A 228,933-nucleotide genomic window follows, 5' to 3' on the forward strand; every position below is an offset into this window, starting at 1 on the left:
AAGTCGAACCCGTGAACACCGTAGGCCTTCGCGCTGCCGAACAGCGACTGCTTCCACCCGCCGAACGAGTGATACGCCACCGGCACCGGGATCGGCACGTTGATACCAATCATGCCCACCTCAACCTCGTTCTGGAACCGGCGGGCCGCTCCCCCGTCATTGGTGAAGATCGCCGTGCCATTGCCGAACTGACCCGAGTTGATCAGATCCATGCCCTCCTGGAACGACTCCACCCGCACGATCGAGAGCACCGGCCCGAAGATCTCTTCCGCGTAGGCACGCGAGGTCAACGGAATATTATCGATCAGCGTCGGGCCCAACCAGAACCCCTCCTCGGCCCCATCGACGGTGAACCCGCGACCATCGACGAGGATGTCCGCACCATCCTGCTCAGCAACATCGATATAACCGGCCACCCTGTCACGGTGCGCCGCCGTGACCAACGGACCCATATCCGGGTTCTCCCGCCCGTCACCGACTTTCAGGTTCACCATCCGCTCACGGATCTTCTCGATCAACAGGTCAGCGACCGGCTCCACAGCAATCACCACCGACTGCGCCATGCACCGCTCCCCCGCGGACCCGAACCCGGAATTGATCGCGTTATCCGCCACCAAATCCAGGTCAGCATCCGGCAACACCATCATGTGGTTATTCGCCCCACCCAACGCCTGCACCCGCTTACCGTGCTTAGCCGCGGTCTCGTAAATGTACTGCGCGATCGGCGTCGACCCCACAAACGAAATCGACCGCACCTCGGCAGCCTCAAGCAGCCCGTCCACCGCCTGCTTATCGCCCTGCAACACGTTGAACACACCATCAGGCAACCCCGCCTCTTTCCACAGGCGCGCCATCCACACAGCAGCAGACGGATCCTTCTCACTCGGCTTCAACACCACCGTGTTCCCCGCCGCAATCGCTACGGGGAAAAACCACAACGGCACCATCGCCGGGAAGTTGAACGGGCTAATGATCCCCACAACACCCAGCGGCTGCTTGATCGAATACACATCAACACCGGTCGACACGTTTTCCGAGAACCCACCCTTGATCAGGTGCGGAAAACCACACGCGAGATCAACAACCTCAAGACCACGCTGCACCTCCCCCGCAGCATCCGACACCACCTTCCCATGCTCACTCGTGATGATCTCCGCCAACTCGAACTTGCGCGCATTCAACAACTCACGAAACCGGAAGATAATGCCCTGACGCTTCGCCATCGACAAATCACGCCACCCCGGAAACGCCTCAGACGCCGACGCGACAGCCGCATCAATCTCACCAGCATCCGCCAACACCAAATCCTTCGTCCGCGCACCCGTCGCCGGATTGAACACCGGCGCCCGACGCCCCCCAGACGACGACACCTCCGCACCACCAATCCAATGCGAAACAACAGGCAGCTCAGTGTTCTCAGTCATGTTCTCTCCTTTGACAAGTCTGTGTGTAACAGCCCGGTGTTCGCCCGGGTCAGTGCGTGCTGGGGTGGACGAGCGCGGCCGCGGTATCGACGGCCCCGGCCACGTCGCCATCCGGCGGGTAGACAAGAGTGCGCCCGACGACGAGCCCGCGCACTCCGGGGAGTGCGAGGGCGTCGGCCCAGCGCGCATACGTTGCGTCTGGGCTTCCCGACGGGTCGCCGCCAAGCAGCAGTGTCGGCAGCGTCGTTGACGCCATCACCCGCTCCATACCGTCGACGACGGGAAGCTTCAGCCAGGTGTAGGCGGAGCTCGTGCCGAGTCCCTGGGCAATCGAGACGGAGGTGATGACCGCCTCTGTCGAGAGGTCGTTCACGACAGAGCCGCCCGTCCAGTCGCTCATGAACGGTTCGAGCATGATGGGCACGGATGCTGTGGCGGCATCCGATACCGCCTTGGCGTTCGCCTCGAGGGTCCGCGCCGATCCGGCATCGTCGAGGTTCACGCGCAGAAGCGTCTTGGCGAAGTCGAGTCTGTCGCGCACGATCGCGTCGATGTCGTAGGCGGTCACGCGGTCGTCCATCTCAAACGAGGCGCCCTTGAGCCCGCCGCGGTTCATCGAGCCGACGACGACCTTGTCATCGAGGACGCCAAGCAGCGCGAGGTCGTCGATGATGTCAGGGGTGCCCAGGACACCGTCCACGCCGGGGCGGCTCACGGCGAGCGCCAAGCGGTTCAGCAGGTCGTAGCGGTCGGCCATCGCCATGGGCTCGTCTCGCACGCCGAGCGCTCCGCGTGCGGGGTGATCGGCGGCGACGATGAAGAGGCGTCCATCTGTGAGCAGGGGCCGACGTGTGCGAGCCGCATGCGCCTCTGCCACCTTCTCGGGGTGGAACGCGCGCGTCTCTCGCAGCTGGTCGAACTGTTGCGGCGTGATGATGGGGTCTGCGGTGGCGGTGTCAGTTGCCGTCATAGTCGCTCTCCTTCAGAACCTCATCGATCTCGTGTGTCTCGGGCATCGCGGTCGAGCACTCACGGCGCGCGGCGACGATCGCGCCGGCGACGTTGGCAAAGCGCAGGATGCGGTCGAGCGACCATCCGCTCAGGAGCCCGAAGTTCAGGGCACCGCCGAAGCTGTCTCCGGCGCCGAGTCCGTTGACCACGTCGACGAAGTAGGGCGGGACCTCGACGCTTTCGTCGCGGGTCTTGGCCAGAACGCCCTTGGGACCCTGCTTGACGATTGCGATGTGAACGCCGCGGTCGAGCAGCGCGTCGGCGGCTCGCTGCGGATCGGTCTCGCCGACCGCGACCTCGCACTCCTCTTTGTTGCCGACGGCGACGGTCACGTGCTCGAGTGCCTTCTGCACCTGCTCGCGCGCGGCCGCGGGCGACTCCCAGAACATGGGCCGGTAGTCGAGGTCGAGGATCGTGTGCTCGCGACGTCCGCGTGCTTCCCACGCTGTGAAGTGCGACGAGCGACTGGGTTCCTCTGACAGCCCGGTGACCGTTGACCAGTAGATGCGCGCGTTGCGAATCGCGTCGAGGTCGAGGTGCTCGTCGGTGATGCGCAGATCGGGTGCCTGCGGTTTGCGGTAGAAGTAGAGCGGAAAGTCGTCTGGCGGAAAGATCTCGCAGAACGTCACAGGTGTCGGATTGTCGTCGTCGACGAAGATGTAGCGGTTGTCGACGCCGAGCCTGTCGGCCTCGCGAATGCAGAACCGGCCGAACGGATCGTTCCCCACTCCCGTGATGACGGCCGAGCGGAGTCCGTGGCGTGCGGCAGCGACGGCGACGTTCGTTGCGCTGCCGCCGAGGTACTTGCCGAACGTCGAGACGTCCTCAAGACCTACGCCGTCTTGCAGCGGGTAGATGTCTGTGCCGATCCGACCGATGGTGATGAGGTCGAACGAGTCGTTCTGCGTGGTCATACGTCGATGTATCGCTCTCTCGTGAAGTGCTGAAGCCTGCTTACATCCTATTGTCTTAACAAATGAATCGTCAAGTACCGTCCTGCAACCCTGGGGTGCACCGTGAGGCGGCGGCAAGCAGATTAAGCTGGGACCACCGCTCGCGCACCCCGCTCACCGTCGAAGGAGCATCCATGATCCGCGTCGCCGCCATCGACTGTGGCACCAATTCCATCCGTCTTCTCATCGCCGACATTGCCGATGGCGCGCTCACCGACGTCATTCGTGAGCTCAAGGTCGTGCGCCTCGGGCAGGGCGTCGATCGCACGGGACGGTTCGACGATGCTGCGCTCGACCGCACGCTTGATGCCGTGCGCGAGTACGCCGCGCTCTGCCGCGAGCACGATGTCGAGCGGGTGCGCTTCGTGGCGACGTCAGCGACTCGGGATGCTGCGAACCGCCTGGTCTTCATCGACGCTGTCCGCGACATCATCGGCACCGCTCCCGAGGTTCTCGCCGGCACTGAAGAGGCAGAGCTGTCGTTCCAGGGTGCCACGAGCGTGCTTCCTCCCGGAGCCGGACGCCTCGTCGTCGACCTCGGCGGAGGGTCAACAGAACTCGTGCTCGGCGACGGAGACACCATCTCGTCGTTCTCGATGGACGTCGGCTGCGTGCGCATGGCCGAGCGCAACATCACGCAGGATCCACCGAGCGAGGACGACCGCGCAGGCATCGTGCGCGATGTGAACGCCGCGCTTGATCTCGCGACAGCATCCGTCGATTTGGGCCGCGTCCGCGAAGTGGTCGGCGTCGCCGGCACCATCACGACGCTCACGGCTCACGCGCTCTCGCTCGACCGGTACGATCCGGATGCCATCAACGGCACCCGCCTTACGGTCGCCGCGATGCTCGCGACATGCGACGACATGGCCCAGCTGCCGCGTGACGATCGGGCGGCACTCCCCTACATGCACCCGGGTCGCGTCGATGTCATCGCCGCGGGTGCGCTGACCTGGCACACGGTGCTCACGCGCACGGCCGAGGCGGTCGCGGCGGCGGGCGGAACGCTGGATTCGGTCGTCACGAGCGAACACGACATCCTCGACGGCGTCGCCCTGTCGCTGGCCTGACCCGCCGATCGGCCACGCGAACGCAGAGTCGCCACACGGGGCCGTCCGCGTGGAGCCCAGTCACGCCTTGCCACGCCGAGCCCGTCACGCGGCACTCATCACGGCGTCAGTCACGCCGGGCCCATCGCACCGGCATCTCCGTTCGGATCGTCACCACTCGCCCGTCACGCTGTGGTGACACCTGCGAGCCGTCACGCGTCGCCTGTCACACCGTCGGAGGGGGCGGATCCGTTTCGTCATCAGCATCCTCATCTGGGCGATTTTTCGCGGGACGGTTGTTGAAACCGGCGCCGAAGGCGATGCCCAACGCGAGACCAATCGCAAGACCACTGCTCAAGTTGTCCATGGCGGCGCCCAGCGCCATGCCGACCCCGACGCCGATCGCCATCCCCGCGCCCATGCTCATGCCCGCGTTGGCGCCGAATCCGCGTCCAGCCATCGTCACCACCTCCGCTGCGCTCCGTCTGCCCGTTCTGCCGGCAGAAACGTCGGCGAACTCCGCCCGATCGGCACCTCACCAATCGACAATCCCCGGTCGGCGCGTGCGCACCGGCCCTTCCACACCCACCGAACGTGCCACACGTACAGCCCGTCCCGACGAGCGCTTCTCACGAACAGGCTACGCACGAGCTCAGCCGGTGACATCCGCCGCGCGGCGGAGATTTCGTGGGCGAATCGCACCCGCAGCAAATCAGACGTGTGGGAGCTCAGGCACCCGGATCACACGTGCAGGACGTCAGACGCGTGGGGGCTCAGGCACGGAGAAGGCCTGAGCTGCGCCAAGTCGAACCCGTGAGGTTCAGGCGTGGCTGAATTCACTCACGTCGGACTGTGGCTCTGGATGAGTATGGGCCTGCATGAGCCCGGGTACTCGGCATTTCCGGTCCGTCGAGTATCGAGGCCCTCGGGGGCAGGCCGCTCAAAGGCAACGAGACGAGACGATCGTCACACGAGATGGATGCTGTTCTGCAGCCTCGTGCGCACCTCGAACATGTCCGTTCCCGCCGGGCGTGCCGCATCGGGCACGCCCGTGCGCAGGAAGTGACCGATCACCGACCGACGCACGGCGAACGCCGCGAGTCCGCGTGTGCGCCCCAGCGCGGTGATCGCATCGTCGAGTGCGTCGTCGGGCAGCACGATCACGAGTGCCGTGAACTTGACGCGTGCCGATCGCGCCACGGCCTTGGTCCGGGTCGCGAGAGCGTGCACGGGCTTCTCACCTTTCGCGAGCCCGTCGCTGATGAGGTCACCGCGGCGGGCACGCGCTGGCTCTCCCCAGTCTTCCGACTGCACAGCGAACAGGCCACTCGGGCCGAGCACGACGTGGTCGATCTTGCGGGTGTCGCTCGCGGCAGCATCCGCATCGACGACCCAGGTGTCACTCCCCCGGTCTGTCGCAACACCGTGCCACACCGTGTACCCCATGCCGAGGTCCGCAAGCGCCCGCGCTGTGGCTTCTTCGGCCAGCGCATCGGCGAGCGCGTGCCTGATCTCACTGGGTGCACGTCGAATCAGCGCCTCGTCGTAGATGTCGACGGGATCCGTACCTCGTCCGACCCATTCGCGCATGAGCGTCGTGAATCTATCGCGTGCGCGACCACCCGGATGGCCATACATGCGTGCCTTCGGGCGCGAATCGCGCTGCGTCGATCGCGAGCGGCCGGTGCTCCAGATGTGTTCCGACTCGTCAGCGTCGAAACCGGATGCTGGCCGGGCAGACGAACTGCGATCGTACGCGGCTCGCGACTCGGGGGTGCCCAGGCGCTCCCAGGCCAGCTGCACCGCGTTGAATTGCGCCGCGCTGCCGCCCAGATCGGGGTGCGTCTGCCGTGCACGGCGGCGGTAGGCACGCCGCAGCTCATCGTCGCTCGCTGTGCGATCGACGCCGAGAACCTCGTACGGGCTCTCATCGAGGGGGCTTGCGGTCATGGGGAGCTTTCGATTTGGGGACGACCAAAAACCCTACAGCGGCTGGCTGTGCTGGTGGTGAATTCGGGCGGCACTTCTGCTCGCGGCATCCTGCCAACCACGCGCAACACCCTTCTGCCTGCGTGCGGCATGAGTGTGTCCGCATGCGGCATCACTGTGTCCGCGTGCGACGACCATTCCCCATACGCCGAACGCCGAGCGCGCTCACCGCTCTGGCGGCGGACCGCTGGGCCACCCCGCGCGGCGAAACACGTTATCGTGTGGGAGCCTCCGAGATTGAGCGGACCCTCCGAAGGAAAGTGCGGTGAATGACGCCTGCGGCAATCGTCTTTCTCGCTGTCGCCGTGCTGGCGGGAGCGTTTCTGCAAGGCGCTACCGGCATCGGCTTTGCCATGCTCGTGGCACCGCTGGCAGGCCTCGTCGATCCCGGCTTTGTTCCCGTCGCTATTTTGATCTGGATGCTGCCGCTCAACGCGTTTGTGGCGTGGAGAGAGCGGCACCGCATTGACCTGCGCGGTGCCGGATGGATCACCATCGCGCGCGTGCTCGCGACGCCCCTCGGCATCGGCCTGCTCGCACTGATTCCCCCAAGCGGCCTGGGGTATCTGATCGGCGGGTCGACCATTCTCGCGGCCCTCGTGAGTCTTCTTGCGCCAGCGTTCACGCCGAGCCCGGCCGCGTTCCTCGCGGCCGGCGCCCTGACCGGTCTGAGCGAGACAGCGACGGGAGTCGGCGGCCCTCCCCTCGCTCTCGTCTATCAACACCGGCCCGCCGCCGAAATGCGAGCCACCGTGGCACTGTGCTTCCTCGTGGGCGAGGTCATCTCACTAATCGGCCTTGCCATAAGCGGACGCTTCTTGGGCTCCGGATTGACGACGAGTCTGTGGCTGCTTCCCGCTGTCGTGATCGGCGTGTGGCTCAGCTCGCTCGTGCATCGTCGTGTCGGCGGGCGGGGCCTCCGCTACGGCATCCTGATCTTTGCGATCGTCTCGGGCATCGCTGTCATTCTGCAGACGCTGTGAGGAGTCGGCACCTCGCCTTGACGACTCTGTACGGGGCGGGAGCGAGCGCCTGACCGATCTATTCGGGGCGCTCGTCCGGATTTTCTCTCCAGCCAGGCGGAGCCGTGGATCGTTGACGACTCCCCCGGACGCCCCGAGTAGTCGAGAGTTCTGGCTCGAACACGAACGGCCGCCGACCGAAAGGGTCGGCGGCCGTTCGCCCGAGTGGCGCGCGTCTCGGTGTGGATCTGGCAGAGGCCGAATCCGCATCGAGGCTGCTCGCGCTGCGGACCGTTACTACGCCGTGGTGCTGTCGCTCAGCGCCGGAGTCGCCTCGGTGGGAGCCGAGTTCACGGCGATCTTGCGCGGCTTTGCCCGTTCGCTCACCGGGATCATGATGCTCAGCACGCCGTTGTCGTAGCTCGCGCTGATCTTCTCGGTGTCGATGCCCTGCCCCAGGCTGAGCTGACGCAGATACGACGTCGTGCCACGCTCGCGCGTGATCCACTTCACGCCGTCTCCGCTCGATACCGTGCGCTCGGCGCGGATGGTCAGAAGCTGGCCGTCCACGTCGATGTCGACGGAACCCGGATCGATTCCGGGCAGGTCGGCGTTGAGCACGTACGTGTCGCCGTCGCGGTACAGATCCATCGGCATGCGTCGCGGGCCGGCCGGTGTATCTGCCAGTGCTCCGGCGAGCGATGCAAAGTCGCGGAATGGGTCAAATGTCGTAGTCATTAGGTAACCTCCCAAACTTGAGCGTGTATTACTCAACTAACGACAGATTAGCACTCTCGACCTGCGAGTGCTAACAGTGCGCGCTCGCCCGCAGCGAACGCGCGGATCTCACACGGTGCGGTCTACGGACCGAACACGGTGCGGTCCGTGGATTCCACCGATTTTCGCCACTGCGCATCACGCACAGACCGATGGGGAGCTCGTTCGTGCAGCACGTCGCGTCAGCGGCATCCGGGCTTGTCATCGGACGTGTTCGGTGCCGGGTACGATTCGAGGCGCATCCCGTGGGGATTTCAGGTCATGATGCCGGCGGCGCACCCCGGAGTGTTTCCGATACGAGAAGGCAGCCTGCGCAGTTGTCGACTGGCCCGGGGCGCAGCTATCGCAGCATCCGGAAGCTCGTGTGTTGAACGGCGCCCGGGCAGGGGAGTGTCGAGCTACATCGGTCCCGTCGACATGCCGAAGCGGCCTTCAGGGTCGAGACGGTCGAGGACCTTCGCCATGATGCGACGGAGGTCCTCGGTGTCACGTTCATCGAGGGCATTGATGACGTTCTGCCGCACGGTGTCGACATGGCCTGGCGCTGTGGCCAGAACCTTCTGCCAGCCATCGTCCGTGAGTTGGGCAATGATCGCCCGCCGATCATCATCGGCAGGAGTGCGCCGCACATACCCGCGGCGCTCGAGCCGAGAGACGACATGGGAGAGCCGGGGGAGTGTCGCGTTCGTACGCGACGCAAGAGCAGTCATGCGGAGCGACCGATTGTCGGCCTCCGACAGCATGGCGAGTGTGAAGTACTCGAAGTGGGTCAGGTCGGCATCGCGCTGCAGCTGAGTATCGAGAGCACCCGGCAGCAACTCGACGACGGCGACGAGTCGAGTCCACGCGGCAAGCTGCTCGGGCGTGAGCCAGTGCGGTTCTGTCATGCCACTATTCTACCTTTGGTTGATGCTACAAGTATTACCGGCACTCGCACCCGCGACGGCGAGAGCGCCTCACACGTTCTGAAGCACGTTGCTGTAACTGTTCTGGCTGGTTTCTTATACCGGGATCGCCGTGCACACGGGCGACGCTGGGGCGAGGCCACGGGCCGTAGACTGAGAGCCTGATAGGGGGTGCTGTGAACGATTCAGATGACGGGCGCTTTGACCAGGACACTCCACCGGCGTTCCTGTCTCGCGAGCGCGCACACGAGTCGATAGATCCGTCAACAAGGGAGCCCGTGCTCGATGCACCGCGACTGCGAAGCGACGAACCGGTCATTCGGACCGACGATCGTAAGCGTTTTGATCGCGATGATGTCGTCCACCGGACGGGTCAGTATGCCCTGAGCACGGGTACCTTCACACCGCATGATGCAATGATCTCCGACCTGATCGCACTCGCCGCCGCACTGGAGAGCGCGCAGATTGACTATCTCCTCGTGCGAGGAGAGGACGATCAGGAAACGATTGCTGTTGATCGGCGCGACCGGCGCTCGGTGGAGGCAGCACTGTCATCGGCATTTGCCAACGAGCCCTTTTATGCGCTGACATTGAAGAAGAAGCATAACCGTGACGTCTCTGCCGCCCCGTTCTACACGGTCGACACAGATGACCGTGCCCTCCTCGTTGCCGACGGTGCTCTCTCGACAAACCCCAAAGCAAAAGTTCTTCGGCTGTTTCGCCCACGTGTCGAGCCCATTGGGCGCTTACGTTATGGTCCAGAGTCAGCACCACAGCTCGAGTTCTGGCGATTCGGCGATCAGTCGATCGTTGCGCCGACGCCGAACGCACTGACGCGTCAGGTTCTGGATCGTTCCGAAGCGGTCATTGCCACAGTGACGCGTTACGGGCGCGAGTGGCCCACGCTGGAGAATATGTTCGCCGAACTCGCGAGCGATATTGGGTTCGACATTGACATGGTGTTCTCGTGGGTTGACGGCTCGAGCGCCGAGTACCAGAAGAAGCGCGCTGAGCAGATGGCCGGCGTGGTCGTGGGGGAGGGGGACGACTCGGTCGCCCGATTCCGGCAGATTGACGAACTCAAGTATGCCCTGCGAAGCATCTATCTATTCGCGCCGTGGATTCGACGGATTTTCATCGCGACGGATTCCCCCGCTCCCGCCTGGATCCAGCGCCATCCCAAGGTGACTTTCGTGCCCGCCGAGAGCCACTTCCGTGACACGAGCGTCCTGCCCACTCACAACTCGCACGCCGTAGAGAGCCAGTTGCAGCACATCCCCGGGCTCGCAGAACACTTCTTATATTCCAATGACGACATGTTCTTCGGCCGTCCAGTGAGCCCTGACCTTTTCTTCTCTCCGGGCGGCATCACGAAGTTCGTCGAGGCTCGCACGCGAATCGGACTGGGAGACACTGACCCGGCGCGAAGCGGGCACGAGAATGCTGCGCGCGTCAATCGCGATGTGCTCCGGAGGCGGTTCGGCAAGGTGACCACGCGTCACCTTGAGCACTGTGCGGCGCCGTTGCGTGTCAGCATCCTTCACGAGATGGAGTCCGAGTTTGCCGAGGAGTTTCAGCGCACAGCTGCAGCGCGCTTCCGTTCAGCAACTGACATCTCGGTGACGAACTCGTTTTACCACTACTACGCGCTCATGACGGGTCGCGCCGTCGAGCAGCGTCAGGCCAAGGTGAAGTACATCGAGACAACGCTCAAGAGCGCGATCCCTGCCATGGAACGCCTGTTGCGTAAGCGGGACCAAGACATGTTCTGCCTCAATGACGGATCGAATCCTGAGTTGACCGACGCGGAGCGCACGCGTGCCGTGCTGAGCTTTCTGAATCGCTACTTTCCGTTTCCGGCTCCCTGGGAGAAGGAGTCGATCTAGAGAAACTGTGCGCTCGAGAAGTCTGGGTTCGAGGCGCTGAGCGCTCGCTTGCTCGTTTGCTTGCTTGCAGACTCTTGCGGAATCTCACAACACGGCCGGCGAGTCCCCAACCTTTCTCTAACGCAATTCGTACTCTCTAGGGCCCGCGCTGTCCCCCTGGGGGCATCGTCCTGTTCCCTGGGGCCTGCCCTGGCTGCTGGGGCCCTTCCTTCGTCCCCGTGCACGCCCCCGTCCTCTGAGGCCCAGCTCTGAGGCCCAGCTCTCAGTTCCCAACTCTGAGTTCCCCGCTTTCCTTCCGCGACCCCGTCGTGTTCCCTCTCCGTCGCCGTCATGCTGCGGGATTTATCCATACACCCGTCGGCTCCGGGCGACGCCATTGTCACCGCTTTGTTCCACCACTCTTGTGGTCCCGTGCTCCGGATATCGCGATTGTCGGCACTCGCACTGGCGCGGTTCTTCGCTTTTATGTTTCGGTTCACCTCGCCTCGGATGTCAACGCGAATCTGCTCGTTTGTTCTCCCTCAGGCAGCCTTTCGTCGGTGCCAAATTCCGCTTCTCCGTCCACAGGCATGCGACTTTTGGAGTTATCCACATTGGTGTGTTGATCGGGGGTTTGTGTCGGTGGGAATGTCGGTGGCTGCTGTCACAATGTGTCCATGGTTATCGCAGGTTCGGCACCCGGGTTTGGGTCTTCGGAGGAGCCGGAGAACCGGGCCCGGTGGGCGGCTCCGGGTGTGCCTGAGATATCGGAGAACCAGCACTCCCCGGGGGAGCTCGCACCGCGGTCGGCGGATCGTGACGCTGCTTCGAGTGGCGCGGTTGCTGCGGTGTCTGCTGTGGAGGCGGCGGAGCGTGCGTTGGGGGCTGTGGCGGGTTTGACTGATTTCGCTCCGGAATCGCTCTCCGCAAACGATTTGCTGAGGTTTGTGGGTCTTTTGGCGAATATTTCTCGGGTGGTCGAGGGCCGTCAGGTCAGCAATGTTGGCGACATTGCCCGACGCTCCGACACGGGCGCGGGGTTTGACGGGTTGGCGGCTCGTCACGGCTCCGCTAGCCCGACGGCACTGTTTGAGAAGGTGACGGGGGTGAAGAACTCCACGGCGTACCGGTACACGAAGCTCGCTCAGCGCACCACTCCGCGGGTCTCGGACACGGGTCTTCCTCTGGAGCCGGTGTTTGCCCAGACGGCGAAAGCTCTCGCTGAGGGCACCATCGGTTTGGATGTGGCCGAGGCAATCACCTCCACGCTTGCTCCGGTTCTGTCGCGGGTGGCGCCGGAGCAGCTCGATTGGGCTGAAGCCACACTGCTGGGTAACGCGACCGGTGCTGATGGTGAGGTGCCGGTGGCGGCGGATGCGTTGCGGGGTCAGGCGCGCATGTTCTGTGCTGTGTTGGATCCGGATGGTGTGCAACCGTCGGCGGAGGAACTTCATGAGGCACGGAGTTTGGTGTTTCGTCATCTGGATGATGGGAGTATGCGTCTTACCGGGGTGCTCTCTCCGGAACAGGCAGCACACGTCACTCCGGTGTTTGACGCGTTCATGTCCAAACGCACCAGCCCGGCGTTTATGCAGGCGGATGAACTCGCCGCTAAGGAACAGGCACCGGAGAATCGGTCGAGGCCGCAGGAACGTGCGGATGTGTTCACCAGCATTGTTGCTGGCACCGGCACACAGGACAGCACCCCGAAACTGCACGGTCGTGCTCCGACCGTTTTGGTCACCGTGTCAGAGGATGACCTGGAGAACGGGAATGGTGCGGCGTGGTCGCCGGGGACACCGGCAGCGTTGCCCATGTCGTTTGTGAAACAAATGCGGTGCAACGGCAACACGAGACGGGTCACGATCGATCAGCACGGGGATGTGTTGAACCTGGGAGACACGGAACGGTTTTTCACTGCGAAGCAGCGCCTTGCTCTGGTTGCGCGGGATGGGACCACGTGTGCGGCAGTGGACTGCGACATCCCCGCCTGGTTGTGTGAAGCACACCACATCCAGGGGTGGGACAACGGCGGCCCCACCAACCTCGACAACGGCGTCCTTTTGTGTTGGTTTCACCACCGGTTAGTCGAACACGGCGAATGGGCGATCACCCGCAACCACGACGGCCACCCGAAACTCGTGCCACCAGGCTGGTACGTGAACCGGAAGTATCTCGGCAAACGTCGCCGACAAGGTGACAATGAAGACGGCAATAGTTCCGGCGACAATCCCGACGGCGACGATCCTGGGGAGAGTCCACGCGGCAACGGCCACGGCGGCGACGACGGTCCCAGCGGCGGTGACCGACCAAGCGGTAGTGACCGGCCCAGCGATGGTGGCAACTCCGAAGGCGGTGGACATCCAGGCGGTAGTGGCCGGCCGATCGATGGCGACCGGCCAGGCGGTAGTGGCCGTCCCGGAGGCGGTACCGGTTCCGAACAGAAGGGCAGTCCCAGGGACCGAGGCGGCCCCGAAGGACACCCGCCCGATGATGGTCGAGATACCGGGCCGCGCACCTAACGTACGCGGCGGCCCCGACACCTGAGACGCACAAGCAGAACAGCTTGAAGCGTTACTCGGAGTACGCCGACACCGCGAGAGTCATTCCCGGGCAACTGCAGCGAAGGTATCCGAGCGCCAGACCGCCTGCCTCGGCTGGGGCAGCCGGTGAGAAGGGAGCCATCCGCTACGACGCGTAGATCGCACCAGTGCTGACCGATGACGATCACTGCGGCTGACGAGATGACGAGCGTCGAATGCGTCGGTATACCGCCAGAATCGACGCCCTGCGGGCATGTGAGCGACGGCGGCTGGACCTGCGATCCCGGCGGCGGCCCCAACACACATAACGCACAAGCAGAACAGCTTGAAGCGCTACTCAGGCTGTGCTGCTGCCGCGAGAGTCATCCGCGGGCAACAATGGTGGTGGCGTCCGAACTACAGACCGCCAGCTTCGGCCAAGAAACTCAGGACACCGACGCTGGCACCCGCGAACGTGATGCTTCCGCAGCTTCAGCCGCTTGCGTACGCGACAGAGGTATCTCAATGCCATCAGCTTCGAGACGACGCGCAGACTCCTCAGCATCCACATAGTCCAGAACACGATATTGCCCCAACGGAACAACCGAATGCAGCACCGTGCTCTCATAGACATGCACGAGATTGTAGGCACGCGCCCCATCGCGTCCCCGCGTCCCCCCGACCGGCACCGTGAGATCTTGCGTATAGCAACTCGCCGAAGCGACAGAAACGGGGATGCCCGCAAATGACGCCATGGACGAGTAGTGCAAGTGCCCGGCAATGATGCTGCGCACATCTGTTCCACGCAACACATCAGCCAGTCGCTGCTGATCGCGCAATTCCACACTCACCGCAAGATCAAGCACACTCGGGATCGGCGGATGATGCATCGCAAGGATCGTGCCATGGGGTGCCGGAACGGCAAGCTGCTCACGCAACCAGTCAAGCTGTTCCGCCGTGAGATCGCCATAATGCTCACCGGGGACACTCGTGTCGATTGTCACAACACGCAGCCCATCGAGGTCATACACGTGATTGATGGGTCGCATACTCGGTGGCTCACCCAAGAGTTCCGAACGCATCGCAGCACGGTTGTCATGATTGCCCATCGCCCAGATCACCCGGGAGCCGAGTCGCTCAGCAGCAGGCTCAACGATGCGCCTCAGCAGATCATAAGCCTCGGGCTCACCCTTGTCGGCGAGGTCTCCCGTGAACACAATCGCATCCGGGTGGCGCTGCGACTCATCCAGCTCGGCGAACAACTCGCGCAACTGAGCTGTCGGGTCGACAGATCCGTAAAGGCGACGACCCCCACCCAACAGGTGTGTGTCGCTGATGTGCAGAAGAAAGTGGTCCGGCCTCGGGTATTCGGCCGTTCGTGGAGTCACGACTCATCCATTCGCTGGCTTCTTCGGATACACACATCTCAGCACAACTCTCCGAACGGACGGTGAATGGCTGACGGCGAGCCGCTAACGCGCCGTACGGCGCGCGACGACTGCGGCCTCGGTACGCGTCGAAACACCCAGCTTCCGCAAAATCGATGACACATGAACACTCGCCGTCTTCGTGCTGATAAATAGCCGTTCGCCGATCTGCCGGTTGCTAAGTCCCTCGGCAACAAGTTCAAGCACCTGAAGCTCGCGTGCCGTGAGGACGTCATCAGTGACGGATGCTGTCGAGCCACGCAGACCTGCAGCATCCGCGTACGCCATCACCTGGTCGCGAACTCCCACGTGAGCGAGCTCTCGGGCACGGCCGATCACGTCATCCATCACCGCAGACGCACGCACGCGGTCGCCCGCAGCGACATGAGCACGCGCGAGCTGGAGACGAACCACGGGACGCACAAGCGCAGGCACGATCGGGTCATCTGACGCCTCGACCGCCGCAACATGCAGCTCGACAGAGACCGCTGCCGGAGGAGCCAGAAGCCCTTCGACAACGGCAGTGAGTGGTTTCGTCGCAACTGATTCCGGCAGGGCATGCCATGCCGTGCGCACCTCTTCTGCGGCAGCATCCGGATCAACACCCGTGTTCGCATCGCGCAAACGCGTCACCACCTCCGCCGACTTCAGCAAGAAGTTGCGCCTGTGCAGCTGCGTCGTCACCCCGGGCTCATCGAGAACACCGCGAACAGCACGCCACGCGTCATCCCATCTCTCTTCGGCACTCGCCAGATCGACACGCATTTCACTTGCTGCCCACCAGACCTGCTGTTCGACGCGGGCAATCGCGTCGAAACCGGGCAACCACTGCTCGGCGAGACGGCGAGCCGTCGCGACATCACCACGCCAGAGCAACGCCTGCACACGGGTTCTCTGTGAATAGCTCTGCGGCACAGTGAGGCTGCCGAGCTCAAGGGTTCTCGTGATGATGTTCTCAGCCTCATCGATGTCACCGAGTGCAAAGAGGGGGTCGACCATGTTGTGCAAAAGCATCGATCCCGAGCTGCGTTCCACTCCCAGCTCAATGGCACGCACGTGCCCGGCACGGGCAACTTCGATTGCCTCTTCATAGCGGCCGAGCAGATAAAGAAGGTCTGAATAGTTCACGCTGAAGCGCAGTCGCGACTTCGGGTCGATGGCGTCTTCACGCGCACGTTCGATGTCGGCGAGAGCCTCGGTGACATCACCCAATTGGGCTCGTGACATACCGCGCAGGTTCGCCGCGATCGACCGCTCGGCACGTTCGCCTGCGGCCGATGCGACCTCATACGCCGTCGATGAGGTGACGATCGACTCGTGCGCCTTACCTACGAGCATGTACCGGGCCGCCAGCATATTCAGAAGCATCGCGTGGAGGCGCTCATCGTGCACATGACCCGGATTCTCGTCAGATTCGTCGCCAAGTAGTGCGAGCGCATCGATGAGAAGCTCGACGGCACCCGGGCGGCCGATATTCGCGAGGTACTGAGCCTTATCTCGCAGCAAGCGCACGAAGAGCTCGGGTGTGACGGGGGAGTGGTCTGCCTCCTCCAGCGCCGCGTTGATCAACGAGAGTGCACGCTCACCCGCACCAGCGTTTCGATGCAGTGAGGCGACAGTCGATATGAGCTTCACCCGCGACACCTCGGCCAACCGCTCAGGCTCGTCGACGCGTTCCCAGAGTTCAAGCGCGAGTTCACCCAGCTGAGACGCGGTTGCGTACGCGTACGCCTTCTTAGCGCTCCACATGGCCGAAACCGCTGCTGACAATGCACGTGGTGCATCACCGGCGGCGTTCCAGTTGTATGCGATCTCGAATTCGGCGTCGATTTCAGGATGCTGCTCGAAAGCGCGGGCATACGCGAGGTGCACCCGCCCGCGCTCACCGGGAAGCAGTTCGCCCTGAGCCGCCTCCCGCAGCAGCGAATGGCGGAAGCAATAGGCGTTGTCATCGACCTCGAGGATGTTCGCATACACCCCGGCGCGAATCGCCTCGTCGAGATCTTCGTCGCTCAGATCGACAACCTCTCGCAGAATGACGTGCGGCAGCCAGCCTGTTGAAGCCGAGAGCACTCGAATGACCCGTTGAGCCGTGGCATCGACTGAGTCGTAGCGCGCCAGAAGGAGGTCTCGAAGAGTGTCGGGCATCGCCCCGGTTGCACAGCATGCGAGCTCTTCGACAAAGAACGGCACGCCATCGGTGCGATCAACGATGCGGTCGAGAACGTCGTCGCTGAGATTGTCGCCGCGCATCGACTCGGCGAGCTGGCGAACCTGGGTGCGGTCGAGCCGTGACAGACCGACGCGCTCGAGCAGGCGAGCGCGCTCTCCTTCAGCGAGGAACGTGTGCACAGCTGACCCTCTGCCGACGTCCTCGCTGCGCACGCTGAGCACGATGAGCACGCGGGCGTGCGAGATCACACGCATCAAAAAGCGAAGCATTGTCAAGGTCGATTCATCGGCCCAGTGCAGGTCTTCGATCATCACCACGAGCGGCGCCCGCTGTGCATACGCCTCGAGCAGCACAGCGATTGCATCGTGGAGCCTGCTGGCGCTCACCTCACTCCAGTCGAGAGGCCCCTCACCGAGCTCGGGCAACAGCAGCAGCAGAGCATCGCGCCCTGGACCGACCACGGCTCGTGCGGCTTCTGCCCCCATATCGGCGACGATGTCGCGCAGCACGCCGATGATCGGAGCGTACGGGACCGGCGTCGCCCCGTAATCAATGCACTGACCGACTGCCACATTCGCTTGCGCACTCGCCTGTTCGCGGAATTCGCGCAGCAGTCGCGTCTTGCCGATCCCGGCTTCACCCGCCACAAGCACGACGTGGGGGCGCCCCTCCATGCTGCGCTCGAAGGCAGAGGTCAGGGCGCTCAGCTCGTGTGCGCGTCCCACCATCGTCGCGCGCACAGGGGTTTCGACCATGTTCCCATCGTCACACGGCGCACCGACATCAGCCGCGCCATCTGCCGCGTTCTTAGCCAAGACGCGGTCGAGCAACAGCATCCTCACTTTTCACTCTGCGCGCACGCACCGTCGACACCGGTGACGCGCTTATCGATGGGGCGGGTACCCGCTCCGCTGTCACCGGAGCTGAGTGCGAACTCGCCGTCGAGGGAGTTGAGGCCGCGTCCGCACGCGCCCGGCGGGACTTACGCCGCCGATTGATGTAACCCTTCAGCTTGGTTAGTGCCCGCGAGAACACGGAGACGTACGGCACAACCTGCGCGGGGCTGAGTTCAGCCGCTCGCCGATACGCGGCGGCATTCTCCAATGCTCGCTCGTGCTGACGGTATTCGATTTCGTAGTACATTTCGGGCCATGCGTTCATCGTGCTCACTCCTGGTATCTCGTTCGATACCTCCAGAGTGGAAGCTAAGGTAGCGGTGCCCCATCGGGCAGATGCCTTATCTTTGCGACCTTTGCGACGCAGGCCCGTCTGAGGGGTACACCAGGATGCCGTCATCGATGAGGTCCCGCACGCGGGGGAGCAGCTGCGCAGCCAGCTCGTCTTCGCCGACGTCAAGCAGCTGTGCGAGTGCCCCCGCAATCGCGCCGACGGTGAGCTCTCCATCGCAGGCTCCCACGAGCGCCGCCAGAGCCGTATCGACGGGGATGCTGCGGCCGAAGCCGCCGCCCTGGCGCAGAATGATCGCCGTGGGGTCTTCACTGCCCGGCCAGTGGTGCTGCTCTTGAGTGACGTCACCGGCGACGAGGAGCGCCGTCGCGGCGAGCTCGGCATTCGTCGCCCCCGCTTGGCGGTCGTGCGCCGCGACGCACGCGGCCATATGTGCACCAAGACCTGTGTCGTTGTGCCCTGGCGGGGAGAGTAACCGTTCTGACCGGTTCCATAGGGGCGTGTCGAGGTTCGTGCGACGGCGCAGCCACACGTAGCCAAAGCCCACCTGCAGCACACCACGCTCGGCGAAGTCGTCGCACCACGCGTCGTACAGCTCGTCGAATCTCTCGGTGCCCTCGCGCGTTCCGCCGTCGCGGATCCACGTCTCGGCGTATTCCTCCGGTGACTGCACTTCGCGCTCGATGACCCACGCGTCGAGAGCCTCACCAGCATCCTCGGTCAGCCATGACGCGACACGGTCAAGCCCCGCTTCGCCCGAGCGGTACTCCCAGTTCGCCAGCATCTGCACGGTTCCGCCCGGTGTGAGGTGCTCGGCACTGCCGACCAGAACTCGCCGCACGATCTCGTCACCGACGAGCCCGCCGTCCCGGTACTCGTACGCGGGAACGCCGGGGCGCCGCGGCGTGATCACAAAGGGCGGGTTACTGACGATCTGATCGAATCGCTCACCCGCGACCGGCTCATACAGGCTGCCGTGGCGGAATTCGATGGTGGTTACGCCGTTGAGCGCGGCATTCAGCCGCGCGAGGTCGAGTGCTCGCGCCGAGATGTCTGTCGCGACGACCCGCTTCGCGTGCCGCGACGCGTGCAGCGCTTGGATCCCGCATCCGGTTCCGAGATCGAGGACACTCTCGACGGGACCAGGCCCCATCAGCCCCGCGAGCGACAGTGACGCACCGCCGACGCCGAGCACATGGTCTTCGTCAAGCGCACCAGGTCGAGTGAGCTCGCCCAGATCAGAGACGATCCACCAGCTGCCCGCCCCCGTCGCGTCAATGAAGCTGTATGGTCGCAGGTCTTTCAGCGGCCGGATGCTGTCACCAGCGGCCGCGATGAGTTCGAGTTGTTGCGCGCCGGCAACCCCGAGAGACGGAAGCGCCGCATTCAGGGCTTCTCGCGTGACGTTGCAGCCGAGCACGAAAAGGCGAGCGAGTGTCACGGCGGCGCTGGCCGGCTGGCGGGAGAGCTGACGGAGAGCAGGCACGCGCTGGTTGCGATGCAGGGCGCGCTCTGCCTCATCGCCCCAGAGTGCGGTGAGCGTCGGGACGGAGTAGGCGGCTGCCTCAAGATCGGATCTCAGCCGCTCTGCAAGGTCGGCGCTCTCGAAAAAGGTGTCGGTCACCGGTCTATTCTGCCAGCGGATGCCGAGAAGGGAGCGGGGAACGGGGAGCGGGTGACCCGGGAACCGATAGACGGCCGAAGCCGGCAACGGCAACGGTAACCCGGGATCGTCCGAGGGAACGGCGGACTTCTGAGGTAACCAGTGGGACTGGTTAGTGCTGCGAAGAATTCGGATATGTCCCTAACCCCTCAGCCAGGTTACGACGCGGCCAACTGCTCAAGGTAGTCGTCGGGTGCGAGCCAGCGCACTCCGTCGCGATGGCTGATCAGCTGCGCGCGCACGCAGATCCCGCGCACTCGCGCCGCCTCACCCAATGAGCGCGCCCACGCTCGATCGGGCATCGTCACCGTCGCACCGGTCGGGCGTTCCCACACGAGGATCACTTGCGCGGCACCGATTTCCTCCATAATCGCCGCCATTCCCTCGGCGCTATGCTCCGCCGCGGCCTCGTCGGGCACAAGGGGCGCACCCTCGACAGGCACCACGACGGGGAGCTGGACGTCGTTCTCGTCGAGAAAGAACATCCACCACTGACGTCTGAGGGCGCGGCCCACGAGATCGGCCATTCTGGCCTCAATCTGTTCATCGCTCACGAGCGGAGTGCTCGCTGCCTCTTCTGCACTGATCGTCATACGCCGATCGTGCCCGGATGCCACGGCACACCGCTGTGCCGATCAGCAATCTGTGGACGGTTCACGGTTCTCCACAGCCACCATCGCCACGGGCCCCCACCTCAGTTCCTCGTCCACAGCCCGGCGCGACCGCCCATTTCTGCACATAGAACCCAGACGGATGCTGTGATGTCACCCACGTCTGATTGGGTGGGGGAGTGACAGACACCACCCGCACCGCCGCCCGCGACAAGCTTCGCGCCCTCGTCGGGCGCGACGACGCCGATTTTCACGACGGGCAGTTCGAGGCGATCTCTGCCCTGGTCGACGACCGCGAGCGCACCCTCGTCGTGCAGCGCACGGGGTGGGGCAAGTCAGCCGTGTATTTCGTGGCGACTTTGCTTCTTCGGCAGGCGGGTGCCGGCCCGACCCTCTTGGTCTCTCCGCTCCTGGCCCTCATGCGCGACCAGATCGCCGCGGCGGCGCGGGCCGGCGTGCGGGCAGCATCCATCAGCTCGGCCAACGCTCATGAGTGGGGCGACGTGCTCGAATCCCTCGAGAAAGACGAGATCGACGTGCTGCTCGTCTCGCCCGAGAGGCTCAACAACCCGTCGTTCCGCGACGAACAGCTGCCCCAGCTTGTCGACCGCACCGGTCTGCTCGTCGTCGACGAGGCGCACTGCATCTCGGACTGGGGCCACGACTTCCGCCCCGACTACCGGCGTCTGCGCGAGCTCGTTACACGGATGCCCTCCGGCGTCCCGGTTCTCGCCACGACGGCGACGGCGAACAAGCGAGTGGTCGTCGATGTCGAAGAGCAGTTGAGCGCCGGGGGCGAACCAGTCACCACCATCAGGGGGCCGCTCGCACGCCAGTCACTGCGGCTCGGAGTCCTGCAGCTCAGCGACAACGCGGCACGGCTCGCCTGGCTCCTCAGCCACCTCGGCGAACTCTCAGGCAGCGGCATCATCTACGCCCTCACCGTGTCGGCGGCAGAAGACACCGCACGGCTTCTGCGCGAGGCCGGGCACAACGTCCTTGCGTACACGGGTCGCACCGATCCGGGTGAACGCGAGCGTGCAGAAGAGGCGCTCAAAGCCAACGAGGTGAAGGCACTCGTCGCCACCAGTGCTCTGGGCATGGGGTTCGACAAGCCGGATCTCGGTTTTGTCGTCCACCTCGGGGCGCCGTCGTCTCCTGTCGCGTACTACCAGCAGGTGGGCCGCGCCGGACGCGCCACAGAACACGCCGATGTGTTGCTGCTGCCGGGGGAGGAGGATCGCGCGATCTGGCGCTATTTCGCGACAGCATCCATGCCCGATGAGAACGCGGCGATCGCGGTCATTGACGCACTCGAGAAAACCGATCGGCCCCTGTCGACTCCGGCACTCGAATCGAGAGTCGACCTCAAGCGCAGCGCTCTCGAGCTGCTGCTGAAAGTTCTCGACGTCGACGGTGCGGTGCGCCGCGTTCAGGGCGGCTGGATATCGACGGGGATGCCGTGGCACTACGACAGCGAGCGGTACGAGCGCATCGCGGCCGAACGAGTCTCCGAGCAGAATGCGATGCTGCAGTACGAGGCGGGCGACGAATGCCGCATGGCGTTTCTTCAGCGCCAGCTCGACGACGACACCGCTGCGGCATGCGGCCGATGCGACGTGTGCGCGGAGGCATGGTACCCGCGGGGCGCCGATGACTCGGCAACGGATGCTGCAACGCAGAGCCTCTCGCGTGCCGGCGTCGTGATCGACCCACGCGCCCAATGGCCGGCCGGCTCCGATCGCGTCGGCCTTCCGGTTTCCGGGCGCATCGCCGCGGAGCGCCGTCTGCAGCCGGGTCGTGTGCTCACGCGACTCACCGACCTGGGGTGGGGCGGCCGGCTGCGTGAGCTGTTCGCCCCGAACGCGTCCGATGCTCCCGTCGACAACGCAATTCTCGATGCCTGCGTCCGCGTGCTCGCCGAATGGGAGTGGTCCGAGCGTCCCGCCGCGATCGTCGCGATGCCGTCAAGTTCTCATCCCGAGCTCGTCGGCTCTCTCGCGGCGGGGCTGTCGAGAATCGGCCGCCTGCCTCTGCTCGGCTCTCTCGAGAGCACGTCGCCACCTCAGGCAACGGGCACGACGAACAGCGTGTTCCGTCTTGCTCAGGTGTGGGGGCGTTTTCGCGTCGGCCCCGCACTTACGAAGGGGTTGGCCGAGCACCAGGGTGCACCGATTCTCCTCGTCGACGATCTCGTCGATAGTCGCTGGACGCTCACCGTGGCCGGTCAAGCGCTTCTGGACGGCGGTGCCGGTTCCGTTCTGCCGTTCGCGCTCGCCCAGCGCGCCTAAGCAGCACACCTAGGCAGCGCGCCTAGCCGCGGCAGAAAACTTAGCCTCGGCAGCTCAGCCACCGTGGCTCTGTCAGTGGGAGCCGACTCGATCTGCTTAGCCTCAGCAGGTCACGTCAGGTCTGGTCAGTGCGCTTCCGCCTTGCGCGCGCAATCGATGCACAGCGTCGTATATGGGCGCGCCTCAAGCCTCGGTCTGCCGATCGCGTTTCCACACGATTCGCACATCCCGAACTCATTCTTCTCAATGCGCTCCAGGGCTGCATCAAGCTCGCGCAGCTCGTTCTCACCCTCCGTCTGGAGGCCCGTGAGCTTCGACCATTCGTCCGACATCGTCGGACCCTCGGGGTCGTGCTCGTCGTCGTTGGTGCCCTCGCCGAGTGATTCACGCACCTCGCCGAGCGCCTCGTCATTGGCACGCATCAGATGAACCAATTCATCTCTCCGACGATGCAGAACGTCAGAGAAATGCTCCAGGGTTGCGTCGCTCAGTCGTGAAGTGGCCATAGACCATCGTGACATATGGCGAGCGAAACCGGCGGGATTTTCGCTACCAGACGACGTCCCGTCACAACGTCGTACGCTGGATATGCACGGTATCTCCCAGCGAAAGCGAGCAGAAATGAGCGAATCCCTCGCCCGCCTGCGCGCTGACGCGCGTCTCGAACTCGACGTTTTGATCGAGCACCACTCTCGTGACGGCGAAGACCCGTGGGAGTTCCTGCAGCATCTCCCGACCGTCGACCAACTGGTCGTCAGAGCCCTGCGTGACGAGGAGCTCGACCGTACGGGCAAGACAGCCGAGTTTCTGCTCGCCCGCTTGGGCGAACAGACACAACGACCGGATGCTGCCCGCCTGCGTGCCGAGGCGGACCGCCTTGAGTACACAATCCTCCGCGACATCGCCCACCAGCATCCGGAACTCACCCGTGCCGTATGGACACTCGCCGGCTCCCTCGACCATGCCCAGATCTCGCCCGCTGAACCCGCGACCAGGCGAGGTGAGGACTGAGCCGCTCCGTGTGCGCTCAGGCAAGGTCACGCCGTCTCCACGTAGAATCGGCTGAGCCCTCGCCCGTCGCGTGGGGCTCGCCAACACTATGACTCCTCCTTCGACTCTCGCGCGTGCGGCCATCGTCGCTGCCGTCGGCCTGTCGTCTCTGGCCCTGACGCCGGCCTCGTCAGCCGCTGGTTCGTTCGCGATGGCCACGGAGTCGGAGGACGTCGTTGTTCTCTCCGTCGAACTCCTGGACACCCCTCTTCCGCCCGATGGCGAGATTCGCGCGAGCGTGACAGTCACCAACTCGACTGAGAATTCACTGCCGCCTGGTCATGTTGTGCTGTCCGCCGGTGATGAGCCGTTTGGTTCCCGCGCGGATCTCAGCACCTTCCTCGACGAGTCATCGCCAGATACCTTTTCGACGACGACCCTCGACACGCTTGACGTTCCCTCGATCGATTCGAACTCGACCTGGACGAGCACGCCGATCACCGTGACAAGCGACGATCTTGATCTGCCCGACACATTCGGGGCATATTCCTTCGCAGGCACATATGTGTCAGGCGATGTCACGGCGCAGTCGCGGGACGCTTTCGTCTCTGAGGCAGGCACCGTTCCAGACACTCAGAGGGTCACGGTCGCCGTACCCATCACTCTTCCCCCGAACGCTGACAGCCTTATCAGCGCTGAGGATCTCGAGGCCTACACGTCGGAGTCCGGGCTTCTCACGCGCCAACTCGACGGTGTTCTCGGCCATACAGTCGCTCTGGCGATCGATCCGCGCATCATCGCCTCGATTCGGGCGCTCGGGTCAGCGGCGCCGGAAAGTGCCACGACGTGGCTCACCACACTGGAGAACTCGGGTCACGATATATTCCCCCTGCAGTATGCGGACGCCGACCCGACTGCTCAACTGCAGGCCGGAGCATCTTCTCTGCAGCAGCCGACGTCGCTGGCGTTCGGCATCGACCCTCAGAACTTCAGCCCGCCAAATGAGGACGAGGCCCCCGAGACCCCCACGCCAACGGACACAGACACACCGAGCCCCAATGATCTCGGATCAACACCGAGCCCCACACCCACGGTCGATCCCAACGGAGTGCCCAGCCTCGACGCACTTCTCGACTTTCCGTACACATTCCCGACAGCTATCTGGCCCGCTGATGACACCGTCACCGCCGGCAACCTGGCTTCATTCGAAGACCTCGGGTACGGCCCTGTCATTCTCGCGTCATCGAATACCTCCGTCGGCGCGCACACATCGGTGAACGCCCGCACTGCACTTGGTGACACGACCGCCTTCATTGCCGATTCCGCCGCATCTGCGGATCTTCGACGCGCGGCAACGTCAGCGAGTGAAACGGGGCAAAGCGATGCCATCGCGGCGCTCGAAGCAAAGCTGGCGGTCATGGCCGCGGAGCCAGGAGCGCACGATCGCAGCATCCTTCTCACCCTGGATCGCACGTATCCGTCAAGCGCGGAGCGCATGTCCTCGGTGCTTTCATCGCTCGAGTCTGCTCCCGGAGTGAGCATCGCTCCGCTCAGTTCCCTCGAGGAATCCGACACGACAGACGTCGCCCTTGTCGACAAGAAGCAGTCGGACGATCGAATTGCGGCCTTCACGCGTCTGAACAGCGCCGATGACGACATTGCCTCATTCGCGACGGCATTGGAGGACCCGAGCGTACTCATCGGCCGTCATGACGCCGCGAAGCTCACTGTCTCGTCCATCGGATGGCGTTCCGACCTCGATGGCTGGGCGGATGCTGTCACCGAGTTCGAGGAGGGGACGCAGGACGTGCTCTCGTCAGTGACGATCGTGCAATCCAGCCCGATCTTGATGATCGCCGATCAGATCTCCATCAAGATCTCGGTGCGCAACAGTCTCGACCTTCCCGTGCAGGTCGTGATGAAGGCGTCGCCAGACAACCCGCGGCTCGCCGTCGAGTCATCGAAGCTTACAGAGATCCCTGCCAAGACGCAGCAGACTGTCGCGATCCCCGTGACGGCTCGACTCGGCAACGGTGACGTGAATCTGCGTCTCAATCTGTACTCGGCAGATGGTGTCGCTCTCACCGGCAGCTCGACGGTCCCCGTGACGGTGCGCGCCGACTGGGAACGCATCGGCACCATCATTCTCATCGGCGCTGTCGTTCTGCTGTTCGTCTTCGGTGTCATTCGCACGGTTCTCCGCCGCCGCCGTGAGCGCACTGACGGCACCGCACCCATCGACGAACCGGATGAGGACTCGAGCGACCCGTCGGACGATCACGCCGATGATGAGACGACCAAGGGGCACGACGATGGCTGATCCCGCGCCGAAGGGCCGCGATTCGATCGGGCGTGCCAGCCTGTTTCTGGCATCCGGCACCGTTGTTTCACGACTGCTCGGCTTCGCCAAGGCGGTGCTCCTTGCCGCAGCGATCGGCAGTGTCGGCAGTGTGAGCGCCGACGCGTTCGGCGTCGCGAACGCACTTCCGAATCAGATTTACTCGATCGTTGCCGGGGGAGTGCTCAGCGCAATTCTCGTCCCCACCATCGTTCGTGCGATCGTTGGCAAAGACCGCGGACAGGCATACATCAACAAGCTTCTGACCGTCGCGCTGGTTCTGCTCATCGCCGTGACGCTCGTTGTCACTCTTGCGGCGCCGTACATCGTCAATCTCTATCTGTTGAGCGGCGACATCAATCCAGAAGCACGCGCCCTCGCCACGGCGTTCGCATACTGGTGCATTCCGCAAGTGCTCTTCTACGGCCTCTACTCACTCGTCGGTGAGATTCTCAACGCCCACAAGCTGTTCGGACCATTCACCTGGGCACCGGCGGTCAACAACATCATTGCGATGGCGGGCCTCGTCACCTTCATGATGATTTTTGGGGCAGATGCTGCGGGAACACGTCTCGTCAGCGACTGGTCACCGCACATGATCATGGTTCTTGCCGGATCCGCCACGCTCGGCATCGCGGCCCAGGCCCTGACGTTGTTTTTCTTCTGGCGCCGCATCGGTCTGTCTTACCGACCCGACTTCCGGTGGCGCGGCATCGGCCTGCGCGCCACGGGCAAGCTCGCCGGATGGACTTTTGCCTCTCTCCTGCTCACACAGCTGGGCGGCCTCGTTCAGACGAACGTGGCCATGCTCGCAACGGGGCAGGGTGCGTCGACGTCGGCCCTGCAGAACTCGTGGCTCATCATCATGCTTCCGCACTCCGTCATCGCCGTTTCCGTGGCGACGGCGTATTTCACCCGGATGGCCGAGCACGTGCACGCGGGACGGGTTGAGCGCATGAAAGAAGACGTCGCTCGCGCCGCCCGGCAGATTACGCTCCTCGTCGTGCCAGCTGGTGCCGCCATCGGGGTTGTCGCACTTCCCTTCTCGAGCCTCTTCAACGGCACGTACGCTCAGGCCGGTCAAATGGCGGCGGTCGTTCTTGCCTACCTGGGAAATCTGCTGCCGTTCACGCTGTTGTTTGTCGTGCAGCGCACGTTCTTCGCTCTCGGAGACACCCGTACGCCTTTTCTCTCCGCCGTCGTACAGGTAAGCGTGTTCGTTGCCCTCTGTCTGTTCTGCTCGACACTGCCTCCCGAAACGATCGGTGTCGGGCTCGCAGCATCCATTTCGCTTGCCGGCGTCGTGCAGCTGATCGTCGGCTACCTTTTACTGAGACGCAAGATCGGCGGTCTCGGCGCACGCCCGGTCTTGCTCACCATCGCACGCTTCATTGTCGCCGCGCTTCCCGCCGCCGCTGTGGGCTGGCTGATCACCTGGCTGCTCGGTGCGACCGTCGACGGGGGTTTCGCCGTCGGATCGGTACTCGGTGCCATCGCAACGATGGCTCTCGTCGGTCTCGCCATGGCCGTCGTCTACTTCGGCGTCCTCATAGCGATGCGCACACCCGAGCTCAAGGGCGCGCTCGCCCCGCTGAAGCGCCGACTCGGTCGATAGGCCATCTGAGAACGCGCGCCCGCACTGATCATGAGATTCCGGATGCTGCGTGCAGCCCGCCTGCAGGTCACGCACATCCGCCCGGAATAGTTGCTGACTACACTGTGTTCTACTCGTCAGAACGACAACGTCAGGAGTCTTGGTGCACAACGTCATCATCATCGGGTCCGGTCCCGCTGGCTATACCGCGGCGATTTACGCGGCGCGCGCAGAGCTTGAGCCGATCGTCATCGCCAGTTCTGTCGAGGCCGGCGGTGAGCTGATGAACACCACGGATGTCGAGAACTTCCCCGGCTTCCCCGAGGGGATCCTCGGCCCGGACCTCATGGGCAAGATGCAGGCACAGGCCGAGCGTTTCGGCGCGAAGGTCGTGTACGACGATGTCGATTCGGTCGACCTCGGCGGCCCGGTCAAAACCGTCAAGACGATGCTTGGCGACACGTATGAGGCACGTTCCGTCATCATCGCAACAGGTTCCGCGTACCGCAAGATCGGCATCCCCGACGAAGAACGCCTCTCCGGTCGTGGTGTGAGCTGGTGCGCCACGTGCGACGGATTCTTCTTCAAGGGCAAGACGATTGCGGTCGTCGGCGGTGGCGATTCGGCCATGGAAGAATCGACGTTCCTGACTCGCTTCGCCGAGAAGGTCTATGTCGTGCACCGTCGCGACAGCCTGCGTGCATCGAAGATCATGCAGGAACGCGCATTCAGCAACCCCAAGATCGAGTTCGTCTGGAACAACGAAGTCGTCGGCATCGACGGAGAGAACGCGGTGACGGGTCTGACCCTGCGCAGCACACTCGATGGCTCAGAATCGACGCTCGACGTTCAAGGGCTCTTCGTGTCGATCGGAAACGACCCGCGTACGCACCTTGTTCACGGTCAGCTGGACCTCACAGCCGAGGGAACGATCGCCGTCGAGGGTCGGTCGTCCAAGACGAACATCCCCGGCGTCTTCGCCGCGGGCGACGTCATCGACCCGACCTACCGTCAGGCTGCGACGGCAGCGGGCAGCGGAACCGTTGCCGCACTCGACGCCGAGCATTACCTGGCGTCTTTAGCTGAGGCTGGCGAGCCCGACGCCGGCGCTGATCAGCTCGCCGGGCACGTCGCTTGACGTCCATTCACTGAGACCCACACAGCACAGACCCACACAGAAGGAGACACAATGACCGCTCGAGACGTAACCGAGCAGACTTTCGAGGCAGAGGTCTTGAAGTCTGAAAAGCCCGTTCTCGTTGATTTCTGGGCCGCATGGTGCGGACCGTGCCGCATGGTGTCGCCGATTCTTGATGAGATTGCCACCGAGAACAGCGACAAGATCGACATCGTCAAGGTGAACGTCGACGAGAACCCCAACCTCGCGATGCAGTACCAGATCACCTCGATCCCCGCCATGAAGGTCTTCAAGGCTGGAGAGGTCTCGACGTCCATCGTCGGAGCCAAGCCGAAGCCTGCTCTTGAAGCCGACCTCGCCGCCTACCTGTCGTAGCCGACGAGACCTGATCGACCCGTCCGGCATACCGGACGGGTCGATTGTCGTTAACCCGGCTTCCGCCCGCCTCGTCCTGCGGAACGCCTCAACGCGACTACCATGATCACTGAGAAGAAACGGATTCACGTGACACAACAAGGCCGACCCAGTTCACCCGGAAACAACCTCGATCCCTGGTTCTCCAGCTACGCCGCGCGCGCCGCCGGGCTCGCCGCGAGTGAGGTCCGGGCACTGTTCGCCGTGGCCTCGCGCCCCGAGGTCGTGTCACTGGCCGGTGGAATGCCGTACGTCTCTGCACTGCCCGAGGATCTCGTGACCGGCGCAATGGATCGCGTAATGCGCGAACAGGGCCCGACCGCGCTGCAGTACGGCTCTGGTCAGGGCGTCCCGGCGCTGCGTGAGCAGATCCTCGACGTGATGGCGCTCGAGGGCATCTCGGCTAGCGCCTCCGATGTCGTCGTGACCACCGGGAGCCAGCACGCTCTCGAGCTCTTCAGCAAGCTGTTCCTCGACCCAGGAGACGTCGTCATCTCGGAAGGCCCGAGTTACGTCACGGCGATGGTGATCTTCAAGAGTTACCAGGCTGAGGTGTCGCATGTGCCCATGGACGACGATGGCCTCGATCCGGAGGCTTTGCGCCAACGCATCGCTGCGCTGAAGGCCGAGGGCAAGCGCATCAAGTTTCTCTACACGATCCCGACATTCCACAACCCGGCCGGCGTCACGCTCGCCGAGCGCCGTCGTGCCGAGATTCTCGCGATTGCGAAAGAGAACGGCATCCTTGTTCTCGAAGACAACCCTTACGGGCTGCTGTACTTCGACAAAGAGCCGCCGCAGGCCCTGCGCTCGCTCGACGAGGACGGCGTCGTCTACCTCGGCACATTCTCCAAGACCCTGGCGCCAGGCTTCCGTGTGGGGTGGGCGCTGGCACCGCATGCGATCCGCGAGAAACTCATTCTCGCCAACGAGGCGGCGATTCTCTGTCCGTCGTCGTTCAGCCAGCTTGTGATCTCCGAGTATCTGTCGAGCGCTGACTGGCGTGGACAGATCGAGACGTTCCGCGGCGTGTATCGCGAGCGCAAGCAGACGATGATCTCCGCGCTTGAGGAGCACCTGCCGAACTGTACGTGGACGGATCCCAACGGTGGCTTCTATGTGTGGCTCACGCTTCCCGAGGGTCTGGACTCCAAGGCGATGCTCCCGCGTGCCGTCAAAGAGCTCGTCGCGTATACGCCAGGAACGGCGTTCTATGGCGATGGCGGGGGAGCGCAGAACATGCGCCTCTCGTTCTGCTATCCGACGTCCGAGCAGATCCGCGTCGGCATCCGACGACTCGCGAACGTCGTCAACGGCGAAGTCGATCTCCTCCAGACGTTCGGCGGATCCGGGACGCTGTCAGCTCATCGCACCTCATCAACATACAACGCTCCGCCGCCCAACATGTCGTGAGACAAAGATTGGAAGAAACCCTGATCATGACGGATAAATCCACACTCGACGTGACAGTTCTCGCAGGCGGGATCTCTCACGAGAGGGACGTCTCACTTCGGTCGGGCGCCCGTCTCTCTGACGAACTCCGGCGGGCGGGTCATCGCGTCACCATTCGCGAGCCCAATGCGACGCTGTTCGCCGATGTCGCAGAGAATGCCCCGGACGTCGTCTGGCCTGCGCTGCACGGGGCGAGTGGTGAGGATGGTGCTCTCCAAGCGCTCCTGCGCGCGCGCAGTATCCGCTACGTGGGCTCGCACTCAGAAGCAGCTGGACTCGCCTGGTTCAAGCCCACGGCAAAGGTGCTCGTCGATCGTGCCGGCTTTGCCACTCCGCGTTGGCTCTCGCTGCCGCAGGAGACCTTCCGCGAGCTCGGCGCGGGTGGAGTCCTCGGTGAGGTTCTCGCCGGCATCGGGACTCCTGCTGTCGTCAAGCCGGCTCAGGGCGGGTCTGCTCAGGGTGTGACGATCGTCGATGATGCGAGCGCGCTTCCCCGCGCCATGGTCGACGCTTACACATACTCTGACACCGCACTCGTTGAGCAGAAGGTGACGGGAGTCGAGCTCGCGATCGCCGTCATCGACACCGGTGATGGCCCGCGTGCGCTGCCCGCCGTCGAGATCGAGCCTGTCTCGGGTGTCTACAGCTTTGAGGCGCGGTACAACGCGGGGGAGACCATGTTCTACGCTCCCGCGCGCATCGATGATGATGTCGCCGACCGCGCGGCCAGCACGGCTGTGGAGATCCATAATCTGCTCGGGCTGCGTCACATCTCGCGCATCGACGTGATCGTGGATGCCGAGGGGACAGTGTGGTTCCTCGAGGCGAACATGCTGCCAGGCCTCACCGAGACCTCTCTTGTGCCGCAGGCGATCGAAGCGGCCGGGCTCACGCTCAGCGATGTCTACAGTGACCTGGTGGCGCGAGCGCTCGTCGACTAACCGTACTGGGGCACCGTACTGGGGTGGCATCGTACTCAGGCCCGCCCGGACTGCGGACTCCCGTGGTTTGCGGACCCACACCGTGCGCGGACTGACAGCATACGCAGAACGGCAGCATCGTCTGCCTGGCTCGGTCATCGAACTGGTTCTCTTTTGAGACTGGCTCGGTACTTGAGCTGGCTTAGTTCTTGAGCTATCTCGGTACCCAGACCGGAACGGATCTCAGACCGGCACTTTCTCAAAGTGGTTCCGCGAAGTACCCTCGCGCAGAATGCGGTGGCCGCGCAGAATGTCTCCAGTGACGCACTCCTGTACGGGTGATGCTCTTCTATGCTGACAGTGGTTTTCGGCGCTTGAGGCAGGGCTATTTCCCGAGCAAAATTGCGATCTCACCACGCGCATTCAAGGCAGAATCGGGATTTGCGCAGTCCGAGATGCTGAGTTGTGGTTCCCGTACACAAAGAAAGAGCGAGGCGCCACGTGACGCCCCGCTCTCCGTGCTCACGCACCGGTTTCTGTGTCATCCACTGTAGGCGTCTTCGCCAATCTCCTCAAGGATCCTGTTGAGATCGGAAATCGTCGCGAAATCCACCACGATCTGGCCTTTTTTCGCTCCGAGTGTGACTTTCACACGTGTATTCAGACGATCACCCAGGCGCTCACCTACCGAATCGAGCTGCCCACGACGCGACCCCGGCTTGGGCTTCGGCTTTGTGCCCGCGGTCATCCGTTTCGCCGCTTCTTCGGCCGCTCGAACGGAGAGATCTTCATTGATGATCTTCTCTGCCAGACGACTCATCAGCTCCGGAGTGTTCACCGACAGGATGGTCCGTGCGTGGCCCGCACTGAGCACCCCGGCGGCCACACGTGTCTGCACATCAGTGGGCAGACGCAGCAGACGAATCGTATTCGTAATCTGGGGGCGTGATCGTCCAATTCGATCAGCCAACTGCTCCTGTGTAATCCCGAAGTCGTCAAGCAGCTGCTGGTACGCGGACGCCTCTTCAAGGGGATTGAGCTCAGAGCGATGCAGGTTCTCCAGCAGAGCGTCCCGGAGCATCGCATCGTCTGAGGTGTCCTTAATGACAGCAGGGATGCTCTCCAGGCCCGCCTCTTTAGCGGCTCGCAACCGCCGCTCACCCATAATGAGCTCATAGATGCCGGCGGACGCGTCGTGCGTGCGCACAACGATCGGCTGGAGAACACCGAACTCGCGAATGCTGTGCACGAGCTCGGCGAGGTCGTCTGGGTCGAAGTTGCGCCGAGGCTGACTCGCGTTCGGGATGATGGCGTTCGGATCGAGGGCAACCAACTGCGCCCCCGGTACGGCCTGAAGATCCGACTCCCGGGATGACTCGTCGGACTTTGGAGGTGACGCTTCCGGCTTCGTGGGGACTTCTACCGAAATCCCCCGAGCCGAATCCGGGAAGAACACGTCAACGGGCCTGTCCGATGTCGGTCCTTCCGACTGCGTTGGGATCAGCGCGCCGATTCCGCGCCCAAGTCCAGTTCGTCGAGTTGCCATTAGCGCTGTTCCTTCTTCTGAGTCGCTGCTCTGCCGGCGATCTCCGCCGCAGCTTCGAGATATGACACGGCACCGATGCCGTTCGGATCGTGACTGATAACGGTCTGCCCAAAACTTGGGGCCTCGGAGATACGAACAGCGCGCGGGATGACCGATTTCAGTACTTCATGTGGAAAGTGCGCACGAACGTCCTCCGCCACCTGGTTAGCAAGATTGGTGCGGGAGTCGAACATTGTCAGAAGAATGGTCGAAAGATGAAGCACCGGATTCAGGTGCTTCTGGATCAATTGGATGCTGTTAAGCAATTGACTGAGGCCCTCGAGGGCATAGTATTCACACTGAATCGGAATGAGCACTTCGGTCGCGGCGACCAACCCGTTGATCGTCAGCAGCCCGAGTGACGGCGGGCAGTCAATGAAGATGTAGTCCCAGGGGGAATCCGTGGCGTTCGCTCGTTTTACGAATTCATCGAGAGCCGTGCGGAGGCGATGTTCTCGTGCGACCTGCGAGACGAGTTCAATCTCGGCACCCGCCAGATGAATGGTCGAGGGAACACAATAGAGCTCATCGAACTCAGGACTCTTCTGAATGACATCCTCGAGCGGAAAGTCATCGATGAGCACGTCATAGACGCTCGGGACTTCTGAGGTGTGATCAACACCCACCGCGGTTGACGCATTGCCCTGTGGATCAAGATCGATGACAAGCACCTTGAGCCCGTGCTTCGCGAAGGCGGCGGCAATATTGACGGTGGTAGTGGTCTTGCCGACCCCGCCCTTTTGATTCGAGACCGTGAAGATCCTGGTACTCTCGGGGCGCTCTACCGTCACCTCGTTGAGATAACGTCGTCGTTCCGTCAACGCTGCGAGTTCTCGGGCCAGGGGAGTGGACGCGTCGAAACCAACCTCCGTCATGCGGCAGTCACCACTTCATCCCCATGTTTCACGTGAAACCCTCCGTCGAAACCGTACTTACCAACTGTACGCGTTTGCGGCGCAGCGTGCATGCCTGATTCATCCCGTATCGTCCTAGAGCCTGTACGCTCAACACCATGTTTCACGTGAAACATGAACGCCCCAACAGACCATAATCCGTCTGGTTTTCCGGACGCCACCGACCGTATCCTGACGAATTCTCCGTGTCAGCGAGAGGCCGACGAGTCCCAAGCGTCGCGGAGAATCGCTCCTGTGCAATTTCGAACCTAAAACTGCAGGTCAACGGAATTTTCGAGCTTTCTCATAATTCGTCTTCTTCGAGCGCATTTCCTCGCCTTAATCGCCTCACCGTGGGCCGCCGCAGTTGGCATACCGTGCGGCCGGCTAAACTCACCAACCCCAATCACGTGAGGCGATAGTAGACGCTTCGAGACGCAGCACGGTCGGCAGAGGCCTGCAGCGCGTTGCGTGCTCACTCGTGAGCTCATATGCAGTTCACGGCGGGTACTGACGTCGCGTACGTGGGGCGACAACCGACGATCCCAACGGAGGCGAATAGAGAAGGGAGGGCGAAAAGCGGGCTCCAGGAGATGGAAGGACCTGAGTGGGCTTCCGGTGAATGCTGGCGCGGCACCCGCCGGTTCGCATGCACTCTCAATCTCGGTCAGCGATCATACGTGCAGGAGAGGACGCCGCCAAGCGCGGCAGGGAAAGCGGGTGTTAGGGGATCGGAGTCACTTGACCGACTCTGCATTCACCACGGGCGGCGGAATGTACCTTGCCCACAAAACTGCACTCGCACACGCTCTGCCTGAACGAGCGGCCGCGCTGTGTCCGTGACAGCGTGGCCGCAGTCTTCAGCCTTCAGGACTCAGCACTGAGAACTCACAACTCACAACTCACGCGACGATTCCCACTACAGTGCCCGCCCCTCGCCACGGCAGATCGGAACAAGAACTTAAGCGCCCAGAGCACGAATGAATGACGGTACGCGTGTCGGTCTCCGTCATACTGCTCGCAATCACGTACTCCATATTCCGCGTCTAAAGCCAGCAAGACCACGCCGTGAGCAGCCTCCCTCAAACACATTCTTCGTGCTCGCATCGACCCCGAGCGGCAACCCTGAGGCTCAATGTTTCACGTGAAACACATAGCCAGAAGTATCCACAAGTCCCTGAAACTTGTGGATAACTTCCGGAGATAGCATCGGACCGATCCCGCCATACCCGCGGGAACACGCGGAAGTTGGGGGTCTATCCACAGGCAGTCTCGACCTCGGGATAACCAGAGATATCCACAAGGGAAGATCCCTAAGAGGAAACTACGCGCGCACATCCCCACGAATGACTCGAGTCGGCTCAGCAATCACGCCTTCGCCGATAAGCTCAACCCGCGGTCGTGAGATCCTAAATTTACGAAGCTCCTTCTGAGCTGCATCGATTTCGGCCTGAGCATTTGCACCCTTCAGCAGGAGCAGCTCACCGCCGTCGCGAACCAGGGGAGCGGTCACCTTGAGGAGCTTACGAAGAGCACTGACCGCACGAGCGGTCACCTGGTCGAGAGGCTGGGGGAGCACCGCATCCTCACCCCGCGCTCGCACCACACTGACATTGTCCAATTCGAGCTCCTCCACCTGCTCGGAAAGCCAGTTGACGCGGCGCTCCATGGGCTCGATCAGTGTTACGTGAACGTCAGGACGCGCAATCGCCAGAACGAGCCCGGGTAACCCTGCACCGGATCCGACATCACCCAGGTGCCCCGGTCGTACAAGTGGGCTGAGGACACCGCTGTTCAGAATATGGCGCGTCCACAGTCGCGGCAGCTCAAGAGGTCCGATCAGGCCACGTTCTTCGCCGTGGCGCGCCAAGCTCTCAGTAAAGTGCCGAACCACGGTGAGCCGTTCGCCAAAAACAACGCTTGCCTCTGCCGGCTCGCGTTCAAGAGCGGGGGAGTGGTCTAAAGATTCAGTCATCGTGTTTCACGTGAAACATTCAACGCCGAGTAATGACCGTGTGGCGTGCGCGTCCCTCACCGTGCGACTCCGAAACGAAACCGCGCTCAGCAACGATATCGTGAACGAGCTTGCGCTCGTAGCTGGACATCGGCGGGAGATCAGCCTCGGAGGCACCCGCATCGATACGGCTGATCGCCTGATCCACGAGGTTCGTCAGCTCAGCCTGGCGGGCCTCTCGAGATCCAGCGACGTCAAGAATCACACGGGAGAACTCGCCTGTCTCACTCTGCACAGCCAGACGGGTCAGTTCCTGGAGCGCGTTGACAACGTCCGGCTTCGCAAGGCGCGACAACTCACCATCGGGATCCGAAACAGATACGTACGAACGGTCGTTGCGCACCTCGATGTCGATGTCACCACCAAGGTCACAGATGTCGAGGAGCTCCTCGATGTAGTCGGCAGCCGCGTCGCCTTCGCTCTCACGTGCGTCGACGGGCTGGGAGTCATTCATCGTCTCGGACATATCTATTTCTTCCCTTTGGAATCGGGCGACTTCGGTTTCTTGCCCGGATTGTTCGTTTGTTTCGGCTCTGGCTTGGGGGCAGGCTTCGGTACCGGCTTCCCCTGCTGCGCGAGCTTCTTCGCACGATTCTTACTCACGGGCTGCTGACGCTGAGCAGGCTTGTTCTCTTCGACAACAACAGTGTCGTCACCTTTTGCCAGCTTGTCGAGCTTTCCCTTGCGCGCAAGACGAGCCTCGCGCTCACGCGCGGCTTCAGTGCCAGGCATCGGCATGTTCCGAATGATGATGAACTGCTGGGCCATCGTCCAGATATTCGAGACGAGCCAGTAGAACATCACACCCAGCGGGAACGCGAAGCCCGAAAACAGGAACACGAAAGGGAGAAGATACAACAGGATGCGCTGCTGCTTGAACATCGGAGACGCCTTCGTCTCTTCCGAGATGTTCTTCGACATAATCTGAAGTTGTGTGAAGAACTGCGACGACGTCATGAGCACAACCATGATGGCCGCGATGACCATCACACCCACCGCGGGCGGCGTCGCGTTCATCGCATCCTGGAAGCTCGAGTGCAGCGGAGCGACATCGAAAAGCGACGCGTCTCCGAACAACGAGGCAAGGTCCTGATTCAGAGGGCCCACCCCTCGCTTGCCGCCCGCTGCCTCGCGAAGGACGGAGAAGAGGGAGAAGAAGATCGGCATCTGCACGAGGAGTGGCAGACAGGACCCCATCGGGTTCGTTCCTGTGTTCTTGTAGAGCGCCATGGTCTCTCGACTCATAGCTTCGCGAGACATCTGATCCCGCTTGCCCTTGTACTTGTCCTGAATCTTCTTGAGCTGCGGAGCGACCTCCATCATCTTCCGCTGGTTCTTGATCTGCTTGACGAACAGCGGGATCAGAAGGGCACGCACAACGAGAACGAGGCCCACGATCGCCAGCACCCATGTGAAGCCGGCAGCCGGATCCAGCCCAAAAAATGTGAAGAGAGCGTGGAAAGCGACGAGGATCAGCTCCACCGCCCACTTGAGCGGCCAGAGGATCGTACCGATGATGTCCATGGAGCGATCAGTTCTTTCTGTCGTTGGGGGAGACCACGAACCCGCGAGGGGTCACGGCATAACGGAAGTTCTTCTTGGCAGGAACGTCATCGATTCCTCCAGTTGCCCAGGGATGACAACGCAGGATCCGCCTAATACCCATGACTGACCCAATCACCACTCCGTGGATCTGGATCGCCTGAAGCGCGTATGCGGAACAGGACGGGTAATACCTGCAGACATCGCCATAAAGCGGAGAAATCACGGTTCGATACGCGTGCAGGAGTGCCACGGCAACATTGCGCGGTACAAGCAGGAGCATCCGGATCAACGACATCATCATCGGGCCGCCTGTGCAACAGCATGAACAACGTCCGCCTTCAGGTCAGCAAACGATGCAACAGCAGCCGAAGGCTTCGCGCGAAACACCAGGTCACAGCCAATAAGCGAACCATTCTGCCCGAGATCGCCGTGGACAGCTTCGTATGCCAGTGCTTTCAAGCGACGACGCACACGGTTTCGCGTGACAGCGTTACCGACCGTTTTCGCAACAATGAACCCGAATCGTGGTAGCCCACCATTCGGGTTCTTCGTTGTGTAGATCACGGTACTCCCGCCAACGCTGCGTCGACCTCGGCGCACGACGTGCTTGTAGTCAGCAGCGCTCGTGATCCGGTGTTCCCTGTCGAGCACTGTCGGCTGATCGCGGTCGGTTACGCAGAGAGCTCGGAGCGACCCTTGCGGCGACGCGCCGAAACAATAGCGCGCCCTGCGCGGGTGCGCATGCGGGCACGAAAACCGTGAACCTTGGCGCGACGACGGTTGTTCGGTTGGAACGTTCTCTTGCTCATGATCTCTCCTGAAGGACACCCGACACGCGAAATGGCATCGAGGAAGCTGTGGCCCGAGCACATTCGGGCTGCGTCAACTGATTAAAACTACGTGTTCACGCAGGTTCGGTCAAACTCTGCGCCACCAAAAGGGCAATTATCCACAGCTTTCACAGACTTACACGGAGCGACACGCGCGATCGCGCCAACCGGAATGCCGCGGAATTTTGCCCTCACGTGTCTCTGAGACTAGCGTGATGTGATCAAGTTATCCACAGCCTGACCTCAGTCGCGCGTGCCGACACAGACCCGGTGGGGTTAAATCAGTGGATAACGCTGTGGATAAGTATGGGGGAACCAATGTCAGACGAGCAACAGGATGTTGCGGGCACGTGGCAGATCGTGCTGGACGCACTCGCCGAAGACGATCGCATCACACCACCGCTTCAAGGTTTCCTGAGTCTCGTCGTGCCGAAGGGCATCATGGGTGGCACTTTCTATCTCGAAGTTCCCAATGAGTTCACGGCCGGACAGCTGAATGCGCGCATGAGGGCACCCATCCTCCAGGCTCTCGCCGGCACGATCGAGAAATCCCACGGAGCTTCGACCTTCGCCGTCGTGGTCAATCCGGAAATCATCGAGCAGGAATACGACGTAGCACCCGACGCGAGACCGGAACCGGTCGCGTCAACTCCCCAACCCGAGCAGCAGTCGTACTCTGTTCCGGCGAATGTCCTCCCCGCCAGACAGAACGACACCCGTCTCAACGCGAAGTACTCGTTCGACAATTTCGTGATCGGCCAATCCAACCGCTTCGCGCACGCAGCCGCCGTCGCGGTTTCCGAGGCACCGGCCAAGGCATACAACCCGCTCTTCATTTACGGAGAGTCCGGGCTTGGCAAGACCCACCTGCTTCACGCAATCGGGCATTACGCCATGAACCTCTATCCCGGCATCCGCGTTCGCTATGTCTCGAGCGAAGAGTTCACCAACGACTTCATCAACTCCATCGCCAACAATCGCGGTCCCGAATTCCAGGCGCGCTACCGCGATATCGACATCCTGCTGATCGACGACATCCAGTTTCTGCAGAACAAGGCAGAGACGCAGGAAGCGTTCTTCCACACCTTCAACACTCTCCACGACCACAACAAGCAGGTCGTCATCACAAGCGATCTGCCACCCAAGCACCTCACCGGTTTCGAAGATCGTATGCGTTCTCGATTCGAGTGGGGCCTCATCACTGATGTGCAGGTTCCCGATCTCGAGACGCGCATCGCCATTCTGCGGAAAAAGGCACAGAGCGAGCGTTTGCAGATTCCCGATGAAGTGCTGGAGTTCATCGCCTCAAAGGTATCGAGCAACATCCGCGAGCTCGAGGGAACACTCATCCGCGTGACGGCTTTCGCGAGCCTTAACCACACACCCGTTGATATGTCACTTGTGCAGACCGTGCTGAAAGACATCATCACGCTCGACGAAGACAACGTGATTTCTCCGGTCGACATCATCAACACAACCGCCGCCTATTTCAAGCTCACCGTCGACGATCTCTACGGGTCGAGCCGCTCCCAAGCAGTCGCCACGTCGCGTCAGATCGCCATGTATCTCTGCCGCGAGCTCACGAACCTCTCGCTGCCGAAGATCGGTCAGCTCTTCGGAAACCGTGACCACACGACGGTGATGTATGCGAACAAGAAGATTGGCGATCTGATGCAGGAGCGCCGGTCGATCTACAACCAGGTCACCGAGCTTACGAGCCGCATCAAACAGGGAAACCGCTGACCGACCGGGACTTTTGTCATGCCCTGTGGATAACTTGTGGAGAAGATCCGGACAACATGCGCCAACATGGGGACAAAACGGCTCGTCCTGTGAATGACAAGATCGTAGCCACGCCTCCTCACATCCGTGTCATCACGCGGATCCCACACCAGTTCAACAACTCACACGCATGTAGTTCCCTCATAACTTCCGGCGTGTCGAGACTTATCCACAGTTTCCACAGCGGTTAAGCCCGTTAAGAGAATTACTTAAAGACTCATCCTGCAAGAACCTTCACCCAGACCGGACCGAATTCCTGCGTGACATGTTTTCTGCCCACGTTGTGGGGCTAGCATGGTGTGCGACTTGTCCGTCGAGTTCGACAGGGGTACCACGTGCGTTTCAGCGTCAACCGCGATGTCTTGAGCGAAGCAGTCTCATTTGCCGTCAAATTGCTCCCACAGCGCACAACGCTGCCCATTCTCAGCGGGGTGCTGATCGAAACGACGGATGCCGGCTTGCGGCTCTCAAGCTTCGACTATGAAGTCTCCTCGCAGACCGAGATCGACGCCGACGTCGAAGAAGAGGGCACGATCCTCGTCTCGGGTCGCCTCCTCGCAGACATTGCCAGCAGGCTTCCGAGCGCGCCCGTGAACTTCACCACAGACGACAACAAGATTCTCGTGACGTGTGGGTCAGCGAACTTCACACTCCTGTCGATGCCGGTCGAGGAGTATCCGACCGTTCCCCAGGTGGAGGGTCCGACAGGTCTCGTGCCTGGTGAGGAGTTTGCGACGTCAGTGGCACAGGTGGCCGTGGCAGCATCCCGTGACGATGTGACCCCGGTGATTACTGGCGTGCAGCTTGAGGTAAGCGATAACAGCCTCGGCATGGTTGCGACAGACCGATACCGCGTTGCGGTGCGCGCCATCGACTGGGATGGCAGCAACATCACGACCGACGAGCCGCTCACGGCACTCGTTCCCGCGCGCACCCTTCAGGAGGTCGGAAAGACCTTCGGTCACGACGGCAACATCGCGATTTCGTTTGCGCACAAGGACGATCGCGAGCTCGTGTCGTTCTCGGTCGATCGCAAGACGGTGACCTCGCTGCTGATCAAGGGCTCATTCCCACCCGTGCGGCGCCTCTTCCCCGACAATGTCGAGAACCACGCGGTGATCAACACCGCGGAACTGATCGAAGCCGTACGTCGTGTCTCGCTCGTGCTTGAGCGTGAGGCCGCGTTGCGTTTCTCGTTCAGCATCGATGGACTCACGATGGAGGCCATCGGCTCCGAGCAGGCCCAAGCTTCAGAATCCGTCGACGCTCTGCTCACAGGTGAGGACATCGTGCTGTCTCTCAAGCCGTCATTCCTCATCGATGGCCTCAACGCGGTACGCAGCGAGTACGTGCGCTTCTCGTTCACGAAGTCTGAGAACACGAACAAGCCGGGGCCGATGCTCATCACAAGCCAGTCCTCGAAAGACCAGCCAGGAGCCGACAGCTACAAGTATCTGCTGCAGCCGAACCTGCTCTTGCGCTGATTTCAGCGATCGTCAATGAAAGGTGAGTGCGATGCACATTGGACTTGTCGGGCTCGGACGCATGGGTGGCAACATGCGCACTCGTCTGCGTGCCGCCGGCATCGAGGTCACCGGATATGACCCGAATCCCGAGGTGAGCGATGTCGCGAGCCTGGACGACATGGTCGCCGCACTTCCGTCTCCGCGCACCGTCTGGGTGATGGTTCCTGCGGGGAAGATCACAGACACCGTCATTGACGATCTGCACGACAGACTTGAGCAGGGCGATCTCGTCATCGATGGCGGGAACAGCAAATTCACTGACGACTTTCGACACGACGCGCTTCTTGAGAAGAAGGGCATCGACTACATCGATGCGGGCGTCTCCGGGGGAGTATGGGGGCTCGACAACGGCTACGGTCTGATGGTCGGCGGGCCGGCCGAGCAGGTTGAGCGTGTCATGCCGATCTTCGACGCCCTGCGCCCCGAAGGTCCGCGCGACGAAGGATTCGTTCACGCCGGCGAAGTCGGTGCCGGGCATTACGCGAAGATGGTGCACAACGGCATCGAGTACGCACTGATGCAGGCGTACGCGGAAGGTTTCGAACTGCTCGAGAAGCGCAGCGATCTGCTCAAGGACGTTCCGGGAACGTTCAAGGCATGGCAGCGCGGAACCGTCGTGCGGTCATGGCTTCTCGAACTGCTGGTGCGCGCGCTCGACGATGACGATGATCTGTCCGAGATCGAGGGTTATGTCGAAGACTCCGGTGAAGGACGCTGGACAATCGAAGAGGCGATCATGAACGCCGTGCCCGTTCCCACAATTTCGGCGTCGATCTTCGCGCGTTTCGTGTCGCGGCAAGAGGATTCTCCCGCGATGAAGGCCGTCGCGGCGCTGCGACACCAGTTCGGCGGTCACGCCGTCAAGAAGTCGGACGACTGACGGGCACGAGGCGAGACACGCGTCGTGAGGAACGTCACGTGCACCGCCTACGATGGAACGCGTGATCGTCACGCATCTGAACATCAGCGATTTTCGCAATTACGCGACCGCTGATGTGGCGCTGCAGCCCGGGGCGAACCTGTTCATTGGCCGCAATGGTCAGGGCAAAACGAATCTCGTCGAATCCCTCGGATATCTGTCGACGCTCGGCTCACATCGCGTCTCGCAAGACAAGGCAATGATCCGGGCGGGGCAGGACGCCGCGATCATCCGGGCGAAACTCCACCATGCCGGTCGCGACATGCTCGTTGAAGTGCAACTCAACCGTTCCGGGCCGAACCGGGCTCAGGTGAATCGCGGCGTCATCAAGCCGCGGGAACTGCCGCGCTACTTCTCCAGCGTGTTGTTCGCGCCGGAGGATCTCGGCATCGTCCGCGGCGATCCGGGCGCGCGGCGGCGGTTTCTCGACGAACTGCTTGTGCTGCGGTCACCGCGGCTCGCCAGCATCCTGGCCGATTACGATCGCACACTGAAACAGCGCAACACCCTCATGAAGTCGGCGCGGGCGACCGGTGTTCGTGGTGCGCAGCTCAGCACCCTTGAGGTGTGGGATGACAAGCTGATCGCGTTGGGTAGCGAAATCATCGACGAGAGGGTTGCCCTCGTCGATGCGTTGCGGGCGCCGATCGCCGACGCCTATTCGAAGGTTGTGGATGCTGACCACGGCGCAGCGCTTGAGCCACTGCTGTCGATCTTGGGCCGCGATGCCGATGATGACGACGCCCAGAACAGCCCGGATGCTGCGACAGCATCCGGAAATCAGACGACAGCTGAGCGGTTTCGCGCAGCTCTTGCGGCGCGGAGATCGCAGGAACTCGAGCGGGGCCTCACACTTGTGGGCCCCCATCGCGACGACGTGCTGTTCACGCTCAACGACCTTCCGGTCAAGGGTTATGCGAGCCACGGGGAATCGTGGTCATTCGCCCTCGCCCTCAAGCTCGCATCGGCCGAGCTGCTGCGCCGCGACTCGTTCGCGGGTGACCCCGTGCTGATGCTCGACGACGTGTTCGCCGAACTCGACAAGGGCAGGCGCTCACGTCTGGCCACAGCCATCGTCGATTTTGAGCAGGTCATCATCACGGCCGCCGTGATCGAGGATATTCCGGAACAGCTGACCGCTCACACCGTTCACATTCACGCCGGGACGATCACCGATGGCTGACAACGAGCGGGGCGGCGACCGTGAAACCGAATCAACGCGGGTCTATCTGAGATTCAAGGAGATCTTCGGCGGCCGGAAGCGGGGCGCGGGGCGCCGAAAGCGTGACACAGGAGACGGTCCCTCGAGCAAACCGTTCGGTTCGGGCCGGGACCCAAAGGGTATCGGCGATGTCATGAGCACACTGACGACGACTCTCGGCTGGGACTCGACGCTGTCGCAGGCCGAGCTGATCAACCGGTGGGCCGAGGTCGCGGGGGAGAGCACCGCGGCACACTCGGAACCGATCGGAATTGAGGGCGGCGTGCTCACGGTGAAATGCGATTCCACGGCCTGGGCGACGCAATTGCGGCTCATGCGGGTCGAGATCATGAACCGCATCGCGACGAGCTTTCCAGACGCGCGCATTGACAGCATCCGATTTCAAGGCCCCAACGTCCCATCATTCAAACGTGGCCTCAGATCGGTTCAGGGCCGCGGTGTGCGCGATACCTACGGTTAAGGTGACAAATCTGGTGGATATTGGCACGAAAGGCGCTCAAACGGGCGTTGAGCGCCTTTTTCCCAGTCTCATTTGGTAGACTCAAACGTCGAATTCGCGACGGTTTGGAGTCTCTTTTATATGTCATCAGAACCGAAGAACGGCGAGGGCACGAACGATTACGGCGCTGACGACATTCAGGTTCTTGAAGGACTCGAAGCTGTTCGCAAACGTCCCGGCATGTATATCGGGTCAACCGGCCCGCGTGGCCTTCACCACCTGGTTCAAGAGATCGTCGACAACTCTGTCGATGAGGCGCTTGCCGGGTACTGCGACGCTATCGACGTCACGATCCTGGAAGACGGCGGCATCCGCTGTGTTGATAACGGACGCGGCATCCCCGTCGATATTCACGAGCGCGAGGGCATTTCCACGGTTCAGCTCGTTCTGACCGTATTGCACGCCGGCGGCAAATTCGGCGGCGGCGGTTACGCGGTTTCCGGTGGTCTGCACGGTGTCGGCAGCTCGGTCGTCAACGCGCTGTCACGCCAGCTCGACGTGGAGGTTAGGCGGCAGGGCAACGTGTATCGCCAGCGCTATCACGACGGATTCCCCGACGCGCCCCTCGAAAAGGGCGAGGCGACAGATATTACGGGAACCACGATCACGTTCTGGCCGAGCAGTGAGATCTTCGAGACCATTGATTTCGATTACGACACCCTGCGCACGCGTTTTCAGCAGATGGCGTTCCTCAACAAGGGGCTGCGCATCAGCCTGCGCGACGAGCGCCCCAGCCGAGAGCTCGACGATCCGAACCCCGAGACCGGCGTCTTCACCATCGCCGAAGACGACTCGGAGGGCATCGATCCCGAGGCCGAATCAACCGCCGAGCGCAAGGTTCCGCACGAGGTCTTCTACTACGAGCGCGGTCTTGTCGACTACGTGGAGTTCCTCAACCGCAGCAAGCGCGGCGACCTCGTCAACGACGAGATCATCGCCTTCGAGACCGAGGACACCGAGCGCAAGATTGCACTTGAAGTCGCCATGCAGTGGACGACGGCCTACACCGAGAGCGTCCACACCTACGCGAACACGATCAACACGCACGAGGGTGGGACTCACGAAGAGGGTTTCCGCGCCGCGCTCACGACTCTGATCAACCGGTACGCGCGCGAGAAGAGCATCCTGAAAGAGAAGGACGACAATCTCTCGGGCGAGGATGTCCGTGAAGGACTCACCGCCGTCGTCTCCGTGAAGCTGAGCGAACCGCAGTTCGAAGGCCAGACGAAGACCAAGTTGGGTAACACCGAAGCGAAGGCGTTCGTGCAGAAGGTCGTCTGGGACGAACTTGGCGACTGGTTCGACCGCAACCCGATCTCAGCGAAAGACATCATCCGGAAGGCTATTCAGGCAGCATCCGCTCGTATGGCTGCTCGCAAGGCGCGCGAGACTGCGCGCCGCAAAGGGCTGCTCGAGGGCGGCGGTATGCCCGGAAAGCTGAAGGACTGCCAGTCGAAGGACCCGACGCTCAGCGAGATCTTCCTCGTCGAGGGAGACTCGGCAGGCGGATCGGCCACGCAGGGGCGCAACCCCGAAACGCAGGCCATTCTCGCGCTGCGCGGAAAGGTGCTCAATGTCGAGAAGGCGCGGCTGGATCGGGCCCTTGGCAATGCGGAGATCCAGGCGATGATCACCGCGTTCGGCACCGGAATCGGCGAGGATTTCAACGGCGACAAGGCGCGCTATCACAAGATTGTGCTGATGGCGGATGCTGACGTTGACGGCCAGCACATCACGACGCTGCTGCTGACGCTGCTGTTCCGCTACATGCGCCCGCTCATCGAGATGGGCTACGTCTATCTCGCGCAGCCGCCGCTGTTCCGCCTCAAGTGGTCCAATGCCCCGCACGAGTACGTGTACTCCGATGAGGAGCGCGACGCGCTGCTGGTGCATGGTCAGGCCAATGGCAAGCGGATCCCGAAGGACAACGGGATTCAGCGCTACAAGGGTCTTGGCGAGATGGACTACAAGGAATTGTGGGAGACCACGATGAACCCCGAGTCGCGAACGCTGCGTCAGGTCACCCTTGACGATGCCGCGGCCGTTGACGAGATTTTCTCCATTCTGATGGGCGAGGACGTCGAGTCTCGCCGCAACTTCATCCAGAAGAACGCGAAGGACGTGCGCTTCCTTGACATCTAACGACGACGTGACCCCAGAGAACGAAACGGGCGAAGGCGAATCCTTCGGAGTCCACGGTCGCATCGACCAGGTTGACCTGCAGCTCGAAATGCAGCGGTCGTACCTCGACTACGCAATGAGCGTGATTGTCGGGCGTGCGCTTCCCGAGGTGCGCGATGGCATGAAGCCCGTGCACCGCCGCGTGATCTACGCGATGTTCGACGGCGGGTACCGCCCAGACAAGGCGTTCTCAAAGTGCGCCCGTGTTGTCGGCGACGTCATGGGAAACTTCCACCCCCACGGCGACTCGGCTATCTACGACGCGCTGGTGCGCCTCGTTCAGCCGTGGAGTCTTCGCTATCCACTCGCGCTCGGGCAGGGCAACTTCGGCTCACCCGGAAACGACGGCGCCGCCGCCCCCCGGTACACCGAGACCAAGATGGCGCCGCTCGCCCTCGAGATGGTCCGCGACATCGACGAAGACACCGTCGACTTCCAAGACAACTACGACGGGCGCACCCAGGAGCCGACGATCCTGCCCTCGCGCTTCCCGAACCTTCTGGTCAACGGCTCCGTCGGTATCGCGGTCGGCATGGCCACGAACATCCCGCCGCACAACCTGCGCGAAGTCGCCTCTGGCGCTCTCTGGCACCTCGAGAACCCGGAAGCATCGCGCGAGGAGCTTCTCGAAGCCCTCATGCACCGCATCAAAGGCCCGGACTTCCCGACCGGCGCGCAGATCCTCGGCGTCAAGGGCATCCACGACGCCTACCGGACGGGCCGCGGATCGATCACGATGCGCGCGGTCGTCAACGTCGAAGAGATTCAGGGTCGCACCTGCCTCGTCGTCACCGAACTGCCGTACCAGGTCAACCCCGATAATCTTGCGATCCGCATCGCCGAGATGATCAAGGACGGCCGGCTGAGCGGCATCGCCGACATTCGTGATGAAACGTCGGGTCGGACGGGCCAGCGTCTGGTGATCGTGCTCAAGCGGGATGCTGTCGCCAAGGTCGTGCTCAACAACCTGTACAAGCACACGCAGCTGCAAGAGAACTTCGGCGCGAACATGCTCGCGATCGTGGACGGTGTGCCGCGCACCCTTGCCCTCGACGGGTTCATTACCGCGTGGGTGGCCCACCAGATCGACGTCATTGTGCGCCGCACCCAGTACCGGCTGCGGAAGGCCGAGGCAGACGCGCATATTCAGCGCGGGTATGTGAAGGCACTCGACGCCCTTGACGAGGTCATCGCGCTCATCCGCCGTTCGCCGACCGTTGACGAAGCACGCACTGGGCTCATCGAGCTGCTCGACATCGATCAGCTTCAGGCAGATGCGATCCTGGCGATGCAGCTGCGTCGCCTCGCGGCACTCGAGCGTCAGAAGATCATCGATCGACTGGCTGAGATCGAAAAGGAGATCGCCGAGTACAAGGCGATCCTCGCCGACGAGGTGCGCCAGCGCACGATTGTCTCCGAAGAACTCACCGAGATCGTCGACCGCTACGGCGACGATCGGCGCACCGAGATTCTGTTCGGCTACGACGGCGACATGTCCATCGAAGACCTCATCCCTGAGGAAGAGATGGTTGTCTCCGTCACACGCGGCGGATACGTGAAGCGCACGCGCAGCGACAATTACCGGTCGCAGCACCGAGGCGGCAAGGGCGTCCGTGGCGCCCAGTTGCGCGCCGACGACATCGTCGAGCACTTCTTCGTCACGACGACGCACCACTGGCTGCTGTTCTTCACGAACAAGGGCCGGGTGTACCGCGCGAAGACCTATGAGCTTCAAGAGGGCGGGCGTGACGCGAAGGGTCAGCACGTCGCCAACTTCCTCGCTCTGCAGCCGGACGAAGAGATCGCGCAGATCCTTGACATCCCGGACTACGAGACTGCCGAGTATCTCGTGCTGGCTACGCGCGACGGCCTGATGAAGAAGACGAAGCTCACCGAGTACGACACCAACCGCACAGGTGGCATCATCGCGATCAACCTGCGCGAGGGTGACGAGCTCGTGTCGGCGCTCCTGGTGAACTCCGACACCGACATCATGCTCGTGTCCCACCAGGGAATGTCTCTGCGGTTCACGGCGACCGATGAGGCGCTGCGCCCGATGGGCCGCTCAACATCCGGTGTGAAAGGCATGTCCTTCCGTGAGGGCGACCAGCTGCTCTCAGCATCCTGGGTCGCTGACGACAGTGACTGGTACATGTTCGTGGTCACCGAAGGCGGTTACGCCAAGCGGACGCACGTCAGTCATTACCGGCTTCAGAACCGTGGCGGACTCGGCATCAAGGTCGCGAAACTTCACGAAGATCGCGGCGTTCTCGCGGGCGCCCTGGTCGTCGCCGAGGATGACGAAGTCTTGGTGGTTCTTGCCAGCGGCAAGGTGGTACGCTCTGCCGTGGCCGAGGTTCCCGCCAAGGGACGCGACACGATGGGCGTGGTCTTCGCACGATTCGCTGAGAACGACCGCATCCTCGCTTTGGCTAGAAACAGCGATAGACAGCTTGAGAATGAGGAGTCGGAAGACGATCCCGAGTCCGAATCGCCGGATGCTGGTGAGTCTGAAGGGGTCGAGGCCCCTGACGCTCCGCAACAGGAAGAGTAAGAATGACAAGCGTTGCCGACAAACTGGCTAAGAAGTCAGCGCGAAAGCCGTCGAGCAAGCAGGTGCGCCTGAAGCTCGTATACGTCGACTTCTGGTCGGCGCTGAAGCTGTCGTTCCTGATCGCGATTGCCGCCGCGATTATCACGGTCGTGTTCTTCTTCCTGGTTTTCACCGTTCTCGATGCCACGGGCGTCTTCGACCAGGTGTCGAGCCTCTACAAGGAGGTCACCGGTGACAAGGAGGGGCTTGAAGCGATCATCGGGCTTGGCCGAGTCATGGGCTTCGCGCTTGTCGTCGCGATCTTGAACCTGGTGATCGTGACGGTTCTCGGTGCGCTGGCCGCCGGGCTGTACAACCTGGCGGTCAAGATCACGGGCGGCCTGCTCGTGGGTTTCACCAACAACTGATCACGACACTCCCGGCCCGTTGCGGGGCTGATTTCGATTGGGAAATCACGACTATTTCGGGTAATCTCGAATCTGGTCAAAAACGGGGCTATAGCTCAGGCGGTTAGAGCGCTTCGCTGATAACGAAGAGGTCCCAGGTTCAAGTCCTGGTAGCCCCACTTGTGGGAGTCACGTTAAACTGATCTTCCATTTTCGGGGCCTTAGCTCAATTGGTAGAGCGCCTGCTTTGCAAGCAGGAGGTCAGGGGTTCGATTCCCCTAGGCTCCACAATTTCATACGTAGTCACATGCCTCACAATGGTTTTCTGGCGTGACGCAACAGTGAACAGCTCCGCTCAGCGGAGTGTCGCGTGTTCTTCGTCGATGTCGATGTACTGGGTCTCGCTGATGCGCGAGTAGCAGTCGGCGACGAGGCGTTCGGCGACTGCAACGAGGATCGGGCAGCGGGTGCAACCGGTGGTTCGCCTCCTGCGTCCGGTGCAGACGAAGTAGGCGTATTGGGCGCCCTGCTTGTTCTTCGGCAGATCGAGTTGCAGGCACGACCCGCAGGCCCCGCAGAACAGGGAGCCCTTCGGTATCAGCACATCGGAGATAACCGCTCGACACGGGCAGGATCAACCGCGCTACGTCCGCTCCTACGGAAGCTCATCAACTCGCCGGTGTTCCGAGAAGATCGCATGCCGCTAGTGCTCAGCGACGGTACGTGCACGACCATCGCGTGACGGTCCGAACCCGGGGATCTAGCCCAACCAATCCGTCCTGAGCGCTCACTATGTACCTATGAGGTATATAAACGCTGATGGCGCTCACTGATTTTCCTCAGTTGTGCTCGCTGAATTTCCCCGGGTCGCGTGGTTAGGTTAGCGCAGGTTTGTGCCGGTGGTGGCGCGGCGGAGTTCGTCGGCTGCGGTGGCGTGGTGGCGGAGCCGGTAGGAGGCGCCATCGAGGGTGATCACGACGGAGCGGTGCAGGAGTCGGTCGAGCATCGCGGCGGCGACGGTGGTGTCGCCGAGGATCTCGCCCCAGGCGCCGACGGGCCGGTTCGTGGTGATCACGATCGAGGTTTTCAGGTAGCGCTGGTTGATGACCTGGAACAGTGCCGAGGCTGTTTCGCCGGGTAACGGGAGGTAGCCGAGCTCGTCGATGATCAGCAGGGTTGGGCCGGCGAAGAACCGCATCATCGTCGACCATTTGCCCTCGATCGCGGCGCGATGGCAGCGGGCGGCGAGGTCAGCGGCGGAGGTGAAGTAGGTGCGGTAGCCGGCTTGAACGGCGGCGTGGCCGAGGCCGGTGGCGATGTGTGTTTTCCCGACGCCGGGCGGGCCGATCAGCAGCACGTTGGTGGCGGTGTCGATGAACCGGCAGGTGCCGAGTTCCTGCAGCAGGTTGCGGTCGATGCCGGAGGCGGCGTCGAGGTCGAAATCGTTCAGTGTCGCGCCGGTGGGCAGGTTCGCGAAGCGGAATCGGCCGGCGAGGCGTCTGGCGTCGGTAGCGGTGACCTCGGCTCGAAGGAGGTGTTCAAGGGCCTGGGTCAGTGACCAGCCTTCCGCTTGAGCCTGGTCGAGCACGGCGGGTAGCGCGTCGGCGGCGTCTCCGAGTTTCAGGTCTGTCAGGTGGCCGCGCAGCTGCTGATAGACGCTCGCCGCTGTCGTTGTGGGTGTGGTGCTCATCGGAGGGTGTTCCTGTTCTTCGCGGCCTGCTCGTAGGCGGCGAGGTCGATCACGGTCGAGGGGTGCTCGTCGGCACCGGTGAGTATCTCGGCGGCGTGCAGCGCCGCAGGCCCGGGCGGGATGCGTTCCTTGCGCCGATGCGGACGCCCGGGAGGCGCCGAGGCCAGCGCGATCGTCTCCAGCGCCCTCACGTGAACGGTGTCCCGGACCGTGACGCCGAGGCCGGGCTCGGCGAGGGCGTGCCGGGCGATGACGGTCCCTGCGGTGGTGGCGATATCGATGATGTCGGCGCCGAGGCGCTGGCGAACGAGCACCTTGGACGCGGCGAGCTCGACAGGGACCGAGTAACGGTTCCCGCGCCAATCGACCAGCGCTTGCCTGGTCGCGGTGCGTTCCTCAGTCACGACTACCGGGAACACGCTCGAAGGCAGCGGCCGCAATCGCTCGTTCGCGAACATGGCCGCGGCCGTCGACTTACCACCGGTGTCGTCGCGGCGGCGCTGGTCCTGGCTCGTGGCGAAGGCTTCGAGGCTGGTCTGAGCCTGCTCGAGGGTGAGCTCGTCGGCGAGGTTGCGCCACCAGCGCTGCGCCGCCGTGTGATTATTCTTCTCCACCACGCCCTTCCGGTTCCCCGAGCGGGGCCGACAGGCGACGACCTCGATGGCATGGTGCTTGGAGAACGCGGCGAACATCGGCGTGAGATCGGACGTGCCGGCCTTCAAAACCGTCGTCATCCGATCAAAGCGCCAGACACGGGTCAGCTCACCCAGAAGGCCAAGCAGCGTCGTCATCGCGGCCAGCAGATGCGGCAGATCCATCGATGGAGAGATCACCGCCCGCCAGACACCAGAGTGTGCCAGGGAGCCAACGAGCACAAACGCGCGCTTGGTGGGGAAACCCCAGGCGGCGGGCGGATCGGGCATCTCGACCCAGTCGAACTGCGTCTCCTCGCCCGGTGGGTGCTCGATGAGGGCGTTGGGCCGTTTCGTGACATGCGCGCAGGCCTGACAGGCCGGCCGTAGCCCGCGGCTGCGGATCTGCCTCGTCAGCGTTTGATAAGAGCCGGCGTATCCGAGCGGCCGCAACTCGTCCAGTAGCGTCACAGCCCACAGGTGCGGGTCCTCGGTCAGCCTCGCGGTCACATACGCGACGAACGCGGCAAACGGGTCCGGGACCTGGCGTTTCCGCTCCCCGGGCTGGCGTTGCCCGGACAGATACGCCCGAACAGTCTTTCGGTCATGATTCGTGCGGCGGGCGATCTCACTGATCGTCATCCCCTGCCGTTTCAGAGCGTGGATATCCACGTCGTCCTCCAATGAGAGCATGAAGGAAGGGCCTTTCTCGTGCTGGTGAGTGGTCGAAGACCATCAGCATCGAGGAAGGCCCGCCCTCATGAGCGGAAGCGACCCGGAGTGGGGAAAATCGATGAGCGAAAGTGAGGAATTTCAGAGAGCGCCGTCAACGCACATGCAGTTTGTTATTCTTGGTCTCCTCTTGCACGGGCCCCTATCCGCATACGACTTACGCAAGCGGTTCACCGCCGGTATCTCGCTCTTCTACTCGGCTAGCCTTGGCAGCATTCAGCGCGCGCTCCAAGTACTTGACTCGCAGGGGTGGGTGACGAAAGACGAATTGTCCGATTCCGGCCGGCCGAAGCACCTCTACTCCATCACCGAGTCTGGCCATGAGACGTGGCGCGGCTGGATGCTCTCACCGATCACGGATTCGGATGCCGAGCAGATCACACTGGCGAAGGTATATCTGCTCGGCAGCATGCCATCTGAGAACCGTGTTGAGAGCCTCGCCCTGCTGCGTCGGAGGGCCGATGCAGACCTTGAACGACTCACGGTACTGCGGGCCGGGATCCATGTGGCACCGGTACGAGAACAGGAACAGGATGTGGCGCGATACCGCCTCGCGACGCTCGACTACGGCATTCGCGCACACGAACTCATGGTGCGTTGGCTCGATGAACTGGAGTCCGCATGACCACGGGCGCCCTCACGGTCGCCCTGGCGCTCCTCACCGCACTCGCAGTACTACAGGTGCTTGTCGCGCTCGGATAACCGCTCGGCCGATCCGTCTGGGGCGGTCAGCATCGGGTGTTGCGTACGAGACTCCGCATCGGGAGTCTGGTCTCGGTGGTGCTCTATGCCGGGATGGCTGCATTGCTGCTTAGCCGGGGAGGCGTAACTCCCGGTGACAGCACTTTCGTGCAAACCGCAGTTTGGGTGCTCTTCGCCTACTTCGTTATCGGCATCATCATGAATGCATCTCTCGCAGCAGACCCGAGCGTTTCACGATGACCCCCATCTCGATCGTACTTGCCGCCGCGACCCTCGTCATCGCGCTAGAAGGTTAGACGGATGGCAGACTCCCGCCGACGTAACTGGGTTCTCGGGAGGGCGTGATTGCACATAGTCTGCCCATCGATGAGCTCAACCCGTTGTGTGCCCGAGATGTAAGTCTCTATCGTTTCCGCACTCACCCCCATCGTGCTCGGCCTCTGAGTACGACACTTGCCAAGATGGAAAGTGACGGATACAGTTTCCAGTATGGAAACTAACAGCGAAAGACTTCGGCCGACGCCAGAAGAGGCGCGTGCCGCTCTCGACGGTACCGAGAGTGTTCGCGCATCTGTGAGTGCGCTCTCTGCCACACCGTGGCCGCTGTGGTTCACGGCTGTTCTTACAGCGATGCTGGCCGCTCTGCCGATTGGTCTTGGCGGCGCACTGGCCGAGCCCGAGTGGCTGATGCCCCGCTGGGCGTGGTTTGTCGCCATTGTCGTCGTCGAGGGCGTGTTCTTCGCGCTGTTCTTCTTGGCAAGTCGTCGTTGGACTGCCAGCACGGGCGTCGCTCTGCGGTTGAATGTGCTGCCGAAGGCAGTCACACTTTCGGCCATGATCGGGCTTCCGGTGATCGTCGTCGGCGCCGGAATAGCCTTTCGAATGACGGGCGAAGTGTGGTGGCTGCTCGGTGCGGCAACTATCGGCGCCGCCCTGTCGATAGCCTTCCATCTGTGGTTTGTCCGCCTTCACGAGCGGCAGTCGTGAGCATCACTGAGGCCTCGGATGGGATTAATCCGACCATCCATGCGCCTAATCGGCTGCGCATATGCGCGTTGCTCGAGGCCGCGGGAGAGGCGGAATTCGGGCTCGTACAGCAGCAATTGCGAGTATCGGCGTCTGTGCTCAGCAAACAGGTGTCCATATTGATGAGTGCCGGGTATGTCGAGCAGCGCAAGGCGGTTCGCGACACACGACAACGCGTCTGGCTGAAACTCACCCCTCAGGGGCGCGAAGCATATGGTGACCATCTTGCCGCACTTCGCGCCATCGTCGACACCTGACATCCGGACGTGCAGATCGGCGACGCGTTGCACTGGATCTGGGGAAAGCTTGCGAGATATGGAAGCGCGGCTCGAGCCCATCGAGTCCGTCGCGTCGTTCCTTATCGCTCGGACGTATCGAGCGGGCCGATCCGTCTTCGATCATGGCGGCCCAGCGAGACAGCCGAGTCGCAGGTGCTATCCGTTTCTCATAGGGTTATCGCATGGAACTCGAGCTTGATCCCGAACCATTCGAACCACTGATCGATGAACTCGCTGACGCACTCGAATCCGGGCGGGTGACGGTCATCGGTGCCACGGACGATGACGAACCGTGGGTGAGTTTTTCATGCGTCATCGTTCGTGATGATGACGGTTACGCCATTACCGAACTGCGAACGTCTGTGCCTATCCGCAATACGGAGGGCTGGGAGACGATCCGACTCGACGAGAGTCTGACGAAGCTGTTGGACTACTGCGAACAGCGCGGTATGTCACAACCCAGGCAAATCTGGCTGCACTTTCACAGGGAATGGAGTGCAGACTTCGCGGCCGGTATCTCTGCAGACGACGGCACAGAATGTGAGTGCGAACTGCTTTCTGCAGAAGAACCACTGCTCCGCCGCCTTTTTGAGCGCTGGGGGCTCGGCGTCGCCGCGTCTCAGGCGGGTCAGTACCGCGTCCGTGACCCCAGGGCGTGGTGGGGGGAGGTGAACGAGCACGCTGAGTTCCTGTCGTCTAACGTTCAGGAAAGTCGTGACATGGTGAACGAGCTCATCGAGTCTGACCCCCATGACGAGTGGGCAGAGTCGGATTTTCGCGCCAGGCGAATCGAGCAAGACACCCTCGACGACCACATCAGGCTGTTCGGCGAACACTACCTGCGCGGTGACAAATTCTCGGAACTTCGCAGCTTTGTCGATTGCTGGTACGAAGACTTCACGCGCGTGTTCGCCCTGCTCGAACGTCGCGCCGGGACACCTGCTTTCACGAAGCCGCCGGAGGGCGGCAGCTGGGTAACCGTGTGGCACACCGTCAACCTGATCATGGTGGCGACGCTGCTCGGAAAAATGGATATCGTACGAGACGTTCTCAGGCATCCCGCAATTTCGCATGCTCCGTATCGAGCGGTGGATGTACTGGCGCTGGTCAATGACGTTCCGCAAGTCAACGGAATCGACGACCTGCGTGCTGACGGATGGCAGGACTGGGTTGTGCACGAGCGGTGGCTGAAGGTGACGGGTGCCACGCCTGGGCGTCGTCAGGCTGCGTTCGAGAAGTTTGTTCGGGAGTGGCAGGAAAAAGAAGGCAATAAGCGCGTCGGGCAAGTCAAGTGGTGTATCACCGGGGCGTATCTTGCTGTGGCTCTCGGCCTTGACGACAGCGCTGTTCGTGATCTCGAAACGTATCCGAGTGAGCTTGCTGATTTCGCACGAGCGTCTGGGGTGCAGTCGATTCCGGCGAAGATGAAGCTTGCGGGGCCGTGGAAGAAGCCGACACCGCCGAAGGTTCTCGAACCGGCAGAGGCCCGCCAGCCGCACGCGTTCAGCTCTGAATCGGGTGAGCTGGCGCTCGCCGATTTCGCAGCGCTGCTGACCCCGGTCTCTGCTGAGCAGTTGACCGGATCTTTCGACGAGCTTCTTGAAAGCGCGGTCGACGCCGGAACTGTCGCGATGCTCAATTGGAAAGGTGTGGCTCTCGACGGAGACGTGGCCTTGATTCAGGATGCTGGCCGCGCGCTCGGTCTTCGGGTTCCCGGAAGAAATCCGACGAAGATGCCGAAGGCGACCGAGAAAGCGCTCCCTCGATTCGATGAGTGGCTTGAGCCGCTGGGAGTGCGCCTGCTCGAGCTCGACATCGATTCGGATGACGTGTTCGTTCTTCCCGTGCTCGCCGAAGACTACGATCGCGCCGTCGGCCGTACGGTCGGCGATTGCACGCTGAGGGCCACGGGCTCGGTGCCGGCCCACTGAAAGGAAGATCATCACGATGACGAAGAACGTGAGGGTCCACCCATTCGCGTCCTACGACGACGGGTCGCGCAGACGAGCGACGCGGCCTGTCAACAGCATCCCATCGCGCGCATTGAGCCCCATAAGTGCGACATTGACCGCACCCGCCATGAGTTCGATGACTTGAACTGGGTAGAACCAAGCATCCAGCTCGCCATCGCGGGTCATCAACGCCAGAGTGAGTGCGCAGGGAACAAGTACGAGGATGCCGTTGGCTGCGATGATCGGCATGCGACGACGTTTCGATGCGATCAGGGCAGACGTATCACCGCGGCCGAGTGTGAACCCGCTCGCACCGGTGAGCGCGAGCGCGGGCACGAGAAGCAGAAGCCCCCACGGAATCACCTGTTTGACAGCGATGATCGCCTGCTCAGAACCGCTCAGCTCTGAGATCACAGTAGAGACCCAGAAGGATGCGATGGTGAGCAATGCGACAATTCCGGACAGAGGGTGCATGCGTCGCCACATCACTGCACCTCGCTGGCGTCGTCGGACTGCAGTTGAGCGATCACGCTGCCGACCAATTTGAGCAGGCGTCCTTGTTCCGTTGGCGACAGGCTGCGAGTGGCTTCCGCGTTGGTCTCTTCAGCCGCCGCCGTGAGAGTTGCCTCGAGCGAGCGAGCATGGTCGGTCAGGGTGACCACGACTCGGCGGCGGTCTGCCGGGTCAACGTCGCGTTGCACCAACCCGTCACGTTCCATCCGGCGTAGTGTGTGCGCCATGGTTGACGGATCGACCTGCACTCGCAGGCCCAGCTCGCGCTGCGAGAGGCCGTCTTCTTCGAACAACGCGAGCAGCTGAGCAAACTGCCCCGGTACCACTCCGGTCGCGGCAATTCGGTCGCGCAGGCGGAGCTCCATCAACCGAGCAAGATGGTTGACCTGGTACCCCAGCGATTCTTCGCGTTTCATGCGCATCTCCCATTCATGTGGCTTGCCATCTAATATTAGATGGTTTGCCATGAGATGCAAGAGGTCTGCCCTATCTGTCGAGTCACGACCGGTCGCTGTGGCGGCCCGGCGAATTGAGCGGGCTCGAAGGCGCTGATCGAGTTCAGCGGCGATGCAGGCTCGTCAGGATGAGAGACCCCGTGATCGCCGCGAGACCGCCGACCAGCAGCGGTGCACTGCTGCTGATGGTGTCGATGAGGATGCCGCCGAATCCCGCGCCCACAGCGATGGCGATATTGCACACGGTGACGATAACCCCGCCGACTTGCTCCAGCCGAGTGGGCTCTGTTCGTGCGCCCCAACTCAGCACGGTCGTGGGAACGCCTCCGAAACCGAAGCCCCAAAGCGCTGCAGCGATGAAGAGACCAACGACCGATGCACCCGTCAGATGCATAACGAGCATCCCGACACCCAATATGCCGGGAAAGAGAAGGATGCCGAGACGCGGGCTGCGATCGGCCAGCGGTCCGGCGAGCGCCGTTCCCAGGAAATTGGTGATGCCGAAGACCAGGAGCAGAACCGCAAACGTGCCCGCGTCGATCTGGGCCATGTCGTGGGAGGCGGGACGAATATAGGTGAAGCCGCTGAAGTGCCCTCCGAAAATGAGCAGCACGGCGAATAGTCCGCCGAGGACGATCCAGGAACGCAGGACGGATCCGAGAGCGCGCAGGCTGCTGTTTGCGGTGGGTATGACTCGAGGAAGCGTGGCGGCCTGCACAATCAGCGCCAGCAGAGCGACGCCGGCGGCCAGGTAGAACACGCCGCGCCACCCCCACAGTTCGCCGAGCCACGAACCGAGCGGCACAGCTGCAACAGTTGCGAGGGAGACGCCGGCGTTGATGACTGTCAATGCGCGGCCAACGTGGTCCGCGTGTACAAGAGTGGCGGCCATTGCTGTCGCCATTGCCCAAAATCCGCCGAGTGCGATGCCGACCAGAAGGCGAGCTCCCAGGAGCACGTAGAGGTTGGGTGCCAGCGCGACGATCACGTTGGACACGACGGCAAGCACAGTGAGCCCGATCATGACTCGACGGCGGTCAGCGCGAGGCAAAACTACCGATATGAGAAGCGCAGAGAGCGCCGCTGCGAACGCAGTTATACTCACGGTCTGGCCAGCCGCACCTTCGCTGACATTCAAGCTGTCGGCGATACGCGGCAGCAGGCTCGCCGGTAGGAACTCCGACATGACGATCGCGAAGATCCCCAAGCTCAGAGAGATCACCCCTGCCCACGAGCCCGGCTTGTGCAGTTGTGATGCGGATTCTTCCTCAGTCGTGCTCGTCACGATTCCATCCTTCGATTGGTGCGGTGTGAAACGGCAGCGCCGTTCACAGTGGTCTTGTATTGAGCGGCGAGCGTGTGAACCCATGCTCGTGCCAGCATTGTCGAGACTATGAAGGCGTTTTCAGCTGCTCCAGAGCCCTCTCAAGACAGGGTCCTGTCAGGGCCTGGTATCGCGTGTTCGCGCCGAAATACCATGAGGTCGTGAGCGGAAGGTCGATGCTCACACGAGAACTATTGAGAGTCGCCGGCGCGGCGGCAGGCAGGGAGACGCGATCATGACAACCCTTGGCATCCTGGGAGCAGGTCAGGCTGGGAGCACGCTTGCGCGTGCTGCAGTTGCTGCTGGATACGACGTCGTGCTCGCGAACTCGCGAGGCCCAGAAACGTTGGTGGAGATTTCCTGCCAATTGGGTTCGCGGGCGAGTGCTGCGAGCGTTGAGGATGCCGCTGCGGCAGCCGATTTCGCATTCATCGGGTTTCCCTATACGCCTAGTCACAGGCTGCCCGACGATGAGCTTGCGGGCAAGGTCGTGATCGACAACAACAATTACATGGTCTGGCGGGACGGGAACTTCCCTGTGGTTGATAGCGGGCTCAAGACAGTGCATGAGCTGCGACAGGAGCAGCTTCCGCGATCCACGATCGTCAAGGCGTTCTCGCATGTGCAATTTCATGCGCGCTTCGAGGTTCGCACTCCGCGCGATCGAGAGCCAGCGCTGCTGCGTCTGGCGAGACCCGCCGGAGCGCCCGATCGAAAGGCACTCGTCGTCTCGAGCGATGACCTTGCAGCGGTGGAACTCGTGACTCGGTTCTACGACGACCTTGGATATGACGCGGTGGACAACAGTCCGCTGAGCGAATCGTGGCGAAGCGCACCGGGCACTCCGATGTGGCGCAGGAGCATTGACGGTCAGAACCGCGAAGAGCTGATTCGCAACCTTGAACGCGCTGCGCACCCTGGTGCTCATGGCTGAGTAGCCGAGTCTGACCCACATGAGAAAACGCGGTGAGAGCGTTTCGCAATCGGATTCATAAATTATCGATCGTGCGTGCATCAGAGCTGGACCCGCTCTCCTGCGGCGGCGGACTCAGAGATAGCGTCCAAGAGTCGATGGCGTGCCACAGCATGACCGAAATTTGGCACCGTACTGGCGGCGCCGCGCAATTCGTCGCGAATACCCGCGTATGCGTGGGCGAGCGTGTGAATCGCTGTGCCGGCAAGGCCGGGAAATCTGTCGTAAGCAGGTGGCATCTGCAGTGGAATCATGGGGCCGCTGCCGCGTCTTCCGCGGATGGTCGGCGGAGAGATATGCGGGTGATTGGCCGCCGACACTTCAAGCGAGCCTTCCGACCCGTCGATGATCATTGTGAATCCAGTGCTTGATGACGTGCCACCCCGTTGATGGGCCGAAAGGACGCCCCCGCCCGGAAGCATGCCCGAGATGGCGATCTGGTCGACCGCTGTCATGGGCACGAGCTTTCCCGTCGGTCGCAGGGGCACGTACGGGTGGCGGAGAGCAGTGGTGGCCACAACGTCGCGCAGTTCTCCGGTCGCCATCAGCACCGGATCGATGGCGTGGCCAAACCCGATGCCCAGCATCGACGCTCCCTGGTCTCGGTCGAGCGTGTACTGTGCCTGCGGGAGGAGCGGAGAGCCCCATTCGGAGACGGTCGAGAGGGCGGATGCCGAAAGCACCTCACCGACGTAACCGTCCGCCACCAGGTCGGTGATCCAGCGAAAAGCGGGCGAGGACCTCCCGTGCAGGCCCACAAAGGTGAGAAGACCCTGTGCCGAATTCGCCATCTCAACCGCTTCTTGGTGGTTCACGGCGAATGGCCATTCGCAGAAGACCGACGTGGCGGCATCAGTTGCGGCGAGTACGAGCTCACGATGGCGCGGTGTCTTCACGGTGATCACAACGAGATCGATATCGTCGGCTCCCGCTAACTGCGTGACCGAACCGTACGATCGTGCCCCGAACCGTTCACTCGCCGCACGGCCGGCGTTGGCCGAACTCGCCACAAGGCCACGAAGCTCAAACCCGCCAGCCGCGTCCATCGCGGGGAGGTGGGCCGCGGCGCCCCAGCCCCCACGTGCACTCAGCCCGACGATTCCGACTCCGATAGTTTCGCTCATGGTGCCACCTGGCCGCCCTCTCGGATGTGCACAGCTAGATCTGTCCCAATCCACCGTCGACGTAAAGATTTGTGCCGTAGACGAAGCTGCTTTCGGACGAGGCGAGGAAGATGACGGCGGCCGCTACTTCGTCCGGATCGCCGGCTCGCCGCGCAGGAATACCGTCAGCAACTCCGGCAATCATCTCTCCTGAGCGCTTGCCGAACGCTGTTTCCCAGAACGGCGTATCAATGGGGCCGGGCGAGACGACGTTCACCCTGATCCCGCGCGGGGCGAGTTCACTCGTCCACGCTCGTGCGTAGGCACGCACCGCTGCCTTCGACGCACCGTAGGCGCTCATTCCTGCGGCCCCGCCATCGCCCGCTGTTGAACCTGTGAGGATCACCGACGCGCCGTCCGTGAGCAACGGCAGGGCCTTCTGAATCGTGAAGAATGTGCCCTTGACGTTGATATCGAAGATAGAGTCGTGGACTTGTTCCGTCGTTTCCTCCAAGCCCACGATTGCGTTGATGCCAGCGTTGGCGAACAGTACGTCAAGCCCTCGCCCTCGCTCCTGCACACGCTCGTAGAGGCGATCAACATCGCTCGCAACACTGACGTCTCCAGGCACCGCAGTTGCGTTGCCGACCTCGGCGACAGCCTTTTTCAGCTCGGTCTCGCGTCTGCCCGTGATGAATACGTGGGCACCTTCAGCGGCGAGCCGCTTAGCCGTGGCCAGGCCGATCCCAGCATTGCCGCCCGTCACTACTGCCGTCTTACCGTCCAACTGGCCCATCGTGCCCTACTCTCGTTCTCGAGATGTGATCTGCGACCACAAACTATTTAAGTACCGATCGATACCGAATAGGAGCGTAGCATATCTGTATCGACCGGTACTAAACTGCTACACTGGGAGTCATGAAGGCGAAGGCTCAACCAGGCCGACCTCGCGGATTTGACGAGGATGTGGCACTCGACCGCGCGATGCGCGTCTTCTGGGAGCACGGCTATGACGGAGCAAGCCTCAATGAGCTGACGGCGGCGATGGGGATCACGCGTACGAGCATGTACGCCGCGTTTGGCAACAAAGAAGCACTTTTCCTCAAGGCCTTACAGCGATACTCCGACGGGCCCGCTTCCTACGCCGTCCGAGCACTTCAGGAACCCACGGCCCACGACGTCGCTTCGGCGTTCCTCGCTGGGGCGGTCAACGCCACGACTCAACCCGGAGACCCGGCAGGATGCCTCGGGGTGCAGGCCGGTTTGGCGGTAGCGCCAGGGTCCCGTCGAACCCAGCAGAGGCTCGCCGCATGGCGTAACGACGCGGCTGCGTTTCTCGCAGAGCGGTTCTGTCGCGCACGGGAAGAGGGCGATCTCTCTGAGGATGCCGACCCCGATCTGTTGGGTCGTTACCTCGTGACTGTCGGGAACGGCATCGCCGTGCAGGCAGCGAGTGGTGTTGACCGCGACACGCTTGCACAGGTCGCGCATGTCGCTCTGCAATCGTGGCCTCTGGATACGTGAGTTCGTTGCGACGGTGGCAGGATGCCGTCGGCCGGGCCATAGGCTGGCGAACGCACCGTCTGGGGTAGAGAGCCACCGAGCGGAGGGAGTCCGTGCCCACGGCGCATCGATATCGTCGAGTCCCAGCACCGAGACGACGTTGGCCAATATTCCGGCTCCAGACCAATCACGCACGTCCGCGCCGTCATTGCCCAAGAGATCTTGAACAGTTTCAACCTGCTTGGCGTAACAACTGCGTACGGCGTCCGCCACCAGCGGTTCCTCGGCGGCACAGTTGGCGTGCATAAGGAGCCGCAGGATCGTGTGGCCGCTGATGAGCGCGGCATAGGCTTCTCGAGCCTTGTTGAGTGCGGGTCTCTGCCCTTCTGCAGCCGGATTCGGCCATTATCTCGGAGACTCGGTCGACTGCTGAAGCGAAGAGCGTCTCTCTGTTCGTGTATAGACGATAGAGGAGCGGCTGAGAGATGCCTGCAGCATCTGCAATCTCATGGGTCGTCGTGCCTTAGAATCCTTTGCGCGCAAAGCACTCGATCGCGGCAGCGACAACAGCACGGCTCCGCTCATCACTCTTGATTCTTGAACCGGGGGCAGGCATGGTCAGCAGTTAACCACAGCGCGTCTCAGCCGCTAAAGGTCACGCTGAGGTCCTCACTGGCTGGTGTCTCGACGGGAGTGAGCGCTTCAATCGCGACGAGCGGATTCCAGGAGTCCATGTCGTGGGTGATGAGCGCCTGGTCATTTGTAAGGAACACAGAGATACAGGTCTGCTCGTACGGTTTGCCGGTAGAGAGTGCAGTGCATGTCGAACGGAACTCGGCGATCACCAGGCTCGGGTCAACCGTGTCGTGGAACACGAGGTCGACGAACCTCGCGTCGATTGTGTCGGGGAAGCTGCTCACGTGCTCTCTCAGCGCGCAACGGCAGACCCCGCCACCAGCACTGTCTGCGGCGTCACCTGGCGGTCGCCCGGAGCCCAGTCGAAGAGCATCACATCGGCGCGGGCACCGACCGACCAAAAGGGTTCAATCCCGAGTACGCGCGCTGGCGCCACCGATGCGAGAGTGACGGCACGAGCCAGCGAGCCTGTGATGCGGGCCACTGTCGCTACTCCGACATCGATCGTCTGAGCGGAGCCCGCGAGGAATCCTGTCGAGACGTGGCGCAGCGCTCCATCATCGGCAAAGTACACGCCACCACCAACTGTGGATTCGCCGCCATCCAGCAGGGCGGGCGGAGTCGCGACAGCGTCGCTGACGAGGAATATCCCATGGTCGCGCTTTGCGGCGAGAATCGTGGCGAGTGTCGCATCTGGAAGATGGTGACCGTCGGCGATCACTCCAGCGGCCAAACGTGGTTCTGCCAGCTGTGACCACAGGTAGTTCGGATGCCGGGGAAGCACCGAGTGCGCTCCGTTGCCGAGGTGCGTTGAAAGCGTAGCGCCCGCGTCGACCGCAGCGGCGATCTGGTCGTGGTCGGCATGAGTGTGGCCGATCGCAACGTGCACACCGTGAGACACGAGGAACTTCGTAGCCTCGATTGTTCCGGGGTGATGGGGCGATAACGTCACGACGCGCAGCAATCCTTCAGATGCGTCAAGCCACTGCTGAAGCTCGGAGATCTCCGGCGGGCGGATGTGTTCCTGGGGATGCACGCCGCGCGGGCCGTCTTGATCAGACAAACTTGGCCCCTCAACGTGAATGCCGGCGATCGCGTATGACGTCGCTGTTTCGATTTGCGCGGCGTCGGCTATCGCTCGTATGCGCGCAAGCATCTCCTCCGGAGACGCAGTGATCACGGTGGGCAGAAACCTGGTCACGCCACGTGCGGCCAGGCTCAGCACCATGTCACGGATGTTGGCGGCTGACGGCTCACGCGCATTTGCGTCGCCGTTGAGATGGCCATTCACCTGAAGATCGATGAGGCCCGGCCCAATCCAGAGCGCATCTGGCCCCGGGTCGGCGATCGGCGTGAACGCCGATATCCGCCCGTCCTCGACAACGATTTCCACTCCCCCTGTGCCGAGTGCGTTCCGACCACGCAGTGTCTGGCCCGTCATCGCAACTCCGGCACATATGTCGCCGAGACGCTATCCAGCAATGACGCGGCATCGGGGTCGATGTGTATCTCACAATGCGGATGTCTGCGCAGTACCGTGCACGGCCAGTCGGCGTTCACCGGTTCCTCGACGAGTGCGCGCACGGCGGCCGCCTTCCGCGAATCAGGTACGGCGCAGACCAGGTGTGCGCCCTTCATCAGTGTAGGGATCGTCAGCGTGAGGGCGTCGGTGGGAACGGCATCGAGAGTGACAAAGCATTCGTCGTCGACTTGCTGCACGCGACTGGCGAGGTCAAGTTGGACGTCGCGTATCGCGATCGGATCGTCAAAGTCGGCATCCGGGGGGTCGTTGAATGCAATGTGGCCGTTGACGCCGATCCCCAGACAGACGAGGTCAATAGGGCCCTCGTCAAGGAGCGCCGTGTACTCCGCTGTCGCCGCAGCAGCCCCGAGCTCGGTGCGCATCGGGTGGAAAGCGGCGGGCATAACCGCATCGACGAGGTTCTCACGGAGCCAGTTTGAGAAGCGCTGCGGTGCACGGGCGTCCAGGCCGATGTATTCGTCCATGTGCAGGATTGTCACGCGATCCCAAGGAATGTCTGGTTCGGCAGAGAGGGCCGTATAGACGTCAAGCTGACTAGGAGCGGCGGCGGCGATCATTCTCGCGCTGCCGCGTTCCGAAACTGCGGCACGCAGAATTTCGGCAGCGGATCGCGCAGCGGCCGCGCCCATCGCGCTGCGTGTGGTGTGGGCGTGCAAACTGAAGGTCGTCGTGCTCATGATTCGAAAGACTAGTGCAACCGTTTGCAAAGTCAAGTACAAAGTGCGTGAGCATTGCTCAGAGAAGAAGCGAGAGTGCTCCATTGCAGCGTTGAGATTCGCGCAGTTCACGCGCGACAGGACAAGTCGGGCATAGTGTGTCAGTTGTGACCGGCAACAGCAAAGCATCAACGACGTCAGTGACAATCGGCGACATCGCTCGGGTCGCTGGCGTATCCCGATCGACTGTCTCCCGGGCGTTCAGCCGCCCGGAGCTGCTCAGCGCAGAGACAGTTCAACGAGTCAAAGCGGCTGCAGCCCAGCTCGGATATGTAGCGAACCATGCCGCTCGCGCCCTGTCGACAGGGCGCTTCGGCAATGTCGCTGTCGTCGTTCCAGACATCGCGAACCCCTTCTTCCCTCCGCTCGTTCGGCGTGTACAGACACTTGCGGATGCCGCAGGTTTCGCCGTGTTCCTTGGCGACTCGGACGAGATTGCCGATCGGGAAGCCAACCTGACGTCGCGTCTCAGCGCGCAGGTCGAAGGGTTTGTTCTTGCCGCGCCCAGACTCGACGAACAACGTATCCGCGAACTCGACGCCACACGTCCTGTTGTCCTGGTGAACCGCGATATCTCCGGTCTGGCCCGTGTGCTCATCGACCCAAGTGGCGGCCTTGACGAGGCAGTCGCGCATCTGCAGCGTCACGGGCACCGATCGCTTGTCTACCTGTCTGGCCCGCGAGAATCGTGGTCTGATCAGCAGCGACGTGCCGCCCTGCTGAGTGCGGCAAAGCGCGCGGGGCTCGAGGTGACGATTCAAGAACTCGGCCGCCCGAGTTCCGCCGCCGGCCGGGATGCAGTCGGCGGCATCCTCTCCTCCGGTGCAACAGCTGTCATCGCCTTTGATGACGTCGTTGCCCAGGGCGTGATGGCCGGGCTTGCTCTGCGAGGGATCGACGTACCGCGAGACATCAGCGTAATTGGCTGCGATGACACACTCGCGTCGGGTACGCACCCGGCGCTGACGACGATCTCAGCCGCTTCGGCAGCGGCCGGTGACGCGGCGGCCGAGCTTCTTCTCGCCGTTCTCAGCAGCGGGGAGCGGTCTGAAGCCCGCGTCGCGATTGCCACGCACCTCGTCGTTCGTGCCACGTCCGACAAAGCGCGAGACGACATCAGTTGACCATGCAACCGGTCGCATGGTTGACTAGCGCCCATGATTCGGATCGCGATTATAGGTGCGGCACATCCGCACGTGGAGTATGTACTCGATGAGCTCAGGCGAGACGAGCGGCGTGACTTCACACTTGTCGGGGTGTACGACCCTGACCCCGTCATAGCCGAACAGTACGCTCGGTCACACGGTGTGCCCGCCTTCGCGGATTCTGAGGGTCTCCTTGCAGAAGAAATCGATATAGCCGTGATCGCCGGTATCTATGGTGCTCGAGGTGATCACGTCATATCGGCGTTGCGCGCTGGAGCTCACGTTCTTGCCGATAAGCCTCTCTGCACATCCCTCGACGAGCTCGACGCGATCGAGATCGCGGCTCGGGAAGAAGGGCGCTCCGTGAATCTCCTGCTGGAGAAACGCGGATATCCCGAGACGATTGCAGCGCTGTCTGTGGTGCGCAGCGGCGAGCTGGGCGACATTCATGGCATTACGTCATCCGGACCGCACAAAATCAACGTCGACACGCGCCCAGAGTGGTTCTTTGACAGATGTCAGTATGGCGGCATCCTCGCAGATCTTGCGGTGCATGACCTCGATGCTGCGTTGATGTTCGTATCGCTGGACGCGGGAGCCGTGCGCGGAGTCACTGCGGGTTCGCTCGAGAATGCCGCAGACTTCGAGCTGTTCGGTGTCGCGAGTGTGTCGGCGCCGAATTTGGTCATTACGTCGGAGGTGAGCTGGCTGACGCCACAGGCATCCGACATCCACGGTGATTATCGCCTGCGAATAGTCGGAACACGTGGGACTGCAGAGGTCTTCTGGGCGCGAGGTCGTGTGGACGTGACGACGTCTGAACGACAGTCGCGCAACCTGGAGCTTCCTCGAGGTTTTCGCCCGGCAGAGCAGGCACTGGACGCCTTCGCCGTGGGCGACGTCCCGCAGGTCGGCACCCGGGAGTCGGTGTCGGCCACACGACTGGCGCTGCTGGCACAGCGCTCGGCCGACCAGCAAGGTGCACTGCAGGTCTGGCAAGGCGCCGAGAAGCACGAGAACGCACACGTTCAGCACCACCCACGACAGGAGAGAGCATGACTGAGACGTTACGTATCGCGATCGTCGGGGCGGGGGTGATCGGAGCCGTTCACGCGCGGCTCACCGCGCGCCTCGGATCCGCTGGAGCTCTCGCTGCTGTTGTCGATCTCGATGATGCTCGCGCGCGCTCTCTCGCTGCCGACTACGGCGTCCGTCCATACACATCCGCGTTAGACGCCTACCGTGCGCAGCGCATTGATGTTGCCGCGATCTGCCTGCCCAGTGCCTATCACGCGGATGCTGTGGTCGAGGCACTGGAGGCTGGCGTTGACGTCATCGTTGAGAAGCCGATCGATGTCACGCTGGAGGCAGCAGATCGGGTGATAGCGGCAGAAAAGGCGACGGGGCGCACAGTATCCGTCGTGAGTCAGCGCCGGTTCCAGCCCGTCGCGTCTTTCCTCCATTCCGCGGTGACAAGCGGAGACCTGGGACGCATGACCTCCGGTGTTGTCGAGTCTGCGTTCTTTCGCCCGCAGGAGTACTACTCCTCGGGAGACTGGAGGGGAACTCTCGCCGTTGACGGTGGCGGTGCACTGATGAATCAGGGCATCCACGCGCTCGACCTCCTGTTGTGGATGCTCGGAGATCCGATCTCGGTCAGCGCGAGAACCGGTCGTCTCGCGCACGAGGGAATTGAGGTGGAAGATGTCGCTGGCGCCACGATCGAGTTTGCGAGTGGTGCCATCGGGTTGATGCTCGCCAGCACAGCTGCCTACCCGGGGTTGCCGGTGCGCCTCGCTCTGCACGGCGACAAGGGCACGGCCGTCATGGAGAACGACGGACTGTCATTCTTTGAGTCTGTTTCGTCACCGCGACCGAACTCAGAAGCTCTGAGCGAAGGTGAGACTCCCGCTGGTTGGAGTTCGGTCGACGTCGCCCACCATCGGCAGTATCTCGATGTGCTGGACGCGATTCGCTCGAAGCGGGCTCCGGCCATCACCACCGCAGATGGGCGACGGGCGCTCGAGGTGGTTCTTGCCGTCTATGAATCTGCCCGCACGGGGCAGCCCGTCGGCATCAGCGAGTGAATGAGGATGACACAGATGAACATGAAGCGCGTCGGCATCGTCGGTATCGAGAACAGTCATGCAGAGGAGATCATCCGCTATCTCAACGTGAAGCAACCAGAGCACGTGCCCGTGCGAATTACCGCTCTCGTGGGGGGTGACGAAGACCAGACGCGAGAACTGGCACGACTTGGCTCGATCGACACGGTGGTCGCTCGCTCTGCCGAGTTGATCGGAGGCGTGGACGCACTGATCATCACTTCACGAGACGGAGCCGTGCATCGCAGTGATGCAGTACCGTTTCTCGAAGCTGGTATACCTGTGTGGGTCGACAAGCCCCTCGCAGCGAGCGTCGCTGACGCGGAGGAGATCATCGCCGCGGCCCAGCGCGGCGGTACTGTCGTCACGTCGTCGTCGGCACTGCGGTGGGTGCCCGACACGGATGCCGTTGTGGCGCAGGTCGCCTCAATCGGCGACCTGCAGGCAGTGACCGTGACCGGCCCCGCAGACGCTGACAGCCCGTACAGCGGCATCTTCTTCTATGGCATCCACGCGGCGGACGTGGCGCAGAGACTGGTCCCCGGGCCGCCGCAGGACATCGAGTGCGTGCGATCCCGAGACTCGGTGATCGTACGACACCGAACGAGTGACATTCTCGTGACGCTCGAGCTAGTGAGGCCAGACGAGATTGGACGCGTTCCATTTCGTGCAACCGCTGTCGGAAGCCACGGTGTGGTGAGCACCGATATCCGACTGGGGGAAGACTACGTGCAACCGGGCGTCGACGCGTTCGCTGACATGCTCGCAACAGGTCAGCAGCCGATCCCCTCTGAACAGTTGATTGCGCCAATTACTTTGCTCGAGCAGGTGCGTTCGATGTTGTCAAGGGAACAATAAAAACAGCAACCAGTCGCATTAGAGCGTCGAACTCCTTCGAAATGACCATTGTGCGCGGGATTAGAACTGCGTTCCTTTCCCCAGATAAGCCCTTAGAAATACAAATGTTACAAACTCTCTAGGCCGACACCTATTGTAATGCAACCGATTGCACGATACCGTGAACTTCGATTGGATCACACGTGTTCGTCGGGCATCGAAGTCCGGCCAGAAGATCATGGAGGATCGAGAATGGCACAACGTAGATTGACCGCAGCGGCTGCCGCACTTGCTGCGGTGCTGGCCGTGACCGGGTGTTCAGCCAGCGCAGAGGGCAGCGGAGACGGTGAGACCGGCGACCTGCGAGTCTGGCTCATGCAAGATTCGGTGTCGGAGGACGCCGTGGCGTGGCTGGAAGAAGAATTCGCGCAGCAGAACCCAGGCTCGACTCTCACTGTCGAGATGCAGCCCTGGGATGACATCGTCTCGCGATTGCAAACATCGCTCGCGAGCGCATCAGAGACTCCGGACATCGTGGAGATCGGCAATACGAAGACCGCCACGTTCGCGGATGTCGGTGCTCTCGCCGACCTGACTGACATGTACGATGACGTCGACGGCGACAATCTGATCCAAAGTTTCGTCAAAGCTGCGACGCTCGACGGCAAGACCTACGCTTATCCGCTTTACGCGGGCACAAGCGTGATGTACTACCGCACCGACCTCTTCGAGAAGGCAGGTATCGAAAAGCCGGAAACGCTCGACGATCTCGTCTCGGCTTCTGAAGCGATACAGGAGGCGAACCCAGACAACACGAAAGGGTTCAAGGGAATCTATCTTCCGGTTGCCGACATTCACGGACTCGAGGGGTGGTTGTTCACCCATGGCGCAAACTATGCGCACGAGGAAGACGGAACGTGGGTGAGCGGACTCGATACACCAGAAGCAAAGGCCGCCCTCGAGCAGCTCCAAACCGTCTGGCAGACATCTGCGCTCGGGGCGTTGGATGCCAAGGAGACGGCCGGAAACCCCTGGGTACCGTACAACAACGGCGAAGTGGCGATGTTCTCATACCGCGTCTTCGCTCAGGAGAGCATTTCCGACGAGCTTCGCGACGTCACCGGCGTGATGGCACTTCCTCCTGTCGAGGCCGGCGGTGAGAGCCATCAGTTCCTCGGCGGCTCGAACGTCGCCATCTCGGCGAACTCATCCCAGCAAGAACTGGCGAAGAAGGCGCTGAAGCTCATCATGAGCGAAGGGTTCATGAGTCAACTCGCAGAGGATTCCGGATGGGTGCCTGGCAACTCAACCTACGCGTCGTACATTCCGAGCGACATCGTCGACGCACAGTTGCAGCAGGATATCGCCGAGACATCCGAGCTCACGCCAGCGGCATCGAACTGGGCGATCGTCGAGGGCAACAACATTCCCGTCGAGCTCTATTCCGACATTGCTCGAGGAGACGACATTGACGCGGTGATCGAACGAATCAGCGCGAAGATCGAAGAGACACTGAACGCCGAATGATGACGACAGCACCCGCTCTTGATGCAGGGGCAGCCCCCGCGGCTGCCCCGCGCAAGCCCGTTTCTCGCCGGCGTCGGCGCCGTATTCGAGAAGCCGTGCTTCCGTACCTCTTGGTCGCGCCGCTGATCCTCGCGGTCGTTGTCGCGCTGGGATGGCCACTTCTGCAACAGTTCGTGATGTCGCTGCAGAATTACGGTCTCGAGCAGCAGTTCGGCGCGGCTCCTGAATGGGTGGGCTTCGCGAACTACGCGCAGATCATGACTGATCCGTCGATGTGGATAGTGTTCGTGCGGTCCGTGCTGTTCTGCGCGGTGAGCGCGTCTCTGTCGATGGTCATCGGCATGCTAGTCGCGCTCTTGCTCACCAAGGTGAGTGCATGGGCCCGAATTGCGCTGCAGGTGACTCTGCTCCTCGTCTGGGCCATGCCGGCTCTCGTGACGATGGTGATCTGGCAATGGCTGTTCGATGCGCGGTACGGGTTGGTCAACTGGGTTCTCGCCCGAGTCGGCTTCCCCGACATGGCCGCGTACCCGTGGACATCCACGACGATCGGCGTCTTCACGATTGCCGCCCTTGCCGTGATCTGGGGGAGTCTCCCTCTGATCATCTTCATGATCTATTCGGCGCTCACCCAGGTGCCGACAGAAGTGCTCGAAGCCGCGGATCTCGATGGCGCTGGACCATGGAAGCGCTTTAGAGAGGTGACTCTGCCGCTCATCACTCCCGCCGTGATGATCGTCGGGCTGTTGCAGATCGTGTGGGATCTTCGTGTCTTCACTCAGATATACGTGCTTCAGCAGGCTGGCGTCTCCGTCGACGAGACCAACCTTCTCGGCACCTACATCTATCGCGTCGGTATTGGGCAGGGGTCCTACGGGGATGCCTCGGCACTCGCAACCGTCGTCCTCATCCTCACCCTGTTACTCACCTGGAGATACATCGCGAAGATGTTCGCGCAACAGAAGGAGGCTACCGAATGAGCGCGCAGTCTCTGACGAAGACCACTGATATTCCGGCCGTCGCTCCAGTGCGCAGCCGGCGCACGCTCGGGAATCGTGCCGACGGGCAGCGCCGGATCTGGAACGGTGTCGCGGCCATTGCCGCACTCGTGCTGGTGTTTCCGATCTACTGGATGGTCAATACGGCACTCTCCGAGAACGAGAATCTGTTTTCGCGCACTCCCCGGTTCTTCCCCTTTCCGCTGTCACTTGACAGCTTTGCCGGCATCCTTATCGATGACGGCTTCTGGTCAGCCCTCGGGATGAGCGCTGGAGTCACAGCAGTCGTTGTTGTGATTGCAGTCTTCTTCGGATTCCTCGCCGCCGTGGCCGTGAGCAGGTTCCGTTTCAGAGGCGGCGGATTGATCATTCTTCTGGTGTTGATCGTTCAGATGATTCCGTCTGAGGCGCTGTTCATCTCGCAGTTCCGAATGCTCGACGACTGGCACCTTCTCAACTCGGTCGGTGGGCTCTCCATTCTGTATATCGGCACCATCGTGCCGTTTACCGTCTGGCTCCTGCGAGGCTTCATACACGGCATTCCACCCGAGCTCGAGGAGGCGGCAATGGTCGACGGCTGCAGTCGATTCGGAGCGTTCATGCGTGTCACATTGCCTCTGCTCGGTCCGGGTATTGTCACGGCATCCGTCTTCTCGTTCTTGCAAGCGTGGAATGAGTACACTCTTGCCCTTGTCGTCATGACCAAGCCCAGCAAGGCAACGCTTCCACTCTGGTTGCAGACCTTCAGCAGCGACTTGTCGGCGACGGACTGGGCGGGAATCATGGCGGGCGCGACGCTCATCTCTGTACCAGTCGTCATCCTGTTCCTTATCGTCCAAGGTCGTCTGGGTGCCGGGATGATGGCCGGAGCGGTGAAGGGATGAGCGTCAATCGGGCGCCAGCGAGCGAGTCCCGCGCCATGGTGACTATTACGAGGCCTGCGCATGCCGCGAGGCGGAAGGAGAGAGCAATGATACGCACGCGCTGGACATCAATGTTGGCGCTCGTGAGCCTTCTCACGAGTGGCCTGATCATCACAGCCGACACGCCCGCAGCGGAAGCTGACGAAACGTCGATCGCGATCACATCACCCGTAGACGAGTCGACGGTCGAAGGCGAGACCCTCACTGTTGAGGGAACCTTCTCGAATGCTTCCGAACTGGTGCTCGTGGTCGGTGCGCAAGAACTGCTGCCGATCGAAACGGTCGGCGAATCGGGCACGTGGACGGTAGACCTCGACATATCGGAGAGAGACGGGCGGCTGGATCTGGCTGTGCGCGGGCGAGACTTGACGACGAGGTACACAACATGGTCGGCGTTCCTCGAGGTCGACATTGATAACCCCTCGGAATCTCGCCCCGACGTCACCATCGTGTCTCCGGAGGAGGGTGACCATGACACGCGGATTTTGAAAGTACGGGTGAATGTGGAATCCGAGCACACGGTCGAACGGGTGGAGGTGCGCGTGAACGGCAGTAGGTGGCGTCACGCCGTCGCGCTGCCGCACTCGCCTGGAGAGTATCGAGCAACATTCCCTGCGGCAAGAGTTGACTTTGCGAGCATCGAAGCCCGTGCGGTGAGTGCGAATGGACACTCAGATGAAGCGCCAACGACGTATGTCTCGTTCCGAGGCGCACAAGCCGAGGCCCCGTACGTTTACGAGCAGGATCGCGCGATGTGGATCTGGGAACGGGCAGCATATGAAGCCGTCTTCGACGAGGACGCACGCGATCGTCTGGGCACAGTCATGGACGACACAGGTACATTCGGCTCCGACCCGATCCGCACCATCTACCTCGGTGTCGGTCGTTACGGCGACAAAGACATGCTTCGTGACTCACGAGACGAGGTGGCGGCGTTCGTGACGTGGGCCAAAGACCGTGGCTATCACGTGCAGGCCACGGTGGCCGGCGGAACTCAGCCGCCGTACCTGGGTGCGTTGGAGCAGTTTCAGCACTTCGCCGTCGCTGAGTTCGAGAAGGTCCTCAACTACAATCTGGCTGTCCCGGAGCACGCGCGCTTCGACGGAATCAACGTCGATATTGAGCCATACATCCTCTCCGAGTGGAAGGTGCCCGGAAATGACCTTCCGGTGCGATGGCTTGAGGTGCTTCAGACGCTGATCGAGCGTCGGGATGCCTCTGGCCTTCCGGTGCTGGTTGGGCCCGCGATTCCGCGCTGGTTGGATACATCGTCATGTTGCACAACCGTGACGTGGCACGGAGTGACCAAGCCGTTGAGCGAGCACATCCAAGACATGACCGATTACGTATCGATCATGGACTACCGGGACGCAGCGGAAGGCAGCGCGGGAATCATCGCGCAGGCACAGAACGAGATCGACTATGCGAACCAGATCGGAAAACCTAACTCAGTTGTTCTCGGTGTCGAGTCAAAGGATCTGTCTGGTGGCGGTGATCCGGAAACTGTGACCTTCTGGGAGGAAGGTCGCACGTACATGGAGGCTGAGCTCGACAAGGTGTATGACGCATTCAGCGCGGAATCGTCCTTCGGCGGCATTGCTATGCATCATTACGACGACCTCCTGATTTTCCCGTCATCGTGGGAGGATATGCCGCCGGTCTACTATCCGGTGCCGGGCGCCGGTCCGGAGGGTCCGGAAATGCCAACGTAGAAGCGAGTGGTTCGTCGGATCGATTGCTGTGTTCGTATACACAAGGTTCTCAGGGCAGGTGCTGGCTTGGAGGCACCTCGAAGGCGAAAACCCGAGTAACGCCGGACGCGAATCGACCCGGATCTGAGCAGTCAGGCGAGATACTCCCGTGTGCGTATAAGTGCGAGGCAGTAAGAGCTCGTCGCGGTTGCGCGTGCAACGACCAAGTAGCGACCGAGGACGTTGCTCGCGGGCGTGGCAGTTGCGACCTTCGAAGGACGCACCCACCACGGCGACGATGGAGCGCATCCCATGACCCGCGCTCGTCACTCACTCTCGCCGTTGGCGAGCCCAGATGGCGACGGCCACTGTCGCGGCAATCGCCACAACCGCGACGACGAGGAAGGCACGCTGATACCCACTCACGAGGTGGCCAGTGACTGCCGTCTGCGCAGACGCCACCGTCGCGAGTGCGGCAAGACCAATAGCGCTTCCCGTTTGCTGACTGGCAACAAACAGAGCGCCAGCGATTCCGCGTTGGTGAGGTGCGGCTCCGCTGGTGATCGCGAGCGAAGCGGCGGGGAGCGCAAGGCCGATGCCAGCCGACGTGATGAGGATCGGACCAAGGACATCGGCGAGGTAGGTTCCGTCCGTATCGACGAACGCGAGCCAGCCTTGCCCTATGCCCATCAGTCCGAGAGCGATGACCAGCTGCCCGGTGGTTCCGATGAGCCCCAGGACTCGTCGAGAGACCTGCGTCGACATGAGCATGACCATCGCGGTGGCGGGCGCAAGGGCGAGTCCGGTTTGCGCCGGGGAGAAGTCGAGGACCCGTTGCAGGTAGAGCGAGACGAAGTAGATGTAGCCGGCCAGGACGGCGCCGATGGCGAGGGCAGCACCGAGAATGACGGCGCGATTCCTGCGTAAGAGCTCGGGCGGGAGCATGGGTTCGGAAGCGTGCCGTTCAATGATGGTGAGCGTCCCGACGAGCACGGCAGCGAGGGAAACGAGCATCCAGACCTTCCAGGTGCCGAAGCCGTGTTCCGCGCCTTGATTGACGCCCAACATCAGGGCGGCGATTGCGGCAGTCACGATGAGGGCTCCGGGGAGGTCGAGGCCGACGCCGCGTCGGCCGTGCATTGTCGGAATTCGCCAGAGGACGAAGACGAGAAGAAGCACGATGATCGGCGGATTGATGAGGAGCACCCATCGCCATCCGGCGTACTCGGTCAGAAAACCCCCGGCGAGTATGCCCGCAAGTGCACCGCAGGCGACAGCGCCTTGAAAGATCCCCATCGCATGTGCGCGCTCCCTCGGCTCTGTGTAGTGGTCGGTGAGGAGTGCCAGTGCTGCGGGAGCAACAAGCGCGGCGCCGGCGCCCTGTGCAAGTCGTGATGCCACAAGGATGCCGGGCCCAACAGCGAGACCGCCGCTAAGAGAGCTGAGGCCAAACACGACAAGCCCGGCTATGAGTGCGCGGCGGTGGCCGATCATATCTCCGAGGCGTCCGCCGAGAAGGAGAAGTGCGCCGAACGGGAGCGCGTAGCCCGTGACAACCCACTGCAGTCCCGCAGAGCTGAACCCGAGCTCGTGTTGCACGGTTGGCAGCGCCACGTTGACGATGGCGACGTCGAGCTGGAGGACAAACTGTGCGGTCGCGGTGAGCCCGAGAACCCACCGGCCCCTGCGCACATGGCTGAGAGTGCCCGTCATGCGGACAGTGCCGGTGTGATGACGTCTTCGGCGAACTCGCGGAACGTGGTGGGAGTGGCGTTCTCAGCAGTGCGCGAGGCGACCAGGTCGATGCCGCGTTCCTTGGCGATGTCCATGTCGATCATGGCCTGAGCAACAGCATCCGAGAAACCATAGCCGATGAGCGCTTGCTTATCGGCCCCGCGATCACCCGGCTGGAAGCGGATGGGCCTGCCAAGAACGGCTGACAGAGTCTCAGCGATGTCATTGAGCGACAGATCGTCCGGCCCCATCGCCTCGACGGTGTCTTGACCCGTCCAGGCACGGTCGAGCAGAAGCCGCGAGGCGACAGCCGCGATGTCTTTCGTCGCCACCATCGGGAGACGGAGGTCCGCGGGCAGGGTGCCTGTGATCACGCCGTTCTTGATGGCCGGGATCTGCAGAAGGAAATTGTCCATGAAGGTCGGGTTCGCCAGTGCCCGCACATGGATGCCGGTGGAGCGGAACAGATCCTCCATCGCCAGTGAAGCCGACACATGCCCGCCATAGATTCCGCTCTCGCGACCCAAAGCGGAAATCATGACCACACGTTCGACGCCATGCCGATGCACGGCTTCAGCGCCCGGGATGCTCGCGGAGACGTATGCATCGTAGATGCTGTGCGCTGCCTTCTCGGCCGGCATCAGCCAGAACAGGACGTTGGCACCCGGCAGTGCCGCGTCAAGGACGTGCGGATCGCGATGCGACCCGACGATGACCTCGAAACGCTCGCGTGCCGCGGCCGGAAGTTTCTCTGGATCGCGAGCGATCACGCGCACAGGCTCGTCGTGCGCGAGAAGGGTGGTCAGAAGCTTGCTTCCGATCCGACCGGTGGGGGCAGTGATGACTATCATGGGGAAACTCCTGTTCGATGAGCGGGACAAGTAAACTCTACTGTACCGTTTACTTTTAGGAGGAACAACATGGTGCGACGCGGTGACGTCCTCCGTGACCACATCCTGGACACGGCGAAGGAGTCATTTCTCGAAACAGGATTCGAGCGGACCTCGATGGATGCTGTCGCTGTGCGAGCGGCGACATCCAAGCGATCGCTGTATGCGCACTTCCCCACAAAACAGGCACTCTTCCTCGCGGTTGTGGATCACATCGACGAACTCTTTCAGGGGCGGATGCGGACTCCGGAGACTTACTCCGAGGAGCCTGTTGAGGCCGTGGCTCTGTATTGTGCTCGCTTTCGACAGATGCTGAGCTGGGAGTCTGGTGTCCAGACGTGTCGGCTGGGGATCACGGTTGCCAGTCAGTTTCCTCAAGCCGCCACGCAACTCCATGAAGTCTTCTTCCACGCGCCCGCGGTGCGACTGTCGGGCTATCTCGAGGGTCACCTCGGCCTCCAGGCCACGGAAGCCGACGATGTTGCCGAACGCATACTCGGTGTGACGGTATTTCAGCGCACACTGGGGCTGCTGTTTGGGGTGACCCCGTCCACTCCAGACCTTCCCGCCACCCCAGAGATCGCCGACGCGGCTGACGTCGCTTTCATTCGACAGACATTCGAGGTGACGTTACCCAAGAGCGTCTCGTGAGCCCAGGGGCGTCGAGGACAGCGGTGTTCGCGACTCCACACCGTACCCCGCCGATCTCATTGACCATGCGCGTGAGATCGGGGTGCGATCGGTTCCGTCGAAGACCAAGCTTCCCGGTCCGTGGAAGAAGCCGACTCCGCCAAAGGTGCTGGAACCCGCCGAGAACCGAGTGCCCCACGCATTCGCAACCGAGGCCGGCGAGCTCGAGGTCGCCGACGTTGCCGCCCTTGTCGTACCGGTCAACGGTGAAGCACTCGCCGGAGACGCCGATGCCGTGCTCGACAGAGCGGTCAACGATGGCACGGTCGTCATGCTCAACTGGGACGGCGTGCAACCCGAAGACGCCACAAAGCTCATGCAGTTCGCATGTGACAAGCTCGGCTTGCGTGTCCCGGGAAAGAGTCCGACGCGGATGCCGCGCACGGCCGGGGCGGCAATATCCCGACTCGATGAGTGGCTTGAGCCGTTGGGCGTGCGTCTGCTTCAGATCGACATCGACGCGGACGACGTCTTCGTGCTTCCCATGCTCGCCGACGACGACACGGTGGCTGGCGGCCGTTCTGTGAATGGCGCCAGTCTGAAGGCGACACGAGACTAGGACTGCGCGACAAACCGTTTGTGTGTCAGCCGGGTGGGTGAACGTGCTCGAACGGTGATTACAGCCCGTCGAGCAGTGATTACATCGGTGCGTCACCCTGGCCGCGGCACCTGCCCGACACCCGTCCCGGGGTTCTGCCTCTCGCCCGGAGTGCTGGGTGACGTCAAGCACAAGGAGTGGCTGGTCTCTGGGACAGCGCAGAGAGGTACTTCGTGCGGTTCGCGTGCCGGACGCAGGTCGTAACGGGAACTGCGTGGGACAGCATCCGGACGCATTAAACGAAGATAAAACAAGACAAACACTTGTAAACACAGATCGAAGTGTTGTATCTTGTTTGAAACTTCGGGAGGATGCCCATGTACGCAACGGAGCGCCACACGATCATCGAGCGGCTGCTGCACGATGACAGCCGCGTGACGGTCGTCGACCTTGCCGAACGGTTCGGCATCACACCCGAGACCGTCAGGCGCGACCTGGATCACCTTGAGACGGCCGGCATTCTGCGCCGCGTGCACGGGGGAGCGGTTCCCGCCGACAACGCAAGCACGAACGAGCCGTCACTCTCTGACCGCCGCGAGCAACATAGCGCCGCCAAGGCCGCGATCGGGCGCCGCGCCCGCTCCCTCATTCCGCCGGGGTTCGACGGCTCAATCTTCTTCGATGCCGGCAGCACGACGGCAGCCGCCGCCGGAGAACTTGCTGACGACCTCAGCGGGGGAAGCATCGAGGTCGTCACGCACTCGCTCGCGATCGCGCATCCGCTCTCAGAACTGGCGCACGTCTCGCTGACGCTGATCGGCGGTCGCCTACGCGGCCTCACCTCCGCTGCCGTCGGGGCCGGCACCGTCCGCTCGATCGAGGGCATGCGCCCCGACATCGCCGTCGTCGGTGTAAACGGTATGTCGGCCGACTTCGGCCTCAGCACACCCGATGTCGACGAGGCAGCGGTCAAGACAGCGATCGTCCGCTCGGCGCGACGCGTGGTCGTCGTCGCCGATGCCGGCAAGTTTGATCGCGAATCGCTCGTCAGCTTCGCCACCCTCCACGACATCGACGTGCTCGTCACCGATGAGCAGCCCACAGGCACACTCGCCGAGGCACTGCGCGACGCGGATGTTGAGGTGCGACTGGCATGATCGTGACACTCACGGCGCATCCCTCGTTCGACAAGACGATCGAGTTGGGCGGCCCACTCGCACCCGGTCACGTGCACACGGCACTGGGCACGCGTGAAGATGCCGGTGGCAAAGGCGTCAACGTCTCACGTGCTGTCGCCGCTGCACGAGCGGACACTGTCGCCGTGCTCCCTCTGGACGACACAGACCCGTACGACGGCGCCCTTCGCGACGCGCGCATCAGTGCGCGGCGCGTCCCCATCTCTGGTGCCGCCCGGTCGAACATCACCCTCGTCGATCCCGAGGGCGAGACCACGAAAGTCAACCTTCCCGGTGCCACACTGGGCACGACGGATGCTGGTGAGCTCATCGATGCGCTCGTTGACGTGTGCGGCGGAGCCGACTGGCTCGTTATCGCCGGATCACTTCCGCCCGGAGCATCCGACGACTTCTACGTCAACGTGATCACGGCTGTGCGTGAACGCCTGGGCACGAAGTCGCCGCGCATTGCTGTCGACACTGCCGGAGCCGCACTTCACGCCGTCGTCACGAGCGCCGCGCCCGACCTTGTCACTCCGAACGCCGAAGAGCTCGCCGAGCTTGTCGGCGCCCCCTCCGGCGGCACGGTGACGGGAGGAGCCGAAGCGGCGCTGGCGCTGGCCGAGCAACTCGTCCCCGGAGCCGTGCGCAGCGCCCTGATCACGCTCGGAGCCGACGGCGCCGTGCTCGTTGACGGTGACGGCACCTGGGTTGGGACGGCGCCTGCCATCCGCGTTGCCAGCACGGTGGGCGCGGGTGACAGCGCGCTCGCCGGATACCTTCTGGCCCATACCGAGGGGCGCTCGCCGGAGGAGCGGCTGAGGCGCGCCATCCAATACGGTGCCGCCGCGGCGGCATTGCCCGGAACCCAGCCGCCGTCCCCGCACACCCTGCCCACCGAGGGCATCACCATTCACCGCGTGCGCTGAACCCGCACACGCTACACGGGAGGACACCATGTCCACGACAATCACCGCTGATCTCGTCACTCTCGACCAGGATCTCGGCACAGACAAACAGGCTGTGATTCGCGCGCTCGCCGCACGAGTCGCCGCCGAAGGGCGCGCGACCGACGCTGAGGCACTCGCCGACGACGCGTGGGCACGCGAGCAGAAAGACGAGACGGGCCTGCCCGGCGGCATCGCCATTCCGCACGCGAAGAGCGCCGCCGTCACGCAGGCGACTCTCGCCTTCGCGCGGCTCTCGCCCGGCGTCGACTTCGGCGCGCCGGACGGGCCGAGCGACCTCGTCTTCCTCATCGCCGCACCCGACACCGCGGCCGAGGAACACCTGGCCGTGCTCTCCAAACTCGCGCGCAGCCTGATGCAAACCGAATTCACCGACGGTCTGAGACAGGCCGAGACGCCGCAGGCGGTCGTCGATCTCGTGAACGACGCGATTGACGAGCCGGATGCCGCGACAGAGGCTGCGCCGGGTGACGGTGAACAGCGTGAGGCAGCATCCGACACCGATGATGCGGGCTCTGACGCTGACGCGCACCAGACCGAGGAGGCCACAGCGCCCGCGTCCTCCGCCGAGACAACGACCGGCCCGCAGATCGATGGCCGGCCCGTGCGCATCGTTGCCGTGACCGCCTGCGCCACGGGCATCGCCCACACATTCATGGCTGCGGACGCGCTGAGCGCGGCCGGCACGGAGGTCGGCGTCGAACTCACCGTCGAACCGCAGGGATCCAGCGGTTACACGGCTCTTGACCAGTCGGTGGTGGATGCCGCAGACGCGGTGATCTTCGCCGTCGACGTTGATGTGCGCAATCCGCAGCGATTCGCCGGCAAACCCGTTGCGCGATCCGCCGTCAAGCGCGGCATCGAGCAGCCGAAGGAGCTCATCGCAGAAGCGGTGGCCGCCGCGCAGGACCCGAATGGGGCGCGCGTTTCCGCAGCATCCACTGAGTCGTCCTCGGCGAGCCCCGAGCGGTCGCAATCGGTCGGCGCGAGAATTCAGCGGTGGCTGCTCACCGGTGTCAGCTACATGATCCCGTTCGTGGCGGGCGGCGGTCTGCTGATCGCGCTCGGATTCCTGCTCGGCGGGTATCAGGTGACGGATGCTGCCGGAAAGGTCATCGTCGAGAACTCTCTGTGGAACCTCCCCACCGAGAACATCACCTCTTCTCTGGGGCCGCTCGGCCAGTACCTGGGTTCTGTGGCGTTCGTCATCGGAAGCACGTCCATGGGCTTCATCGTCGCCGTGCTCGCCGGGTACATCGCCTTCGCGATTGCCGACCGGCCGGGCATCGCCCCCGGGTTCGTCGCCGGTGCGATTGCTGTCACCATGAATGCCGGCTTCATCGGAGGCATCGTCGGCGGATTCCTGGGCGGCTTCATCGCGTGGGCGCTGGGCCGACTCAATGCTCCGCGCTGGCTGCGCGGCCTGATGCCCGTCGTAATTGTTCCGTTCCTCGGCTCGATCGTCGCGTCAGGCCTGATGATCCTGTTCCTCGGTCGCCCAATCGCCGTTCTGATGGAGGCTCTTACCGGGTGGCTCACCTCCCTCGCGCAAAGCGGCGCCGGAGCGATTGTCCTCGGGGTGATTCTCGGTCTGATGATGTGCTTCGACCTGGGCGGGCCCGTCAATAAGGCGGCCTACGTCTTCGCGACGACCGGGCTGGCGGCAGCATCCACATCGAATGTCGCGCCGTACCTCATCATGGCTGCCGTCATGGCAGCGGGCATCGTGCCCCCGCTGGCGATGGCGCTCGCGTCGACGGTGCTCGCGCGCCGGAAGTTCACGCCCGTTGAACGCGAGAACGGAACGGCGGCATGGCTGCTCGGCGCCTCGTTCATCACCGAGGGAGCAATCCCCTTTGCCGCCGCCGACCCGTTGCGGGTGATCCCGTCGTCGATGCTCGGTGGTGCAGTTACCGGTGCGTTGAGCATGCTGGTCGGAGTCCAGTCTCTGGCCCCTCACGGCGGCATCTTCGTTTTCTTCGCGATCACCCCGTTCTGGGGCTTCGCGCTCGCCATCGTGGCGGGCACCATCGTCAGCGCGTTCACGCTCATAGCCCTCAAGACGTGGGTGCGCAAGAAGCCCTCCGTCGACAGTGAGGCGGATGCTGCGCTGGCCACGCGTTGACGGGCACCGGGCGGCGCTGGCAGCGGCCACCGGTTGTGCGTGCGGGAGAAGGGCGGTGAGCAGTGGTGCCGCGGCAGACGGAACAGCTGTTGCGTCTGCCGGGTTGTCGTGCCACGTCGACTGAGACGTCGTTGTCGTGAGTGGTGTTCCCTTCGTTCCTAGATAGTGATACTATCTAGGAACGAAGGCACGTGAAGGGAGGCACGACATGAACTGGCTCGAGATCTGCGCCGTCGTCATCGTCGGATTCGTCGGCTGTGCCGAATTTGGGTCCGCCGTTCTGGTGCATCCGGTCATTCGGACGCTCGCGCCCGACGACCAACTGGCATTCGAGAAGGGTCTGCTGAAAACCTTCGGCCGTGTGATGCCCGTCGGAATGACCATTGCAACGGTTCTGGCAATCATCATCGCGATCGATGCTCCGAGCGCATGGCTCATCATCGCCGCGATCGCGCTCGGGATTGCGCTCGTCGTCACGATCGTGGGCAACGTCCCGATCAACACTCGCACCGGGCGAATTGACCAGGAGACCGCTCCGGAGGGCTTCATTGCTCTTCGGCGACGATGGGACCTCTTCCAGCTCACGAGAGCATCACTTCAGCTTGTGGGCTTCGTGCTCCTGACGATCGGCGTCGTGGGGGCCTAGCGAGGAGCGCAGAAGGCAACACACGTATCCACAAACCGGACGCCGCGCTATGCATCCGGTGGCATCTCCGACATGATGGGAAGTACTGCACACTCTCTCAGGAGGCTTCATGGAATACGCCATTGCGGGCGGCGTCCTCGTGCTGGTCGGGATCATCGCGGCGATCGTCGTCGTCGTTTTGATCATTGCCCTCATCGTCGCGAAGATGTGGATCAAAGTTGCTCGAGCTGACGAGGCACTCGTCGTCTCGGGCAAATCGAAGAAGAACAAGGACGAGTCGTCACTGTCGGTCATCGTGAACGGCAAGGCACTGGTCAATCCGCTCACGCAGCGACACGAGATCATCTCTCTGCGTTCGCGCCAGGTATCGATGCAGGCGGAGGCGCAGTCGTACGACGGCGTCACCCTCGAGGTTGAGGCGGTCGCCATGGTGAAGATCGGGTCGACGAAGCAGCTGGTGCAGCGCGCCGCCGAGCGTTTCGCCTCGCAAGACAAGGCGATCGAGCAGTTCACGACCGAGCAGCTCGAAGGTGCCCTGCGAGGCATCGTCGCCACGCTCGCCGTCGTCAGCCTGATGCGCGACAGAAAGAAGTTCTCGGATCAGATCGCGGCAGATGTCTCGGGCGAGCTCGCCGATCAGGGGCTCATTCTCGACTCGTTCCAGATCAAGGGCATTACAGACGACCTTGGCTACATCGCCTCTCTCGGTGCCCCCGAGGTGCAGTCGAAGCGACAGGCGGCAGAGATCGCATCGACGAACGCCGAGCGCGCGATTCGCAAGCAGCAGATCACCAACGACGAGGCGAACCTGGTCGAGCAGACCGCCTACGACAAGAACGAGGCAGATTCGAAGGCTGAAGTCGGCCAGGCCAATGCTCGGGCCGAGCAGGCTGAGGCGCTGGCACGTGAGCGCGCGCGTCAAGACGTGCTGCAGCAGGAGGCCGAGAACAAGCAGGCCCAGCTTGACGCCGACGTGAAGCGCGTCGCGGACGCCGCTCGGTACGAGAAAGAGCGCGAAGCAGACGCCAAGGCCTACACCCAGGTGAAGGCGGCTCAGGCCGAAGTCGACGTCGCCGAGAGCGAAGCCGAGGCCATCAAGGCACGCGCTGCGGCCGAGGCGGAGTCGGTGCGTCTCGCCGGTGAGGCGAAGGGTGACGCCATCCGTGCCGAGGCGGAAGCACTTCAAGAGAACCTCGAGGGAGTCATCGCTCAGCGCTCTATCGAGATTCTGCCCGAGCTCATGGAGCGCTTCGCTCAGGGCTACTCACGCATCGGCACGATCAGCGTCATCGGCTCCGGCTCAGATTCATCACCCGCGGGCAGCCAGTTCTCTGGCGAGTCGGCATCGGCGATGCGCGGAGTCTTCGAGTCTGTCAAGGAAGCGACGGGCGTCGACCTCGCGAGCGTGATTCAGGGTCGGGTCACCGGCAGCGCCATCGGCGAAAGCATGCGCGAATCGACAGCATCCTCCGCTGAACCTGCTTCGTCGCCTGGCGCAAAGCCATCCGATTCTGCATCATCGTCGGACGCAGCGCAGAGCGTCAGCGAACCCGTCGCACCGCACACCGAGTCGACGCCTCACGGGGATCCGGATGCTGGTGGCCAGCCACCCGCACACAACTCCTGATGATCTGAAACGAATGAGGGGCGGACGCCGTGCGTCCGCCCCTCACGTATTCACTGCCGTGATCAGAACGCAGCCGCTCCGGCCTCAGCGACGGCCTGGTCTTGATCGCCGGCGCCACCGCTGACACCGACGGCGCCGACAACGGTTCCGTCGGTGGTGAGTGGAACGCCCCCGGCGAATATCGCAACCCGGCCGTTGTTCGTGGCGTGAATGCCGTAGAACTGCTGGCCCGGCTGGGCATTGTCACCGAGATCCTTCGTCTGAATGTCGAAGGCGCGTGAGGTCCACGCCTTGCTGATGGAGATATCGACGCTTCCGATCCACGCGCCGTCCTGCCGCACGTGTGCGATGAGGTTTCCCCCGGCATCCACGACGGCGATGTTCATCGGCTGGCCGATATCGTCTGCCTTCTTCTCTGCCGCGGCAATCACGCGGCGTGCGTCGTCAAGTGTGACGGTCATACAGCATCCTTTCTGTGTGGTGTGGTGAGAGCGGGTCAGGCCGCGATGTAGCCGTTCGGGTTGAGCACGTACTTCTGTGCCGCCCCCTGATCGAACTCGGCGTAACCGCGTGGCGCGTCGTCGAGCGAGATCGGCGTGGCCTTGACGGCCCTGGCGATCTGCACCTTGTCGTGAAGGATTGCCATCATCAACTGACGGTTGTACTTCATGACCGGGCACTGTCCTGTCGTGAACGAGAGCGACTTCGCCCACCCGAGGCCGAGACGCAGCGACAGCGACCCCTGCTGGGCCGCCTCGTCGACGCCGCCCGGGTCGCCCGTGACATAAAGACCGGGGATGCCGAGGGCGCCACCAGCCGCCGTGATGTCGAACAGTGAGTTGAGCACCGTGGCCGGCGCCTCGTGCTGCGAATCGGCACCGTGACCGCGTGCCTCGAAACCCACGGCATCGACGGCAGCATCCACTTCAGGAAACCCGAGGATCTGCTCGATCTGATCCCGCGGGTCGCCCTTCGACACGTCGACGGTCTCGCAGCCGAACGATCGTGCCTGAGCGAGACGGTCCTCGTTGAGATCGCCGACGATGACGGCTGCGGCGCCGAGCAGCTGAGCACCGACGGCTGCCGCGAGCCCCACCGGACCCGCCCCAGCGATGTACACAGTCGAACCGGGCCCGACTCCTGCCGTGTAGGCACCGTGGAAGCCGGTTGGGAAGATGTCAGACAGCATCGTCAGGTCAAGGATCTTCTCGAGAGCCTGATCGCGGTCGGGAAACTTCAACAGGTTCCAATCGGCGTACGGCACGAGTACGAACTCGGCCTGCCCGCCGACCCAGCCGCCCATGTCGACGTAGCCGTAGGCGCTGCCCGGTCGGTCGGGATTGACGTTGAGGCAGATGCCGGTCTTTCCCTCTTTACAGTTTCGGCAGCGACCGCAGGCGATGTTGAACGGCACCGAGACGATGTCACCGACCTTGATGAACTCCACGTCGGGCCCGACTTCGACAACCTCACCCGTGATCTCATGGCCGAGGATGAGCCCCTCGGGTGCCGTGGTGCGCCCGCGGACCATGTGCTGGTCGGATCCGCAGATGTTCGTGGCGACCGTGCGCAGAATGGCGCCGTGCGGCACTTTGCGGCCCACGTTCGCCGGGTTGACGCCCGGTCCATCCTTGAGCTCGAATGTCGGGTACTCGGTGTCGACAACCTCGACGACTCCGGGACCCTTGTACGCTACTGCGCGATTCTCTGTCATCGTTGACTCCTTAGAAAAGCAGTGGGCACGTGTGGCGATTGCCACTGACTCGAGCATCTCTCTGGTGGCCGCTTCGCTCAATGACCCCATCGAGCCAGAGCACCTACCCATTCGGGTAGTGCGGGCGTAGCCTGGGCGCATGTCACAGGCGCATCCGAGCGGGAGGTTCCTCCGGGGTCTCGTGGACCTGATGAGCGCTCCCGCCCGTGACATTCCCCGCGACCTCTCGGCGGTCCTGGCTCCTTACGTGCCGCATACGGCGCTGATCACCCTGACCGCCGACGCCGCGGGAGGGCAGCGGCAGGAGTTCGGAGATCCGGCGTTCACGACGGCCGTGACAGCTCTCGACCTGGATCAGATCCGCGGAGATGCCGCGAACGTTGAGGCCGTGCACCGGTCATCGCTCCCGCTCGACTGTGAGTCGAGGACGGTTTTGCACGCCCACGCGCGGAACGGCGCACTGCTGATGCTCGCTGACCCCGCAACCACGGATGCTGATGATCTCGTGCTCTCCACATGGAACATCGTCGCGCTTCACCAGCAGAAGCTCCCCGACGACGGCTCTCCGCGATATCTGCAGAACGCGCGTGCGGCTGCCAGCGCGCGGATGGAGGCGCTCACCGAGCTGGCCGACGAGTACTCGACGACACTGGAGTCCATTCTCGACACGCTGCGGTCGGATCGTCTGGACGACACCGCGGCGCGGACGAACGCGATCGGCATCGCCGCCGGAGGACTCGTCCACCTGCGCACCGCATCGGACAAAGTGCGCACGTTCACAGAAGAGCCCGTCACCACGGCATTCGCGCGGCTGCAGGATGACTTGCGGCCGGTCACGAGGTACCGCGATATCGATGTGCAGTTCGTCGACCCGCCCGTCGACGGTCGGCCCCTGCCCGGCGAAGTCGCGCACGGAGCCCGTGCCGTGGTGCGCGGGACGATTCTGGCGCTGACCGATCATCCCGGAGTGTCAAAGGTGCGCGTGCAATGGGACTGCGACGGCACGAACCTGCTGATGAATGTGCGGGATGACGGCTCGGGCGATCACTCGGAGTCGAGCAGTCTGCTGAGCTTCATCCGTGAGCGCGTGCGAGCCCTGCACGGTCAGCTCGCACTCGACGCGACACCCGGGTGGGGAACGGAAATGGCGATCGTGATTCCGCTGGACCCGCCCAATTCAGGGCTCGTCTCATCGGCGCTCGCCGACTTGAGGCCCAGGGAGGTCCAGGTCATCGAGCTGATCGCCGTCGGCCACCGGAACCGATCGATCGCGGAGCGCCTCGGCATCAGCGAGAACACCGTGAAGTTCCATGTGTCGCGCATTCTGCGCAAACTCGGGGCGTCATCGCGGGCCGAGGCGATCTCGATGCTCTTCGCCGACCGGCGAGCGTAAACGTCGCTCAGCCCTCTTCTGCCGGAGGCACCTCCGGCAGCAGCGAGAACAGTGCGCGGCTGAGCCGGCGGCCGGGGCCGGGTGCGTTCGTCCAGCCGGTCCGCCGCAGTTCGAGCTCGGCTCGCTGAAGCGCCTGCGCGTAGTGCGCCGCCTCGTCGTCCGTCAGCCACAGCGTCGATTCGCTGATGCCGACGTAGCTGTCTTCCCCCGGTGCTGCGTGCGTGCGGAGGGCTTGCAGTCGCCCGCGCAGCTCAGATACGGCGATGCTCGTGAGAGCATCCTGGGCCTCCCACACTCCCTCGGCCTCGCTGCCGTGGATGAAGATCGACGTGCCCGCCGCCCGCCAGGGCCGTGTGCGCGAGTCGCCCTCTTCGGGGTCTGAGCGCTCAACGAGCCCCGCCTTTTCGAGTGCCCGAAGGTGGTAGCTCATGGCGCTCGGGGTCAGCCCGGTCAGCTCGGAGAGCTCGGTCGACGTGTGTGCCAGTTGGTCGGCGAAGAGCAGGTTGACGACGCGCTGGCGAGCCGTGTGGGCAAGAACCCGGATCGCCTCGGCGTCTCGCAGGTGAATCGGGCGATTCGGGATGCCGCTGGCGGCAGCGAGTTCCGCGTCGATCTCGTTGAGAGGCATAGCCCGAGTCTACGCCAGATATGAAAATTGTCCTTGACAAATGAAGCGTGAAGCGTATGCTTCATATATCTGAAGCAACTATTTCACAATGGGGGATGAGCGCGATGGATCTCTACACCTTTTACGCGGTTCAGCGTCACGGTGCCGCTGCTCTTCCGGGCGCCAGCGGTCTCGACCACCCCGGGACGCGCGGGGACGAGAGGGCGTCGGTTCGGGCACGGATGCTGCATGACGCCCACGAGCGTCGTCGCCTGGCACGCCTCGAACGGCGTTCACGTCGGCTGCGTGCGCGGCTTCGTGCCGTTGAGGCGCAGATGGCCCCCGCGGCACGTCCGATCACGGCGGGGTGCTGAAACACGGGGCACACGGTGGCACGCGTGAGACCTTCTCGGTTGTGCGCGGCGTTGCGCACGGCGCACACGACCCAGGGCGGGGCGACTGAGTTCCGAGGACGCCCCCACGGTCTGTGACGTCTGTTCGCTACTCGGGTGTCGCCCGTACGATCTGGGCGGCTGCCGTTGTTCGGGGGTGAGTTACGCGGTCAGGGTGGCGGCAGCATCCGGGCTGTTATGGTGCTGGTCGATCCCGTGCTTGTCAGGTCGGGGCTGGTCACTGTGGGGTTGGTCACCCCGGGCCTGGTCCCGTCCCAGCAGATCGCGTCCCCGCCGAACTGCGCGGGCACTCCACCGGCCATCCTCATGCGCCACGCGAATCGGGTGCGCAAACGCGCGCGAGATCGTCTCGGAGGTGACGACGTCGGTCGCAGCTCCGGAGGCGATGACGGCTCCCTCGGCGATGACGAGCGCGTGAGTCGTCGTGACCGGGAGCTCCTCGAGATGATGCGTGACGAGAACCGTGGCGACATCCGGGGCGTCGACGGCGAGATCGTCAATCGTTTCGAGCAGCTGCTCGCGGGCGGCGACGTCGAGGCCCGTCGTCGGCTCGTCGAGAAGCAGCAGCTTGGGCTCGGCGACGAGGGCACGCGCGATGAGCGCACGACCGCGTTCCCCCTGCGACAGCGTGGGCCACAGCGCGTCGGATCGTGACGAGAGGCCGACCTGGTCGATGAGCGCCCGAGCACGCGCTGTCTCATTCGGGGTGGCTTCCCACCGCATCGGCAGTTCGATGGTTCCGGTGAGGCCGGTGAGCACGACGTCGATGACCGAGAGCGGAGACCGCACGGGATGCCGCGGGTCGACGTGCCCAATGTCGCGCCTCAGCTCTTGCATATCGACGCGCCCGAGCCGCTGCCCGAGGATGTCGACGGTGCCCGATGTGGGATGCGTGCGCGCACCGCAGAATCCGAGCATCGTCGACTTTCCCGCACCATTGGGCCCGAGGAGTGCCCAGTGCTCTCCGGTGCGGGCTGTGAACGAGACGTCCGAGAGAATCCGATTGCCGTTCCGTGTGAACGAGACATCGGTCAGATCGATGACGGCACTGGTCATTCGAAGCGCTCCTTCATGACGGTGAGGTGAGTTCGTGTGAGCTGGGCGGCACGGGCGGCGTCGCGTCGTGCGATGGCCTCCACGATATCGGCGTGAACTCGGTGGTCGGTGTGCGCATCACGCATCGGGTGGGCGCGCAGCATCTCGGTCATGGCATGCCGAAGCCGCGCGGCAAAAGAATCGAACAGCTCAGCGAGGATCTCGTTTCCGGATGCCGCGACGATGGCGCGGTGGAAGGCGACGTCGGCATCGACGAGGCTCTCGACATCTGTCGGAGTCGTGGCCGTGCCGGGGTCGCGTTCGGCGAGCAAGCGGCGCAGGGCGCGCAGCTGTGCCGGCGTGCGCCGGAGGGCCGCGTGTGCAGATGCCTCGACCTCGATGGCGATGCGTGCCTCGATCACGGTGATGATGCTCGCGGTGAGCACGGACGGGTCGCGTTCTTCAGCGGGTTCGAGTGCCATGACGAAGACGCCCGAGCCCTGGCGAGAGCGCAGCACTCCTCGCCCCGCAAGCTGCCTGATCGCCTCACGGATGGTAGAGCGGCCCACGCCCAGTTGAGGCGCGAGTGTAACCTCGCTGGGCAGTTTCTGCCCCAGCATCCACTCGCCTGAACGGATGCGCTCGAGCAGAAGCTCTGCCGCCTGATCGGCGAGGGGCTGTCGTGAAAGCGTAGCCACTGACTCTCCAAGTACTCAACTTGTCTGATGACTTGTGTTACAGTCTACGCATGTTCTCAGCGGTTCTTCTCCTTCTCTGCCACATCGGGGCCTGATCAGACCAGCTCCTCGATGTGGGAGCTGCGCGCTGGTCTCCGGCATTCGAGCAGACGCCTGAGCGGGCTCTCGGGCCGGCACCGAAGCAGACACCAAAGAGAGCAGCATCATGTCGAAGACCACACACCGCGACAGCACACCCGCCAGCCACTCCTGGAACCGTCAGCGCCCCTCGGGCATGCCGGCCCACCGCTACCGGGACGTGTTCTCCACCGTCGACGTGCCGAACATCGACCGGCAGTGGCCGAGCAACCGCATCACGAGCGCACCCCTGTGGGTTCCTGTCGACCTGCGCGACGGCAACCAGGCGCTCGCCGAGCCGATGGACCCCGCCCGCAAACGACGCTTTTTCGAGCTGATGGTCCGCATGGGATACACCGAGATCGAGGTTGGCTACCCGTCAGCATCCCAGACCGATTATGACTTCGTCAGGATGCTGGCCGAGCAGCGGATCGCGCCGGACGACGTCACGATTGTGGTGTTCACCCCCGCGATCGCCTCGCGCATCGAGCGGACGGTGGAGGCGATTCGTGGAATACGGAATCCTGTCGTGATCCACCTCTATGCAGCATCCGCGCCGACCTGGCGTGAGCTGGTGTTGGGGAAGTCACGTGACGAACTGCGGGACCTCGTCGACTCGGCCGGGACCCTCGTGAGGCGCCTGACGGACAGCATGGCAGCGAGCACGGCGAAGAGCACAGGCGACGTGCGATTCGAATTTTCGCCCGAGGTCTTCAATCTCACAGAGCCTGACTATGTGCTCGAGCTGTGCGCCACGATGACGCGGGTGTGGGATGCCTCGCCCGAACGGCCGGTCATTCTCAACCTGCCGGCCACCGTCGAAGTGGCGACCCCGAACGTGTACGCCGATCAGATCGAGTACATGCACCGAAACCTCGAGAACCGCGACGGCGTGATCCTGTCAGTGCATCCGCACAACGACCGCGGCACCGGCATTGCGTGTGCCGAGCTCGCCGTGTTGGCGGGGGCTCAGCGCGTCGAGGGATGCATCTTCGGCAACGGTGAGCGCACGGGCAACGTCGACATCGCGACGCTCGCGCTGAACCTCTTGGCGCAGGGCATCGATCCGATGATTGACTTCTCAGACATCGACGAGGTTCGGCGCACTGTCGAGTTCTGCAACCGGATCGAGGTGCATCCGCGGCATCCCTATGTCGGTGATCTCGTGCACACCGCCTTCAGCGGAACCCACCAGGACGCCATTCGAAAGGGGTTTGCCGAGCACGCACGGCGAGCGGATGCTGCGGGCATCGCCGAGCGGGATGCCGAGTGGCGCGTTCCCTACCTGCCGATCGATCCGCACGACATCGGGCGCAGCTACGAGGCGGTGATCCGGGTCAACTCGCAATCGGGAAAGGGCGGCGTCGCGTACGTCCTCGAGCAGGAACATGGCGTGGCGCTGGAGCGGAGCGAGCAGGTCGCCTTCGCCGACCACGTGCAGCGGCGTACAGAGAGCACGGGCGGTGTCGCGACGGCCGACGAGATCTGGCGTCTCTACGGGGAATGGCGGGATGCTGTGGGTCAGCGCGCCGATGCGCCCGGTGTTGAGCCGCGCTGAGGGGTGGCCGGTGCGGCAAACTCAGGCGGTGGAGCCGAGGTCGGCACCGGCGTGGGTGTAGAACCTAGCATGGTTCGTGCTCTGACGCCGCGGATGAGGCAGACGTGCACAGCGCCGCCGATGAGGCAGACGTGCTCAGGCTGCGCTGAGCGCCGCGTCGATCAGTGTCTCCGCCGCTCGGCGCGCCTGGACTGCCGCAGCCGAATCTGCCGCGATGGCCGCTGTGCTCTGGGCTCCCTCGGCGAGAATCGACAACTGCGCCGCGAGGTCTTCTGACGCGCCGGCCTCGCGCGCGAGTGACGCCACGTAGCGCTGAAATGCGGCCTTCTGCTCGCGCACGAGCCTCGCCACCTCGGGATTCGTCCCACCGAGCTCGCCGAATGCATTGATGAACGCGCACCCGCGAAAGCTGTCGGTCGAGAACCAGTCTTCGAGGTACGTATAGATCGCGAGCAGCCTGCCTCGAGCATCCTCTGGTGCCGTCGCCACCCATCCGGTCAGCCCCGACTCCCACTCGTCTCGCTTGCGGGCGAGAACAGCAGTGATGATGTCGTTCTTCGACGGAAAGAGCGCGTAGAGGCGGCGCAGCGAGACCCCGGCGTGCGCCCGGAGTTCGTCCATGCCCACGGCCGAGTACCCCTTCTGGTAATACAACTCTTCCGCTGCAGCAAGTATGCGTTCACGTGCCTCTTCTACGTTCATACTTACAGTGTACTTGACACGAGAACGATCGTTCTCTACTGTGGTGAACACACAGCGAGAACGATCGTTCTCGCACATCTCGAAAGGATTGGAATCATGGGATTCATCACCGTTGGACACGAGAACAGCACACCGATCGACCTCTACTACGAAGACCAGGGGTCCGGTCAGCCGGTCGTTCTGATTCATGGCTACCCGCTCAACGGACACAGCTGGGAGCGTCAGACGCGCGAGCTCCTTTCTGCCGGCTACCGCGTCATCACCTATGACCGCCGAGGCTTCGGGCAGTCGAGCAAGGTCGGTACCGGTTACGACTACGACACGTTCGCCGCCGACCTCAACACGGTTCTCGAGACTCTCGACCTGCGCGACGCGATCCTCGTCGGATTCTCCATGGGCACCGGCGAGCTTGCCCGCTATGTCTCACGCTACGGCCACGAGCGGGTGGCGAAGCTCGCGTTCCTCGCGTCACTCGAGCCCTTCCTCGTCGCCCGCGACGACAATCCGGATGGCGTGCCGCAGGATGTCTTCGACGGCATCGCTGCACAGGCCAAAGGTGACAGGTACGCCTGGTACACGAACTTCTTCTCCGACTTCTACAACCTTGACGAGAACCTTGGCTCGCGCATCAGCCAGGAAGCGGTGACGGGTAGCTGGAATACAGCGATCGCCAGTGCTCCGGTCGCCGCTTACGCCGTGGTTCCCGCGTGGATCGAGGACTTCCGCGCCGACATCGAGGCGGTGAAAGCGAGCGGAAAGCCGGCGCTCATCCTGCACGGCACCGCCGACAACATCCTTCCGATTGACGCCACGGCACGTCGGTTCCGCAACGCGCTGCCCGATGCCGACTACGTGGAGATCGAGGGCGCCCCGCACGGGCTGCTCTGGACCCACGCAGACGAGGTCAACGCATCGCTTCTGGCTTTTGTCGGCAAGTGAGCGGATGCTGTCACGCAGCGCCACACATCACGCAGCGCCCCGGAGACTGATGTCGCCGGGGCGCTGTTCGTGCGGCGCACCTATCTCGCGGAAACGGCGATCACCTGCTTACCGCGGACGCCGCCTGCCGCGAGTGCGCGGTGCGCGTCTGCAATGTCCTCGAGCGAACGCACCGTATCGACAACAGGACGAACCGCCCCTGCATCGACAAGCTCTGCGAGGAGGCGAAGGTTCGCGGCGCTCGGCTTTCCCCGAAAGAAGCGAGTGCGTCGAGGACCGTGCACGGTCGACAGTGCAACGTGTCCGATGCTCCGGAACAGGTGGGTGAAGTCGAGCGCCACGGCGATCATGCGGCCGCCACGAGCGAGCAGCCGACGTGAGCGGTGCAGATCCCTTCCGACCGTATCGACGATGACGTCGAAGCGCCCGTCGGGCAGCGAACCGTCACGAGCGTAATCGTGCACGTGCTCCGCGCCGAGTTCTGTGACGAACTCACGAGTGCGTGGGCCCGTGATGCCGGTTACCTGGGCACCCAGATGTCGACCGATCTGTACGATCATGCTTCCCACGCCACCGTTCGCCCCACGCACGAGCAGGCTCTCGCCCGTGGCCAGCTCGGCCTTCTCGCGGAGTGCGATGAGCGCGGTGAGGCCACCGGTCAGCATGCTTACCGCCTCCGTTGACGACACCGATTCAGGGGCGTGCGCGATCGCATTTGCGGGGGCGGCGACGTATTCGGCGGCCGCTCCGAGGGTGTCGTCGGGGAGCACTCCCCAGACACGGTCGCCGACCGCGTACGTGTCGATGCCCGTTCCGACCTGGGCGACTTCCCCCGTGAAGTCGATGCCCATGCGCTGAGGAAACTTCTTGCCTGTGATGAGGGACGTTCGGCCTTCGCGTGTGAACAGTTCGCCGCCGTTGACCGTTGTCGCGGCGACCCGTACGAGAACCTCGCCGTCGGACACCGTGGGGTGGGGAACGTCGATGACCTTCAGCATCTCGGGTGAGCCGAAAGCGGTCAGCACAGCGGCGCGCATCGTCCCAGTAGACATGTCATACTCCGATCGTCAGTGCGACGTGTCTCGCCGCTGTCGAGCACAACCGGTGAAACGGAGGGTTGATTCCGCTTTGGCGTAAAGTGAGAGCCATGTCGGCATCCCGCTCTCACAACACAGCATCCGGTCGCCTCGACGACGACGCTGACCAGGCGGATAACCGGATGCTGCGCGCCGACGCCGAGCGCAACAAAGTCCGCATTCTCACCGCAGCTCGCGAGCTGTTCGCCCGCGACGGCATCGACGTTCCGCTCGCTTCGATCGCCCAGCAGGCGGGCGTGGGCGTCGCCACTCTGTACCGCCGCTTTCCGACGCGAAACGACCTGATCTCTGCGGCGTTCGTTGAGGAAAGCAGACGGTGTGTCGACGTCGTGCAGCGGAGCCTCGATGACTCCGACCCGTGGCATGGCATCTGTGTTCTTGTCTCAACGGTGTGCAGCATGCAGGCGGTGGATCAGGGGTTCAACCGTGTTCTCGCGTCGCACCTGCCCGGCCTCACCGACGACGAGCAGAGCGACTACCTCTTCGCCCTGGAGTCCCTCGATCGGCTTGTCGAGGCTGCGCACGCGGAGAGGCGGCTGCGCCCAGGTATTACCGGCACCGACATTCTGCTCATCGTGTTGGCGAACAGCGGTGTTGTGAGCCGAGATCCGCGTCGCTCGCTCGCCGCATCCCGTCGTCTCGTCGCCCACCTGCTGACGGCGATCGGCGCCGCTGACGTGGCCCTGCCGCATCCTGTCGGGGAGACGGGTCTTGATGAGCTTCTTCGTGACCGACTCGGATGAGGTGAATGCGTGGCAGGGCGTTGGCCTGCAGCATCCTTCGCACGGGTATTGGCGAGGCAGCATCAGTCGGGCGGCAGCATCCGAGGAGCATAGGCTGTGCCCATGACCTCCGAGCAGGCCCCCGCGCCGCGGCGCATCACACTCACCCTCCGCCGCCCCTGGCCAGGGTGGCATCCACGACCCACTGTCGTCTTCGCCGGGCGCGGCCAGCCGGCGCAGTGGGGCACCGGCACGTGGCAGCTGCCCGACGGCGATGCGACGATCAGCGTCTTTCTGTACAACCGGCTGTGGCGATACGGAGAGGCCGCGCTCGAGCTCACCGCCGACGCGCGAGTGGATGCTGTGGAGTACAGCGCTCCGGTGCTGCCGTTTCTGCCGGGCAGACTTCGTGCGGTGACGTCTGCCTGAGACGTTGCGGCACAGAGTGTGGAATGAAAGCCCGCAGCTGAATGTACCGACAGGGCACCGTCACGCTCGCCAGGCGTTCAGAGCTTTCTGAAGGTTCGCAGCATCCGCTCCTCTGCGGCGTGTGCCCTTCGGCTGCTTGCATTGCGATCAGGGAGTCCGTCTTGATCCGCAAACCTTGTTGGCGTCAAACTCGTGGTGGCGCAGAAGCTGCTCGTGACCAAGGTCACTGCTGGGCAGCATCCGGCTTGTTAGGGTTTCGTCATGGGCATGGACATGCGCGTCGCCGCTTACGGCGTCATCATCGATGACGGGCGGATGCTGCTGTCGCACTGGAACGAGGGCGGACGCCAGGCGTGGACGCTGCCCGGCGGGGGCCTCGAACCGGGCGAGCACCCGGCAGACGCCGCCGTGCGTGAGATCCGTGAAGAGACCGGATACGACGCCGAACTCGACGGCGTGCTCGGCGTCGACTCGATCGTGATTCCGGCGGTGGCGCGCTTCGCAGCCGGAATCGACAGGCCGTTGCAGGCGCTGCGCATCGTGTACCGGGCGCACATCACGGGCGGAACACTGACGTACGAGCTCGACGGATCCACAGACTACGCAGAATGGCACGACAGGGATGCTGTTGAGTCTCTGCACCGGGTCGATCTGGTCAACGTGGCGCTGCGGATGCTCGGCTGAGCGCGAGCGCCATTCGTGTGAGGCGAATGCACCCCAGACTGCGCTGGGAAGGTGCGTGTGCCGCACATTCTTTTTGGGAGGGCCAGGAGGTTTGGTCCGGGAGCGGTGCGGCAGCCTGGGTCCGGGAGCGGTGCGCTCGTAGCCGCGGGCGCTGCGCTGACGACGCAGCGCTGAGGATGCTGCGCTGACGACGTGGCGCTGCGGATGCCGCGCTGACGACGCAGCGCTGACGACGCAGCGCTGAGTCGCTTCGAGCCAAGACCATTCGCGGTCGCGCCCGCGTTCAGGTGGCAAAGTTGGCTCCTCACAGGCCGATTTAATGCCAAGTTTGACCACTGAACGCGCCCGGAGGCACGAGCGCGCCTCACGAACGCGCGTAGACGCACGAACGCGCGTGGGCGAACTGTGCTGGGCGAACTGTGCTGGGCGAACAACGGCACCCACGAGCACTGGATGCCCACGAACTCTTCCCCGACGCTCTACCGCCCACACCACTTCCCGGCCCTCTCTAGCACCGGTGAACGCGTTCGTGCGGCCCACATGCACGGTTACCGATGCCCGACGGCGCCATTTGGGACGCATGATTCGGGCGAACGGCGAAGAAGAACTTCCGCACGTGCGAACACAAACGAGGGCACCGCCTTACGGCGATGCCCTCGTGACAGCGACGGGGCCGGAGCCCGTGCCGCAGAGTCTTCAGCTCAATTGCTCGGCAGTGAGTCGTCGTCGTCAGCCACCCACAGTTCGTCGTCGGCACGGAACGTCTGCCAGACAGCATACGCAACACCCGCTGCGGCGATGAGGCCCGCGGTGAGCGCAATCGCCTTGCCCGCACCGGACTTCTTCTTGGGCTCCGGCTCGACGACCTTGCCAAACGCGGCCTTGACGCGGCCGTCGCGGGCAGCGTCACCGAGGGCGACCACGGTGCCGAGAGCACTACCGACGGCGGGGAGCACCTTCTTGTCGAAGTTGTGCTTCGCGACCTGGCGTGCGTCGTACGTGGCAGCATCCACCCGATTGACGACCGGCTGCAGCTTGTCTTCGTACGCGCGAGCCAGTCGCGGGGCGATCTCGTCGCGGCTGTAGGACGAAAGCTGCCGACTCGCATCACGAGCCACGGAGTTCGCCTGTTCCAGCAGCTCCTGCTGGGCAGCCCACAGGGCGTTTGCGTCACCCTTGAGGCGTTTCAGCTGCTTCTTGCGCTTGCGTGTCATGCTCACTGGGGGACCTCCATTGATCTCGTGACAAACGACTCACCCCATCTTGTCACGAGAGGCTGGGAGCGTCACAAGAGGCACGGCGTGCATTATGCAAGAATTGAGCCATGTCTATTCACACCGCTGTCGCCACGATCCACACAAACTATGGCGACATCAAGGTCAATCTGTTCGGCAATCACGCCCCCAAGACTGTCGAAAATTTCATCGGACTCGCGACTGGTTCGAGGGAATGGACCGACCAGAGCTCAGGTGAGACGAAGACGAACACTCCGCTGTACAACGGTGTGATCTTCCACCGCATCATCCCCGGCTTCATGATTCAGGGCGGCGACCCGCTCGGCAACGGAACGGGCGGCCCCGGCTACCAGTTCAACGACGAGATCCACCCCGAGCTCGGATTCGCCGAGCCGTACAAGCTCGCGATGGCGAACGCCGGCATCGTGGCGGGTCAGGGCACCAACGGCTCGCAGTTCTTCATCACCGTCGGCGCCACCACGTGGCTGCAGGGCAAGCACACCATCTTCGGTGAGGTTGCCGATGACGCAGGCCGCAAGATTGTCGACAAGCTTGCCACCGTTCCCACCGATGCTCGCGACCGCCCGCTTGACGACGTGGTCATCGAGAGCATCGACGTCGAGAACGTCTGAGCCTGAGGCTTCGTGAGCACCTTCCCGACGGGACGACAGAACTTCTGTTATCGGCACCCCGACCGGCAGAGCTTCGTGCTGTGTCAACGGTGTGGGCGCACGATCTGCGCTGAATGCCAGACGCAGGCCCCCGTCGGCGTGGTGTGCCCCGAGTGCATGCGTGAGCAGCGCGCCTCTGCTCCGAAGGTCAAGTCGGCGACAGCATCCCGCATCTCCAGCGTGATGCGCAAGAATTCGGGTCACCCAGCCGTCACATATGCGATCATCGCGTTGACTCTTGCGGTGTTCGTGCTGCAGTTGATTCCCGGCCTTGGGGTTACCGATTCTCTGCTCTATGCGGGGGTCTACAGCATCCCCGAGTTGGGCAATTTTCAGCCATGGCGGATGCTGACCGTCGCACTCGTGCACTCGCAATCGTTCTTCTTGCACGTCGCCCTCAACATGTACACGCTGTGGATCTTCGGGCGGATGCTCGAGCCGATGATCGGGCGATGGCGCTTTGCCACGCTGTATGTCATCACGGCGTTCGGGTCATCTGTCGGGGTTCTGCTGCTGTCGAGCCCGCTGCAGCCCGTTGTCGGGGCATCCGGCGCGATCTTCGGGCTCATGGGCGCGACGCTCGTGATCGTGCACAAGCTCGGCGGCAACATGACGGGTCTGCTTGTGCTTGTGGGCATCAACCTTGTCATTGGGTTCATCCCGGGCACCAACATTGCGTGGCAGGCGCACCTCGGCGGTCTGGTCACCGGTGCACTTCTCGGGCTGGTCTTCGTCAGTACGCGCCGCCGCAGGCAGCAGACCCTGCAGAAGCTCGGTGTTGCCGGCGTGGTTGTGCTGCTACTCGTGCTCACCGTCGTGGGGACGCGCCTCTACGTCTGAGCTGCACGCGCGTCCGGGCGTGTGCACCGACGTGTGCACGGAGGACGTGTGCACAGACCCGTGCACGGAGGACGTGTGCACAGAATGAGATGCCACAAAATGCCCCTCATCGACCGCTGAAGAGGGGCATTTCGTGTCATCTCACACCGGCCGACCCGTAAATCACTGCGGTCGGAGCCGATCCGTCCACACGTTCTCCACATTCCACAGCGTGTTTTTCACACGCCGCCCACAACCCGTCCCCAGAGTTATCCACAGGTTTGTCCACACTGTGGAGAATTACAGACGTGTAACTCGACACCGTCCAGTGAAGTTACCCCCGCCGAACCGCCGGGAGAGTCAAAAACGGGCATTCCGGGCGAGTTACTCACAGGAGTTATCAACAGGTGGGGAGAACTACACCCGTGTAGTTCGCTGGCTGACAGCATCCTTCGCGGTCGGCGATCACCGGCGCAACGGCGCGTACGCTGGGGGAGTAGCCACGAGAAAGGACGCTGAGATGATCACACGTGAACGCAGACGGCATGAACTGGCTGTTCGTCGCACGACCGTCGAGAGCGTCGACTGGCTGAACAACGCGATGGTGCGGGTCACCGTGACCGGTGAGAGCCTGCGCGGCTTCACAGCCGACGGACCGAACGACCACGTGAAAGTGTTCTTCCCGAACCCCGAGACCGGTGTGCTCACGACCCCGGAGGTCACAGCCGAGGGCCTCACGCGCCCCACAGACGGCCTCATCCTGTCGCGCGACCTGACGCCGCTGACGTTCCGCGAGAACAACTCATCCGGCCTCCCGGAGCTTGATATCGACATCGTCGTGCACGGCGATGATGCCCCTGCGACGTCGTTCGCGACGCACGCGCACGCGGGGCAGGAACTCGGGATCGGCGGCCCGCGAGGCTCGAAGCTTGTTCCCGACGGCATTGCCCGGGCTGTGCTCATCGCCGACGAGACGGCGCTGCCCGCGTTCACGCGGTGGCTGCGGCTGCTGCCGCCCGAGGTGAAGGTGACGTCGATCGTGCAGGTATACGACGACGATGCCGAGACGTATCTGACGGCAGAGCACCGCGACCGCACGAACGTCGAAGTGCTGTATCGCGAAGACGGCCCGGGGCAGCTCATCGAAGCCGTGCGCTCGCTGGGGTCGATCGATGATGACACGTACGTGTGGGCCGCGGGTGAGGCGAACGAGCTGGTCGAGGTGCGCCGTCACCTGCGTCGCGACCTGAAGCTGCCGAAAGAGCAGGTCGAGGTCGAAGGGTACTGGAAGCGCGGCATCGTCAATCTCGACCACCATGCGCCGCTCGACCCCAGCGACCCTGACTGATGGCGCACGAGGTCGTTGAGGTCGATGCAGCGGCACTGGACTCTCGGGTGCGCGACAGGTACCGGATGCTGTCGGGCAGCGCCGCGAAGGGCGTCGCCGTCGTGTCGACGCGCGTCGGCCGCTATGACCACGCGACGACGGTGACGGACTACCTCTCTGTCTCGTACGATCCGCCGACGATGCTCGTAAGCCTCTATGGCCTGTCGCGCACGGCCGAGGCCGTGGAGGACGCCGAGCGGTGGGCTGTCAGCCTGCTCGCCGACGATCAGAAAGCGATCGCCGACGAGCTGGGGGAGCTCGGGTCACCCCTGCGCGGGCTGCTCGACCGCACACCGCACTGGCGCCGTGACGCAGCTGCGCCCGCCATCGTCGAGGGAAGTGTCGCCTGGTTCGAGTGCCGCACGACGGCCGTGCACACGGCGGCGACGCATCTGCTCGTCGTCGGGGAGGTCGTCGCGATGGGTCGAAGCGACGATCACACGGCGAAGCCGCTTGTCTACTATCGCTCGGAGTACGGCACCCTGGCGTAATTCGCGGCGAACATTCGCGGCGTTGTGTGCGCGACATCTGCGGAAACGTCCCCCGCGAGATTCCTGAGTGCGCTCCCGAGCGAAAACGGTCGAGGCGTCGCCTGGCATCAGCCCGGGCTCGTCGACGGGCCGCCCGGCATTGGCCCAGGTGCGTCGACGGGCCGCCCTGCATCAACGCTGGCGTGCTGAGGGGAGATAGCCACACTCAGGTGACCCATGCGTCCTCACGCAAAAGGCCCCCGCCGCAGCGGAGGCCGAGTGCACAGTGTGAGGTCGCGTGCAGCTATCGCCAGCGCGTTGTCATCAGGAAGCCGATGAACGCGATGCCGAACCCGACGAGAATGTTCCACGAGCCCAGCGCCGCTACCGGCAGGAGACCCTGCGAGAGGTAGAAGACGATGATCCACGCGAGACCGATCAGCATAAAGCCGAACATCACCGGCTTGAACCACACCGGGTTCGGTGCGTCATCACCGCTGCGCTGTGCCTGCTGCTGTTGTTGTGCTCGAGCAGCCGCAGCCTTGTTCTTCGTGCGTGCCATGCCAGCCATTCTATCGCGAGTCGTGGGAACAGTAGAATCAGCCCCATGGTACATGGTGACACGGATGCTGCGTCGCGCCGCACTCGCAGACGAGAAGCATCCCGAGGCGACGCCTCACCGCGTCGACGGCGGAAGACCCGACCACGTGTCACCGTCGTCGGTGTTCTGGGCGAGTTGCTCATCACAGCCGGCGTGCTGATCCTACTCTTCCTCTTCTGGCAGCTCTGGCTGAACGACATCATCGTGCGCAATGAGCAGAACGGCATCGCCCATGAGCGTTCGCAGGAGTGGCTGCTCAACCCGCCGACCGCGCCGGACCCCGTCGAGACGGATGACGGCACCGAGGTCTACGAGCCGATCATTCGTGAACCCGCTGCCGACACCGAGATCTTCGGCGTCATGCACATTCCGCGTTTCGGCTCTGACTATGCCGCCGACGTCGCGGGCGGGGTGACGCGGCCCGGAACCCTCGACCCGATCGGCCTCGGTCACTACCTCAACACGCAGTCGGCGGGCGAACCGGGCAACTTCGCGCTGGCCGGCCACCGCACAACCTACGGCAAGCCGCTGAATCAGATCGCCGAGCTGCGCGTCGGAGACGCCATCGTGTTGCAAACCGAAGACGGCTGGTACACGTATCGCTTCCGCACGCTGGAGTACGTAACGCCCCAGGCCGTCGACGTGCTCAACCCGATCCCGCAGAGCGACAGCGCCGACGTCACTGACCGCTTCATCACGCTCACGGCCTGCAGCCCGATGTTCTCGGCGGCCGAGCGCATCGTGGCATACGGCACGTTCGAGTCGTTCACGCCGACGGCTGTGGGCCCGCCGGCATCCCTCACCGAAAACCTGGAGGACTGACCATGTACGCCGCACTCTGGCGCGCTCTGCCGGGCCCCGTCATCGTCAAGCTCATCATTCTGCTCGTGCTCATCGCGGCGGTGCTGTACGCGCTCTTCGCCTTCGTGTTCCCCTGGGTGCAGACGCTCATCCCCGTCCCCGACGCCACCATCGACGAATAGAATCGCCTCATGACTCGCGTTCTCGTCGTCGACAATTACGACAGCTTTGTGTATACGCTGAATGGCTATCTTCAGCAGATCGGCGCTGAGACCGAGGTCGTGCGCAACGACGCATTCAGCGAAGCGGATGCTGTCGCCTACACGCGCGAATTCGACGGGGTTCTGCTGTCACCTGGCCCCGGAACACCGGCCAACGCGGGAGTCTCGATACCTCTCGTGCACGCCGCGGCCGAGTCGGGGCAGCCGCTGCTCGGTGTGTGCCTCGGGCATCAGGCGATTGCTGAGGCATACGGCGGTGTCGTCACGAACGCCGACGAACTGATGCACGGCAAGACCTCGCGTGTGACGCACGATGAGAGCCCGTTCTACGCCGGTGTGCCGCAGCCATTCACGGCGACGCGTTACCACTCACTCGCCGTCGTCACCGGCACGATCCCCGACGATCTCATTGTCAACAGTCATACCGACGGCGGCGTCATCATGGGGCTGCATCACCGCACGCACCCGATCTTCGGTGTGCAGTTTCACCCCGAGAGCGTGCTCACCGAAGGCGGCTACCGCATGCTGGGCAACTGGCTCGAGGTCGTCGGGCTCACGGGTGCGGCGAGCGTTGCGGCGTCGCTGCACCCGCTGATCGGAACGGATGCTGCGCCCGCAGCTGCCCCGGCCACAGCGACTGCGCCCTGAGCCTCAGCGGCTCCTGAGGCTGCACGTGCCACTGTCACGCCCGCTTGACCCTGTGCCCGTACACATCAGTGTTGCGCCGGCCTGACGCAGTGCCCGCACACATCGTTGCCGCGCCCGTCTGACGCCCGCGCGGCCGAACAAGGTGTCCTGCTGCGGACAAGTTGGGGGCGCACACCTGCAGAAGATGTCCGTGCGCACACACCTTGGCGTCACCCGGCGCGCAGAGCCGCCCCGCGCCAGCGAACGACGCTGCGTCGCCTCATGATCCGCGTTTGTGAACGGGGCCCGGCCCGATAGACGCGCCGTCGAACAAAGTGTCATGCTGCGGACAAGTTGGGGGCGCACACCTGCAGAAGATGTCCGTGCGCATATAACTTGGTGTCACCGAGTGCTCAGTACGCGTCCGCGCCAGAACCGTCCGTGTGTCGTGCGAGTCCCCGCCGAGCGAATCCTCCGTGTGTGATCAGTGGTTCTCGCGCGCCGGTGTGCTCTGTGCATTCGGCGAACCCTGATTGTCGCCGCCGCCGCCATTCCCGTTGCCACCGTCGTTGCCGCCACCGTCGTCGCCGCCATCATCGGGCTCACCCGAACAGTAGGTCAGCTCGATCGTCGAGTGCTGGGGAACTTCGCCCGGGCCGATCGACTGCTTCGTGACCGGGTTTCCCTCCGCAGCGACGCACGACGAATCGGGTACATCGATCACGGTGAGAGCGTATTTTTCGCCCTCGAGCTCCTGCCGGGCCGTCTCGAGTGCCTTGCCCGTCATGTCCGGGATAGTCACCATGCCGTCAGAGATCACGATGTCCACTGTGGTGCCCTCGGGGACTTCCTCCCCATTGGCGGGCGACGTCGAGAGCACGGTGTCTTCCGGGACGGACGGCGAATTCTCAGAGCTGATCGAGCCCACTTCGAGCCCGGCATCCTCGATCTTCGCCTTCGCATCATCGAGCGACATATTGCTGACATCGGGCACCGGGTTGAGTTCGGCACCTGTCGACACGTACACCTTCACCTGCGTGTTCGGGTCGACCCGCGTGCCTTCTTCGGGATCGACGGAGATCACGTCGCCCGCCGGCACATCGGCGCTCGGCTTTTCGTACTTGGTGGGCAGCAGGTCCAGATCGGTGAGTGTCTTCTCGGCGCTCTCCCACGTCGACCCCACAAGGCTCGGGATCGTACGCGAGGCAGACGGGATCGGCGCCGCCGACGGGAGGGTGATCACCCAGACAAGCACGGCAATCATGATCACCGCGACAACGGTGACCCCGGCCCAGATCCAGACGACCGGAGGGCGCCGCTGCGTGCGCGTGACGGTGTCATCGTTGGTCAGCTGACGCAGCGCCTGCTCCGTGTCGTTCACGGGCGCGGGGGCGGCGCCGAACAGCTCGGTCGCCACGTCGTCATCGCGCGACATCGCCACGGTGTCGAGCGGAATATGTCCGTCGGCAGCGAGGTCCAGTGCTTCGCTGAACTCGCTCGCCGTCTGATACCGCTGATAGCGGTCTTTGGCGAGCCCCGTCAGCACGGCCTTGTCGATGGCGGGCGTCACGGCGTCGTTGAGCGAAGATGGCTTCACCGGCGTCTCGCTCACGTGCTGATACGCGACGGCGACGGCGGTGTCTCCGATGAATGGAGCACGGCCGGTGAGCATCTCGAACAGTACAACGGATGCCGAGTAGATATCGGTCCGGGCGTCGACCGTTTCGCCCTTCGCCTGCTCCGGCGAGAAGTATGAGGCCGTCCCGAGAATCTGCGTCGTCTGGGCGACCGTCGACGACGTGTCGCTCACGGCGCGGGCGATGCCGAAGTCCATCACCTTCACGACGCCCTCTGGCGTGATCATGATGTTGCCCGGCTTGATGTCACGGTGCACGACGCCCGCGCGGTGCGAATACTCGAGGGCGGTGAGGATGTCTTGGGTGATGCGCACGGCCTCGTCGACCTCGAGGGGGCCCTGTGCGATCAGATCCTTGAGCTGGTGGCCCTGCACGTACTCCATGACGATGAAGGGTTCGCGCTCGATCTCGCCGTTCTCGCGGCGGACGGACTCTTCACCGGCGTCGTAGACGCGCACGATGCTCGAGTGCGACATGCGCGACGCGGCCTGTGCCTCCTGACGGAAGCGCGTGCGGAAGGCGGGGTCGCTCGCAAGATCGGATTTGAGGATCTTGATGGCGACGTTGCGACCGAGCTTGGTGTCGCGCCCCTTATAGACGACCGCCATGCCGCCTCGTCCGATGACGGAACCGACATGGTACCGCCCGGCGAGGATCCGCTCTTCGTCAACCACCCCATGAACTCCGAATCGTCGGACGCCGCCCCTCTCGGGGCCCTGAACGCGTATAGCCTATCGGGCGGATGCTGGACAGTCGCCGGAACCCTGACACTCCGCCGCGGATCGTAACGATCTGTTACCGGCGCGCCAGGGCTTCTTCGCTCGGCGGAAGGGCGCCCAGGGTGATCCCGGAGCTCGAGTTCCCGTCACCACTCGTGCGTTCTTCCTGCCCCTGACTTGTGCCGCCGCCGTTGCCGCCCGTGTCGCCGTCGCCCGGAGTTCTGTTGACCTGGACGAGCGTCGAGTCGGACGCTTCAGACTGCACGTCATCGCAGAAGACCGTGAGCGAGACGCTGACGGAGTCGGTGCCGGCGGGAATCGTGATGTCAGTGCCCATGCTGCCGCTCGGCTTGACGTCCACCGACTCCGGGCTTCCGCCACGGGCCGAGACGCGATAGTTGGTCGGCTCTCCGGCCGGGCACTCGCGGTACGGGTTCCACGTGACATTGATCGTGACGTCTTCGCCCTCGGTGCCCTCAACAGAGCACGGCGAGCTGACGCACCCGTTGACGGCAGGCGCATCCGGTGCGGGTGGTGTCTCGGGCGCGGGCACCTCGTCATAAACCGTGAGCGTGATGGTCGCGCCCGGGTCGACCTTGTTGAATGGGTTCACGTCGTAGACGGTGTTCACGGTGTCTTCACTCGACGCCGCATCGCCGACCTGCTTCTTCGGGGTGAGGCCGAGCTCCTTGAGTTTGTTCGCGGCGTCGTCGTACGACAGCCCGATGTAGTCGTTCTTGTTGATCGTGACCCGGGTGTTCTCGGGCGTCGGAGTCGACGATGTTTCGGGTGGCGCAGACGTCGTCGTCGGCGGGGTCGTCGTGCCGCCGGCATCCGGGTCACCGTTCATGTTGACGAGGGCGAAGATCGTTCCAGCCAGCACGATCGCGAGCACGGCGATCAGCACGATGAGCGGCCACGTCCACGGGCTGCGCTTCTTTTTCTTCTCTCCCTCGTCGCCTTCTTCACCCGCGACGGGGAGCGACGCCGTTCCGGTGTCTTCGTGCTCGCCGATCAGCTGGGTGGTGTCGTCGCTGCCCCCGGCAAGGATGCTGGTTCCGCCCGTGCCCTCGCCGACAGCGGGTACCGCGGCCGTGGCGGCCGAGACGTCGCCGCGACGCAGCGCGTTCGCGGCGCGCACCACGTGCGCCGTCGAGGCCGGACGATCGTCGGGGTTCTTCGCGATCATCGAGAACACGAGGTTGCGCACCGGCTCAGCGACGGTGGCGGGAAGCTCGGGCGGGGCGTCGTTGATCTGCGCCATGGCGATCGCCACCTGCGACTCGCCGGTGAACGGGCGCTTGCCCGCGAGGCACTCGTAGGCGACGATGCCGAGCGAATAGATGTCTGTCGACGGGGATGCTGGGTGCCCAGACGCCTGCTCAGGCGAGAGGTACTGCACTGTTCCCATGACCTGACCGGTCGCGGTGAGCGGAACCTGGTCGGCGATGCGGGCGATGCCGAAGTCAGTGATCTTCACCCGGCGGTCGGGGGTGATCAGCAGGTTGCCCGGCTTGATGTCGCGGTGCACGAGGCCCGCCGTGTGCGCGGCCTGCAGCGCGGCGGCTGTCTGCGCGACGATGTCGAGTGTCGCGTCCGTCGACAGCACGTGCTCGCGCTCGAGTGTTGACGAGAGGGCCTCACCGGGCACGAGTTCCATGACGAGGAAGGCCGAGCCGTTCTCTTCGCCGTAGTCGAAGACGTTGGCGATGCCCTCGTGGTTGACGAGCGCAGCGTGCCGCGCCTCGGCACGAAAGCGCTCGAGGAAGCCGGGGTCGCCCATGTACTCGTCTTTGAGGATCTTGATGGCGACCGTTCGGCCGATGACGTTGTCCGTGGCTTTCCAGACTTCGCCCATGCCTCCGATGGCGATGCGAGACTCCAACTCGTATCGCCCGCCGAAGGTCACCCCTGCCATGGGTCTCATTCGTTCAGCACCGCCTCGATTACCTTTTTGGCGACCGGTGCGGCAATTGCATTGCCGCTGCCGGACTGGCCCTTTCCGCCACCATCTTCAATTACGACTGCTACTGCGACCTGGGGGTTATCCGCGGGGGCGAAGCCGGTGAACCACAGGGAGTATGGCTCGTCGGACCCGTTCTCGGCTGTGCCCGTCTTTCCTGCCACACTGACTCCGTCTATTGTGGCATTACTCGCGGCTCCGCTTCGGACGCTGAGCTGCATGGCGGCAGACACGTCTGCCGCCACCTCGGGCGTCGTGGCCTCGTTGTACACCGTGGGCGCGAAGCTCTGCAGCACCTCGAGGTTGCGTCCCGTCACCCGGTCGACGAGCGTTGGCGTCATGACCGTGCCCTCGTTCGCGAGGCCGGCCGACACCATCGCCATCTGCAGAGGCGTCGACCTGACGTCACCCTGCCCGAAACCCGTGAGCGCCGTCTGAGCGTCATCCAGCCCCTCTTGCGGGTACCGGCTGGTGCCGCACTGCAATGGAATCGTGATGTTCTCGTCGTTGAAGCCGAACGATTCAGCAGCATCCCGGATCGCTTCGTCGCCGAGTTCGACGGCGAGTTCCGCCATCGGGATGTTGCAGCTGAGCCGAATCGCATCGGAGATCGTCACCTCGTCACCGGAGCCGCACGTTCCGCGGGTCGCGTTGTAGATCTTGTGCGAGGTGCCCGGCGGTGTGTAAGTCGCCGGGTTCGGCAGCTTTGAATCGGGTGTGAAATCGCCTGACGCAAAAGCAGCGGCGGCGACAACGACCTTGAACGTCGATCCCGGCGGGTTCTGATCCCCGCTCGTCGCCCGGTTGTACAGAGGCTTGGCCGGGTCGTCGAGCAGGGAGTTATAGGTGTCGAGGACGGTCTCGCTGTCATGCGCCGCGAGCGTATTCGGGTCGAACGTGGGCGTGGTGACCATGGCGAGGATGCGCCCCGTCTTGGGCTCGATGGCCACGAGTCCGCCCGTGTAGCCCTGCATGGCCTCCCAGGCAGCATCCTGAACCGCGGGGTCGATCGTGACCTCGACGGCCGCGCCCTTGGGATCCTGCCCGGCGATGATCTGGTTGAGCGTGTCGAGGAACTGCGAGTTCGCCGTCCCCGAGAGGTACTGGTTCATCGCATGCTCGAGACCGGAGGAGCCCTGCGTGGGGTTGAAGTATCCGGTGACGGCGGCGTACTTGTCTCCTTCGGGATACGTGCGCTGATACACGAAGCGATCGCCAGTCGGCTCGGATGCTGCCAGCACGGTGTCGCCGGCCAGAATCGCGCCGCGCTCGGTCTGGTAACTGTCGTAGAGGGTCCGCGTGTTGCGCGGGTCTGCGGCGAGAGCATCCGCCTGAATGCCCTGGATGAGGGTGGTCGACACGAACAGGGCGAGGAACATTGCCACGACGACGAGGCCGACGCGCTTCATTTCTTTGTTCACGAACTCACCTCCGCGGGTTTGCGGCGGACGCTGTCGCTGACGCGCAGCAGGATGGCGACGATCATCCAGTTGGCCACGAGCGACGATCCGCCCGCGGCCAGGAACGGCGCGGTGAGGCCGGTGAGCGGAATCACGCGGGTGACGCCGCCGACCATGATGAACACCTGCAGCGCGATCGTGAACGATAGGCCGAGCGCGAGCAGTTTGCTGAAGTCGTCTTGCCCGACGAAGCCGACACGGATGCCGCGCGAGACGAGCACGAGGTAGAGCACCAGAATGGCGAACAGTCCGGCGAGCCCGAGTTCTTCACCGAGGCTCGCGACAATGTAGTCGCTGTCGGCCAGGGGCGTGAGGTACGGCCTGCCCTGCCCCAGACCGGTGCCGATGAGCCCGCCATGGGCGAGGCCGAAGATGCCCTGCACCAGCTGGTAGCTATTGCCTGCATCCCCGCCGTTGTAGACGGCGTCGCTGAACGCATTGATCCAGTTGTTGAACCGGTTCTGCACGTACGTGAGGTACTGGCTGGCCACGAACGCGCCGGCACCGAAGAGCACGCCGCCGATCAGCACCCAGCTGAGTCGCCCGGTAGCCACGTACAGCATCACCGTGAACATGCCGAAGTACAGCAGTGCCGTACCGAGGTCGCGCTCGAAGATGATGACGAGCATCGCAAAGACCCACACGACGAGAATGGGCCCCAAGTCGCGCAGGCGCGGGAACCGCACGCCGAGCACCTTCTTGCCCACCATCGAGAGGCTGTCGCGCGTGCGCACGAGGTAACCGGCGAAGAACACGGCGAGGGCGATCTTCGCGACCTCGCCCGGTTGGAACGACAGCAGGTCGCCGATGCCGATCCAGACCTTCGCACCGCCGACGCTCTTGCCGAGGCCCGGCACGAGTGGCAGGAGCAGTAGAACGAACGCTCCGAGGCCGAAGATGTACGTGTACCGGAACAGCGAGCGGTGGTTCTTCAGAAACAGCACGATGACGATCGCCGCGATGATGGCGATGGCGCTCCACGCGATCTGGCGAGTGGATGCTGCCGCCCACCCGGCATTGCCCTCGGCGATGTCGATGCGGTAGATCTCGGCGATGCCGAGCCCGTTGAGCACGGTGGCGATCGGCAGAAGCAGCGGATCGGCCTGCACGGCCACGTAGCGCAGGCAGATGTGCAGCCCGAACACGAGCACCGAGAGGGCGGCGCCGAAGTAGATGAGCGAGTAGTCAAGCGCGCCGAGCGCCCCCAGCTGCACAAGCATGATCGCGACGGTGTTCACGACGCAGGCGAAGACCAGCAGCATCAGCTCGCGGTTGCGCAGCTTCTGCGGCACGTGCAGCTTCTTCATGATGCGGATGACCGCGGTGTCGGGGGTGACGCTGTTCGCGTCTTTCACGTCGGTCATCCGTCTGCCCCCGGTGTCGAGGTGGCGGTGGGTGTGTCAGTGGGAGACGGAGATTCCGTGGGCGCGGGTGTGCCCGTGTCAGCATCCTGTTCTTCGTCTCTGTCGATGCGCAGCCGCGACACGATGTCCATGGCGTCTTCGAGGCTCGCGGCGCTGATGGTGCGCTCGACCTCCTGCCGGTCGTAGAACGACAGTTCGCTCAGCAGGATGCCGGTGTCGTCGTACTCCTGCGACAGTGACAGGGGGCCGACGTTCTGCTGGATGCCCTGATAGATCACCACGGTGTCGTTGTCGGCGCCGACGTAGTAGCGCGTCTGCGTCCACGAGTATGCGGCGAGCAGGCTGAGCACGAGCGCCAGCACCAGCACGATGATGCCGAGCGTCCACGTCAGGCGCCGCCGCTTCACGCGCCTCGCGTCCTCCTCGATGAGCTCCTCGAGGTAGTCCTCGCTCGCAGGCTCGAAGTGTGACGGGTCGAGGGGAGCGACGCGACCGGTGTGCAGGCGCAGCGCGGGAATGAGCCCCGTGCGGCGCGACGGCTTGACTTCGAATGCGAGGGGGCGGGATGCTGATCCCACCGTGACGGGGCCGGATGCTGTGCTCTTGGCGCCGACGTCGAGGACGACGACCGTGACGTTGTCAGGTGCCCCGTTGTCGAGCGTCTTCTTGACCAGCCGGTCTGCCGTCTTCTGCGCGTTCTGCCCCGACGCGACGATGCGCAGAGTGTCGCGGTCGTCCACGTAGTCACTCAGGCCGTCAGAGCAGATGATCCAGCGATCGCCGTCGTGCAGGGGCATCGACAGTGTGTCGACCTCGGGCGAGGTGTCGACGTCGCCGAGCACACGCATCAGCACCGACCGGCGCGGGTGCACTCGGGCCTCCGCCTGTGTGATGCGCCCCGAGTCGACAAGTCGCTGCACGAACGTGTGGTCTGTGGTGATCTGCGTCAGCTCACCGTCGCGGTACAGGTAGATGCGCGAATCGCCGATGTGCGCGATCGCCACCTCGTCGCCCACGATCATGAGGGCGTCGACGGTCGTGCCCATGCCGGTGAGCTCCGGATGCTCGAAGACGGTCTCGCTCAGCTGGTCGTTCGCCGCCATGATGGCGTCCTGCATCGCGAACTGCGCATCTTCAACCGTCTCGTACGCAGCATCCGCCTCGATGATTCGGTTGGCGGCGATGGCCGAGGCGACGTCTCCGCCCGCGTGCCCGCCCATGCCATCCGCGATCATGAACAAGTGGGTGCCGGCATAGCCGGAATCCTGGTTGTTCGAGCGGATCTTGCCGACGTCTGTCGCGGCCGCCGCGTTCGCGGAGAGGGGCATGGATCAGCCTCGCAGCTCGAACGTCGTCTGGCCCACCTTGATGGGGGCGCCGAGCGTGATGGGCGTCGGTGCGCCGACGCGTTTGCCGGCGAGGTAGGTTCCGTTCGTCGAGTCGAGGTCTTGCAGCATCCAGTCGTCGTTCCACAGCAGCAGCCGTGCGTGGTGTGTCGAGGTGTAGTCATCGCGCAGCACGAGCGTCGAGTCGGCGGCGCGTCCGATGGTGATGGGGCCTTTTCCAAGGGGCACTTCGGTGCCCTGCTTTGTGCCCGAGGTGATCACGATGCGTGTGACGTTGTGCACTGTGGCGTTGCCGCTGCGGGCCGCGCGCGGTGCGGCGGCCGGGGCCGGTGCGGGTTTCGCCTGCGGCGGGGCGGATGCTGCTCGCGCGCTCGACTGCTTGCCCGCGTCCACCTTGCGGCCCTGCCCGAACAGGTCGGAGCGCAGCGCGTAGACGACGCCGAGCACGAAGAACCAGAGGAGGATGAGGAATCCGAATCGAAGGACGAGAAGTGTCAGTTCACTCACGACGCTGGCCCCCAGAATCCGCCCATGTCGGTGCGCCGGGTGGGAATGTCGGCGTGTGACGCGGGGCGCGCCTGGGCGAGCACGCGGAAGGTGATGCGCGTGCGCCCGATCTGAATGACGGAGTCGGGTTCGAGTGCCGCCTGGCTGATCTTCGCCCCGTTGAGCGTTGATCCGTTCGTCGATCCGAGGTCGCGCACCTGAGCGCGCTCGCCGTCCCAGAGGATCTCCACGTGCTTGCGGCTGGTTCCGGTGTCGTTGACGGTGATGTCGGCGTCGCTGCCGCGCCCGATGACCGTGCGTGACTGGCGGATGGGGTGGCGCTTGCCGTCGATGTCGACGACGGGCTGCCACGTGACGTCGCCCTTCACGTTCTCGGCGTCGACCTGCAGCATCCCGTCACTCAGCTTCGGATCGGCGGCGAACGAGATGTCGACGGCTCCGGCGAACTGGTAGCCCTGCTGTTTCGCGTGCTTCTGCACCACGGAGGTGAGCTCGTCGATGAGCGTGGGGCCCAAGCGGTCCATGCGCTCGTGGTCGTCGACGGACATGCGCACGCTGAACCGGTTGGGGGTCAGGATGCGGTCGCGGGTGACGATCGCCGCGTTGGTGTCGAGCTCGCGTTTGAGCGCGCTGGAGATCTCAACGGGCTGCAGGCCCGCGCGGAAGGTCTTCGCGAACGCGCCGTTGACGGCACGCTCCAGTCCCTTCTCGAAGTTATCCAGAATCCCCACAGTGCTCCAGTTTTCGTTCAGTGGCTACGCACATGCTAGTAGGAAGGACTGGGAGAGGGCACCTTGTGCGGCGCTCTCCAAGCCAATGTGGTGCGGTCGTGCGGAATAGGAATCGTGCGTCTTTTCATGCTAATCTCGCTGAGTTGACACAGTGCTGTCAACGCTCGCGCGAGTGGCGGAATTGGTAGACGCGCTGGCTTCAGGTGCCAGTGTTCGCAAGAACGTGGGGGTTCAAGTCCCCCCTCGCGCACAGTGGGTTGGATCCGCGTTTTGCGGATCAGCATTCGATTGTTCATCGCAGGGTTGCTATTCGGTACCGCCCAGTTCGTGTGGGCACGTCTTCGAGAACGGTCCTTAGCGCGTTGATCGCTTGCGGTAGTGGCCGGTGATCCATCGACCGTTGCGCCACGTGCCCGGTTCCCAGAGGCCGCGTGAACGTGGCGTGCCCACTGCGGTCTTCCCTGTGAAACGTGGAAGGGCACGGAGACTCAGGTCTTCCCCCTGTGTTCGGTGCACGAGATCGGTGGCGAACGCCGCGATGCGCACGGGCATTGCACGCAACTCCGTGGTCACCATGGACGAGGGCACTTGGCCGATGGCCTGCTCGAAGGCATTCGGGAGTTCTTTCGCCATCTGCTCAAGTCGTCCGATGAAGTCCGTGCGCTGCATCCCGAGCACGTCGGCAGTGCGGGCGATGTTGCGCCCGGAAATCAGCCGATATCTGCGCTCTTTGCCGTACTTCACTGCCGCACTCGAGGTGTACGCGACTCGGTTTTCGTCCCAGATGCCGTGCGCAGAGATCAGGTCGTATGCGGGAGCGAGCCTGGTGTTGTTACCGACGTGCAGCATGCTGTGGTTCTTGGCATGTGCGTCGACGCCAGCGACGAGGAGGTTGAACGCAAACAGGTCCGCGAGAGCTCGCAGGTCTTCGGTGCGGTAAGCCGGTGTCGACGTGCGGGAGACGAGCTCGACCATGTCGGCCATGGTCGGCCCGCCGTCCTCTTCGTATTTGCGCGATGGGAAGACACTGAGCGCTTGGCAGAAGTCTTCCTGATGCACGCGTACGACGTTGCCGTCACGAATGCGGCGGTCGTATCGAGCGGTGACGAACGCGGGCACGCCATCAAAGTCGAGGATGTCGACAAATGCCGCGCGAATGCCGAGGGCGCGCGCGGCGCGCATCGTGACGAATTCCAGGGCTTGGATGTGATCGTCCGTATGCCCGGCAGCGATCACCATGCCCGGCTTGACGATGTGCGTGCTCGCAGCATGGCCGTTGGGCTCAAACCACTCGCCATCGATTTGGGCCACAGCGAACTTGCCCTGATTGCCTCCGAGAGAGAATCGGCTCTCATCTTCATCGGAGTCGTCGACCCAATGAGCGGGATCAGCGAGGATGGCACGCACGCGTCTGGCGATCTCACGTTCGGACATCGGTGAGAGCTCGCCGGCGGCTGTGGGAACCGCATCCTCCGGGACCACCTGGACAGACCCTGGCGCGTCTTCACCCATGTGCGCCAGGAGTGTAAAGGGGTCGCTACGTCGCTCCCCGAACTTCGCCGCCCAGCGCGTGCGCACCTCCTCTGCGTCTGGCAGCAGGTTAGAAAGCCACGGCATGACCACATCGGGACCGTGACCGAGCGCGCTCATGGGCATGCTCTTCGATAGTGGCGTGGAGCGCGGATCCTGACGGTATGCCTCGTTGTAGAGGAATTCGACCTGGTCCTGCTCACCGCACATGAGCTTGCCGGCGAAGCGAGCGTCCACCCAGACGTCGAGGACATCGGTCATTACAGGTCCTCGAACAGCTCGTCAAGGATGCCCGAGCGCTCACTCTTTTTAAGCTCGACGGTGTAGCCGAGGACAGCTGCAACGTCGATCACTGCGTCAAGTGATGGTGCGACCTTGCCCGACTCCAGGTCGTGCACCCAACGCCTGCTCTTGCGTACTGCCTGGGCGAGATCGTCCTGCGTCAGGTTCGAACGCAACCTGTTGCTCCGCACGAACTCGGCGAACGCCGCCGTGGATGGTATTTCCATGACTACCTCCGAGTGCAGAATACTTCCCACAAAAAGTTATGAGCAGTTTACTGCACATAACTACAAAAGGGAAGTATTCTGCACATAAGCGGTCCGAGTGTGCGGTGCCACCATCGTTAGGCCACAGGATGGAACTCTTCGTCGGCTGGTGTGAGCTACTCCGGGTTTTGCGGGGTGGCCCTGAAGGGGGCAGGGATCGCGATCACATCATGGTGGAAAAATCAGGAGTTGATCCGCGACAGCCACGCCTCGCTGCGCAGCCTTTGTGGCACTTCTTCGTCAGGCTCTCGAACAAGACGTGCTCTGCGGCAGAGCGTTAGCCTCGAGTCATGAACCTCGACGATCTGCTCCGCGCCCTCAACTCCGGTGAGACGATCACCGGCGACTCTCCGCTTCACGAGGTCATGCACCGCGTGAGCCAGGAGGCCCTGCGGATCGCCGGAGAGCTGAACAGCGGCTATCACGAGCCATCGCGCGTGCGCGAACTTCTCACCGACTTGACCGGCACCCCGGTCGACGAGACGGTGCGGGTTTTCCCGCCCTTCACCTCTGATTTCGGCAAGAACATCACTCTTGGCAAGCGCGTGTTCATCAATTCAGGATGCCGCTTTCAGGACCAAGGCGGCGTGACGATCGGTGATGACTGCCTGATCGGTCACAACGCTGTTCTCGCGACGTTGAACCATGACCTCGATCCGGTACGGCGCGCTGACATGCATCCGGCACCAATCGTGATTGAGAGAAATGTCTGGATCGGCGCGAACGTCACTATCTTGCCGGGCGTGACGATCGGAGAGGATGCTGTCGTGGCAGCCGCCTCAGTCGTGACGAAGGATGTGCCTGCGCGCACCGTCGTCGTCGGGTCACCCGCCCGAGTCGTGCGCTCCCTCGACGACTGAACCCGAGCTGACGAGTACGGACGCTCATCGTTACGGAAACCCATCGTCGCGCATCGAGCGTCGCGTCGGATCACGTACTGCTGCGCCGTGCGGCGTCACATCACGTCGTCTCGCGCTGCGTCGCGCCGCAGCATCCGTACTCAGTGAATCAGGCGGAGGCGGCGTCTCGTTTCGGCAGCACCCACCCGGCACGCGGGAAGCCGAGCGATAACTCGTGCCCCGGTCGTTGCCCTGCTGGTTGAGGGCCGATGTGTCGTGGATCTGAAAGAAGAAGGCAAGAACGTCGCGAAGTATCGTCTGTGTCGGATCGAAGGAGCCCTCAAGCCACACCGTGTTCTCGTCGTAAACACGGAGGATTCGCCGAACCCGGGCAGAGAGATTGCACGGGCGAGAGAAGGGGCATCGAACGAATTCGATCAATACCCCACAGCGCATTGTTTCTTGCAATATTTGCTTCAGGTGTGTTCCTCTTCTGTCGGCGTGCCGCCCGGTAGCTGTACCTACGGGCTGGTGTCTGGTGCCCTGCCAACAGGGGGAGCCGGGATTCCGCCATTGATTCCGCAAACTGCACATCAAGCTCTCTGCAAGGCGCACTATAAAAGGTCTGCAAACTGCATTATAAAAGATCTGCAAACTGCACTATAAAAGATCTGCAAACTGCACTAATATCACAGTATGGACTACGTAGCGCGGTGCATCGATCAGCGGATCCTTCGCTCTCTGGGCGCTATGGGTGCGGTCTTCATAGAAGGTCCTCGAGCGTGCGGAAAGACATCGACGGGCCTGCAGCATGCGCGGAGTTCGATCCGTCTCGATGAATCGCCTCAATTGGTCGCGTTAGCGGAGCTTGATCCGCGTTCGCTGCTGATCGGTGAGGCGCCGAGGCTCATCGATGAGTGGCAGTTAGCTCCAGCTATCTGGAATGTGATTCGACACGAGATTGATGATCGACAGTTGTCAGGGCAGTTCATTGTCTCTGGTTCTGCCAGGCCAGCAGATGATGTACGTCGACACTCGGGAGCGGGAAGAATCTCGCGCGCACGTATGCGCACGATGTCGCTTGCGGAAAGTGGGCGATCAAGTGGGGATGTATCTCTGAGCGAGCTGGACGCGGTAGGGCAGCTCAGTGGAGTCCGTTCGCACCTCACATATCAGGATCTCGCGGCGGAGGCAGTTCGTGGTGGTTGGCCAACACTTCTCGAAGCGACGACCGAAGATGCGATCGAGTTCAATGAGTCGTACAGTGCCGATCTGATGGCGGTTGATGTAATTCAGGCAGGAGGAGTGCGTCACGACCCAGCCAAGATGCGGCGCCTGCTCGTGAGTTTGGCAAGAAATGTTTCTGCAGAGGTCTCGATCGCAAAGCTGGTCGATGATGTCGCGTCGAACGGTGTGGAGATTGGGCGCAACACAGTCAGCGATTATCTCGACGCTCTGCGCGCAGTATTCGCCATTGAAGAAATACCTGCGTGGGCCGCGAGCCTTCGATCACGTACTCGACTTCGCCAGCAGCCGAAGAGGCATCTTGCGGACCCAGCTCTTGCCTGCGCGTTGCTTGGCCTATCTGCCGCGCGCTTAGCGCGCGACCCGGAATATTTCGGCCAAGTGTTTGAAGCAATGGCGATACGGGACCTGCAGGTATACGTAGAGCGAAACGGCGGACACGTCTACCACTATCGGGACAGTGGCGGACTCGAGGCCGATGCAATCGTTGAATATCGGGACGGTAGCTGGGCGGCTATCGAGGTCAAACTCGGCGCGAGCAAGATCGCAGAAGCCGAAGCGAATTTGCTGAAACTGCGGGATGAACGAATTGATCTCGAGCGCATGGGAACGCCACGCTTCATGGCAGTTGTGACGGGGACCGAATACGGTTACACGATGCCCTCGGGAGTGCATGTGATCCCACTGGGGGCCCTCTCGGCATAGTCCCCACTCGTTATGGCACAGGCGACAACGAGTATTCGCCTGTGCTTACGCGGAGGCGGCGTCTCGTTTCGGCAGCACCCACCCGGCACGCGGGAAGTGGCAGGTGTAGCCGTTGGGGTACTTCTCGAGGTAGTCCTGGTGCTCAGGCTCGGCCTCCCAGAACGGTCCGAGCGGCTCGATCGTGGTCACAGCTTTTCCCGGCCAGAGACCGGAGGCGTCGACATCGGCGATCGTCTCGCGAGCAACCATCTCCTGCTCTGGGGTGACCGGGAAGATCGCCGAGCGATAACTCGTGCCCCGGTCGTTGCCCTGCTGGTTGAGGGTCGAGGGGTCGTGGATCTGGAAGAAGAACGCGAGAATATCGCGATACGTCGTCTTCGCCGGGTCGTAGACAATCTCCAGAGCCTCAGCATGCCCTGGGTGGTGACGATACGTGGCGTGGTCGTTCTCGCCTCCCGTGTACCCGACGCGCGTTCCGAGCACTCCCGGCTGACGGCGGACAAGGTCTTCCATACCCCAGAAGCATCCGCCCGCCAGAATGGCCGTCTCTGTGCCGTCGCGGCGGGTGATCTCCCCGGAATCCTGCTTTCCGCTCGTCATGATGCGTGCTCCTTCTCTTGATGGCATCGGGCAACCCGACCACGTCTCGTCTTTACCGTAACCCCACGACTCACGGGGGCGGGCTGTATGACGGCGTCACCATCGGGCTCTACAGGGTTCAACACCGGAGCACACCGTTTTGATTCCAGCCATGTGCGCCCGCGACAGCATCCCGGATCGACCCTCGGCTTGCCTGGCGTGGGCGGGGAGGGAAGATCGCGCCGCACCGAGGCGTTGCACCAAGCATGGCCACCACTCAACGCACCGCGACTGTCGTCGTGATCGGTGCGGGTCAGGCGGGACTTTCGGCCGCCTTTCACCTGCAGCGTCTCGGGTATGACAGCGCACTCGACGACGATGCCGAATACCCAACGTTCGTGGTTCTCGACGCCAATCCAGCGCCGGGTGGGGCATGGCAGCACCGGTGGAAGTCCCTCACGATGAACACCGTGAACGGCATCTTCGACCTGCCGGGCATGGAGAAGCCACCCATCGACGATGCCGAGCCGAGCAGAACGGCTGTGCCGCATTATTTCGCCGACTACGAGAGCACGTTCGACCTGCCGATCATGAGACCCGTGCGCGTGATGTCTGTCGAACGGGCGGATGCTGCGCCCGACGGCGATCTCGTCGTCGAGACGACCGACGAGACGTGGCGCACACGAGCGATCATCAATGCCAGCGGCACGTGGGACAACCCGCGACTTCCCACCCTGCCGGGAGCCGAGACGTTCCGTGGCCGCCAGCTGCACACGCGCGACTACGTCTCGCTCGACGAATTCGCGGGCCAGCGTGTCGCCATCGTCGGCGGCGGAATCTCGTCGATCCAGCACCTCGAAGAGATCTCGCGCGTCGCAACGACGCTCTGGTACACCCGGCGCGAACCGGTGTGGCTCGACGGGTCGTTCAGGCCGGAGACCGAGGGGCGTGCCACGATCTCGGCGGTAAAAGCCGACGTCGAGGCCGGGCGACCCTCGGGCAGCATCGTCTCGTACACGGGACTGCCTTGGACGTCGTATGCGCTTGAGGCGAAGGCGCGCGGTGTGCTCGATCGTCGCCCGATATTCACCGCGCTCGAACCGCACGGAGTTCGCGAGGCGGACGGCTCTCTCACAACCGTCGACACCATTCTTTGGGCGACGGGATTCGCAGCATCTCTCGCGCATCTGGACCCGCTGCAGCTTCGGCACGAACTCGGCGGCATCGTCACGCGCAACACTCGTGTCGTGGACGAACCACGTGTGCATCTCGTCGGCTTCGGGCCGTCACAGTCCACACTCGGTGCCAACCGTGACGGCAGGCACGCGGCGACTGAGATCGATCGGATGCTGGGGCGCGACGGTCGCCCGGCACGCGCGCGTAGCCGGGCAGCATCCGGAGCTGTTGCCTGAGTTGTGGCAATCGTTGTCCACAGGCACACCCTGGCGAGCGGTTATCCACATGCGCGGATGATGCAGCGTCGTTGTGGGCAGCCCGGTGTAGACAGCACACCGACGGCCGGCGCAACGGTTTGGGGTCCGGAAGTTCGTCGTCTCCGTGATGGAGCGCGAGCCTACGACGCGTCAGCGACGCGATACAGGCGGCGCGCGTTCTCGGCAAGCACCGCGCGGGCGCGGTCGTCACCCACCGCCGCGCGCACGCGGTCGAGGTCGGAATCCGCGAACGGCACCTTCGCGCGGGTTGAGGGCAGGTCGCTGCCGAAGATGAGTGCGTTCGGGTTGGCCCGGTCGATCGTCGCCATGAGAGCATCCGGGTCACTCACCGACATGCGGCCGAAACCCGTCGCCTTCACGACAAGTCCGGCTTCGACCAGCGAGAGCAGCGTGCCCGTGGTGTCGTCGCTCATACCGAGGTGGTCGACGGAAGCCTGGGGGAGCCGACGGAGCGTGCTCTCAAGGTCGGGGAGGTCGGCAGCATCCACGTAGAGTTCGCTGTGCCAGCCGGCGACGTCATGCACCCGGCGCGCGAACTGCTCCATATCTGACAGATCGATGGTCGCGCCACGGTAGAGATTGAACCGCACAGCGCGGACGCCGGCAGCATCCAGTCTGGTGATCTCGACGTCCGTGACGTCGGCGGTCAGCTGGGTGACGCCGACGAAGCCGGGGCCCAGGCGCTCGAGCGCGGCAATGAGATAGCTCTGGTCGGTTCCCTGAAACGAACCGCTCACCACAGTGCCGCCCGTAATGCCAAGGTGACGGGTTCGCTGGAGGTAGTCGTCTGCCGTGAAGGCTTCGGGCAGGTATCCGTTATTGGGAATGAGCGGGAACGCGGGATCGACGATGTGGAAGTGCGCATCGAAGACTGCGGTGTCAGTCGGCTGCATGGCACCACTTTACGAGCATTGGAGCTCGTGTTGGGGTGTTCGCGCGTGCCGAGCGCGGAGGCCACATCGCCCGACCAGGCTGGAGAAGCATCGAACTCGCTCCGCGTGGATCTTCGGGGTAGCAAAGCGCAGGGGGACTCGCGGTGTTGCTGCGATCGAAAGGATCGCGATTGGGTGGCGGAGGACTGCGGTGGTGAAACGGCGACCAGACTGCGGCAAAACGGCGAGGACAGGAGGGTAGAACGGCGAGATTGACGCGGTGAAACGGCGAGAATCCCGTAGAATTGGAGTCATGGGTGTGCCGGAACACATGAGAGAGCGCTTTGTTGCAGCGCAGGTTCGCGATGCTCTGAACGACACTCGAATTGTCATGATTCAAGGAGCTCGGCAAGTCGGAAAATCGACGCTTGCTGCCGCCGTTGCCGCCGAACGCAGCAACAGGATCGTTACGCTTGACGACGAAGCATCGCGGGCGTTCGCCTCCGACGATCCCGTCGGGTTCGTCACGCAATTCCCGGAAGGGCTACTGGTCGTCGACGAGATCCAGCGGGCTCCGCACCTGGCGATCGCGCTGAAAGCAAGCGTGGACCGGGACAAACAAGCCGGTCGTTTTCTCATAACCGGGTCAGCGAACCTCCTCGACCTCACCGCAACCCAAGAATCACTGGCGGGCCGTGTTGAGACAATCAGTTTGGAATCGTTCAGCCAGGGTGAGATCGAGAACCGAAGAGGGACGTTCGTTGACGCGGTACTCAACGGACTGGCACAACATGGTGCCCACAGTGACCTTACGCGAGAGGACTACCTACAGATTGCCTGCGACGGTGGGTACCCCGAAGCATTGGCACGCTCGTCGTTTGCACGCCGAACACGCTGGTACGACGCGTATCTGACGCAGGTTCTCAACCGTGACGCTTCGGATATCTCAGGTTTGCATCGCCTCGCAGATCTGCCTCGCATCGTTCGCCTCATCGCGGCCCGCGCGGGGACGGGAATGGTGTGGAACGCTGTGGCCTCCGAGGCAGGAATTCCTCGCCGCACTCTCGAACCGTACGTGAAACTGCTTGAAACGCTCTACATCACGCACACGCTTCCGGCGTGGACACCGAATATTACTGGGCGTGAAGTGAAGCAGCCCAAGGTATTCTTGCGCGATACTGGCCTGCTGGCTGCTCTTCTCAGACTTAGTCCAGACGGACTGCGGTCTCCTGCGAATCGGAGCATGGCAGGACCTCTGTTGGAGTCGTTTGTCGTTGGCGAAGTGAGAAGGCAGTTGGAGTGGGCACACAGTCGGGCCTCCCTTCACCATTACCGCGATAGCCGGGGCACCGAAGTCGATCTGGTTCTCGAGGCGCCCGACGGTCGCATCGTAGGAATCGAGATCAAAGCGGCAGTCACGGTACAAGCGAAAGACATTCAAGGTCTTGCGGCGTTGCGGGATCGCCTCGGGGCTCGGTTCGTCGCTGGCTATGTGCTGCATACGGGGCAAGACACACAACAAGCTGGTGACAGAATTTTCGCCGCGCCCCTTGCAATACTCTGGCGGTCCTGAATGCGCAGCAGGCCGCTTACCAGCCGCGGGCACGCCACTCGGGGAGGGCGGGGCGCTCGGCACCGAGCGTCGTGGGGTCGCCGTGGCCCGGGAACACCCGTGTGCTGTCGGGGAACCGGTCAAAGAGACGCGACGTGACATCGGTGAAGAGCTGATTGAACCGCACAGGATCGTCGCCCGTGTTTCCGACGCCGCCGGGAAAGAGGCTGTCCCCGGTAAACAGCAGCGTCGGTTCCTCGCCCAGCGCGAGTGCGACCGAGCCCGGCGTATGGCCGCGAAGCGCAATGACCTCGAGCGCGACGCCATCGATGCTCACCCGGTCGCCGTCGTCAAGCAGCACGTCAGCGTCGACGCTGCGCTCGGCAGTGAGCTGCGCAGCATCCGCCCGCCCAATCGCCACCCGCGCGCCCGTCTTGTTCGCGATCTCTGCCGTGGCACGCGTGTGATCCCAGTGCGCGTGCGTCGTCACGATGGTGCCCAGGCGCGTCGTGCGGCCGGCATCCTGTTCACCATCGTGGAGCAGGGCAGAAATGGATGCCGCGTCCGCAGCCGCGTCGATGAGCAGCTGCTCGCCCGACCGCCGTGCCGTGACGAGATACACGGCATTGTTCATCGACGAGACGAAGATGCGGCGCACGGTGTACGTCGGGTGGGCGACGAGCAGCTCGGAAACCATGGTGACTCCCTTCGGCGATGCGGCTGCCTCCACTCTGCCATGCGCGGCAGGTTGAACCGTGTGCTGCCCGCCCCTCCCTTCGTAGGCGGCAGCGCGATGCTTCCGCTTTGTCATGTCGGCTAGGCGCCGCCGCGCTGTCTTGGCTGCTGTGCGTGTGGTTCTGGTCGTCAGCGAGAACGTAGGCACAGGCCTGAGTCGCGGGATCGTCAGCGCTCGGCGTCTGCCTTCTTCGCGAGGTCGTGAACGTTCAGCAGGCGGAACGCACCGGCCGCGAGTGCTCCGCCGACAAGCGGCGCGACGACGTACAGCCAGAGCGCGGACCACGAGAACTGCCCGCTCACGGCGAGGCCCAGCCCGACGGCAGGGTTGAAACCGCCGCCCGAGATGCTGCCGACTGTCGCCGCACCGACGAACACTGTCGTTCCGATCGCGAGACCATAGAACGAGTTGCCGTCGTGATCCTTTGACGTCGCCGTGTTGAGAACGACATATACGAGGATGAATGAGAAGACGGCTTCAACGATGAACGACGGCACGACCTCGATCTCAAGTGCCGCTTCTGGGCGCGGCAGAATCGCCATACTGAGCAGGGCTCCGAGTGCCCCACCGATGAACTGGGCGACGATGTACGCGAAGAAGTCGCCGACACTCATAGCCCCGCGAAGCAGTGCACCGAGCGAGACAGCAGGGTTGATGTGCCCGCCCGAGATATGACCGGTCGCATACACCAGCACCATCAGCGCAAACCCGATGGCCAGTGGGGCGAAGTCGCCCGCGTTGTTGACTGCGGCGATGATCGCAAAGACGAAGAGGAATGTGGCGAGTGCCTCTGCCGTCGCTTTTCTGATGGTTCCGGTCATAACTGTGCTCCTTTGCGAGTCTCCGGGTCATTCCGGAGTTGAGTCAATTATGCCGAAGCCTGTCTCTCGCGCGGCGGTGCCGGGCGGGCAGGTCGTCAGGCAGGTGCCGGATCCTCCGGGGCGATCAGACGATCTTCCACAGGGATCGTAGCCAACATTGTGTTCGGTTTGTGCCGAACAAACTGTACAGTGGAACCCATGAATGAGGTGTCAGAGTTTGTGGAGCACGCGGCGCTGTACTTCGGCGGGCTCGGTCTGAGCCGCACGGGCGGACGCATCATGGGGCTTCTGCTCACGGTCGACGAGAACGGTGTCGATGCTCCGGAACTGTGCTCGGCACTGGCCGTGGCGAAGAGCAGCGTGAGCGTTGAGTTACGTCGGCTGGAAGACGGAGGCCTGATCGAGCGGTTCCGACTTCCCGGGCATCGGCGAGACCGCTTCCGCCTCGCCGATGACGTGTTCGGCAACGCGTTCCGCGCACAGATGAGCAAGTTTCACGCATTCACCGACCTGGCCGAGCGGGGCCTTGGCGTCGTCGGCGACGACCCGGTGAAGCGGCGCCGGCTCGAGCGGATGCGAGACATGTACGCATTCATGGCCGAACGGTTCCCCGCCCTTCTTGACGAGTGGGAGCAGGGCGCATGAAAGCGCTTCTGGTGACCACGGGCAGCCGCGGCGACGTCGAGCCGTTCGTCGCGCTGGCGCGCGGGCTCGCAGACGCCGGGCACCACCCCACGCTCGCCGCTCCCGCACGATTTCTCGAGCTCGCCGCAGAGCACGACGTCGCGTTCATCGCCTTGGACGACAGCCTGTTCGAGCTGCAGAGCTCTTTGGCACATAGGGGCACATTCGCCGCCTTCACCGGGGCCGCGCGAGCGAAATCGGCACTCAGGCTCTTTCTCGCCGACGTCGCAGATCTCGCCGACCACGCCACCGACGTCGTCGTCTACCATCCGAAGACGCTCGCGGCGCCCCTCGTCGCCGAGCGCCTCGGTGTTCCGTCGATCGCCGTTCAGCTGATCCCGCTTTACCAGCCCACGGCAGCATTCCCGTCGCCCCTGCTCAGCTTCCCGATTCCGCGCGCGCTGAACCGCCTGACCTGGCGGATGAGCTCCGCCATTGAGGCGCCCTGGAGAGGGATGCTGCGCACCCTGCACCGCGACCGGTTGGCACTGTCGACGCCGCTCACCGGGATCGCCGACCGCATCGCCGCAGACGGGGCCCTCAACGCGTGGAGCCCCCACCTGCTCCCGGCTCCCACTGAGTGGCCCGCGAGTGCCGAACCGCTCGGCTTCTGGCGTCTGCCCGGTGCTGCCGACGAGCCCGCGCCCGAACTCGTCGACTTTCTCAGCAACGGCGAGCCACCCGTGTACGTCGGGTTCGGCAGCATGACGTCAACACATCCGGATGCTGTTGGAGCCGCCATTCGCGATGGGCTGCGTCGCGCCGGACGCCGCGGCGTGGTCGTGACCGGGGCTGGGGCTGTCGAGCTCGAGGGCGATGACAGCATCCTGGTTCTCGACCATGTCTCACACGACTGGCTGCTGCCGCGCACGGCGGTCGCCGTGCATCATGGCGGCGTAGGGACGGTCGGAGCGGCGCTGACGGCTGGTGTTCCGCAGGTGATCCGCCCGTTTCTGGGCGACCAGCAGTTCTGGGCAAAGCGCGTTGCCGATATCGGCGTTGGCGTCAGGCTCCGGCGGCTCACGGCAGAGTCGCTCGCTGCGGCGATCGCCGCCGCCGAAACGTGCACTCCGCGTGCGCGGGCGCTCGGCGACAGCATCCGGGCCCGTGACGACGGTGTGGTTCAGGCGGTACGTCAGATCGAGCAGCGCGTCGCCACGTAGCCTCGTTCGGCAGATCCTCGACGGGTGCGGGAAAATGGATGCGGGACGTGTGCTGTGCCGCTGCGCGGGCGGTATGTTGAGCGAAGGCCGCGACTCACGCACAGGCAGGAGGTGCAGCATTGGTCGAGATCACCTGGCTCCCCGACACGATTCTCACTGAGCTGATCTTGTTGTGCATCGCGTTCGCCCTGTCGGCGATCGTCGGGTTCGAACGTCAGCGGCAGCTGAAATCAGCCGGGATGCGCACGCACGCCGTTGTCGGTCTGGGCGCCGCGCTGTTCACGCTGGTCTCGGCGTATGGGTTTCAGAATGTTCTCGGTGCCGAAGTCGTTCTCGACCCGTCGCGCATTGCGGCGCAGATCGTCTCGGGCATCGGCTTTCTCGGTGCCGGTGTCATCTTCGTGCGTCAGAACATCGTTAACGGGCTGACGACGGCCGCGTCCATCTGGGTCACCGCGGCCATCGGGATGGCGTGCGGTGCCGGGATGCCGGTAATCGCCGCCGCGACGACGGTGCTGTACCTGATCGCGGTCATGGCGCTCAGCGTCATCGCCTCCCGCATTCCGTCCGTTGAACGTGGCGCACGCTTCACGGTGACGTATCGCAATAACAAGGGAGCCCTTCGGCGGATTCTCGCCTGCGCCACAGAACTCGGCTATCAGACCTCGCTCTCTCACACGCGCAAAACTGAAGAGGGCAATACCGACATGATTGAGGCGAGCATGCGATTCTCCCGCGCCAAAACGGGACCGACCGACGACCTGGTCGAGGCGCTCTCCGATGTGAAGGACGTGCTGTCGATCTCGTCGCCCGACGACAATGACTGACGGCGAGAGAGGGGCATCCGTGACGCGACTAATGATCGCCGGGGCCAGCCTGGCCGGAGTGGCAGTGCTGGCCGCGGCTGGCGCGGTCGCGGCATTTGCCGCTGATCGGCTGCTCGAGGCGCTCGCGGACGGTGAGGGGTCATAACGAATGGGACGAGATGCGAGGGAGACTGGGATGCTGCAACGAATCACCGTGTTCACTGGTTCTGCTGCCGGACACGACCCCGTGTATACGACAGCTGTGACGGAATTCGCGCACGCGCTCGCCGACGCGGGAATCGGAGCCGTGTACGGCGGCGGACACGTGGGGCTGATGGGAGCCTTCGCCGATGCGCTTGTCGAGCGAGGCGGCGACGTGCGCGGCGTGATGCCGCAGGCTCTCGTCGACCGAGAGATCGCGCACACAAAACTCACCCACCTCGAGGTCGTCGCGAACATGCATCAGCGTAAGGAACGCATGGCTGAACTGGGTGACGGGTTCGTCGCTCTGCCGGGCGGCGCGGGCACGCTCGAGGAGCTCTTCGAAGCGTGGACGTGGCAGCAGCTCGGAATCCACGCGAAGCCCGTTGCGCTGCTCGACGTCGATGGGTTCTGGCAGCCGCTCGTGCAGATGATTGCGTCAATGACCGAGAAGGGATTCATTGCGCCGACGTTCAGCGACGCCCTGATCGTCGAAGAGAACCCGCGAGCACTGGTGCAGGCGATGACGGCGTGGACGCCGCCCGCTCCGAAATGGGAGAGATGACCACAACGGCGCGCTCAGCCTCTGCCAAAGCCTGAACTTCGTGGATTAATCCACTACTGACTAGTGGATTACTCCACTGCTCAATGCCCGATTACTCCAGTGATAACCGGATGCACTCGGGCTCAGCGGCCCGACAGTGGATACGTCACGGAGCCGTCCGGGTGAGTGACGGCACCGGCTGTCAGGCTGGCAGCATCCGCTTTGGCCACACTCATGATGTGGCGCACGTCTCGGCCGTGGGCGAGCAGGTGATCGGCGATGATCCGCCGGTGGCACCGCCACCACACGGCCTCTGAGCACATCACGGCTGCACGATGCTGCGTACTCAGCTTATTCAGCTGGGTGAGCCCGTGACCAAACGCGGTGCCAAGCGCGTAGTCCGCGTAGTTGTGGAAGCTTCGGTTGTTCCAGAACGCATTCACCTCAAACGGCACATCGGTCGACACGGGACGCCGACCGGTCAGCTCCTCGATGCGCTGGTAGCCGATACCGACGGCGCGCAGGGACGAGGCGAGGGCATCGTCGTTAAATTGCGGGTGAGCGCGCGAGCCCGGCAGCCTGCGCACGTCGACGATCTGCTCCACGCCGTGCTCTCGCAGCATCCCGAGAAAATCATCGATTGAGCGATCAGAATGCCCGACTGTGAAAACCGGAACGCGATCGGCTGGCTGAGACACGGATGCTATTTCGGCACGCGCGTGAGGGCAGAGCCCTTGTGCGCGGCGATGTGGTCCGTCTTGTCGCTCGCGATCTCATATTGCGGATCGTCGTCGGAGGCATGTCGCGTGTGGCCCTTGTATGTGAAGTCGGACGTGTGCACTTTCGTGATGGTTCCAGAAACGTGACCGGCCTCGGAATTCCAGCTCACGTGGTCGCCGACGCTGAATTCTGGCATCGCTGCCGCCTTTCTCATGACCTCCCGCCATCGTACGACCGATGAGTGCCGGGGCACGCGGCAGTTCTCTCAGAGATACGACACCAACAGCACGACCGTCGACAGCGCCAGCATCCCGAGGCAGTTGAGCCAGAACTCGCTGCCGGTGAACCGCGCGCGAATGTGTGCGTATGCTGCCGCGACGAAATACCAGACAATCCCCACGTTTGCGGCGAAGGCGATGCCGGGAACCCACAGGCCGACAATCAGCCCGGCGGCCGCCAGTAGTTTGATCACGAGCAGCGTCCACCACCACTCGCGCGGAAACCCGACGCCGGTCAGACAGTCGCGAATGAACGCCGGCGGCCTGACCGACAGTGCGGCATCGCTCAGTATGACCACAGCGAGTAACGCGGTGAGCCACCACGGGTCGGGAAGCAGAATCATGGGCAGTCCTCCGTACTCGTCGTCATGACAAGCGTCGCAACGCTCGACAGTTCCTGCAGAGCTGAGTGCACCGTCGAACCACTGCCGGCCCACGAGAGCAGGACACCAAGGTAGGCGAAGTAGACGGCGCGGGATGCTGCGGCAGCAGGTGCTTCCGACATACCCGCGCTCTTGAACTCCCGAGCGATTGTGTCTGTGAGCTCATCTGCCATCTGGGTGAAGATGTGCGTTCCGTGCGTTCCGCGCACAAGGACAGCGGCGTACTCGCGCGACAGGTCTTCGTCGTGCGCGAGGAACTCAAGGAAGGGGCGGAAGATGGCGGTCACACGATCCGGCGTGCTCACAGCATCCGGTGCGTGCATTGCCTCACGGTGAGACGTCTGCTCTACCTGCATCTGCCTGATGGAGGCCTCGAACACCGCGGCCAGCAGCGAGCTCTTGTCGCCGACAGACATCACCGTGCCCGTGCTCACGTCGGCCTCGCGTGCGATCTGACGGATTGAGGTGGACGCAAAACCCTGTGTGCGAAACAGTCGGTCAGCCACAGCAATGATGCGGCCCTGTGTGCGCTCGCGCTGTTGCGTTCGAGACTGAACACGTTCACTGAACATGTTCACTAACCTACACCCTGACTCATGACAGGGCAATCGGTGATTGCGAAACTCATTCGCCGCGGGGCGTCCGCCCGAGTCGAGCGTGCGAACGTGGTGCGTGCCACGTCACACTGCCAGCCGTGGTGCGAGAACGTCGTGGCGGGTTCCCTGTGCGCACGACGTAGCATGGCGTGAGGCGGCAAACCGTCTGAAGTCAGCACGTCAGAATCGGGGGATCCCATGTTCGGCAAGAAGCTTCTCGGGACGAGCGCTCTCGTGACAGCCACCGCGCTCGTCGGTGCCGCGGCGACGCAAGACGTCAACAGCCGCTGGTACAAGAAGCTGCGCAAGCCCGATTTTCAGCCACCGGCTGCTGCATTTCCCATCGTCTGGCCCGCCCTCTACGCAAGCATCGCCCTCGCCTCGGCAGCCGTGCTTGTGCCGCGGGCGAAGAAGCGGGCCGCGCAGAAGCGCCGTGAAAGCCTCGGTGTGCAGGTGACGAGACCGGATGCTGATCCAGCATCCGACCCCGCTCGGGGGTATCGACGCGCACTCGTGCTCAACCTGGCGCTCAACGCCGGGTGGTCGTGGACCTTCTTCCGACAGCACGACCTCGATCTGGCTCTCGGCACGGCGACGGGCCTCGCGGTCAGCAGCACCGATCTCGCCCGCCGGGCGGGGCGCGTGCACCGCGGTCTCGGCTGGGCGCTCGCGCCGTACGTCGCGTGGTGCTGGTTTGCGACAGCACTCACGTCGCGCATCCGCTCGCTGAACAGCTGAGCGGTGGGGGTTCAGCGTCAGTGGCGGGAGCATTCGCCCGGTTTAGAGAAGGGCCGTTGACCCACTGACGCCCGCGCGACCGGTCACCGTTCGACCCGTGGGCGAAACATGGTCAGGATGCGGGCAAGGTGCGTCCTGGCCCCGAACCGCGTGAGCTCCTGATTCAATGGAGTCGAGGCAGCATCTCGCACCACGCTGCGTCCCGAGACTCGCAAGGGAGCATCACATGCAGACACCGATTACCACGCGCAGCCTGTTCGGTCCGGGGCCGACCAACCCGTACAACGAAGCGACCGTGGCGCTCGGCTACCCGCTGCTCGGGCACCTCGACCCCCTCTTCATCGACCGGATCGACCGCACGTGTGACGGACTGCGGGAGGTGTGGGGAACGTCGAACGCTCGCACGCTGCCGCTCAGCGCGACCGGATCTGCGGGAATGGAAGCCGCGTTCGTGAACATGGTCGAGCCAGGGGACGTCGTCGTCATCGCGGTGAACGGGCTGTTCGGCGAACGCATGGTCGACGTGGCTTCCCGCTGCGGAGCCGAGGTGGTGCGTGTCGACCACGACTACGGCCAGCCGGTCGATGCGCAGCGCGTCGCCGAAGCGCATCCGAACCCCAAGATTATCGCCGCCGTGCACGCCGAAACCTCCACCGGTGTGCTCTCAGACATTGCCGCGCTCGGTGAGCTCAAGGGAGATGCGCTGCTGCTCGTCGACGCCGTCACCTCGATCGGGGGCGTCGAGCTGCGCGCTGACGACTGGGGCATCGACATTGGCTACGCCGGCACGCAGAAGTGCCTTGGCGTCGCACCCGGGCTCGCACCGTTCACGGTGAACGACCGCGCGTTTGAGCGCCGCGTCGAGAATCCCCGCTCGTGGTATCTCGACCTCGGGATGCTGGGCGGCTACGTCGGCGCAGCATCCGGCGCCAAGCGCGCGTACCATCACACGGCGCCCGTCGCGATGATCGCGAGCCTCGAGGCGGCGCTTGACCGCATCCTGGGCGAAGGTCTCGAGAACGTGTGGGCCCGTCACAGTGAGGCGGGCGCGGCGCTGCGCGACGGACTGCAGGAGCGCGGCTTCGAGCTGTTCGCCGCCGAGGGCCACCGGCTGCCGTCCCTCACGACGGTGCGGGTGCCCGACGGAGTGAACTCCGCAGCGGTGCGCGCGTATCTGCTCGAGAAGTACAGCATGGAGATCGGGGCGGGCGTCGGCGCCTACGCCGATTCGGTCTGGCGCATCGGCCTGATGGGGCCGAATGCGACGATCGGAACCGCCGAGGTCATTCTGTCGGCGCTGCAGGATGCTGTGACGGCGACGCGCTGACCGCCCGCGTCAGTCCGCTGGCGCGGGCGCCGGCTCCGTCTCCGGGCTCGTCGCCTTGGCGACAGCATCCGGTGTCTTCTGCCGGCGAATGCACAGCACGATTGCCGCCCCGGCGAGGGCAGCGGCAGCCCCGATCGCGAAGCAGGTCGTGAATGCGGATTCGGCGGGCACAACGGCGTTGCCGACCGGCATCGTCTGGCTGGTGAGCACGATCGCCATCACTGCGCCAGCGACCGTGGTGCCCATCGAGCGCATGAGTGAGTTGACACCGACAGCGGCACCGGCCTCGCTTGACGGCGAGTTCTGCATCACCAGCGTCGGCATGGCGGCGTAGCCGATTCCGACCCCAGCACACGCGATGCACGACGCAACCATGAGCTGCCACGGTGCACTGGTCAGGAAGAACGCGAACACGTACCCACCTCCATGCACCGTCGCGCCAATCGCGAGTGTCGTGCGTCCGCCCAAGCGAGTGAGCATCCGGCTGGAGATCGGCGAGAAGGCCAGCATCATCAAACCGCCCGGGGCCATCCACAGGCCCGCTTCGAGCATTGTCTGACCCAGTCCGTAATCGATGGATGCTGGTGTTTCGAGCAGCTGCGGAACGACGATCGACTGCGCCATCATGCCGAACCCGATGAGCAGGGCGGCGATGTTCGTCAGCAGCACGGGTCGGCGCGCCGTCGCGCGCAGGTCGACGAGAGGCTCACTGTGGCGCAATTCGTACGCGCCCCAGACCACGAGCACGATGGCACCGCCGATGATTGACGCGAGCGTCGCCGGCGAGGCCCAGCCCCAGTCGTTCCCCTTCGAGACACCGACAAGCACGGCGACGACGCCGATCGCGAAGCCGATGGCTCCGACGACGTCGAGCTGTGCCGTTCTCGTCGGTGAGCGGTGCGGAATGCAGGCAATTGTGAGAGCGACCATCACCGCGGCGAGCACGGCGGAGAGCGCGAACAGGGCCTGCCAGTTGAACTCTTCGGCGATCCAGGCCGCAAGAGGAAGGCCGAGCGCACCACCGACGCCGAGCGTCGCGCTGATTCCCGCGACCGACGCGTTCTTCATCCGCGGCGGCACAAGTTCGCCCACATAGCTGATGGCGACCGGGATGTAGCCCATGGCAATGCCCTGCAGCACGCGCCCGATCAAGACGGGCAGCAGCGTCGTCGAGAGCGCGCAGAGCAGTGAGCCGAGCAGCAGGATGATTGCGGAGACGACGAGGACGGGCTTCTTTCCCTTGATATCGGCGAGGCGTCCCGCAACCGGCATCGCAACAGCACCACCGAGCAGGGTCGCCGTCACAACCCATGCCGCGTTGCTCGGGCTCGTCTCGAGGATGCGCGGAAGCTCCGGCTGAATCGGGATGACCAGTGACTGCATCAGCGCTGCGCACAGGCTCGAGAAGCCGAGCACGCCGACGGCGATGGCCGGATGCTTCGCTCGAGGTAGCGCGTCAGTCGCGTCGTCGTTCGCGGTGCGCGTGGGGGATGCTGCCGTCACGAGGCCTCCGTCACTGCCGGGCACCTTCAATATGTAATCTACATATCGTGCCGGATATGTAGACTACATATAGATGGTCGACGGATCAAATCGAGCGCGGAGGTGACGCATGGTTGCGGAGGGGAGCGCGAAGCGACGCGACGACATCGCGCGCGGTCGTGAGCTTGCCGGCATCCTCACCCGCCTGGATCGGCTCCGGCACGTTCACGAGAACCTGGCAGAGCTCGGCACCGCAGACCTGCGAATTCTCTGGCTGTTGAGGGAGCGCCAGCCGAGCACACTTGCCGAGATCGCTGCCGAGTTGAAGCTCGAGCAGTCGACGGTCAACAGGCAGGTGAACGCCGCGTTCGCTGCCGATCTGCTGAGCCGGGAACGCCGCGAGCCGGGCGGCCCGTACGTCTTCACGCCCACGCAGACGGGTCGGGAGGCATTCGAGCGTGACGTGACCGCGAGTCTCGGTGCCTACGAGAGCGCGCTTGCTGCGATGGGAGACGCCGACGCCGAGCGGTTTCTTCGCCTGGCGCGGCGGTTTCTCGACGACTACAGCGCTGTCGTGGCTGACGACGACCGGCACTCCGGCGCACAGGACTGACGCGCGCGTCTGCCGGGAACGCGCCCGGCCGCGGCGGCATGCTCGCGTGTGCGACGACGCGGCGGTGGGCGGCTACGATTCCGAGTCGTGCAGGTACGTCAGCACCGCCTTGACCCGACGATTTTCGTCCACGGGGCTGAGGCCGAGCTTCGCGAAAATGTTTCCGACGTGCTTGCGCACCGAGGCATCCGTCACGACGAGAAGCGCGGCGATATCCGCGTTGGACTTGCCGTCGGCCATCAGCTCAAGCACCTCGCGTTCGCGGCCCGTGAGATCCGCGAGAGGCCCGCGGCGGCGCGGCCGCAGAAGATGCTGAACCACCTCTGGATCGATGACCGTACCGCCAGCCTGCACGGTCTCGAGCGCGTGGGCGAAGTCGTGCACGCGGTTGACGCGATCCTTGAGCAGGTAGCCGATGGCTCCTTGCGGGAGAGTGAGCAGCTCACGGGCGTACCGGTCGGCGATGTACTGCGACAGCACCAACACCGGCTGCTCGGGCCGCAGACGGCGGATGCTGAGAGCCGCAGCCAGACCGTCGTCGCTGCCTCCCGGAGGCATGCGCACGTCGGTGACGACGAGGTCTGGGCGGTCTTCGGCAGCATCCGATCGGGCATAGACGCGCTCGAGTTCGTCAGCGCGCGTTGCCGTCGCCACAACCTCGTGGCCGAGGCGCTCGACCAGAGCGATCAGGGCCTCGCGGAGCAGCGTCGAGTCTTCAGCCAGCAGTATCCGCATGCTCTCGCTCCTGTTCTGTGAAGGGAAGCTGCAGCCGCAGGGTGGTCGGTCCGCCGACGGGACTGTCGATGCCGAACGAGCCGCCCAGCGTCTCCGCGCGCTCGGTCAGACCCCGCAGCCCAGTGCCGCCGCTGGCTTGCGCGCCGCCGTGGCCGTTGTCGGTGACCGTCATGACGATGCACTGACCCTCGTCGTGCGCCCGCACGGCCACGAAGGTCGCCGTCGTGTGCTTGGCCGTGTTCGAGATCGCCTCGGTGACGACGTAGTACGCGGCAGTTTCGACGGCGGTCGGCAACCGGCGATCGATGGCGAGATCGAGGCGCAGCTCGACGGGGGAGCGCTCGGCGAGCTCGCCCAGTGCGGCGGCAAGACCGTGATCGGTGAGCACCGCGGGGTGGATGCCGCGCACGGTGTTTCGCAGTGTGGCCATGGCGTGCTCCGCCTGATCCTGCGCGGCGGCGAGCGACGACCGGGCAGCCTCCGCATTGTCGCCGGTGACCCGATCGAGGTCGAGGCTCACCATGCCGAGCCGTGCGGCAAGCGTCACGAGTTCTTGTTGCACGCCATCGTGGAGGTCGCGTTCGATCCGCCGCCGCTCGGCCTCGAAGCCCTCCACCAGGGCGGCCCGCGAGCGTGAGAGCCGCTCCACGTTGCGCTCGAGCTCTTCCTGCCGCGGTCCGCAGAGCAGCCGCAGAAGGTACCCGTGACCCGCGGCGATGACGGCATTGAGGTAGGCGAACAGCGCGACGAGGGCGAGAGCGATCGGTACGGCCGGCCACCAACTGCCGGGCGTCACTGTGATGTAGACGTCGCCGAAGAGATTGAGCTCGCGTGGCCCCTGCACCGCGGCGATCACGATCGCAGCAGGCACGGCCAGCGCGGCGAATTCGACGAAGAGCACGGCGAGCGACAGCATCCCGAGAACAACATCGGCGAGGAGCCCCGCTGTCTCACGCCACGTCGCGGGTTCGGCGAGCCGGATGCTCAGCCAGTGCAGCCGCTGTTCCCGGCCGATCCGCACGTGTCCGGTCGGCAGCCTGTCAAAGCCGAGCAGTTGCGTGCGCCGCCGTTCGAGTGCGCCGAGTGCGATGCCCCACAGGGGAAGCAGCAGGAGTGTGAGAACGGTAACCGCGAGCAGCACCACACCGAGCACCGCGCTCGTCAGCAGAAAGAGCAGTGCCCGCCAGGGCCACCAGCTGCCGAGAAACGACGCGGGAGACCGCCGCAGCGCAGCCCACACCGTGTTCGCCATGGTTCTACAGTACGGATGCCGCGAGACTCCGTGCCGCTGGGGCGACAAAAGGTATCGCCAGGTCTACCCCAAAAGTGGCGTTGAGCCGCTCGTGCGCGCCGGGGGAACGCGATGGACTCGTTCTGTGAACACGACACTGCTCAGCGCACAGGACCTGCAGAAATCATTTCGCCTCGGCCGCAAGCAGCCACCGGCCACCGTTCTGCGGGGAATCTCGCTCGCCGTGCGAGCGGGAGAGCTCGTGAGCATCGTCGGCCCGAGCGGCTCCGGCAAATCGACGCTGCTGTACTGCCTCTCTGGACTGGAGCCGTATGACGCGGGACGCGTGACGCTCATGGGCAGCGAGCTGCGCACCCTCGGCCGCGGTTCGCTCGCGGCACTGCGGCGAGACCACGTGGGCTTTGTGTTCCAGTCGTACAACCTGATCCCGGCGCTCACTGCCCGCGAAAACGTTGCGCTGCCCGCTCGACTGGCACGCCGTCGCACGATGAAGCGCGACGTTGACCGCGCGCTCGCCGACGTCGGCCTCGTCGACCACGCGCGCCACCGTCCCAGCGAGCTCTCGGGCGGACAGCAGCAGCGCGTCGCCATCGCGCGCGTCCTGGCGATGCATCCGGATATTGTCTTCGCCGACGAGCCCACGGGCTCACTCGACACGGCCACCGGAACCGCCGTCTTGACCCTGCTGCGCCAGGCAGCATCCGGGACTCGCTCTGTCGTCATGGTCACGCACGATCTTGAGGCGGCCGCGCGAGCCGATCGTGTACTCGTGCTGCGCGACGGACTCATCCACCGGGAGCTCGCAACACCGACCCCGGAGCAGGTCTTCGATGCCGTCAGCCTCGCGGGGGACGCCGCATGATCCGGCTGATCGGGGCCGACGTTCTGCACAACGTTCGCATCTGGGCCGGCGCGTTCGCCGTGACGGTGGCCGCCGGTTTCGTGGGGACCTTCGCCGCGAGCCTCATCGACACAGGGCAGCGCTATGAGGGCGACGTGACACTGTTTTTGAGCGGCGGAAGCATGGCGCTGCTGATGTTCACGTCGATCAGCGCGGTGATTGTGCTGAGCTCGATCTCGAATCTGACCGTGGCACTGCAGCGGCGCAGCTACGCACTGTGGCAGCTGATCGGTGTGCGGCCCTCGCGCGTCGCCCGCGTCGTCATGGCGCAGCTGCTTCTCGTGACCGTACTTGGAGGTGTGACCGGCATCCTCCTGGCCCTCCCCGTGCTGAACCCGGCGTTCGCGCTCATCTTCCACACGTGGTCTGCGATCACGCGGGTGACATTCACGTTGTCGCTGCCGGCGGCCCTGTGTGTGGTGGCAGGCGTAGCCGCGGTCATGCTTCTCGGTGGCCTTCGGGGTGCACGCCGGTCGAGCCGCGTGGCGCCGATCGTCGCTCTGCGCGAGACAGACCACGTCGTGATGCGGGTGCGCTGGTTCCGGATGCTGCTTGCCGCAGCCACTCTCGCCGGACTCTGCTGGGCGGCCGCCTCGTTGTACGGCGCCGAGTTCACATACATTCTCAACACGTCCATCGTCATCACGCCGCTGATTGCCGCGCTGATCGCGATTCTTGGCCCACTGCTGCTGCCGGCGACCCAGCGCGCGTGGACCTCCCTCGTGCCACGTCGCGCCTCAGCATCCTGGTTTCTCGCCCGGAATTCGGCAGGGTTCCGGCTGAGTCAGAGCGCGGCGGCGATCAGCCCGCTCATGGTGGCCATCGCCCTGACCGGCGGCCTGTATACGACGTCGGCACTGCTGCGACAGTCGCTCATCGAGCGCACCGGAAACGATCAGGGGTGGAGTCTGCCGCTCGAGACCGTTGTGCTGACGCTCGGCGGACCGCTGCTGCTGTCGGCCGTTGCGGCCGCCGCGACCGTGTACATGACGAGCCATGCGCGCGAACACGAATTTGCGCTGACCCTTGCTGCCGGTGCCACACACCGGACCGTCATCGCGATGGCAGTGTGGGAGGCCGTCATTTATGCGACAAGTGCCGCGGTGCTCGGTCTCGTCGCCGTCGCCGGGGGAGGGCTCATCGTGGCGACCGCACTCGGTCTGCAGTCGATTCCGCTCTCGTGGGCCAGTACGGGAATCATCGCCGGAGGCGGGTTCGTCCTCCTCCTGGCAGCGACAGTTGTGCCGACGATCATGTCGCTGCGCCACAGCGTCGCACGCACGTTAGCCGCGGAATGAGGCCTCGGGGGTTCAGCCAGATTCCCAGCATCCGTGAATTGACACGGCCGATAGAATAGACCAGCTATCGAATCGGGCGCATCGTTGCATTTCTGTCGCAGGCCCTTGCGGCCGCCCCGATACGCGCGTGCGATGGCGGCGATCGACTCGCGCCGCCCACCGATCGCATGAGCCGCGAGACCTCACTGAATATCACCAAAAGCAAGGAGCCACATGGCCGAAGAGAGCACGCCGAAACCTGTGAATCGGACCGTCGTCCTCGCCGTTCTGCTCTCTGGCGCGTTCGTGGCGATTCTCAACCAGACGCTGCTCGCCACGGCCCTCCCGGTCTTCATGAAAGACCTCGACGTCACAGCGAACACAGTTCAATGGCTGACGACGATCTTCATGCTGGTCAACGGCATCATGATCCCCGTGACCGCGTTCCTGATTCAGCGGTTCACGACGCGCGGCCTGTTTCTCACCGCGATGGGGCTGTTCGCGGTCGGCACGCTGATCTGCGCAATCGCCACCACCTTCCCCGTGCTGCTGATTGGGCGTATCGTCCAGGCATCGGGTGCCGGAATCATCATGCCGCTCATGCAGACGATTCTGTTCGCCATCTTCCCGCGTGAGAAGCGCGGCACGGCGATGGGCACATTTGGTCTTGTGATCGCGTTTGCCCCGGCGATCGGCCCCAGCCTCTCCGGCTGGATCATCGGGCACTTCCCCTGGCAGGCGCTGTTCTACATGATCCTGCCGATCGCGGTTCTCGACATCATCGTCGCCTTCTTCATCCTCAAGAACGTGACCGAGCGCACCTTCCCCCGACTCGACGTTCTCTCGATCATCCTCTCGACCCTCGGATTCGGCGGGCTTCTCTTCGGATTCAGCACGGCCGGCGGAAGCGGCTGGGGCAGCCCGGCGGTCATCATCTCGCTGGCGCTCGGGGTGGTTTCGCTCGTCATCTTCATTCTGCGCCAGCTGCGACTCGAGCAGCCGATTCTGGAGTTCCGCGTCTTTCGTTACCCCATGTTCACGTTGAACACGGTGATCGGAATGGCCGTGTTCATCGTCATGATCGGCGGCGCGACGATCCTGCCGCTCTACATGCAGAACATGATCGGCTTCACGCCGTTCGAGTCGGGCCTGGCGCTGCTGCCCGGCGCCGTCGTCATGGGAATCAGCTCGCCGTTCACCGGTCGCATCTTCGACCTCTTCGGCGCGCGATGGCTCGCGACGATCGGCCTGACGATCGTCACAGGCACCACCTTCATGTTCGCGTTCCTCACGCCGGACACGACGTTCGCCTATGTGGCCATCGTGAATGCCGTCCGGATGCTGGGAACGGCAATGGTCATGATGCCGGTAACCACGGCGGCTCTCAACGAGCTCACGCCGCTGCTCATTCCGCACGGCACGGCGATGAACAACACGATGCGGCAGATCGCCGGGTCCATCGGAACTGCAATGCTCATCACGGTCATGACCAGCACCGCGCTGGACCCGGAGACGCACGGCCTCGAAGGCCTGATTCACGGTGTGAACGTGTCGTTCATCGTCGCCGGATGCCTCGGAGTGGCGTCGATCATCGCCGCGCCGTTCATCAAGGACTACAAGCGCGAGACGAAGCCGGGCAAGCACTAGCGAGCCGCAGGGCCTCGCCCTCTGAGGCCGCTGCTCGCGACGTTGTTCGCTGGCACTTCCTCCGGTACTGCTTCCGCCTGGGGTCGGGATGCCGCCGTCTGCTGCCGCTGTCTGCTGCCGCTGCCGCTGCTTCCGCTGTGGAGCGCTGCTCCGTGTCTGCAGAGGTCCTACGCTGCTCCGTCGTCCACGCCGGGGAACCGCCGTCGTTAGCTGACGCCCCGCGCCGGGTTGCTGCGGTGCGCAGACGTTGCTGCGGTGCGCAGATGTGGCTTCAGTGTGGAGCTGCTACCGTCCGGGCTCCGGCGCCCTCCAGCATCCATTGCAGACTGCTGTGCGCGCCACAATTTGAAGTGCGCGCCAGTTTTTTCTGGCGCGCAGGACCAAAACTGGCGCGCACTCAGTGGCAGCCACCGCAAGAAACGCCTGTGGCCGCGTCATCGAGTGGTCTCCCCAGAGGGTTCTGTGACAGCGCCGCGTGAGAGGAGCACGACGACCAGCGCCACCGCAGTGAGTGCGGATGCGACCCAGACGGGCGCGAGCGGCCCTAGCTCGATTGCGAGTCCGAACGCACCCAGTGCCGGTCCGGCCGCCGCCCCGATGTTCAGTGCTGCTGTTGCATACGAACCACCCATCGTTGGCGCGCCCGAGGCTGCGTACAACACCCGCGTGATCACGGTGCTGCCGACACCGAACGACAGCACACCCTGAACGAAGATCAGGACGAGAGCTGCGACGGGATGGGGTGAGAGCAAGCCCAACGCAACCCAGCCCGAGAGCAGCAGCGGCCCGCCGATTGCAAGCACGACGCCAGGCCGTTGATCTGCCAGCCGTCCTGCGATCGTGACGCCAAGAAATGAGCCGATGCCGAACATAACCAGCGCGACGGATACCCACACATCCGCCAATCTCGCGGTCTCCGTCACGACGGGGGCCAAGAAGGTGAAGGCGGCGAAGGTTCCGCCATTGATCAATGCCCCCAGGGTCATGGCGAGGATGAGCCGCGGCTTCGCTAACTGGCCGAGTTCGACGCGGAGCCTCGGCGGTGACGCGTCCGTTGCCGCCTGACGAGGATTGCTCCGGATGCCGCGAATGACTCCGAAAAAAGCGGGAACACAGAGGGCGGCGATCGCCCAGAATGTCGTCCGCCAGCCCATCGCCGTCCCGAGCAGCGCGCCCGCGGGAACTCCCGCGACGGTTGCGATCGTTGTGCCGGAGAGCAGAATCGACAGTGCACGCCCTTTCTGATTCGCCGGCACGAGAGCGGTGGCCGTACTCAGTGCCACAGCGAGGAACCCTGCATTTGCCAGAGCGCTGAGGACTCGAGTGATGAACAGGAGAGAGAATATCGGCGTCATCGCTCCGATGACATGACTTCCCGCGAACACGAGAAGGCAGACGAACAGCGTGAGCCGCGGTGGCCATCGGCGAGCAAATGCAGCCATGACGGGCGCGCCGATGATCATTCCGACCGCGAACGCAGAGGTCAGCAGGCCTGCCGTGCCGAGCGAGACGTGAAGTTCGTTCGCGATTGCGGGGAGCAAGCCCGCGAGCATGAATTCTGACGTTCCCATGACGAAGATCGCCAGGGCAAGCATGTAGAGAGAAAAAGGCATCGAGTACTCCGAGGTGAGAGATCAAGAAGTGGTTCTTCTTGTCACCACGGCCAGCACCCCGAGGTGTGCCAGGCAAGCGCCCACGCAGAGAGTGGACGTCGTAACTAGTGGTTCAGGGGGCTGGCGGTGTGACCGACAACCCCTGACCTGTCTGATTTGGGACTCGACATGTCTCATACCCTACAGCCCGCACTCGGAACCCACCGCGAGCTCACGGCCAGCGAGCAGATGACGGTCAGCGCGGCGGCGAATTCGTCAATGCGCGCACGTGCAGCCGTCACCGCAGCCGCAGGACCCGTCGCCGCACGCGTTCGCCGCGGCGCCCGGAAGGTCGAGCGCGGGGTTCTCATCGAAGAACCCGAAGGGCTTGAGCAGGAAGCCCGAGTAGTCGACGGGCATGATCGGGAAGTCTTCGGGGCGCGGCAGGTGCGTCGGCCCGAACGTGTGCCACAGCACGATGTCTTCGCCCTCGATGGGACGATCCCCCGCGGTGTACTCCGGCAGGCCCGAGCCGCCGGCGTGCTGATTGGGGTACGGCCCGCCCGGCCACAGCTGTCCGTCTTCGTACTGCGACGTCCACAGATGCTTCGTCGCAAACGCCGCACGCGAGCTCACCGTGGCGTCAGGCTGAGCGAGCAGCGTCGGCTGCCCCTGCGGCACCAGGTGATACGCGGTCGACTGACCGAGGTGGTTGGTGCGCTCGGTGCTGCGCACATGCCAGCTGCGCGCTGCGGCAGGGTTCGCGAGACGTGCGCCCTCGCTCTCGGTGCGCAGCGGCGTCCGCGTGAAGGTGAAGGCGTTGCCGTACGGGTTCTCCTCGCCGGTCGGCATGCCGACAGCATCCACCTCGTCGACGGCATTGCGCTCGCCGTCGATCGCGACATCGAGACGTGCGCAGAAGAGGTGCTGGTGCACGGGAGCGAAGAGGCCGGGCGCGATTTCGAGGGCGTGCGGGTCCTGCTCGCCTGGCGTCCCGGCCCCGGTGAACACGATGCCCGTCGCCTTTGCCTCCACCTGAATGGTGCCGTCAAGGTAGAAGTACCAGAAGAACCCGTAGTCGTAGTTGCCGACCGTCGAGAAGTACGAGACCACGAGCCGGCGTGAGCGGCGAACCTCCGGATGCCCGTCAAGATCGGTGTGCTTCCAGAGCACCCCGTAGTCTTCTTCGTGCATGCAGATCACCTGGGGGATGGTCTGCGGATTGCCGGAGTCATCGGCGACGACGCCGTCAAAGTAGTGGATGACGCCGAGGCAGTCGCAGCCGAGTGACAGCGCGTTCGCGTTCTTGCCCAGCAGGTACTCGCCTGCGTCGAAGTAGCTGATCCAGAACCGGTTCGGCGAGGTGTCGCCGTAGGGCACGACCATTTCAGGTACGGATGCTCGGTACAGCACCGAGCGGTCCTCATCGCCGTCGCGGAACGCCACCTGATTCAAAACCAGACCCTCGCGTGCGTTAAAGCCGACGCGGAACGACCAGTTCTCCCACTGCACGTGGGATCCGTCGACTGAAAAGCTCGGCCCCTCTGGCTGCGTGATCTCGATCGGCTTCAGCGACGTGCGCGCCGGGCCGACGCGGTCTGCATCGTAGTTTCCGTCGACATCGGGAATCGGGACCTCGCCCTCGTCGTGCACCCGCACGACCTCGCCGCTCGTGAGGTCGATCGTGACCACAAGCCCCTCGACCGGACGCGACCACGGGCTGTCGTTGTCGCCGGGCTGCAGAAACGTGAGCGACCGGATGATGCGTCGCCCCACCTCGTCTTCGAACCCGAAGTATCCGGGTGCGAGGGGTGCGCAGAATGCAGCATCCGTGTCGGTCACCCCGCGGCGGGTCATCGCCTGCTGCCACTCGGGGTGCTGCTTCACGATTGCCTCGACACGCTCGTACTCCTCGAACAGGTACGGCGGCTGCCCGTAGGGTTCCTCGGTTGTGGCGAGTGGCGTATCGCTCACGATGGACTCTTCGGTCACCGAGACGACGACCTCGCGCGAGCGCCCCGTGGCCGTATCGAGAAGCGTGTACAGGATGCTGCGGTCAAACGCGCTGCCCGGCTTCCACGTGAGCATGTCAGCCTTGGGCGGCTCGACCGGCAGGACGCTCGGAAACCGGATGCTGTCGCCGAGAAGCCCGGCGCGCTCGAGAACAGCGCGCCCCGCCGCGAGCTCGTCAGCGGTGAGCGGGTCGAGCGGATGGGACGGCGTCGTGACACGCGTGACTCTCTTACCGTGCGTGTGCGTCGTGTCGGGCATCGCGCTCTCCTTCGAACTGGCGGCGTACAAGGCGGAGGCTGCGTGACGTGGCTGCTGAGCGACGGGTGTCATCAGCAGCACACGGGAGCGAGCCGTCCCCACGGGTCAGTTCCACCGTGCGCGAACCGTTCGCGCGGGTCAAGAGGGAAACGAGCACCGTGCACACTGGGTCAAGGAGCGTGCATGCAGGGTCTATCACGCCGCGCGCCGGGGCTGTGAAGATGCAGAGACCTCCCGCATTCTCCCTCAGAAAGGTTCGCCATGACTCGCAACGACGCGACGCAGTCTCCGGCCGCACGCCGCCGACTCGGCGTTCCCGCGATCACCCTCATGATCATCGCGGCATCTGCACCCCTCACCGTTGTCGCCGGCGGTGCCACGACGGCGTTCTCGGTGACGTCATCGCTCGCCGTGCCGATCGGCTACATCGTGCTGGCGATCGCGCTCGGCATCTTCGCCATCGGCTACGCCGCCATGAGCCGCCACATCACGAACGCCGGGGCGTTTTACGCCTACGCGGCACAAGGGCTCGGCCGACCGGTCGGCGTGGGCGTCTCGGTCGTCGCCCTCATCGCGTACAACTGCATGCAAATCGGTATCTACGGCATGCTCGGCTTCCAGGTCTCCGACTTCATCGGGTCGATGTTCGGCGTCAGCATCCCGTGGTGGTTGATCGTGATCGTCTTCATCGCGATCGTCGGCTGGATGGGCGTCAACCGCATCGACCTGTCGGCCAAGGTTCTCGGCGTTCTCGTGGCACTCGAATTCCTCGTGGTCATCGTTTTCGACGTCGCAGCGTTTGCGAACCCGACGGAGTCGTTCACGGCGCAGCCGATTTCGCCAGCCGAGATCTTTGCCCCCGCGATCGGCGCCGTGCTTGCGTTCGGTGTCGCCGCGTTCATGGGCTTCGAGCAGGCAGCGATCTACGGTGAAGAGGCGAAGGACCCGAAGCGGACCGTGCCGCGCGCCACGTTCATGGCCGTCGGAATCATCGGCATCTTCTACGCGCTCTCGTCGTGGGCACTGTCGCTCGCGATCGGCACCGAGAAGATCGCGTCGGGCGGGATCACCCCGGACGAGGCCGGCCCGCCCCTGTTCTTTAACTTCGCCGCGACGCATCTGGGCGTGATCGTCGTCGACATCATGTCGGTGCTCTTTATCACGAGCGTGTTCGCCGCGGTCGTGAGCTTTCACAACGCCGTCGCCCGGTATGTGTTCTCGCTCGGCCGTGAGGGTCTGCTGCCACGCGGCCTCGGTCGCGTGAGCCGCAGCGGTGCCCCGTGGGCCGGTTCTGTCACACAGACGATTCTGGCGCTCATCGTGGTTGTCGGCTTCGCGATCGGTGGCATTGGCTCCGAGTACGGTCCGCTCTACCCCGTGATCACCCTGTTCACGTGGCTTACCAACACCGGAGCCATGGGCCTCGTGCTGCTCATGGCGGTGATCGCGCTGTCGGTCATCGGCTACTTTCGCCGCAACCCAAACGGCGCTGGCATCTGGACGACCACCATCAGCCCGATCCTCGCGTTCCTGTTTCTCGCGACGGTCTATGTGCTCATCGTGGCGAACTTCAACGTGCTGATGGACCAGCCGGAGACCAACGCGCTGACGTTCATCCTGCCACTGCTCATCGTGGTGCCGGGCCTCATCGGTGTCGTCTGGGGCGCCATGCTCAAGACGCGCAGGCCAGAGATCTACGCGAACATCGGGCACGGAGCGCCGGAACTTGAAGAGGTCGCGGCGGACGTCTGATCGTCGAGGTGAATGAGGCGAGGGATGCTGTCGGCACGCTGGCCGACAGCATCCCTATGCAATGGGGACGAGGTAGGTCGCCAGGAAGTACACGGCGCCGACGATCACGAGGACGTGGCCGACGCTCCTGACGTTTCCGATCCAGGAGGGCTCGTGAAAGTCTTTTCCCTGCTGCTGGGCGTCCTCGGACATCCACCGCGGGATGAAATCAGCGAGTGCTTGGAACACCAGTCCGAGCACCGTGGCCACCGCCGCGATGACGGTGAACGGCAGCACCGGTGCACCGGAGGTCGAGATGCCGAAGACCGCGACGGCGGCGATAAGAACGACGAACAGGACGAGAATGACCGCGGCAGTTTTCGGTCCGATGGGGTTCTTCATGCTGCGAACATACCTGTTCAGTATGTCGGGGTCTCGACGCATAATGAACGAGGAGTGGGCGACGCGGCCTGCTTCACGACCCTGCAGGAGGAGTCATGCAGAAAGTCATTCCAAACATCTGGTGCGACGGCAACGCTGAGGAGGTCGCGGAATTCTACGCGTCGGCCTTCCCGCGCGCGACGTCGAGCATCGAGGCGAGATATCCGAGTGAAGGTCTCGCCGATTTCCAAGCACATATGGCGGGTCAGGTGCTCACGGCCTCCGTCCAGATTGCCGGCACCACGTTCACACTGATCAATGCCGGTGACGAGTTCCGGCCGAATTCGTCAGTGTCGTTCATCGTGAACGTCGATCCGGCGGCGTTCGATCGTGACGACAGCGCCGCGCGCGTACATCTCGATGCGCTCTGGGCGCGGCTCTCAGAGGGCGGGCGTGAGTTCATTCCGCTCGGAGAATATCCATTCAGCAGGCGGTATGGCTGGGTCGAGGATCGTTTTGGTGTGAGCTGGCAGCTGATGCTGACGGACCCAGACGGTGACCCGCGCCCGTACATCATCCCGTCGCTCATGTTCGCGGGGCCGGTGCAGAACCGTGCGAACGAGGCGATCGAGTTCTATACGTCGTTGTTCGATGACGCCGAGCCGGGCAACCGGTTCCCGTACGGAGAGCCGACCGGCCCGGCCGCGGCTGACGCTTTGGCGTTCGGTGAGTTTCGGGTGGGCGATCAGTGGTTCGCGGTGATGGACTCCGGCGTCGAGCAAGACGTCACATTCACGTGTGGCGTCTCGCTCGAGGTGCTGTGTCGAGACCAGGCGGAGATCGACCGGCTGTGGTCGGCGCTGAGTGCGGATCCAGAGGCGGAGCGCTGCGGATGGCTCGCCGATGGCTTCGGCGTGAGCTGGCAGATTGTGCCCGAGAACATGGGTGAGCTGATGCAGCGGCCGGGCGCACATGAACACATGATGGCGATGACGAAGATCGTCATTGCGGAGCTGTAAAAGATGAGGAGTCTCTCGAGAACGCGGCTCGGCGGCATTCTGATGACACGCAGCCATCGCAACTTCGGCCCTTGCGGACATGGTGTCACGGTGTGCGCTGCCACGATGTCCGTCACGCACGACTTTGGGCGGCGAGCCGGCACGGCGTGGTGACCGACAGATTTCTCTCGCCATCACGGGCTTCAGCTCTTGCTAAGTACTCCCGTGGCCACCGAGAGCTGCCGTCTACATCCCGGACTGCAGCTGTCATCACGTACCGCGGGTGCCAATAAGAATCGCTGTCGGCGCCGAGAACTTCACTCGGTACTGTAGATTCCATTCTCCGCGTATGTTACCGTTCACATTAACGTTGTGGCGTGATTGCGGTAGCGCAGTGCATCACGATCGCCGTCCGCGGTAGCGTCGTGGATCACGGATGCTGTCCACGGCAGTGCCGTGTAGCACCGCCGGCCCCGCAGCACCCGCGATTCACCTGCCACGTGGCAGTGGTTTCGAGCACAGAAGTGCCACGTCACTTGCACAAAGGAGTCCTGAGATGACCATCGCTCTCGATCAGCTGCCCGCCGAGGCGCAGGATGCTGTCGCGCGCACACGCGAGCACGTCAGCGATCTGCACGCCGAACTGCCGCGCAACCAGCTCGTCGTCTGGACCGCAGGCAACGTCTCTGAGCGCGTTCCCGGTGCCGACTTGTTCGTGATCAAACCCTCGGGAGTGTCATATGACGAACTCTCGCCAGACGTCATGGTCGTGTGCACGCTCGACGGCGAGAAGATCGACGACGGAACGCCCGCCCGCCTGACGCCCTCGTCCGACACCGCAGCGCATGCATACGTCTATCGGAATATGAGTGAGGTCGGCGGTGTCGTGCACACCCACTCCACCTATGCCACGGCGTGGGCGGCGCGTGGCGAGGAGATCCCGTGCGTGCTCACCATGATGGGCGATGAGTTCGGCGGGCCGATCCCCGTGGGCCCCTTCGCGATCATCGGCGATGATTCGATCGGCCGGGGTATCGTCGAGACGCTCAAACACTCGCGGTCGCGCGCCGTTCTCATGCAGAATCACGGTCCGTTCACGATCGGAAAAGACGCGCGGGATGCTGTCAAGGCAGCGGTCATGTGCGAAGAAGTCGCGCGGACCGTTCACGTCGCCCGCCAGCTGGGCGACCCGATCGCCATCCCGGAGCCGATCATCGACTCGCTCTTCGAGCGCTACCAGAACGTGTACGGGCAGGGCGCGTCGAGCTCGGGGGCCGACGTCGCGGATTCACCCGCGCAGGTTGTCGACGCCGCGGACCCTCTCGCGCCGGATGCCGACGCCGCGGGCACCGACACCACACCGCCATCGGCTTCCGCCTCGACACCCTGAACGCCCGCACGGCTGCCGCACGTCGGATCTCCGGCACGGAACCGGCGCCACCACGACCACACTGATCATCACAAACTCACCGCCGACACCGCACCGCCACAGGAGACAAGAGCAATGAAGAACCCTTTCGAGTCCCGCGAGATCTGGTTTCTGACCGGGAGCCAGGGACTGTACGGGCCAGAGACCCTCGAACAGGTCGCTGAGCAGTCGAAGCAGGTCGCCGGGCTGCTCGACGACGCTGACAGCATCCCCGTGAAAGTCGTCTGGAAGCCCGTGCTCACGGACAGAGACGCGATTCGCCGCATCGCGCTCGAGGCGAACGCTGACGACGCGTGTGTCGGCGTGATCGTGTGGATGCACACGTTCTCGCCCGCGAAGATGTGGATCCTCGGCCTCGACGCCCTGCGCACGCCGCTGCTGCACCTGCACACGCAGGCCAACGTCGAACTGCCGTGGAGCACCATCGACATGGACTTCATGAACCTCAACCAGGCCGCGCACGGCGACCGCGAGTTCGCCTACATGGCGACGCGCCTCGGTGTCTCGCGCACCACAGTCGTCGGGCACGCGTCGACGGATGCCGTGCGCGATCGCGTTGGCCGCTGGGCCCGCGCCGCGACCGGCTGGGCCGAGCTGCATCAGCTGAAGCTCGCCCGCTTCGGCGACAACATGCGCAACGTCGCCGTCACCGAGGGCGACAAGACAGAGGCCGAACTGCGTCTCGGCGTCTCCGTCAACACGTGGGGCGTCAACGATCTCGTCTCTGTCGTCGACGGAATCGACGAGGATGCTGTCGACGCACTCGTCGCCGACTATGAGGACCTCTACGACGTGGCCCCGGAGCTGCGCTCCGACGGCGACCGCCACGAGTCACTGCGGTACGGCGCCCGCCAGGAGCTCGGTCTGCGGGCGTTCCTCGAGGAGGGCGGTTTCGGCGCCTTCACGACGAACTTCGAAGACCTCGGCGGGCTGCGTCAGCTGCCTGGCCTCGCCGTGCAGCGACTGATGGCCGACGGCTACGGCTTCGGTGCCGAGGGGGACTGGAAGACAGCGATCCTCGTGCGACTCGCGAAGGTGATGGGCTACGGCCTGCCCGGCGGTGCCTCCCTCATGGAGGATTACACGTACGAACTCACACCGGGCAACGAGAAGATCCTCGGTGCGCACATGCTCGAGGTCTGCCCGTCGCTGACGACGGCGAAGCCGACACTCGAGATCCACCCACTCGGCATTGGCGAACGCGAAGACCCCGTGCGGCTGCGCTTCACCGCTGACCCGGGCGCGGGCCTCGTCGTGTCGATGTCTGACATGCGTGAGCGGTTCCGCCTCGTCGCGAACGTCGTCGACGTTGTCGAGCCCGACGCCGAGCTGCCGAAGCTTCCCGTCGCCTGCGCGGTGTGGGAGCCGAAGCCGAACTTCGCCACTTCAGCATCCTGCTGGCTGACGGCGGGAGGCGCGCACCACACAGTGATGACCACGGCGCTCACCCTCGACGTGTTCGAGGACCTCGCCGAGATCGCACAGATGGAACTTGCGGTGATCGACGCCGACACGACGGCGCGCGGCTTCGCCCAGGAACTCAAACTCGGGCAGGTGTACTACCGCATGGCGCAGGGACTGTAAGAACGGGGAGCAGGTTGTGTCGGGGCAGGGCAGGGCAGCGACAAGGGGCGATGATGCGCGGCGATGAAACCTCGTACGGAGTTCGAGGGTGACAGCGCAGCATCCGGACCTGACCAGGCACCGCCGCCCACGCCGTCGCCTGTTTGAGGCAGTGTACGCCGACGACGCTCCACGGCCCGTGAGACTCGTGCAGTCCGCTGTCACGGAGGGGTCGCCAGGGTGGACGAGTCGCTCGAACATACACAACGTCGCCACACATTCACGAAAGGCATACTCATGACTTCGACTGCACTGACGACAGTGACGGGCGCTGAAGCGATCACCGCCGGGCGCACGAGCCTCGGCATCGAGCTGGGTTCCACGCGCATCAAGGCATCTCTGATCGACGAGGAGGGCGTGCAGCTTGCGTCCGGATCGCACACGTGGGAGAACGAACTCGTCGACGACAACTGGACGTACGCGATCGACGCCGTCTGGAGTGGTCTGCAGGCGTGCATCGCCGAGCTGCACGGCGACGTGCGCGACCGGTGGGGTGCTGAGCTGATGCACGTCGCCGGTCTCGGAGTCTCAGCGATGATGCATGGCTACCTGGCGTTCGACGCCGCCGGAGAGCTTCTCGTGCCGTTCCGCACCTGGCGCAATACCTACACGACAGAGGCCGCGGCACAGCTCACCGATGCGTTGGGGCAGAACATTCCGCTGCGCTGGAGCGTCGCGCACCTGCTGCACGCGGTGCTCGGCGGTGAGGAGCACGTGTCGCGCATCGCCCGCATCACGACGCTCGCCGGCTACGTGCACGAGCGACTCTCCGGCCGCGCTGTGCTCGGCGTGGGCGACGCCAGCGGTGTATTCCCGATCGACGCCGAGACGCACAGCTACGATGTGGTGAAGCTCGAGGCATTCGACGCCCTCGAGGCCGTTGCCGACGTTCCGTGGTCGCTCGGCAGCATCCTGCCGGAGGTTCTCACCGCGGGTGAGGATGCTGGTCAGCTGACAGCATCCGGTGCCCTGCTGCTCGATCCGACCGGGACCCTGCAGCCCGGCGCCGTCATGGCACCGCCCGAGGGCGACGCCGGCACGGGCATGGTCGCGACGAACAGCGTGCGACCGCGCACCGGAAACGTGAGCGCGGGAACGAGCGCCTTCGCTATGGTCGTGCTCGAGAAGCCGCTCGGCGGTGTGCGCGACGAGATCGACCTCGTCACGACGCCCGCGGGTGACCCGGTCGCGATGATCCACACGAATAACTGCACGGGCGACCTCGATGCGTGGCTGCAGATGTTCACCGAGTTCGCGCAGTTGGTGGGCGCCGATGTCGAGCCGACCGAGCTGTATCGGCTGCTGTACACCCACGCGATGACGGGTGCCGCTGATGGCGGGGGACTGCTCTCGTACAACTACCTGTCCGGCGAGCACCAGACGGGTGTGGCGAGCGGGCGGCCGCTCTTCGCACGCAGTCAAGACGCGGACTTCACGCTCGCGAACCTCATGCGCACGCACCTGTATGCGGCGTTCGGCGCGTTGGCCTCGGGCATGCGGGTGTTGGGTGACGAGAATGTCGCGCTCGACGAGCTCTTCGGGCACGGCGGCATCTTCCGTACGGCGGGTGTGGCGCAGCACGTGCTGGCGGATGCTCTCGACACACCGGTATCGGTCAGCAGCGCTGCGGGCGAAGGCGGCGCGTGGGGCATGGCGATCCTCGCGGGCTTCGCGGCGCGTCAGGCCGCAGCATCCGATGCTGTCGTCGGTGCCGCAGGCGCCACCTCGGGAGCGGCAGGAGCCATCACCGGCGCTGCGGTTTCGAGCGGAGGTGTCGACGGGGGCCTTCGCTCGCTTGCCGACTACCTCACCGGTGTGATCTTCACAGACACGGAGTTTGTGACGGCGCAGCCGGATCCGGTCGGAGTCGCGGGGTACGCGGACTGGCTGGCGCACTACCAGCAGGGTCTTCCGGTGGAGCGTCTGGCAGGCGCCACCCTTCGGTAGCGTACGCGGCATCCCGCATTTGCTGTCCTTTGCGGATTTGCTGTAACTCCGCGGAATGACAGCAAATCCGCAAAGGACAGATTCTTCAGCGTCTCGTGATGCGCCAATCGGCGCGTGGCCGTGGTTCGCGAGGAAGTCCCGCAGTAACGAGAATCTGCGCCAGGCGGTTGGCGCGGTGCGCGTCGTCCCACAGCCAGCGCGCCATTCCCTCGCCGGTCGCGCGCATCCGGTCTTCCCGCACCTTCTCGTCGAAGACGATGTCTGCGATCGAACGACCGTGTGTGTACACGTCGCGCGTGTACTTCGCGCGCCCGTCGAACTCACCCAGGAGACGAAATGTCGGCCATGCTTGATCGGCTTCCCCGATGAGGCCGTCATTGTCGAAGACCGCCACTTGCAGCTCTGGTTCGGGGAACCCGAGAAGGTATTCCTGGACGCGGCTTATCGATTCTCCCAGGCTGTCTGCACCGTCACGGGCAAAGTGAAGTACGGTCTCCGCGCGCGCGAAACCGTGTTTTCCTGTGAACTCGAGGTTGCGTTCGCGCAGCTCCTCGAGGTCCACGCGGGGTGCGTAGACCCGCTCATCGAGACGGCGCCGAGTACGTACACCCGAATCGACGATGCCGACGGCGCGCCCGAAACGGGTTGTTCGGGCGATATCCAGAAGTGTGCGCATCGGCGAGGTGATGAGGAAACCGCCGCATTCGATAATCTCGTCGTCCGACAGTTTCGACTGATGCCACCTGAGCTGCGGGGTGCTGCGGCGCGGTGTGGGGCTGGCGGCGTGCACGACGGAGCCGTAATAGCCGTATGCAGGGTAATTCAGAAGAGCAGCTGCAGAATCACAACAAAAAATGAGCGGAGACCGGTGGCGCGACTGTGCGGCCTGCATAAACGCAATGTGCTTCGATCTGTCGTCGAGTGCGTTCCAGGCCTCGGGGTCGATGTATGCGCCACGCCCGAGTCGCCGCAGCATACCGCGCTCGTGCTGGTAACGAACCGCCCTACTTGTGTTGTCGAGGCCGTCGCCTCTTGTCGTGAGGAGAAGTGACTGCCGCGGTATGCGGAGGTGGCGAAGTGAATCAGTCATAGCCTCGAGGCTGTCGTCTGAACGTGGCCTCCGCATCAGAGTTTCCCGGTTCTGTGGACAAGTGCACGGGATTCGCACTCCTGTGGATGAAAGACCGCGTGCGCCTTGACGGCCTTACCTCGCGTACGTCGAAATCCGGGAGTTCCGACCGGACCACACCGCAGAGGTGTGATTGTCAATGCCGTCCACAGGAGACCATCCCGCGGCGGCTTTCCACAATTGTCTGTCTTTCGAATTCACTCTGGGTGGTGACCGGGCAGAGTGACATCATGTCCCTCCGGCACGATACGTCAGCCTCGTCGGTTTCGGGGATCTCGCCGCGACGCAGAGATCGCCGTACAATTGTCCGTACATTACGGAGGATTCTGATGGCAGCGACAGAACGTCTCGAGTTTCGCGTGAGCGCCAGCGCGAAGGCAACGATTCAACGAGCGGCACTCCTCGTCGGAGAGCCGGTCACCGCGTTTGCGCGCACGGCTGCAGAAGAACGGGCTGAAGAGGTACTGCGTGAGCACGACATGACGACCGTCGTGCCTCCCGAGTTCTTCGACGAGCTGATGGCCGAACTTGATGCACCCGCGGTGGCTAACCCCGCTCTCAGGGGGGCGGGCCTGCGGTTGCAGGCGAGTGTGACACGTGACTGACGCACGCCAGGTGGAGCACTTTCGGTCTGAGCGATTTGATCCCGCGAAACATGATGTCTCTGAATTCACATGTGGGGTGGATTCGCTTGATGTCTGGTTGAAAGAACACGCAGGCACCTCCGCCGCGCGCCGAACCGCCCGAACCTGGGTATGGGTCAACTCGCGGGGAGTCGTCGTCGGCTACTACGCGCTCGCCGCCCACAAGGTTCAGCGCGAACACGTTCCGTCACGAATCGGACGAGGCGGACCCATCGAGATCCCCGCTGTCCTCCTCGCCCGACTCGCACTCTCTCGCGACCTGCAGGGTGCGGGTTATGGCGCAGTTCTCGTCGCTGATGCCCTTGAGCGCATCGTCACCGCCACGAAGGTCGTTGCCGCACGCGTGGTCGTGGATGCACGAGAAGAAACCGTTGCACAGTTCTATGAGCGCCTCGGCTTTCGCCGGATCCCCGGCAGCCTGCGGCTTGTGCAGAAGATCGCTGACGTTGAAGCCGCCCTTGGCTGATACACGGCGCGCAGTGCGTGATGACGCGTGGCTCATCGGGAACACGACAATGCCAGCCTTACGGCGGACTTCTGGCTGGTGACACTCCCGCGAGTGGAGTTGCGGGTTACGCAGTCAGCCTGGCGCATGACCAGCAGAGTGTTCCGGCGGAGTATCTCGCGGGCGATACTTTCTGTAGCGGGTTAGCGGGTTAGCGGGTTAGCGGGTTAGCGGGTTAGCGGGTTAGCGGGCGACACCCTTCGGTAGCGCCGTTCACACGAACGAAAGGCCGGTGCCGGACGTACGTCCAGCACCGGCCTCCCCGCAGAAAGCGGTGGTTCAGGCGGCTTGCCGCTCGGTGAGCGCATCAAGCAGATCGCTCTTCAGGCCTGCGAGCTGCTCCGTCACCTCGGAGTCGTCGCGCGGGTGCGTCAGCGTGAAGCGATCGAGAGAGCCCGGGATCGACAGCGTGATGTCGGTGAGTACTTCTGCGCCGGCGATTCCGAGCGACTTGCGCGCCTCGTCGTGCGCCCAAAGCCCGCCATACCTGCCGAACGCGCAGCCGACGACCGCGGTCGGTTTGCCCGACAGCGCGCTGGTCCCGAACGGCCGCGAACCCCAGTCGATTGCGTTCTTCAGCGCTGCGGGAATGGTCCCGTTGTGTTCGGGAGTGACGATCAGCAGCGCGTCCGCCGCATCGATCGCCGCACGCAGCTGCCGTGCGCTCTCGGGCTCGCCGTCGGCTCGATCGATGTCCTCGTTGTACAGCGGAACGTCGGCCAGGTGTTCGTAGATCGAGGCAGTGGCGGTGCCAGCTGCGGTCTCAACGAACGTCTCGGCGAGCTTGCGATTCGTGGACTCTGCGCGAAGGCTGCCGACGAGGACAAGGATGGATGCGGGCATAGGTGTAGCTCCTTTATGGGCGTGTTGATGGATGCCGCGACGGTGGACGCGGCGGAGGAAAAGACTCAGAGGGCGTTGACGGATGCTGTTTCCGCAGCATCCGCCAAGGCCGTCAATTGCGGCAGAATGTCGCCGACGCCGATCTCGATGCGGCTGTATACCTCGTTGTTGAGAACGAGCGTGCCGTCGAAGTCGCCCGAGTTCGCGTAGAACCCGACGGGCGCTGTCGCCGCCTGGAAGAACCCGAAGAGCGGGCGCAGCGCGTGCTCGATCACGAGGGCGTGCCTGTCGCTGCCGCCCGTCGCGACGAGGATGACCGGCTTGTTCGCGAGAGCGTACTGATCGACAAGATCGAACAGGTGCTTGAACATGCCGGGGTACGTTGCCCGGTACACGGGCGTTGCGGCGATGAGCACGTCGGCGGTTTCGACACGGCGCAGGTCCTCTTCGACATCCGGCGAGACGTCCTCGCGCGTGATGGCTCCGGTGAACCCCGAGCCGAGCCGATACACGTCGACAGAACTGGTCTGGATATCCAGCTTGTTGCCGAGAGATGTGGTCACGAGGCCCGCAAGACCCATGGTCTTGGAGCGTTCGGTGGGGCTGCCGTTCACGATCACGACGGTGAGCGGGCGTGTCATGCTGCGACCTCCTCACGCGACGCGATCTCGCGCCGAACAACGGGGGCGACTTCGGTGCCGAGCAGCTCGATCGCCTGCAGATGCTCCTTCTGCGGAACGCCCCCGAAGCCCATCTGCATGATCGCCCGCGAGATGCCGTACACCTCGTAGTACGTCATGATCTTGTCGATGATCTCTTGCACGCTGCCGACGAGCAGCACGCCGGGCTCTGTCGCTTGGGCGTCGAACGCGGGGCGGGGAATGTCGAAGCCCTCACCGCGCTGGTGGTTGTTCTCGCGCATGCCGCGGGCGAAGTACGGGTACATCGTGTCGCGGGCGCCCTGGCTCGTCGTGCCGACGTAGCCATGAGCATTAATGCTGGTGCGCAGCGAGTCCTCGCTGTGACCTGCCGCTGCCGCAGCCTGGTGGTAGAGGGCCGCCGGACGCTGCATCTGCGTGATCGGGCCGAGCAGAAGGGCGAGCGCGATCGGGAGGCCGAGCTGCCCCGTCCGCACTGCCGACGCCGGTGTGCCGCCGACCCCGACCCAGATGGGCAGGTCTCCGACCGGACGCGGCGTGACGTCCGCGTTCACGAGCGGTGCGCGGTGCATGCCGCCCTCCCACGTGACGGGGTTCTTCGCGCGGATGGCCAGAAGGGCGTCGAGCTTCTCTCGGAAGAGGTCGGCGTAGTCGGCGAGGTCGTAGCCGAACAGCGGGAACGACTCGGTGTACGAGCCGCGCCCCGCAATGATCTCGGCGCGACCGCCGGAGAGCAGGTCGAGGGTTGCGAAGTTCTCGAACACGCGCACAGGGTCGTCAGAGCTCAAGACCGTCACACCGCTTGTCAGTTTGATGGTTGAGGTCTGGGTCGCGGCGGCGGCGAGCACCATGTGCGGGGCAGACGCGACGAAGTCTGTGCGATGGTGCTCGCCGACTCCGAAGACGTCGATGCCCGCTTGCTCGGCAACGCGCGCCTGTTCCAGTGTCTGCATCATGCGTTCGGACGGCGAAGGCAGTGCGCCTGTGGTCAGGTCGCTGGTGATCTCGCCGAAGGTGAGGATGCCGATTTCGAATGCCATTGTCAGTTCTCTTCCGTCTTCTCGTCCGTCAGTTCTGTCTGGTGGGTGTGGGCGGCGCTGGGATTGTCGACGGTTCCGTACGCGTGGCCCCAACTGGTGATGTCCTCGAGGATCGGCAGAAGCGCGAGCCCGGCAACCGTGAGCGTGTACCGCACGCGAATGGGACGGGTGTCGATCACCGTTCGTTCCACCAGCCCATCGGTCTCGAGTTCGCGCAGGCGCTTGGCGAGCATCGTGTCGCCGATGTGCCCGACGAACCGGCTGATTTCGGCGAAGCCGGTGCAGTCGCGGCCGATGGCCTCGATGATAATCCCCGTCCAGCGTCGGCCGATGATGTCCATCGCCGTGACGAATGACGGGCAGGCACCTCCGACTGCCTCCTCGACGGGAAGGTCCGGTGTGCGGGACAGATCGTCAGACATATACGCTCCACTTTCTGTAGTCACTACAGAGAGCAAAGCTCAGTTCGGGTTTATTCCAGCATTCTCAAAAAACTTTGGCGACGCGTTTTTGGGCGCCGTGCAGGGCGTGCCGCATCGCAGATGTGACGCGGCGCTCTCACTACGCGGCGTCGAGAAGTGCCCTGCGGCGCAGCTCGCTCGGGGGCAGACCGAAGCTCGTCTTGAATGCGCGACTGAAGTGCGCGGCATCAAGGAACCCCCACCGGGCGGCGACGGCTGCGACCGGAAGCGCCGCGAACGCGGGGTCGGTCAGATCGCGCCGGCAGTACTCGAGCCGCCGCTCACGCACCCACGTCGACACCGTCGTGCCCTGCTCGCTGAACAGCGCGTGCAGGTAGCGCAGCGAGACATGGTTCGCGGCGGCAATGCTCTGCGGGTCGAGCGCGCCTGATCCCAGGTGGTCGTCGATGTACTGCATGATGGTGCTCGTGAGCGCCGCTTTCGGCGACGCGGATGCTGCCGCTCCCAGTTCTGTGCTGTACAGCGTCGTTGTCAGATCCACGGCCGCCCGCGACAACCGCGTGCCGGCGGGACCGTTCAGCACGCTGAGATTGCTCGCGAGCCCCGAGAGGAACGGCGAGATCACGCTGGTGAGCGCGGAATCGTGCGGCATGCGCACGGCGGTCAGCTGTGCGAGGGTGTCGGGCGCGATGCCGAGTGCGTGATGGTCGAACATGAGCACGAGCGTGCGGAAGTCCTGATTGAACTCCAGCACATACGGGCGCTCGGTCGAATAGATGGCGATGTCGCCGGGCTCGAGCAGCGCTTCACGACCGTCTTGCACCAGCATCCCTGTGCCGCTCAGTTGCACGCTCAGCTTGAAATACGCGGTGTCGTCGCGGGCGATGAGCTCGGGTGTGCGCTCGACGGTGTGCTGATTGGCTTCGACGAGCGAGGCATGAACGCCATCGCACACCGCGACAGAGACCGCGCCGCGAAATCCGCCCTGCGAGGGCGCGGTGACGCGCAGGGGAACAAACGACTCCGAGACGGCGCGGCTGAACTCGGCGAAGCCGAGCGGCTGCTCAGCGCGGGCGGCAGAGGGCATCACCGGGCGGGGCGTCGCGGCGGCTGAGCGCGAAGCGAAATCCTGGGGCTGTGAGAGGGACATGGCAACCACCAATCGGGCACGGACCGGGCACCATCGCAAAAAATCCGTTTCTCCAATTCTAGGCCGCCGGTACCGGAAGTCCAGAGTGCGCGACGGGCCTCGATGCCCGTGCTCACGGGCATCAGGCGGGAACCGCTACCCGTTGATCACCTGCGGAACGCCGAGCGCCTTCAGCCCCTCGACGCCGAACTCGAGCCCATAACCCGATTGCTTGACACCTCCGAACGGGATCATCGGGTGCACGCCGCCGTGCGAGTTGATCCACACAGTGCCGGCTTCGACCTGCGCGGCGACCTCGCGCGCAGCATCCCGATCGCCTGACCACACCGAGGCACCGAGCCCCACATCGAGCCCGTTCGCCATCGCGAGCGCCTCGTCGACGTCGCTGTATCGAATGATTGGCAGCGCGGGGCCGAACTGCTCCTCCTGCACCAGCGGGTTGTCGTTGTCGATGTCAGCCACGAGCGTCGTCGGGTAGAAGTAGCCTGGCTGATCAGCATCCGGATTTCCGCCCATCACCACACGCGCTCCTGACGCCCGAGCCTCCTCGACGAGCCGCGACACGATGTCGAACTGTGGCTTGTTCTGCAGAGGGCCGAGCACGTTGTTCTCGTCGGTGCCGACGCCCATGGGCATGGATGCTGCGACGGCAGCGAGCTCATCGACGACGGCGTCATAGATGGAGTCGTGCACGTAGAGTCGCTTCATCGCGGCGCAGGTCTGGCCGGTGTTGATGAACGCTCCCCAGAACAGATCTTGCGCGATCGCGGCCGGGTCGACGTCGGGCAGCACGATTCCGGCGTCGTTGCCGCCGAGTTCGAGGGTGAGCCGCTTCACGGTGTCGGCGGAGCTGCGAATGATCGCCTTGCCCGTCGCCGTCGATCCGGTGAACATGACCTTGTCGATGTCGGGGTGGCTCGACAGTCGCGCCCCCACCTCGCGGTCGCCGGTGACGACCTGGAGAACGCCCTCGGGGAGCACCGTGTTGATGACGGAGACGAGCGCCAGGACACTGAGGGGCGTGAACTCGCTGGGCTTCACCACCACCGTGTTTCCCATGCGCAGGGCGGGCCCGAACTGCCACACCGAGATCATCATGGGCCAGTTCCACGGTCCGATGGCACCGACGACGCCAATGGGGCGGTAGTGCAGCACGGCGTGGCTGTCACCGTCGTCGATCACGGTTTCGGGGTCGAGGGGCGTGGATGCTGCAGCACGCAGCCACCCCGATGCGCCACCGACTTCGAACCGCGCGTTCGGCCCGTTCAGCGGCTTGCCCTGCTCTCGGGTGAGCAGTTGTGCGAGTGCCTCGGCCGAGGCGTCGATGGCATCGGCGGCGGCGAGCAGGAGTTCGTTGCGCTTCTCGTGCCCGAGCGCTGCCCAGCTCGGCTGCGCGGCATGCGCGGCGGTGACTGCTGCGTCTAGGTCATCGACTGTGTGGATCGGGGCGCGGCCGACAACGTCGCCCGTGGCAGGATTCGTGATCTCACGGCCCTCGCCTGAGGGCGTGATGTCGGCAAGAAGGCTGTCGAAGGTGGTCATTGCTCCTCCACGTCGGGTCTCGTCTTCTCACGCTAGGCGTGCGGCGCAGCGGTGGATTGACTGGGCGAGCGCAGATGTTGACTCCCTGTGCAGTGTTCACGCCGCGTGCTCTCTGCCACCCCGCGATATCGTGGAGGCCTGTCTGGGAAGGACGCTCATGCTCGCAAACCTCAGCGGTTGGCACCTCATGATCCTCATCGTGATCACGCTCGTCATCGTCGCCGTGATCGCCGCCGTTGTCGTCGCAATTCTCGCGGCGGTGCGACGCGCGAACAGTCCGTCGACCGCGCAGCGGCTGCAGCAGCTGGATGAACTGCGGGTCCGCGGCGTGGTCTCTGAGGTCGAGTATGCGCAGAAGCGCGAGCAGATCCTGCGGGAACTGTAGCGAGAGCGGCGCTCGGGGCTGACAGCATCCGGTCGACCAGGCCCCTTCGCGGCGTCATCCCGGCGACAGGTCCCGTCGAGGACGAGAACACGAGCGGCGAGAAGGACCCAGACGCCTGACGAGCGCGCACTGCTTTCGCAGAACGTCTGCGGCAGCGGGAGCGTCAGTCACGAGAAGCCCGACTCACGTCTGCGACGACGGTGCGCTCACCCGGCAACGTGCACGAGGCACAGAGCCGCCACGAACGCCGCGCCCGGTGGCCGACGGTCTGCAACAATGTGTGAGACCGAGCTCGTCAGAGGGAGCCGCAGGGAGCAGAGACCATGAATATCCTCGCCATCGTTCTCCTCGCGATCGGTGCGGTGCTGTTCCTCGCCGGAGTGCGTCACATGACAAAGCCGTTCATGAAGCATCCGCAGTGGACGTCAGCCGAGGCGACCATCACCGACGTGGGAGACGGCCGCGATCCCCACAACGGCAGGCCGACGAAGGTCGCCCACTACACGTACACCGATGCCGACGGCACGGAGCACACCGGGACGATGGCGGGCGGCAGCTTTCCCAAACCCGGTGTGACGATGCGAGTCCGATACGACCCGGATGACCCTCAGGACAGCGACCCCGTGCGGCTCGCCATGCGACCGTTCGACTGGTTCATGATTGCCCTGACGCCGATCGGGTTCATCATGGGAAACATCGGCCTCAACATGTTCAACTGAAGGCCGCGCTCGCTCCTGCTCAGAACCAGAAGCTCAGTCGCGGTGCGACCGGGCTGTGGAACGCCGCATCCACCCGCTCGACCGCGCCATCGGTGAGCGCGCTTACGCGTCCGGCGCGATGCAGTGACGTCACCGAAGTGCCGCCCACGGCGATCTGCGCCAGGTCGCGTTCGCTGAGCGTCACGTGCGCAGCATCCGCCGGCGCATCGCCGGAAAGACGCGACACGGATGCTGTTCCAGCCACGTCGATCTCGAGCAGGAACCGCCCCTGCGCGAACTCGAGCGGGTCGACGACGTCGAGAACGACGCTGCCCGGTCGTGCATACGTGCGCGCCTCGAGCATCGCCACGGGGTCGAGGATGCGCAGCCAGAGGTGGTCGAAGGGCGCCACCGTCACCGCACGCAGATCGCTCACCTGCCACAGCACCGGTTCGTCGACGGAGCGCAGGTCTGCCTCGACGCTGTCGACGAGGTCGAGCTCGATCAGGTACCGCCACAGTGCGGCATAGGCGTCATCCGTCGCGGCGGAGAGGTAGGCGACCTTCGCGATGAGCTTCTCGTCTGCGCCCGGCTTGACGCGATACGCCGCGAATCCCTGCAGCTCGCCCGCAGCATCCGTGTAGCCGACCGCGCGCAGGTCTTTCGCCGTGTCGTCCTTTCCCGGGCGGTACTCGATTGTGCCCGTCCAGAGCATCTCGTCGAACGCGACCTCGCCCGGATGCTGCCGCGACGCCCGGTCGGCGACGGCCCGGCCGCGCTCGTAAAGATCGCCGAGCTCCATAAAGCGGACGCGCCCGGTCGGCGTCGGCCCCGTCCAACGTGCGCGCTTCGTGTCGATCGTGATTCGTGCGTCGCGTGCGGAGGGGGCGAAGCCGAATCGGCCGTAGATGGTGGCCTCGGATGCTGTCAGAGCAGCGACCGGCACGCCGCACGCGTGTGCGGTGCGCAGCTCGGCCTCGATGAAGTTGCGCGCGATGCCGCGCCGCCGGTGCGTCGGCGACACCGTCACGGCGCTGATCGCCCACGCCGGAACATCACCGCCCGGAACGCTCAGCGGCGTCGTCCACGAGCCGATGGTCGCGACCGGATCGCGCCCCGCCTCCGTGTCGTCCCACACGCCGCAGAGGCGGCGGTACGCACCGGCATCCAGCATGTACTCGACGTCTTTGTCGTCTTTGCGGTCGCCGTAGAAGCCGCGGTTGACGACCTCGTGCCACCCGGTGTAGCGCTCGCGATCGTTCGCGGTGTCGACGCGGGCGAAAGTCAGGTTCTGCTCGGCGAGGTTCGCGGCCGCGGTCTGGTCAAGGGGAGCGTCGGTGAAATCCACTCGCACAGTTTATCGGTGCCCGGTGCCCGGTGCCCGGTGCCGGGGTGCCGGGGAGCCCCGCGCCGGGGTGCCGGGTGCCGAGAGCCGGGGAGCCCTGCGCCCCGTACCCGTGCCCCGTGCCGTGACGGAGCCGAGATGCCGGGGGTGCCGTGACGGATCCGCCGCACTGATGTAGACATGGAGAGACGGAGAGCGAGGATGCTATGGGGCGACGAGCAGCGAACGGCGACGATCGGAGGCGGAACAAGCACGCCGAGTCCGCGGCATCCTCACCAGGATCCGCGCCCGGTGACGCTTCCTCCGCGCGAGACGTCAGCGGATCTCCCGCCGCGAAAGAGCATCGGACCGGCAGCCGACGCGGGGGCGCTGGGGATTCTCGGACCGGCAGCCGAAGCGGAGGCGCCAGCGGCAGCGGCATCCACGCGGAGCAGGGAAGAGGCAACCGCCGCAGCGCGACCGCTGGCGTGAGTGCTCGCGCTGGCGAACAGCATCCGGGCCCGGGCTTGGCTGCTCCACAGCATCCGAACCCGGGCTTCGCTGCCCCGCAGCATCCGGGCCCCGACCTCGGCTTTGGTGACGGACAGCTCGGCACCACCGACGTGCGCTCGCGCGCCATCGACCGGTACGCCTACGCGCACGATGCCTCGCACTACCTGCTCGTCCCCGAGACCGTGCTCGTGCCGCACGATGCGGCAGATGTCGCCCGCATCTTCCGCGCCGCCCGCACGGACGGCCGTGCTCTGACCTTCCGCTCCGGCGGCACAAGCCTGTCGGGCCAGGGCGTTTCGGGCGACGTCATGGTCGATGTGCGCCGGCACTTCCGCGGCGTCGAAATCGACGACGACGGCCGACTCGCGCGCGTGCAGCCGGGCGCGACGGTGCGCAACGTCAACGCGCGGCTCGCCCGGTATCGCACGAAACTGGGCCCCGACCCGGCGAGCGAGATCGCGTGCACCATCGGCGGCGTCGTCGCCAACAACTCGAGCGGCATGCACTGCGGCACGACCCAGAACACCTACCGCACGATCGATTCCATGCTGCTCGTGCTGCCGAGCGGCACGGTGATCGACACAGCGGATGCTGACGCCGACGACCAGCTGCGCACGCGCGAACCCGAGATCCACGCCGGTCTGCTCGCTCTGCGCGACCGGCTGCGCGGCGACCCCGCGTCTGTCGCAACGGTGAACCACCAGTTCTCGATGAAGAACACGATGGGCTACGGCATCAACGCACTGCTCGACTTCGACGATCCGGTGGACATTCTGCAGCACCTCATCGTGGGCAGCGAGGGAACTCTCGCGTTCGTCGCCGAGGCGCGGTTCGCGACGGTGCCCGTGTACCCGAACGTGGCGACGGGGCTGCTCGTGTTCGACTCGCTGCGCGACGCGATGGCGGCGCTGCCTGGACTCGTCGACCACGGCTTCGCCACCGTCGAGCTCATGGACGCCGAGTCGCTGCGCGTCGCCCAGACACTGAGCGATGTTCCGGCGGTGATCTCCGGGCTCGACGTTGCCGAGCACGCCGCGCTGCTCGTTGAGGTGCAGGCCAGCACCGGTGACGCGCTCGCCGAGCTGACAGCATCCGCCCGCCGTCATATCGCGGATCTGCCGCTCTCGAGCACGCCAGACCTCACGACGGACGCCACGGAGCGCGCCTCGCTCTGGACTGTGCGCAAGGGGCTGTACACGGCGATCGCCGGCAACCGGCCGTCTGGCACGAATGCGCTGCTCGAAGACATCGTCGTGCCGGTCGACAACCTGCTCGCCACGTGCGAGAGGCTCACCGAGCTGTTTGCCGAGCACGGCTATGAGGCGTCCGTCATCTTCGGGCATGCGAAGGACGGCAACATCCACTTCATGCTGAACGAGCGCTTCGACGATCCGGCAAGCGTCGCCCGGTACGAGAGGTTCACCGACGACCTGGTGGCCCTCGTTCTCGACCAGCGCGGATCGCTCAAGGCCGAGCACGGCACAGGGCGCATCATGGCACCGTTCGTCAGGCGGCAGTACGGTGACGAGCTGTACGGCATCATGGTCGAGCTCAAGAACCTGATCGACCCGACCGGGATGCTGAACCCCGGCGTCGTGCTGAGCGACACGAGCGACTCGTACATGCACCACCTCAAGACCGCGCCGACCGTTGAGAGCGAGGTCGACCGCTGCGTCGAGTGCGGGTACTGCGAACCTGCGTGCCCGAGCCGCGACATCACCCTGACGCCACGGCAGCGCATCGTGCTGCGCCGCGAAATCGAGCAGGCACGCGAACGCGGCGATGTAGCGCTTGTCGCCGAGCTGAGCGCCGACTACGACTACGACGGCGTGCAGACGTGCGCCGTCGACGGAATGTGCGGCATCGCGTGCCCCGTCGACATCAACACGGGCGACCTCGTGCGACGGCTGCGCGAAGAGCAGGCGGATGCTGTCGCGGGAGCGGCGTGGAACGTGGCGTCGAAGCACTGGGGCACCGCCACGCAGGCAGGCCGCGCGGCGCTCAACGTGGCGAAGGTGCTTCCTTCTCCGCTGGTGACGGGCGTGACGGATGCTGCCCGCGCGGTTCTCGGCGCCGACACGGTGCCCCGTTACACCCGTGACCTTCCGCGCGGAGGCTCTGCGCCGCTGAACGCCAGCCACAGCACGTCTTCGAGTGCACCCTCCGCCGCAGCCTCCTCGTCGAGCGCTGCCTCCCCGCCGGAAGCTGAACTGCGCTCCACAATCGGAACTGCGCGCCACAAAAAAGAGGAGCGCAGTTCCGAAACTGGCGCGCAAACGCCTCCTGAGGCGGCAGGTGGTCCGGCAGCAGCTCGCCGCGCGAACACCGCTGCCCCACATGCTGCGGACCCCGATGCATCGATTGCCGAAGCGCCTTCGGCGGCAACGGGGGAGGGTGCCGCTGCCGCTGCCGCTGCCGCTGCCCGGCCGACCGCTGCCGCTGCCGCTGCCGCTGCCCGGCCGACCGCTGCCGAGGTGGTGTTCTTCAGCTCCTGCGTCGGCACGATGTTCGGCCCCGAGCCGCGAGCGGCCGTGCGCTCGGCACGTTCAACGAGCCCAAGGGCGCACACTGTGCGCAACGACGGCACGAGTGGCGGGAACTCGAACGGCCCACGAGCGCAGACCGGAAGTGAGCGAAGCGCCGAAGGCGGAGCAGGCGTACGCGGCGCAATGGTGAGACTTCTCGACCACGCGGGAATCGGCATGATCGTGCCGCCGGATGCTGGCGGGCTCTGCTGCGGAACCCCGTGGAAGTCCAAGGGCTACGCGAGTGGATACGCCGCGATGGCGACGCGTGTCATCGACAGCCTGCTCGTGGCCAGCCGTGGCGGTGACGTGCCGATTGTGTGTGACGGAGCATCCTGCACCGAGGGCCTGCAGGTCATGGTCGACCATGTGCGCGACGCCCGCCCCGAGGCTGGCGCGTTGCGCATTGAAGATGCCACGCAGTTCGTCGCCCGCGAGATCGTGCCGTTGCTCGCTGCAGCCCCGGATCAGCCGGCCGACCACGCCGAGCCGTGCTCGGACGCGATGCGACGCGACGACGCACGTGACGAGACCGCTGGCGATGCTGCTCACGGCGAGCGGACCGCCGGGGGCCCTCTTCCCGACGAGGGACCCTCTGCGGGCGAAGACCGACCGTCTGGAAGTTCGGGCAGCACACAGCATCCGCCCGCCAGATCACGTCGTTCTCTCGATGACGAAACGTCCGCTGGCGAGAGCCGCTCGTCTGTTGAGGCCTCCGCCGTCAACGGGAACAGCTCGATGTCGCGCGCGTCCGGACGCAAACTGCGCCGCGTCGCCGTGCACCCAACTTGCGCGACGGAGGCCATCGGGGCGACCTCAGCGCTTACGGACATCGCTGAGGCGGTCGCAGACGAGGCCTATGTCCCCGTCGACTGGGGATGCTGCGGGTTCGCCGGAGATCGAGGGATGCTGCATCCCGAGCTGACCGCGAGTGCAACCGCCCCGGAGGCTGCCGAGGTGCAGCGCTGCGACTCCGAGGTCCCGTTCGACGGCTTTGTCTCGGCGAACCGCCCGTGCGAAATGGCAATGACCCGCGCGACGGGCAAGCCGTACCGTCATGTGCTCGAGCTTCTCGCGGACCAGCTCGGTGTGTAACAGCATCCGGTGCTCGTTGTCTCTCACGATTCGCGTGGCCGACGCCGGAGCCCGGTGTGTGCGCTCTGCGGAGACACCCGGCCAGTCGGGTCGTCTGCGGCGCCGTGTGCGACTGGCAACGTGCGTAGCTGCGGACAAGGTGTCATGGCATGCGCCCGCACCTTGTCCGCAACTACACACTTTGTGCCTCGGAGCCGGAGCCGGAGCCGGAGCCGGAGCCGCAGCCGCAGCCGCAGCTGGAGCTGGAACCGGCGGAACCAGGCCCGATCCCATGCCCAGGGCTCAGCTACTTGCTGAACCCATAGATCGGATGCTTCGCCTGCTCCTCTTCGTTCTCAGGGCCGAGCGGAATCCGCGTGCGGTCGCGCAGCAGCAACGTGGCGATGAAGGCGACCACCATCACGCCAGCGATGTACCAGGCGACGGCCTGCGACGTGCCCGTTGTCTGTACGATCCACGCCGAGATCGTCGGAGCGAACGCCCCACCGAGCACAGCGCCGATGGCGTACGCGATCGAGACGCCCGAGTAGCGGATCGACGCCGGGAACAGCTCGGTGAAGTACGCCGCCTGAGGCCCATACGTGAACCCGTTGCCGATCGTGAACAGCGCGATCCCCGCGAAGAACAGCCACGCGCTGCCCGTGTTGACGAGCGGGAAGAGGAACCACACGGTGATGAGGAAGATGATCCATCCGGTGATGTACGTGTTGCGGCGTCCGATCTTGTCAGAAAGCCAACCGCCCAGCCAGGTGAAGATCAACCACACGACGCTCGAGACGGTGACGGCGACAAGAACCGGTGTGCGCTCCATGCCAACGAGACCGCCCTCGTCAAGCGGACGGGTGGCGTAGCCCTGCAGGAACCCGCCCGTCGTCATGTATCCGGCGGCGTTGTTGCCGGCGAACGTCAGCGCGGCGAGGATCACGAGCAGCCAGTGCTTGCGGAAGAGCTGCACGATCGGCATGCTCGCCTTCTCCTTCTTCGCCGCGATTTCTGCGAAGACCGGCGACTCGTCGACGCTGCGGCGCACGACGATCCCGATAATCACGAGCACGATGCTCAACAGGAACGGAACTCGCCAGCCCCACTCGACGAACGCGTCACCCGGCGAGATCACGCCCGTCATGAGCGCCAGCATCCCCGACGCCAGAAGGAGCCCGAGCGGCACGCCCATCTGCGGGAACGACCCGAACTGCCCACGCTTGCCGACGGGAGCGTGCTCGACGGCCATGAGCACAGCGCCGCCCCACTCGCCACCTGTCGAGAGGCCCTGCAGAATGCGCAGCAGCACGAGCAGAATCGGCGCCGCCGCACCAATTGCGGCGTGCGTGGGCAGCAGCCCGATGAGCGTCGTGGATGCTCCCATGAGGATCAGCGTCCACACCAGCATTGTCTTGCGCCCGATCTTGTCGCCCAGGTGCCCGGCGATGAATGCGCCGAGCGGGCGGAAGAGGAAGCTCACGCCGACCGTCGCGAATGAGAGAAGAACGGATGCTTGCGGGCCAAGCGGCTCGAAGTACAACGAGGCGAACAGCAGCCCGGCGGCGTTGGCGTAGAGGAAGAAGTCGTACCACTCGATCGTCGTGCCGATGATGGTCGCGACCGCGACCCTCTTCATGTCGGTTGGAGTGGCATGAGGTGTACCAGTCGATGTGTCAGTCATCGTTGACTCCCTTGTCGATTTGGTTCTGTGCAGGTCGAATTCAGCCGTACAGAAGGACGGCTCAAATCATATACGACCTGAGATATCTTTGGAAGTGATCTGGGAAAATCGATGCAGAATGCCAGGTCAGGATGCTGTTCGCGATTGCGTTGTGCGACAAAATAGTGAGCCCGGCAGCGTCCAATTGGGCGGAAACAGTCCGTGGCGAAGCGCGAAACGGGAAGGCCCTGGACGGACGGCGAGTGCTGGCGCGGCTGTGGTTCGAGAGTCGTGCGGGCAGGGGCGGGGTGGCTACGCCGCAGACGGCTGCGTGGGGCGTGGGCGCAGCAGCGAGACGAGCGCGGCCACGACCACACTGACGACTGCCAGGACGACGAAGCTGGTGGGGAACGAGCTCGCCGTTGCGATTGTTCCGACGACGACGGAGCCGAGGCCCGTTCCCAGGTCGAAGCCGGCATTCCAGACGACACTGACGACGTTGCGAGACCGGTCACCCGCCGCAGCAAATGCCTCGACGAGCGTTACGTTCTGCAGACCGCCATACGCTGTGCCGATGAATGCGGCACCGACGAGCAGCACCGTCGTGGTGACAGCATCCGTGTCGCCGGCGACTCCGAGCGAGACCCCGGCGGCTCCGAGCGCGGCGACAACCAGTAGTGGTGTGATGAAGCGGCGGGCGCCGAAGCGGTCGGCGATGCCCCCGAAGATCCAGCGCGACAGAGCGCCCAGGCCGGTGAGCGCCAGCAGGGCGACGACGGCCGTCGTCGTGTTGGTGAGCATCGTCGGCGCGAAGGTGAGCACGGCGCCGCCCGTGCACGTGATGGTGAGAAGCGCCACGATCGGCATGACGACGGCGCGCGTGCGCACGGCGGCAATGCGCGAGCCCTGCGGGGCGATGTCTGTCGCCGCGGTCTTCGGCGCCGGAACGGTGGCGAGGCGGCGGCCGAGCGTGATCGCGAACGGTACGGCAATGGCGGGGGCGATGCCGAGACCGAAGACGAGCCCGGGGCCCACGTTCTCGGCAAGCCACGGCGCGGCGGGGATGAGCACGAACTGCGGAACAGCGATCGCGAGCCCGTAGGCCCCGATCGCCCGGCCGCGCCGCTTGGGCTCGACGAGCGCCGCGACAGCAGACGAGCCGCACACGGTGATGATGCCGAAGCCGATGCCGCGCACGACCGCGAGGGCGAGGATCAGCGGCAGCTGGTCAGAGAAGAGGTGCAGAACCGACGGCAGCCCGAGGCAGAGCAGCCCGATCACCAGCATCCGCGACCAGCCGAGAATCCGAAGGCCGGGCGAGACGACCATCTGCGTTGCGACGGTCGAGAGCATGAGCAGGCCGTTGACGAGTCCGCTGCCGAAGCTGTCGGCGCCGCCCATCGACGCCCAGAGCGGCGCCACCGGCATGAGCAGCGAGAACCCGCTGAACCCGAGTGCCGTCATGACGAGCAGCGGTGGCATTCCGGGCAGCGTCCAGACAGACGGCTTGCGCTCCGTCATGTGGCCTCCCGTCGTCGCACAGCGCCCTCCTCGAATGGGGCGCTCGGCACAGCTTACCGGGATGATTCGGGCGCAAATACGCTGACGGATGCTGTCGCGTCAATCGACAGCATCCGTCAGCGTTCTTCGTGGTTAAACGCGGCTCAGAAGGCCTGCGGGCAAGTGCCGCGCGTGTGCCTCCGTCAGCTCGGCGCAGATCTGCCAGAGGGTCTCCGGCGTGACGCTCGACATCGTGTTCGGGTCGGCGAGAAGTGCCCGGCGCACCAACGTCGGGTCTTCGCGCCTGGCCGCCTCGACCGCGGCGCCGGCGACAGCGGCATAGGCGCGGTTGACGGTGACGCACTCGATCGGCAGATCACCCATCGCCACCGGATGAATGCCCTGCTCGTCGACGACGCACGGCACCTCGACGACCTGCGCCTCGGGCAGGTTGCTGATCAGCCCGGCGTTGGGAATGTTTGCGTGGATCTCGCGCCGGGTTCCCGTGGCGATCGAATGGATGAGCTGCGGGGCGTACTCGCTCGCCTCGTCAAGAAGCTCAATGTCCTCTCCGGCGTCGAGCGCGCTGCGCGTCTGCTCGAACTCGGCAACATTGTCTTCGCTGATCTGCAGATACTCAAGCGGACGAAGACGGTACGTCTCTCGCTGCGACTCTGACCGCAGGAACCACGAGAGGTACTCGGACGAGTGCTCGCTGGTCTCGGTGGGGTAGTAGCCGACGCGGCGGAAGATCTCGGCGCGCACACGACGCTGCAGCTCAGGGTCGTCTGCGATGCGCTTGGCGAGCCGCGGGTACAGGTCGTCGCCGTCGAGCGTCGTCCACTCGAGCAGCCACGACTGGTGGTTGAGGCCCGCTGCACGGAAGCGCGTGTCGGTCACGTCGAGCCCGATCAGCTCGGCGAGGTCGTGCGCCGTCCAGTACACGCTGTGGCAGAGGCCGACGGTGCGGATGCTGGGCGCAACGAGGTTCGCCCACCACACGTTCATCGTCATCGGGTTCGTGTAGTTGAGGAAATACGCGTCGGGGCAGATCTCCTGCATATCCGTGAGGATGCCGGTGAGCACGGGGAAGGTGCGCAGACCGCGGAAGACTCCGCCGACGCCCGTGGTGTCGCCGATGGTCTGCAGCAGACCGTGTCGGGCCGGAATCTCAAGGTCGGCTCGCGTGCCTTCGATGCCGCCCACCTGGATCATGTTGATCACGAACTCGGCGCCCGCGAGGGCCGTCCGACGGTCGGCGGATGCTGTCACACGAGCATGCGCGCCCAAGCGACGATTCACGTAGTCCGCTGTCGCCTGGGCGACGCGGAGCCGCTCGGCATCGATGTCGTGCAGAGCGATCTCGATCTCGTCGAACTCCGGGTATCGCAGAAGATCGGTCAGCAGCTGCTTGGTGAAGACGACGCTTCCAGCGCCGATGAATGTCACGCGAGTCATATGTCCAGTGTGACTGCATCACTCAGATTCTTGTGCAAAACGGTCAGTGTCACTGAGCGAGTCAATCCGCGGGTATGGACTGGGGTAAGACACACGGATGCTGGTGAATCCGCGCCACGCGGCGTGATTCCTGTGCTCCGCGCCGAACATCTTGGTGAGCACTTCGATCGCTTTTCTGAGCGAATCTGTGATCAAATGTGACGCATGAACTTTCGGATTCCTTCCAGCGGTCAGCCGCTCGTCGCCTCGGCCAAACGGTCGACGCGACTTTCGGCGATCCTCAGTGCGCTTGCGGAGTCGTCATCGGTGACGCTCAGCGAGCTGACCACCGCCCTCGACGCTTCTCCGGCCACGATCAGACGCGACCTTGCCCTGCTCGAAGCCCAGGGGTTCCTCACCCGCACGCACGGCGGAGCGCAGGCAACCGAGATGAAGGCCGAGCTGCCCGTCCGATACCGCGATTCGACCGAGCGCAACGCGAAGGTGGCAATCGCACGCCGGGCGGCAGAGCTGATCCCCTCCGGCCGCCAGGCCATCGCGATCGGGGGTGGCAGCACGGCCGCCGAGGTGGCGCGCAACCTGACCTCGCGCACCGACCTCACGATCGTCACCAATTCCCTCACGACCGCATACGAGCTCGCATCGCGCAGCAAGGTCAAGGTCGTCATGACGGGCGGAGTGATCAGACCGACGTCGTTCGAGCTCGTCGGGTCACTCGCCGAGGGTGCCCTCAACGCGATCAATGTGGCGATGACGGTGATCGGCGCGGACGGCATCACCGCCGCCAACGGACTCACGACCTTCGATGACACCGAGGCGCGTACAAACCGGTCCATGGTGACGCATGCCGGTCGCGTCGTGGTCGTCGCCGACAGCACGAAGCTGGGGGAGGTGCGGCTCGCCCGTGTTGCGGACCTCAGCGAAGTCACTGATCTCGTTATCGATGACGAGGCAGACAAGGCCGAGCTCGCCAAGATCGAGAAGCTGGGCGTTCGCGTGCACCTCGTCCGCGCGTAAAAGCGTCGCGTCATTCGCCGACACGTTCAATCGTTCGGAACTCTCGTGCGACACGCCGTCTGGGGGTGCACGACAAGCGGAGTTGTGGTGAAAAGTTCCGAATGACTGAACGTTGCGAGTCGACGAGGCGGGGCGCTCGCTGCCCGATGCGCCCCGATGCGACACCTGCGATGTTCAGCGAGCAGACACCGCGCTCAGTGAGCCGGCGAGGTCACCGCCGCTGACACCCTCTCGATGCCGTACTCGAATGCCGTGTCGACGTCGCCTCCCAGCCGAAATGACCCCGAGAGCTCCATGGCGATGAAGCCCGTTGCCCACGCGGTGAGAGTGCGGGCGGCGGGCAGCACATGGTCGGGCTCGACGAGGCGGGCCACGATGTCGAAGAGCGGGGCGCTCGCCGACGCGAGGTCATCGCGTGACAGGTCGTCGTGCTCGGACGGGGGGAGGAACACCAGGCGATACGCGGCGGTGCGCTCCCGTGCGAAGTCGCGAAGCGCACGAACGATGCGGGCCAGCCTTGCGCGCGTGTCGGGCCCGCCGGGGTCGTTCGCCGCCAGGTGTGCCCCCAGGTCGGCGGCGACGCGTTCGGCGAGGAGGCGGATCAGCTCGTCGCGATTGCGCACACGCTTGTAGAGCGAGGGGGCGCGAACGCCGACGCGCGCGGCGACGGCGGCCATCGTCACGGCACCCAGACCGTCGTTCTCGAGAATGTGCTGTCCGGCAGCCACGATGGCCGACACGGACGTTCGCTCGGGTGTGGGCATATCTCGAGTATAGCTATTGCGCGTAGCCATGATAGCTATGTATCGTAGCCATCATGGAACTTGTACCGGGACTTCGTCGTATCGGAAATGACATCATCGCCGCCCACCTGATCGTTGACGATGCCGGCATCACGCTCGTCGACGCGGGGCTCGCCGGGCACTGGAACGATCTGCAGCGCGAACTTACCGAGATCGGCCGACGCACTGCCGACATCAAAGCCGTCATCCTCACGCACGGAGACAGCGACCACATCGGATTCGCTGAACGACTGCGCCGAGACGCTGGCGTGCCCGTGTTCGTGCACCCGGCGGATGCTGCGCGGGCCCGCGGCGAGGAATCGACGAAGCCTGCGTGGGGAGGCATGAAGATCGGCCCCATTCTGCGGTTCTTGGCCTACTCGATCCGCAAGGGTGGCCTGCGCACCGAGCACCTGAGCGACGTGCGTGTGGTCGCCGACGGTGAGACGCTCGCCCTACCAGGCTCCCCGGAGATCATCGCGCTTCCGGGCCACTCGCCGGGAAGCATCGCCGTTCACGTGCCCAGTGTGTCGGCGCTGTTTGTGGGCGACGGGATGACCACTGGGCACGTCCTCACGGGGCAGCGCGGGCCTCAGCCGGCGCCGTTCACCGATGATCAGGCTGCAGCAGCAGCATCCCTCGCTCGCCTGGAGTCGCGGCTCGGCGGTGACTGGAGCGGATGGGTCATTCCGGGTCACGGCGCACCCTGGCGTGGAACGATGGTCGACCTTCTGGGTGCGTATCGAGCAGCTCGCCCGGCCTGAGCAGCGTGCCGCAGCTGTCGTACTTTTGCGTCTCACGGAGGCGTGGATTTCGCAATATCGCTCACTAGGAGTGCACGAACAACGCAGTTTTGTGAGCGAATGATTGCTCAAATCGATACGTCGTGCCAGATTCACTGTGACGGGAAGCATCCACCCACCTGATTTGCCAGCCTCCCGATCCCTTCACAGGTGAAGCCGAAAGGGTCAACAATGACGTACCACCCACAGCTCAAACGAACAGGGCTCGTCGCCGCGGCGATCGCGACGACGAGCATTCTCGCGTTGTCCGGCTGCAGTTCGCAGCAGGGCGCCACCACGCTCGACAAAGACGCAGACGTGACCATCACGATGTGGTCGGGGCAGACGGACGAAGCCCAAGACCTCATCGAAACCCTCGCCAAGGAGTTCGAAGAGGAGCACCCGAACGTCACGATCGACGTGTCGGCCGGGGCATCCTCGACCGAGCAGCTGCTCCAGAAGCTCTCCGCCGGATTCGCGGGAAACAGCTACCCCGACATCTCGTACGCCTTCGGTGCCTGGGCGAGCCAGCTTGAAGCATCCGGCCGCACGCTCGACATCACAGACAAGGTCAGCGAACCGGATGTGAAATGGGATGAGTTCTCGGAGGCAGCGCGTTCCACCGTGCAGCCGACGGGAGAGAAGACGATCGGCTTCCCCGCGATCGTCGACAACCTGTCGCTCATTTACAACAAGACGGTGTTCGATAAAGCGGGAGTCGAGTACCCAGACGAGGACTGGGACTGGAACGACTTCCGCGAAGCGGCGAAGAAAATGACCGACTCCGCGTCGAATACCTACGGTTACGGGTACTCGGTGTCCGGCTCTGAAGAGACGACGTGGCAGTTCTGGCCGCACCTCTGGCAGAACGGCGGCGAGATTCTCAGCGATGACCAGCAGACCGCCGCCTTCGACTCGGAGGCCGGCGTCGAGGCGCTCACTTTTCTGCAGGACATGGCCGTCACTGACAAGAGTGTGTATCTCGACCAGACCGACACGAAGTTCGGCCAGCTCTTCGCGAGTGATCGCATTGGCATGATCACCTCCGGCCCGTGGCAGCTGTACGACCTGGTGAAGGCCGGAACCGATTACGGCGTGACGGTTCTGCCCGGAACCGACGGCGATCATCAGACCGTTTCAGGTCCCGACATCTGGGCTCTGTTCGACCACAAAGACAAGAACCGTGAGTACTGGTCGTACGAGTTCGTGAAGTGGCTGACGGATGCCGAACAGGACGTTCGGTGGAATGTGGCGATCGGCAACCTGCCGCTGCGTTCGAGTGAGGTCGACTCGGAGGCCTTCAAGGAGCAGGCAGCCGAGTACCCGGGTCTCGAGATCATGGCGGCGAACAACGAGAATGCCCAGAAGGCGCGGCCGACCGTGCCCGGCTACGTCAACCTCTCCGAAGCGATCGGAAGCGCGATCTCGCAGGTTCTTCAAGGCCAGGGCAGTCCTGCCGATGCATTGAAAGCGGCGGCTGAGAAGGCTAACGAGAAGCTTGGGGACTCGAAGTAACGATGAGTCAGACACGGATGCTGGTGGCTCCGGGGGCCTCGCAAAAAGGCGAGGCTCCCGGCCGCACCAAGCGCGCGAGACGCTTCTTTGAGGGCTGGACGTTCGTCGGCCCCGCGACGCTCATCGTCGTCGGACTCTCGATCTTCCCTGCCGTATGGGCGTTTATCCTCTCGCTGCAGGAGTGGGACGGCTTCAGCGACGCGACGTTCGTCGGCGGTGACAACTACGCCCGGCTGGCGAGTGATCCCGAGTTCCTCGACTCGGTGATGCACACACTCTTCTACACGGTGCTGTTCGTGCCCTCGTCGGTGCTCGCCGGACTGTTTCTCGCCGTGGCGTTGAATCGCCGCATCCGTTTCATCGGCATTTATCGGACGGCGATCTTCGTGCCGTTCGTAGCGTCGGCGGCCGCAACCGGCATCCTCGCCACTTACCTCTTCAGCCCCCAGTTCGGTGTGGTCAACAACGTGTTGCGCGTGATCGGACTGCCGCAGCAGCAGTGGCTGGAGGATCCGGCGCAGGCCATGGTCGTGATCGCCATCATGTCGCTGTGGGGGCAGGCGGCCTTCACAACGGTCATCTATCTTGCTGCACTGCAGGACATCCCGAACGAACTCGTCGAGGCAGCCCGCATCGACGGGGCGAACCGGTGGCAGACTTTCTGGCGGGTCGTCTGGCCGCAGCTGGCCCCCGTGACGGTCTTCGTCACGATCTGGCAGATGATCGAGGCCATCAAACTGTTCGACCTGGTGTTCACGACCACCAAGGGCGGTCCGCTCGACGCGACGAAGACCATCGTGTACTTCGTGTGGGAGAGCGCCTTCAAGGGGCTCGAGTTCGGCTACGGGTCCGCCAGCGCATACGTGCTCTTCGCCCTGACACTGCTCATCACACTCGCCGTCGTCGTGTACTCGCGGCGTTCGAAAACGGAGGCGTTCTGACCATGGTCGCCACACAAGAAGCCGTCGGGGTCACACCCCAGACCAGCACGGCAGCCGCACCCAGAAAGCGTCGTCGCCGGCGCATCAGCGGCTGGCATTTCGTGCTCGCTCCGATTGCGCTCGTCTTCGTCATCCCGTTCGTGCAGATGATCATGGCCGCGCTGTCGCCCGCGAAGGAGCTGGTGCAGTTTCCGCCGCCCTTCATCCCCTCGACCGTGACGTTCGAGAACTTCGCCAAGCTCTTCGCGACGACGAACATCCTGCAGTGGCTGATGAACTCGATCATCGTCTCGGGCGTCGCGATCCTCGCGCACATCGTGCTCTGCTCCCTCGCGGGATACGGCTTCGCACGGCTGAAGTTTCACGGCCGCAACATGGGATTTCTGCTGATCGTGTCGACGATCATGCTGCCCACGCAGCTGCTGATGATCCCGACTTACATCCTGTTCTCAAAGCTCGGCCTCATCAACACGCTCGGCGCCGCCATCGTCCCGTGGCTGGCCACTGCATTCGGGATCTTCCTCATGCGCCAGTTCTTCCTCAGCATCCCCGTCGAATTGGAAGAGGCCGGGATGCTGGATGGGTGCACGCGCTGGGGAATCTTCTTCCGGATCGTGCTGCCGCTGGCGAAGCCCGCCCTCGCGACGCTGTCGATCTTCACGCTGCTCGGCTCGTGGAATGACCTGATCTGGCCCCTCATCGCCATCAACGATCCGGGCTCGTTCACGATGCAGCTCGGAATCGCGAACTTCCAGGGCGCACGACAGACCGAGTGGGGCCTGCTGATGTCGGGGAACGTCATCGCGGTGCTGCCGCTTGTTGTCTTCTTCCTCTTCGCTCAGAAACAATTCATCCAGACCATGACGTTCTCAGGACTGAAAGGATAGTGCCGGTGCACACACTGGTCGTCGGAGACACCAACCCCGATTTCATTCTGAGAGGCGACGTCAAACCGCGCTTCGGTCAGGCCGAGCAGTTACTGTCATCTGCCGAGCTGGTCCTGGGCGGGAGCGCCTCGATCGTCGCCGCGGGACTCGTGAAGCTCGAGGTCGACACCGGGCTGCTCGCCACGATCGGCAGCGACTACTTCGGGACTCTGACCGAGACGTACCTTGCCGAATGCGGCATCGACACCTCAGAGGTGCTGCGCACGCCGAATGGTGCCACGGGCATCTCGGTCATCCTGTCGCAGCCGGATGATCGTTCGATCTTCACCTACCCCGGCGTCATCCCGACGCTGTCGATCGATGCGGTGCGCGACAGCATCCGGCGTGCCCGCCCTCAGCATGTGCACTTCTCGTCATACTTCCTCGTTCCCGGGCTCGCCACGGGGCTTCCGGAACTACTCGACGAGCTGGCGGTTGAAGGCGTGACCACGAGCGTCGACACCAACTGGGACCCGAGTGAGCAGTGGACGGGGCTCGACGAGATTCTGCCGCGCATCACCCACTTCATGCCGAACAGGCAAGAGCTTCGTGCCGTCGGCGCGGGCTACGCCGACGACCCTGCGGGGTCGGACGAGGACATCGCGTTGGCGCTCGCCGCCATCGGCCCCGTTGTGATCGTCAAGCGAGGCTCCGAGGGCGGGCTCGTCGCGACGCCGCAGGGCCACGTGCACACCGTGGACGTCCCCGACGTGGACGTCGTCGACACCACGGGTGCGGGTGACAGCTTCAACGCCGCGTACATTGCGGCGATGGCGCATGGCGTCGATGACCACGACGAGCGGCTGCGATGGGCGACCCTCGCGGGCTCGCACTCGGTGACGCGTTCCGGCGGAACGGGAGCGCAGATTCAGCTGTCTGAGCTGACCGCCACACTCGACGACGCCAGCGTCACCCGCTGAGTATTTCCCGAGAAGAGGGGAGAGCGTCGGTGGTGTGACCTACGCTCATCCCCATGAGTGAATCGTCCGAGCGCGGTGACGCCAAGTCAACCGCAGCTGGGGCATCCGAACCGGTCGCCGAGACGCACAGCATGAGCACCTTTCTGCAGGTGCTCGTGAACACCGGTGTTGCCAACATCACGACGAGCTTCCTCTGGTTCGCGCTCACGTTCTGGGTGTATCTCGAGACGAGATCGGTGCTTGCCACGGGCATCATCGGCGGTGCCTATATGCTGCTCGTCGCGGTGTGCAGCATGATGTTCGGCACGTTCGTCGACCGCTATCGCAAGCACTCCGTCATGGTGTTCTCCGGGGCAGGTACGCTCGTGTGCTTCAGCCTTGCGGGAGCGATGTTCCTTGTGTTTCCCGAGAGCGCGCTGCTGGACCTCGGCGGGCCGTGGTTCTGGCTGTTTACACTCATCATCCTCGCTGGTGCGGTCGTCGAGCAGCTACGCAATATCGCTCTCTCGACAACCGTGACGTTGTTGGTTCCACCCGAGCGACGAGCAAACGCGAACGGCCTTGTCGGCACCGTGCAAGGGCTCGCGTTTCTCGTCACGAGCGTGTTCAGCGGCCTCGCGATCGGCTTCGTCGGCATGGGCGGCGCGATCGTGATCGCCATAACGGCGATCGCCGTTGCGCTCGGGCATCTGCTGATGCTGCGCATCTCCGAGCCCGAGATCGTGCAGGAGGGGCACACGAGCTTCGTCGATATCAAAGGCGGCATCGCCGCCGTTCGAGCAGCGAGCCCGCTCTTCGCGCTCATTATCTTCACGACATTCAACAACCTGATCGGCGGCGTCTATATGGCGCTCATGGATCCATATGGTCTCGAGCTCTTCCCTGTCGAAGTTTGGGGCCTTGTGCTCGGGATCACGTCGACGGGATTCCTCATCGGCGGCGGAGTGGTGGCCAAATTCGGCCTCGGAAAGAACCCGATACGCACCATGCTGATCATGGTCATCGCAACCGGCGCACTCGGAGCGATCTTCACACTGCGCGAGTGGTGGTGGCTGTTCGCCGTCGGCATCTGGCTGTTCATGATGCTGATGCCTGCCGTCGAAGCAGCCGAGCAGACGATCATCCAGCGCATCGTGCCGTACCGGACTCAGGGCCGCGTCTTCGGATTCGCCATGACCTTCGAAGCAGCGGCCGCACCCGTCACGTCTTTCCTCATTGCGCCGATTGCCGAATTCTGGGTAATTCCCTCCGTCGATTCGGATTCCGGTCGGGCGACGTGGGGATGGCTTCTCGGTGACGGGTCTGCGCGGGGGATGGCGTTGGTCATGATTTGTGCGGGGATCGGCTGCGTTCTGCTGGGGGCTGGCGCATTCCTCACCCGCTCGTACCGAAAGCTTTCAGTGCGCTATGCCGAGATTACGGCTCAGGATGCTGTGGAAAATGCCGTGTCTGAGTCGGAGAGTGCACGTCCGACGGCGCCCTCTTCCGAAGCCGACGCCCCTGGCACGCTGCCTTCTGATCCAGAAACAGACGTTCGCTCCGCGGACGTGTAGTGCCGACGGAGGCTCGGGCATCCGCCGCCTCTTGCGCTCCGAGCTAACTTGCTTCGGGAAGGTGTGCGCTCGCCCAAGCGGAGGTGGCCGTTCACGGAGCAGAGGTCTCTTTCGAGAAGATTGCACGAGAGTCTGGCGTCGGATCGGCCACGGTTCATCGGCATTTCCCCACACGGCAGTCTCTGATGTACGCGGTGTTCCACCACCGAATCAACGGATTATGTGCTCGGGCAGCAGAACTCGCACACGAGAAGGACCACGGTCGAGCGCTTCTGACCTTCCTCGAGAACGTGCTCGACTATTGCGTCGATGCGCGGGGGCTCGCCATCACGTTAGTGCTTGACAACTCCGAGGGGGGCAACGGTGCCGAGAAGAGCTGCTCGCGGGAACTCGACGAGGCCGCGCAACCCCTCGTGTCCAAGGCCATTCGCGCCGGCGCTGTTCGAACCGACGTGACGGCGGCCGAATTGTTAGCTTTGATCGTCGGGATTGCGTTGTCGACAGAATCCTCCAGGGACCCGCGAGGCGCGGCGAGGCGATTGCTGACTCTCGCGACGGTGGGATTGCTGCCACGGGACTGACGGCATTCAGCGCTTTTGCGGACGGTTTAAGCGTCACCGCAACGGAACCGGAGCGCCTTCAGTGGCCGATCTTCGGGAGGCAGAGCGTTGGCGTCACACGCTGAGTGGAGTGAGCACCGCAATCTTCCATGCGTCATCGGCCAGAACCAGCTGATAGATGAAGCGCTCGGTCGGTGCGCCTCCGTATGTCCAGGTGACGTCTGCCCAGATGCTGTGGTCGGCCTCGGCAACGATAGTGATGTCGAAGTTAGCCTCTGCGATCCCGTGATACTGCTCGAACGATGAGTCGAAGAATTGCTCGGTCTGTTCAGCGCTTGTCACCGGAACCGACTGGCCAGGAAAGAGGATCAGAGCCGGCACCGCATACAACTGGGCGATCGCCGCTGCGTCGCGGTCGAGCAGCGACTGTGCGTAGGCATCGAAAAACGTCTGCGTCGTCTCTGTCGCATTCATGCGGCCACCATAACGCCGACCACCGACGATGTCACCAGGTGTCCAGACAGGTCTGCACGTGCAGCCTGACTCAGCCCGAATAGACGTCACCGACCGTGGACGTACTCACGGAGCTGCCACGCGTGAACTCTCCCGCGGGAAAACCCGGATGGTGTATCTCGGCCTCGGCCTCATCCGCACCATGCGCCCCCGAACCCGGCCCGAGAGTCAGTCGCGACACGATGCGGTAACGGTCACCCCGATATACGGAGTGCACATACTCAACCGGGGTGTTCTCGGTGTCTGTCGTCAGACGCTCGAACAGCAGAGCGGGCGAAAGTTCCGGAACACCGAGCAGCCGAGCCTCATCGGCACTCACGACGGTGGGCTCGATCGACTGCACCGCCTCATACACATGCACATCGTGATGAGCGCGCAGATGCTCGTAGAGGTCGCCACTCTCCAGCTCGCGAGAAGTGAGCGCGGGCACCAGGGCGGCGGGGAAATGCAGGTGTTCAATCGCGATCGGCGAACCGTCAACGAGACTCAGCCGGGCCACATAGACGATCTCTGCGCCAGGAGAAATGTGCAGCCGGCGCCCAATGCGCGCTCCCGCGGGCATGTGCGTGAACTCCAACAGCTGGCTTGACCACGTGCCCTCTGCCAACGGTGCCTTCATCGCGTGCGCATCACCGAGGAGCTCCTGTGTGATCTTCTCGGGCGCGACAAACATTCCGCGACCATGTTCGCGCACCAGGAGCCCCGCGGCGACAAGCTCATCGACCGCAGCGCGCAACGTGGGCCGGGAGACACCGAGATCGGCGCACAGCGCTCGCTCCGACGGAATCGGGTCTCCTGTCGAACGCGTTTCGATGATTTCGAGAATGTGACTGCGCACACGTTCACGCTTGAGAACCGTCCCAGTATCAGCTGCTGGCACAGGCGATCCCCTCTCATTCGACATCGTCCCTATTTTTTACCAGTTTACGACTGGTTTGGGAAATCTGACACATTCTGAGAGTCAATTCCTCACCAGTTGTCGGGCGGAAGAGCGCCAGAAATATCTCGCCAACAAGAAATTAATCAAGGGATGACTGCTGTTGACAAGCAAAACGTGTTGTGCAAAAATCTCCGATCAGCACCAACTGGTCAACTAACCACTGGCGCAACTGGTAATTCTTCCCCAACTTTCCACAACGAGGTGAACTATGAGAACTCGCCTGATCGCCGGTGCATCCGCGCTCGCTCTCGCCGCAACCCTCAGCGCCTGCAGCTCGGGTAACGCTGAAGCTGGCGGTACAACGACCATCGACGTCTGGCTGATGCGCGACAGCGTGTCTGAAGAGTTCCAGGCTGAATTCGAGAAGTCGTTTGAAGCCGAACACCCAGACATCGACGCGAAGATCCAGATTCAGGAGTGGGATGGCATCGGCGAGAAAGTCGTCGCCGCCCTCGCGAGCAACGATCCGCCAGACGTCATCGAGATCGGCAATTCGCAGATGTCACAGTACGCCGCAAGCGGCGGACTGCTCGATGTGAGTGACAAGGTCGATGACCTGGGCGGAGAAGACTGGATCGCAGGGCTCGCCGACCCGGCAGTCTGGGACGGCAAGACATACGGCGTTCCGTACTACGCGGCAAACCGAGTCGTCATCTACAACACAGCACTCTTCGACGCCGCGGGCATCGACGCCGAGAGTATCGACACACGCGCGAAATGGATCGACGCGACCTCGACGCTGAACTCCGGAGACGTGCAGGGGATCTACCTGCCCGGGCAGAGCTGGCACGCTCTCGCCGGATTCATCTGGGACGAGGGCGGGGCATTCGCCACGCAGGACGACGGCAGCTGGATGGGTGCCCTGGACACTCCTGAAGCGATGGCCGGCATGGAATTTTACTCGCAGCTTCAAGCACTCGGACACGGTCCCAAGGACTCCGACGTCGCCTCACCGCCGCAGACCGACATCATGGCCGGAGGCGACGTGGCACAGATCATTTCGTCACCAGGTGCAGCAGGCAGTGTGGTCGCCGCCAACCCCGAGCTCGAAGGAAAGCTTGGCTTCTTCCCCATTCCAGGCAAGACAGCAGACAAGCCCGGAGCCGTGTACGTCGGCGGGTCCGAGCTGGCGATTCCAGCGGCATCCGATTCCTCCGACGCTGCATACGAGTTCGTCAAAGCGCTGACGGGCGAGAAGTGGCAGCGCGAACTCGCCTCGACGATGGGGTACGTGCCCAACAAGGCGAGTCTGGCGGATGCTGTCGCAGACGACCCCGGTGCAGCGGCGATGACCGTTGGAGGCACCGAAAACGGCCACAGCACACCGATCGCGCCCGGATGGGCCGCAGTCGAGGCGCAGAACATCATTCACGACTACATGACGGCGGTGCTCACGGGCGGTGACCTGGCCGGAGAGGCGCAGAAAGCTTCTGACGAGATCACCCGTGCGATGAACCAGTCCGATTGAGCCAGCACTGTGCGAAACGGAGCGACGATGACCATCGTCCAGAAACGAACGCCGGTCCGGGCGGCCGTGAAGCCCCCTGGTTCGACACCCACCATGACAGGCAGCTCGCCTCGTCGGGCGAGGCTGCCTCGCACAAGGCGGAATCTCTGGCCCTACGCCCTGATCGCCCCTGCGGTCGTCGGCACAGCATTCTTACTTGTCTACCCGCTAGTTCGCGCCTTCGTAATCTCGCTGCAGGACTATAAGCTCGCCGAGTTGATCAACGGCAACGCCGAGTTCGTCGGCCTGGAGAACTACCGGACTCTTTTCTCAGACGGCCGGTTCTGGGAGGTCGTCGCCCGGACGTTTCTGTTCATGGCGTGCAACGTCGTGCTGATCATGATCCTCTCCACACTCGTTGCGATGATGATCACCCGTCTGAAGAAGTTCGGACGCACGATGGTGCTGAGTTCGCTCGTTCTCGCCTGGGCCATGCCCGTAATCGCCGCGGCCACGGTGTTCCAGTGGATGTTCAACTCAGAATTCGGCGTGGTGAACTGGATGCTGACCAGCTTCGGATTCGAGCAGTTCGATCGATTCCCGTGGTTCGCCCATGGCGCTGCAGCATTCGTGATTCTCATTCTTCTCGTCGTATGGCAGTCAGTGCCGTTTGCCGCAATCACTCTGTACTCCGCGCTCACCACCGTGCCCGTGGAGCTGCACGAATCGGCGCGACTCGACGGCGCAGGAGCCTGGCGCCTCTTTCGCTCGGTGACCTTCCCCATCATCAGGCCGATCTTCATGCTCGTCGTGTGCCTCGAGGTGATCTGGACGTTCAAGGCGTTCGTGCAGATCTGGGTCATCACCCAGGGCGGACCCGGTGACGCCACGACGCTGCTTCCCGTCTATGCAGTGCAGCGCGCCCTGTCATCGCAGCAGTACGACCTCGGGGCCGCCGCCTCGATCGTGACAGTGCTGATCCTCTCTGGAGTGCTCGTTCTGTACTTCAGGCAAATGTTCCGGCAGGAGGTCCAACAGTGAAGACTCTCAGCAGTGTGCGCCGAGCACCCCTGTCATTCGCGGCGATTGTCACTGTGCTCGCCTGCCTCTTCCCCGTGTACTGGATGGTGACAACGGCATTCAAACCGACGCGCGAGATTCAATCGAAGGTGCCGCAGCTTCTGCCGAGCACGTGGACGTTCGACCATTTCGTCACGGCGATCGGCTCGGACGGTTTCGGACTGTTCTGGCGCAACAGCATCCTGGTGACGGTTTCCGCCGTCGTTCTGGCGCTCGTCGTCGCGCTCGGTGCCGCGTTCGCCGTCGCTCGCATGCAGTGGCGAGGTCGCCGACAGTTCATCCTCATGGTATTCATCGCACAGATGGCACCGTGGGAATCGTTGATCATTCCGATCTACATCATCACCCGCGATACGAACATGCTCGACCGGCTGCCGACGCTGACGCTGGTCTACTTCATGATCACGCTGCCGTTCACGATCGTCGTTCTGCGCGGATTCATCGCGACGATCCCACCCGAGCTCGAAGAGGCGGCGCAGGTCGATGGATGCTCGCGCACGGGCGCATTTCGTCGTGTGGCATTCCCTCTGCTCGCGCCCGGCTTGATGGCCACGTCGCTGTTCGGGTTCATCACGGCATGGAATGAGTTTGCGTATGCGAACTTCCTGATCATCAAAGAGCAGGACAACCGCACGCTCCCCGTGTGGCTGTCGTCATTCCAGAACGTGTTCGGCACCGACTGGGGTGCCACGATGGCAGCGTCAACGCTCTTCGCCCTTCCCGCTCTCGCAATTTTCCTGCTGCTGCAGCGCCATGTCACGTCGGGATTCGCCGCCGGCGCGGTCAAGGGCTGAGCGCCGCCTTCTGCCAATCCGACCCCTGTGGAGACCTCGATGACAACACCGCATTCAGCCATTTCGCTGCTTCCGCGCCCCACTCAGATTGACGTACGCGCCGGCAGCTTCACGCTTGACAGCGACACGGCGGTGCGCGTGAGTCCGCAAGCCGCACCGGCGCTGCAGCTTCTTCGCGAACTGCTGAACCCGGCGACAGGGCTGCCGCTTCCGGCGTCCTCGACCGGATCTCTGACGCTGGACCTCGATGTTGAGCTGACCGGGCTCGGTGCGGAAGGATACGAGCTCACCGTCGACACCGACCGTGTGCTTCTGCGCGCGGCGGCGCTCGCCGGGTTGCGCCACGGGGCGCAGACTCTGCGGCAGCTCCTACCCGTCGACGCATACGCAGCGCACGCGGTCGGCGACGTCGCGTGGACGCTGCCGTGCGTGCGCATCACAGACGTGCCGCGGCTCGCTTGGCGTGGCGGCATGCTCGACGTCGCGCGGCATTTCCAACCCATCGAGTACCTCTACCGCTTCGCCGATCTGCTCGCCGCGCACAAGGCGAACGTCATGCACCTGCATCTCACCGATGACCAAGGCTGGCGGATGCCGGTGCAGGCGTACCCGCTCCTCACCGAGATCGGCGCGTACCGCAGCGAGACCGCGGGCGATGGCATCCATCATGGTGGGGCGTACACACGTGACGATCTCACCGGGTTCGTCGCCTACGCGGCCCGCCGCGGCATCACCGTTGTGCCAGAGATCGAAATGCCGGGGCACACGCGGGCGGCGCTCGCTGCCTACCCCGAGCTCGGCAATAGGCCGGAACGCCGGCTCGACGTATGGACGCGCTGGGGAGTGTGCGAGAACATCCTCGGCGTGCACGACGCGGTGCTCGACTTCTGTCGCACGGTTCTCGACGAGACGATGGAGATCTTTCCGAGCCGCTACGTTCACCTCGGTGGAGATGAGAGCCCGCTCGTCGAATGGAACGAGAGCCCGCGAGCGGCAGAGCGAATTCGCGAGAAGAACCTCTCGGGAACCCGCGGCCTGTACCGATGGTTCATGGGCGAGGTCGCTGACCACGTGACGCGCGCGGGGCGGCGACCGCTTGCGTGGGCCGAAGACGAGCTCACATTGCCTCCGGCGGTGACAGTAATGCCGTGGCGCGACGCGGAGCACGGCCGTGAAGCGATCGCCCGCGGACACGACGTCGTGATGGCCCCGCATCTGGAGACCTACCTCGACTATGCGGCAACGACCGATCCCGATGAGCCGCCGGCGCACGAGGAGGGCGTCATTCTGCTTCCGCTGCGCACCGCTCAGCAATTCACGGCCGTCCCCGCCGCCTGGGGAGCAGAGGCGGCCGAACGCGTTCTCGGCATGCAGGCACAGATCTGGACGGAATACCTGCCGACACAGGAGCTCGTTGAGTACCGCGCATTTCCAAGATTCAGCGCGTTGGCGGATGCGGCGTGGGGCGGCGTCGATAAGTGGGACTCGTTCACGCCGCGGCTTGTGCAGCACAGGCTCCGCCTCGACGCACTGGGTGTGCCCCGCTCAGTGAGACGCGAGGGTGCGAGCGACAGGACGCCCTCGATCGGAAGGACTGGCAGCAGCTGATGACAGTGAGCCGCTCTGACCGCGCTGCCACGGTTTCAGACGGCCCCCACAGAGAACGGAGCAATGGTGCTCTCTTCACCGAAAACACGAATAGAGGCGCGCAACGCCCTCGCCGCAGGCATCATGGCGGTGGCCTGCGCCGCGACGCTCACATCGGGTTCGCCACCTCCCGCAGCGGCCGATGTCGACGCCCCTGCCGCGGCATCTGGAACCGTGCTGTTCTTCGACGACTTCTCGGGCGCGAGCCTCGACACCACGAAGTGGGTAGCTGGCCTGCACCAGTGGGGGCCCGACAACTACGGAGTCGTGCCTGAGAACCTGTCACTCACGACGGTGAACGACGCAGGTACACCTGTCGACGTGCTTGCTGCACGCGCAAACGGCGACCAGTACACGGGTGCGGTCCGCGGCATCCTGGCCACGGACGCGTCGTACCCTGTGGGGGATCCCCGCCGCTACACAAGACAGGAGACCGGCGTGCGCACCGGAGGCTTGGTGTGGACGAAGGAGCGTTTCGGAGCCGGACGCTACGAAGTGCGCATGAAGACGCTTCCGTATTCGGGCGGATGCTCGTGCATCTGGAACTACTACAACCCCGGAAACGGCGACTATACCGAGATCGACATCGAGATGCCCGCGGCCGGGACAGGTGGTCGGGCCGACTGGGCGCACTGGGCCGGCTTCAACAGCTACGTCTCGCTCGACCCCGGGGGCGCGACGCTCGAGGACGTCGATCTCGGCGCGGCTCAAAATGACGGTGCCTTCCACACCTACCGGTGGGATTGGTACGACGGCAGCAACGGAACTCCACGCATTGAGTTCTACGTCGACAACGTGCTGTACGCCACGCAGACCGCCACCGTTCCGACGTTGCCTGCCCAGCTCTGGGTCGGCAACTGGGCGGCGTCGTGGTCGGGCGACTTCGATTATGCATCGCAGTATCAATACATCGACTGGGTGAAGATCAGCACCCTCGGAGGGCAATGATGACACACACAACTCACAGACGGCGACGAGCCGCAGCCATCGCACTAGCGGTGGGAATCGGTGTGACGCCGCTGGGGCAGGCGCTTCCGGCCGCCGCGGCTCCGGAGTCGGGCTGCCAGGTGACGAGCCCCGCCCCGGGGAGCACCATCACCGATGCGGTGACGGTCAGCGGAATGTACACCGACGCCTACCAGGTGAAGGTGGCGTTCGACGCCGGAACGCTCCACGACGCACACACCGACGATCCGGATGCCGATGGCACAGGTACCTGGTCATACACGTTCGATCCCGCTGCCGAGGATGTGTCGGGCGAGGTAGAGCTCACTGTGCGCTGCTCGTCGCTGCAGGACAGATACTGGCGATGGGGCGAGTCCACGACTGTCGACGTGCAACTCGCCGGGCGTGAAGCTCCCGTCATCGATATCACTTCACCTGACGACGGGTCCCAGGTCAGAGGGAGGCTGAAGGTTTCGATGACGGCCTCTGATGCGCAGGGCATCGACGACGTTCAGGTACGCATTGACGGTGGCGATTGGGAATCTGCCAAGGTGCTGCCTCATGACCGGTACTTCTTGCACGGCCCCGTGATGAAGGGGAACCGCACGCACGCCATCCAGGCTCGCGTGATCGACACAGACGGCAACGTCACGACGACGGCGACGACATACACGCACTCGGGCACAGGGTCGTTCGATGAGGCACCACCCGTGCAGCCGGACCGCGCTATGTGGGTCTGGGAGTCGGCCACGGCCCAGCTCCTCGAGAATCCCGGAGCTCGCGATGTTCTCGCTGCGTTCGTCGACGACGAGAGCGTGGCTCCGGAGCAGATCCAGACCCTGTACATCTACGCCGACCGGTACGACGGCGAGTATGCGCTGCGCGATCACCCCGACCAGTACCGTTCGCTGATCGCGTGGGCTCACGACCGCGGGTATCAGGTGCATGCGCTGTTGGGTTCCGGGTCATACGCGGCGCCGATGTGGTCGTACGAGCGGTATCACGACGGTGCCGTCGGATTGATGGAGACGATCCTCAACTACAACATCGCGTCGAACGCAGACGAGCGTTTCGACGGCGTCAACATCGACATCGAGCCTCACGGCCTGCCCGACTGGCGTTCCGGTTCGCCGAGCGTGCAGGTGCAGTACCTCGACATGCTCGCCGCGATGATGGATCGCAAGCAGGCGAGCGGAGCAACGCTCAGGGTCGGCGCGGCGATTCCGCGCTGGCTTGATGACAACGACGAGTGCCAGAACATCACGTGGCACGAGAAGACGCAGAACTGCGCTCGGCACGTCATTGACACACTCGACTACGTCTCGCTGATGGACTACCGTGACGTCGCCGAGGGCCCCGTGGGCATCATCCTCCACGCTCAGAACGAGATCGAGTACGCGGCCAGCGTGGGCAAGCACGTGATGGTCGGTGTCGAAACCGACTCGATCTCGGCATCCGGAGACCCTGAATCGATATCGTTCCAGGAGGAGGGCCGGGACGCCATGGAGACGGAGCTCGCCGAGGTCTACGCCGCATTCGACGACTCGCCAGCCTTCGCTGGTGTCGCACTGCACCACTACGATTCCCTGCGAGCGCTCCCGAGCCGCTGGGACTCCTCGGGCACGCGCTGGCAGAGCCCCGTCGCCGACGTCGAAGCGCCAAGCACCCCTGCCGAGCTGACAGCTGAGGTGTACGACGCCGAGCGCGTCGATCTGCACTGGGCGCGCAGCTCGGACGACACGTTGGTGGACCACTACGAGGTGCACCGGTCGACGACCCCGGACTTCACGCCGGACGAGAGCACGCTCGTACGTACGACGCAGACGAACTTCGTAAACGACGTCGGGCTGACTGCCGATACCGAGTACTCATGGAAGATTGTCGCCGTCGATATCGCCGGGCACTCGAGCGCGGCCTCTGCCGCGGCATCCGCTGCAACCAGCGTGGGGAACGGGGCGGCGGCCATGCGGATCTCATCAATCGAGTTCCGTGACCAGAACACGTGGACGTGGGCTACGGTGACCATCGAGGATGCTGCAACGGGCGAGCCCATCGAGGGCGCGACGGTGTTCGGGCACTGGGGAGGCGCCGCAGGTAAGCACTTCAGCGCCACGACAGATGAGAACGGCCAGGCCGAGGTGAACACGGAAGGAATTCCCACGCCGTACACCGTGATCTTCGTGCCCGAGCTGATTCTCGCGCCCGGGTACTTCTGGGCGAGCAGTCTCGATGACTACGAGGCGACTTGGAATCGCTGATCAATGCTGCCGGGCGCCACGCATAATTGCGCGGCGTCCGGCACGTGGGCTGTCGACGGCGAGCCTCAGATCTGCAGGATGGCCATCGCGATCAGGAAGTAGATGATCAGACCCGTCGCATCGACGAACGTCGAGATGAACGGGTTCGAGAACACCGCCGGGTCGACCTTGATGGCGTTCGCCGCGAGGGGCATGATGCCGCCGATCGTCGCCGCGACCGTGCACACGGCAACGAGTGTGATCCCGATGGTGGTGCCGATCCCCAGATCATAGACGGGCGTGGCAATGGCGAACCCGAGCGCGCCCAGCATGAGCCCGAGCGAGAAACCCACGCGCATCTCGCGGCCGAGCACACGCAGGATGTCGCGCGAACTCACGTCGCCGAGTGCCAGCGCGCGTGTGACGGTGGTCGCCGCCTGGTTGCCGGTGTTGCCGCCGGTGCCGATCAGCAGGGGCACGAAGAGAGCCAGAACCGTCACGGTTTTGAGCGTGTCTTCGAACACCTCCAGAACTTGCACCGTCAGCGTCGCACCGACCGCGAGCACCAGCAGCCACAGCACGCGCGAGCGCACGAGGCTGCGAATCGGTGTCGACAGGTACGGGCGGCGCAGCGGCTCGACACCACCCTGCCTCGCCGAGTCTTCGGTCTCTTCGTCCTCGAGGATGCGCACGGCATCATCGACGGTCAGGATGCCGACAAGCCGCGATTCGCTATCGACAATGGGCAGCGCAAGGAGGCCGAGATCGGCACAGCTGCGCGCAGCATCCTCTTCATCTGTCGTCGCCGTCACGGTCTGCGGCTGCTTCATCACCTCGTCGATGCGCGCGTCGCCGTCCGTACCGAGAAGCTCGCGGAGGCTCACAATCCCCACGACGCGCCTGCCCTGGTCGAGGACCGGGATCGTGTAGACCGTCTCGGCGTCCTCGAGGCGTGCGTGGACGCGAGCGAGCGTCTGAGTGACGGTGAGCTGCGGGTGCGTCGTCACGTACTCGGGGCTCATGCGCCGGCCGATGCTGCCCTGCGGATACCCGAGGACGACGGCCGTCAGCTCGCGTTCGCGCTCGGGGAGGCCGCGCAACAGCTGAGGGGCGACGCCCGCGGGGAGCTCATCGAGTAGCCAGACGCGGTCATCGGGCTCAAGCCCTGCAAACAGAGACGCCACCTCGGTGTCTTGCAGACCCGAGACGATGTCACTCTGCAGGGCAGGAGGCAGAGCCTCGAAAACGTCGAGCGCCTGCTGCTTGTGGAGCAGGCGGAACACGACGGCGCTCTGCCGCTTAGTCAGGCGCTCGCAGATGTCGACGAGCTCGTTCGTGCTGCGCCCGGCAATCATCTCGGCGACGCCGGTCAGGTCGCGAGAATTGACCTGCTGCGAAATCGTGTCGATCGCGCCGGTCATGTCCTTGTTGAAGTCGACGGTCATGTCGGACCTCTCTTCTCTCAGCGTGCGGTGGGATTCACCGGCACGCATGACCCCGGCATTCCGTTGATTGGGTACCTGCGGGGTCGGGCGTATGGGGGAACCGTAGCAACCGGGGACCGCCTACGCGCGTTGTCTGACGCCAGGGAGCGCGCTGAAGCGTACTCAGTGGTGCGTCGTCGCAGACAAAACGGGAGCGGTGCCCGGTCTGCGATGAGAACTGTCGCCGTCCATCGGGTCGCTCACCTCGCTTTCGCTGCGTGTGCGTCGGCGCGCTGGAACGTGGCGTCGACTGTGTGTTTGAGGTCGGCCGAAAAGGCCGTGTCGAGCGTAGCATGCTCTGCCTTCTTGGTCCTACCGTCCGTTTTGGATCTGCTCCGCCGTTCCTGCCCCTCGTTTCGGAGCTGCTCCGCTGTTCCTACCTCTCGTTTCGCTTCTTCATCGGTGCACTCATTCGGAAATCTGCGGCGACTCGCCCTGTTTCTCGCGCGACACGCCGCTTTTCCGGTGAGATCTCCGAAATTGTGCACGGCAACGTGGGATTGGGCTCCCGGCGGCAGGCTCCAGATTCTGGACTCCGGAAGTTTGGCCCTTAGCTCTGGCGTCCTGGCTCTGCTGTTCTGGCACTGCCGCCTTGTCTCTGCTGTCCTGGCCCTGCCGCATTGTCTCTGTTGTCTTGACTCTGCTGTCCTGGTCCTGCCGCCTTGGCAATGCCGTCCTGGCTCTGCGGCCCTGACCCCTGGATTCAGGGTCAGCGTCCTGGGTCTCCCCGCTCGTCTCGCCTTCTCGCCCTCGCATCCGCGCCTTTTCACGCGTAATTCAGGCTGCTGGTTGTGGTTCGGGCTGAGTGTGTCGACGCGAGTTGTGGCTTGGGCGAAGCCAGACGGCAAGGGCTGTGCTTTGGAATGAGTGTGATGACAAGGGTTGCGGTTCGGGATGAGCATGTCGGCAGGGGTTGCGCTGACAGCATCCGTGCCGTAACGTACAACCAAATGGTTGTACAAATGGGTAATGATGACGCGACGGACCGCATCTTCCACGCCCTGGCAGATGCGACGCGGCGCGACATCGTGACGCGCGTCATGCAGCGGCCGCTGTCGGTCTCTGCTCTCGCGGCTGGTTATGCGATGTCGTTCGCGGCCGTCCAGAAACACGTTGCCGCGCTCGAACGAGCCGATCTCGTGACGAAGCGGCGTCAGGGTCGGGAGCAGATGGTGCGCGGCAACCCCGAGGCTGTGCGGCGTGCTGCTCGGCTTCTCGACGAGTACGAGGCGATCTGGCGCGGCCGCATCGACAGGATGCACGACATCATCAACGACGACGATGAAGGAGAATCACAATGACGGTGACGTCAAGCACCAAGGATGCTGAGAAGCTGAGGTTCACGATCGAAACGGAGTTCTCGGCAACCCCCGAGCGCGTCTGGCAACTGTGGGCCGACCCGCGGCAGTTGGAGCGCTGGTGGGGCCCTCCCGGATATCCGGCGACGTTCCACCGTCATGAGTTCACGGTGGGCGGCGAGTCGCGCTATTACATGAGCAGCCCCGAGGGTGATCGCTCGCATGCGTGGTTCCGCTTCGTGACACTTGACGAGCCTCACCACATTGAGCTTGATGATGGCTTCAGTCGTGAAGACGGTGAGCCAGTTGATCCCCACGACCATGCGCGCATCATTGTCACGATCGAGTCGGCGGGGCCGGTCACGCGCATGACCACGGTCTCCCAGTTCCGCGACCTGACGCAGATGGAGCAACTGGTCGGAATGGGCATGCAGGAGGGCATGGCGGCCGCGATGGGGCAGATCGACGCGATCCTTGCGGACGGATAGCCCCGATTGGGAGCTGAAGCCTATCGTCCTTGCAGCAGCGCTGTCAGCAACATGTGGGTCGGGAGCACGTCTTCAGGGCGGGAGAACGAGACTCCGCACCTTTCTGCGCGTTTCAGTCGCGTCTGCAGGGTATTTCGGTGCACACCGATGGCCGCGGCTGCGGCCGAGGAAGAGCCGCGGTGGGATAGGTAGGCGACGACCGCCCGCATGAGCTCATCTGCGTCTGGATCGCCGAGCAGGTCGGGAAGCAGAAGCTCCCCGACCTGCTCGGCGAAGTGTGCGGGCAAGAGCTTGGGGAGTAGCCGGGACGAGAGCTGCTCGAACTCGACTAGGGCGGCACCGTTCGTGTCGATCGGGTCCGCGGTCCGTGCCGCAAGCCACGCTTCCCGCACGCTCGTCAAAGCCTGCCGTGGTGCAGTGTGTTCTGCCGAGACACCGACGCGCACGCCGAGCGAGCTGAGCCGTTCCATTCCCTGCCGCATGTGCGTCAGCAGCTCGAGGCGAGTTCGCCCTCTTGAGAGAGGGACGAAGCCAATCCACCCGTCAATGAGGCGCGCGAGGGGGATTGCGGGTACCACGGCGTTCCACAGCTGGTGGACGGCTGTCCCGGTCTGCTCCGGGACATCCGACATGATGAAGATCGCACAATATGCTCCGTCCACCAGCCAGCTGAATTCATCGATCGGGGCCGTGTGTGATGGATCGTTGATTCCGTAGCTCTGCGCGTCCCCGCTGAGGGCGGTGATCGTGATCACGGGGAGTGAGGCACGCGTCGCCTGAAGCCGTGCGTCGGCGAGGAGCGCGCGTATTGACGGTGTCGCTGCGGCGAGGACCTGTTCTGCGAGCGATGTCGCGCTGGAGGGAACCTCAGCGACGAGGGCGTCGTACTCGGAATCGACGGACACGATGGGGACGGTGACGCGTTCGCTTCCGTCGGCGGTATCGGCTCTGTTGGCGTGTGGCCCGTTTGCCGTTGGCGGCACCTCCGATTTCGATGATCGCAACGTTACTGCGCCCCCGGTTTCGATGCTGACATCGGCGCCGTCCAGTTCGTCTGACGTCAGGATCAATGCCTCCGTTACATCGCGAGCCTGGGCGACCCTCTGTGTAAAGCGATTCACGCGCGCCAGGGATCCCGCACGTGCGACGCCCATCTGAACGGCTGCGTCGATGGCAAGAGCGCGCATGTCGCTGTCAGTGGTCAGCAGGGAAACTTCGAGCCGTTTGGCGAGGTCGATGACAGTCTGGGTAAACGACTGCTCGGGGACGATGATTGCGCACGCGCGTCGTTCCCACGCATAGCGGAGGGCAGCGGAGATCATCCAGCCGCCTCGGGCGACGTCGGGGGTGAGGAGCGCCATGGTGTCGGGGCCGACAGAGATCATCTCCTCGATGTCTGAGATCAGCGCGAGCTCGCGCACGCGGCTGGAAGGGTTCGCTAGGTAGAGCACTCGGAGTCCGGACAGCTCTGGCGACTCGGCGATGTCGCGTAGTTCGACGAGTCCGCTGACATGCTTCGGGGTCATCTTCGACCTCCTTGTGATTGGAGCCACTGGTGCAGAGCGTTCGGGCCGGCAAGCGCCGAACCTTCCGGGGAATACCATTGCGGCGCTGCCGGAAGAACGGCGATGTCGAGAGTATTCCCGACCCACAGGTCGTCAAGACTGGCTACGCTTGCGTCTTCCGGGCGCAGCAGAGTGATGATGTCGGGGATTACGGCGACCACTGCTCCGTCGATCATCACCATCAGGAGCTCATTCTGAATTTCTATCTGGACGATGCGCTCGTGCGACTCCTCGATGAGGACGACACTCGAGGGCATATCCGGCTGCCCAGGAGGTGCTGGGCGAGAGAGCCCGGTCACATCGCTGACACGGGCACGGATGATCCTCTTGACCCCGGCATCGCGCCTGAGCGCAGCGTGCTTCTCGCCCGTTGCACTACGCGAATCGAGGATCTCGCCGATCTGAATCATGCGAGAAACGCTTCCGAGGATGCCGTTACGTGCGAGCGTGTCGGTGCGCATGGGATAGAGCGCGGTAGCGGACCACCCGCCGAATTCACCTGCGAGTGCTCGCACTAGGCGCTCGGCCCTGCGCGGATCGGAGACGTCCAGGAGCGCGGAGTCGCCGAGAGGCCCTGTCGCCCCGATCGGCCCTGCCGACAGACCTGCCAACGTGAAAACTGATTGATAGAGGAGCGGAAAGACACGGCCCATCGGGTCGGCATCGACGACGGGAATGCCAGTTTGCATCCCCGTGAGCACGGGGATGAGCGCATTGATGTTCGCGGCTGCCAACGGCATGAGTGCGGCGATGGGCTTCCCTATTGCTCCCTCGACCAGCCTCAGGCTCGTGAGAAACTCGTCGCCGACCGGCTGGAGATCCGAAAGCGGGAGACCTGAGTTTACGAAGCCGACGGCGACGACAAGTGCATCATCATCGAATGCGTCGGTCTGCCGTAGCGTCGCTGTAGTTTCGTGCATCGACATGTAGGAGAGAATGCGGTCAAGCTGCTCGTGGCACCAGTCGTGGTCAGCTGCGCACGCCAGAAACAGCGCCCCCGATCGAAGATGCTCAATTGCGTTAGCCGTGAGTTCCATGGCTCCTCGCTTCTCGTAGGGCAGTCTCCGCGGACTCGCCCGCGACGCCGCGAACACGAACGGACACGACCCGCGGATGCTGGTAGGCCGTAGCAATGACGCGAGACTCGAGAATTCGGATCTCAGACGGCGATGATCCGGACGCGACTAGCCGTGCCTCTACGCGGGCACGGGCAGCAGTGAGCGCCTGGTTCATCTCGGTTGCGTTGCTGACATTGACAACGCGGTTTGCCCACCCCGTTCTCGGCACGCGCGCAGCGCCGAGGGCCCGAATGTCGATATCGCTGCGGTGATGGGCGGAGATACCCAGATCCGGGGGTTCGGCTCCACCATGGGCAACGATGGTCGGCGCTGTTCGTTGGCGGGAGAGCAGCGTGTCGGTGACGGGGAGCAAACTGGCCGTCTGAGTGGCGACTCTCAATCCACTCGCGTCCCGGTGGAGCGGGATGACCGACGGAACGCCCTCGGTGATCTCGCCAAAGAAGAAGCTGCGTTGTCCCGAGACAACGAGTCCGCCCGAGTCGACGCCGCTGATCGCTGCCGCGCCAATGAGCTCCGTCGGGAGACCAGCGTAGAGGGAGTGCACGGGAGAATCGGCAAGGCTCGCGATCGGAGCAGAGCCTCCGTCATTCGTGGTGACGAACAGCCGGGCACGCGGGAAGATCCGATCAGCGACGACGCCGAGAGTCGTACTCATCGCCGACGCCTCATCGAGAAGTGAACTGTTGATCAGCGCGGTGCGTTCTCGAACCGCGATAGACCCGTGCGAGAACCGGTGCGCGTACTCGATGCTCTCCGGGTCAGCACACTCGAGAAGGACGTGCCCGGCCTGCAATTCATGCGCGGGATTCACGAGAGAACCCACGGACGACACAACGTAGCGGGAATCGCGCGGGGCTGCGCAAGCGAACTTTTCGAGACCGGCTACATCGAGAGGAAGGAGCGGCTCACCGAGAATCGTGTGGCCACCAACGCAATGAATCGTGTCCACGGCGAACTCGGGTTCGATGGCGTGCGACATTTCTTGCCCTGCGTCGAGGGGATGGCGTGGTGAGATCCTCACAAGCGTGACGGGTGAAGTGAACTGGGGCGTCAGGGTGCCGCTCACATCAATGGTGATTGAGGTCGCCGTATCATCCTCCGTCGACCCGGAGCCTCTGAGTTTGCGCAGGAGACTATCGATGTGATCGGCGAACGACGCCGCGGATTCGACGCGCGCGGACACCCAGTCACCGTTGCGGAAGACGGCAACACCGGTCGCTCCCCGGTCGTCGCTTGCCACGCCGATTCGCATTTCTGCACAATAGCAGACCATTCGATTCAACAAATTGCACTGCACGGCAAAAACGCCCGGGGGTAGATTCTCGCAAGACGTCACGGAGACGAACACCTGAAATCCCACGATGGAGTGCTGAAGACATGATTCGTAGCATGCTGACATTGAGAACGAGACCGGACATGGTTGAGCCGATCCTTGAGCTCTATCGCAATCAGAATGTTCTTCAAGAGTCCCTCGACCTCACCAGGGCGATCGGCTCAGAGATCTCCGCCGCCGTGGACGGGAGCGGCGAGATCATCGTCACCGCGCTGTGGCCCGACGAATCCGCTTACCAGGAGTGGATCGAACATCCATGCCGTGGGAAGAGCGTTCCCGAGCTCCCGAGCATGCTTTCGGGCGCCGACGTCGGCGTTGCGAAGCTTTACCGCATAGACGACAGCGTCGCGAAATAGAAACCCAAGCCAGGAAAAGAAGGATGCAATGAAGCACACCACACGAATCCTCGCAGGAATCGGCGTTCTCGCCCTCGGCAGCAGCCTCGCCGCGTGCAGCGCAGACGCAGGAGGTGACGATTCATACTCGATCGTATTCCTCGCCGCATCATCGCAGAACGGTTACAACCAGGCCGTGTACTCCGGCATTAAAGAGCGCGCACAGAAGCTTTCGGGCGAGCTGGGCATTGAGATAGAGACGAAACTTCAAGATGGCCAGTTCGACGCGAACACTCAGCTCTCGCAGTTGCAGAACGCTGGCACGACGGGGCAGGCCGATGGAATTATCGTCGTCCCTCACGACGGACCCTCGCTTGGGGCAGCGTTCCCACTCGGTCAGGATATCCCCGTCGCAACTGTGTTGAACCCGATTGGCCCTGACATCTCTGAGATGGAACCTCAGGTCGAGGGAGTTGTATCAACGGTTGCTTCGCCACCCGCGAAGGGTGCGAAGCTTCAAGCCGAATCGGCCGTCAAGTATTGCGAAGACATCGATCCATGCAAGATCGGCCTCCTTGCAGGACTCCTGAGTTCGCCACTCGATATTGAACGCGTCGATGCATGGAAGAGCGTTTTAGGAGAGCACGACAATATCCAGATCGTGGGGACGGTCGAAGGTGGATACGACCGCGACCAGTCGCTCAAAGCAGTGACAAATCTCCTGCAAGGGGACAAGGACATCAACGGCATCATTTCGAGTGCAGACCAGCAGACAATGGGCGCCCAAATCGCCCTCGAGAATGCTGGCATCGACCCGTCGAGCATCTTCCTCACGGGAAGCGGCGGTACAACGGGAGCCATTGAAGCAGTTCTCGCCGGAACCTGGACGAACGACTACATCAACGTTCCGGCCTCCATGGGAGAAGAGGCGCTGCAGCAGATCATCAATTCTCTCCGAGACGAAGAGGTGCAATCCGTTGTCGACGCCGACGAGCTCGTCGGCTTCGGACCTATCGCGACAAAGGAAGACCTCGAAGCCCACCCTGAGTTCACCGGTGAGTGGAACGGATAGTTGATGACGGAATCAGAGAATGGCGACTCGTTGGTCGAGCTCCACACTGTCTCGAAACGGTTCGGTGCGACGCAGGCACTGGATAGCGTCTCGCTCGACATCCGACGCGGAGAGGTTCATGCGTTCGTCGGTGAGAACGGCGCAGGAAAGTCGACGCTCGGCAAGGTCATCGCGGGGATTTATTCTGCAGATCACGGTGACATCGTCGTCGACGGGGTGCCTATCGACAGGTGGAATCCCGGGCTCGCCCAACGCCGTGGAATTGCCATGATCGCGCAGGAACTCGCACTCGTTCCGGATCTGACTGTCGCTGAGAACGTCTACCTAGGTGCAGAGCACAGCACCTTCGGAATGCTCAGCCGCGGGCTCATCGATCGATTTGATGCGCTTGACTCAGACGTGGGGTTTGGCCTCGATGGGCATGCGAAGGTACGGGATCTGCGTATCGCCGATCAGCAGAAGGTCGAGATTCTTCGCTCGCTGGCTCGTAACGCGCGCGTGATTGTCATGGATGAGCCAACCTCCTCTTTAACCGCACAAGAAATGAGTCAGCTCGAAGAGCTGATGCGTCAGCTTGCCGAACGCGGGTGCAGCATCGTGTATGTGTCGCACTTCCTCGACTCGGTGCTTCGAGTCGCGGACACCGTCACTGTTATGCGTGACGGCCGTCGGATTGAAACGACGCCGAGCGAGAGCGTGACGAAGCAGGAGCTTGTGACTTCCATGCTCGGTCGAGAGATGGACCAGGCATATCCCATTCGCTCGGCATCCCCGACGTCAGATTCCGCACCATTGCTTTCGGTGGCCAATCTGAAAACGAACACCGGCGTAGTTGACATGTCTTTTAACGTACGACCGGGGGAAATCGTTGGGATGCTGGGCCTTGTCGGCAGTGGGCGCACTGAGTGTCTTCGCGCAGTCTTCGGGCTCGACGACGTTGTTTCCGGTACTGTCGGATTCGATGGGCGTGAGTGGACCGGGCGCTCTCCGAGAGACTCAATCGCCGCGGGTCTCGTCTTCGTTTCGGAAGATCGACACAAAGATGGTCTTGTCCTCGAACGTTCCGTGCGCGAGAACATTGCCCTTTCGAGCCTGGGCGCGCGAGCCGCATCTGGCTTTGTGAGTCAGAAGCGTGAGAAAGACGTCACACTGCATCACGCTCGCGCTCTCGAAATGCGACCTCTCAATACGGAGCTGCCCGCGAGCTGGTTCTCCGGCGGTAACCAGCAGAAAGCGCTTCTCGCGAAGGCGCTAGCTGCCGAACCGAAACTCATCATTCTTGACGAACCGACTCGAGGTGTCGATGTGGGCGCAAAACGCACAATCTACGAACTTATCTCGAGGCTCGCTGAAGAGGGGATCGGAGTTCTCTTGATTTCGTCAGAGCACGAGGAAGTTATAGAACTGGCCCACCGAGCTTACCTGGTCTCCGATGGGCGAACCATCGACCAAATTGTCCCTGCAGAATCCACAGTGGAAGACGTCCTGTTTCGGCTCTTCCACGTATCTTCTGGAGAGGAGTCGGCCGCATGACAAAAGAAGCAGTAGACACCTCGGTCACGACCGTTCGCGCACGAGCAAAGCTCTCGGTCAAAGATATCGCGATCGAGTACGCCGTCCTGATTCTCCTCGGCGCCGTGCTGATCGTCCTGGCGATACTTTCGCCCTCGTTCTTCACGTTCGCGAATATCGTCAACATACTGAATCAGAATGCCTCGCTAGTGATCATCGCGGCCGCCGGGACCTTTGTCATCGTCTCAGGCAACTTCGACCTCTCGACAGGCGCGATCTACAGCGTTGCGGGAGTTGTATCTGCCTGGCTGGCTGTCACTCTCGGGAGTGTGTGGATCGCGCTCCTTGCGGCACCGGTTGTCGGTCTCGGGCTTGGGGCGTTCAACGGCATCATCGTCACTCGGCTGAAGGTGCACTCATTCCTGGCAACACTGGCATCGTCGATGATCTTCACCACCACAGCCGTGCTAATCACCGGCGGTAGCCTCATCACAGTAACGACCCCCGGGTTCACCATTCTCGGGCGCAGTCGCATCGGTGGGATCTTCATCGCCGTCTTCGTGCTCGTCCTCGTTGTAGCGATCTTCTGGGTCGTGCTGTCGCGCTCCGTCTTCGGCAGACACGTTTACGCCGTCGGGGGCAATAGGAATGCAGCTGAGCTGTCCGGGATCCGCGTCAACCGAGTTCTCGTGTACGTGATGACGCTGAGCGGTCTGGCGGCGGGAGTCGCCGCCGCGATCGGGGTCTCACGCATTTCCTCCGGCCAACCGCTCGCTGGCGCGGGGCTCGAACTCAGCGCAATCGCTGCGGTGATCCTCGGTGGGACGAGTATCTACGGCGGGGTTGGGGCTGTGTGGCGATCGGTATCTGGCGTGTTCCTCATCGCTCTGATCGGCAACGGTTTCGACCTGATGAATCTCAACCCCCAGCTCAAGGACATGGTGACGGGATTCATCATCCTTGCGGCTGTCGGGCTCGCCGCGGCAGGACGCACGCGCCGATAAACACACTAGTCGCTTCGCGACACTCCAGTTTGACCACCGACCAGGAAGGGTTTACCTGTCATGTCCAAAAACGTTCGAATCGCGATCGATGTCGGGGGCACGTTCACCGACGTCGTGAAGCTCGTGCCCGAAACGGGCGAGCTCAGATTTGAGAAAGTGCCAACCACGCCACGGGAACCTACGGCAGGCGTCCTCGCCGCGTTCGAGAAGGCCGAGGCTGACCCGACCGACGTGGGCACGTTCAACCACGGCACGACACTGGGGCTCAATTCACTTTTGACCCGCACAGGTGCGCGTATCGCGACGATTGCGACTCGAGGGTTTCGTGACGTCTATCTGCTCGGCCGCACCGATCGGAAGGTGATGTACGACATCGCATTCCAGAAGCCGGAAGCACTTCTCGAGCGCTACGACACCTTCGAGGTCACGGAGCGCAGTCACTTCGACGGCTCGGTTGCAACGCCACTCGATGAGTCTGATGCACGCCGCGTTGCACGTGAGATTGCTCAGCGGGGTTACGACGCCGTTGCAGTCGCCTTCCTGCACTCTTATTCGAACCCCGCACACGAGCAGCGCATGCGCGAGATTCTCGAAGACGAGGCGCCGAATGTCGAAGTGACGATCTCACACGAGCTCTCACGTGAGTACCGCGAGTACGAGCGCACGAGTACTGCCGTCCTCGACGCCTACATCAAGCCCATCATGCGCAGCTATCTCAGAGCGCTTGAGAGCGAACTCGAGCGGCGTGGGTTCGACGGGCGCTTTCTCATGTCCCGCTCGGGCGGTGGAGCGATGACGGCATCGGCGGCGCGGGAGCAGCCGGTGAACCTCATACTTTCCGGTCCGGCAGGAGGGGTTGTCGGGGCAGCGGCGTTTGCGAAGCTGATTGGGAGGCCGAACCTCATCACAATCGACATGGGCGGGACGAGTCTTGATGCTTCACTCGTGCAGAACGGGAGCCCTGTGTCTTACCACGGCGCCGAATTCGAGGGCCTCCCCATCAACACGCCCTCGTTGTACATCCACACCATCGGGGCTGGGGGCGGGTCGCTGGGCTATCTCGACGAGGCCGGAGCGCTCCAGGTCGGGCCGAAGAGTGCCGGCGCCGATCCTGGGCCGGCCGCATACGGTCAGGGAGGCACCGAGCCGACATTCACGGATGCCGCACTCGCGATCGGTTACCTCGGAGTCGATACCCCGCTCGGTGGGGAGCTGACGCTGGACCGCGACAAGGCGATCGAATCTCTGTCCGCAATCGCCCGTGAGCTCGGGCTCACCGTTCCGTCCCTCGCGAGAGGCATGATCCAGATCTCGAATACCAAGATTATGGGGGCGGTGCGTGCGATCACCATCGAACTCGGTCATGACCCTAAGGAGTTCTCGCTGCTTTCGTTCGGCGGCGGAGGCGGGCTCGTCGCCGTCGATGTCGCTCGGGAGCTCGATATCCCCGAGGTGATCGTCCCGCCGGGGCAAGGGGCGTTCTCGGCCCTCGGGATGCTGATGGCCAATGTGCAGCATGATTACTCGCGGACGAGTATCCAGGCTCTTGACGACCTCGACGCAAAACACGCCAACGACCTCTACGCCGGTATGGAAGCGGAGGCGACGGAGACGCTCCGCGGCGAAGGCTTCGATGAGGAACGCATGGCCTTCCATCGCGTCGTGGCCGTCAGGTACTCCGGCCAAGAGCACTCGGTGACGGTGGACTACCCGGAGGACGACGATGACCCACGTGGGGCCATTCGTGCGGAGTTCGACAGGCTACATCTGCGCCAATACGGGCACACGATGGACGACCCCATCGAGACCACGACGCTGCGCCTCAACGCAGTCGGGCTCGTTGACAACCCAGACTTGCCCTCGGCCGAGCGCCGCTCGAACGGTGAGTCGGCTCCCACCCGAACGCGCACGGTCACCCTTGAAGGCGATGTCGAGACGGAATACACGCTCCTCGCCCGGGAAGACCTTATGGCGGGCGACCTTATCGACGGACCAGCCATCGTCACCGAGCACACGGCGACGACAGTTCTTCACGACGGAGACCGTCTCACGGTTGGCGACTACGGCGAGCTCATCATCGCCATCAAGTACGCCGAAAAACAGAAAGGTACCTCACGTGGCTGACGCAATTACTACAGAGATCATTCGACACGGCCTGCTTGCTGCGGCGGAGGAGATCGCGCGCAACTTGTGTCGCACGGCATACAACACCGTTGTCTATGAGATCCACGACTACGGCATCGGCATCCACGATCTGAACGGCGATGTCGTGGCGGATGCTCCAGGCATCGCCGTGTTCACCCGAGGCAACGACGCCGGGATCAAGCATTCAATGGAGTTCCTCGGTAGGGACGCAATGGAACCGGGAGATATCTTCCTCATCAACTATCCGTACTGGTCGAGTGCGCACACGCTCGATCCGCTCGTGTTCGCGCCGATCCACATCGGCGAGGAGCTGATCGGCTTCGCCTCGTGCCGTGTCCACGTCACGGACCTGCACCAGAAGGACCCGGGATACGTTCTCGATTCGACGGACCGTTCGCAGGAAGGCCTCGTGCTGCCAGCCGCGAAACTCTACAGGCGCGGTGTGAAGAACGACGACGTGTTCAACATCATTCGGTTCAACAGCCGAATGCCGAAGAACACGATCGGCGACATTCAAGCGCAGGTGTCGGCATGCGTGACTGGCGTGCGCCGGACCCAGGAGCTCGCGGACAAATATGGCGTCGAAACGCTCACCGAGGCTATGGTCACCATCAACGATCACGGCGAGAAGCTCGCTCGGCTCGCGCTTGAGAAGCTGCCGAAGGGAACGTGGAGAGCGGTCGATTTCGTTGACGACGACGGCATCAACAAGGACGACCTCATCAAGCTGCAATGCACCGTCACCATCACTGACGACGAGATGGTCGTGGACTGGACGGGCAGTGCCGAGAATGTTGAAGGCCCCATCAACCTTCCCCTTGGTCAGACCGAGGCCGTGTCGAGCCTGATATTCAAATCGCTCACCACGCCCGATTCACCCGTTGTGGCGGGAAATTTCGCGCCGTTGCGCGTGGTCACCGTGCCCGGTTCGGTCATGCATGCCGTCCCTCCAATGCCCACGTTCACCCTCTGGACAGGCCTGCTCGCCGGAGAGGTCATTGTCAAGGCTTTGGCGCAGGGCATGCCTGAGCTTGTACCCGCGAGTTCGGGAGGCGATGTCTGCTCAATGATGGGGCTCGGCGTCAACCCGCGCACCGGGGACCCCTGGCAGGAAGCGACAAATGAGGCCGTCGGGTTCGGAGGAACAGCGACTCGCGACGGCGAAGACGGGATCATGCACCTCTCAGAGCCCGGATGCAGGAATAACCCCGTCGAGGTGCTTGAGGCGAAATCATCTATGATCATCGATCACTACGGTTACCGTCCGGACACGGGGGGAGCGGGTAAGTTCCGCGGCGGTGTCGGTGTCAGCCGGGCTTACCGCTTCACGGCTCCGGCTATTGGAATCTGCCTCGTCTACAAGACGAAGACAGCGCCGTGGTCGATCGCCAGTGGCGGCGAAGGCAAGCCGAACAGGATCGTTCTCAACCCGGGAACCCCGGACGAAATCGTGCAGGGCGGCAGTTACAACAAGCTCACCACCGGGGACGTGCTCGTCAATGCAACGGGCGGCGGCGGAGGCTACGGAAACGCCCGTGAACGGGACCCTCTCGCTGTGGCGCGAGACGTAAAGAACGGGTTCGTCTCCGCCGAGTCAGCTCACACAGACTACGGGGTCGTCGTGACACACGATTTCGCTGTCGATCACGACGCCACAGACCGGCTGCGCGCCGATTAACTGCGCACAACAGACGTGCCGGGGCCGCTCCTTTGGAGTGGTCCCGGCACCAAGTGAGACGGAGCGGACCGGATGCTCATTCCACAACAGATGTCATTCGCGCATGTGGATATAGCGGACCCGGTCGTTGAGAAGTCGGCGAACGCACCGCGGGCGGCGGGTTCTGGCGTACTCATATGTCGAGGCTGCCCGATTGAGGGCGATGCGATGATTGCTGTGCGTCCGTGTGGGCGCAACGAAGGAGAGGGAAGATGTCGGGATCGATGACCATCACTGGGGCACAGGTGTGGGCCGGAGCGGAACGCGGATTTGTCGACAGGGATGTCGCCATTGTCAACGGCTTTGTCGTGGATCGTCCGTCGTCAGAGGCCGTCACGATCGATGGTTCCGGACGATGGGTGGTCCCGGGGCTCATTGATGCGCACTTCCACGCATACGCCACGAGCATGGATGGACTGGAGAACGAGCGCGGTCCGTTGAGCTATACAGCGATCAATGGCACGCTGCGTCTTGCCGCGGCTCTTCGACGAGGATTTACGACGGTGCGAGATGTCGCGGGCGGGGACATCGGCTTGGCGCGAGCGATCGACGCGGGGATGTTCCCCTCGCCGCGTTATCACTTCACCGGGCCGGCACTGAGCCAGACCGGTGGTCACGGGGACCCGCGCAGTCAGCATATCGACGTCTGCTTCTCGCACGGGCACATGTGCTCCATCGTCGACGGCGTCGACAATCTGAGGGTTGCTGTACGCGAGCGATTGCGCACCGGGGCACATGCCATCAAGATCATGACGTCGGGGGGCGTCTTCTCATTGACCGATCCGATCCGTCTTCCTCAGTACTCTGACGAGGAGATCCGGGCGGTCGTCGACGAGGCGACCCGCAGGGAAAGCTACGTTGCCGCACACGCATATTCATCGGAAGCGGTCATGCATTCGATAACGAACGGGGTGCGCTCGATCGAACACGGCAACCTGATTGACGTGGCGACGACACAGGCGATGGCGGATCGCGGTGCGTTCCTGGTGCCGACGCTCGCCGCATATGACGCGATGGATCGCCGTGGAGCCGATATTGGGCTGAACGAGGTATCGCTCGCGAAGAACACCGAGGTCCTTTCAAAAGGGCAAGAAGCTGTGCAGATGGCGCATTCTGCGGGTGTGCGGGTCGGGTTCGGCAGCGATCTCATGGGTGACCTCGAAGACGACCAGCTCGCCGGTGTGCGGCTGCAGGTAGCGGCGAGCGGGGTGTCAGAGACCCTCCGCTCACTGACCGAGGTCAACGCAGAACTCATCGGAGATGCGAGGCTTGGTCACCTGGGTGTGGGAGCGTACGGAGACGCGGTTGTCTTCGACGCGAATCCGCTCGATGACCCCGATGTGCTGTGGGAGCAGGATGCTCGGAAGCTGATTATCCAGGCCGGGCGCGAGGCAAGTCTGACTGGGTGATCTGCGCAACGTGATCGCCGCAGCGTGATCCGCCATTTGGGTCATCTCTGTCTGACCACCCAGTCTGAACGGCGGAGCCCACCCCGACGGCTCAGGAGGAGGGCGCGGATTCCGGCGGCGCCTGTGGGGGCTGCGACGCCGCCGCGAGCATGTCTCGCCCGAGCATCGTGGCTCCCGCCACGGCAGCGGGCATTGCTGCGACAGCTCCCAGCGGAATGAGAAAGCACAGCTGCGTGACGATGCCGAAGCCGAGGACGCGCCACCGAAACCGCTTCAGCAGCTTGCGGCGTACGCCGAGCGGAACACCGTGCGTCTCAAACGTGCGCGATGTCAGCTCGCGAGCCAGCAGACGGGCCGTGATGATAAAGCCGAGCACCGCGGCCGCGATCGATCCGACGATCGGAATGAGGCCCAGCAGAAACATGAGCACCGCGGCAAGCACACCGAGAGCGACAAGCTGAAGACCATCGACGATTCCGCGCCAGAATCCGCCTTCAGCATCCGGAATTTCGCCACCGAGATCCTCTTCAACGCCACGCGAGATGCGCTCGTAGAACGGGTCGCCGATCGCCAGGGTGAGTGCCGTAAAGGTGAGAACGGCGAGAACGGATGCTGCGCCGAAGGCGACAAGCCCCAGTGCGATGCGAACGATGACCTGCACCGCCTCGTTCCATGATGCGGCAAACGGCGTCGCCCACTCGACGATCGTCGGGAGGAACGCCGCGAATGTGATGAGCGAAGCGGCCAGGATGACAAACGCGATGCCCGCGGGAATGAGCCCCAGAGCCATGAGTCGTGGGCGTGTGCGCCACGAGCCGAAGCCGCGGCCCAGCGCCGTCACGCCCGCCCACAATTCACGCACCATGACACCAAGCTTATGTGGGCTCGCGAACGCATGCCCTGTTCTGGTTGAACAGCGGCACAAATACCCGTTATTGATTCTGTACATACTAGTTGTTACAGTCGGGTCATGAGTTCACGAGACCAGCTGACCGAGGCCATGGCCGATCTGTTGTGGGAACGCGGCTACGCTGCGACGAGCCCCCGCGACGTGATGAAGCGAGCCGGCGTCGGCCAGGGCAGCATGTATCACCACTTCGCGGGAAAGCATGATCTCGCCCTCGAGGCGCTCTCTGTGCACATCGCGACCTTGACGAGTGAAACGTCGGCGCTCGAGGGCGAAGGGTCGCCCCTTGAGCGCATGACGGCGCATCTTGAACGCCCACGTCCTGGCACTCGCGGGTGTCGGGTGGGACGCATGACTCAGGATCCGGATGTTGTTGCCGATTCCGAAATGATCGGCGTCATCGGTGCGGCCTTCGACGTCATGCTCGACCGGTGGGAGAGCACGATCGCCGAGGCGATCGACGCGGGTGAGCTCCCCACGAGCGTCGACCCGGCAGAGCTCGCGAGAACCCTCGCCGCTGTCATTCAGGGCGGCTACGTGCTTGCCCGGGCAGAACGAAGCCAGGGGCCCATGGACGCCGCGATCCGCGGCGCTGTAGCGCTGTTGCACGCGGCATCAGCGAGAACACAATGAACAAGGAGACACAATGACCGTCCGTGTTGGAATCAACGGATTCGGCCGAATTGGCCGCACCTACCTGCGTGCCGCGCTGCGCAGTCATGCCGATATCGATGTCGTCGCCATCAACGACATCACGGACGCCGCCACACTGGCGTCGCTTCTCGAGTGGGATTCGCTGTCGGGCCACCTCGAGGGTGTGAGCGTTGACGGCGATTCGATCACGGTCGGTGAGACGCGACTTCGTGTGTTCTCCGAGCGAGAGCCAGCACGCATCCCCTGGCGCGAGGCGGACGTCGACGTCGTGATCGAGTCGACCGGAATCTTCACGGATGCTGCGACGGCGCGCCAGCACCTCGAAGGCGGTGCCCGAAAAGTCATCATCTCGGCACCGGTCTCCGGTGACGTTCCCTCGGTCGTTCTCGGGGTGAACGATGACAGCGTCGATCTGAACGCTGACGTGATCTCAAACGGTTCGTGCACGACAAACTGCATCGCTCCCATGGCCAAGGTGCTGAACGATGCATTCGGCATCGAGTCCGGCATCATGACGACGATCCATGCGTACACGAATGATCAGCGTCTGCAGGACGCACCGCACAAGGACCTGCGTCGCGCTCGTACTGCGGCGATGTCGACGATTCCCACCTCATCAGGGGCAGCCAAGACCATTGGAAAGATCATCCCCGAGCTGGACGGCAAGCTCACCGGACTCGCTCTGCGCGTCCCCGTGCCTATCGGATCGATCACGGATCTGACCGTGACGCTCACCCGCCGCGTCGACGCCGAGCAGGTGAACGAGGCGTTCCGCGCTGCGGCGAGCGCGGGCGAGCTCGAGCCGTACCTTGAGTATTCCGAAGCACCTCTCGTGTCGACCGACATCGTGGGGAACCCGAACTCCGCGATCTTCGACGCACCTCTCACCCAGGTCGTGGGGGACCAAGTAAAGATCTTCGCCTGGTATGACAACGAGTGGGGGTTCTCTCACCGCTTGGTTGAACTCTCTGAGCGCGTCGGACGCTGACCGCGTGAGCGCCGGGCGCCGCGAGCACGTCAGCGGGGCAAGCGGCTACGGCCGGTCGGGATGTGTCGCCTCACGTCGACACGATGCCGATTCACCGTGGGGTCGCCGGTGCCATTCGAGACGACGCGGGGCCGAGCAGCAGCCCGGCCCCGCGTCACCCCGTCAACGGTCAGCGACGCGCTCCGATGCGACGTCGCAGCACCATCAGCCCGGCGCCCAGCGCGATCACCGCGAGCGCGATAGCCAGCGCGGCACCGATATCGGCGCCCGTCCAGGGCAGAGCACCAGAGCCTGTGTCGCTCGAGGCATCGTCGCTGCTGCCCGAATCCCCGGAGTCCCCGCTGTCATCGCCCGGGTTCTCGGGGTCAGTCGGAGGATCCGTGGGATCCGTCGGCGGGTCCGTGGGGTCCGTATCCGCCGACTCGGCGTTCTGCAGAGCCACATCGAAGACGTGGGCGATGCCGTCATAGTCGGCGGGCGGCAGCACGATCGCCGTCACCGTCTTCTCCGGGTCAATCGCCTGAACCTCCGTAGCGAACACCGCGGTCTGCGTCGTGTCCGCACTGCCGTTCGCCAGGTTGCGTCCGCTCGTTCTCGCCACCGGTGTGTTGCCGAACTGAGGTGATGAGGCTGCCCAGTCCGAGAGCTGCATGGCGACATCTTGCGTCGAGCCGTCCTCATAGACAACCGTCGCCGTGCTCTCGCTCGGCCCGTTCGTCGCGAGCCCCAGGAACGAGATCCCGGTGCCGCGCTGCGGCTCGACCTCGATGCGCTGGCCGTGTGGAATCCAGTGATCCGGCTGCCCATCGGCGGTGTCCGGCCACGTGAAGTCAACATCGTCGACGGTGACGGTCTCGCCCCCGGCCAACCCCTCAGCCGCGAGCTTCTCGCGCGACAGCGAGTGCTCCGTCATGTCGAGCGACCCATACGCTCCGTTGCCGTCCGAGGTGATGCCTGTGGCGTTGCGCGCGTTCGAACCGTGGTCGTACGACGGCGGAACGTCATCCTCGCCCGTTCCCCAGTCGCCGGGCGTCGCCGACATTGTGAACTCCAGTGATCCGCCGTTCTGCGTGAATTCTTCAGGAATCCAGGATGCCGACTGAGCGGCGCCGTCGACAGCGAGGCCCGTCGTGTATCTCGCGCCGTCGCTGACACCGGGAGCCGCGATCTCGATGGTGCGGTCACCGTTGATGCTGGCAATCGTGATGTAGTCGAACATCGGTGCCGAGACGACGAGGTTTGCTGTGCCGTAGATCGCGGGCATGATGCCGAGATTCGACCAGACATACCAGGAGCTCAGCGACCCGAGGTCGTCATTGCCCGGGAGCCCGTACGGCGTCGCGTCGTACATGATGTCGTGTGCTCGGTAAAGCGTGTCGGTCGTCGCCGCGGGGTCTTGCAGCCAGTTGTACACCCAGGGCAGTCCGAAGCTCGGCTGGTTGCTCATGTAGGCGTACTCGCTGAATGCCCCTGCGTCGAGCTCAGTGAGCACCTCATCGAGCGCTGCCCGTCCAGCATCCACTCCTCCGCGTGCGTCGACGAGCGCTGCCATGTTGAACGGCACCGACCAGCCGTACTGCTTGCCCGTCGACTGCTCGAATTGGTCGCCCTGCGTGTTGAGGGGGGTGTTGGTGAACCCGTGTCTGTCGCGAGCGTCGATCACCTGAGTCTCGGGGTTTACCAGGTTGCGCCAACTCTGTGACCGCACCGAGAATGCATCGTAGGCGTCGTCGTAGCCGAGTCGCTGTGCCAGCTGCGCGATGGCGAAATCGTCGACAGCGTACTCGAGAACGCGCGATGTTGCCGCACCGTTCTTCGTGCTCTCGATCCAGCCGAGGCTCGCGTACTGTGCTCCGTCGCTGCGATTCGACGTGCTCATCGGCAGGGACTGCGACGCGATCATCGACTCGATGGCGGCGTCTCGGTCGTAGTCGGTGCTTCCGAAAGCATCCGTCGACGCCATCACCACCTGCAGCGAATCGCCCGTCATCTTCGTCTGCGTCTGGTTATAGCTCGGCCAGCTCGTCCACACGCCCGTCTGCTCCACCATGTCGACGATCGACTGGTTGATGTCGCTGGCGACATCGGGGTGCGTCAGCGCGATCAGCTGAGCTTGGCTGCGGTAGGTGTCCCAGCTTGAGAAATTGACGTAGAAGTGCCGACCATCATCCACCTGGTGCACGGCGCCGTCGTAACCGGTGTACCGCCCGTCAGCATCCTCGAACACATTCGGGTGCAGCAGCGAGTGGTAGAGCGCCGTGTAGAACTCGGTCCGGTGCTCGTCTGTGCCACCCGTGATGTCGATCGTGCCGAGGGCGTCGCGCCAACTGTCGGCCGCGCGCTCGCGGATCGTCGCGAAGTCGGCATCCCCCACCTCGTTCGCGGCATTGGCAGCGGCACCGTCGACGCTCACGAAGCTCAGGCCGATGGATGCTGTCACGGTGCTGCCCGGCTCGAAGCTCAGCCACGCGCCGGAGCCGTGTTTCGTCGTCGACGAGGATGCTGTGGTCGCGCCGTCGTGCAGGCCGTCGGCGTCCCACGTGCCGAAGTCGACGAAGTCCGCGTCGAAGCTGGCCGACATGAACGCTGTGTATGACGGCCCCTGCGCGCAGACGATCTTCGCTGTGACGTTCGCGGTGACCGTGCTCGTGGCGGGGTCGATCGTGATTCCAGCATCCGAGACGTCGTTGTTGCTTCCCGCCGCGTCGATGAGCAGCGTCGACTGGGTGTCGTCGGGGAAGGTGAAGCTGCTGACGGCCGTGCGAGTCGTCGAGGTCAGCTCGACGCCGACGCCGTTGTCGAGCTCGACGGAGTACCAGCCCGGGTCGGAGTCTTCGTTGGCGTGGTCGAACGGGAGGTAGAAGTCCGTGATGTCGTCCCGCGGGGAGGCGGCCGGTGCCGTCTCGCTTGCCTCTCCCTGGGCGTACGGCATGATCGGAAAGTCGAATCCGCCGAACCTGCCGCGGCAGCCGGTGCCCGACAGGCGGGTCATGCCGAATCCGCGGATCTCGTCTGCGCTGTACTCGTAGCCGCCGAAGTTCTCTTCGGTCTCTGTGTCGTACGTCGTCGGGCTCGACTGCACCATGCCGAACGGAACTGTCGCACCGGGGAAGGTGTTGCCGTATGCGTCGTTGCCTTTGCCGCCGTCCTCTTTGTCGAAACCGGTGCCGATGAATTGATCGACGGCGTCGAACGCCGATATCCCCGCATCCGCCATGGCCGGTGTCGCGGGTGCGAGCAGTCCGATTCCGATGGCCGTTGCGACGCCGAGGGTTGCCACTCTCGCTTGCACGTATGTCCTCCGAAAGGTCAATGAAAAACCGCGAGCACGTCGTTGCACCCGCAGTCATGAAAACGTTACCAAGGGCGTAGGTAAAGGGGAACAGCGGGCGCGGAATCGCTCAGAACTGTTGGTCATGTTGTTGCCTGCCGTTCACCGGGGCGGCGTGAAGCTGGTGCGCTGCTACTCTCGGGCAGAGAGAGCGGTAGGCGAACGGCGGGGCACGATGAGCAGCGAAGCGGGTTCCACACGATCCCCGTTCTGGACGCTCGTCAGAGCCGAGACTTCGATTGTCACGGTGGTCCTGGGGATCGTGGCAATCACGGCGGCGACCTTCGGCACGATCGACAGCCTCACCGATGCCGGAGGTGACCGCGTCACCGGATCATTCGCCATCGTGGCGCCGAGCGTTATTGCGGCGTGGGCGTGCGTCGAGGCGGCGTGGCGGCCGAGCCCGCATGCGCTTCACATCCGCCTGCTTGTGCGCTGCCTCGTGCTCCCGCTTCCTGTGGCTGTGGCGAGCGCCGTCGAGACCGCTGTGGTCACGGGGCTGCCGACGGCTCAGCGCATCATCGATGAGGCGGCGGCCGCGCACAACGACTTCCACTACTACTGGGGCGACGGCTCCGGCGCCCTTGCCGGGGTGTGGACGCTGTTCGGCGGATACGGCGTCGGTGCCTTCATCGGGTTGATGACGTTCCTCATCATCACCTTTCCCCTCGTCGCGATTCTGCACGCCCGATACACCATGCGCAGCACCGACCTCGACCTCGGCGAAGAGCACGCCCAGGGCAACAGGGCGGGGCTCATCCGGACGACGCTCGGCCTGTCAGCATCCACTCTCGCCATCGTGCTGATCATCTACGGGGTCAACGAGAAGCATGGAGACGGCTTTGGCGAGTCGCTGCTCAACGCGTTTCGCGTTCTGAGTGACGTCGACTATCTGGCCGACCTCGCGTGGATCATCGGCATCGTGCTGATCCCGATCGCCGTCGTGCTGTTCGTGTGGGCGATGACCAGCACCGTGCGCAACCCCGATGGCGGGGAGGGTGTCTCGTGACCCAGATCGCCGTGGTGGGTGCCGTGATCGTGCGCGATGGGCTTGTGCTGGCGGCCAAGCGGGGCGGGCAATCGGCGCAGGCGGGCGCGTGGGAGTTTCCGGGCGGCAAGATCGAGCGGGGCGAGACACCGGATGCTGCGTTGCAGCGTGAGATTCGGGAAGAACTGCGGTGCGGCATCCGTGTCGGCGAGCACGTGCAGACTACCGTCCACGCGTACGACGCCGTGACAGTCGAGTTGGCGACGTTCCTGTGCGCGATCACCGACGGTGAACCGGTCGCGACGGAGCACTCCGAGCTGCGGTGGCTCGCAGCATCCGATCTTGCGCGTCTCGACTGGGCTCCGGCCGACGTTCCGGCTGTCGCGCGGGTCGCAGAGCTTCTCGGCTGAGTGGCCGCCCCGCGCGCTTGCTGCGCCAGCGTGCATCGTGGCGCGGCGCGCTGTGTCAGGGGCTGCCGCGCTCGCCGCGCGTGCGCACTCTGCGGCGCGCAATGTGTGCACTTGCGGACATGGTGCCATGGTGTGCGCCCCGAAGTTGTCCGCAGCTTGCGTCGTTGTGCCGCACAGCGTCGTGACGCACGAGCGCGGTGCCACAGTGCCATCCGAGGCAGAACTCATACCAGGGTCGCTGCCCCCACGCCGAAGATCACTCGCAGGTAGCTGTCACTTCAGCCTGCCGTTGCCTACTCTGATCAGAGCACACGAAAGAAGCACGTGAACAGAGCACGTGAACCGATCGTGTGACGTGAGCACGTCAGCGCAGCAGGAGAACACAGCACGTGACGAGGGGCGGCACCGAGCCGAACCCCGCGACGAAAGGCGAAACACGATATGCGGATCCGCACGATCGCGGCGACAGCATCCTTGATTCTGATCGGAGGCGCGCTCACGGGGTGCTCCCTGTTCGATCCGGGTGAGCCCACGACCCAGACGCGCGACATCAGCGGCGTCACAGCGGTCAACCTCGAGACCTCGGGCGATGTCACCGTCACGCGCGGCGACGATGTCTCGCTCACGATCACGGCGGGCGAGAAGATCATCGACACGCTCACGAGTGAGGTGCGTGACGGCATCCTCGTGCTGGGGTCGAACGCAGGCTTCCCCGCGCAGCTCGGCGCCAGCGGGCCGATCAGCTACGAGCTCACCGTGCCAGAGCTCGCCGCGGCCGAGATCTCGGGGTCGGGCGATCTGAGTGCCGATTTCTCAGGCCAGGATGCTGTCGAGCTGACCATCAGCGGCTCGGGCAGCCTCTCGGCGACCGCGGTGGATGCCCCGACAGTCGACGTACTCATCGAGGGAAGCGGCGGCATCGCGGCGGAAGGCCTCGACGCAGAGAAGCTCACCGCGACGATCGAGGGCTCGGGCGATATCGATCTCGCGGGCGCGGCGCACAATCAGAAGCTCTCGATCGAGGGGGCAGGTGACATTGATGCGACTCAGGTCGACGCCCAGAACGCCGAGGCGATCATCGAAGGGTCGGGCGACATCGCCGTCCACGCGACGAAGACTCTCTCGGCGCGCGTGGAGGGCAGCGGCACGATCCGCTACTCGGGATCCGCGAATGTCGAGACGGATATCTCAGGCTCGGGCGACATCGTTCGGGCCGACTGACGCGACCGCGTTCTACACGGCGCAGCCTCACCACCTGGGTGCTGACTGACTCGCCTCTTTCCCCACGTGCCAGACCGGGTTATGGTGCCCCTATGGGGGCGGCACAGAACGCGGAGGACCGTCGACGCGACAACGTCGACGACGATCCGACGAAGATGGTGAACCAGCCAGCGCTTCGCACCTCATCGGGTGCCATCTGGCTCATCGTCGGTGCCCTGTTCACCGTCATCTGCGTCGCTGTGCTCATTCCGCTGATCCCCATCGGCAACCCGGCTCCGCTCGTCGGCGCCGTGCTCATCGTGCTGTTGTATCTCGCGATGATCGTTGTTCGGTTCGCCGTCGGGCACCGCGTCGCACGACTGCGAACTATGGCCGCATTGTTTGGTCTCATCGCGCTTATCGGACTCCTTGCTGTGCTGATTTCTGCATTTGCGAGTAGGTCGTAGCCACCCTGCGAGAAAGAGAGAGTGATCATGCCCCTCGACAAAGAACTCCTTGCCCAGCTGTTGCGCGACACCACACCGAAGTCGATGGTCTTCATCGACTCGACGGCGGGAACGAGCGACCCCGAAGGCATGGCCGTGGCCAGGCGCACGCATGTGAGAGACGGGTTGGGCGCGGCCGGGGCACCGGATGCTGACATCGAGGCGATCATCGATGTCATGTCTGACCCCACAGGAGTCGCCGACCCGTCCGTGCGCTTCGCCATCGCGCAGGACGGCGAGCTGCGGTTCCATACGGTTATGGGCGGTGAGATGCAGAGCGATGAGTGCGTGCGGTACGGCACTGTCGTCGATGTGACCCCGCTGCGGCTGCAGATACCCGACGACGAGCTGTTCTTCACGGTCAAAGTGTGGCGCGGTGGCGGAGATATCGAGGTCTACGCCGAGGGCGACCGTGCACCGATTGTGACCCGGCACATCGAGTCCGACTCCCCGTACATTAATAAGGTCAGCGACGGGCGCACGTCGGAAGCCAATCTGCAGCGCCACAGCGAAGAGACCTGGAAGCTCACGCAGAGCAAGGTGGCCGAGCAGATCTCGTCGCTCATCGCCGAACACCACCCGCGTGTGATCTTCGTCTCGGGCGATGTTCGCGCGGTGCAGCTGTTGAGCGGTCAGCTGAGCGACCAGGCCACGCATCTGCTGCACGTCATTCCTGGCGAGGTCAATACCGAGGGGGCGTCAGAGGATCGCGTGCGTCACGCGCTCGAGGTGCAGCTTGACGCCGCGCGTCGCCGGCGCAATAGGTCGATTCTGGATGCGGCGGCCGCCGACAACGGCAAGCTGCAGGCAGCGGGAATCGGCGACGTCGTGCACGCACTCGCGCAGGGGCAGGCGGAGTACGTGTTCGTCGACCACAAGGCGCTGCTGCAGCACTCCCTGTTGGCGCTCGATGCCGAGCCGTGGGTGGCAACGGCGCCCGAGGATGCTGCCGGAGCAGCGGTGCTCGAAGAGATCGTCGCGACGGCGGCGATCATGAGGGCGGCCGTGCTCACCGATGCGAAGGTGCGGGTCGTGGATGCTGATGAGATCGGCGATGCCGATGGCGTCGTCGCCTCGCTGCGGTGGCCGGTCGGCCCCGAGCGTCCGTAAGTTCCCGCCCGCGCCGGGCGGCCGTGGGGCCCGGCTGGCCGCGGCTCGGTTCCCGGCTGCGACACGACTATCGCATCGCCGGGTTCCCGGTGGGCTCTGAATCTGGCCCCGTTCTCGGCGGGAGCTTCCCCACGGCCACCGCGGAGCGTCGATACTCGTGCGAAGGCGCCGTGCACATAACCGTGCCCGCCGGCTCGCGGCATATCGCTGATTCGAGTGCAGAGTCAGGAGCGCACGGGGGAGCGGTGCGAGTCTGCGACTTCTCGCACGGTTGGCGTCGCGGGGATGCTGGTGGAGGAGAGCCGTGACATTTTCTCAGCGCTGCGTGACGCAGCATCCGGGTGGAACACCACGAGCATCAGGCCGGGCGCGCCATTGATGCTCAGTCGCTCGCGGTTGAGGGAGAGGTCGCCCACCTGCGGATGATTGAGCAGGAGCGTGCTGCTTGACTGCCCGCGCACCTCGTGTCGTGCCCAGAGCTGGCGGAATCGCGAGCTGGAGTCGCTGAGCTTCGTTGTGAGCGCGGCCACATGCGGGTCGTCGACCTCCCGGCCGACCGCCTGCCGCAGGTTGGAGACGAGGCACTCCGTGACGTTCTCCCACTCTGGGTACAGCGCCTGGCTGGCCGGATCGAGGAACAGATCGCGCAGCTGGTTGCGGCCCACGGTGAGGCGCGGGTCCACCACGCGCATCAGCGGGTTGGACGCGAGAACGTCAAAGGAGCGGTTTTCGATGAACGCTGGCTGCGTCAGCGCGCCCAGCAGCTTCAGCGCACCGGAGGGCGGCGTCTCGGCGGGCGGGAGCTGTTGCCGCGGGGCATCAGCGACGAGGCTGAACAGGTGGGCGATGTGCTCGTCGTCAAGCTGCAGCACGCGAGCGATGGAGTGCAGCACCTGCGCAGATGGATTCCGGTCGCGGCCGCGTTCGAGGCGCAGGTAATAGTCGGCGCTGATGCCCGCAAGCAGAGCGACTTCTTCGCGCCGTAGCCCTGGCACCCGTCGCCCGCCCCACTTGGGAATGCCGACCTGCTCGGGCGTCACGAGTTCGCGTCGTGCCCGCAGAAACGCTCCGAGTGCCTTCTGTGACTCGCCGTTCATACATTTCTCCTGACATCGTGCCGACGACGAGAGGGGCCCTGCCATTCCCACGTCTCACGGGGGTACTGGGCAGCTCTCGTCGCCGTCCCTACTGTGATGAACGACCACACTGAACAGATAATTTCGCAAAGGAACGACACTATGACTGTTGTGCTGATTACAGGCGCCAACAAGGGCATCGGATTCGAGACCGCCAAGCAGCTACGCGAGCTCGACTACACCGTCTACATCGGGGCTCGCAACGTCGAGCGAGGCGAACGTGCCGCTGCCGAGATCGGGGCCCGGTTTGTGCAGCTCGATGTGACTGACGATGCGTCAACCGCGAGCGCGCTTGCGTCTATTGAGGCGGCAGAAGGCCGGCTGGATGTTCTGGTGAACAACGCCGGAGTTCTGGACACGAGCCTCGACGGGCCTGCTGTCCTGCGCGCCTTTAACACCAACGTGGTGGGGATCGTGCGTGTGACCGAGGCGGCGCTTCCTCTGCTGCGTCGCTCACAGAACCCCAACGTCGTCACGATCTCGAGCAGTGCGGGATCCTTCTGGGCGGCGAACAACCCCGAGCGGCCGGAGTTTTCGCTACCGCTGTCCACCTACGCGGCAACGAAGGCGGCGGCCACGATGATGACGCTGCAGTATGCGAAGGCGTATCCAGAGATCACATTCAACGCGATTGAACCGGGCACGACGGCGACAGATATGACCGCGGACTTCGGAATCGGCCGCGCCGTCGAAGAGACCGGACGGGTCGTCGTGCAGTGGGCGACGCTCGAGCGGGGCGGCCCCACGGGGACCTTGAGCGACGAGAACGGTGTGTTGCCCTGGTGAGGCGGTCGATCACCACTGGAGAGGCGGCGTCGAACGGGTGACACAGCACCTCACGACGGGCTCCGCAGCCCGATGGAGTGGGCAGGAGTTCTCCCGGCGGTCACAGATGTGGACCGCCGGGGGCTACTGCTCGGCTCGAGCCTCGTCGAGGTACGAGTAGGCGGTGACGCGTGAGATGCCGAGGCGAGAGGCGATGTGCTCCATTCCTTTGCGCATCTGCAGGGCGCCCTGCTGGTCGAGCGTTCGCACGATGGCGATGCGGTCGTCGCGCGTCATCTGCGCCACGGGCTTGCCGATCGCCTGAATCGCGTCGGTCACCATGGCGTCCATCACGGCGACCAGATCCTGGCCGAAGAACTCGCTCGGTGCATCGGGGGCAGTGGATGCTGTCTGAGGCAGCATGCTGTCAAGCAGTGACCGCGCTTGCTGCAGCGCACTGACGTCCACGTTAATGCACAGCGCGGCCATGATCTTGCCTGCCCGATTGCGGAAGTAGATGGACGAGCACCGCAGCTCGCGACCATCGCTGGTGAAGCCGCGGTAGCCAAACGCGTCGTGGTCGGCGCCCTGGTTGTGGATGACGCCTGCCCCGAGGCTCGTCGACGGCCCGCCCACTGTGCGGCCGGTCACGTGGCCGTTCTCGATGGCGATGATCGTGTGCTCGAGATCCGGATTATCGGCAGAGAGATCGTGCAACACAACTTCGCATCCCGGGCCGCCGGCGGCGGCCATGGCATGCATGACGGGGCGGTAGACGGCGCAGATCTCATCGACCGTGTCATAGACGCGTTCGTCCGGCGTCTCGTGCTGCAGCGCGACGGCGATGTCTGACGGCATCCGATTCTCCTCCTCATCGAACAATTCGTCTAAGTAGTAGACAGACTGTTCGAATCGATGCTAACTTAACTCTTTGTCTACGTGACAAGCCTACTGCACACACGGCACAAAGCCCGAAGGGCCGCGGTTTTCACGGATTCACCCAGACGTTGGACCGGCAAAATGCGGCCGGTCAGAGAAGAAAGCAAGACAAAGAGTAAGGAGGCTCTGATGGCCAGCTCAACGACGCGGCCCGCACGCGGCTGGAGGGCGATCCCGCCCAAGGATCGCCGTACCGTCGCCGGCGGTGCAATCGGCACGATGATGGAGTACTACGACTACTACCTGTTCGGTTTGGGTGCAGCCGTGGTCTTCCCTCACGTGTTCTTCCCCGGGGACGACCCGGTGATGGGTACGCTTCAGTCGTTCGCAACATTCGCCGTGGGCTTCCTGCTTCGACCTCTCGGCGGCATCGTCTTCGGCTATGTCGGAGACCGGTTCGGTCGCAAACGCTCGCTGATGATCACCGTAATCGGCATGGGCGTCTGTACGACGCTGATGGGCCTCATTCCCTCCGCCGGAACGATCGGACTTCTCGCGCCGATTCTTCTCGTGCTCCTGCGCATGTGCCAGGGGCTGTTCGTCGGTGGTGAGATGGGCCCCGCAGCCACGATCGTCGTCGAGTACGCTCCCACGGGTCGCCGCGGCTTGTTCGGCGCGTTGCTCATCACCGGTGCGGGCGTCGCAAACGTGTTCTCGGCCGGGCTCATGGCCGTTCTCGGCGCGGGCGATGACTCCTTCTTCATGAGCTGGGGTTGGCGCATCCCGTTCCTCTTCGCCGCGCTGCTCACCATTGCCGCGGTGATCCTGCGCAGCAAGCTCGAAGAGTCTGATGAGTTCAAGTCGTACACGAAGACCATCGAGGTCGAGGGCATCAAGCGCAAGAACCCGCTCATGGAGGCGATTCGCCACCCGAAGAACCTGATCCTCGGTATCTTTATCGGCCTGCCGCAGAGCATCGCCGGCTACATTGTGCTCACCTACGGTCTCTCGTACATGGTGAGCCAGCATTCGGTTGACCCCGAAGTGGGCTTCATCGGCACCATGATCGTGGGCTTCCTGCAGATCGTGATGGCGCCCGTGTGGGGCCACGTGTCTGACAAGATCGGGCGTCGCCGCTTCTACATCCTCGCGTGCATCGGCTTCGCCGTGCTGATCTACCCGGCGTTCGCGCTCTTCAGCGGCGGCACGGCCATCCTGATCTGGCTCGGCATGGTCGTCGGCTTCGTGATTCCCGGTGTTGCAATGCAGGGAACCCTGCAGACGCTGCTCACCGAGATGTTCGACGTCGAGGCGCGTACCACCGGCGTCAACGTCGGCTACCAGTTCTCGAACACGCTCGGCGGCGGGTTCGCCCCGCTGATCTGCGCGGCACTCTTCGCCTGGGCCGGGCACATCTGGCCGGTTATCGTGTACGCGACGGTGATTGCACTTGCCGGTGTCATCGCGACGGCATACGCAAAGATCCGGCCGGACGTCGAGAACGCCGGGCGCCTGCACGAACTGGTCGAGAACTAGGAACCCGCGGACGATCAAGCGCCCATTGACCATCAGCAAGAGAAAGAGGAACTCTTTATGACAAAGAAGGCATTCCACACCACGAACGCACCGCAGCCTGCCGGCCCCTACAGCCAGGCGGTCGAGGCGAACGGGTTCGTGTACACGGCCGGATTCGGGCCACAGGATGCCGCCAACGGCAATGCCGTCGCCGAGAACGTGGGCGACCAGACGCGACAGGTGCTGCGCAACGTGCAGTCGGCGCTCGCCGAGCGCGGTCTCACGCTGAACGACTGCGTGAAGACCACTGTCCACTTGGCCGATCTGGCTGACTTCGCCGAGTTCAACGAGGCGTACAAGGAGTTCTTCGCCGAGCCGTTCCCCGTGCGCACGACGGTGGGCTCGCAGCTGGCGAACATTCTTGTCGAGATCGACGCGGTCGCCGCGATTCCCGAGGGCAAGTAGCTCTCGCGCTTCACTTTTTCGGGCCGTCGTGCGCACTGCACGGCGGCCCGAAACGTGTCCCGGCCGGTTCTCTGCGCCAGTGCGAGCGGCGTTTGCGGTACGTTCCTTCCGCCGCGCCCGCTGTGTCACGGTACGTTTTCGACGGCTGTCTGAACTGCGCCGCCGCCCGTTCTCTGCACTGAGAGCGTGGCTGCCTAAGGGAGCGCCAGGAAATCACGGAGCCAACGATCGACCTCCCGCATTGTTGCGGCGTCGACGACTCCGGCCACCCCCACGAGTTGGTCACGCGTCACCGATCGAGGCTGTTCGGTGAGCGCGAACGTGGGTTGCGATAGTTCGAGACCCGGGCCGCGAAGCCGCACGTGGTTGGGCCAGCCGCGGTTCGTCGTACTTGCAGGAATGATGATCGCGAGGGTGTCGGCCACCTCGAGGAAGAGATCGCTGGCGACAACGAGCGCGGGGCGTCGCCCTGCCTGCTCTCGGCCCAGGGCAGGACTGAGCTCGGCCCACACGACGCTGCCTCGTCGAAGGTAGTTGCCGGGCCTATCCATCGTTCAGTGCAACATCCCACTCACGGTACTCGTCCCAGTACTCCGACTCCGCGCCCCGCGTCGCTCGTCCGAACGCCTCCATACGCTGACGCCTTTCGTGAGCGTCAAGAAGCTTTTCGATGAGTCTCGCGGCAGTCACGCCCTTCTCCCGTGCGTCGGCATTGATCCTGTCGCGAAGCTCAGCGGACACTTTGATCGTTGTCGCCATGCAGGCAGTCTACCATTCGGTATACCCTTTCTTGTTTTCGCCCGTCAGGCGACGTTCCGTTCTCGGGTAGTCCAGCACAGCGTTCCTCCGGCCGCAGAGATAACGGTGCGATATGTGGACAGCGTGTGTGTGGAGGGTGGGCGTGTGGACGAGTACATGAGGCGCGACGCGTTTCACGTGGCCGCTCTACTTCGGTGCACGAGTCTTGATTCACGCAGGTGTCGGTGCGCGTGCCTCGCGTCACGCAGGTGCTGACTTTTCCCATCAAAACACTGCGCTTCATAGAAGAAGTCAGCACCCGAATGAGCTCGACGGGTTGACGCAGCCATCGCGCTGCAGCACGCTCGGGTGGCGCTCGGCCGCGCCTCCTCAATTGGGGACCAACTTTCACTATCAAAGCAGGCCATTTCATCGTGAAAGTTGGTCCGCGATTCGGCGGGAACCCACCCGTCGACCGTGTACGCAACGCCACAGGGAAGAGCGGCAGAAGCGGCAGGAGCGGCAAGAGCAGCAAGCGCGGCAGAAGCGGCAGGAGCGGCAAGAGCAGCAAGTGCGGTAGGTGCGGCACGAGCAGCAAGCGTGGCAAGAATGTCGAGAACGGCAACAGGCTACACAAGCACTCTCAGTGCACTCATAGCGTTAAAGTGCAAGAATGCACTTTATGGAAGAAAGTGCAACTGGTCTGCGCGAGCGACGCCGCCTGGAGTCGGCCGAGCGACTCATCGACCTCGCCCGCGAGTGGACGGCGCGCGATGGGTTCACGGGCTTCACCGTGGACGAGCTGTGCGAGGCAGCGGGAGTGTCACGGCGCACGTTCTTCAACTACTTCGCGTCGAAGGAGGATGCTGTCCTCGGCATCCTCGCGCCTCGTGGTGGGGACGACCTGGTGCAGACGTTCCTCGCCGGCGGGTCGGGCGCGGCAGGGGGCAGCACCTCGGCAGCCCACGATGCCGGGTCCGCTGGGTCGGGCGAAAGTTCTGGCGCAGGGCCCGCGGTGTCTTCGGCCGCAGGAGCTGCCGCGAGCAGTGCCGCCGACACCGCATCCGCTGGGCTGTCGTCGACGCTCGTCGACGACTTCGTCGAGCTACACCTCGCCCGCTGGGAGATCATGGCTCCGTCAGCATCCGATTTTCGAGCGCTGAAAGCCGCGATCGACCGTGAGCCGCGCCTGCACACCCGCATCATCGAGCAGATCCATGCGAACGAGCAGCGGGATATCGCGCTCGTCGAGAAGCGAGAGCGCTTGACGCCCGGTGACATCCGGGCATCGACGCTCGTGCACCTCGTCGGCGCCTTTACCCGAGCAGCCGCAGAAGACTACTTCGCCGACCAGGGCAACACGCCACCCAGCATTGGACTGTTCGCAAGGGTCTTCACTCAGAGGCTGGCGGCCGCGCGAGAGCTGCTGCTATGACGCCGGCACGGTACTCACCTGACCGACGCCTCGTTCCCTGACGCACGTCACCTCGCCTGATCCCTCGATGCCCGCCTGAGCGACACCGACGTGACCTCCTCCAAGCTCATCTATTCAGAACCGATCAACACAGAACGGCAACAATGACTACTACGGAATCCGCGCCCTTCCTGCTGACCAAGCGGCGCATCTGGACGATCTTCGGCGCCCTCATCGCGGGGATGCTGCTGGCCAGCCTCGACCAGACGATTGTGTCGACCGCGATGCCGACGATCGTCGGTGAGCTCGGCGGCGTCGAGCACCAGGTCTGGATCATCACCGCCTACCTGCTCGCCACCACGATCGTGATGCCGATTTACGGCAAGTTCGGCGACGTGCTCGGCCGACGCAATCTGTTCCTGATCGCGATCGCGGTGTTCACGATCGCCTCCATCGGCTGCGCCTTCGCCGGAAGCTTCTGGGTGTTCGTCGTCTGCCGTGCCCTGCAGGGACTCGGCGGCGGAGGCCTCATGATCCTCTCGCAGGCGATCATCGCCGACATTGTTCCGGCAAGTGAGCGCGGCAAGTACATGGGCCCGCTCGGCGCGATCTTCGGCCTCTCGGCCGTCGCCGGACCGCTGCTCGGCGGCTACTTCGTCGACCACCTCACCTGGCAGTGGGGCTTTTACATCAACATCCCCATCGGCATCGCCGCGTTCGTCATCGCACTGTTCGCGCTCAAGCTGCCCAGTAAGAAGGCCGAGAAGAAGATCGACATTCTCGGCGTCGTCTTCCTCTCAATCGCGACGACGTGTCTCATCTTCTTCACCGACTTCGGCGGTGACGCCGAGTTCGGCTGGGGTGCCGTCGCCACCTGGGCCTGGGGCGCCGGCTTGCTGGCTGCGGCAACGGCCTTCGTCGTCACCGAGGCACGCGCCGAAGATCCGATCATTCCGCTCAGCCTGTTCCGCAACCCGATATTCCTCAACGCGTCGGCCATCGGCATGGTGCTCGGCATCGGCATGTTCGCCGCGATTGGGTTCCTCCCGACATTCCTGCAGATGGCGTCGGGCACCTCGGCGGCAGCATCCGGTCTGCTCTTGATCCCCATGATGGTCGGCATGATCGGCACGTCGATCTGGTCGGGCCTCGCGATCACGAAGACCGGAAAGTACAAGATCTACCCGATCATCGGCACGATTGTGATGGGGCTGGCCATGCTGGCGTTCACCACGCTGTCAGCATCCACCCCGATCTGGCTGATCTGTGTGTTCTTGTTCGTGTTCGGCGTGGGGCTCGGCCTGATCATGCAGGTCGTCGTTCTGGTCGTGCAGAACGCGGTGCCCGCGGCACAGGTCGGCACGGCAACGAGTACGAACAACTACTTCCGCGAGGTCGGTGCGTCGCTGGGAACAGCCGTGTTCGGCACGATCTTCACCACGCGGCTGACCGACAACCTGATGACGGTGTTTTCGGATGCTGGCGCCAGCGCCTCCGACGCGGCAAACGCCTCGGCGACCATCGACCCGTCGGTGCTGAACGACCTGCCGCAGGGCGTGCGTGACGGCATTGTCGGCGCGTACGCGGATGCTCTCGCGCCGGTGTTCTGGTACATCCTTCCGTTCATCGCGGTGGCGTTCTTGCTTTCGCTTCTGCTGAAGCAGATTCCGCTCTCCGACCAGGCTGGGCTGGTTGCCCGCGGCGAGGCGATCGGGGGCGAGGAGGCCGAGCGTCTCGAGGCCGAGCAGCTCGCGGCGAAGCGCGGTGAGACGGTCGCGGTGTCCGGAGCGTCCGGGTCTTCGGGGCCGTCGTCATCGCACGACGCTGAGTAACAGCATCCCGTGATGGGGCCGTCGCGCACTCGGCGCGGCGGCCCTTGTCGTCGTTAGTGCTCGGGCTCGGGCTCGGGCTCGGGCTCGGGCTCGCGATGCGGGTGCGGTGACGAGGGTTCCGGGTTCGAGCCGAGTTGCGCTCACGGTACGAGCGTGGTCATCGAATGGTGTCGACGGCACTGATCGGGGACCGACTTTTGCCGCGCCGACTCCTGCGGCCAGGTGCACAAGTTGGTCCCCGATTCGAGCGGCGAATGCCTACCAGTTCTGCTCGCGCGCCCAGTTCTCCACCGTGTGCCATCCGACCTCGGGGTACGCGGCGTGCAGCGCGTCGATGTCGATCGAGTAGCCGCGCTCGCGGAAGAACCGCATCATGGCGGCAAGGTCGTCGTTGCCGCTCGCCTCGATCGCCTCGAGAGGGATCTCGCTGTACGCGATCTCTCGCCCAAGCACGCGGGTGAGCGCCGCGGCCACCTCGGCCCCCGTTTCTTCAGACGATGCAAGCTCTATGCGCTGGCCGGCGAACCGCTGCGGGTCGTCGAAGACCAGGGCTGTGAACTCCGCGAGATCGGAGATCGTCACCTGCTGGACGCGAACGTCGGCGGGAACCGGGAATGCGTAGCGCCCGGCGGCGAGCGATTCCACGTTGTTTGGGGCGAGGATGTTGTCGGTGAACATCGCCGGAGCGACAACCGTGTGCGCCACGGGCAGCGTGCCGAGGTGTTCCTCCACACGGGCCTTGCTGTCGAAGTGCGGCACCTTCGAGTCGTCCAGCGCGCTCGCCACAGACGAGTAGACGACGAACTCCACGCCCGCAGCCACGGCGGCGTCGAGAAGTGCGTTTGCCTGGCGCTCTTCGGTCTCAGCATCCGATTCGTACGGAGTGCCCATCGCATAAACAGCATGAACACCGGATGCTGCGGCACGCAGACTCTCCGCGTCATCGAAGTCGGCGGTGACGACCTCGGCCCCGAGCGCAGTCAACGCGCGCGCCGCGTCGCCGTCGGGCCTGCGGGTCATCGCCCGCACGCTGTGGCCGTGATTGAGCAGTGCTCGGGCGACCGCGCCGCCCTGGGTTCCGGTTGCTCCGCTGACGAGAATTGTCGAGCTCATACTGCACACCTTCCATTCGCTTGTTTGTGCAATAGTTGCTAACGCAAAGGTTGCTCGAACAATTCCCGGTTATCCTGAATGAGTGGATGACGGCGAACGTGACCTCGTGTGGGTGGACCTGCAGACGGCTGCCACGACACTCGACGTCGAGCTCAGCGCTCGCCTGCAGGAGCACGCCGGAATGTCATCGGCGGAGTTCCAGCTGCTCTGGTACCTGGCCAATGCCGTCGATCGCCGCTTGACGATGTCTGAGGCCGCGGCCCGCCTGACGATGAGCCCGAGCGGCATGACACGTCTGGCGGATCGCCTTGTTCGCCGCGGCTGGGTCACACGCGAGACGGATGCTGCGAATCGCCGCGTTGCGCTTCTCGCGCTCACCGCCGCCGGAACTGCCGCGACCCGGGCGGGCTTTCACGTCGCGCGCGACACGCGCCGTGAACTTCTCGATGCGCACCTCAGCGACGACGAGATTCGCGCCCTCGGTCAGATCGTGGGAAAGCTCCTCGGTCGCATCGACCTGGCCGACATCAGTTCCTGACACCGCACGGGTGCCCACCATATGGTGGTGGCCGGTCGTCACTTCTGCTCGACGCGGCCGTGACAGCCGGGGCTCTCGGTGCAGACATTCGGAACTTTCGGGCAACACGCCGTTCAGCGGCTCATGAAGACGGCGTGTCGTCGATTTTTTCCGAATCTCTGCGCACCGCCGACGCGCCGGTCAGCCGCGGCGCGCCAAGTCCCAGAGCCGCCGCACGATGTCGTCGTCGACACCGGGAGCGTCGTCCGCCGGGTCGTCGCCGTGGACTTCAGCGTAAAGACGTTCCATCTGGCGGTCGAGCTGCGCGGCAGCATCCGATGCTTGTGTCAGTTCGTGCACGAGGCGTTCGGGAATCTCGCCCTGGTACTTGTACTGAATCTTGTGCTCGAGGCTTGCCCAGAAGTCCATGGCGATCGTGCGAATCTGCACCTCGCAGATCACCGGAACGGCACCGTTCGAGAGGAAAACGGGAACCTCGAGAATCGCGTGCAGGCTCTTGTATCCGGTCGGTTTGGGGTGCGCGATGTAGTCCTTGATCTCAAGCACGCGCACGTCGTCTTGCGAGGTGAGCGTCTCGAGCACGCGATACGTGTCGGCGATGAAGCTGCAGGTGATTCGGATGCCGGCGATGTCGGTGATCTGCGACCGGATCTGGTCGAGATCCGGGGTGACCCCGCGCCTGGCCATCTTCTCGAGCAGGCTCTGCGGTGACTTCACGCGTGATGAGACGTGCTCGATGGGGTTGTAGCGGTGCAGGTGCAGAAACTCTTCGCGCAGAATCGACACCTTCGTGAGCATCTCGTCGACGGCGAACCGGTACTGCATGAGAAACCGGGGGAACTCGACGCGCATGCGGTGCGCGAAGGCGCGCATGTCATCGTTCATGATCGAGTCGTCGGGGATCTCGGATGCTGGCGAGCTCACGCATCCTCCTTGAGAGGCACTGAGGGGCACGGTCGGGTACCGCGATTCTACGCGGGCCAATGGGGCGTCGTGCTGCGGGTGTGGGGAGGCGTGCCCATTCCTCTCACTCGCGCTGGTTGCGAGCATGGACGTATGAATCCGCGGCCGCCGCCCGTGCCGAACGGTGAACCTGCTCCACAGGGCCAGCCTGTGTCGGAGGACCAGTCCGCACCAAATAGTCAGCCTGTGTCGGGAGACCAGCGGGCACCACACGGCCAGCCCGTGCCGGGAGACCAGCCTGGACCGAATGGCCAGCCACTGCCGTATGGCCAGCCGAGGCTGTATGGCCAGGCTGCTCCTCAAGGTCAGCCGTCACCGAATGGGCAGTCACCATCGAACGGTCAGTCACCGCCTTTGCCGAACGGTCAGCCCGCGCCTAACAGTCAGCCGACGCCGAACGGCCAGCCTGCACCATATGGCCAGCCTGCACCGTATGGTCAGCCCGCGCCGAATGGGCAGCCACCGTCAAACGGTCAGCCGACGCCGACCGACACGGGGGAGCGCCTGCCGAACAAGCTGGGAGTCTCCGCACTCATCACGGGCATCGCCGCGTTTATCGGAGCGTTCGTTCCCATTCTCAACTTCGTGACCGCCGTCGCGGCTCTCGTGGCGATCGTGCTCGGCATCATTGCTCTATGCCTGAAGAACAGGCGCCGGCGCGCGGCAATCGCTGCGACGATCATTTCGCCGCTGGCGTTCATCGCCTCGGTGATCATGGTGTTCATCTATATGTTCGCGTTCTTCGGAAACCTGGAAGAGCTGGCCTTCGATGGCGAGCCCCACCACGAAGTGGGCGTCACCCTTGAGGTGACCGGCACGGCACACAGTGCGGACGTTGAGTACTCGTACCGAAGCCCGGGGAGCGTCGGCGGAGGAACGAATGCCGGTGTCAACCTGCCCTTCAGCAAGCACGTCGACATGGAGGTGCGTGATGAGGGCGGCGATGCCCGCGTGACGGTCTCGGCGGACGCAGGCGTCGGCGGCGAGGTGACGTGTCGCATCCTGATCGACGGCGTCGTCGTCACCGAAGACACCGGCACGTCGGTTTCGTGCGTTGCGACGCGCGCGGGCGACAGCGACACCGGCACCGACGACAAAAACTGAGGTACACGCCAATTGGGGATCAACTTTCAGTATGTTTCGCCTCGTTTAGATAGTGAAAGCTGGTCCCCAATTGCGCGGGCGCACGTCGCGCCGTGATGAACGGGGCTGATGAAGGGCAGAGCAGCACGGCGCGGGTAGGCAGGGCAGCGCGGCGCGGGTAGGCAGGGCAGCGCGGCGCGGGTAGGCAGGGTAGTGCGGCCCGCGAGGCGTGCACGGGGATGCTCGGCGCTGTGCGGCGCGGGTAGGCAAGGAAGTGCGGCCAACGAGACGCGCACGGGGATGCTGGGGCGCTGCGCGGTCCTGAGTGGGCCAGTTGGTGCAGAATCCTCTGTGGGGTGCAGAGTCCGCTGCGGGGTGCCGAGTGGGCTAGTGGTGCAGAGTCCGCTGCGGGGTGCCGAGGCCTCTAC

At 63.8% G+C, this 228,933-nt stretch carries 208 protein-coding genes, 3 tRNA genes and 3 pseudogenes (1 of these 214 only partly in view); 121 read left to right on the forward strand and 93 right to left on the reverse strand.

Translation table 11 applies throughout. From position 1 onward, the window contains the following. The 3 genes in view from OK352_RS03520 to iolC are tightly spaced (at most 49 nt apart) and all read right to left on the reverse strand, a layout consistent with a single transcriptional unit that may run on beyond the window. Positions 1–1,424 carry the 5' portion of a CoA-acylating methylmalonate-semialdehyde dehydrogenase gene (locus tag OK352_RS03520; RefSeq protein WP_265140007.1) on the reverse strand. Its footprint begins 88 nt before the window's first position, so 1,424 of the gene's 1,512 nt are visible here — the first part of the coding sequence; its start codon is at positions 1,422–1,424; its stop codon lies off the left edge, out of view. 49 nt (positions 1,425–1,473) lie between these two features. Beyond that, complete coding sequence (locus OK352_RS03525; RefSeq protein WP_265140008.1) at positions 1,474–2,394, reverse strand: class I fructose-bisphosphate aldolase; 921 nt, start codon at positions 2,392–2,394, stop codon at positions 1,474–1,476. Beyond that, positions 2,381–3,349 carry a 5-dehydro-2-deoxygluconokinase gene (iolC, locus tag OK352_RS03530; protein WP_265140009.1) on the reverse strand — a complete coding sequence of 323 codons (969 nt, stop codon included), beginning with the start codon at positions 3,347–3,349 and terminating at the stop codon, positions 2,381–2,383. The genes OK352_RS03525 and iolC overlap by 14 nt, the downstream gene beginning before the upstream one ends. A gap of 173 nt (positions 3,350–3,522) precedes the next feature. On the opposite strand from iolC, the gene OK352_RS03535 reads away from it, so the two are divergent. Further along, positions 3,523–4,458, forward strand: a complete 936-nt coding sequence (locus tag OK352_RS03535; RefSeq protein ID WP_265140278.1) for a Ppx/GppA phosphatase family protein — start codon at positions 3,523–3,525, stop codon at positions 4,456–4,458. A 205-nt stretch (positions 4,459–4,663) separates the two neighbouring features. On the opposite strand, the gene OK352_RS03540 is transcribed toward OK352_RS03535, so the two are convergent. Together OK352_RS03540 and OK352_RS03545 are read right to left on the reverse strand one after the other, a co-directional pair. After that, complete coding sequence (locus OK352_RS03540; RefSeq protein WP_265140010.1) at positions 4,664–4,897, reverse strand: glycine zipper domain-containing protein; 234 nt, start codon at positions 4,895–4,897, stop codon at positions 4,664–4,666. A gap of 506 nt (positions 4,898–5,403) precedes the next feature. Next, positions 5,404–6,387: a J domain-containing protein gene (locus OK352_RS03545; RefSeq protein WP_265140011.1), complete on the reverse strand. Its 984-nt coding sequence runs from the start codon at positions 6,385–6,387 to the stop codon at positions 5,404–5,406. 308 nt (positions 6,388–6,695) lie between these two features. Between OK352_RS03545 and OK352_RS03550 the strand changes: the two genes are divergently transcribed. Next, positions 6,696–7,409, forward strand: coding sequence for a sulfite exporter TauE/SafE family protein (locus OK352_RS03550; protein ID WP_265140012.1), 714 nt, complete (start codon positions 6,696–6,698; stop codon positions 7,407–7,409). Between the two features lie 276 nt (positions 7,410–7,685). Here the strand turns inward: OK352_RS03550 and OK352_RS03555 are convergent, their stop codons facing one another. Beyond that, positions 7,686–8,126: an Hsp20/alpha crystallin family protein gene (locus OK352_RS03555; protein WP_265140013.1), complete on the reverse strand. Its 441-nt coding sequence runs from the start codon at positions 8,124–8,126 to the stop codon at positions 7,686–7,688. Between the two features lie 437 nt (positions 8,127–8,563). Further along, positions 8,564–9,052, reverse strand: coding sequence for a MarR family winged helix-turn-helix transcriptional regulator (locus OK352_RS03560; protein WP_265140014.1), 489 nt, complete (start codon positions 9,050–9,052; stop codon positions 8,564–8,566). 314 nt (positions 9,053–9,366) lie between these two features. On the opposite strand from OK352_RS03560, the gene OK352_RS03565 reads away from it, so the two are divergent. Both OK352_RS03565 and OK352_RS03570 read left to right on the forward strand, forming a co-directional pair. Then, on the forward strand, positions 9,367–10,956 hold the full coding sequence (locus tag OK352_RS03565; RefSeq protein WP_265140279.1) for a stealth family protein: 1,590 nt from the start codon (positions 9,367–9,369) through the stop codon (positions 10,954–10,956). Between the two features lie 656 nt (positions 10,957–11,612). Then, complete coding sequence (locus OK352_RS03570) at positions 11,613–13,457, forward strand: HNH endonuclease signature motif containing protein (protein ID WP_265140015.1); 1,845 nt, start codon at positions 11,613–11,615, stop codon at positions 13,455–13,457. Between the two features lie 446 nt (positions 13,458–13,903). Here the strand turns inward: OK352_RS03570 and OK352_RS03575 are convergent, their stop codons facing one another. From OK352_RS03575 to OK352_RS03590, 4 genes are all read right to left on the reverse strand, one after another. Further along, positions 13,904–14,845, reverse strand: coding sequence for a phosphodiesterase (locus tag OK352_RS03575; RefSeq protein WP_265140016.1), 942 nt, complete (start codon positions 14,843–14,845; stop codon positions 13,904–13,906). Positions 14,846–14,929: 84 nt separating this feature from the next. Continuing rightward, positions 14,930–17,812, reverse strand: coding sequence for a helix-turn-helix transcriptional regulator (locus tag OK352_RS03580; RefSeq protein WP_306387769.1), 2,883 nt, complete (start codon positions 17,810–17,812; stop codon positions 14,930–14,932). Between the two features lie 482 nt (positions 17,813–18,294). Continuing rightward, positions 18,295–19,869, reverse strand: a complete 1,575-nt coding sequence (locus OK352_RS03585) for a DUF7059 domain-containing protein (protein WP_265140017.1) — start codon at positions 19,867–19,869, stop codon at positions 18,295–18,297. 197 nt (positions 19,870–20,066) lie between these two features. Beyond that, positions 20,067–20,501 (reverse strand): hypothetical protein, encoded by a 435-nt coding sequence (locus OK352_RS03590; protein WP_265140018.1) that lies wholly within the window; start codon positions 20,499–20,501, stop codon positions 20,067–20,069. 197 nt (positions 20,502–20,698) lie between these two features. On the opposite strand from OK352_RS03590, the gene OK352_RS03595 reads away from it, so the two are divergent. Then, positions 20,699–22,810: a RecQ family ATP-dependent DNA helicase gene (locus tag OK352_RS03595; RefSeq protein WP_265140019.1), complete on the forward strand. Its 2,112-nt coding sequence runs from the start codon at positions 20,699–20,701 to the stop codon at positions 22,808–22,810. Between the two features lie 125 nt (positions 22,811–22,935). Here the strand turns inward: OK352_RS03595 and OK352_RS03600 are convergent, their stop codons facing one another. Beyond that, positions 22,936–23,316 carry a TraR/DksA family transcriptional regulator gene (locus OK352_RS03600; protein WP_265140020.1) on the reverse strand — a complete coding sequence of 127 codons (381 nt, stop codon included), beginning with the start codon at positions 23,314–23,316 and terminating at the stop codon, positions 22,936–22,938. 115 nt (positions 23,317–23,431) lie between these two features. Here OK352_RS03600 and OK352_RS03605 point away from each other — a divergent pair, with 115 nt between their 5' ends. The 7 genes from OK352_RS03605 (at position 23,432) to OK352_RS03635 (ending at position 31,677) form a co-directional block, all read left to right on the forward strand. Then, complete coding sequence (locus OK352_RS03605; RefSeq protein WP_265140021.1) at positions 23,432–23,821, forward strand: hypothetical protein; 390 nt, start codon at positions 23,432–23,434, stop codon at positions 23,819–23,821. A gap of 88 nt (positions 23,822–23,909) precedes the next feature. Then, positions 23,910–26,120 (forward strand): DUF6049 family protein, encoded by a 2,211-nt coding sequence (locus OK352_RS03610; protein ID WP_265140022.1) that lies wholly within the window; start codon positions 23,910–23,912, stop codon positions 26,118–26,120. Next, positions 26,113–27,753, forward strand: coding sequence for a murein biosynthesis integral membrane protein MurJ (murJ, locus tag OK352_RS03615; RefSeq protein WP_265140023.1), 1,641 nt, complete (start codon positions 26,113–26,115; stop codon positions 27,751–27,753). The genes OK352_RS03610 and murJ overlap by 8 nt, the downstream gene beginning before the upstream one ends. Before the next feature lie 142 nt (positions 27,754–27,895). Beyond that, a complete protein-coding gene (gene trxB, locus OK352_RS03620) occupies positions 27,896–28,870 on the forward strand; it encodes a thioredoxin-disulfide reductase (protein ID WP_265140024.1) in 975 nt (324 codons plus the stop codon). 51 nt (positions 28,871–28,921) lie between these two features. Then, positions 28,922–29,245 carry a thioredoxin gene (gene trxA, locus OK352_RS03625; protein WP_265140025.1) on the forward strand — a complete coding sequence of 108 codons (324 nt, stop codon included), beginning with the start codon at positions 28,922–28,924 and terminating at the stop codon, positions 29,243–29,245. A gap of 129 nt (positions 29,246–29,374) precedes the next feature. Continuing rightward, positions 29,375–30,697 carry an aminotransferase-like domain-containing protein gene (locus tag OK352_RS03630; RefSeq protein ID WP_265140026.1) on the forward strand — a complete coding sequence of 441 codons (1,323 nt, stop codon included), beginning with the start codon at positions 29,375–29,377 and terminating at the stop codon, positions 30,695–30,697. A gap of 26 nt (positions 30,698–30,723) precedes the next feature. Continuing rightward, positions 30,724–31,677, forward strand: a complete 954-nt coding sequence (locus tag OK352_RS03635; protein ID WP_265140027.1) for a D-alanine--D-alanine ligase family protein — start codon at positions 30,724–30,726, stop codon at positions 31,675–31,677. A 520-nt stretch (positions 31,678–32,197) separates the two neighbouring features. On the opposite strand, the gene OK352_RS03640 is transcribed toward OK352_RS03635, so the two are convergent. The 8 genes from OK352_RS03640 to rpmH all read right to left on the reverse strand — a co-directional run bounded on the left by OK352_RS03640 (position 32,198) and on the right by rpmH (position 38,502). Beyond that, positions 32,198–33,202: a ParB/RepB/Spo0J family partition protein gene (locus OK352_RS03640; protein WP_265140028.1), complete on the reverse strand. Its 1,005-nt coding sequence runs from the start codon at positions 33,200–33,202 to the stop codon at positions 32,198–32,200. Continuing rightward, positions 33,202–34,116 (reverse strand): ParA family protein, encoded by a 915-nt coding sequence (locus OK352_RS03645; protein ID WP_265140029.1) that lies wholly within the window; start codon positions 34,114–34,116, stop codon positions 33,202–33,204. Before OK352_RS03645 ends, OK352_RS03640 begins: the two co-directional genes overlap by 1 nt. 1,342 nt (positions 34,117–35,458) lie before the next feature. After that, the gene (gene rsmG, locus OK352_RS03650; RefSeq protein WP_265140030.1) at positions 35,459–36,109 is read right to left on the reverse strand and encodes a 16S rRNA (guanine(527)-N(7))-methyltransferase RsmG; all 651 of its coding nucleotides are present in this window, start codon (positions 36,107–36,109) and stop codon (positions 35,459–35,461) included. Positions 36,110–36,128: 19 nt separating this feature from the next. Continuing rightward, a complete protein-coding gene (locus OK352_RS03655; protein WP_265140031.1) occupies positions 36,129–36,614 on the reverse strand; it encodes a Jag family protein in 486 nt (161 codons plus the stop codon). A gap of 2 nt (positions 36,615–36,616) precedes the next feature. Then, positions 36,617–37,672, reverse strand: a complete 1,056-nt coding sequence (gene yidC / locus OK352_RS03660) for a membrane protein insertase YidC (protein WP_265140032.1) — start codon at positions 37,670–37,672, stop codon at positions 36,617–36,619. Between the two features lie 7 nt (positions 37,673–37,679). Further along, positions 37,680–37,991: a membrane protein insertion efficiency factor YidD gene (yidD, locus tag OK352_RS03665; RefSeq protein ID WP_372338076.1), complete on the reverse strand. Its 312-nt coding sequence runs from the start codon at positions 37,989–37,991 to the stop codon at positions 37,680–37,682. Continuing rightward, on the reverse strand, positions 37,991–38,344 hold the full coding sequence (gene rnpA / locus OK352_RS03670) for a ribonuclease P protein component (protein WP_265140034.1): 354 nt from the start codon (positions 38,342–38,344) through the stop codon (positions 37,991–37,993). Before rnpA ends, yidD begins: the two co-directional genes overlap by 1 nt. Before the next feature lie 20 nt (positions 38,345–38,364). Then, positions 38,365–38,502 (reverse strand): 50S ribosomal protein L34, encoded by a 138-nt coding sequence (rpmH, locus tag OK352_RS03675; protein ID WP_265140035.1) that lies wholly within the window; start codon positions 38,500–38,502, stop codon positions 38,365–38,367. A gap of 339 nt (positions 38,503–38,841) precedes the next feature. Here rpmH and dnaA point away from each other — a divergent pair, with 339 nt between their 5' ends. The 10 genes from dnaA (at position 38,842) to OK352_RS03725 (ending at position 49,880) form a co-directional block, all read left to right on the forward strand. Beyond that, the gene (gene dnaA / locus OK352_RS03680) at positions 38,842–40,266 is read left to right on the forward strand and encodes a chromosomal replication initiator protein DnaA (RefSeq protein ID WP_265140036.1); all 1,425 of its coding nucleotides are present in this window, start codon (positions 38,842–38,844) and stop codon (positions 40,264–40,266) included. A 374-nt stretch (positions 40,267–40,640) separates the two neighbouring features. Next, positions 40,641–41,789, forward strand: coding sequence for a DNA polymerase III subunit beta (gene dnaN / locus OK352_RS03685; RefSeq protein ID WP_265140037.1), 1,149 nt, complete (start codon positions 40,641–40,643; stop codon positions 41,787–41,789). Between the two features lie 31 nt (positions 41,790–41,820). Continuing rightward, on the forward strand, positions 41,821–42,711 hold the full coding sequence (gene gnd, locus OK352_RS03690; RefSeq protein WP_265140038.1) for a phosphogluconate dehydrogenase (NAD(+)-dependent, decarboxylating): 891 nt from the start codon (positions 41,821–41,823) through the stop codon (positions 42,709–42,711). A 61-nt stretch (positions 42,712–42,772) separates the two neighbouring features. Continuing rightward, positions 42,773–43,933 carry a DNA replication/repair protein RecF gene (recF, locus tag OK352_RS03695; RefSeq protein ID WP_265140039.1) on the forward strand — a complete coding sequence of 387 codons (1,161 nt, stop codon included), beginning with the start codon at positions 42,773–42,775 and terminating at the stop codon, positions 43,931–43,933. Further along, positions 43,926–44,432, forward strand: coding sequence for a DciA family protein (locus OK352_RS03700; RefSeq protein WP_265140040.1), 507 nt, complete (start codon positions 43,926–43,928; stop codon positions 44,430–44,432). Before recF ends, OK352_RS03700 begins: the two co-directional genes overlap by 8 nt. A 120-nt stretch (positions 44,433–44,552) precedes the next feature. Further along, complete coding sequence (gyrB, locus tag OK352_RS03705) at positions 44,553–46,613, forward strand: DNA topoisomerase (ATP-hydrolyzing) subunit B (protein WP_265140041.1); 2,061 nt, start codon at positions 44,553–44,555, stop codon at positions 46,611–46,613. 7 nt (positions 46,614–46,620) lie between these two features. Continuing rightward, complete coding sequence (gyrA, locus tag OK352_RS03710; RefSeq protein ID WP_265140280.1) at positions 46,621–49,206, forward strand: DNA gyrase subunit A; 2,586 nt, start codon at positions 46,621–46,623, stop codon at positions 49,204–49,206. A gap of 2 nt (positions 49,207–49,208) precedes the next feature. Then, complete coding sequence (locus tag OK352_RS03715; RefSeq protein ID WP_265140042.1) at positions 49,209–49,613, forward strand: DUF3566 domain-containing protein; 405 nt, start codon at positions 49,209–49,211, stop codon at positions 49,611–49,613. A gap of 84 nt (positions 49,614–49,697) precedes the next feature. Then, positions 49,698–49,771 (forward strand) — tRNA-Ile (locus OK352_RS03720). A 36-nt stretch (positions 49,772–49,807) separates the two neighbouring features. Further along, a tRNA-Ala gene (locus tag OK352_RS03725) sits at positions 49,808–49,880 on the forward strand. A 67-nt stretch (positions 49,881–49,947) separates the two neighbouring features. On the opposite strand, the gene OK352_RS03730 is transcribed toward OK352_RS03725, so the two are convergent. The 3 genes from OK352_RS03730 to OK352_RS03740 all read right to left on the reverse strand — a co-directional run bounded on the left by OK352_RS03730 (position 49,948) and on the right by OK352_RS03740 (position 52,607). Further along, positions 49,948–50,196, reverse strand: a complete 249-nt coding sequence (locus tag OK352_RS03730; protein WP_265140043.1) for a recombinase zinc beta ribbon domain-containing protein — start codon at positions 50,194–50,196, stop codon at positions 49,948–49,950. Positions 50,197–50,472: 276 nt separating this feature from the next. After that, positions 50,473–51,282: an IS21-like element helper ATPase IstB gene (gene istB / locus OK352_RS03735; protein WP_265140044.1), complete on the reverse strand. Its 810-nt coding sequence runs from the start codon at positions 51,280–51,282 to the stop codon at positions 50,473–50,475. Continuing rightward, positions 51,279–52,607, reverse strand: coding sequence for a Mu transposase domain-containing protein (locus OK352_RS03740; protein ID WP_265140045.1), 1,329 nt, complete (start codon positions 52,605–52,607; stop codon positions 51,279–51,281). Before OK352_RS03740 ends, istB begins: the two co-directional genes overlap by 4 nt. A gap of 67 nt (positions 52,608–52,674) precedes the next feature. Here OK352_RS03740 and OK352_RS03745 point away from each other — a divergent pair, with 67 nt between their 5' ends. From OK352_RS03745 to OK352_RS03760, 4 genes are all read left to right on the forward strand, one after another. Next, positions 52,675–53,271 (forward strand): PadR family transcriptional regulator, encoded by a 597-nt coding sequence (locus tag OK352_RS03745; protein WP_265140046.1) that lies wholly within the window; start codon positions 52,675–52,677, stop codon positions 53,269–53,271. 566 nt (positions 53,272–53,837) lie between these two features. Beyond that, positions 53,838–54,335, forward strand: a complete 498-nt coding sequence (locus OK352_RS03750) for a hypothetical protein (RefSeq protein WP_265140047.1) — start codon at positions 53,838–53,840, stop codon at positions 54,333–54,335. Next, the gene (locus tag OK352_RS03755; RefSeq protein WP_265140048.1) at positions 54,332–54,631 is read left to right on the forward strand and encodes a transcriptional regulator; all 300 of its coding nucleotides are present in this window, start codon (positions 54,332–54,334) and stop codon (positions 54,629–54,631) included. Before OK352_RS03750 ends, OK352_RS03755 begins: the two co-directional genes overlap by 4 nt. A 203-nt stretch (positions 54,632–54,834) precedes the next feature. Then, complete coding sequence (locus OK352_RS03760; RefSeq protein WP_265140049.1) at positions 54,835–56,583, forward strand: DUF6630 family protein; 1,749 nt, start codon at positions 54,835–54,837, stop codon at positions 56,581–56,583. Positions 56,584–56,634: 51 nt separating this feature from the next. Here the strand turns inward: OK352_RS03760 and OK352_RS03765 are convergent, their stop codons facing one another. From OK352_RS03765 to OK352_RS03775, 3 genes are all read right to left on the reverse strand, one after another. Then, a complete protein-coding gene (locus OK352_RS03765; RefSeq protein ID WP_265140050.1) occupies positions 56,635–57,078 on the reverse strand; it encodes a hypothetical protein in 444 nt (147 codons plus the stop codon). An 11-nt stretch (positions 57,079–57,089) separates the two neighbouring features. Then, positions 57,090–57,533 carry a MarR family winged helix-turn-helix transcriptional regulator gene (locus OK352_RS03770; protein WP_265140051.1) on the reverse strand — a complete coding sequence of 148 codons (444 nt, stop codon included), beginning with the start codon at positions 57,531–57,533 and terminating at the stop codon, positions 57,090–57,092. Positions 57,534–57,675: 142 nt separating this feature from the next. Next, positions 57,676–58,857 (reverse strand): MFS transporter, encoded by a 1,182-nt coding sequence (locus OK352_RS03775; RefSeq protein ID WP_265140052.1) that lies wholly within the window; start codon positions 58,855–58,857, stop codon positions 57,676–57,678. A gap of 274 nt (positions 58,858–59,131) precedes the next feature. Here OK352_RS03775 and OK352_RS03780 point away from each other — a divergent pair, with 274 nt between their 5' ends. Next, positions 59,132–59,830, forward strand: a complete 699-nt coding sequence (locus OK352_RS03780; RefSeq protein WP_265140053.1) for an NADPH-dependent F420 reductase — start codon at positions 59,132–59,134, stop codon at positions 59,828–59,830. 80 nt (positions 59,831–59,910) lie between these two features. Here the strand turns inward: OK352_RS03780 and OK352_RS03785 are convergent, their stop codons facing one another. Both OK352_RS03785 and OK352_RS03790 read right to left on the reverse strand, forming a co-directional pair. Further along, entirely contained in the window at positions 59,911–60,993 is a 1,083-nt protein-coding gene (locus OK352_RS03785; protein WP_265140054.1) for a Gfo/Idh/MocA family protein, read from the reverse strand. Between the two features lie 34 nt (positions 60,994–61,027). Further along, positions 61,028–61,768, reverse strand: coding sequence for an SDR family NAD(P)-dependent oxidoreductase (locus OK352_RS03790; protein WP_265140055.1), 741 nt, complete (start codon positions 61,766–61,768; stop codon positions 61,028–61,030). A 122-nt stretch (positions 61,769–61,890) separates the two neighbouring features. On the opposite strand from OK352_RS03790, the gene OK352_RS03795 reads away from it, so the two are divergent. Continuing rightward, positions 61,891–62,496 (forward strand): TetR/AcrR family transcriptional regulator, encoded by a 606-nt coding sequence (locus OK352_RS03795; RefSeq protein ID WP_265140056.1) that lies wholly within the window; start codon positions 61,891–61,893, stop codon positions 62,494–62,496. A 211-nt stretch (positions 62,497–62,707) separates the two neighbouring features. Here OK352_RS03795 and OK352_RS17685 read toward each other — a convergent pair. The 4 genes and pseudogenes from OK352_RS17685 to OK352_RS03810 form a co-directional block, all read right to left on the reverse strand. Then, a pseudogene (locus tag OK352_RS17685) lies at positions 62,708–62,986 on the reverse strand (hypothetical protein); the annotation flags it as partial. A 130-nt stretch (positions 62,987–63,116) separates the two neighbouring features. Next, complete coding sequence (locus OK352_RS03800; RefSeq protein WP_265140057.1) at positions 63,117–63,395, reverse strand: nuclear transport factor 2-like protein; 279 nt, start codon at positions 63,393–63,395, stop codon at positions 63,117–63,119. 8 nt (positions 63,396–63,403) lie between these two features. After that, the gene (locus tag OK352_RS03805) at positions 63,404–64,552 is read right to left on the reverse strand and encodes an N-acetylglucosamine-6-phosphate deacetylase (protein WP_265140058.1); all 1,149 of its coding nucleotides are present in this window, start codon (positions 64,550–64,552) and stop codon (positions 63,404–63,406) included. Beyond that, complete coding sequence (locus OK352_RS03810; RefSeq protein WP_265140059.1) at positions 64,549–65,331, reverse strand: 6-phosphogluconolactonase; 783 nt, start codon at positions 65,329–65,331, stop codon at positions 64,549–64,551. The genes OK352_RS03805 and OK352_RS03810 overlap by 4 nt, the downstream gene beginning before the upstream one ends. 146 nt (positions 65,332–65,477) lie before the next feature. Here OK352_RS03810 and OK352_RS03815 point away from each other — a divergent pair, with 146 nt between their 5' ends. The 8 genes from OK352_RS03815 (at position 65,478) to OK352_RS03850 (ending at position 74,617) form a co-directional block, all read left to right on the forward strand. Further along, positions 65,478–66,494: a LacI family DNA-binding transcriptional regulator gene (locus OK352_RS03815; protein ID WP_265140060.1), complete on the forward strand. Its 1,017-nt coding sequence runs from the start codon at positions 65,478–65,480 to the stop codon at positions 66,492–66,494. Between the two features lie 33 nt (positions 66,495–66,527). Then, complete coding sequence (locus OK352_RS03820) at positions 66,528–67,574, forward strand: Gfo/Idh/MocA family protein (protein ID WP_265140061.1); 1,047 nt, start codon at positions 66,528–66,530, stop codon at positions 67,572–67,574. Further along, a complete protein-coding gene (locus OK352_RS03825; protein WP_265140062.1) occupies positions 67,571–68,602 on the forward strand; it encodes a Gfo/Idh/MocA family protein in 1,032 nt (343 codons plus the stop codon). The genes OK352_RS03820 and OK352_RS03825 overlap by 4 nt, the downstream gene beginning before the upstream one ends. A 15-nt stretch (positions 68,603–68,617) precedes the next feature. Beyond that, positions 68,618–69,478, forward strand: a complete 861-nt coding sequence (locus tag OK352_RS03830) for a Gfo/Idh/MocA family protein (RefSeq protein WP_265140063.1) — start codon at positions 68,618–68,620, stop codon at positions 69,476–69,478. A gap of 231 nt (positions 69,479–69,709) precedes the next feature. Beyond that, on the forward strand, positions 69,710–70,984 hold the full coding sequence (locus OK352_RS03835) for an extracellular solute-binding protein (protein ID WP_265140064.1): 1,275 nt from the start codon (positions 69,710–69,712) through the stop codon (positions 70,982–70,984). Next, positions 70,981–71,964 carry a carbohydrate ABC transporter permease gene (locus tag OK352_RS03840; protein WP_265140065.1) on the forward strand — a complete coding sequence of 328 codons (984 nt, stop codon included), beginning with the start codon at positions 70,981–70,983 and terminating at the stop codon, positions 71,962–71,964. The genes OK352_RS03835 and OK352_RS03840 overlap by 4 nt, the downstream gene beginning before the upstream one ends. Continuing rightward, positions 71,961–72,866: a carbohydrate ABC transporter permease gene (locus OK352_RS03845; protein ID WP_265140066.1), complete on the forward strand. Its 906-nt coding sequence runs from the start codon at positions 71,961–71,963 to the stop codon at positions 72,864–72,866. The genes OK352_RS03840 and OK352_RS03845 overlap by 4 nt, the downstream gene beginning before the upstream one ends. 86 nt (positions 72,867–72,952) lie before the next feature. Continuing rightward, the gene (locus OK352_RS03850) at positions 72,953–74,617 is read left to right on the forward strand and encodes a hypothetical protein (protein ID WP_265140067.1); all 1,665 of its coding nucleotides are present in this window, start codon (positions 72,953–72,955) and stop codon (positions 74,615–74,617) included. Between the two features lie 309 nt (positions 74,618–74,926). Here the strand turns inward: OK352_RS03850 and OK352_RS03855 are convergent, their stop codons facing one another. Then, on the reverse strand, positions 74,927–76,309 hold the full coding sequence (locus OK352_RS03855; protein WP_265140068.1) for an MFS transporter: 1,383 nt from the start codon (positions 76,307–76,309) through the stop codon (positions 74,927–74,929). Further along, positions 76,306–77,181, reverse strand: coding sequence for an NmrA family NAD(P)-binding protein (locus OK352_RS03860; protein ID WP_265140069.1), 876 nt, complete (start codon positions 77,179–77,181; stop codon positions 76,306–76,308). Before OK352_RS03860 ends, OK352_RS03855 begins: the two co-directional genes overlap by 4 nt. A 69-nt stretch (positions 77,182–77,250) precedes the next feature. Between OK352_RS03860 and OK352_RS03865 the strand changes: the two genes are divergently transcribed. From OK352_RS03865 to OK352_RS03895, 7 genes are all read left to right on the forward strand, one after another. Further along, positions 77,251–77,871: a TetR/AcrR family transcriptional regulator gene (locus OK352_RS03865; protein ID WP_265140070.1), complete on the forward strand. Its 621-nt coding sequence runs from the start codon at positions 77,251–77,253 to the stop codon at positions 77,869–77,871. Positions 77,872–77,953: 82 nt separating this feature from the next. Further along, on the forward strand, positions 77,954–78,469 hold the full coding sequence (locus OK352_RS03870; RefSeq protein ID WP_265140071.1) for a hypothetical protein: 516 nt from the start codon (positions 77,954–77,956) through the stop codon (positions 78,467–78,469). A 356-nt stretch (positions 78,470–78,825) separates the two neighbouring features. Further along, a complete protein-coding gene (locus tag OK352_RS03875) occupies positions 78,826–79,605 on the forward strand; it encodes a DeoR/GlpR family DNA-binding transcription regulator (protein WP_265140072.1) in 780 nt (259 codons plus the stop codon). Continuing rightward, the gene (locus tag OK352_RS03880) at positions 79,602–80,552 is read left to right on the forward strand and encodes a hexose kinase (protein WP_265140073.1); all 951 of its coding nucleotides are present in this window, start codon (positions 79,602–79,604) and stop codon (positions 80,550–80,552) included. Before OK352_RS03875 ends, OK352_RS03880 begins: the two co-directional genes overlap by 4 nt. 28 nt (positions 80,553–80,580) lie before the next feature. After that, complete coding sequence (locus tag OK352_RS03885) at positions 80,581–82,716, forward strand: PTS fructose transporter subunit IIABC (protein ID WP_265140074.1); 2,136 nt, start codon at positions 80,581–80,583, stop codon at positions 82,714–82,716. A 208-nt stretch (positions 82,717–82,924) separates the two neighbouring features. Next, on the forward strand, positions 82,925–83,362 hold the full coding sequence (locus OK352_RS03890) for a DUF1772 domain-containing protein (protein ID WP_265140075.1): 438 nt from the start codon (positions 82,925–82,927) through the stop codon (positions 83,360–83,362). Between the two features lie 109 nt (positions 83,363–83,471). Then, positions 83,472–84,989 (forward strand): flotillin family protein, encoded by a 1,518-nt coding sequence (locus tag OK352_RS03895; protein WP_265140076.1) that lies wholly within the window; start codon positions 83,472–83,474, stop codon positions 84,987–84,989. A 62-nt stretch (positions 84,990–85,051) separates the two neighbouring features. On the opposite strand, the gene OK352_RS03900 is transcribed toward OK352_RS03895, so the two are convergent. Both OK352_RS03900 and fdhA read right to left on the reverse strand, forming a co-directional pair. Continuing rightward, positions 85,052–85,450 (reverse strand): GlcG/HbpS family heme-binding protein, encoded by a 399-nt coding sequence (locus OK352_RS03900; protein WP_265140077.1) that lies wholly within the window; start codon positions 85,448–85,450, stop codon positions 85,052–85,054. Positions 85,451–85,485: 35 nt separating this feature from the next. Then, entirely contained in the window at positions 85,486–86,703 is a 1,218-nt protein-coding gene (gene fdhA / locus OK352_RS03905) for a formaldehyde dehydrogenase, glutathione-independent (protein ID WP_265140078.1), read from the reverse strand. A 139-nt stretch (positions 86,704–86,842) separates the two neighbouring features. Here fdhA and OK352_RS03910 point away from each other — a divergent pair, with 139 nt between their 5' ends. Further along, a complete protein-coding gene (locus OK352_RS03910) occupies positions 86,843–88,096 on the forward strand; it encodes a helix-turn-helix transcriptional regulator (RefSeq protein ID WP_265140079.1) in 1,254 nt (417 codons plus the stop codon). A gap of 7 nt (positions 88,097–88,103) precedes the next feature. On the opposite strand, the gene OK352_RS03915 is transcribed toward OK352_RS03910, so the two are convergent. Further along, on the reverse strand, positions 88,104–88,724 hold the full coding sequence (locus OK352_RS03915) for an ArsR/SmtB family transcription factor (RefSeq protein ID WP_265140080.1): 621 nt from the start codon (positions 88,722–88,724) through the stop codon (positions 88,104–88,106). A gap of 95 nt (positions 88,725–88,819) precedes the next feature. Here OK352_RS03915 and OK352_RS03920 point away from each other — a divergent pair, with 95 nt between their 5' ends. Next, positions 88,820–89,077 (forward strand): hypothetical protein, encoded by a 258-nt coding sequence (locus OK352_RS03920; RefSeq protein WP_265140081.1) that lies wholly within the window; start codon positions 88,820–88,822, stop codon positions 89,075–89,077. 180 nt (positions 89,078–89,257) lie between these two features. Here the strand turns inward: OK352_RS03920 and OK352_RS03925 are convergent, their stop codons facing one another. Further along, positions 89,258–90,172 carry an ABC transporter ATP-binding protein gene (locus tag OK352_RS03925; RefSeq protein WP_265140082.1) on the reverse strand — a complete coding sequence of 305 codons (915 nt, stop codon included), beginning with the start codon at positions 90,170–90,172 and terminating at the stop codon, positions 89,258–89,260. Beyond that, positions 90,169–90,849 carry a FadR/GntR family transcriptional regulator gene (locus tag OK352_RS03930; protein WP_265140083.1) on the reverse strand — a complete coding sequence of 227 codons (681 nt, stop codon included), beginning with the start codon at positions 90,847–90,849 and terminating at the stop codon, positions 90,169–90,171. The genes OK352_RS03925 and OK352_RS03930 overlap by 4 nt, the downstream gene beginning before the upstream one ends. A 205-nt stretch (positions 90,850–91,054) precedes the next feature. Between OK352_RS03930 and OK352_RS03935 the strand changes: the two genes are divergently transcribed. Continuing rightward, complete coding sequence (locus OK352_RS03935) at positions 91,055–92,524, forward strand: 2-isopropylmalate synthase (protein WP_265140084.1); 1,470 nt, start codon at positions 91,055–91,057, stop codon at positions 92,522–92,524. A 135-nt stretch (positions 92,525–92,659) separates the two neighbouring features. Here OK352_RS03935 and OK352_RS03940 read toward each other — a convergent pair whose 3' ends face one another. Further along, on the reverse strand, positions 92,660–93,226 hold the full coding sequence (locus OK352_RS03940) for a TetR/AcrR family transcriptional regulator (protein ID WP_265140085.1): 567 nt from the start codon (positions 93,224–93,226) through the stop codon (positions 92,660–92,662). A 96-nt stretch (positions 93,227–93,322) separates the two neighbouring features. On the opposite strand from OK352_RS03940, the gene OK352_RS03945 reads away from it, so the two are divergent. Then, a complete protein-coding gene (locus OK352_RS03945) occupies positions 93,323–94,165 on the forward strand; it encodes an alpha/beta fold hydrolase (protein WP_265140086.1) in 843 nt (280 codons plus the stop codon). 80 nt (positions 94,166–94,245) lie between these two features. Here OK352_RS03945 and OK352_RS03950 read toward each other — a convergent pair whose 3' ends face one another. Then, entirely contained in the window at positions 94,246–95,217 is a 972-nt protein-coding gene (locus tag OK352_RS03950; RefSeq protein WP_265140087.1) for an NAD(P)-dependent alcohol dehydrogenase, read from the reverse strand. 95 nt (positions 95,218–95,312) lie between these two features. Between OK352_RS03950 and OK352_RS03955 the strand changes: the two genes are divergently transcribed. The 3 genes from OK352_RS03955 (at position 95,313) to OK352_RS03965 (ending at position 97,097) form a co-directional block, all read left to right on the forward strand. Beyond that, positions 95,313–96,005, forward strand: coding sequence for a TetR/AcrR family transcriptional regulator (locus OK352_RS03955; protein ID WP_265140088.1), 693 nt, complete (start codon positions 95,313–95,315; stop codon positions 96,003–96,005). A gap of 102 nt (positions 96,006–96,107) precedes the next feature. Then, complete coding sequence (locus OK352_RS03960; RefSeq protein WP_265140089.1) at positions 96,108–96,413, forward strand: hypothetical protein; 306 nt, start codon at positions 96,108–96,110, stop codon at positions 96,411–96,413. 267 nt (positions 96,414–96,680) lie between these two features. After that, a complete protein-coding gene (locus OK352_RS03965; protein ID WP_265140281.1) occupies positions 96,681–97,097 on the forward strand; it encodes an NUDIX hydrolase in 417 nt (138 codons plus the stop codon). A 701-nt stretch (positions 97,098–97,798) separates the two neighbouring features. On the opposite strand, the gene OK352_RS03970 is transcribed toward OK352_RS03965, so the two are convergent. Beyond that, a complete protein-coding gene (locus OK352_RS03970; protein WP_265140282.1) occupies positions 97,799–98,311 on the reverse strand; it encodes a DNA helicase in 513 nt (170 codons plus the stop codon). Positions 98,312–98,421: 110 nt separating this feature from the next. On the opposite strand from OK352_RS03970, the gene OK352_RS03975 reads away from it, so the two are divergent. The 4 genes from OK352_RS03975 to OK352_RS03990 all read left to right on the forward strand — a co-directional run bounded on the left by OK352_RS03975 (position 98,422) and on the right by OK352_RS03990 (position 101,700). After that, the gene (locus tag OK352_RS03975; protein ID WP_265140090.1) at positions 98,422–98,964 is read left to right on the forward strand and encodes a peptidylprolyl isomerase; all 543 of its coding nucleotides are present in this window, start codon (positions 98,422–98,424) and stop codon (positions 98,962–98,964) included. A 156-nt stretch (positions 98,965–99,120) separates the two neighbouring features. Further along, positions 99,121–99,843, forward strand: a complete 723-nt coding sequence (locus OK352_RS03980) for a rhomboid family intramembrane serine protease (protein ID WP_265140091.1) — start codon at positions 99,121–99,123, stop codon at positions 99,841–99,843. A gap of 499 nt (positions 99,844–100,342) precedes the next feature. After that, positions 100,343–101,170, forward strand: a complete 828-nt coding sequence (locus OK352_RS03985; protein WP_265140092.1) for a siderophore-interacting protein — start codon at positions 100,343–100,345, stop codon at positions 101,168–101,170. Then, complete coding sequence (locus tag OK352_RS03990) at positions 101,170–101,700, forward strand: flavin reductase family protein (protein WP_265140093.1); 531 nt, start codon at positions 101,170–101,172, stop codon at positions 101,698–101,700. Before OK352_RS03985 ends, OK352_RS03990 begins: the two co-directional genes overlap by 1 nt. 283 nt (positions 101,701–101,983) lie before the next feature. Here OK352_RS03990 and OK352_RS03995 read toward each other — a convergent pair whose 3' ends face one another. Continuing rightward, entirely contained in the window at positions 101,984–102,241 is a 258-nt protein-coding gene (locus OK352_RS03995; protein WP_166986094.1) for a cell division protein CrgA, read from the reverse strand. A 45-nt stretch (positions 102,242–102,286) separates the two neighbouring features. On the opposite strand from OK352_RS03995, the gene OK352_RS04000 reads away from it, so the two are divergent. The 3 genes from OK352_RS04000 to OK352_RS04010 are packed head-to-tail and all read left to right on the forward strand — an operon-like array spanning position 102,287 to position 103,950. Next, positions 102,287–103,102 carry a class E sortase gene (locus OK352_RS04000; protein WP_265140094.1) on the forward strand — a complete coding sequence of 272 codons (816 nt, stop codon included), beginning with the start codon at positions 102,287–102,289 and terminating at the stop codon, positions 103,100–103,102. 2 nt (positions 103,103–103,104) lie between these two features. Further along, the gene (locus OK352_RS04005; protein ID WP_265140095.1) at positions 103,105–103,263 is read left to right on the forward strand and encodes a hypothetical protein; all 159 of its coding nucleotides are present in this window, start codon (positions 103,105–103,107) and stop codon (positions 103,261–103,263) included. Between the two features lie 9 nt (positions 103,264–103,272). After that, positions 103,273–103,950: an anthranilate synthase component II gene (locus OK352_RS04010; RefSeq protein WP_265140096.1), complete on the forward strand. Its 678-nt coding sequence runs from the start codon at positions 103,273–103,275 to the stop codon at positions 103,948–103,950. A 463-nt stretch (positions 103,951–104,413) separates the two neighbouring features. Here OK352_RS04010 and pknB read toward each other — a convergent pair whose 3' ends face one another. From pknB to OK352_RS04045, 7 genes are all read right to left on the reverse strand, one after another. After that, on the reverse strand, positions 104,414–106,240 hold the full coding sequence (gene pknB, locus OK352_RS04015) for a Stk1 family PASTA domain-containing Ser/Thr kinase (RefSeq protein WP_265140097.1): 1,827 nt from the start codon (positions 106,238–106,240) through the stop codon (positions 104,414–104,416). Between the two features lie 121 nt (positions 106,241–106,361). After that, positions 106,362–108,212, reverse strand: a complete 1,851-nt coding sequence (locus OK352_RS04020; RefSeq protein ID WP_265140098.1) for a protein kinase domain-containing protein — start codon at positions 108,210–108,212, stop codon at positions 106,362–106,364. After that, positions 108,209–109,669 carry a peptidoglycan D,D-transpeptidase FtsI family protein gene (locus OK352_RS04025; protein WP_265140099.1) on the reverse strand — a complete coding sequence of 487 codons (1,461 nt, stop codon included), beginning with the start codon at positions 109,667–109,669 and terminating at the stop codon, positions 108,209–108,211. Before OK352_RS04025 ends, OK352_RS04020 begins: the two co-directional genes overlap by 4 nt. Further along, the gene (locus OK352_RS04030; RefSeq protein WP_265140100.1) at positions 109,666–111,072 is read right to left on the reverse strand and encodes an FtsW/RodA/SpoVE family cell cycle protein; all 1,407 of its coding nucleotides are present in this window, start codon (positions 111,070–111,072) and stop codon (positions 109,666–109,668) included. The genes OK352_RS04025 and OK352_RS04030 overlap by 4 nt, the downstream gene beginning before the upstream one ends. Beyond that, positions 111,069–112,400 carry a Stp1/IreP family PP2C-type Ser/Thr phosphatase gene (locus tag OK352_RS04035; RefSeq protein ID WP_265140101.1) on the reverse strand — a complete coding sequence of 444 codons (1,332 nt, stop codon included), beginning with the start codon at positions 112,398–112,400 and terminating at the stop codon, positions 111,069–111,071. Before OK352_RS04035 ends, OK352_RS04030 begins: the two co-directional genes overlap by 4 nt. Positions 112,401–112,403: 3 nt before the next feature. Further along, the gene (locus OK352_RS04040) at positions 112,404–112,925 is read right to left on the reverse strand and encodes an FHA domain-containing protein FhaB/FipA (RefSeq protein ID WP_265140102.1); all 522 of its coding nucleotides are present in this window, start codon (positions 112,923–112,925) and stop codon (positions 112,404–112,406) included. Further along, the gene (locus OK352_RS04045; protein ID WP_265140103.1) at positions 112,922–113,656 is read right to left on the reverse strand and encodes an FhaA domain-containing protein; all 735 of its coding nucleotides are present in this window, start codon (positions 113,654–113,656) and stop codon (positions 112,922–112,924) included. Before OK352_RS04045 ends, OK352_RS04040 begins: the two co-directional genes overlap by 4 nt. Positions 113,657–113,822: 166 nt before the next feature. Between OK352_RS04045 and OK352_RS04050 the strand changes: the two genes are divergently transcribed. Beyond that, positions 113,823–113,906, forward strand: a tRNA-Leu gene (locus OK352_RS04050). A 104-nt stretch (positions 113,907–114,010) separates the two neighbouring features. Here OK352_RS04050 and OK352_RS04055 read toward each other — a convergent pair. Both OK352_RS04055 and OK352_RS04060 read right to left on the reverse strand, forming a co-directional pair. Beyond that, positions 114,011–115,447: a type II toxin-antitoxin system HipA family toxin gene (locus OK352_RS04055; RefSeq protein WP_265140104.1), complete on the reverse strand. Its 1,437-nt coding sequence runs from the start codon at positions 115,445–115,447 to the stop codon at positions 114,011–114,013. Continuing rightward, positions 115,447–115,695 carry a helix-turn-helix transcriptional regulator gene (locus OK352_RS04060; RefSeq protein ID WP_265140105.1) on the reverse strand — a complete coding sequence of 83 codons (249 nt, stop codon included), beginning with the start codon at positions 115,693–115,695 and terminating at the stop codon, positions 115,447–115,449. The genes OK352_RS04055 and OK352_RS04060 overlap by 1 nt, the downstream gene beginning before the upstream one ends. Positions 115,696–116,024: 329 nt before the next feature. Between OK352_RS04060 and OK352_RS04065 the strand changes: the two genes are divergently transcribed. Beyond that, the gene (locus OK352_RS04065; protein WP_265140106.1) at positions 116,025–116,594 is read left to right on the forward strand and encodes a DapH/DapD/GlmU-related protein; all 570 of its coding nucleotides are present in this window, start codon (positions 116,025–116,027) and stop codon (positions 116,592–116,594) included. A gap of 198 nt (positions 116,595–116,792) precedes the next feature. Here the strand turns inward: OK352_RS04065 and OK352_RS04070 are convergent. Then, a pseudogene (locus OK352_RS04070) lies at positions 116,793–116,906 on the reverse strand (peptide-methionine (S)-S-oxide reductase); the annotation flags it as partial. A gap of 363 nt (positions 116,907–117,269) precedes the next feature. Between OK352_RS04070 and OK352_RS04075 the strand changes: the two are divergent. After that, the gene (locus OK352_RS04075) at positions 117,270–118,523 is read left to right on the forward strand and encodes an ATP-binding protein (protein ID WP_265140107.1); all 1,254 of its coding nucleotides are present in this window, start codon (positions 117,270–117,272) and stop codon (positions 118,521–118,523) included. Between the two features lie 45 nt (positions 118,524–118,568). Here the strand turns inward: OK352_RS04075 and msrA are convergent, their stop codons facing one another. Further along, positions 118,569–119,123: a peptide-methionine (S)-S-oxide reductase MsrA gene (gene msrA, locus OK352_RS04080; RefSeq protein ID WP_265140108.1), complete on the reverse strand. Its 555-nt coding sequence runs from the start codon at positions 119,121–119,123 to the stop codon at positions 118,569–118,571. 245 nt (positions 119,124–119,368) lie between these two features. Between msrA and OK352_RS04085 the strand changes: the two genes are divergently transcribed. Next, positions 119,369–120,514 carry an NAD(P)-binding domain-containing protein gene (locus OK352_RS04085; protein WP_265140109.1) on the forward strand — a complete coding sequence of 382 codons (1,146 nt, stop codon included), beginning with the start codon at positions 119,369–119,371 and terminating at the stop codon, positions 120,512–120,514. Positions 120,515–120,675: 161 nt separating this feature from the next. Here the strand turns inward: OK352_RS04085 and OK352_RS04090 are convergent, their stop codons facing one another. Next, on the reverse strand, positions 120,676–121,449 hold the full coding sequence (locus OK352_RS04090; protein ID WP_265140110.1) for an amidohydrolase family protein: 774 nt from the start codon (positions 121,447–121,449) through the stop codon (positions 120,676–120,678). A 292-nt stretch (positions 121,450–121,741) separates the two neighbouring features. On the opposite strand from OK352_RS04090, the gene OK352_RS04095 reads away from it, so the two are divergent. Then, positions 121,742–123,001, forward strand: a complete 1,260-nt coding sequence (locus tag OK352_RS04095) for an ATP-binding protein (protein ID WP_265140111.1) — start codon at positions 121,742–121,744, stop codon at positions 122,999–123,001. A 16-nt stretch (positions 123,002–123,017) separates the two neighbouring features. Here the strand turns inward: OK352_RS04095 and OK352_RS04100 are convergent, their stop codons facing one another. Together OK352_RS04100 and OK352_RS04105 are read right to left on the reverse strand one after the other, a co-directional pair. Then, entirely contained in the window at positions 123,018–123,677 is a 660-nt protein-coding gene (locus OK352_RS04100; protein ID WP_265140112.1) for an MBL fold metallo-hydrolase, read from the reverse strand. 206 nt (positions 123,678–123,883) lie between these two features. Beyond that, on the reverse strand, positions 123,884–124,537 hold the full coding sequence (locus OK352_RS04105; protein WP_265140113.1) for an MIP/aquaporin family protein: 654 nt from the start codon (positions 124,535–124,537) through the stop codon (positions 123,884–123,886). A 198-nt stretch (positions 124,538–124,735) separates the two neighbouring features. On the opposite strand from OK352_RS04105, the gene OK352_RS04110 reads away from it, so the two are divergent. From OK352_RS04110 to OK352_RS04130, 5 genes are all read left to right on the forward strand, one after another. Next, entirely contained in the window at positions 124,736–125,182 is a 447-nt protein-coding gene (locus tag OK352_RS04110) for a GbsR/MarR family transcriptional regulator (protein ID WP_265140114.1), read from the forward strand. Then, positions 125,179–126,384: a glycosyltransferase gene (locus tag OK352_RS04115; RefSeq protein ID WP_265140115.1), complete on the forward strand. Its 1,206-nt coding sequence runs from the start codon at positions 125,179–125,181 to the stop codon at positions 126,382–126,384. Before OK352_RS04110 ends, OK352_RS04115 begins: the two co-directional genes overlap by 4 nt. Before the next feature lie 119 nt (positions 126,385–126,503). Beyond that, positions 126,504–127,211 carry an MgtC/SapB family protein gene (locus tag OK352_RS04120; protein ID WP_265140116.1) on the forward strand — a complete coding sequence of 236 codons (708 nt, stop codon included), beginning with the start codon at positions 126,504–126,506 and terminating at the stop codon, positions 127,209–127,211. Positions 127,212–127,230: 19 nt separating this feature from the next. Then, positions 127,231–127,356: a hypothetical protein gene (locus tag OK352_RS04125; protein ID WP_265140117.1), complete on the forward strand. Its 126-nt coding sequence runs from the start codon at positions 127,231–127,233 to the stop codon at positions 127,354–127,356. Positions 127,357–127,386: 30 nt separating this feature from the next. Continuing rightward, entirely contained in the window at positions 127,387–127,956 is a 570-nt protein-coding gene (locus OK352_RS04130; RefSeq protein ID WP_265140118.1) for an LOG family protein, read from the forward strand. A 122-nt stretch (positions 127,957–128,078) separates the two neighbouring features. Here the strand turns inward: OK352_RS04130 and OK352_RS04135 are convergent, their stop codons facing one another. The 4 genes from OK352_RS04135 to OK352_RS04150 form a co-directional block, all read right to left on the reverse strand. Further along, positions 128,079–128,633: a DUF488 domain-containing protein gene (locus OK352_RS04135; RefSeq protein WP_265140119.1), complete on the reverse strand. Its 555-nt coding sequence runs from the start codon at positions 128,631–128,633 to the stop codon at positions 128,079–128,081. Positions 128,634–128,638: 5 nt separating this feature from the next. Next, positions 128,639–128,851, reverse strand: coding sequence for a hypervirulence associated TUDOR domain-containing protein (locus OK352_RS04140; protein ID WP_265140120.1), 213 nt, complete (start codon positions 128,849–128,851; stop codon positions 128,639–128,641). 69 nt (positions 128,852–128,920) lie between these two features. Continuing rightward, positions 128,921–129,277 (reverse strand): DoxX family protein, encoded by a 357-nt coding sequence (locus OK352_RS04145; protein ID WP_265140121.1) that lies wholly within the window; start codon positions 129,275–129,277, stop codon positions 128,921–128,923. Beyond that, entirely contained in the window at positions 129,274–129,888 is a 615-nt protein-coding gene (locus tag OK352_RS04150) for a TetR/AcrR family transcriptional regulator (protein WP_265140122.1), read from the reverse strand. The genes OK352_RS04145 and OK352_RS04150 overlap by 4 nt, the downstream gene beginning before the upstream one ends. 222 nt (positions 129,889–130,110) lie before the next feature. On the opposite strand from OK352_RS04150, the gene OK352_RS04155 reads away from it, so the two are divergent. Then, on the forward strand, positions 130,111–130,650 hold the full coding sequence (locus OK352_RS04155; RefSeq protein WP_265140123.1) for a TspO/MBR family protein: 540 nt from the start codon (positions 130,111–130,113) through the stop codon (positions 130,648–130,650). A gap of 226 nt (positions 130,651–130,876) precedes the next feature. Further along, a complete protein-coding gene (locus OK352_RS04160; RefSeq protein WP_265140124.1) occupies positions 130,877–131,977 on the forward strand; it encodes a pyridoxal-phosphate-dependent aminotransferase family protein in 1,101 nt (366 codons plus the stop codon). Positions 131,978–131,986: 9 nt separating this feature from the next. On the opposite strand, the gene OK352_RS04165 is transcribed toward OK352_RS04160, so the two are convergent. Beyond that, positions 131,987–133,504 carry an MFS transporter gene (locus OK352_RS04165; protein WP_265140125.1) on the reverse strand — a complete coding sequence of 506 codons (1,518 nt, stop codon included), beginning with the start codon at positions 133,502–133,504 and terminating at the stop codon, positions 131,987–131,989. Positions 133,505–133,589: 85 nt separating this feature from the next. Here OK352_RS04165 and OK352_RS04170 point away from each other — a divergent pair, with 85 nt between their 5' ends. Next, positions 133,590–134,072 (forward strand): MarR family winged helix-turn-helix transcriptional regulator, encoded by a 483-nt coding sequence (locus OK352_RS04170; RefSeq protein WP_265140126.1) that lies wholly within the window; start codon positions 133,590–133,592, stop codon positions 134,070–134,072. 72 nt (positions 134,073–134,144) lie between these two features. Here OK352_RS04170 and OK352_RS04175 read toward each other — a convergent pair whose 3' ends face one another. Further along, the gene (locus tag OK352_RS04175) at positions 134,145–134,807 is read right to left on the reverse strand and encodes a response regulator transcription factor (protein ID WP_265140127.1); all 663 of its coding nucleotides are present in this window, start codon (positions 134,805–134,807) and stop codon (positions 134,145–134,147) included. After that, a complete protein-coding gene (locus tag OK352_RS04180; protein WP_265140128.1) occupies positions 134,788–136,059 on the reverse strand; it encodes a sensor histidine kinase in 1,272 nt (423 codons plus the stop codon). The genes OK352_RS04175 and OK352_RS04180 overlap by 20 nt, the downstream gene beginning before the upstream one ends. 124 nt (positions 136,060–136,183) lie before the next feature. Between OK352_RS04180 and OK352_RS04185 the strand changes: the two genes are divergently transcribed. The 3 genes from OK352_RS04185 (at position 136,184) to OK352_RS04195 (ending at position 139,884) form a co-directional block, all read left to right on the forward strand. After that, positions 136,184–136,921, forward strand: coding sequence for an ABC transporter ATP-binding protein (locus tag OK352_RS04185; protein WP_265140129.1), 738 nt, complete (start codon positions 136,184–136,186; stop codon positions 136,919–136,921). Then, positions 136,918–138,258 carry an ABC transporter permease gene (locus OK352_RS04190; protein ID WP_265140130.1) on the forward strand — a complete coding sequence of 447 codons (1,341 nt, stop codon included), beginning with the start codon at positions 136,918–136,920 and terminating at the stop codon, positions 138,256–138,258. The genes OK352_RS04185 and OK352_RS04190 overlap by 4 nt, the downstream gene beginning before the upstream one ends. Positions 138,259–138,471: 213 nt before the next feature. Further along, positions 138,472–139,884, forward strand: a complete 1,413-nt coding sequence (locus OK352_RS04195) for an MDR family MFS transporter (protein ID WP_265140131.1) — start codon at positions 138,472–138,474, stop codon at positions 139,882–139,884. Between the two features lie 434 nt (positions 139,885–140,318). On the opposite strand, the gene OK352_RS04200 is transcribed toward OK352_RS04195, so the two are convergent. Together OK352_RS04200 and OK352_RS04205 are read right to left on the reverse strand one after the other, a co-directional pair. After that, positions 140,319–141,497 carry a Cmx/CmrA family chloramphenicol efflux MFS transporter gene (locus OK352_RS04200; protein ID WP_265140132.1) on the reverse strand — a complete coding sequence of 393 codons (1,179 nt, stop codon included), beginning with the start codon at positions 141,495–141,497 and terminating at the stop codon, positions 140,319–140,321. 255 nt (positions 141,498–141,752) lie between these two features. Then, positions 141,753–143,747: a primary-amine oxidase gene (locus OK352_RS04205; RefSeq protein WP_265140133.1), complete on the reverse strand. Its 1,995-nt coding sequence runs from the start codon at positions 143,745–143,747 to the stop codon at positions 141,753–141,755. Positions 143,748–144,008: 261 nt separating this feature from the next. Here OK352_RS04205 and OK352_RS04210 point away from each other — a divergent pair, with 261 nt between their 5' ends. Continuing rightward, positions 144,009–145,499: an APC family permease gene (locus tag OK352_RS04210; RefSeq protein WP_265140134.1), complete on the forward strand. Its 1,491-nt coding sequence runs from the start codon at positions 144,009–144,011 to the stop codon at positions 145,497–145,499. Between the two features lie 54 nt (positions 145,500–145,553). Here the strand turns inward: OK352_RS04210 and OK352_RS04215 are convergent, their stop codons facing one another. Continuing rightward, a complete protein-coding gene (locus tag OK352_RS04215; RefSeq protein WP_265140135.1) occupies positions 145,554–145,880 on the reverse strand; it encodes a hypothetical protein in 327 nt (108 codons plus the stop codon). Between the two features lie 95 nt (positions 145,881–145,975). On the opposite strand from OK352_RS04215, the gene OK352_RS04220 reads away from it, so the two are divergent. From OK352_RS04220 to OK352_RS04235, 4 genes and pseudogenes are all read left to right on the forward strand, one after another. Continuing rightward, positions 145,976–146,878: a VOC family protein gene (locus tag OK352_RS04220; RefSeq protein WP_265140136.1), complete on the forward strand. Its 903-nt coding sequence runs from the start codon at positions 145,976–145,978 to the stop codon at positions 146,876–146,878. A 535-nt stretch (positions 146,879–147,413) separates the two neighbouring features. After that, positions 147,414–148,112, forward strand: a pseudogene (locus tag OK352_RS04225) (L-ribulose-5-phosphate 4-epimerase); the annotation flags it as partial. 249 nt (positions 148,113–148,361) lie between these two features. Next, positions 148,362–149,870: an L-arabinose isomerase gene (gene araA, locus OK352_RS04230; protein ID WP_265140137.1), complete on the forward strand. Its 1,509-nt coding sequence runs from the start codon at positions 148,362–148,364 to the stop codon at positions 149,868–149,870. Between the two features lie 276 nt (positions 149,871–150,146). Then, on the forward strand, positions 150,147–151,856 hold the full coding sequence (locus OK352_RS04235) for a xylulokinase (RefSeq protein ID WP_265140138.1): 1,710 nt from the start codon (positions 150,147–150,149) through the stop codon (positions 151,854–151,856). A gap of 85 nt (positions 151,857–151,941) precedes the next feature. Here OK352_RS04235 and OK352_RS04240 read toward each other — a convergent pair whose 3' ends face one another. Beyond that, positions 151,942–152,946 carry a hypothetical protein gene (locus tag OK352_RS04240; RefSeq protein ID WP_265140139.1) on the reverse strand — a complete coding sequence of 335 codons (1,005 nt, stop codon included), beginning with the start codon at positions 152,944–152,946 and terminating at the stop codon, positions 151,942–151,944. 368 nt (positions 152,947–153,314) lie between these two features. Here OK352_RS04240 and OK352_RS04245 point away from each other — a divergent pair, with 368 nt between their 5' ends. Both OK352_RS04245 and OK352_RS04250 read left to right on the forward strand, forming a co-directional pair. Continuing rightward, the gene (locus tag OK352_RS04245) at positions 153,315–153,590 is read left to right on the forward strand and encodes a type II toxin-antitoxin system TacA family antitoxin (RefSeq protein ID WP_265140140.1); all 276 of its coding nucleotides are present in this window, start codon (positions 153,315–153,317) and stop codon (positions 153,588–153,590) included. A gap of 76 nt (positions 153,591–153,666) precedes the next feature. Further along, positions 153,667–154,095, forward strand: a complete 429-nt coding sequence (locus OK352_RS04250) for a GNAT family N-acetyltransferase (protein WP_265140141.1) — start codon at positions 153,667–153,669, stop codon at positions 154,093–154,095. A 318-nt stretch (positions 154,096–154,413) separates the two neighbouring features. Here the strand turns inward: OK352_RS04250 and OK352_RS04255 are convergent, their stop codons facing one another. From OK352_RS04255 to OK352_RS04280, 6 genes are all read right to left on the reverse strand, one after another. After that, positions 154,414–154,977 carry an NAD(P)H-dependent oxidoreductase gene (locus tag OK352_RS04255; protein WP_265140142.1) on the reverse strand — a complete coding sequence of 188 codons (564 nt, stop codon included), beginning with the start codon at positions 154,975–154,977 and terminating at the stop codon, positions 154,414–154,416. 65 nt (positions 154,978–155,042) lie between these two features. Next, entirely contained in the window at positions 155,043–155,618 is a 576-nt protein-coding gene (locus tag OK352_RS04260) for an NAD(P)H-dependent oxidoreductase (protein ID WP_265140143.1), read from the reverse strand. Then, entirely contained in the window at positions 155,615–156,676 is a 1,062-nt protein-coding gene (locus OK352_RS04265) for an LLM class flavin-dependent oxidoreductase (protein ID WP_265140144.1), read from the reverse strand. The genes OK352_RS04260 and OK352_RS04265 overlap by 4 nt, the downstream gene beginning before the upstream one ends. Positions 156,677–156,678: 2 nt before the next feature. Further along, on the reverse strand, positions 156,679–157,098 hold the full coding sequence (locus tag OK352_RS04270; RefSeq protein WP_265140145.1) for a winged helix-turn-helix transcriptional regulator: 420 nt from the start codon (positions 157,096–157,098) through the stop codon (positions 156,679–156,681). A 139-nt stretch (positions 157,099–157,237) separates the two neighbouring features. Then, a complete protein-coding gene (locus tag OK352_RS04275) occupies positions 157,238–158,248 on the reverse strand; it encodes an AraC-like ligand-binding domain-containing protein (RefSeq protein WP_265140146.1) in 1,011 nt (336 codons plus the stop codon). Between the two features lie 135 nt (positions 158,249–158,383). Continuing rightward, entirely contained in the window at positions 158,384–159,790 is a 1,407-nt protein-coding gene (locus OK352_RS04280) for an aldehyde dehydrogenase family protein (protein ID WP_265140147.1), read from the reverse strand. A 157-nt stretch (positions 159,791–159,947) separates the two neighbouring features. Between OK352_RS04280 and OK352_RS04285 the strand changes: the two genes are divergently transcribed. Beyond that, the gene (locus tag OK352_RS04285; protein WP_265140148.1) at positions 159,948–160,175 is read left to right on the forward strand and encodes an SHOCT domain-containing protein; all 228 of its coding nucleotides are present in this window, start codon (positions 159,948–159,950) and stop codon (positions 160,173–160,175) included. Positions 160,176–160,498: 323 nt separating this feature from the next. Beyond that, positions 160,499–160,894, forward strand: coding sequence for a DUF3592 domain-containing protein (locus OK352_RS04290; RefSeq protein WP_265140149.1), 396 nt, complete (start codon positions 160,499–160,501; stop codon positions 160,892–160,894). A 19-nt stretch (positions 160,895–160,913) separates the two neighbouring features. Here the strand turns inward: OK352_RS04290 and OK352_RS04295 are convergent, their stop codons facing one another. Continuing rightward, positions 160,914–162,221: a GNAT family N-acetyltransferase gene (locus OK352_RS04295; protein ID WP_265140150.1), complete on the reverse strand. Its 1,308-nt coding sequence runs from the start codon at positions 162,219–162,221 to the stop codon at positions 160,914–160,916. A 177-nt stretch (positions 162,222–162,398) separates the two neighbouring features. Here OK352_RS04295 and OK352_RS04300 point away from each other — a divergent pair, with 177 nt between their 5' ends. Together OK352_RS04300 and OK352_RS04305 are read left to right on the forward strand one after the other, a co-directional pair. Next, on the forward strand, positions 162,399–162,689 hold the full coding sequence (locus OK352_RS04300) for a hypothetical protein (protein ID WP_265140151.1): 291 nt from the start codon (positions 162,399–162,401) through the stop codon (positions 162,687–162,689). Between the two features lie 131 nt (positions 162,690–162,820). Then, positions 162,821–166,330: an FAD-binding and (Fe-S)-binding domain-containing protein gene (locus OK352_RS04305; RefSeq protein WP_265140283.1), complete on the forward strand. Its 3,510-nt coding sequence runs from the start codon at positions 162,821–162,823 to the stop codon at positions 166,328–166,330. 286 nt (positions 166,331–166,616) lie between these two features. Here OK352_RS04305 and OK352_RS04310 read toward each other — a convergent pair whose 3' ends face one another. The 3 genes from OK352_RS04310 to melA form a co-directional block, all read right to left on the reverse strand. Continuing rightward, on the reverse strand, positions 166,617–167,993 hold the full coding sequence (locus OK352_RS04310; protein ID WP_265140152.1) for an MFS transporter: 1,377 nt from the start codon (positions 167,991–167,993) through the stop codon (positions 166,617–166,619). A 291-nt stretch (positions 167,994–168,284) separates the two neighbouring features. Then, positions 168,285–169,493 (reverse strand): MFS transporter, encoded by a 1,209-nt coding sequence (locus tag OK352_RS04315; protein WP_265140153.1) that lies wholly within the window; start codon positions 169,491–169,493, stop codon positions 168,285–168,287. A gap of 132 nt (positions 169,494–169,625) precedes the next feature. After that, positions 169,626–170,930, reverse strand: a complete 1,305-nt coding sequence (gene melA, locus OK352_RS04320) for an alpha-galactosidase (RefSeq protein WP_265140154.1) — start codon at positions 170,928–170,930, stop codon at positions 169,626–169,628. Positions 170,931–171,134: 204 nt separating this feature from the next. Here melA and OK352_RS04325 point away from each other — a divergent pair, with 204 nt between their 5' ends. Continuing rightward, complete coding sequence (locus tag OK352_RS04325) at positions 171,135–171,947, forward strand: DeoR/GlpR family DNA-binding transcription regulator (protein ID WP_265140155.1); 813 nt, start codon at positions 171,135–171,137, stop codon at positions 171,945–171,947. Between the two features lie 194 nt (positions 171,948–172,141). Here the strand turns inward: OK352_RS04325 and OK352_RS04330 are convergent, their stop codons facing one another. Continuing rightward, positions 172,142–172,711, reverse strand: a complete 570-nt coding sequence (locus OK352_RS04330) for a TetR/AcrR family transcriptional regulator (RefSeq protein ID WP_265140156.1) — start codon at positions 172,709–172,711, stop codon at positions 172,142–172,144. Positions 172,712–172,764: 53 nt separating this feature from the next. Here OK352_RS04330 and OK352_RS04335 point away from each other — a divergent pair, with 53 nt between their 5' ends. The 7 genes from OK352_RS04335 (at position 172,765) to OK352_RS04365 (ending at position 179,947) form a co-directional block, all read left to right on the forward strand. Next, a complete protein-coding gene (locus tag OK352_RS04335) occupies positions 172,765–173,493 on the forward strand; it encodes an MBL fold metallo-hydrolase (RefSeq protein WP_265140157.1) in 729 nt (242 codons plus the stop codon). A gap of 210 nt (positions 173,494–173,703) precedes the next feature. Beyond that, a complete protein-coding gene (locus tag OK352_RS04340; RefSeq protein WP_265140158.1) occupies positions 173,704–175,026 on the forward strand; it encodes an ABC transporter substrate-binding protein in 1,323 nt (440 codons plus the stop codon). A gap of 2 nt (positions 175,027–175,028) precedes the next feature. Then, complete coding sequence (locus OK352_RS04345) at positions 175,029–175,967, forward strand: carbohydrate ABC transporter permease (protein ID WP_265140159.1); 939 nt, start codon at positions 175,029–175,031, stop codon at positions 175,965–175,967. A gap of 2 nt (positions 175,968–175,969) precedes the next feature. Continuing rightward, a complete protein-coding gene (locus OK352_RS04350; RefSeq protein WP_265140160.1) occupies positions 175,970–176,854 on the forward strand; it encodes a carbohydrate ABC transporter permease in 885 nt (294 codons plus the stop codon). A gap of 5 nt (positions 176,855–176,859) precedes the next feature. After that, positions 176,860–177,813, forward strand: coding sequence for a carbohydrate kinase family protein (locus OK352_RS04355; protein ID WP_265140162.1), 954 nt, complete (start codon positions 176,860–176,862; stop codon positions 177,811–177,813). 131 nt (positions 177,814–177,944) lie between these two features. Continuing rightward, positions 177,945–179,366 (forward strand): MFS transporter, encoded by a 1,422-nt coding sequence (locus tag OK352_RS04360; protein ID WP_265140284.1) that lies wholly within the window; start codon positions 177,945–177,947, stop codon positions 179,364–179,366. An 83-nt stretch (positions 179,367–179,449) separates the two neighbouring features. Further along, positions 179,450–179,947: a TetR/AcrR family transcriptional regulator gene (locus OK352_RS04365; RefSeq protein ID WP_265140163.1), complete on the forward strand. Its 498-nt coding sequence runs from the start codon at positions 179,450–179,452 to the stop codon at positions 179,945–179,947. 93 nt (positions 179,948–180,040) lie between these two features. Here the strand turns inward: OK352_RS04365 and OK352_RS04370 are convergent, their stop codons facing one another. Continuing rightward, positions 180,041–180,400, reverse strand: coding sequence for a DUF4440 domain-containing protein (locus tag OK352_RS04370; protein ID WP_265140164.1), 360 nt, complete (start codon positions 180,398–180,400; stop codon positions 180,041–180,043). Between the two features lie 70 nt (positions 180,401–180,470). Next, positions 180,471–181,319 carry a GntR family transcriptional regulator gene (locus OK352_RS04375; protein ID WP_265140165.1) on the reverse strand — a complete coding sequence of 283 codons (849 nt, stop codon included), beginning with the start codon at positions 181,317–181,319 and terminating at the stop codon, positions 180,471–180,473. A 268-nt stretch (positions 181,320–181,587) separates the two neighbouring features. On the opposite strand from OK352_RS04375, the gene OK352_RS04380 reads away from it, so the two are divergent. From OK352_RS04380 to OK352_RS04405, 6 genes are all read left to right on the forward strand, one after another. After that, positions 181,588–182,847, forward strand: coding sequence for an extracellular solute-binding protein (locus tag OK352_RS04380; protein ID WP_265140166.1), 1,260 nt, complete (start codon positions 181,588–181,590; stop codon positions 182,845–182,847). Positions 182,848–182,874: 27 nt separating this feature from the next. Beyond that, complete coding sequence (locus OK352_RS04385) at positions 182,875–183,867, forward strand: carbohydrate ABC transporter permease (protein WP_265140167.1); 993 nt, start codon at positions 182,875–182,877, stop codon at positions 183,865–183,867. Further along, on the forward strand, positions 183,864–184,700 hold the full coding sequence (locus OK352_RS04390; RefSeq protein WP_265140168.1) for a carbohydrate ABC transporter permease: 837 nt from the start codon (positions 183,864–183,866) through the stop codon (positions 184,698–184,700). Before OK352_RS04385 ends, OK352_RS04390 begins: the two co-directional genes overlap by 4 nt. 39 nt (positions 184,701–184,739) lie before the next feature. After that, positions 184,740–186,308 (forward strand): beta-N-acetylhexosaminidase, encoded by a 1,569-nt coding sequence (locus OK352_RS04395; RefSeq protein WP_265140170.1) that lies wholly within the window; start codon positions 184,740–184,742, stop codon positions 186,306–186,308. Between the two features lie 63 nt (positions 186,309–186,371). Continuing rightward, on the forward strand, positions 186,372–187,295 hold the full coding sequence (locus OK352_RS04400; RefSeq protein ID WP_265140171.1) for a glycoside hydrolase family 16 protein: 924 nt from the start codon (positions 186,372–186,374) through the stop codon (positions 187,293–187,295). Next, entirely contained in the window at positions 187,295–189,550 is a 2,256-nt protein-coding gene (locus tag OK352_RS04405; RefSeq protein ID WP_265140172.1) for an Ig-like domain-containing protein, read from the forward strand. The genes OK352_RS04400 and OK352_RS04405 overlap by 1 nt, the downstream gene beginning before the upstream one ends. Positions 189,551–189,615: 65 nt before the next feature. Here the strand turns inward: OK352_RS04405 and mgtE are convergent, their stop codons facing one another. Continuing rightward, on the reverse strand, positions 189,616–190,974 hold the full coding sequence (mgtE, locus tag OK352_RS04410; protein ID WP_265140173.1) for a magnesium transporter: 1,359 nt from the start codon (positions 190,972–190,974) through the stop codon (positions 189,616–189,618). Between the two features lie 989 nt (positions 190,975–191,963). On the opposite strand from mgtE, the gene OK352_RS04415 reads away from it, so the two are divergent. Both OK352_RS04415 and OK352_RS04420 read left to right on the forward strand, forming a co-directional pair. Continuing rightward, complete coding sequence (locus OK352_RS04415) at positions 191,964–192,314, forward strand: ArsR/SmtB family transcription factor (RefSeq protein WP_372338071.1); 351 nt, start codon at positions 191,964–191,966, stop codon at positions 192,312–192,314. Next, entirely contained in the window at positions 192,311–192,799 is a 489-nt protein-coding gene (locus OK352_RS04420; protein WP_265140175.1) for an SRPBCC family protein, read from the forward strand. Before OK352_RS04415 ends, OK352_RS04420 begins: the two co-directional genes overlap by 4 nt. A 20-nt stretch (positions 192,800–192,819) precedes the next feature. Here OK352_RS04420 and OK352_RS04425 read toward each other — a convergent pair whose 3' ends face one another. Genes OK352_RS04425 through OK352_RS04435 form a run of 3 tightly spaced genes read right to left on the reverse strand, consistent with a single transcriptional unit; the run spans position 192,820 to position 196,695 of the window. Next, positions 192,820–194,325: a helix-turn-helix domain-containing protein gene (locus OK352_RS04425; RefSeq protein ID WP_265140176.1), complete on the reverse strand. Its 1,506-nt coding sequence runs from the start codon at positions 194,323–194,325 to the stop codon at positions 192,820–192,822. Further along, the gene (locus OK352_RS04430) at positions 194,322–195,401 is read right to left on the reverse strand and encodes a DUF917 domain-containing protein (protein WP_265140177.1); all 1,080 of its coding nucleotides are present in this window, start codon (positions 195,399–195,401) and stop codon (positions 194,322–194,324) included. The genes OK352_RS04425 and OK352_RS04430 overlap by 4 nt, the downstream gene beginning before the upstream one ends. Next, positions 195,385–196,695, reverse strand: a complete 1,311-nt coding sequence (locus tag OK352_RS04435; protein WP_265140178.1) for a hypothetical protein — start codon at positions 196,693–196,695, stop codon at positions 195,385–195,387. The genes OK352_RS04430 and OK352_RS04435 overlap by 17 nt, the downstream gene beginning before the upstream one ends. A gap of 164 nt (positions 196,696–196,859) precedes the next feature. Between OK352_RS04435 and OK352_RS04440 the strand changes: the two genes are divergently transcribed. From OK352_RS04440 to OK352_RS04470, 7 genes are all read left to right on the forward strand, one after another. Next, on the forward strand, positions 196,860–197,132 hold the full coding sequence (locus OK352_RS04440; protein WP_265140179.1) for a hypothetical protein: 273 nt from the start codon (positions 196,860–196,862) through the stop codon (positions 197,130–197,132). Positions 197,133–197,160: 28 nt separating this feature from the next. Next, entirely contained in the window at positions 197,161–198,183 is a 1,023-nt protein-coding gene (locus OK352_RS04445) for a sugar ABC transporter substrate-binding protein (protein WP_265140180.1), read from the forward strand. A 3-nt stretch (positions 198,184–198,186) separates the two neighbouring features. After that, entirely contained in the window at positions 198,187–199,716 is a 1,530-nt protein-coding gene (locus tag OK352_RS04450; protein ID WP_265140181.1) for a sugar ABC transporter ATP-binding protein, read from the forward strand. Further along, complete coding sequence (locus tag OK352_RS04455) at positions 199,713–200,699, forward strand: ABC transporter permease (RefSeq protein ID WP_265140182.1); 987 nt, start codon at positions 199,713–199,715, stop codon at positions 200,697–200,699. Before OK352_RS04450 ends, OK352_RS04455 begins: the two co-directional genes overlap by 4 nt. 60 nt (positions 200,700–200,759) lie before the next feature. Beyond that, complete coding sequence (locus OK352_RS04460; protein ID WP_265140183.1) at positions 200,760–202,823, forward strand: hydantoinase/oxoprolinase family protein; 2,064 nt, start codon at positions 200,760–200,762, stop codon at positions 202,821–202,823. Continuing rightward, entirely contained in the window at positions 202,816–204,522 is a 1,707-nt protein-coding gene (locus OK352_RS04465; protein ID WP_265140184.1) for a hydantoinase B/oxoprolinase family protein, read from the forward strand. Before OK352_RS04460 ends, OK352_RS04465 begins: the two co-directional genes overlap by 8 nt. Positions 204,523–204,773: 251 nt before the next feature. Beyond that, the gene (locus OK352_RS04470) at positions 204,774–205,970 is read left to right on the forward strand and encodes a metal-dependent hydrolase family protein (RefSeq protein WP_265140185.1); all 1,197 of its coding nucleotides are present in this window, start codon (positions 204,774–204,776) and stop codon (positions 205,968–205,970) included. A gap of 91 nt (positions 205,971–206,061) precedes the next feature. Here the strand turns inward: OK352_RS04470 and OK352_RS04475 are convergent, their stop codons facing one another. After that, positions 206,062–206,835 carry an EI24 domain-containing protein gene (locus OK352_RS04475; protein WP_265140186.1) on the reverse strand — a complete coding sequence of 258 codons (774 nt, stop codon included), beginning with the start codon at positions 206,833–206,835 and terminating at the stop codon, positions 206,062–206,064. A 105-nt stretch (positions 206,836–206,940) separates the two neighbouring features. On the opposite strand from OK352_RS04475, the gene OK352_RS04480 reads away from it, so the two are divergent. Both OK352_RS04480 and gap read left to right on the forward strand, forming a co-directional pair. Next, positions 206,941–207,510, forward strand: a complete 570-nt coding sequence (locus OK352_RS04480) for a TetR/AcrR family transcriptional regulator (protein WP_265140187.1) — start codon at positions 206,941–206,943, stop codon at positions 207,508–207,510. 13 nt (positions 207,511–207,523) lie between these two features. Continuing rightward, entirely contained in the window at positions 207,524–208,519 is a 996-nt protein-coding gene (gap, locus tag OK352_RS04485; RefSeq protein WP_265140188.1) for a type I glyceraldehyde-3-phosphate dehydrogenase, read from the forward strand. A gap of 169 nt (positions 208,520–208,688) precedes the next feature. Here gap and OK352_RS04490 read toward each other — a convergent pair whose 3' ends face one another. After that, positions 208,689–211,811, reverse strand: coding sequence for a GH92 family glycosyl hydrolase (locus OK352_RS04490; protein ID WP_265140189.1), 3,123 nt, complete (start codon positions 211,809–211,811; stop codon positions 208,689–208,691). A 214-nt stretch (positions 211,812–212,025) separates the two neighbouring features. On the opposite strand from OK352_RS04490, the gene OK352_RS04495 reads away from it, so the two are divergent. The 5 genes from OK352_RS04495 (at position 212,026) to OK352_RS04515 (ending at position 216,064) form a co-directional block, all read left to right on the forward strand. Then, a complete protein-coding gene (locus tag OK352_RS04495; RefSeq protein ID WP_265140190.1) occupies positions 212,026–212,859 on the forward strand; it encodes a hypothetical protein in 834 nt (277 codons plus the stop codon). Next, complete coding sequence (locus tag OK352_RS04500) at positions 212,856–213,248, forward strand: (deoxy)nucleoside triphosphate pyrophosphohydrolase (RefSeq protein ID WP_265140191.1); 393 nt, start codon at positions 212,856–212,858, stop codon at positions 213,246–213,248. The genes OK352_RS04495 and OK352_RS04500 overlap by 4 nt, the downstream gene beginning before the upstream one ends. Positions 213,249–213,689: 441 nt before the next feature. Then, positions 213,690–214,469, forward strand: coding sequence for a head GIN domain-containing protein (locus OK352_RS04505; protein WP_265140192.1), 780 nt, complete (start codon positions 213,690–213,692; stop codon positions 214,467–214,469). 92 nt (positions 214,470–214,561) lie between these two features. Continuing rightward, positions 214,562–214,915, forward strand: coding sequence for a hypothetical protein (locus OK352_RS04510; RefSeq protein WP_265140193.1), 354 nt, complete (start codon positions 214,562–214,564; stop codon positions 214,913–214,915). 27 nt (positions 214,916–214,942) lie between these two features. Further along, positions 214,943–216,064: a baeRF2 domain-containing protein gene (locus tag OK352_RS04515; protein WP_265140194.1), complete on the forward strand. Its 1,122-nt coding sequence runs from the start codon at positions 214,943–214,945 to the stop codon at positions 216,062–216,064. Positions 216,065–216,288: 224 nt separating this feature from the next. Here the strand turns inward: OK352_RS04515 and OK352_RS04520 are convergent, their stop codons facing one another. Continuing rightward, entirely contained in the window at positions 216,289–217,161 is an 873-nt protein-coding gene (locus tag OK352_RS04520) for a helix-turn-helix transcriptional regulator (protein WP_265140195.1), read from the reverse strand. A 141-nt stretch (positions 217,162–217,302) separates the two neighbouring features. On the opposite strand from OK352_RS04520, the gene OK352_RS04525 reads away from it, so the two are divergent. Continuing rightward, positions 217,303–217,986, forward strand: a complete 684-nt coding sequence (locus tag OK352_RS04525) for an SDR family NAD(P)-dependent oxidoreductase (RefSeq protein ID WP_265140197.1) — start codon at positions 217,303–217,305, stop codon at positions 217,984–217,986. A gap of 123 nt (positions 217,987–218,109) precedes the next feature. Here the strand turns inward: OK352_RS04525 and OK352_RS04530 are convergent, their stop codons facing one another. Continuing rightward, a complete protein-coding gene (locus tag OK352_RS04530; protein ID WP_265140198.1) occupies positions 218,110–218,823 on the reverse strand; it encodes a helix-turn-helix transcriptional regulator in 714 nt (237 codons plus the stop codon). Between the two features lie 210 nt (positions 218,824–219,033). Here OK352_RS04530 and OK352_RS04535 point away from each other — a divergent pair, with 210 nt between their 5' ends. Together OK352_RS04535 and OK352_RS04540 are read left to right on the forward strand one after the other, a co-directional pair. After that, positions 219,034–220,380 (forward strand): MFS transporter, encoded by a 1,347-nt coding sequence (locus OK352_RS04535; protein WP_265140200.1) that lies wholly within the window; start codon positions 219,034–219,036, stop codon positions 220,378–220,380. 57 nt (positions 220,381–220,437) lie between these two features. Next, positions 220,438–220,824, forward strand: a complete 387-nt coding sequence (locus OK352_RS04540; protein WP_265140201.1) for a RidA family protein — start codon at positions 220,438–220,440, stop codon at positions 220,822–220,824. Positions 220,825–221,018: 194 nt separating this feature from the next. Here OK352_RS04540 and OK352_RS04545 read toward each other — a convergent pair whose 3' ends face one another. Further along, complete coding sequence (locus OK352_RS04545; RefSeq protein WP_265140203.1) at positions 221,019–221,375, reverse strand: type II toxin-antitoxin system PemK/MazF family toxin; 357 nt, start codon at positions 221,373–221,375, stop codon at positions 221,019–221,021. Continuing rightward, entirely contained in the window at positions 221,368–221,583 is a 216-nt protein-coding gene (locus OK352_RS04550) for a ribbon-helix-helix protein (protein WP_265140204.1), read from the reverse strand. The genes OK352_RS04545 and OK352_RS04550 overlap by 8 nt, the downstream gene beginning before the upstream one ends. Positions 221,584–222,244: 661 nt before the next feature. On the opposite strand from OK352_RS04550, the gene OK352_RS04555 reads away from it, so the two are divergent. Next, complete coding sequence (locus tag OK352_RS04555) at positions 222,245–222,997, forward strand: TetR/AcrR family transcriptional regulator (protein WP_265140206.1); 753 nt, start codon at positions 222,245–222,247, stop codon at positions 222,995–222,997. 143 nt (positions 222,998–223,140) lie between these two features. Beyond that, entirely contained in the window at positions 223,141–224,808 is a 1,668-nt protein-coding gene (locus OK352_RS04560; RefSeq protein ID WP_265140208.1) for an MDR family MFS transporter, read from the forward strand. Between the two features lie 258 nt (positions 224,809–225,066). Here the strand turns inward: OK352_RS04560 and OK352_RS04565 are convergent, their stop codons facing one another. Beyond that, on the reverse strand, positions 225,067–225,921 hold the full coding sequence (locus OK352_RS04565; RefSeq protein ID WP_265140209.1) for an NmrA/HSCARG family protein: 855 nt from the start codon (positions 225,919–225,921) through the stop codon (positions 225,067–225,069). 82 nt (positions 225,922–226,003) lie between these two features. Here OK352_RS04565 and OK352_RS04570 point away from each other — a divergent pair, with 82 nt between their 5' ends. Further along, positions 226,004–226,459 carry a MarR family winged helix-turn-helix transcriptional regulator gene (locus OK352_RS04570; RefSeq protein ID WP_265140210.1) on the forward strand — a complete coding sequence of 152 codons (456 nt, stop codon included), beginning with the start codon at positions 226,004–226,006 and terminating at the stop codon, positions 226,457–226,459. 180 nt (positions 226,460–226,639) lie between these two features. Here the strand turns inward: OK352_RS04570 and OK352_RS04575 are convergent, their stop codons facing one another. Next, positions 226,640–227,344, reverse strand: coding sequence for a GTP pyrophosphokinase (locus OK352_RS04575; protein WP_265140286.1), 705 nt, complete (start codon positions 227,342–227,344; stop codon positions 226,640–226,642). 432 nt (positions 227,345–227,776) lie between these two features. Between OK352_RS04575 and OK352_RS04580 the strand changes: the two genes are divergently transcribed. Further along, positions 227,777–228,526 carry a VIT1/CCC1 transporter family protein gene (locus OK352_RS04580; RefSeq protein ID WP_265140211.1) on the forward strand — a complete coding sequence of 250 codons (750 nt, stop codon included), beginning with the start codon at positions 227,777–227,779 and terminating at the stop codon, positions 228,524–228,526. Positions 228,527–228,933 lie beyond the last annotated feature (407 nt).

Origin of the sequence: Microbacterium sp. MPKO10 (assembly GCF_026107415.2) — a bacterium.
Lineage (GTDB): Bacteria > Actinomycetota > Actinomycetes > Actinomycetales > Microbacteriaceae > Paramicrobacterium.

What these genes read in the sequence shown, in the direction of transcription:
- OK352_RS03525 (WP_265140008.1), bottom strand. Translation starts at nt 2,394, where the DNA reads ATGACGGCAACTGACACCGCCACCGCAGACCCCATCATCACGCCGCAA.
- iolC (WP_265140009.1), bottom strand. Translation starts at nt 3,349, where the DNA reads ATGACCACGCAGAACGACTCGTTCGACCTCATCACCATCGGTCGGATC.
- OK352_RS03535 (WP_265140278.1), top strand. Translation starts at nt 3,523, where the DNA reads ATGATCCGCGTCGCCGCCATCGACTGTGGCACCAATTCCATCCGTCTT.
- OK352_RS03540 (WP_265140010.1), bottom strand. Translation starts at nt 4,897, where the DNA reads ATGGCTGGACGCGGATTCGGCGCCAACGCGGGCATGAGCATGGGCGCG.
- OK352_RS03545 (WP_265140011.1), bottom strand. Translation starts at nt 6,387, where the DNA reads ATGACCGCAAGCCCCCTCGATGAGAGCCCGTACGAGGTTCTCGGCGTC.
- OK352_RS03550 (WP_265140012.1), top strand. Translation starts at nt 6,696, where the DNA reads ATGACGCCTGCGGCAATCGTCTTTCTCGCTGTCGCCGTGCTGGCGGGA.
- OK352_RS03555 (WP_265140013.1), bottom strand. Translation starts at nt 8,126, where the DNA reads ATGACTACGACATTTGACCCATTCCGCGACTTTGCATCGCTCGCCGGA.
- OK352_RS03560 (WP_265140014.1), bottom strand. Translation starts at nt 9,052, where the DNA reads ATGACAGAACCGCACTGGCTCACGCCCGAGCAGCTTGCCGCGTGGACT.
- OK352_RS03570 (WP_265140015.1), top strand. Translation starts at nt 11,613, where the DNA reads ATGGTTATCGCAGGTTCGGCACCCGGGTTTGGGTCTTCGGAGGAGCCG.
- OK352_RS03580 (WP_306387769.1), bottom strand. Translation starts at nt 17,812, where the DNA reads ATGGTCGAAACCCCTGTGCGCGCGACGATGGTGGGACGCGCACACGAG.
- OK352_RS03590 (WP_265140018.1), bottom strand. Translation starts at nt 20,501, where the DNA reads ATGACGATCAGTGCAGAAGAGGCAGCGAGCACTCCGCTCGTGAGCGAT.
- OK352_RS03600 (WP_265140020.1), bottom strand. Translation starts at nt 23,316, where the DNA reads ATGGCCACTTCACGACTGAGCGACGCAACCCTGGAGCATTTCTCTGAC.
- OK352_RS03605 (WP_265140021.1), top strand. Translation starts at nt 23,432, where the DNA reads ATGAGCGAATCCCTCGCCCGCCTGCGCGCTGACGCGCGTCTCGAACTC.
- OK352_RS03610 (WP_265140022.1), top strand. Translation starts at nt 23,910, where the DNA reads ATGACTCCTCCTTCGACTCTCGCGCGTGCGGCCATCGTCGCTGCCGTC.
- murJ (WP_265140023.1), top strand. Translation starts at nt 26,113, where the DNA reads ATGGCTGATCCCGCGCCGAAGGGCCGCGATTCGATCGGGCGTGCCAGC.
- trxA (WP_265140025.1), top strand. Translation starts at nt 28,922, where the DNA reads ATGACCGCTCGAGACGTAACCGAGCAGACTTTCGAGGCAGAGGTCTTG.
- OK352_RS03635 (WP_265140027.1), top strand. Translation starts at nt 30,724, where the DNA reads ATGACGGATAAATCCACACTCGACGTGACAGTTCTCGCAGGCGGGATC.
- OK352_RS03640 (WP_265140028.1), bottom strand. Translation starts at nt 33,202, where the DNA reads ATGGCAACTCGACGAACTGGACTTGGGCGCGGAATCGGCGCGCTGATC.
- OK352_RS03645 (WP_265140029.1), bottom strand. Translation starts at nt 34,116, where the DNA reads ATGACGGAGGTTGGTTTCGACGCGTCCACTCCCCTGGCCCGAGAACTC.
- rsmG (WP_265140030.1), bottom strand. Translation starts at nt 36,109, where the DNA reads ATGACTGAATCTTTAGACCACTCCCCCGCTCTTGAACGCGAGCCGGCA.
- OK352_RS03655 (WP_265140031.1), bottom strand. Translation starts at nt 36,614, where the DNA reads ATGTCCGAGACGATGAATGACTCCCAGCCCGTCGACGCACGTGAGAGC.
- yidC (WP_265140032.1), bottom strand. Translation starts at nt 37,672, where the DNA reads ATGGACATCATCGGTACGATCCTCTGGCCGCTCAAGTGGGCGGTGGAG.
- yidD (WP_372338076.1), bottom strand. Translation starts at nt 37,991, where the DNA reads ATGATGTCGTTGATCCGGATGCTCCTGCTTGTACCGCGCAATGTTGCC.
- rpmH (WP_265140035.1), bottom strand. Translation starts at nt 38,502, where the DNA reads ATGAGCAAGAGAACGTTCCAACCGAACAACCGTCGTCGCGCCAAGGTT.
- dnaA (WP_265140036.1), top strand. Translation starts at nt 38,842, where the DNA reads ATGTCAGACGAGCAACAGGATGTTGCGGGCACGTGGCAGATCGTGCTG.
- gnd (WP_265140038.1), top strand. Translation starts at nt 41,821, where the DNA reads ATGCACATTGGACTTGTCGGGCTCGGACGCATGGGTGGCAACATGCGC.
- OK352_RS03700 (WP_265140040.1), top strand. Translation starts at nt 43,926, where the DNA reads ATGGCTGACAACGAGCGGGGCGGCGACCGTGAAACCGAATCAACGCGG.
- gyrB (WP_265140041.1), top strand. Translation starts at nt 44,553, where the DNA reads ATGTCATCAGAACCGAAGAACGGCGAGGGCACGAACGATTACGGCGCT.
- OK352_RS03715 (WP_265140042.1), top strand. Translation starts at nt 49,209, where the DNA reads ATGACAAGCGTTGCCGACAAACTGGCTAAGAAGTCAGCGCGAAAGCCG.
- istB (WP_265140044.1), bottom strand. Translation starts at nt 51,282, where the DNA reads ATGAGCACCACACCCACAACGACAGCGGCGAGCGTCTATCAGCAGCTG.
- OK352_RS03740 (WP_265140045.1), bottom strand. Translation starts at nt 52,607, where the DNA reads ATGCTCTCATTGGAGGACGACGTGGATATCCACGCTCTGAAACGGCAG.
- OK352_RS03745 (WP_265140046.1), top strand. Translation starts at nt 52,675, where the DNA reads ATGAGCGGAAGCGACCCGGAGTGGGGAAAATCGATGAGCGAAAGTGAG.
- OK352_RS03750 (WP_265140047.1), top strand. Translation starts at nt 53,838, where the DNA reads ATGGAAACTAACAGCGAAAGACTTCGGCCGACGCCAGAAGAGGCGCGT.
- OK352_RS03760 (WP_265140049.1), top strand. Translation starts at nt 54,835, where the DNA reads ATGGAACTCGAGCTTGATCCCGAACCATTCGAACCACTGATCGATGAA.
- OK352_RS03765 (WP_265140050.1), bottom strand. Translation starts at nt 57,078, where the DNA reads ATGCACCCTCTGTCCGGAATTGTCGCATTGCTCACCATCGCATCCTTC.
- OK352_RS03770 (WP_265140051.1), bottom strand. Translation starts at nt 57,533, where the DNA reads ATGAAACGCGAAGAATCGCTGGGGTACCAGGTCAACCATCTTGCTCGG.
- OK352_RS03780 (WP_265140053.1), top strand. Translation starts at nt 59,132, where the DNA reads ATGACAACCCTTGGCATCCTGGGAGCAGGTCAGGCTGGGAGCACGCTT.
- OK352_RS03785 (WP_265140054.1), bottom strand. Translation starts at nt 60,993, where the DNA reads ATGAGCGAAACTATCGGAGTCGGAATCGTCGGGCTGAGTGCACGTGGG.
- OK352_RS03790 (WP_265140055.1), bottom strand. Translation starts at nt 61,768, where the DNA reads ATGGGCCAGTTGGACGGTAAGACGGCAGTAGTGACGGGCGGCAATGCT.
- OK352_RS03795 (WP_265140056.1), top strand. Translation starts at nt 61,891, where the DNA reads ATGAAGGCGAAGGCTCAACCAGGCCGACCTCGCGGATTTGACGAGGAT.
- OK352_RS03805 (WP_265140058.1), bottom strand. Translation starts at nt 64,552, where the DNA reads ATGACGGGCCAGACACTGCGTGGTCGGAACGCACTCGGCACAGGGGGA.
- OK352_RS03810 (WP_265140059.1), bottom strand. Translation starts at nt 65,331, where the DNA reads ATGAGCACGACGACCTTCAGTTTGCACGCCCACACCACACGCAGCGCG.
- OK352_RS03820 (WP_265140061.1), top strand. Translation starts at nt 66,528, where the DNA reads ATGATTCGGATCGCGATTATAGGTGCGGCACATCCGCACGTGGAGTAT.
- OK352_RS03825 (WP_265140062.1), top strand. Translation starts at nt 67,571, where the DNA reads ATGACTGAGACGTTACGTATCGCGATCGTCGGGGCGGGGGTGATCGGA.
- OK352_RS03830 (WP_265140063.1), top strand. Translation starts at nt 68,618, where the DNA reads ATGAACATGAAGCGCGTCGGCATCGTCGGTATCGAGAACAGTCATGCA.
- OK352_RS03835 (WP_265140064.1), top strand. Translation starts at nt 69,710, where the DNA reads ATGGCACAACGTAGATTGACCGCAGCGGCTGCCGCACTTGCTGCGGTG.
- OK352_RS03840 (WP_265140065.1), top strand. Translation starts at nt 70,981, where the DNA reads ATGATGACGACAGCACCCGCTCTTGATGCAGGGGCAGCCCCCGCGGCT.
- OK352_RS03845 (WP_265140066.1), top strand. Translation starts at nt 71,961, where the DNA reads ATGAGCGCGCAGTCTCTGACGAAGACCACTGATATTCCGGCCGTCGCT.
- OK352_RS03850 (WP_265140067.1), top strand. Translation starts at nt 72,953, where the DNA reads ATGATACGCACGCGCTGGACATCAATGTTGGCGCTCGTGAGCCTTCTC.
- OK352_RS03855 (WP_265140068.1), bottom strand. Translation starts at nt 76,309, where the DNA reads ATGACGGGCACTCTCAGCCATGTGCGCAGGGGCCGGTGGGTTCTCGGG.
- OK352_RS03860 (WP_265140069.1), bottom strand. Translation starts at nt 77,181, where the DNA reads ATGATAGTCATCACTGCCCCCACCGGTCGGATCGGAAGCAAGCTTCTG.
- OK352_RS03865 (WP_265140070.1), top strand. Translation starts at nt 77,251, where the DNA reads ATGGTGCGACGCGGTGACGTCCTCCGTGACCACATCCTGGACACGGCG.
- OK352_RS03875 (WP_265140072.1), top strand. Translation starts at nt 78,826, where the DNA reads ATGTACGCAACGGAGCGCCACACGATCATCGAGCGGCTGCTGCACGAT.
- OK352_RS03880 (WP_265140073.1), top strand. Translation starts at nt 79,602, where the DNA reads ATGATCGTGACACTCACGGCGCATCCCTCGTTCGACAAGACGATCGAG.
- OK352_RS03885 (WP_265140074.1), top strand. Translation starts at nt 80,581, where the DNA reads ATGTCCACGACAATCACCGCTGATCTCGTCACTCTCGACCAGGATCTC.
- OK352_RS03890 (WP_265140075.1), top strand. Translation starts at nt 82,925, where the DNA reads ATGAACTGGCTCGAGATCTGCGCCGTCGTCATCGTCGGATTCGTCGGC.
- OK352_RS03895 (WP_265140076.1), top strand. Translation starts at nt 83,472, where the DNA reads ATGGAATACGCCATTGCGGGCGGCGTCCTCGTGCTGGTCGGGATCATC.
- OK352_RS03900 (WP_265140077.1), bottom strand. Translation starts at nt 85,450, where the DNA reads ATGACCGTCACACTTGACGACGCACGCCGCGTGATTGCCGCGGCAGAG.
- fdhA (WP_265140078.1), bottom strand. Translation starts at nt 86,703, where the DNA reads ATGACAGAGAATCGCGCAGTAGCGTACAAGGGTCCCGGAGTCGTCGAG.
- OK352_RS03910 (WP_265140079.1), top strand. Translation starts at nt 86,843, where the DNA reads ATGTCACAGGCGCATCCGAGCGGGAGGTTCCTCCGGGGTCTCGTGGAC.
- OK352_RS03915 (WP_265140080.1), bottom strand. Translation starts at nt 88,724, where the DNA reads ATGCCTCTCAACGAGATCGACGCGGAACTCGCTGCCGCCAGCGGCATC.
- OK352_RS03920 (WP_265140081.1), top strand. Translation starts at nt 88,820, where the DNA reads ATGAGCGCGATGGATCTCTACACCTTTTACGCGGTTCAGCGTCACGGT.
- OK352_RS03925 (WP_265140082.1), bottom strand. Translation starts at nt 90,172, where the DNA reads ATGACCAGTGCCGTCATCGATCTGACCGATGTCTCGTTCACACGGAAC.
- OK352_RS03935 (WP_265140084.1), top strand. Translation starts at nt 91,055, where the DNA reads ATGTCGAAGACCACACACCGCGACAGCACACCCGCCAGCCACTCCTGG.
- OK352_RS03940 (WP_265140085.1), bottom strand. Translation starts at nt 93,226, where the DNA reads ATGAACGTAGAAGAGGCACGTGAACGCATACTTGCTGCAGCGGAAGAG.
- OK352_RS03945 (WP_265140086.1), top strand. Translation starts at nt 93,323, where the DNA reads ATGGGATTCATCACCGTTGGACACGAGAACAGCACACCGATCGACCTC.
- OK352_RS03950 (WP_265140087.1), bottom strand. Translation starts at nt 95,217, where the DNA reads ATGTCTACTGGGACGATGCGCGCCGCTGTGCTGACCGCTTTCGGCTCA.
- OK352_RS03955 (WP_265140088.1), top strand. Translation starts at nt 95,313, where the DNA reads ATGTCGGCATCCCGCTCTCACAACACAGCATCCGGTCGCCTCGACGAC.
- OK352_RS03960 (WP_265140089.1), top strand. Translation starts at nt 96,108, where the DNA reads ATGACCTCCGAGCAGGCCCCCGCGCCGCGGCGCATCACACTCACCCTC.
- OK352_RS03965 (WP_265140281.1), top strand. Translation starts at nt 96,681, where the DNA reads ATGGACATGCGCGTCGCCGCTTACGGCGTCATCATCGATGACGGGCGG.
- OK352_RS03970 (WP_265140282.1), bottom strand. Translation starts at nt 98,311, where the DNA reads ATGACACGCAAGCGCAAGAAGCAGCTGAAACGCCTCAAGGGTGACGCA.
- OK352_RS03975 (WP_265140090.1), top strand. Translation starts at nt 98,422, where the DNA reads ATGTCTATTCACACCGCTGTCGCCACGATCCACACAAACTATGGCGAC.
- OK352_RS03980 (WP_265140091.1), top strand. Translation starts at nt 99,121, where the DNA reads ATGCGTGAGCAGCGCGCCTCTGCTCCGAAGGTCAAGTCGGCGACAGCA.
- OK352_RS03985 (WP_265140092.1), top strand. Translation starts at nt 100,343, where the DNA reads ATGATCACACGTGAACGCAGACGGCATGAACTGGCTGTTCGTCGCACG.
- OK352_RS03990 (WP_265140093.1), top strand. Translation starts at nt 101,170, where the DNA reads ATGGCGCACGAGGTCGTTGAGGTCGATGCAGCGGCACTGGACTCTCGG.
- OK352_RS03995 (WP_166986094.1), bottom strand. Translation starts at nt 102,241, where the DNA reads ATGGCACGCACGAAGAACAAGGCTGCGGCTGCTCGAGCACAACAACAG.
- OK352_RS04000 (WP_265140094.1), top strand. Translation starts at nt 102,287, where the DNA reads ATGGTACATGGTGACACGGATGCTGCGTCGCGCCGCACTCGCAGACGA.
- OK352_RS04005 (WP_265140095.1), top strand. Translation starts at nt 103,105, where the DNA reads ATGTACGCCGCACTCTGGCGCGCTCTGCCGGGCCCCGTCATCGTCAAG.
- OK352_RS04010 (WP_265140096.1), top strand. Translation starts at nt 103,273, where the DNA reads ATGACTCGCGTTCTCGTCGTCGACAATTACGACAGCTTTGTGTATACG.
- OK352_RS04020 (WP_265140098.1), bottom strand. Translation starts at nt 108,212, where the DNA reads ATGAGACCCATGGCAGGGGTGACCTTCGGCGGGCGATACGAGTTGGAG.
- OK352_RS04030 (WP_265140100.1), bottom strand. Translation starts at nt 111,072, where the DNA reads ATGACCGACGTGAAAGACGCGAACAGCGTCACCCCCGACACCGCGGTC.
- OK352_RS04035 (WP_265140101.1), bottom strand. Translation starts at nt 112,400, where the DNA reads ATGCCCCTCTCCGCGAACGCGGCGGCCGCGACAGACGTCGGCAAGATC.
- OK352_RS04055 (WP_265140104.1), bottom strand. Translation starts at nt 115,447, where the DNA reads ATGACCGATGTCCTCGACGTCTGGGTGGACGCTCGCTTCGCCGGCAAG.
- OK352_RS04060 (WP_265140105.1), bottom strand. Translation starts at nt 115,695, where the DNA reads ATGGAAATACCATCCACGGCGGCGTTCGCCGAGTTCGTGCGGAGCAAC.
- OK352_RS04065 (WP_265140106.1), top strand. Translation starts at nt 116,025, where the DNA reads ATGAACCTCGACGATCTGCTCCGCGCCCTCAACTCCGGTGAGACGATC.
- OK352_RS04075 (WP_265140107.1), top strand. Translation starts at nt 117,270, where the DNA reads ATGGACTACGTAGCGCGGTGCATCGATCAGCGGATCCTTCGCTCTCTG.
- msrA (WP_265140108.1), bottom strand. Translation starts at nt 119,123, where the DNA reads ATGACGAGCGGAAAGCAGGATTCCGGGGAGATCACCCGCCGCGACGGC.
- OK352_RS04085 (WP_265140109.1), top strand. Translation starts at nt 119,369, where the DNA reads ATGGCCACCACTCAACGCACCGCGACTGTCGTCGTGATCGGTGCGGGT.
- OK352_RS04090 (WP_265140110.1), bottom strand. Translation starts at nt 121,449, where the DNA reads ATGCAGCCGACTGACACCGCAGTCTTCGATGCGCACTTCCACATCGTC.
- OK352_RS04095 (WP_265140111.1), top strand. Translation starts at nt 121,742, where the DNA reads ATGGGTGTGCCGGAACACATGAGAGAGCGCTTTGTTGCAGCGCAGGTT.
- OK352_RS04100 (WP_265140112.1), bottom strand. Translation starts at nt 123,677, where the DNA reads ATGGTTTCCGAGCTGCTCGTCGCCCACCCGACGTACACCGTGCGCCGC.
- OK352_RS04105 (WP_265140113.1), bottom strand. Translation starts at nt 124,537, where the DNA reads ATGACCGGAACCATCAGAAAAGCGACGGCAGAGGCACTCGCCACATTC.
- OK352_RS04110 (WP_265140114.1), top strand. Translation starts at nt 124,736, where the DNA reads ATGAATGAGGTGTCAGAGTTTGTGGAGCACGCGGCGCTGTACTTCGGC.
- OK352_RS04115 (WP_265140115.1), top strand. Translation starts at nt 125,179, where the DNA reads ATGAAAGCGCTTCTGGTGACCACGGGCAGCCGCGGCGACGTCGAGCCG.
- OK352_RS04130 (WP_265140118.1), top strand. Translation starts at nt 127,387, where the DNA reads ATGCTGCAACGAATCACCGTGTTCACTGGTTCTGCTGCCGGACACGAC.
- OK352_RS04140 (WP_265140120.1), bottom strand. Translation starts at nt 128,851, where the DNA reads ATGCCAGAATTCAGCGTCGGCGACCACGTGAGCTGGAATTCCGAGGCC.
- OK352_RS04145 (WP_265140121.1), bottom strand. Translation starts at nt 129,277, where the DNA reads ATGATTCTGCTTCCCGACCCGTGGTGGCTCACCGCGTTACTCGCTGTG.
- OK352_RS04150 (WP_265140122.1), bottom strand. Translation starts at nt 129,888, where the DNA reads ATGTTCAGTGAACGTGTTCAGTCTCGAACGCAACAGCGCGAGCGCACA.
- OK352_RS04155 (WP_265140123.1), top strand. Translation starts at nt 130,111, where the DNA reads ATGTTCGGCAAGAAGCTTCTCGGGACGAGCGCTCTCGTGACAGCCACC.
- OK352_RS04160 (WP_265140124.1), top strand. Translation starts at nt 130,877, where the DNA reads ATGCAGACACCGATTACCACGCGCAGCCTGTTCGGTCCGGGGCCGACC.
- OK352_RS04170 (WP_265140126.1), top strand. Translation starts at nt 133,590, where the DNA reads ATGGTTGCGGAGGGGAGCGCGAAGCGACGCGACGACATCGCGCGCGGT.
- OK352_RS04175 (WP_265140127.1), bottom strand. Translation starts at nt 134,807, where the DNA reads ATGCGGATACTGCTGGCTGAAGACTCGACGCTGCTCCGCGAGGCCCTG.
- OK352_RS04180 (WP_265140128.1), bottom strand. Translation starts at nt 136,059, where the DNA reads ATGGCGAACACGGTGTGGGCTGCGCTGCGGCGGTCTCCCGCGTCGTTT.
- OK352_RS04190 (WP_265140130.1), top strand. Translation starts at nt 136,918, where the DNA reads ATGATCCGGCTGATCGGGGCCGACGTTCTGCACAACGTTCGCATCTGG.
- OK352_RS04195 (WP_265140131.1), top strand. Translation starts at nt 138,472, where the DNA reads ATGGCCGAAGAGAGCACGCCGAAACCTGTGAATCGGACCGTCGTCCTC.
- OK352_RS04200 (WP_265140132.1), bottom strand. Translation starts at nt 141,497, where the DNA reads ATGCCTTTTTCTCTCTACATGCTTGCCCTGGCGATCTTCGTCATGGGA.
- OK352_RS04205 (WP_265140133.1), bottom strand. Translation starts at nt 143,747, where the DNA reads ATGCCCGACACGACGCACACGCACGGTAAGAGAGTCACGCGTGTCACG.
- OK352_RS04210 (WP_265140134.1), top strand. Translation starts at nt 144,009, where the DNA reads ATGACTCGCAACGACGCGACGCAGTCTCCGGCCGCACGCCGCCGACTC.
- OK352_RS04215 (WP_265140135.1), bottom strand. Translation starts at nt 145,880, where the DNA reads ATGAAGAACCCCATCGGACCGAAAACTGCCGCGGTCATTCTCGTCCTG.
- OK352_RS04220 (WP_265140136.1), top strand. Translation starts at nt 145,976, where the DNA reads ATGCAGAAAGTCATTCCAAACATCTGGTGCGACGGCAACGCTGAGGAG.
- araA (WP_265140137.1), top strand. Translation starts at nt 148,362, where the DNA reads ATGAAGAACCCTTTCGAGTCCCGCGAGATCTGGTTTCTGACCGGGAGC.
- OK352_RS04235 (WP_265140138.1), top strand. Translation starts at nt 150,147, where the DNA reads ATGACTTCGACTGCACTGACGACAGTGACGGGCGCTGAAGCGATCACC.
- OK352_RS04240 (WP_265140139.1), bottom strand. Translation starts at nt 152,946, where the DNA reads ATGACTGATTCACTTCGCCACCTCCGCATACCGCGGCAGTCACTTCTC.
- OK352_RS04245 (WP_265140140.1), top strand. Translation starts at nt 153,315, where the DNA reads ATGGCAGCGACAGAACGTCTCGAGTTTCGCGTGAGCGCCAGCGCGAAG.
- OK352_RS04255 (WP_265140142.1), bottom strand. Translation starts at nt 154,977, where the DNA reads ATGCCCGCATCCATCCTTGTCCTCGTCGGCAGCCTTCGCGCAGAGTCC.
- OK352_RS04260 (WP_265140143.1), bottom strand. Translation starts at nt 155,618, where the DNA reads ATGACACGCCCGCTCACCGTCGTGATCGTGAACGGCAGCCCCACCGAA.
- OK352_RS04265 (WP_265140144.1), bottom strand. Translation starts at nt 156,676, where the DNA reads ATGGCATTCGAAATCGGCATCCTCACCTTCGGCGAGATCACCAGCGAC.
- OK352_RS04270 (WP_265140145.1), bottom strand. Translation starts at nt 157,098, where the DNA reads ATGTCTGACGATCTGTCCCGCACACCGGACCTTCCCGTCGAGGAGGCA.
- OK352_RS04275 (WP_265140146.1), bottom strand. Translation starts at nt 158,248, where the DNA reads ATGTCCCTCTCACAGCCCCAGGATTTCGCTTCGCGCTCAGCCGCCGCG.
- OK352_RS04280 (WP_265140147.1), bottom strand. Translation starts at nt 159,790, where the DNA reads ATGACCACCTTCGACAGCCTTCTTGCCGACATCACGCCCTCAGGCGAG.
- OK352_RS04285 (WP_265140148.1), top strand. Translation starts at nt 159,948, where the DNA reads ATGCTCGCAAACCTCAGCGGTTGGCACCTCATGATCCTCATCGTGATC.
- OK352_RS04290 (WP_265140149.1), top strand. Translation starts at nt 160,499, where the DNA reads ATGAATATCCTCGCCATCGTTCTCCTCGCGATCGGTGCGGTGCTGTTC.
- OK352_RS04300 (WP_265140151.1), top strand. Translation starts at nt 162,399, where the DNA reads ATGGAGAGACGGAGAGCGAGGATGCTATGGGGCGACGAGCAGCGAACG.
- OK352_RS04310 (WP_265140152.1), bottom strand. Translation starts at nt 167,993, where the DNA reads ATGACTGACACATCGACTGGTACACCTCATGCCACTCCAACCGACATG.
- OK352_RS04315 (WP_265140153.1), bottom strand. Translation starts at nt 169,493, where the DNA reads ATGACGGAGCGCAAGCCGTCTGTCTGGACGCTGCCCGGAATGCCACCG.
- melA (WP_265140154.1), bottom strand. Translation starts at nt 170,930, where the DNA reads ATGACTCGCGTGACATTCATCGGCGCTGGAAGCGTCGTCTTCACCAAG.
- OK352_RS04325 (WP_265140155.1), top strand. Translation starts at nt 171,135, where the DNA reads ATGAACTTTCGGATTCCTTCCAGCGGTCAGCCGCTCGTCGCCTCGGCC.
- OK352_RS04330 (WP_265140156.1), bottom strand. Translation starts at nt 172,711, where the DNA reads ATGCCCACACCCGAGCGAACGTCCGTGTCGGCCATCGTGGCTGCCGGA.
- OK352_RS04335 (WP_265140157.1), top strand. Translation starts at nt 172,765, where the DNA reads ATGGAACTTGTACCGGGACTTCGTCGTATCGGAAATGACATCATCGCC.
- OK352_RS04340 (WP_265140158.1), top strand. Translation starts at nt 173,704, where the DNA reads ATGACGTACCACCCACAGCTCAAACGAACAGGGCTCGTCGCCGCGGCG.
- OK352_RS04345 (WP_265140159.1), top strand. Translation starts at nt 175,029, where the DNA reads ATGAGTCAGACACGGATGCTGGTGGCTCCGGGGGCCTCGCAAAAAGGC.
- OK352_RS04350 (WP_265140160.1), top strand. Translation starts at nt 175,970, where the DNA reads ATGGTCGCCACACAAGAAGCCGTCGGGGTCACACCCCAGACCAGCACG.
- OK352_RS04360 (WP_265140284.1), top strand. Translation starts at nt 177,945, where the DNA reads ATGAGCACCTTTCTGCAGGTGCTCGTGAACACCGGTGTTGCCAACATC.
- OK352_RS04370 (WP_265140164.1), bottom strand. Translation starts at nt 180,400, where the DNA reads ATGAATGCGACAGAGACGACGCAGACGTTTTTCGATGCCTACGCACAG.
- OK352_RS04380 (WP_265140166.1), top strand. Translation starts at nt 181,588, where the DNA reads ATGAGAACTCGCCTGATCGCCGGTGCATCCGCGCTCGCTCTCGCCGCA.
- OK352_RS04385 (WP_265140167.1), top strand. Translation starts at nt 182,875, where the DNA reads ATGACCATCGTCCAGAAACGAACGCCGGTCCGGGCGGCCGTGAAGCCC.
- OK352_RS04395 (WP_265140170.1), top strand. Translation starts at nt 184,740, where the DNA reads ATGACAACACCGCATTCAGCCATTTCGCTGCTTCCGCGCCCCACTCAG.
- OK352_RS04400 (WP_265140171.1), top strand. Translation starts at nt 186,372, where the DNA reads ATGGTGCTCTCTTCACCGAAAACACGAATAGAGGCGCGCAACGCCCTC.
- OK352_RS04405 (WP_265140172.1), top strand. Translation starts at nt 187,295, where the DNA reads ATGACACACACAACTCACAGACGGCGACGAGCCGCAGCCATCGCACTA.
- mgtE (WP_265140173.1), bottom strand. Translation starts at nt 190,974, where the DNA reads ATGACCGTCGACTTCAACAAGGACATGACCGGCGCGATCGACACGATT.
- OK352_RS04415 (WP_372338071.1), top strand. Translation starts at nt 191,964, where the DNA reads ATGGTTGTACAAATGGGTAATGATGACGCGACGGACCGCATCTTCCAC.
- OK352_RS04420 (WP_265140175.1), top strand. Translation starts at nt 192,311, where the DNA reads ATGACGGTGACGTCAAGCACCAAGGATGCTGAGAAGCTGAGGTTCACG.
- OK352_RS04425 (WP_265140176.1), bottom strand. Translation starts at nt 194,325, where the DNA reads ATGACCCCGAAGCATGTCAGCGGACTCGTCGAACTACGCGACATCGCC.
- OK352_RS04430 (WP_265140177.1), bottom strand. Translation starts at nt 195,401, where the DNA reads ATGGAACTCACGGCTAACGCAATTGAGCATCTTCGATCGGGGGCGCTG.
- OK352_RS04435 (WP_265140178.1), bottom strand. Translation starts at nt 196,695, where the DNA reads ATGCGAATCGGCGTGGCAAGCGACGACCGGGGAGCGACCGGTGTTGCC.
- OK352_RS04440 (WP_265140179.1), top strand. Translation starts at nt 196,860, where the DNA reads ATGGTTGAGCCGATCCTTGAGCTCTATCGCAATCAGAATGTTCTTCAA.
- OK352_RS04445 (WP_265140180.1), top strand. Translation starts at nt 197,161, where the DNA reads ATGAAGCACACCACACGAATCCTCGCAGGAATCGGCGTTCTCGCCCTC.
- OK352_RS04450 (WP_265140181.1), top strand. Translation starts at nt 198,187, where the DNA reads ATGACGGAATCAGAGAATGGCGACTCGTTGGTCGAGCTCCACACTGTC.
- OK352_RS04455 (WP_265140182.1), top strand. Translation starts at nt 199,713, where the DNA reads ATGACAAAAGAAGCAGTAGACACCTCGGTCACGACCGTTCGCGCACGA.
- OK352_RS04460 (WP_265140183.1), top strand. Translation starts at nt 200,760, where the DNA reads ATGTCCAAAAACGTTCGAATCGCGATCGATGTCGGGGGCACGTTCACC.
- OK352_RS04470 (WP_265140185.1), top strand. Translation starts at nt 204,774, where the DNA reads ATGTCGGGATCGATGACCATCACTGGGGCACAGGTGTGGGCCGGAGCG.
- OK352_RS04475 (WP_265140186.1), bottom strand. Translation starts at nt 206,835, where the DNA reads ATGGTGCGTGAATTGTGGGCGGGCGTGACGGCGCTGGGCCGCGGCTTC.
- OK352_RS04480 (WP_265140187.1), top strand. Translation starts at nt 206,941, where the DNA reads ATGAGTTCACGAGACCAGCTGACCGAGGCCATGGCCGATCTGTTGTGG.
- gap (WP_265140188.1), top strand. Translation starts at nt 207,524, where the DNA reads ATGACCGTCCGTGTTGGAATCAACGGATTCGGCCGAATTGGCCGCACC.
- OK352_RS04495 (WP_265140190.1), top strand. Translation starts at nt 212,026, where the DNA reads ATGAGCAGCGAAGCGGGTTCCACACGATCCCCGTTCTGGACGCTCGTC.
- OK352_RS04505 (WP_265140192.1), top strand. Translation starts at nt 213,690, where the DNA reads ATGCGGATCCGCACGATCGCGGCGACAGCATCCTTGATTCTGATCGGA.
- OK352_RS04510 (WP_265140193.1), top strand. Translation starts at nt 214,562, where the DNA reads ATGGGGGCGGCACAGAACGCGGAGGACCGTCGACGCGACAACGTCGAC.
- OK352_RS04515 (WP_265140194.1), top strand. Translation starts at nt 214,943, where the DNA reads ATGCCCCTCGACAAAGAACTCCTTGCCCAGCTGTTGCGCGACACCACA.
- OK352_RS04520 (WP_265140195.1), bottom strand. Translation starts at nt 217,161, where the DNA reads ATGAACGGCGAGTCACAGAAGGCACTCGGAGCGTTTCTGCGGGCACGA.
- OK352_RS04525 (WP_265140197.1), top strand. Translation starts at nt 217,303, where the DNA reads ATGACTGTTGTGCTGATTACAGGCGCCAACAAGGGCATCGGATTCGAG.
- OK352_RS04530 (WP_265140198.1), bottom strand. Translation starts at nt 218,823, where the DNA reads ATGCCGTCAGACATCGCCGTCGCGCTGCAGCACGAGACGCCGGACGAA.
- OK352_RS04535 (WP_265140200.1), top strand. Translation starts at nt 219,034, where the DNA reads ATGGCCAGCTCAACGACGCGGCCCGCACGCGGCTGGAGGGCGATCCCG.
- OK352_RS04540 (WP_265140201.1), top strand. Translation starts at nt 220,438, where the DNA reads ATGACAAAGAAGGCATTCCACACCACGAACGCACCGCAGCCTGCCGGC.
- OK352_RS04545 (WP_265140203.1), bottom strand. Translation starts at nt 221,375, where the DNA reads ATGGATAGGCCCGGCAACTACCTTCGACGAGGCAGCGTCGTGTGGGCC.
- OK352_RS04550 (WP_265140204.1), bottom strand. Translation starts at nt 221,583, where the DNA reads ATGGCGACAACGATCAAAGTGTCCGCTGAGCTTCGCGACAGGATCAAT.
- OK352_RS04555 (WP_265140206.1), top strand. Translation starts at nt 222,245, where the DNA reads ATGGAAGAAAGTGCAACTGGTCTGCGCGAGCGACGCCGCCTGGAGTCG.
- OK352_RS04560 (WP_265140208.1), top strand. Translation starts at nt 223,141, where the DNA reads ATGACTACTACGGAATCCGCGCCCTTCCTGCTGACCAAGCGGCGCATC.
- OK352_RS04565 (WP_265140209.1), bottom strand. Translation starts at nt 225,921, where the DNA reads ATGAGCTCGACAATTCTCGTCAGCGGAGCAACCGGAACCCAGGGCGGC.
- OK352_RS04575 (WP_265140286.1), bottom strand. Translation starts at nt 227,344, where the DNA reads ATGAACGATGACATGCGCGCCTTCGCGCACCGCATGCGCGTCGAGTTC.